The following is a 230,686-nucleotide window of genomic DNA, read 5'->3' on the forward strand; positions in this document are numbered from 1 at the left end:
GAAGGCGGATTAATGTTTACATCTCCCAATCAATTGATTTTTACCGATAATCAGGAAGGAGTTGAATATTTTGGCTATACGCTGCTTTTTCACCCAGACTTTATTAGAAATTATCCTTTAGGAAAAACGATCAAAAAATATGGCTTTTTCTCTTATGATACCAATGAAGCGCTTCATCTTTCTGATAGCGAAAAAACAACTATCATAGGATTATTAACCAGCATTGACAATGAACTTCATACGGCTATTGACGAAATGAGTCAGGATGTAATCGTTTCTTATATTGATGTTTTGCTTAATTACAGTAATCGTTTTTACAAACGTCAATTCATTACCCGAAAAACAATCAACCACGATTTATTACTGAAAGTCGAAGAAACGCTGGACAATTATCTTAATAATGCCGAAACCTTAAAAAAAGGATTACCTACAGTAGATTTTCTTGCTTCGCAAATCAACGTTTCTACGCATTACCTTAGCGATATGCTCCGCAATCTGACCGGACAAAATGCACAACAACACATTCATTCGAAACTCATCGAAAAATCAAAAGATTTCCTAATTTCAACCAATCTTTCGGTAGCAGAAATAGCCTATCAATTGGGTTTTGAATATCCTCAGTCGTTTAGCAAACTCTTCAAAAAGAAAACCAATCTAACGCCATTGGAATTCAAAAACTCATTGAATTAATCTTTAAAACTATCTTCTTCAACAAATTCATTTTTACATTAAAAATCATAAAATTTCATAAAAATACACTTCTTGGATGTCGTAGTATTTTAATGAATTTCAGAATATTTAAAAACTTCAAAAATTAGCTTTTAAAGCCATTAAAATCCATAAAAACAAAAACTTCAAAACAAATCAAACCTAATAATTATTACTATTTTAACTCATTTTGTTACATTTTTTTGAATAAAAACCTATATTTTATATTGATTTTGAGATAAATTTGCCAACTATTAAAATTAAAGCAATCAAATCAAAATTAACCTGAAAAGGAAAAGGAAAACCAATTTATATTCATTCTACAATCAAATCTAAGGAAAAAAAGCCAATCACAATTTGTATTTAAGTTTGGGTATCGTATATAATGAAATATTGAAATTGACGCCCTTATATCTTTTTCTAATTTTGTTTTCCTATTATAATGAGCAGGAAATTGCTGTGGTTAGAAATTACAATTAAAAAAAATAAAAATGAGTAAGACATTATTTGACAAAGTATGGGATTCACATGTAGTGCGTAAAATTGAAGATGGACCAGATGTGTTTTTTATTGACCGTCATTTCATTCATGAGGTTACGAGTCCTGTTGCTTTTTTAGGATTAAAAGCCAGAGGCGTTAAGGTTTTATACCCTGAGCGTACTTTTGCAACTGCAGATCACAATACACCAACCATAAACCAACATTTACCAGTTGAAGATGCACTATCTGCAAATCAGCTTAAAGCTCTTGAAGATAATGCTGCCGAATACGGAATTTCGCACTGGGGGTTAGGTCACATTAAAAATGGAATTGTACACGTAGTTGGTCCTGAAAACGGAATTACTTTGCCAGGTGCTACTATTGTTTGTGGAGATTCTCACACGTCTACTCACGGTGCTTTTGGAGCGATTGCTTTCGGTATCGGAACTTCTGAGGTTGAAATGGTGCTTTCTACTCAATGTATTATGCAGCCAAAACCAAAGAAAATGCGTATCAACGTAAACGGTCAATTAAGTAAAGGTGTTGGCCCTAAAGACGTTGCACTTTATATTATTGCTCAATTGACTACTTCCGGAGGAACAGGTTATTTTGTTGAATACGCCGGAGATGTTTTCGAAAACATGACTATGGAAGGTCGTATGACGGTTTGTAACCTAAGTATCGAAATGGGTGCTCGTGGTGGTATGATTGCTCCTGACCAAACTACTTTTGATTTCCTTGAAGGAAGATTGTTTGCTCCTAAAGGTGAAGCATGGACAAAAGCAGTTGAATACTGGAAGACTCTTAAAACGGATGATGATGCTGTTTTTGATGCTGAATTAAACATCAAAGCTTCAGATATCGAACCAATGATTACTTATGGTACTAACCCAGGAATGGGAATTGGTATCTCTAAACATATTCCGAACGCTAATCAAGTTGAAGGCGGTGAGGAAACTTACAAAAAATCGTTAGCTTATATGGGCTTCCAGGAAGATGATGTGATGATTGGAAAACCAATTGATTATGTTTTCTTAGGAAGTTGTACAAACGGACGTATTGAAGATTTTAGGGCTTTCGCCGAAATTGTAAAAGGAAGAAAAAAAGCAGATAATGTTACCGCTTGGTTAGTTCCGGGTTCTCACGTTGTTGAAGCTCAGATTAAAGAAGAAGGTATTTTAGATATTCTTACAGAAGCTGGTTTTGTATTACGTCAGCCGGGTTGTTCAGCGTGTTTAGCAATGAACGATGATAAAGTTCCTGCTGGCAAATATGCAGTAAGTACTTCAAACAGAAACTTTGAAGGTCGTCAGGGTCCTGGTTCAAGAACATTATTAGCGAGTCCAATTATGGCTGCCGCTGCTGCTGTTACCGGAAAACTAACAGACCCGCGCGAGTTATTTTAGATTGGAGATTTTAGATTTTTCAACCATGAGCAATCTTTATCTAAACTTCTTCAAATAAAATTGATTTACATTATTTAATACAAAACATTTTTAGGTTCTAAGTTTTAAGTTTTCAAAAGAAAATCTAAAATCTAAAATCTAAAATCTAAAATTCCAAAAAATGGCATACGATAAATTTAATATACTTACCAGCAGTGCAGTGCCGCTGCCAATTGAGAACGTAGATACAGATCAAATCATCCCGGCTCGTTTCCTGAAAGCTACAAAACGTGAAGGTTTTGGAGACAATCTTTTCAGAGACTGGAGATACAACGGAGATGATACTCCAAAAGCTGATTTCGTTTTAAACGATTCAACTTACAGCGGAAAAATTCTTGTTGGAGGAAAAAACTTCGGTTCAGGATCTTCTAGAGAACATGCTGCCTGGGCAGTTTACGATTACGGTTTTAGAGCTGTAGTTTCTAGTTTCTTTGCTGATATCTTTAAAGGAAACTGTTTAAATATCGGGGTTTTACCAGTTCAGGTTAGTCCGGAATTTGCTGACACGATTTTTAAAGCAATAGAAGCTGATCCTAATACGCAACTAGAAATCAACTTGCCAAATCAAACAATTACTTTATTAGCAACTGGTCAGCAAGAATCTTTTGCAATTAACGGATACAAAAAGAACAACATGATTAATGGCTTTGATGACATTGATTATTTACAAAATATTAAAGAAGATATTGTGACTTTCGCCGATAAACTTCCTTACTAAAAAAATCTTGTTCAATCTATTAGACCCGACAGGTTTTTGAAACTTGTCGGGTTTTTCTAAATTAAATTAGAAAACATAGAACGCAGATAAAACAGATTTGCTATCGCAAAAGCACGGATCGACACGGATTTTCATTTTATTGAATACTAAAAATCCGTTTTTATCAGCGAATCCGTTATAGCGAATCCGTAAAATCAGCGTCAAAAATTAAAATGCGGATATCAATTATATCCAACCCATTAGAAATTAGAATATCAATATGGAAAAAAGAAAAATTGAAATAATGGATACGACACTTCGTGATGGTGAACAAACCTCAGGAGTATCATTTTCTGCTGCAGAAAAATTAACCATTGCGCAATTATTGTTGGAGGAATTAAATATTGATAGAATCGAAATCGCTTCTGCTCGTGTAAGCGAAGGAGAATTTCAAGCCGTAAAAGGCATTACATCCTGGGCAGAAGAACGAGGATATATTAACAGGATCGAAGTGCTTTCGTTTGTAGACGGTGGCGTTTCGATCGAATGGATGAAAAAAGCAGGTGCTAAAGTGCAGAATTTATTGACCAAAGGTTCAATGAATCACTTGACGCATCAATTAAAAAAAACTCCGGAACAGCACTTTTCTGAAATTGCACAAATTATCGCTTTAGCAAAAGAAAACAATATAGAAACCAACGTTTATCTGGAAGACTGGAGCAACGGAATGAGAAATTCTCCGGAATATGTTTTTCAATTTCTGGATTTTTTATCGACTCAGCCAGTCAAAAGAATTTTATTACCTGATACTTTAGGCGTTTTGATTCCTTCATTGACTTTCGAATTCCTTTCAAAAATCAGAGCAAAATATCCACAAATACATTTTGATTTTCATGCACATAACGATTACGACTTAAGTGTTGCCAATGTTATGGAAGCTATAAAAGCAGGCATAAACGGACTTCACGTTACGGTAAATGGAATGGGAGAACGAGCAGGAAATGCACCTCTCGAAAGTACTGTTGCTGTTATAAATGACTACCTGCCAGAGGTAAGTATCAACATCAAGGAAACTTCTTTATATACAGTAAGTAAACTAGTCGAGACTTTTACCGGTTATAGAATTCCTGCCAATAAACCTATTGTTGGTGATAATGTTTTTACGCAAACTGCCGGAATTCATGCCGATGGTGACAATAAAAACAATTTATATTTTAATGATCTGCTTCCGGAACGCTTCGGGAGAAAACGAAAATATGCTTTAGGAAAAACTTCTGGAAAAGCCAATATCGAAAAAAATCTTCAGGAATTAGGTTTAAAATTAAATCCGGAAGATTTGAAATTGGTCACACAAAGAATCATCGAATTAGGCGACAAAAAAGAAACTGTTACCAAAGAAGATCTTCCGTATATCATTTCAGATGTTTTGGACAGTCATACTTATCAGGACAAAATTACCATCGAATCTTATATATTAATACATTCTAAAGGAACACGCCCATCGACAACATTAAGTTTAAATCTTGATGGAGAAATCATAGAAGAACATGCGCAAGGTGACGGTCAGTTTGATGCTTTTATGAATGCTTTATCTAAAATTTACAAAAGTAAAAAACTAACGCTTCCTAAATTGATTGATTATGCTGTCAGAATTCCTCCTGGAAGCAGCTCTGACGCTTTATGTGAAACAATCATAACCTGGGTAAATAATGGAAAAGAATTTAAAACACGCGGATTAGATTCAGATCAAACTGTTGCCGCAATTATTGCAACTCAAAAAATGCTTAATGTAATTACGCAATAAAAGGCACAAAGGTTCAAAGTTACAGAGGGAAAAAGGTTTTCTCTTTGTTGTTTTTAAACTTTGAGCCTTTGAACCTTTGCCACTTTGAACCTTAATAACAAACAAATATCAAAAAATGAAATTTAACATAGCCCTTTTAGCAGGAGACGGAATTGGTCCTGAGGTAATTAATGAAGCCGTAAAAGTATCTGATGCTATTGCAAAAAAATTCAATCACGAAATAACATGGACACCGGCATTAACAGGCGCTGCTGCAATTGATGCAGTTGGAGTTCCTTATCCGGATGAAACGCACGAAGTTTGCATGAAAGCCGATGCTGTTTTATTTGGAGCAATTGGTCATCCAAAATACGATAACGATCCTAGTGCACCAGTTCGTCCGGAGCAAGGATTATTATTGATGCGTAAAAAATTAGGATTGTTTGCAAACGTACGTCCTACTTTTACTTTCCCTTCTTTAATTGACAACTCTCCATTAAAAAGAGAAAGAATTGAAGGAACAGATTTAGTATTCTTAAGAGAATTAACTGGAGGAATCTACTTTGGAGAAAAAGGAAGAAGAGACGACGGAGAAACTGCTTTCGACAATTGTGTCTATACAAGAGCCGAAGTACAGCGTTTAGCTAAAAAAGGTTTTGAACTTGCAATGACACGTAGCAAAAAATTATGTTGCGTTGATAAAGCGAATGTTCTTGAAACTTCTCGTTTATGGAGAGAAACAGTTCAGGCAATGGAAAAAGACTATCCTGAAGTTACCGTTTCTTACGAATTTGTAGATGCAGTTGCAATGCGTTTGGTTCAATGGCCAAACTCCTATGATGTTTTGATTACTGAAAATTTATTTGGAGATATTTTAACGGATGAAGCTTCTGTAATTTCAGGTTCAATGGGATTAATGCCATCTGCTTCTGTAGGAGAGCACACTTCTTTATATGAACCAATTCACGGATCTTATCCACAGGCAACAGGATTAAATATTGCTAACCCATTAGCGACTATTTTATCTGCAGCAATGATGTTCGAAGATGCTTTTGGACTAAAAGATGAAGCCGAAGCCATCAGAGCAGTTGTAAACAAATCATTAGAACAAGGAGTTGTCACAGAAGATTTAGCCGTAAAAGGATCTAAAGCATACAAAACCAGCGAAGTTGGAGACTGGCTTGTAGCGAACTTATAATTTATTTTGTTTCAAGTTTTATTTTGTTTCAGGTTTCAGGTTGTTGGAACGTGAAACAAATTAAAACTGAAACCTGAAACAAATTTTACTGCATAAAAAAAGGGATCAACTTACGTTGATCCCTTTTATATATTTAGAAAAAAATATTAATATCCTCCTCTGTTACCACCACGGTCATTTCCACCACGGCTGTTTCCTCCACCATAACCACCGCGTGAATCTCCACCACGACTGTTATTGTTGAAGCTTCTTCTTTCGCCTTCTGGTTTCGGTTCAGATTTATTAACCACAATTGCACGACCTTGAACAGTAGCTCCGTTCAATTCATCAATTGCTTTTTGAGCTTCAGCATCGTTTGGCATCTCAACAAAACCAAAACCTTTGCTTCTTCCTGTAAATTTATCAGTAATGATCTTAACTGAATCTACTGCTCCGTAAGCCTCGAAAGACTCTCTTAAATCTGCTTCCTCAATACTGAATGGAAGGCTTCCAACAAAAATGTTCATATGTACTTATTTATAATAATATAGCAAATGTAGTCTTATTTTTCTGTAATCTACTATATATTAGTTTATTTATGTTTTTATTTAGATTTAAAAAAATAAAAACCAAACAATTGTAAATGAAAAACTTAATTCTTAGTAGTTGGAAGTAATATTAACCGGAATTTTATAAAAAACTCCTTCTGTAAAATTAATCTCAGGCTTTGCGACATTTCCTTTGTCAACATTTATTGCTTTAAATTTAAATGTTCCCGAGATAGTTTTCGTTTCAGTATTAAATTCTGTTACTGTAATTTGCCCGCTGCCTGTATTTTCTCCTGTTGTAAATTCTTCTGATTGTGCAGGAAGAGTATTGGAATACGCCGCTGTTGTTATATTGTCAATACCTAATATATATGTCTTTTGAGTAGGATATGGCATCTTAAAAGTTACTTTTTCGAAACCTAAAGCACTTTCGATAATAAATTCTCCATTTGTAGTTGTATAAGCATTGTAACTCTGAGCCCTCCAAAAATTATTATCTTTTAAACCCTGAAATGCCGGATTATTGAATTTTATATCTTCAGTACAAGATATAAATAAAACGATAGTCATTAACAGACAGAAATATTTCTTCATAAAGTATTGAATTTGAGGTAAAAAAACCGCATTTAATCTAAATATGTAAAACCGAAAAGCCTTAAAAAACTGCAAAAAATCATCTCAAACATATTTAATAAAGTTTGGAACGGATAATTCATAAAAAAATTATATCTTTGCGCCCTTAATTAACAGAGGTCGAGTACCTCAAAATTTAATCATAAGATTATGTCAGTAAAAATTAGATTACAAAGACACGGTAAAAAAGGAAAACCTTTTTACTGGGTTGTAGCTGCAGATGCACGCTCAAAAAGAGATGGTAAATACTTAGAGAAAATCGGTACTTACAATCCAAACACTAACCCGGCAACTATCGATTTAAACCTTGATAGTGCAGTTAAATGGTTACACAATGGTGCACAACCAACTGATACTGCAAGAGCAATTCTTTCTTACAAAGGAGCTTTATTGAAACACCACCTTGATGGAGGTATTCGTAAAGGTGCTTTAACTCAAGAGCAAGCTGATGCTAAATTATCTGCTTGGTTAGATGCTAAAGCTGGAAAAGTTGATGCTAAAAAAGACGGTTTAACAAAAGCGCAAGCTGATGCTAAAGCTAAAGCTTTTAAAGCAGAACAAGAAGTTAACGCTAAACGTTTAGCTGCTGCAGCTCAGGCTGAAGCTGATGCTATCGCTGCTGCGACTCCTGCAGCTGAAGAAGTTGCTGAAGTTGAAGAATCAACTGAAGAAGCTCCTGCTGCTGAAGAAAATAACGAAACAACTGAAGCATAATTATATTTAGCGAGAATGCGTAAAGAAGAATGTTTTTATTTAGGTAAAATCGCTAAAAAATTTAGTTTCAAAGGTGAAGTTCTGGCTTATTTAGACACGGACGAACCTGAGTTATACGAAAATCTGGAATCAGTGTTTATTGAATGCAATAAACACTTGGTTCCTTTTTTTATTGAAAAAAGCTCATTGCACAAAAACGATTTTCTTAGAATTCGTTTTGAAGACATGAATACCGAAGAAGATGCAGATGCTATTATGGGTAATTCCATTTATCTCCCTCTAAATATGTTACCAAAACTTAGTGGTAACAAATTTTATTTCCACGAAGTTATCGGTTTTGAAATCGAAGATCAACGCGTGGGTGTTTTTGGCAAAATCGTTGCCGTGAATGATACTACCGCACAACCTTTATTTGAAGTTTTAAATGGTGAAGTAGAAATGTTGATTCCGATGATCGATCATTTCCTTGTAAAAATTGACCGCGAAAATAAAAAAGTGATCATGAATTTACCTGAAGGATTGATAGAGATGTATCTTTAATTAAATCTTAGACTTCTTAGATTATTGGATTTTTAGATTATATTTAATTTGTAAAAAATTCAATTGTTAACCTATTAATCATAAATCAAAATGTTTCAGTTTAAGCAATTTTTAGTTGCACAAGATCGCTGCGCCATGAAAGTAGGAACAGATGGTGTTTTATTAGGCGCATGGGCTCCAGTAAATCACAATCCGTTTAGTATTTTAGACATTGGTGCAGGAACGGGAATCATCGCTTTGATGCTTGCCCAGCGAACTCATGCTGAACAGATTGATGCTCTTGAGATTGACGAAGAAGCTTATGAACAAGCAGTTGATAATTTCGAGAACTCTCCATGGGGCGACCGCTTATTTTGTTTTCATGCTGGTTTAGATGAGTTTATCGAAGAACCGGAAGACGAATATGACTTGATTGTTTCAAACCCTCCTTTTTACGCTGAAGATTATAAAACTGAAAACGAACAGCGTGATTTAGCACGTTTTCAAGATGCAATGCCTTTTGAGGAACTAATCGAAGCTGCTGATTTATTACTTTCTGAAAATGGAATATTTGCCGTGATTCTTCCATTTAAAGAAGAAAAAAACTTTATTGCTTTAGCAAAAGAATCCGAATTATATCCAATAAAAATCACTCGTGTAAAAGGAAATTCAACATCTGCAATAAAACGCACTTTATTGGCTTTTAGCCGAAATGAAAATCCAGAACCTGAAATCGATGAATTGATTATCGAAATCGACAGGCATGTTTACACTCCGGAATATATAGAATTGACCAGGGAATTTTATCTAAAATTTTAAACCTGTTCAAAGATACTTTTGAACTGATATAGGATTCTTTCGATTAATCTCAGGTCTTCGGTTACGATTTCTGCACTTCCTTTCATTTCCTGCTGGAATACGATTTGTTTTTTATAGGAGGTCTGCAGTCCGTTTGGCAGGGCCACATCCAGTAATAAATTCCCATCTTTATCCGGAATCAACGAAATGTTTCTGATTCTGCCTTTTAATACCCCAAATTCTCGATCCGGAAAATTGGCCAGCCTGATGTTGACTACCTGACCTACTTTTATTTTACCTGAATTCAGAGCCGGGGCTTTTACTTTGCCCACAAACCCATTTTTGGTGTCGGGAATAATCGAGAAAACATTATCACCAATATTTATGGTTTGGTTTTCTGTCCAAACCTGCAAGAAAGTAACCACTCCGCTAACAGATGATTTTAAGGCATAAGCCAATTCCCAATCTTTTATTACTTTTTTTAACTGATAGAAAGATTGCGCCATATTTCTTCCCAGCGTAACTTCTTCTTTAGTGCCACTTATTTGCGTATTCTGACTTAATTTTGAATTATCAATCAAAGAAGACCTTAACTGAGAAATAGACGTCAGGAGGCTTTTATAATTCTTTTGCGCCTGAAGATATCCAAGCTTTTTAGCTTCCATTTCCTGTGCCGAAATAATCCCTTTATTGAAAAGGGTTTCAAAACGGGCAATTTCATTTTTCTGAAGCTGCAGTTCGCTTTCGTTGATTACTTTTTGCTGCTGCAGGATTTCGAGTCTTTCCTTAATCTGGATTTTTTCAGAAACCTGTGCCCTGTTCTCAACTTCAAAAGGCTGCAGATTCTTGTTTAGCTGTTCTGCCTGATAATCTTTCTGGAAAACAGCAAAAGCGCTTTCAATTTCTCCTAATTGTGCATTCTTTAGCAAACCAAAAGGAAAATCAGTCTTCGGATTGTTGATATTATAAGCATCAACGATTTTCTTTAATAGAAAAACATCTTTATAATTGGCTGTATTTTCGATAATGGCCAGTGTACTGTTTTTTGAAACTACCGATTTGTCCTTTACCAAAATTGCCTCTATGCGACCAGATGATTTTGAAACAATTTTCTCCGGAGGAATATTGGTGGTAATGACAATCTGGGTATTTACAACATCGGGATATTTGATGAACCAGGATACAAAAAACAGCATGAAGATAATTACGAAGATCAAAACCGTTCCCCAACGTATCATCCAGTGTGGTACTTTGGTGAGAATGTCCTGAACTTCTTCACTTCTTAATTCAAATGCGGTATCTTCAGCCATGATTTAATTTCCTAATTGTAATTGATTTTTTACCAGTTCAAAATAATTCCCTTTTTGCTCTACCAATGCCGAATGGTTTCCTATTTCTATAATTTTCCCCTTGTCCAGAACCACAATCTGATCTGCATTCATAACGGTGCTTAATCGGTGTGCAATCACCACAACCGTTTTCTCCTTAAAGAAAATATCGAGTTTTTGCATAATCTCTTTTTCATTATTGGCATCTAAGGCTGAGGTAGCTTCATCAAAAAATAATATTTCAGGGTTTTTATAAACAGCCCTTGCAATAAGGAGCCGTTGTTTCTGTCCGGTACTCATTCCTACTCCCTCAGCGCCAATTTTGGTATTATAACCAAGAGGCAAACCACTGATATATTCTTTTATATTGGCCACATCCGATGCATAAACCAATCGTTCCTTATCAACTTTATCCACCCCAATGGCAATATTATTTGCAATGGTATCACTAAAGATAAAACCTTCCTGCATCACAGCCCCAATATTGGAGCGCCAGGCTTTTTGTGAAATGTTTTTCAACTGTGTATTGCCTATGGTTACTTCTCCCTTTTCAGGCTCATAAAACTTAAGGAGAAGTTTCATAAGCGTTGTTTTTCCGCTTCCGCTAACCCCTACAATTGCGGTTACTTTATTGGCCGGAATCTTTAAGGTTAAATTATCCAGAACAGGAACATCAGAACCCAGATATCGATACGAAAGCTCCTTTATATCAATATCTGAATCATAGGGTACATCACTGGTTTGATGAATTTCCTGCTGGGTTTCATCTTCTTTCTCATGAATTTCAGACAATCTGGCCAATGAGATTTTAGCATCCTGAAGGTCTCTCACAAAGGTAATAAGCTGAATAATGGGTCCGTTTAAACTCCCGGCAATCGAATTTATCGCCAGCATCATTCCAAGAGTGATAGAACCATCGATTACCAGTTTAGCAGAGAGAAAGGTGATGAAAATATTTTTTAACTCATTGATTACAGAAGAACCAATGGTTTGTGTCTGTTCTAAAACAAGTCCTTTTATCGAAACCCTGAAAAGTCTTGCCTGAACATATTCCCAACCCCAGCGTTTTTGTTTCTCGGCATTGTGAAGCTTAATTTCCTGCATTCCGTTAATAAGTTCCATTACTTTGTTCTGCTCCTGAGAAACCTCTGCAAAGCGCTTGTAATCTAAAACTTCCCTACGTTTTAAAAACAAGGTTATCCATACAAAATAGAGTATGCTGCCGGCAAAAAAAACAAAAAAGATCTGCAAATTAAAATAAGCCAGAACACCTCCCAAAACAAACATATTGATGACAGAGAACAAAACACTTAATGAGGATGTGGTTAAAATGCGTTCAATCCTGCGGTGATCATTGATACGCTGCATAATATCTCCGGTCATTCGCACATCAAAAAAGGAAATGGGCAGGTTCATTAATTTGATGAAGAAATCTGAAATAAGCGAAATATTAATCCGGGTAGAAAGATGCAGCAATATCCAGCTCCTGATGAGTTCGAGTCCTGTTCTTCCGGCAAAAAGAAATAATTGTGCAAAAAGAATCAGGTAAATAAATTGCAGGTTCTGGTTTTGAATACCAACATCGACAATACTTTGGGTTAGGAAAGGGGCAATCAATTGCAATAAACTACCGGCCAGCAAACCAATGCTAAGCTGTATTAGAAATGATTTGTATCGCAATACGTATTGCGACAATAATTTAAAGCCCAGGCCGCTATTTTCTTCCTTGTCAAATTCAGACTGAAAAAACTTTGGTGAGGCTTCCATCAATAAAGCAACCCCTTCCTGAGTAGAATCATCTGCATTGTTTCCAATCCAAAATTTAAGAAAATCCTCTTTGTTATATTCAATTAAACCAAAGGCGGGATCCGAGATATAATAGGTGTCTTTTTTAATTTTATAAAGAACAACATAATGATTTTTATTCCAATGCAGAATACAAGGCAATGGCGCTTCTTTTAAGCGCTCCAGATTTAATTTTACCCCTAAGGTCCTAAAACCAATTTTCTCTGCTGCATCACTCAAAAAAAGCAAGTTACTTCCTTCACGAGTTGTTTCGCTAATGTCCCTCAACTCCTGAATCTGGATTGTTTTGCCGTAATGTTTAGCTATAATCTTTAAACATGTAGGACCGCAATCCTTATAATCTGCTTGCTTATAATTGGTAAATTTTTTCAATTCAATTTAAAGTTAAATCATTATGCAATAGTATTAATATCTTATGTCTTACAAAAATATACTATTTACCAACTAGAAGTTCGAAATTAATCGTTTTCCTTTTCATTTCAATTAAAAAAAAATATCATTCTATTAATTAATAAAAAACGTCTCAATTTTTACTAAATAATACATTATAAACAGTGGTGAATTAAAAGTTTATCCTTTTATACTTTTTTTAAAAGCCAATTTTGTACATCTTTAAAAACACTATCCCAATGATAACTACTCTCGAGTTCTTTACCATTTTTATCAATTTCTTTTTTGTTGTAATTATGATCTAAATCCGGATAAACAAACATTGTCAATTTTTTTTCCCTTAACAAAAAAGGGAGCAAATCATTATTTAACGATCCAATATCCTCAGTTCCATAAGTAATAAGAATAGGGTTTTTAAATTTCAACATACTTTCAAAAGACAACACATTATTATAACTCATTCTATTATATGTTTCGAAATCATTTTTATACAGTTCAATATTTTTTGGAATATTTTTAAAGCTCTCAATATCTTGCTCAATTTCTTTTTGAAGCAAACTATCTGATGGTGTAGATAATGATTCTATTCTGGATTTTAGTACATATTCTGCTATTCTGTTAAATGGATTAGCCGACATACAAACCAACTTAGCTATTTTTCTATTATTTTCTGAAAGCTTAGCTGCCACTCTGTATCCTTCTGAATGACCTATCACAAATATAGAATCTTTTTGTACCCATTTTTGCTTATATAGGTAGTTAAGAACAGCTTTAGCCTGAGCTGTTCTATATTTTAAATTATCATTTTTGACAAATTCAATTGGAACTTTACCATTTATATCTAAATAGCCTTCAGTATCAGTTTCATAAGATCCAACTATCGGAATCCCATGTCTGGCAATGATAATAAAATTAAACTTCTTTAAATATTCGTCAATTTCAAAAGGAAATGCTGTAACACTTGCACCTGTTGAATCATGAAAAATTAATGGCTTTGCTAATGATCCTTGTAGAAATAGAATTGTAGGCTTTATTATTTTTTTATCTGCATTTGTTGTCAAAAAAGAAATAGTATCTTTTTTTGATACTATATTAATCTTACGAAAGCCGTTTTGATCAATATATTTATCCTCTTTGTTTTGCGAGAACAAATTTAAATTGATAAATAAGAAGATTAAAAGAAATAATTTTGTTTTAAAAAGCATATCTATTTTACTTATAATTTTATTATAATCCAAAGCCTCAACGTTTAATTTTTTTATTGTCTCAATTGGCAATTCTTTTAATAATTGATTTTGGATATGACAAATTATGTCTTTACATGAGGAAATCAAAGTAAAAAACAATTAGAGAAGTGATTCATAATTACTTATCTTATAAAGTAATACCGTAAAATATTTTATTTATTGCAAACAAGACATAAAAAAACAGAGAAGATTAATATCTTCTCTGTCAGGTATTTAAAAGCATATTTATTAGAAATACAATTTCTGTAGGATATGGCACTGGTTAACCCTAACCAAATAAAATCAACTCAGTGACCAATTTTCCTAAGAATCCCTACACCAATCATCAATGTGGGGAAATTGCTCAATGTTCCACGATCGAGCGCCTACAAATTAAAAAAAACATGACTAAATTCTAAAAAAGGCTGTACTGTACTTCTATTAAAACGCTAAAAATTAACAACAAAGGCGACTTGTTTCACAAATTCCTGCTAATGTATTCACAGGACAAATTCCGCCTACGGGTATTAAAACACAACCAGCTTCTATCGCATAAACCCAACATTCAGGTATTCCTCCCTTTATGGTTTTTTGCTCATTTTTGCTTATGTGCTGAGCACTCTCTAAATTCAAAATCTTCTTTAACATATATTGTGCTAAAAATTAAATCCTAATAATATCATTCACAAATGAGAAATCTTTCTCTTACACTAGAAAATTGATTTTTCTAAGTAACTTTAAGCTATCTTTTTTTCCAAGATTTCAATTTCTTCAACAAAATCATTTAAGAAATATTTTAATTCACTCAATTCATATTCACTAGGAAACACTCTTTCATTTACAATTTTAACTGGTGTATAATTAAAATTATTCTTAGAGCACCATTCGTATTGTTTTTGTATTTCCTGATTGATCATTATGCTTACAGAATCTACATGCCATTTCTTTAACCATTTTTTAAGGCCTATTTTTTTAATATGCCAGTCAGATATTGCTTCTACCGTTTTGCCCGGAGTGGCTCTGTTAATGGTTAAAAGTCTTTCGACAACAGCTTTATATGGATTCTCTACATTTTCAGGATTAATATTGAACAATACACTCAAAAAAATCTTGTCCGGAAATCTTAAAACCAAATCAAAGGCTTCCTGAAATGTTTTATGGCAATGTTCGCAACTCGGACTAATAATAATCGAAAGTTTTACTGCTGCATTTCTATTTCCAAAATTCAATCCTCTTAAATCTTCAAACCCATTTATATATGGAACTTTCTTTGAAAGAAAATTCAATAAAGAATAATTTCTTTTGAACTTTTTCATCTCTTTAAGAGAACTTTCACTAGTCAATATATTTTTTATCATTGTTTTTAATACTGACCAAATTGGTAACAGAAGAAGAACAGCGAATAAAAAAGGGAACATCTCACCAAAACTAAAACTCAATGTAAATAAATCTGATGCAAACCATATTACACTTTGTATAAAGATTAAACCCGAAACTGCTAAGCACATTACACACCACTTTTGAATTTCAAATTTTTGAATCCAAATTGAGGACACAATCACCGGAATAGCCAATAAGCTTAAAAAACCAACAAATATTGCAGATTGTAATGGCTGTACTAAAATGGCAATTAAACTTGAACCAAAGAAAATAAGCGGCAGATCAGAAAAGTTAATCCAATTATTCCCTATTCTTTCGTTTCCATTAATAACTGAGCTACAAGATGAATTAGAACTTAGATTACAAAATCTTGAAATGATACTATTTTTAAAACCTAATTTTTCCTGAACAATAAATATGCTAACTACAAGTCCTAAAATAGATGTAATTAGAAAAACAAGACTAAATACATTATATGTGTTGTAGTAAAATGATAATCCTACTACCAATAATAATGGTAAAGTATATTTTAACCAACTATATTCAACTTTCAGGTTTTCTCTGCCAACTACATTATTTGGTTCTATTGCAACAATTACTCCGTTCCAGTCTAAAAGGAATTTTTCATAGGACATTTTTAAGCTTCCTTTTTTAATGGTATTGATACGAACGAAATTTTTTGCTTTTTCTACCAATATAAGTTCCTCTTTAAAATAAGCTAAAAAGTTCGATGGCAAATCTACTATCTGTTCTTTCGAAACTCTTACCGCAGCATTCTCTACAGACAATAAATCGAGAGAATCTGTTATTGCAAATAAACTTGGATAATTAGGATGAGAAAGAAACAAATCCTTAAACTCATTTTTAATTTCTGAGTATCTATTTATTTGTAGAAATTTTTGGACAAGTTTTAACATTTTTACGAATCTTTAAAATCATAATTACACTGCAAATATTGCTGTTTTTATTGAGAAAAAAACGCCGTTAGCACACATTTTATCAATTATACTACATACAATTTATAAATTATATCAGTCTGATTAAAACATATAACTACTTAAAAAACAATAAGTTAAATTGATTAATTTTGCACCAAAACTCTCAAAACCCTAATCTCGATTAAGGGTTTTGCTTTTTGTCTAGTTTTGATAAATCATAAACTCTAATACACACAAACATGACAAATCAAGGATTAAATTTCAAAGTTTTTGAAAATGAAAAATTATCAAAAAACCATCAAAAAACTGTTCGCGGTGGTGACGATGATCCAACGAAAGGAAACGGAAACGGAAATACTAAACCAGAAGTAACAAAATAAAAATAAACAGAAATAAATATAAATAGATATGAAAAATTATAAATTAAATCTTCAGGACTTTGAAAATAATACATTATCTAAAAGTCAACAAAAAACAGTTCGAGGCGGTGATGGTGAAGAACCTACCAAAGGAAATGGGAACGGAAATACTCAGGAAACAATAAATAACACTAATACAAATAATAAATAAAAAGATGAAAAATTGTAAATTGAATTTCGAAGATTTTGAAAATGAAAAATTATCTAAAAATCAACAAAAAACTGTTCTTGGCGGGAATGAAGAACCTACAAAAGGAAACGGAAACGGAAATGGTCATCCTTGAGAATTGATATCTTATAAAAAATAAGCCTTTTTAATTATAAATTATTCGCAAATTGAGCTGGAGATACTCCAGTTCTTTTGCGAAATGATTTAGCAAATGATACAGCATTTTTAAATCCTACACTTTCTGCAATTGCCTGTGTAGAATATTTGCGATACATGTGATTGGTAATCATTTCGTTAATCACATAATTAATTTTAAGTTCATTCGAATATTCTCCAAATGATTTACCAAATCGCTTATTAACAACATAAGACAAGTAGGTTGTATTTGTTTTGATCTTTTTAGCCACGTAAGGCAGGGTAAAATCGGCATTTAAATATTCATGTTTGCTTTCGAGTGCTAAAAGTTTCTCTACTATTTTGTTTTCTTTAGCTTCATCAATACTTAAATTGACATTTTCTTTTTTAGAGTGCACTTCCTCTTCGCGTTCAATTAAAACTTCCTCAACTTCGGGTTGATTTTTCTTTTCAAGATTGGCTTTAAACTCTTCAATCAGGGCATTCATCTTTTTATGTGCCTTGTTTTTATCTCTTATATTTTTAATTAATAAAAAAACAATCCCAACAAATAAAACGACATAAAATACTCGTAATGCTTTGGTTAGAAAAACGTCGTATTTGTATTTTTCTTTAATTGTGACCATTTCATCCGTCAAACCTCCTACGCCAAGCTTGTAATTTACTTCTAAAATCTGATCATTTAATTTTGCTTCAGATTTTTCATAATTATCCAAATAAATTTTTGAATGTTTATAAGCCAGATCAGGCTCTTTGAGGATATTGTAAATTTTTGCCTGAAAATAATTTGACTTTAAATAATCCAGTTCGTTATTCTTTGTTATAGCACCAATTGAATCTGATTTTTTAAAAAATACTAATGCTTTATCATATTTTTTTGTAGTATAATAAATGTCTCCCAAATTATAGTTGGCAGAACAAAGCAATTGCTTCATATTGTTTTGATGAGCCAGAAAAACAATGTCATAATATGTCTTTTCGGCATCTTCATATTCCTTGAGCACACTATAAATATTACCCAGGCTTAATTTTGCCACAATCTTGTTGTCTGTAAAATTCTGTGAATAACTAATTGTTTTTTTATAAAAATATTCCGCTGAATCCAGTAAGAATCTTTGTTTAGAATTTTTCATATAATAGTTTTCATATGAACCTGCTAAACTCAGATTGATATTACTTTTATTATTCAAATACTGGTCTCTGGTGTAAACTCCTTGATTTTTATCTACAAAATCATTAAGCTGTCTTAAGTCTTTAATGGCTAAGCGATAATTACCTACAGCATCATTTATTGAGGCTATATTATTTTTAAATTTTACAATTTGAATAACATCACCAATTTGTGTCGAAAGTTTAATTCCTTGTTGGTAATTATCCAAGGCAGCACTAAAATTTCCTCTTTTCCATTCAGACAGGCCGGCGTAATTATATAAGTATGTTTTTAATTGAATTTTATCTTGTGAATCGGGCATTTTTTCCAAATAATTAAATGCCAGTTGATATTTTTGTTTTGATTTTACTGTGTTTCCTTTTAACTGAAATAAGTATGACAAAGCACCATTTGAGAAGGCCAAATGTTTATAATTATTGGATTTTGCCATTTTATTGGCATATACTACAGCACTATCAACATTTACGTTAATATTTAATCGAATTTTGTCTTGTAATACGATATACTCTTGTTCCGTTAATGCACTTTTTTGCTGAGCAAATGCACTATTCAGAACAAAAAAGAGTAAAAAAGAGATGATCAGCCTCATTAAAATTGTTTTTGGAATCTCAAAAATAGCTTATAAATTTTCAATAAACTAAAATTTATTCGTCTTTATATTATTTTTCTTCTTTAACAATAGTAAAAATATAACAATTTAACGTTGTTTTGTTATATTTTTATTACGTAAATTTGTTTTGTAAAACTATCAAAAAATGAAACCAGACTTATTTCAAGCCCCAGATTATTATAACCTAGACGATTTGCTTACAGACGAACATAAATTAGTTCGCGAATCAGCTCGTGCATGGGTAAAAAGAGAAGTTTCTCCTATTATAGAAGAATATGCTCAAAAAGCAGAATTTCCAAAACAAATTATAAAAGGACTTGGAGAAATAGGCGGTTTCGGACCTTATATTCCAGTTGAATACGGCGGTGCAGGATTGGACCAAATTTCATATGGTTTAATTATGCAGGAAATCGAGCGTGGAGATTCCGGGGTAAGATCGACTTCATCTGTTCAGTCTTCCTTAGTTATGTACCCAATCTGGAAATATGGAAACGAAGAGCAACGCATGAAATATTTACCAAAACTGGCAACAGGAGAATTCATGGGTTGTTTTGGTCTGACTGAACCAGATCATGGTTCTGATCCGGGAAGTATGATCACTAACTTTAAAGATATGGGTGATCATTATCTTTTAAATGGTGCCAAAATGTGGATTTCGAATGCTCCTTTTGCTGATATTGCTGTTGTTTGGGCAAAAAATGAAGAAGGGCGAATTCACGGATTGATTGTTGAACGTGGCATGGAGGGCTTTAGCACTCCTGAAACGCACAATAAATGGTCGCTTCGTGCATCATCAACCGGAGAATTGATTTTTGATAATGTAAAAGTTCCCAAAGAAAATCTCTTACCTAATAAATCCGGTTTAGGCGCTCCGCTTGGCTGTTTAGATTCTGCACGATACGGAATTGCTTGGGGAGCAATTGGTGCAGCAATGGATTGTTATGATACTGCTTTGCGATATTCAAAAGAAAGAATTCAGTTTGGCAAACCAATTGGAGGAACTCAATTGCAACAGAAAAAACTGGCAGAAATGATTACTGAAATTACAAAAGCGCAATTATTAACGTGGCGTTTAGGTGTTTTAAGAAACGAAGGAAAAGCGACAACTTCACAAATTTCAATGGCAAAACGTAACAATGTTGATATGGCAATTCATATCGCCAGAGAAGCCAGACAAATGTTGGGAGGAATGGGAATCACTGGCGAATACTCGATTATGCGTCATATGATGAACCTCGAAAGTGTGATTACTTATGAAGGAACCCATGACATTCATTTACTAATTACAGGAATGGATGTAACTGGAATTCCAGCTTTTAAATAGTAAACATCTATTAAAATATATACAAAAACAATATAAAAAGCTTCTTCTAACCGAGAAGCTTTTTATATTTGCACAAAATTTACGAAAATGAATATTGAAACTATAAACAATAGCATTCAACCTCAAAAAGACCAACTTTTAAACCATTCTTTATACAATAAAATCCAAAGCATCGATGATTTGCATAGTTTCTTAGAAAGCCATGTTTTTGCTGTTTGGGATTTTATGTCTTTATTAAAAGCTTTACAAGCGAAACTTACCTGTACAACAACACCTTGGTTTGCTACAAAAAATCCGGAAACAAGATATTTAATCAATGAAATTGTTCTAGCTGAAGAAACAGATTTAACGATTGACGGAAGAAGACAAAGTCATTATGAAATGTATCTGGAAGCAATGGCAGATTGTGGTGCTGATACAAACGGAATCAATACATTTTTATCTCAAGTACATTCCTTGCACAATATTTTTGTTGCCATAAAACAAAGTTCATTACATCCGGACATAAAAGCTTTTTTAGATTTTACTTTTAGAGTTATCGAAGAAGGAAAACCGCATCAAATTGCTGCTGCATTTACTTTTGGAAGAGAAGATTTAATCCCGAGTATGTTTACGGCAATCCTGAAAAACTTTCAAAAAAATCTTCCTGATACTGATTTAAGCAAACTTCTTTATTATTTTGAAAGACATATAGAATTAGATGCAGATGAACATGGACCAATGGCAATGCAGATGATTACTGATTTATGTGAAGATGATGACCAAAAATGGAAAGAAGTGGAAGAAATTTCTATTCTGGCATTAGAGAAGCGAATTGGACTCTGGAATGCCATTGAAGAGCAAATTCTCATGAAAACAGAAATGGTGTAAAACCAAAACAAGTTATATAACGTAACTATTTGTTTAAAATGATCCGAAACTTAATTTATCTAAATTATGAAACCCCATTTCAAACAAATAGTTATTGTTATCCTCTCCATCTTTCTTTTAAGCTGCAGTTCTGATGAAACAAAGTCAGAAACTACCATAATACCTCCCACAACACAAGTACCAAATGATCCTTTGCCTTTACCTGCCACAGTAAATTATTTGGCATTAGGAGACAGCTATACTATAGGTGAAAGTGTTTGTGAAACCTGCCGATATCCGGAACAATTAAAATCGAGTTTAAAAGCCATTTATCCGCAAAGTAACTTTTCGTTAAAAATAATTGCCAAGACAGGCTGGACAACAACTAACTTAATTTCAGCAATAAACAATCAAAATCCGGATTCTAATTATGATTTAGTCACGCTCTTAATTGGTGTCAACAATCAATATCAGGGAAGGGATTTTTCTATTTATGAAAAAGAATTTCCGGCATTGGTCACAAAAGCAATTATGCTTGCTAAGGGAGATAAAAGAAATGTTCTTATTATTTCGATTCCTGATTATGCTTACACCACATTTGGAACGACTCAAATGCAAGGTCAGGGTATGAGAATTTCAAATGAAATAAATCAGTATAACTCTTTTGCAGAGAATTACTGCACAATGAATGGAGTTCCTTTTGTTTCAATTACAGATATTACAAGAAAAGGCCTTGAAAAACCAAGCTTAGTCGCTTCAGATGGGTTACACCCTTCGGCTGCTGCTTATACTTTATTTGTTGAGCGTATTTTACCTAAAGTAAAAATGATTTTACAGGATTAAGATAAAAAACCTGTCTTTCAATGTTTTTTGGTTAACCTTTGTTAGATTTCCAAATGAATCCGTCGAGTAAATAATGAGTAAATTGAGGAACACTTAATAAAGGAACTACCAGAAATTGCCATGAAGAGAAATCGAATATTCTGAATGAAATGTTTTCGTTCCAGACTAAAATTTCCCATAAAAACTCTTCTGCAAAAGCAATTACCATTAAAATCAGAATATATATAAAGATTGGATTATATCTTTTTAGTGCTTTAAGAACTCCCGGAATTTTGTTTGGCTTATTATCTATTTCTCTAAAATAAACCAATGCCATATACGGAATTCCGTGAGATACTACATTTAGCAAAGTAAAAATAAGATCATTATTAAAATATACGATTCCAAAATACCATGAAAGTGCGGTTCCCAGAATAATGGCATTTTTAGGGATATTAAAAAACTTATTTCTGATGCTTTTATAAACCGTATAGATAACATAAATCAGCAGGATAATACAGTAGATCCAAAATAGTAATTTGAGTAAAAAGGAATTGTGAAAGCGAAAAAATTCATTTTCGACAAACCAGTTGAATTTTCTTTGTGAAGAAAAAAACCAATATAACATTGGGTAAACTGTTGCGGCATAAATAGCCAGATTATCTATAACAACTGAAAGTCTTGTTTTTTCTTCGTTTCTGGCATACAATCGCATAAAACCGTATTGTTGCCTGATGAAATGAAAAACAGCAACATAAGCGAGGAAGGACCAGAAAACCAAACTCCCAAAAGAGAAAAGAATAATCCCGATTGCAAAACAAATTGCAGGCAATAATAGTAATCTTTTTTTATTTTTTTTAAATTCATCTCCTGCAAAATAAGTTTTGAATAATGTTGCATAAACATGTGCAACATCAATAAAAACGATTAGAAAAAGCCAGGTATAGAATGAATATTTATTTTCAATTTCAGTAATATAATCCTGAAATAAAAATATAATCGCCAATACAAAAAATGATGGACCTATGATGAACGCAAAATCTGTTTTGGCTTTATGAATCCAGGGCTGTTTCATCTAAAATTTGATTTACTATATTGATTCCGTGATGAAAAGCTTCTTCAAAAATGGATATTCCTGATAAGTCGGTATGTGCAAAATAGATCTTATTCTCAATGCTTTTTGAAGCGTTCCTTTTTGCTTCTCCAAAAATAAATCCGGGCGCAGGACTCACCATTCCATGTCCCAATAAAAAAACCTCCATTTCTTCGGTACAATCTTCAATATCAGGATGTGCAATTTTCAGGTCATCAAAAACAAATTGTTTCCAATAATCCTTGTTCTTTTTATACAGTTCTTTTCGTGACTTTTTCAAATCTGATGAAGAGAAACTATGGTAATAAGTTATTACTTTTTTTGTCTGGACCTGATTTAAAGATTGATGCTGATCATACACATATCCTAAACCTTTTGCATCATAAATAACGTTATCCCAGGAAAGCGGAAAACTAAAATTATCTGCTAAATCAGTTACAGTTAAACTCGCCAAAAGCCAGGGTGTATAATGAAACTCTTTTGTAAATTCTTTGCGTTCTTTAATTAAATACTGATTTACAAATTGAGGTGTTGCCATAATTACTTTGTTGGCAATAATTTCTACCGAAACCTTTTTGATATCATCAAATGCCTGGACAACGACTTTGTTATTTTTGACTTTTACATCATAAACCAAATGATTTTTCAAGGTTTTTTTGTGGGTATATTTTTTTAGATGAGATGCTAATCTGGCGTTTCCTTCCGGCCATGTTAAAACACTGTCTTTTTTATCTGAAGAAGCATCTTGTTTCCGTCCGGCAAAATAATGAATTCCCGCCCAGGCAGAAACATATTCTATTCCGAGTCCGAAATCATCTTTACAGCAATAATCTATATAATTAAATAATGGTTCGGCTTTGAAATTGTTGGTTTCAAACCATTCTTTCATTGTCATTTTATCTAAATTACGGATTTTAGTATCTTCTGAAGAAAGATGAAGCGGAATATCGAATAAGTACTTTCCATCATTTCCCTTTCCTTCGCGAAATGCATCCATTAACTTAAAAAAACGCTGAAAATCGAGATCCTGATTTGCTGAATTTCCGTCTTTTGGCACTACACCTTCCTGCCAGTTATTTTTATAAAATAAGCGTTCATCTGGTGCAAAAGATAATTGCAATTCATCAAATACAGGAAATCCTTTTGTATCATATCCTAGAATGATTTTCTCTTCTTCAAGAAATTGTAATAATTCTTTATCTTTAAAATTAGGCAAAGGCAAATAATGTGCTCCAAGCGGATATTTAGAATACTTGTTTTCTCCATTTGATGAATTTCCGCCTAAATGCCCTTCTAATTCTATTAAAAGAAAATTAGAAATTCCTTTTTTATCAAATTGTCTGGCAGCACTTAAGCCTGAAATTCCGCCACCTACAATCAGGTACGGAATATGAATTTGAGAGGTTGGTTTTGGGAAATCTTTTATCCATAACCGATGTCCCAGGAGATGATTAGTTCCGGACAAACGAAGTAAGAGGTGCATAATTTTATCGGAACAAAATTGCAGAAACGGAATCAGCAATAAAGAAGCTCCAATTCCTTTTACAAAACTGCGTCTTGATTTACTGTAATTTTCCCCATTCTTCATCAAAATAGCGTACTAAAATTTGGTTGTCTAATCGATTGATTTCAATTTCATTTGAGATCATATCATTGGTAAAATAATTAAATCTGTCAAACTGATAATTGTAGAATTTTAATCCTTCGGCTTTTCTGTTTACATCATTAAATGTGGTTCCAAAACCGTTAATAGCAATGGTATATCCCCATTCTCCAAATGAAGGAACGTAAGCGTGATAGGCATCGACCTGAGGAAAAACCTGCATAACCGTTTTATTAATACACCAAAATGATTTTGGGGCAAAATAAGGTGAGGTTGTCTGAATAACAACTGCAGCATCAGGCTGTAGAATCGTTTTTATGGTTTGATAAAAATTTAAGGAATATAACTTTCCTAAACTATAATTTGACGGATCAGGAAAATCGATAATGGCAACATCAAATTTTTCTTTGCAGCTTTTTGCCCAAATATAGGCATCTGTATTTATGACAGTAACTTTTTTATTGTTCAGCGATTCTTTATTAAAATCTGTTAGTACTTTATTGGTTTTAAACAACTTTGTCATTCCCTGATCGAGATCGACCAAGGTAATTTTTTCGACGTCTTTGTATTTTAAAATTTCACGTACGGCCAAACCATCTCCTCCGCCCAAAACCAAAACATGTTTTACATTTTTAGCAATTGACATTACCGGATGCACTAAAGCTTCATGATAACGGTATTCATCTGCAGAACTGAATTGCAGGTTATTGTTTAAATACAATCTGTAATCGCTCTTATTATGCGTTAAAACAATTCGCTGATATGGAGTTGAATTGGTATAAATGATGTTTTCGCCGTAAAGTTTTCCTTCTGAATATGCCAGTATAACATCTGAAAATATAAAGACACTTAATAAGATGATAAATGAAAAAATGGCTTTTACTTTTAGAAAATAGCTGTTTTTTAATTCTCGTTTTAAAAGAAAGCACAACGCAATGGCAATGCTTACGTTTATCATACCAAAGAATAATGATGTGCCCATGATTCCTAATTTTGGAACGAGAATCAAAGGAAAAAGTATCGATGCCAATAAAGCACCAATATAATCGAATGTAAATACATTTGAAACCAAATCCCTGAACTCTACTTTATCTTTGAGGATATTCATTAACAACGGAATTTCTAATCCTACCAGAAATCCTGTTATAAAAACCAGCAAATAGAGTATAAATTGAAAGTATTCGACACTTTCGAATAATAAAAATAAAACTACTGAACTCAAACCGCCAATTAAACCCACTAATATCTCGATTTCTACAAAAGTATTCAGGAGGTTTTTATGGAAAAACTTGGAGAAAAAAGAGCCAATACCCATAGAAAATAGGTAAACCCCAATAATAAATGAAAATTGCTTTACTGAATCTCCTAATAAATAACTGGCTAAAGTACCCGCAACAAGTTCGTACACAAGTCCGCAGGTTGCAATAATAAATACAGCAAACAGTAGCAAAAATTCAAACCTAAGAAACTTTTTACCCATGAATTGCGGCACTAATAATCATTGAGATCCCAATGATAAATGCTGCTAAAACAATTGCAACAGCGATATTATTTTTCTCGACAACCTCTTTCCAGGTATTTTCCGGAGTCATTTTTTCGATAATGAAATAAGCTACTAATAAGATAACAAACCCTAAAAGAGAATAAATAATCGAATTTACGATGGGCTGATAATGTATTAAATCCATACTTTATAAAATTTATTTATGATAAAAATGATTCACTGAACTTCGACTTCCTGAAGTACTATATTTTTCTGTGGTTTCGCAATCGCAAATTCGGTTTCCTGAATAAGCAAAATACAAATAAGCTGCAAAGCAAAATATTCCTATTGCTAATGGGGCTGCATTATTTTTTAAAAAATCTAAACTACTTTTCATAATTGCTATTCGCTGTATGGGGAATAATCACTATTTGCCCATCTCGTTTTTTCAAAATTAATTTTAAAATATCGTATCACGACATACACAACAATCATAAGTATAGCAATAATCCATACATTTCGGTTTGAAGGCTCGTTCCAAACCACTTTAATTTTCATTGCAGTATTTTTTGTGTCTTCGGGTGCTTTTAGTGGTTTTATCAAAAGATGGTATTTTCCTTCTTTGACACCGCAAATATTAAATTTTTCAGACCAGTTTCCTTCCGTCCAACTCTCGCCATCTTCATAGCCGTGATAATATTCAATATCTTTATTAGCATGAATTTCGTCATTACTTGTTTCGTTTACCAGGGCAACATCAACATTCGCCCACGAATTGTCAACATCTGTAGAGACATGAATTGTCATTGGAGCTGAACCTCCTTTTAAAACAAAGGATTCACCCGTAAATTCCCTGTCATTAAAATCAGTAAAAGGAATCGCTTTATTAAACACAACCTGCTCTGACTGATCTTTATAAATATACCAGTTTGTGGAAATAATCATTAAAAGAAAAATGCAAAATATAATGGCCGTATTATTTACATCAAAATAATAAGGCTGAGCAATATTTACTCCGGTTTGATATGGTAAATGAGCGTTTAAGAATGCTTTTTTAATCTTTGATTTACTAATATATTCTCCCAGAAAAGCGGTTTCGACGCCATTCATTTTTTCGATAGAAATCATTAAAGGCGGCTGAATATACTCGGTTAGATGAACTTTTTTTGATGGTAACTCAAAATCAAAATACCCTTGAGCATTGTCTATTTCTGTATCAGAATATTCATAAAGATGAAATGAGCTATTATCATACGCTATAGATTTAGGATGTGTTCTTACATCAAATTTTTCTTCTATTTCGGTTAAAAATATCCAATGTCCATCTGATTCAGATAAGTAGACAAAATCACCTGCATTATTCTTCAGGATATATTCGGCCCAATGATAACCACCGTACACTTTTTTGGTAATAGCGCCCGTAACTATATATTCTATTCCGTTAAAATTGCCCTTATCTCCAATTTTAAGAGTAAAATCATTTATGACTTTCGGCTTAAATTTAGATCTTAGACGAAGTCCTTCACTATCTGCTATATATAAACTATGGCAGTTTGGACAGACAAAGCTCTTGACTTCAAAACCAACTTCCAGTTCGGTAACAGTATTACAATCGTAACAGGGAACTTTCATATATTAACGATTAATTTCAAAATCTTTTATAATTGTTCCTTCAAAATAAGCCATATAATGGGCCATTACAGCTCTTACTTTTTGTGAATTATCCTGTTGGTAATTGCACAAATAAACATCCAGGGTAAGTTGATTATATTCTGGCCAGGTATGTATACAAATATGGGATTCTTTCAGGCAAAACGAAATCGTAAAGCTGTTATTATCAAAATCATGAACAATAACACCCACTTTCTCAAGATTATATGTTTCTAAAATCGAATTTGTAATCGCTACAAAACCCTTACTGTTCGTTAGTTTTTGAGTTTCATCGACATGTAAGGTAACCAGTTTATGTAAGCCTGGAGAATAAGGGGGTAAATCCATTAAGATATTTATATACGGGTCAAATATATAATATTTTTTAGATAATTTTAACAAGAGTGTTTTTCTTTGGTTATAGATTTTCGAAAGAAAAACAGCTGCTGAAAACCTAAAAATATTAATCCGGAAAAATATCCTTAATTTTGTAAAAAGTTGATTCTTCCGGATTCAATTGCTAAATAAACGACTACAGTAATGCAGGTTTCACCTTCAAAAGAATTAGCGCCTTATATTAAACATTATCTTTTTTTAGATAATGCAGCAACTGATATTCAAAAACTTCGGTTGTTTTCTGATGGTAATACGGGTGTTGTTTTTTCTTTGAAAAGTAAACTTATTTCCCGACTTAATAAATATGAAGCAAAGGAGTATTTGCCCGCTTCGTTTTTATACGGACAATTGAATGGTTTTAAAGATATTTATTCTGATAATGAAATTACTTTGATAATTGTTGTTTTTCAGCCCAACGGAATACATCAATTATTAGGAATTCCAGCCAATGAATTTCAGGATTCTATTATTCCGGTTGAAGATGTATTTGGACAAAAAATTGCTGTTCTACAGGAAAAGCTGTCCGAGCAAAATAATCAGGCAAGAGTGGCGCTGTTAAATCAGTTTTTCAGCAATGAAGTTATTACAAAACCGGTTTCAAACCAGTTCATCATCAACAGTTCTTTAGATTTTATTATTACGAATAAAGGATATTTCTCTGTTAAACAATTAGTAGATTATACGGGTTATACAGAAAGACATCTGGAAAGAAAATTTAAAGAATGTATTGGATTAAATCCTAAGAAATTTGGTAACGTAATAAGATTACATCATTTTCTAAAGCTACTAAAAAATAAATCTGATGATATGAACCTAACTACGATTTGCTATGATGCGGGATTTTCTGATCAGTCACATCTAATAAAAGAATTTAGAAAACATACCGGAATCACTCCAAAAGAATATTTATTCAGTACTGGAAAATTAACCAATAACCTCATCAAAACTTCTCCTGCATTTATACTTTAAAATGTCGGTTTTATACAATTTATAGAATTTCACGAACGCTACTTTTGACTTAAATTAATAGCGTTTAATATGAAAAATCTAAAAATAGCCACAGCTCAGTTTGAGAATAAAAGTGGCGATAAAAATTATAACTTATCTGTAATCGAAAAACTATCTGCAAAAGCGGCTAACGAAGGTTGTGATGTGATTTCGTTTCATGAATGTTCGATAACCGGTTATACTTTTGCACGACATTTATCGAAAGAAAAAATGCTGGATTTAGCCGAAATTATCCCCAGTGGAGAAAGCATTCTTAAACTTACTGAAATTGCTAAAAACCATAGTATTATAATATTAGCAGGATTGTTTGAAAAAGACGAAAATGATAATCTTTTCAAAGCTTATGTTTGTGTCGATAAAAATGGTCTGGTTGCCAAATACAGGAAACTGCATCCTTTTATAAATCCTTATTTAACTGCCGGAGATCGTTATTGTATTTTTGAAATCGAAGGCTGGAAATGCGGAATCTTAATTTGCTATGACAATAATATTATCGAAAATGTGCGTGCGACAAAACTTTTGGGAGCTGACATTATTTTCATGCCTCACGTAACAATGTGCACGCCTTCTACCCGACCTGGTGCCGGTTTTGTTGCTCCTGAGCTTTGGGAAAACCGTGAAGCTGATCCTACTTCTTTGCGATTGGAATTTGACGGAATGAAAGGCCGTGACTGGTTAATGAAATGGTTGCCTGCACGAGCTTATGATAATGCCATTTATGCCGTTTTTTCGAACCCAATTGGAATGGATGATGATCAGCTAAAAAATGGCTGTTCTATGATTATTGATCCTTTTGGAGATGTTTTAGCCGAATGCCGCTCTTTTGATGACTCTTTTGCAACCGCAATCCTTACTCCTGAAAAATGCATTCAGGCTGGAGGAAACCGCTACATAAAAGCCAGAAGACCAGAATTATATAGAAATATTATTGGTCAGGATCACGAATCTGAGCAGAATGTGGTTTGGTTAAACGCAGATGAAAAAAGTTAAAACCAAACTTTTTACGGTCTTTACGCCTATGAAAAATTATCTTTGAGGAATTCATTAATCATCAGAATAAACCCTAATAATGGAATTTTTTAAAACTACAAATGACGATATCGATGCTGTTTTCGATATTTATAACGAAGCTACATCGTATCAAAAAACGGTCAATAATAAAAGCTGGAGAGGTTTTGAAAGAGCTCTAATAGAAAATGAAATCGCAGAAAATCGCCATTTTATAATCAAAGAAGGAGACGAAGTTGCCTGTACATTTGTGCTTACTTTTAATGATTTGATTATCTGGAAAGAAGCTGCTCAGGATCCGGCTGTATATTTGCATCGTATTGCAACAAACCCAAAATTCAGAGGACAATCATATGTCAAAAAAATCATTGACTGGACAAAAGAATATGCCAAAGAAAATGGCAAAGAATACATTCGTCTTGACACACATAGCGGAAACGAAAGAATAAACAAATATTACACAAGCTGTGGTTTCGAATACAAAGGAATAAGCACCATCGAATGGACAAGCGAATTACCGGAACATTATAAAGAAGGTTCTTTTAGCTTGTTTGAGATTAAGTTGTAGATTCAAATCTTTCTTTTAATAAAATAACCCCATTTTGAATTTGCTCACAATGAGGTTATTTTATCAAAGAAAAAGCCAATTCTCGTAAATCAATCTAATTTATTGTACTAATTTTACTTTTTAAAAACGCTAAAAAACTATTCTATGAAAAAACTATTACTCTTTTTTGTTTTTTTATTCATTAATACTATTTATGCCCAATGCTGGCAAAATATTGTCCTTGGAGGAGCAACTACTATTTTTATAAAAAGTGATGGTACCTTATGGGCAACTGGTTGGAATGAATATGGGCAGTTAGGTGATGGCACAAATGACAACAAAAGTGTACTAACAAAAATTGGAAATGATAATGATTGGAAATCTGTTACTTTAGGAGCTAACTTACAAACCTTAGCCATAAAAAACGATGGGACTTTATGGGCGTGGGGACGAAATATAAATGGACAAGTTGGAGACGGAACTAATATAGATAGAAATTTACCAACAAAAATTGGAAATGATAATGACTGGAAGTTTGTTGTTGCAGGAAGACAACATAGTCTTGCTATAAAAAATGATGGAACTTTATGGGCTTGGGGATCGAATAGTAAAGGAGAGTTAGGGGATGGTACTACAGTAAGCAAAAATATTCCCACAAAAATAGGTAATGATACTGATTGGAAATCAATAGCTGCTGGTTATCGTTACACAATAGCATTAAAAAATGATGGAAGCTTATGGACTTGTGGTGATAATGATTGGGGCCAATTAGGAAATGGAAAACCATATATTAGCACAAATATTTTAAGTAAAATTGGCGATTCTAATAATTGGTTATTAATTTCTACAAGAATTTCAACCTCATCAGCAATACAAAAAGATGGAACCTTATGGACATGGGGAAGTAATCAACAGGGGCAGCTAGGAAATGGAGATGTTGACCATAACGTTACAGTGCCAACTCAAATTGGCATTGATAAAAACTGGAAACAAATTGCTAGTGGCGATCTTAATAGTAGTGCAATAAAAACAGACGGAACTTTATGGACATGGGGACTAAATGACTACGGCCAGTTAGGAGATGGTACATATATAGATAAATTTATTCCAACTCAAATTGGGAACGCTACCGATTGGGAATCAATTTATGCAGGAGGAGGGCATTCAGGAGCTTTAAAAAGCGATGGGACTTTCTGGACTTGGGGACTTAATAGTTCTGGTCAAATAGGGAATGGTACTAATAGTGATAGTATAAATTATCCAACTCAAGTCAATTGTCCAACTTTAAGAACTGATGACTTTTTAACAACTAAAACATATTCTATTTATCCTAATCCCGCTAAAGAAATAATTAATATTGAAAATTTTGATAACAAATCTATAAGCAATATTAAAATAATTGATTCCTCTGGAAAATTAGTTTTAAAACAATCTAACAATCTTCAACAAATTAACTTAAAAGAAATACCTCAAGGAATCTATATTATTCAAATAGAAAGTAATGGAAAATTTTATACTCAAAAAATTGTAAAAGAGTAGATTTATGAATTAAAAACAAAAACCCTTGCAGATAAATCTCTACAAGGGTTTTTTATTTAAAGAAATTATAAACTTGCCAATTTCTTAGCTTGTTCCAGAGCATTTGTATTTTTTGGATGCAATTCAAAGGCTTTTTTATAATTTTTTATAGCTTCTTTTTTGTATCCTAAACCTGCCAGTGTTTCTGCATAACTATCATATGTATTTGAGCTTTCTGGATAAAGATCTGTATTGAGTTTAAAAATTTTCAAGGCCTCGTTCTGCTTTCCTTCTGACAGTAATTTATATCCAAAATCATTCAAATCATTTTCAGTTAACGTAAAAGCTGAATCATTCTTTTTTAGAGTTTCAGCAATTTTAAATGCATTGTTATAATGAAGGTGATTAAAACACAAGAAAAAACCTATTTTTAAAAAAGTGTGTTTTGTGTAAAACTGCTACTTCGTAAATTATTATTTCACTTATTATTTTTAAAAGAAAGACTTTAAATTCAGTTAGATTATATTTGGAAAAATGCACCCGATAACATGAGTAAAAAAAAATTTACTTTACCTGATACTGATACTCTTCCAGAACATAATAACAAAAATCATAAGGATGAATTATGGCTTGTTAACAAAAGACTTGCACTGCAAATAGAAGATCGAAAAAAACGCGCTGCCGAGCTTGTTATTGCAAATAAAGAACTGGCGTATCAAAATCAGGAAAAAGAAAAACGTGCTGCTGAACTTGTTATTGCCAATACTGAACTGGCGTATCAAAATCAGGAAAAAGAAAAACGCGCTGCTGAACTTGTTATAGCAAATACCGAACTTACTTATCAAAACAAGGAAAAAGAAAAACGTGCTGCTGAACTTGTCATAGCAAATGCCGAACTTACTTATCAGAACAATGAAAAAGAAAAACGTGCTGCTGAACTTGCAATTGCTAATGCTGAACTTGCTTTCCAGAATGAGGAAAAAGAAAAACGTGCTGCTGAACTTTTTATAGCAAATGCTGAACTTACTTTCCAGAACAATGAAAAAGAAAAGCGTGCTGCCGAATTACTTCTTGCCAACAACGAACTTCAGGCATTTACCTATATATCCAGTCATCACCTTCAGGAACCTTTAAGGAAAATTCAGGTTTTCTCGAACCGAATTACTACAGATGAATATCAAAACTTAACCGATAAGGGAAAACATTATTTTGAGCGTATCGAAGTTGCCGCTTTTCATATGCAAGCGCTTATAAACGATTTGTTAACGTATTCACGAACCAATGTAACCGAAAAGAAGTTTGAAAATACCAAACTTAATGATATCATTGATAAAGTGCTGGAAGACTTAAAAGAAGAGATAACAGCCAAAAAAGCTATTATTGAAATATTTGGAAATTGTACTGCTTTTATAATTCCATCACAGTTTCACCAACTAATATGCAATTTGGTCAGCAACTCGCTGAAATTTTCAACAACAGAAAAAACACCTCATATTACGATAGAAAGTATTTATACGAAGCCAAAAACAAAGAAAAACCAATCGTTTACTAATTATTGTCATATTACAATCAATGATAATGGTATAGGATTTGAACCTCAGTTTGAAACGCGGGTATTTGAAATGTTTCAGCAGCTAAATAATAAAAAAGACTATAAAGGCACAGGAATTGGTCTTGCCATCGTAAAAAAAATTGTAGAAAACCATAACGGAATGATTACAGCAACGGGCAAACCAGGTCTTGGAGCTAAATTTGACATTTATATTCCTGTTGTATAATAATGAAAACCGTATCTTACAAAAACAAGCCTGTTTTTTACTAAAATCTGTTTTTCTCTAAAATTTTAAATATCTTTGAGGTATGAGCGCAACAACAAAACCATATCATATAGGGCGAAAAATAAGCCGTATTCGTGAACTTAAAGACATGAAACAAGAAGCACTTGCACAGGCTTTAGGTATATCTCAGCAATCCGTTTCTGCTATAGAAAACAGCGAAAACCTGGAAGAAGAAAAACTTAAAGAGATCGCAAAAGCACTTGGAGTTTCTGTTGAAGCAATTAAAAACTTTTCAGAAGAAAGCATCATTAATTATTTTAATAATATTTATGATAATGGAGTTTTTAATACTGGTAATTATTGCAATTTTAATCCTTTAGACAAAGTTGTTGAACTTTATGAGCGTTTGGTTCAGGCTGAAAAGGATAAAAACGAATATTTAGAGAAATTATTAAAAGTGAAGTAAACCTTTTATAAAATATAATTTATGCAAAAAGAGATCTTAAAAATTTAAGATCTCTTTTTTTTGCAGAGAGGATGGGATTCGAACCCACGATACAGTTACCCATATACTAGCTTTCCAGGCTAGCTCCTTCAACCACTCGGACACCTCTCTAAATTGGTCTGCAAAGAACACAAAAAAAATTGATTTAGAAAAACAAAATCAACATTAGTTTATAAGAAACTTTTTATTTTATTTTTTACCCACAATCTCACTAATTTCCCTTAATTTTTATGTTATTCGAGCTAACAAACCGTTTAAAAATTCGCGTGAATTCGTGCAATTAGTGGCATACTCTCTCTTTAGTGCAGATCACACTTTTTTACATACTTTTTCTAAATTCTTCCATAAATAGCTTTACAGCCTTTTTTTGATATGCTCCTTCGATCGTCAACATGAATGATTCTCTTTGTGTTGGAACTCCCGTAATGGCGATTGCTTTAAGATTATCCCAGCCTTTTAGGGCTTTCTCGGTTACAATTGTAACCCACTCACTTTCTTCTACCAATTGTAAAAGTGCATGAACAGCATTTAATTCAATCGAAACTTTTGGCTTCATATTATTTTTTAAAAACAATTCATCGAGAAATTCTCTTGAACTAAATCCTCTTACAGGTAAAATAAGCGGATAATCTCCTATTTTTCTAAAGGAAATTTTATCTAAAACCGCTAAAGGATGTGTTTTTGCTACCGCCATAACAAGATTAGAAGTAAATAATGGTATTTTCTGGATGGTTTGTTTGATCTCTTTTGACGAAATTACCAAAACCAGATCTAATTCATTATTCAGCAGTTTATTTTCCAGAGGTTCTGTTGATCCATATTCGACAACGATTTTTAAATTAGGATATGTTTTTGCAAACAAATTGACGATTGGCAAAACCAAAAGCCCAAAAATATATGTAACACCAATTCGTAATTCTCCGCCAATCATTTGGTTTAAATCATCAATTGCTTGTTTGCCGCTTTGTACATTTTCTATTACTTGCTTGGCGTGAATCAGGAAAACAGATCCGGCTTCAGTAAGCTGCACTTTTTTACCAATCCTTATAAACAAAGGCATTCCCAGTTCTTCTTCCAGTTTTTTTATTTGTTGTGATAATCCGGATTGGGTTACAAAACACAATTCGGCTGCTTTTGTAAAATGCAATACCTCAGCAGTTTTTATAAAATATTCTAATTGGTAGATTTCCATATTGATAAGTTTTAATACTTATTATCAGTAAAATTATTAATTTTTCTAATGAAATCATAATCCCGAACTTTGTAAAACAAAAATCAGACATCATGTTTAAAGCGCTAAAATCAAAAAACTTCAAGTTGTTCTTTTACGGACAATCTGTTTCAGTAATAGGAACCTGGCTTCAAAAAACAGCGGTAAGTTGGATGGTTTACAGTGTTACGGGTTCAGTTTTCTTACTAGGACTCGCTACATTTTTAAGCATGATTCCGTCCTTATTCCTGGCGCCTTTAGCCGGAAGTATCATTGGGCGTTATGACAGACACCGCGCCATGATTGTATTACAGTCTCTGGCAATGCTTCAGGCAGGAGCTTTGGCTGTATTAATTTATCTCAAAATATACAATATCAACTTTATTCTGGCATTGAGTTTAATTCAGGGAATCATCAATTCGTTTGATATGACTTGCAGACAAACCATGATGATCGAAATTGTAGATACTAAAGAAGATCTGCCAAATGCAGTTGCCTTAAACTCTACTTTAAATAATTTTGCCCGAATTGCCGGTCCGGCTATGGCGGGAATCATTTTGCACAATTATGGTGAAGACATTTGTTTTATTGGTAATTTTTTAAGCTACATTCCGGTTTTAATTTCTTTACTGATGATGAAAATCACACCACATATTAAAGCTACTGATAAAATGAAAATGCTGGATGATTTTATCGAAGGTTTAGACTACGTTAAAAAAGAAACCGAAATGGCAAAAATGCTTTTGATGTTAATGTGCAGCAGTTTATTTGTAATTTCATTTAATACTTTAATGCCTGTTTTTGCCAAAGATATCTTTAGCGGAAACGCACAGACTTTCAGTTGGTTCGAAAGCGCTGCCGGAATTGGTTCTATACTATCGGCTATTTATCTGGCTAATCTTAAACGAGCTGATAATATGGGCAAAATAATGATTGCTGCAAGTTTATTATTAGGTTTCAGCATCATAATACTCGCCTATTCAAATAGTTTGACTGTCGCGCTTATTTGTATGGCTTTGAGCGGGGTTGGTATGATGGCGCAAACATCTTCTATAAACATTTACATTCAGACCCAAAGTACTGCAAACATGCGTTCCAGAAGTATTAGTTATTATTTAATGGCATATCAGGGAATGATTCCTGTGGGAAGTTTGATTATTGGTTATGTATCACACATAATAGGAACCAGGAATACGGTTGCAATTCAGGGAATTATATGTATCGTTTCAGTAATTGTGTATGTATATTATAAAAACCGCAGTTCTGAAGAAGAATTGGAAAGCTGTGCAGTTCATTATAAAGATTAATTTTCTTCACCATATAAGTGATGTAAGTTCATTTTAGTATTAGTCACGCTAAAAACTCTGAACTCAGATTTCAATCATTAGCAAACTTGTCATTTAGAAGAGGAGAAATCACACAAGTAATTCCGTTCCTAAAGTCGCCAATCTTTGTCGAGTTTCTTGTGTGATTTCTCCTTAAGTCGAAATGACAAAACTAGATCGCAAACTTTACTAAAATGAACTTACATCACTTATATGGTAAAATTTCTACAACGAAATTTCACCACGCAAAGCAGTTTCGAAAATCGTTTTAAATTCAGATTGAGGAATATTAGCGCCTAACAAATACATTAATTTTGTAATTGCAGCTTCTGTAGTAATATCTTTTCCTGAGATAACACCAAGTGATTTTAAGGCTGTACTGGTTTCATATTGTCCCATGTTTACACTTCCGCCGGAACATTGTGTTACATTAACGATGTGCAAACCGGATTGAATCGATTTCTGAATCAAATTCAAAAACCAATCTTCGGTTGGGGCATTTCCTGAGCCGTATGTTTCAAGGACAATTCCTTTTAAATCTTTTATGGCAAGAATCGAAGACAAAACGACTTCGCTCATTCCCGGGAACATTTTTATAATCGCTACATGATTGTCTAAGTTTTTGTGTACAATCAAATTAGCGTTTTCTTTTACAGGAAGAAATAAATGTGAGTTTAATTTTAAGTGAACACCAGATTCTACCAATTCAGGATAATTTGGTGCAGTAAATGCTTTAAAATGTTCTGCATTTACTTTTGAAGTTCTATTTCCGCGGTACAATTTATACTCGAAATACAAACAAACTTCGTTGATAACCGGTTTTCCGTTTTCCTGCAAAGAGGCAATCTGAATCGCTGTGATGAGGTTTTCTTTAGCATCTGTACGAAGATCCCCAATTGGCAATTGAGAGCCTGTAAACACAACAGGTTTTGCCAAATTCTCCAGCATAAAACTCAATGCCGAAGCAGAATATGACATGGTATCAGAACCATGAAGTACTACAAAACCATCATAAGCAATGTAATTTTGCTCAATGATTTCGGCAATTTTTGTCCATTCTCCAGGATTCATATTCGATGAATCGATTGGGTTTTCAAATGAAACTGTTTCAATCTCACAATCTAATTGCTTGATTTCAGGGATTTTTTGCAATAATTTTCCAAAGTTGAACGCTTTGAGTGCGCCTGTCTCAAAATCTTTACTCATACCGATAGTTCCTCCGGTATAAATCAGCAATATTTTAGCTTTAGATGACATCTTGGTATTTTAATTTATTGACTACAGGATTTGCATACATGGCTAAAAATCCTTGTCTTGTAACTGGATTATCACTTCCGATACGCATTTCTAAACGACGCTCAAAAAGAGATTTCTCACTTTCTTTATATAAATGAGAGAATTTATCTGTTTCGTTTAAGATGTCGTAAGCAATAAAATTAGTTGGCCATAATTGATAATTCTTTAAAATCGAATCATCTATTACTTGTGCCAAAGCCTGAATTTGTTTGTTTGCGTTATCATTTTCAGCCACAATCTGATCAATTTCAGTATCCAGAACATCTCCAACAGAAATGTGAATTCTTTTTTTAGTTCCCATGATACCACTTAAAATGGTCATGAAATCTTCGTTTTTTTCTTTAATATAAACTTCATTGTTTGCTTCTGCCATTAATTGCGGCATTTTCAAAACATCTGTAGGATCGTATTCGTATGAAATAGAAACCGGAACAATCTTTAATTTCTTAAAATAATCCATTAAGTTGGCTTCATCAGAACCCATCCCGATCATTTTTAAAACTCCCGGATTTGTTTCGTCATTTCCGTCTTTTGTACGTCCTTCTCTTTGAGCAATCCAAACCGAACGATTTTCGCGAAGCAATAATTGCCCCATATATTCGGCTAATAACTTAGAACTCTGCAGCATTTCTCTTGGCGTTAATCCTCTAAGAACTAAAAAGTTTCTATTAAGTTTTGCCAATGTATTTAAAAATGCTTTTTTAACCAAATTATCTCCAATTGCCGATGCTGTCATGACCAAACCATGTTCAAAAAGGCAAACGTTTAATAAGGTTGTATCTAAAAGAATATCTCTGTGATTAGAGATAAATAAATATGATTCATTTTTCTCCAGTTTTTCGAATCCTGAAGTTGTTAATCCTTCAGAGCTTTTCTCTAAAACTTTTTGAATTGTATTATAAATAAAGTTGCATTGAAAATCACGAATAGAATGTGTTTTCTTCAATTGATCTTTCCAAACTTGATCTTCTAATTCTGGAAAAGTAAAATTCATCATGGCTTTCATCATCGGATGATTAACTACACCATGAAGTGCTTCATTTATTTCTGAATCATAAAAAGGTCGAATGGCATCAAATTTCTGCATTAATATCAATTTTAGTGGGCAAAAGAACAAAAAAAAATTTAAAGTATGTTACATAATGGGTTAAATCCCGAAAACGTCTTTAGAATTTTGAGTTGTTCTCTGTGCTATTTCTTCTTCAGAAACGTCATATATATCCGCTAATTTGCTAATAACATTTATCAAATAGCTGCTTTCATTGCGTTTCCCTCTATACGGAATTGGTGCTAAATAGGGAGAATCTGTCTCTAAAACAAAGTGTTTTAAATCGATTTGATTTAAAAACTGATCGATTTTTCCGTTTTTAAATGTTACTACTCCTCCAATTCCCAACTTCATATTGTAAGATATCGCCTGAAGTGCTTGTTCATGTGTTCCGGAAAAACAATGAAAAATACCAAATAAATCATCGGATTTCTCTTCTTCGAGAACTTCAAAAATTTCATCAAACGCTTCACGGCAATGAATTACAATGGGTAATTTATATTGTTTTGCCAACTGAATTTGCCTCTTAAAAGCTATCTGTTGCTCTTTCAGGTGTGTTTTATCCCAATATAAATCGATTCCAATCTCACCAACGGCATAAAACTTTCTTTTTGCCAGTTCGATTTCTACATGCTTTAACTCGTCTTCATAATTATCTTTGACATAAGTGGGATGCAAACCCATCATCAGGAATACATAATCAGGATAATTTTGCTCTAAATCGTACATCGATTGTGTTGCAGCTGCATCAATTGCAGGAATAAAAAAACGTGTTACTCCGGCATTTATAGCTCTTTGCATCATTTCGTCACGATCCTGATCAAATTCTTCAGAATATAGGTGTGTATGTGTATCGGTAATTATGGGTGTTGAATTCAATGTTTTAATTTTTAAAGGATCAAAATTACGACAATATTAAAAACTTTCCCAATTTGAATGTGATGGCACGCGGATGATACGGATTCACTTAGTGAAAACGCGGATTAGCGCGGATTTTTCTATTCTTACTTTATTATATGTAATGCAAACTCATGGTAAAAGTTTATTTACAGCAAACCCGAAAGGTTTTAAAAACCTGTCGGGTGTGAATACATGTGAAAATTTTTTATGAAATTTAATTCAGCTCATCCAGAAGTTTCTCGACATCATCGTAATTTTCATAATCCTGCGAGATGGTTTCGAGAATTTCTTTACACGCTGCGTATTTCTTTTGTTTCAGTTTAGACAAGGCAAGATTCCAGGTTGCTTTTTCTTTATAAGCAGATGTTCCTGATCTTAATTCATTAAAAACACTTTCGGCTTTAGGATATTTACTTTCTTCGAGTAAAGCAACTCCGTAAAAATATTCGATCTCGGGTGTTTTATTTTCTTTTAAAATTTCTTCAAAAAGTGGAATTGCCGCTGCATATTTCCCATCATTAAACGCTGTTTGTGCTTCTTTTAAAGTTGCATTTGTATCGCCTCTTTCAACAAATGAAGCTGGTTCCGGATCATCATAATCGGCAAAAGTTGGATTATTATAATCAAAAAAGAATAACCCGAACAAAATAATGATCGATGCTGCTGCTGCATAAAACCAAGGTCGCATAACAACCACTTTAGGTTTATTGGTATTAAAATGTTTGTCTGAAATCGTAGTCAGGTTTGCTTTAAACGCTTCTCTTTCTTCTTCAAACTCAAATTTGTCTTTCAGGCGTAATTGTACTTCTCTGAAAGTATCAAATTCTAAAGCCAATTCATGATCGTGAGACAAATTTTGTTCAAAACTATCTTTTTCTTCAGCTGTCATTTCTCCCTGAAGATATTGATCGAATAATATATAGCGTTCTTCGTTCATGACTAATTGTTTTTTAGTGATTTAAAATTTCCGGCTTCCTGAATCCACTGCGTTAATTGCCCTACACATAACGATTTCTTTTTGCGTACATAACCGTATGTAACGTTTAGCTTTTCAGCAACCTCTTCCATTGTTTTAGTGGTAAAGTTCAGCTTTAACAATTCCTGACATTTATCTCCTAATTTTAGGAACATCGTATCAAAAAGCTGCTGTTTTTCATCAAATTCTTCTGTGTGTGTAATCAATTCTATTGCAGATTCATTCATAGATACTGCATCTTCATTAATTGTTACCCCTTTATTTGATGTTTTTTTAAGCTCGTTGAGCCATTTTCTTTTGCACAATAAAAAAAAGTAAGCGTCAAAAGGACAAGTCAATTCTAGTGTATTGGCTTTTGCCTGATTAAAAAGTAAAATCATAATTTCCTGAACTATATCCTGAGAATGTTCTTTGTCTCCTGAATTGTTCATAACGAACATCACCACTTTTGGAACGAACTTTTTATAGATCGTCTGAATGATTGCAGAGTCATTTGCAGCAAGTCCTTCAATATACATTTGATCAGGATGAATTTTACTTTTTCCCATAAAAAAACTTTTTGTAGCTAATTTAAAAAACAATTGTAAATAAATTTCACATAATAGGGTAACAATTAACATATCAAGTTGATATAACAATACAAAAATCTTTTAAAACAGTTAAAAAATTAAGAGAAATGGAAACCTATCAATTCATAACCGAAAAAAATATCAAACAGTTTAACCAAATGATTTCTGCCAAAACCCGGAATGGTTTTGTAATTACAGAACACAATGAAAAATTGCCTTATGTGGTTTTATCCAAAGAAAAAACAGCAATCAAACATTCTTTTCATCTGTTTATTACCTGCATTACATTCGGACTTTGGTCAATTGTCTGGGTTTATTTGAGTATTACGCTTTCGCGGAAAAAAAACATTCTCCTTGCCGTAGACGAAGACGGAAATTTATTTGAAGACAAATGCCTTTCGAAAGAAAATTAAAAACCAGGGTAACATTTTATAAAACAACTTGATATAGCATTATAAAACAAGCCATAAAAATAATTTCAAAAATAAGGGTAACAATATCAAACCCAAATTGATATAGAAATACAATTAACAACCAGAATCTGAGAACCACTTGAAAATAATCAGGGCAGATTTATAAAAACTAGAAATCATGAACACAAACTTTAAAAAATTCGGACTTTTATTTTTATCCGTTATCACTTTCATCAGTTGCGACAATAGCGATGGTGATGACAGCAATGTTAACATTCCGCCAACCGGAGCAGCTTTTAAAAGCATAAGCGAAAAAGGAGTATCATCAACAAAACAGCGATTTACGATCATGGCCGGAGATGGTGTTAAAACCATAATATCTGCAAAAGGCGTAAAACTAAACATTAACGGAGACTGCCTTACTAAAAACGGAGTTGCCGTAACGGGCGCCGTAGACATTGAATACATCGAACTTTTTGATAAAGGAACTATGCTTGTGACCAACAAACCAACAATGGGAGTTATGCCTGACGGAAAGAAAAACTTACTGATTTCAGGAGGCGAGTTCTTCATCAAAGCTACGCAAGGCGGAGTAGAACTTAAAACTTCTTGTTCTATGAATTTAATTGTACCAACTTCCTTAACAGATGGATTAGACAATGCAATGACTTTATGGAATGGAGTAATTGATGATAAAGGCGAATTAGCCTGGGAACAGCCTAAACCAAATGCTGACGGAACTGGCGGGAAAGGCGGGGTTCAAGGCGAAGGAACAAATTATTATGTAACTTTTGGAAACTTTGGCTGGACAAACGTAGACCGTTTTTACGGCGATCCAAGACCTAAAACGACTATTCTTGCTGATGCACCTGATGGTTACGACAACAATAATAGTGCAATTTACTTATCATATGATGGCGAAGGAAACAACGCATTGGCAAAACTTGACACCTATACCGCAGCAGGATTATTTAGCGAACATTACGGACAAATACCAATTGGTTTAAAATGTCATGTGATTTTTGTAACAGAATCTAATGGTCAATGGCGTTATGCGATCAAAGCGGTAACCGTTGCTGCAAACGATATTTACACCTTTACTTTAGCCGAAACAACAATTGGTACCGAAGCGCAACTAGTAGCGGCAATCAATGCTATTCAGTAACTTACAAAATACTTTTAAGAAAAAGTGGTGATTTGCTCATCACTTTTTTTTACATTTAATCCAGTTTTCAAATTTAATTCTGATGATTTTAAGAAGCTAATCCTGCTCCCGAAGCTTCGGGACGTTGAAATCTTTTCCTTCCTAAAGAAGTCAGGAAAAGGATTTCCACTACTATCAGGGCTAAAAACAACTAGTTATGAAACCACTATCATCTATCTTCTTTCTTCTTTTATCTCTATTCTCTTTCTCACAAACCAAAGTAAAAGACACCATAACCCGAAGAGCCAATATTGGTTTGATCCAAAACGGAAACGTTATTACTTACAAGCCCGAAACACCGCCATTAATACCAATTGCTGGCGCTCCAAAACCAAGTTATTCGTATTTATGGGAACTGGGCGACGGACATTATAGTAAAGAAGCGGAACCCAAACATGTCTATAAAAACAAAGGAACTTATACCACAAGACTTGCCGTAACCAACAATTACGACAACGGAAAACCTCCTGCAACACGACCAAAAAAAGTAGCCATAAATGATATTACCGACACTAATTATAAAGACATCGCTTCAATCGCAGACCAAAATGGTTTTGCGATTTTAAAAAACTGCGATCCTATTCCTGATCAGGAAATGGTAATCGTAGTAGGTTATCAAAATATGGAGAATTATGTGGCAAGCGGAAAGTTGTATTTATTCTATAATGAGAAACAATTTAAAAGTAATAATTTCGAATTGGTCGATTTTAGAACTTATTCGAACGAACGTGAAGTAAAAGAAAAAACAGTCGCTTCTATAAACGATCTTGAAGATTCTAATCGGTATTTGGCTTCTGCCGAAAATAGTTTCAAGATCAAAAAATACCGAAACACCACGACCGAAGAAGATCTCGACGCATCGTTATCAGACGCCAATAAAACCTATCATAATGTTTCGGTTTTAGAATTTGATGATGCTAATCCAGGCGAAACCCGTAATGTTTTTTATACTTTTAAAACCACTCCTGAAATGATCAAAGACACCAGCGCAACGGTTACTATGCGTGGTATTTTTGTCCCCAACCGAAGTTACAAAAACCACAAAATAAAAAACCTCGAAATGGAAATTGTAACGTCTCACGATCCGAACAAAATGGGATCTAACGGAAGTTTTATGAATTACAGACTGGTACGTTTTAAACGCGTAAATTTTAAAACCCGTTTTCAAAACAATGGCGAAGGTCCGGCAAGAATGATCAGACTAGAAACCGATGTTCCGGATATGTTCGATAAAAAAACATTTCAGGTTGAGGACATGTACCCAAAATGTCCCATTTGTCCAAAAGGCGAAGAACCAACCGTAAGTTGCCTTGATACAATTATCAAAAAAAATCAAATCTTCTTTACCTTCAAAAACATTTATTTACCCGGAAGTGAACAAAAAAATGTACATGAAAAAGACAGCACAAAAGGTTTTGTAAAATACTCGATGAAATTTGCTGAAGATTTTCATAAAGTAAAAACCCGTAGCCGTACCGCTATTATTTTCGACAAGAACGAACCTATAATTACCAATTATGCCACTACCCGATTCCTGCCCGGAATTTCGATTGGTGCAAAAGCGGGTTATAATGTATATCCTGATCTCGAAAAATCAACCAGTTATTTTGTGGGCGCGACCATTTCGCCTTTTAAATCGTATCGTTTTTACTGGCAGGCCGAATGGTTAAACGCCATCAACAAATACGAAGATGCCGCAACAGTCGTCGATCAAAATGTGGTAAACCCAAATGGCGTAAAACAATTTCAACGCACGACAACTACCACCGAAAACAAAAGCGTAAACTGGGAAATTCCGGTTTTAATCAGGTATAATATTAATAACTACATTGGCGTGGGCGCCGGAGTTCAGGCCAATTTTGATGTTTCATCAGAACAAACTATAAACAAAAAAATTGAAAGCTTCGAAGGTGGAACCGATCAGTTTTTAATGGATACCAAAACCGAATCGAGTTCGGTGAAAAATTCATTTGCCAATTTAAAAACTGGAGTTTTATTCGATTTAACATTAGGTTTCGCGAGAATCGGACCCAGTTTGGGCGCACGTTATGTAATGAATTTTGAACAGAATTTTAACTATTTTCAATTTTACGGAATCTGGAAGTTTTAATTTTTTACAATATTTTTTTCACCATATAAGCGATATAAGTTCATATTAAAAGCTGGATTTTATATTTGTTTCTTTATCTAATCCAATTACAACTAAAATCTTACATTACTTTAATACTTTAACTTTAAAATTATGCGTATCAATATAATATGAACTTATATAACTTATATGGTTTAATTTCACATCGTAAAGCACCACAATTTTAATATGAACTTATATCGATTATATGGTTTAATCTTTCTTTTTTTAAGTCTGAATCTGTCAGCGCAGAATCAGGAAGATAAAATATACAATGCGATTGATGCTTTTGTTGCAAGTCCTTCGGCGAAAGCGATAGAAAATTTAAACCAGATTGAAGTTGATTTTTGGAAGAATTCAAGACCAAAAACTAAAGATGAATTATTGGCGATTGTAGTTCTAAATTGCAATAAAGCATATTATGAAAACCAATTCGGGTACACCGAAAAAGCAATTTCGAGTTACGAAAAAGCCTGGCAGATTTATCAGAAAAACAAACTTCGCAATTATGATATTATCGAATATTGTTTAAAACCTTTAGGCAATTTATATACGGTTTTGGGCGATTATGACAGTGCCGAAAACACGATTAAACAATATTTATTTATTGTAAATACATCCGGAAATTATCCTGACGCTTCAAAACAAAAATTCGCGGCGATTCTCAATTTATCAAATGTCTATCAGAGTTCCGGTAAGATTTCATTGGCAATAGAATTATTAGAAGGCACTTTAAAAACAGAGAAATTATCAAACATTCAAAAAGGAATTTTACTGAATAATTCAGGTAATAATTATATATTATGTTCCGTTGGGAATCTGATGCGCCCGGAAATTCATCAAAAAGCTCAAAAATCATTTGAATTGGCTGTGGAATATTTGAAAAATGAAAAACAGCAATCTGAAACTTTATCAAATTCTTATCGAAATCTCTCTGTTTTAAATCGTCAATGGCAAAATTTTCAAATTGCATCTTCTTATTTAGAAAAAGCTGAAAAGTTATTTTTAGAAACAAAAAATCGTCAACCCAGAAAACTTGCTAAACTATATTATGAAAAAGCATTATTGCTTTTTGATGAGCGAAAATATGATGAAAGCGCAAAACAGATTCAGTCAATTTTTAAAATCCTGATTCCGAATTACAATTCAAAAAACATGCTGCCGAATCAAAATCAATTGTATGCCGAAACGGTTTTAATTGATGTTCTGGATTTACAAGCAGAAATATTCTTAAACCAAAATCAACTCAAAAAATCGCTTGAAGCTTTCAGACTTTCTTTTGATATTGAAGATTTGTTGATGAATGTTTTGGTTTACGAAAATTCAAAAATCATTACACAAATCAGGGCAAGAAATCGTACCGAAAAATGTCTCCTAATTTACGATCGATTGTATCAAAAGGAAAACAAAATTCAATATCTCGAAGAAGCTTTTCAATTATCTGAAAGAACAAAATCAGGTATTTTAAAAGGGTATCGTTCAAATATTAAAAATGCATCGACAGAAGAAAAACAGCTTTTGAAACAACTTCAAACTTTAAATAATAACATTCTAAAAGAACAGCAAAAAGGAGATTTAGCTAATATTTCGAACATCAATTCGGCGATAAAAAAGCAAAACGAATTGATGCTTTCCTTGAAAAAAATCCAAACCAAAAGCTCCAATTATATTCCCGAAAATTGTGACATAAAAGCGCTTTTATCAAAACTGGAAAAAGATAAAACTGTTTTGGTTTATTATTTTATAGGAAATGAAAACTTATTTTATTTTACACTACAAAACAATAGAATCAATCTTAGACATATTTATACCGCACACAGAGCGATGCTCGAAATTGTAAAGTTTATTGATTATTTCAGTTCTTCCCAAGCCATTACAAATGATATTTCCGGATATAATTATTATGGTAAAAAGGTTTATGATTTATTACAATTACCACAAAATACAATTTATAAAAACCTCATCATTGTTCCGGATGGCATTTTGAATTTCCTTCCTTTTGAAGCGTTGATCACGCAAGAATCATCTACAACGAATTTTGCCAAAATGCATTATTTATTAAATGATTTCAGGATTGCTTATAATAATTCGGCTAATAATTATCTGAATTCTAAGCCCGTTTCAAAATCTGAAAAAACAGTTTTAGGCGTTTTTCCGGTTTTCGAAAAAACAGCTTTTGAATTGAGTTATTCGAAGAAAGAACTGGAATCTATCCGAAGTAATTTTAAAGGAAAATATTTGGAAAATTCTGAGGCAACTTTTTCTAATTTTAAAAATAATGCAAACCAATATTCAATTTTACATTTAAGTACGCATGCTTCGTCTGGCGATATTGAAACTCCGGCAAGTATTAAATTCTATGATCAGGAAATCTTATATTCAGAGTTGTATAATTTGAATATTAATCCTGATTTAGTGGTTTTAAGTGCCTGCGAAACCGGAATTGGAAAACTCTATAAAGCCGAAGGTGCGATGAGTGTGGCGAGAGGTTTTCAGTTTGCGGGAGCGCAGAATTTATTATTCTCTTTATGGAAAGTGAACGATTATACCACATCGGTTTTTATGGCTGAATTTTATAAAAACATTAAAAACAATGTTGCGTATTTTGAATCTTGTACGAATGCCAAAATTGCTTTTTTACAAGATAAATCAATTTCAAATACTAAAAAATCACCCTATTACTGGAGTTCGTTTGTATATTATGGTTCAATATCTGAGGAAGAAAAATCAACGAATTATATCTTTTATATGATTAGTTTATTGGCTGTAATTGCCTTATTTTTGGTTTTCAATCGCTATCGAAAATGGAAAATCTTCACGAGGTTCTCAAGAAAGAGAAATACAAAAAAATAAAATTCAAGGTTACCAAAACACAACACCTTTTAATAAAAGCCAAGATCAATGGTGTTTCAGGAAATTTTATTTTAGATACCGGTGCATCTAATTCTTGTGTAGGATTTGAAAGCATTGAACGTTTTGTGTTAATGGCAAAAAAATCAAAAACAAAAGCTTCGGGAGCTGGTGGAACTGGTATGAAAACACAAATTTCAGCAAATAATAATTTACAACTCGGAAGTTGGAAAAATCTGGATTTTAGTCTGGTGATTTTCGATCTTTCGCATGTAAATGAAGCGCTGGAAGCTTATAAGGCAAAACCTGTTCACGGCATTATTGGAGCCGATGTTCTACTTGAAGGTAAGGCAATTATAGATTATTATAATCATTATTTGTATTTGAAATAGATTAGGTTTTTTGTATATATTTGTTAAAACATTTTAACAAACCTATACGTATGAAAAAAACTCTACTTTTTTTTCTCTTACTGTTTACAACTATTTTCTATGCGCAAGTCAGCAATATCGAGCATTGTGCCCAAGATAATTCCTTTAATTTAACTACTCAAAAAGCACTTTTAATAGGTAATTTAAATCCTGCTGAAACAACGGTTAGTTATCATTTAAGTCTTGAAGATGCAAACAATAATTTGAATGCAATTGCAAATCCTTCAAATTATATTACTACAAATTCTCAAACTATTTATGCCAGAATAGATAATTTGGGTACGATAACTACGAATTATTTTGGTTTGATTTTGAATTCAATTTTAATTGCTAATACAGAAGTTGTATATGTAAATTGTGTTCCACGAATAGTCATTACAGCAACTGGTGGTAATTCTAATTATGAATATTCACATTTTGGGGTTACTTATACGCAAAATAATATTGTTAATAATCCAAGTCCTGGTCCACAAACCGTATATGTTAGAGATGGTAATGGGTGTGTGGCTTCAAAATCATTAATTGTAGAATCGTTAAGTCCGTTGACTTGGCGTGCAAAAAGAACAAATGTTACGTGTCAGGGCGCAAATGATGGTACTATCGAAATTACAGCATCCGGAGGAAAAGCTCCTTATTCATTCTCTTTGGGAAATGAAAACGGGTTTACGGCTTCAAATATTTTCAGAAATTTAAATGTTGCAACACATACTATATATATAAAAGATGCAACGGGATGTGTGATTTCTCTTCTTATGGACGTTTATCAGGAGAACCCTTCTATAGTTATTGCCGAAACGATTACAAATGACAGTAATGATACTAATGAAGGTAAAATAGTTTTAAATGTTTCTGGTGGAGTTTCTCCGTATAACTATTCTCTTAAAAATAGCAGTGGCATTTTAGTTGCGTCTCAGGTATCTAATTCTTTTGAAGGATTGACAGCAGGATCATATGAGGTAATGGTAACTGATTCTAGGGGATGTACTTTATCTAAGGCAATAAATATTCTTAATGCTCCTACTCCGCTTACTACAACTTCAACAGTAACTCCAATTACTTGTGTTATTACAACAGGGACTATAACAATTACACCACACGGAGGAACTTTGCCGTATCAGTATTCAATTGATAACGGAAATAGTTATAGCAATTCTAATGTTTTCTCTAATTTAGATGCTGGAACTTACAATTTAAAAGTTCTTGATGCTCAAAATTCTGTAGTTTCTGCAATTGCAACTATCGATCCAATAAAAATACCAGAAATAACAGTAACTTATAAAAATATATTGTGTCATGGTGATTCTAATGGTTCGATATTAGTGGGGGCAAGTAACGGAAAATCTCCTAATCTTTTTTCAATAAATGGAGGAACCTATGGCTCTTACAACCTTTTTGAAAATTTAAAAGCAGGAAATTATGTTTTATCTGTGAAGGATTCTAACGGCTGTGTTGTTTCAAAATCAGTTATACTAGAGGATCCTGAGCCAATAACTGCTGAAGTTACATTTTTAGACAGATTTGTAACTATTAAAGCAAGTGGCGGTTATGGAAAATATGAATATGCGCTTGACGGAGGCAATTACCAACAATCGAATATTTATTCGAATGTAAGTTATGGAAATCATACTATTTATGTAAAAGATCCTAACGGTTGTATTTTAAGTAAGGTAATCTCAGTAGTAAAACCTGTCCCGCTTGTTGCATCTTTTGTGGTTGACAAAGGTACAGTTACGATTACTACGTCAGGAGGAATTTTACCTTATCGTTATGCACTTCAGAAAGCTACGGGATTTCCCATAATTACAACTTCGTCAAATATATTTACTGACATGGTAAATGGTTCGTATAAAATCATTGTAAATGATTCACAAGGCAATTCGTTTGCGCTATTTGATGTAATTATTTCTGAGTCGGCTTTATTTACTGCAAACGCTACTTCGACTCCTGTAAATTGTAATGGTTCAAAAGGTACTATAACTACAACTGCAACTGGGGGGAAAAGTCCTTATCAATATTCAATAGATTCAGCTAATTTTTCAAATTCAAATGTATTTTCTAATTTAAATGCCGGGAGTTATCTTATCAATGTCCGTGATTCAAATAATTTTACAACTACTGCTTCGGTTACTATCTCTAGTGCAAAACCAGTATTAGTAACAGCTGAGATTGTTTCTGAAATAAGTTGCAATGGTGCCAATAATGGTATAATAAAAGCAAATGTAATTCAGGGTCAGGCTCCATATTTGTATGCTTTTGATGGCTCTAGTCTTCAATCTGCTGATACTTTTACAAATGTAAATGCGGGAACTCACACAATAAGTGTTAAAGATCAAAATGGTTGTACTGCGACTGTATCAATAACAGTAGCAGAACCTAAGCAGCTTAAATCAACAGTTGTTGTTGACGGAAAAAAGATTACTGCTTCCACAACAGATGGAACTGCTCCTTATAGCTATGTTCTGCAAAATAATAGTGGATTAACTGTGGGTCCTCAAAACTCTGATACATTTGATGATTTACCAAACGGACTTTATAATTTGCAAATTACAGATGCAAAAGGATGCTTATTATTACGAAATGACATTATCATTTCTGACTTATCTCTTCTTTCTGCTAAAGCTAATATAACGCCTATAACTTGTAACAATACTAAAGCTGAAATTACTGTTCTTGCAACAGGAGGTTCTGGTTCTTATGTATATTCGATAGATAACGGTGTAAACTATAGTGCTTCGAATATATTTTCTAATCTGTCTCCGGGATATTATACTGTAAGTGTAAAAGACAGCCAGAATGCTGTAATAACAATTACAACTACTATAATTCCATATATCCCTTTAACATCTACAGCCATTATTACCAAAAGTATAGATTGTACAAGTAATGCTTCTATATATGTTAATACGTCAGGAGGTAAAAGGCCATATCAATATTCATTAGATAATGGAGTGACTTATACTGCTAATAATATTTTTACAAACTTAAATGCAGGAAACTATTTTGTACGTGTAAAAGACTCTCTTGATTGTACTGTAATTACAAATAGTATCATTCTTGAGCAACCTGTTCCTTTAACTGCAACAGTTGCAAATACTAAAATTGTAGATTGTTCAGTAAATTATAATTCAACGATAACCATTACAGCAACTGGCGGTCAGCCTCCATATCTATACGCGGTTAATAGTTTAACTAATTATCAAACCGATAACATGTATTTTGGTGCAGCGCCCGGAACACACACTGTTAGCGTTAAGGATGCTAATGGATGCGTTTTCAACTCAACTTTTGTTGTAGAATCGCCATCATTATTGACATTAACTTCAACTATTACTGAAGCCACAATTTGTGGAGGTAAGAGTTCTGTAACTATTAATGCAATTGGCGGGCAAGCTCCTTATACTTATTCTTTTAATGGAGGAAATAGTTATTCTCCAATAAGTACAAGTGATTTATCACCAGGTGGTTATACTATATTTGCAAAAGACAGCAACGGCTGTATTGCAACAATATATGTTATAATAGCATATCCTGGCGTACCTGTAAGTACAATCTGGACGATTACTAATACTACAACTTACAATAGTAATGACGGAAGTATAACTCTTGCTGCAACCGCAGGAACTGCTCCTTACACCTATTCACTTTTAAATAGTAATAATACTGTTGTAATTACTGACCAATCGTCTAATACTTTTAGCAATCTTGCACCTGGAACTTATGGTATAATTGTTAAAGATGCTAAAGGGTGCTCTTCATTAATTACACAAGCAACTATCACAGCACCATCATTAGAAATACTTTCTGCTACTGCTACTGTTATCCAGCCAAATTGTGTTAATCCAATGGGAATTATTACTATAGACGCAACAGGTGGAACTGCACCTTATGAATATTCGATAGATAATGGGGCTTATAGTTTTTCAAATACTTTTATCGTTACGCAACCCGGTAATTACAATATAACGGTTCGCGATTCGCAAAATGCCACATACACTTCTGTTATAGTGATAAGACCTTTAGATCCATTATTTCTTAATGCAACAGTTGTTTCTAACGCATCTTGTATTTCAAACGGAATAATAACGGCTATTACAACAGGTGGTCAGGCTCCATATGTTTATTCGTTAAACGGAGGTGTTTTTCAAAATACTAACATTTTCACGAACCTTTCTCCTGGTGTTTATACTTTAGAAGCCAGAGATGCTAATGACTGTATTGCAAATACAACTATAATGCTAACTGAGCCAGAACCTATATTTGCTACTGTAACTACAGATAATCAGACTATAATTGTTACTGCTGTGGGCGGTACCGGAAATTATCAGTATTCATTAGATGGAATTATTTTTCAGTCAAGTAACATTTTTACAATTGTAAACTACGGAACTTACAATGTATTTATAAGAGACCAAAATGGATGCATGGTAATTGTTGCTACAACTTTAACTCCTCCAAGTCCTTTAATAGATGATAAAGACGAAATAACAATAGAATTTAAACCAGGTCAAACTTTAGGGGATTTGGTTATTCAAGGTCAAAACATTAAATGGTACAGTAATCAGAATCCTTTATCAGGAAAAACAACTAAACTTACTGAAGTTACTTTACCATTATCAACTGTTTTAACAAATGGAACCACGTATTATGCGTCTCAAACCATAAACGGAATCGAAAGTATAGATCGTTTAGCGGTTACGGCGAAATTAAGCGGATCACTTTCTACTCCTGATGTTGTTATGTCTGATTTTAGATTTTATCCTAATCCTGTACAACATACTTTAAACATTGAGAATAGTGCTGTTATTGATGAAATAGAAATACTGTCAGTTTCAGGAAAATCTATTTTAGACAGGAAAATAAATAATACACATGCTCAAATTGATTTATCGAATGTTTCTTCCGGGTTTTATTTCTTAAAAGTAACATCTGAAGGAAAAGTGAAAACGACTAAGATTGTAAAGAAATAGAACATTCTCAAATTTCAACATTTAAATTCCAAAACTGGAATCAATTAATAAATCCCAAATTCCTTAAGGACTTTGGGATTTATTATTTTCTAAAACCTCTCTATCTGTAATATATCCTACTAAGCATTTCCTGGATAACAGGCACATTTTAAGCTGTCTTTCTCTTTATTTAAGATTAAATGATCTGATTATTCTAAATACATCCAACAATATTCAGCCAAAAAAATCCCAAACTCCAATTAAGGAATTTGGGATTTTAAAATTTTAAATCTTTCTATATTGAGATTTAAAATCTTAATGGGTATGTTTAGGATTAAAACCGTCCTCGCTTAATTCAGTTGGCGTATAGTCTGCAACCATTTCAGCTTCGTAATCGATTTTTTCTCCTTTAGAGAATTTATGAATTATTTTCTCCATGATATTATAGATAACCGGAACTACAATCAAGGTCAGGAATAATGAAGAAATTAATCCTCCAATAATTACCCAAGCCAATCCGTTTTTCCATTCAGCTCCAGCTCCAGATGCTAATGCAATTGGGAACATACCAAATACCATCGCAATTGTTGTCATCAAAATTGGACGTAAACGAGCGTGATTCGCCTGAATTAAAGCATTTCTTATTGATTCTCCTGCTGCTCTTCTTTGGTTGGTATAATCTACAAGCATGATCGCATTCTTACACACCAGACCAATCAACATGATAATACCTAAAATCGTAAAGATATTTAATGAGTTATTTGTTAATGCCAGGGCTAACATCGCTCCAATAAACGAAAGCGGAATAGCAAACAATACCACAAACGGGTGAGCAAAACTATCATACAAACTCACCATTACAAGGTAAACCAAAATAATAGCGGCTAATAAAGCGATTCCTAAAGTACCAAATCCTTCTGATTGGTTTTCCTGATCACCACCCCAGATATAGTTTACACCAGCTGGTTTTTTAAGCTTGTCTAATTTAGCCTGCCATTGTGTTACAATTGTTCCTGAAGGAACCCCAACGTTTTGTCCTTTTACTGTTACAGATGCTGATTTGTCTCTACGCTCTAACTGGCTAGGTCCTGAACCCTCTGTAATATCAGCAAATTGAGATAACTTAATTTGTTGTCCTGCTGCGTTAATAAATATTAGATTACTTACGTCAGTAATACTTTTTCTATCGAATGCATTGTATCTAATGTTGATATCATATTCGTATTCTCCAGCTCTGTATTTACCATCTGTGTTTCCGCTAAAAGCAGTTTGCATCGTTAAACCAACAGTTTGAAGTGTTAATCCTAAAGCAGCCATTTTATCACGGTCTACTTTTACGTTAACCTCAGGGTTTCCGTCTTCAACAGTTAATTTAATCTCTGTTGTTCCGGGAATTGTACGTAATTCTGCTTCTGCTAATTTAGCAAATGCCATAGCACTTTCTGTAGATGGACCTGTTACAATTAATCCCAATGTAGCATCTTCAGCAGTACCCAAGATACCTACAGGAACTGTTTTTACTTTTGCTCCTACCAATACTTTTTCAAGCTTACGTTTAATTTTTGCAGCATAAACGTTTGCATCGTCCGTACGGTCTTTTTGTTCGATCATTTTTACATCAATCTCCGCTTTGTAAGCTGTAGCTTGTGATGCTCCAAAACCTTCTGAAGTTTGTCCAACAGTTGTAATTTGGCTATGAACGTATTCCTGAGCTTTTAAATAAGCTTCGGCTTTTTGGGTCATGAAGTTTGTTTGTTCTAACGAAGCATCTTTTGGCATTTCGATCTGAACTAAGAACTCTCCACTATCAGATGATGCGAAAAACTCTCCTCCAATAAATCCACCTCCCATTAATCCTATGGTAGATCCAAAGAATAATACCAGAACAACAATAAGTGTTTTAATATAGTGATCTAAACACCATGTCAATAATTCAGAAACCCAGTTTGTAAAACGTGTTAAATAACTTTCGAAACCAAGAATAACTCTTCCAAAGAAATTTTTTCCTTCAATGTGCTCTAATTTACCATAACGAGATGATAACCACGGAATGATTGTAAACGAAGCTAAAAGCGATAATAAAGTAGATATAATTACCGTAACACAAAATTGTGTAATGATATTAGAAACCAATCCTGAACTCATCGCGATAGGTAAGAACACGACCACAATTACTAATGTAATCGAAGTTACGGTTCCACCAATTTCTGCAGTTCCATCATATGAAGCACGAATTCGGCTTTTACCCATTTCCATGTGCCTGTAAATATTCTCGAGGACCACAATCGCATCATCGACCAGAATACCAACCACAAGAGATAATCCTAATAAACTCATTAAGTTCAAAGTATATCCCATTAAATAAATACCAATAAAGGTAGCAATCAAAGATGCCGGAATAGACACCATTACAATCAACGAGTTTCTAATACTATGTAAGAAGAACAACATTACAAAAGCTACCAGAACTACTGCAATTAATAAATCGTGAACAACAGAATCTGCTGCTTCAAGAGTAAAAACGGTACTGTCTTTTGCAACTTCTAATTTTAGCTGGTTTACTTTATAATCTTTTTCAAGAATTGCAATTGTTTTTAATAATTGCTCACTTACGGCAACCGCATTCGCATCAGATTGTTTTACGATTTGTAAAACAATAGCACTTTTTTGATCCACACGTGATATTTTCTCGGCAATTTTCTGTGTATCCTGAACATCGGCAATATCACTTAAACGAACCTGAATTCCGTTTTGAGAAGAAACTACCAGGTTTCTTAATTCTGCAACACTTTTATATTTACCCGCTAAACGAATTAATATTTTTTGATTACGCGTCTGGATATTTCCGGTTGGGAAATCTAAGTTCGATGTCAAAATATTTTGTTGTACCTGCGGAACAGATAATCCGTATCCCTGCATTTTTAATGCATCAAGATTTACCTGAATTTCACGCTCAGATCCACCAATAATATTTACCTGCGCAACACCTTGTACACGGGACAAAATAGGAGCAATTTTTTTGTCAATTAAGTCATAAAATGCTGCTTCGTCCATTTTTCCGTTAGCACCAAGCGTCATAATTGGTAAATCACTCAGCGAGAACTTGGTTAGTGCCGGTGTTTTTACATCATCCGGTAAGTCACTAATTATAGCATTTATTTTTCGCTGTGCATCATTCAAAGAAAAATCGACTTTTGCGTTTGATGTCAGTGTAATCGAAACAATAGATAAACTTTCGTACGATTTTGAGTCAATTTTCTTGACATTTTCTAAGGATGCAATCGCATCCTCTATTTTCTTGGTTACTGTATTTTCTACCTCACTTGGAGAAGCTCCCGGATAAACAGTAGAAATGGTAATAACGTTTTGTTCAAATTTCGGGATCAGCTCATAGCCTAACTGGCTGTAGCTAAACAATCCACCAAGTGTCAGAATTGTAAACAGTACAATTACCAACGACGGACGTTTTATGGATATTTCGGCTAATTTCATATTTGTTTTTTTATGCTTTAGGCTTTACGCTATTGGCTTTAGGCTTTTTAGAAATGCTTAAAGCTTGTAGCTTACGGCTTATAGCCTCCAATTATTTAATAATTTCTACTGTATTACCGTCTTGTAAGTTAATTTGACCTGTAACAATTACAGTTTCTCCATCAGATAATCCATTAATAATTTCAACCTGATCTCCTAAAATTCTTCCTGCAGTTACTTTTCTTAATTTTGCAATACCTTTTTCAACTACAAAAATCTCGTTGCTGCTCACACTTCCTACGAAAGCATTTCTAGGTACAACCATAAGGTTTTGTTTTTGTTGTTTTGAACCAAAATTTGCAGTTCCATACATACCTGCTTTCAGGTCGTTATTTACATTGTTTGAAATTTCGATTTCAACAGGAAAATTCAAAGATTCATCTGCTTTTGCAGCAATAAACGTAATTTTTCCAGAGAAAGTTTTATCAGGATAAACACTTGCAGTTACATTGATTGTGTTTCCAACTTTTAAACTCGCTACCTGGTTTTCATTTACAGTAACTACTAATTTTAATTTAGAAACGTTTACAATATCAAACAAAGCTGTTGCAGGCATTCCTGCTAAAATAGATCCTGGCTCAATATATTTTTTATTGATGAATCCGTTTATTGGCGCTTTTACTTTAGTATCCCCAACATTAATATTGGCTTGTTTCAGGTTAGATTCAGCATTTGTTAAAGCTAATTTTGCCTGATCTAATTGTTGTTTGGTAACACCGCCTGTTTTAAAAGCATTTTCATATCTGCTGTAATCAGATTTTGCATTTTGGTAAACTGCCTGTGCTTGTTGTGCGCTTACATTAATAACATCACCTCTTACTGTCAATAAAGTTTGACCTACTTTTACGTAATCACCTTCTTTTGCCAAAACACTAATTACTTTTCCTGATTTTTCAGCTGAAAATGTTAATTGTTGAATAGGCTGAAAATTTCCGTTAGCAACGAAGTCTAATGAAACTTCTTCTGTTTTTACCGGAGCTACTTTTACTGAAACTGCAGCATTTTTCTCTGCTACGATGTCTGTTTTTTCTTTATTCTCCTTCTTATTATTATTTAAGACATATCCAATCACACCCAGCGCTGCGATTATGATTACGATTGTTAAAATAGTTTTCTTCATTTTGTTTAGTTATTTAATAAGAGTTTTAAGTTCGCCTTTTGATTTGATTAGTGCTACTTCGGCAATTTTGTAATTCAAGACTGCTCTGGTAAAATTATTTTGAGCTTCAAGCTGTGCATTTTCAGCATCTAACAAATCTGTTAATGATGCCAGTCCCTGAAGATAATTGTTTTTTGTATTGCTTAGGATTTCAGTTGCCAAACGCATATTTTCTTTTTGATTCTCAATAGTTACAAGGTTATTCTCTATTTGAGCCATTGCATTTCTATAATCTAAATCAAGTGAAAGTTTAGTGTCTTTAATATCTTCCTGAAGCGATCTGATTTCTATATCAGCTTGTTTTACTTTTGCACGGGTTCCAAATCCTGTAAAAATTGGAACATGTAGATTTAATCCAATTGCAGAGTAGTCTGACCAATACACGCCATCTTTAGGTTTTGCAAACCAAGGCATTTGTGGTCCCTGACCTAAATAATTGTATCCAGCAGTTAGAGAAAGTGTTGGATAATATCCGGCCTCAACAGCTTTTTTATTGAATACTAAAAGTTCTTCTTGTTTTTTCAAAAGCAGGTATTCTGTTCTGGTCTCTGTATTAGGAATTTCTGTCAATGCAGCAGGCACAACTTCAAATTCTTCTTTCGGGATCTCTATTACAGTTTCAATAGGCATACCCATATAAAACTTTAAAGCATTCTCTTGTAAAGTAATTTGATTTTTAATTTGTTGACGTTCTGTATCAATGTTTGACATTTTAACCACAATACGGTCTAAATCAATTTTTTTAGCCAAACCATTATCAAATTGTCCTTTTACGATGTCACGAACTTTAGTTGTGTTAACATAATTGCTGTCTAATAAAATTAATCTTTCACGTTGTACATAAACAGAATAATAGTTATTAGCCACTCTTTCAATTACTTGCTCTTCTGTTAATTGTTCGTTTATCTGATAGAATTCACGTGTAGATCTTGCAGCTCTTAATCCGGTAAAAACAGATTGATCAAATATAGTCTGTGTTAAGGAAAGTCCTGCTCCTGAAGTCCATTTTTGACCAAATGCTGCCTGAATAGTAGTTCCCGGCGCACCAAATCCTGCTCCGTCAATAACCGTAGTTTGTATTACAGGATTATAAGTTAAACTTCCGTTTGCAGAAATCTGAGGCAACGCTCTGGAACGCACTTCCTGAATTTTGTACTCACTATTTTCAACCTGCAGCTTTGCTTTTTTTGCATCAGCCTTGTTTTCAAGTGCATATATAACAGCATCTTTCAGGGTTAGTGTTTTGACTTGTGCGTTGGCAGACAAGCCAATTGAACACAAAAATATAAGAATTATTCGTTTCATAGATTGATGATTAAATGATAATTTTTTTAAGTTGTTTTTCTAATTCCAGTATTCCTTTTTCTGTTGCCATTGCTCTGGTATGATACTCCAGTGCTTCTAATTCTATTCTTTGTGCTTCTCTTTCTGAATCTGTAGTTGCATTAATATGAAAAATCAGCGTATAATAAAACTTTACATATAAGTCTATATTCAAATCCGGTCTGTATAATCCTTCGCTGATCCCTTTTAAGATATTATCTCTAAAATAATGGTTACACTGATCTATTTCGTGAGTCATTACATTTTGATAAATTTCTGGGTAATGTTTTTTTAACTGATAAAGAGGAGAAGTATCGGTTGCATTTTTAAACATATCACGAAACATTTCTCTAATTTCAAAATTCTCATGAATGGCATTGTAACCTCTCGCTACGATAGTATCGATAACTTCATGTACCTGCTTATGAACCGTTGATGTACTTTCTTCAATTAAAACTTCTTTATTACAGAAATATTTATAAATTGTTTTTTTAGAAATACACATTTCACCTGCAATATCATCCATGGTAACACTTTTAAAACCTAGTTTTAAAAATAATTCACTTGCTTTTGATATGATTTTCTCTTTCATTTTAATTTTCAAATTGCATCACAAATATACTTAGGAAACTAAAATCAAAAAAATAGTTTCCACGATATTTGTAATAATTTTACATTAATTTATTCTTCATGTAAGATTTATATACTGAATTCTAAATTTGCAATCAGCTTAATATCTTTCCCTAAAGCTAAACCACCGTTATGACTGAAGGAATTATAATCTAATCCAAAATCCTGACGTTTAATATCTCCTTTGATTTCAAAAGCAACTTTTTTCTCACCATTATAATTGTTAACGCCAATAAACTCAGCATCAAGTTCTACTACTCTGGTTACATCTTTTATAGTTAAATCACCTTTAAAAAAATTAATGTTGTTGTTTACTTTTTGAAAAGAGGTCGATTTAAAACTAATAATCGGATGTTCGTTTACATCAAAAAAATCCTGAAGTTGTAAATAGGTATCTATTTGTTGAAAACTATCTTTTTTATTATTGATGTCTAACGAAAACTCTACCGAAGCATCTTCAATTTCATTGTCTTCGATGTTCACATAACCATCAAATTTATTGGTAGTTCCTCCCATGTAAGCAATTATCGAATGTCTCATTTTAATTAAAACATCTGACTGGCTAGAATCTAAGGTCCATGTTGTTTTCATAAATATTTGATTTTATTGAGTTTATAAATTACTCAAACTCTTCACGGAAACTTTTCCAGTGTTCAGAGTTTCCAATTAACGGTGCAAATATAGACAGGAAACTGTAAACACCAAAAAAGTTTCCAAGTTTTTTTTAAATTAATTTCAACTCCTTAAGAATTAACAGATTCAGGCCCTATTTTAAGCGGAAACTATCATTTAAAATTTAAGAAAGGAATAATTGATTATGAATCGTATCTTTGAGGCTCGTAATTCAGATTATATTTTATGCACGATATTAGCCAATACCAGGATTTTTTTATCAATTATTTAGAAAAACAAAGCATCAGTAAAGAGCCTAAAAACCTTTATGAACCTATTGAGTATATTTTAGGTCTTGGCGGAAAACGCATGCGTCCGGTACTAACTTTAATGGCTTCAGAAGTTTTTGATGCCAATTATAAACTAGCTCTTCCGGCAGCAATGGCGGTAGAAGTTTTTCATAATTTTTCACTGGTTCACGATGATATTATGGATGATGCGCCTTTGAGAAGAGGCAAGGAAACGGTACATGAAAAATGGGATCTTAATACCGGGATTTTGTCCGGAGATGCAATGCTTATTCTGGCTTATCAGTATTTTGAACAATACGAACCATCTGTTTTTAGAGATTTGGCAAAACTATTCAGCAAAACGGCTCTTGAAGTTTGCGAAGGACAGCAATGGGATGTTGATTTCGAAAAAAGAAATGACGTTACGATTCCTGAATATTTAAAAATGATCGAATATAAAACTGCCGTTTTAGTTGCAGCAGCCATGAAAATGGGTGCCATTGTAGCAAAAACTTCTGAGAAAGATGGTGATCTAATTTATGATTTCGGATTAAATTTAGGATTGGCTTTCCAGCTTCAGGATGATTATCTGGATGCTTTTGGAGATCCTGAAACGTTTGGAAAACAAGTTGGCGGAGATATTATAGTCAATAAAAAAACCTATTTATACCTCAAAGCGCGCGAGTTTTCATCAGCTGAAAAAGCTCTGGAACTAGAAAAATTATTCAGTTTACAATTAGAAGACAATACCGATAAAATAACTACTGCAAAAGCAATTTTCAATGAATCCGGAGCTTCAAAAGCGACCCAGGATGCCATAGAAATGTATACTTTTAAAGCTTTTGAAACTTTAGAAAAAATGGATATTAACGCCGAAAAGAAAGATATTCTTAGAACTTTTGGTGAAAATTTAATGGGAAGGAAAGTATAGTTTTAGTCTCAGTTTCAGTTTTCAGTAAAATTCAGAATCAAATATAATTATGATGATTCGTGGAGAATTGTCTAATTCGTGGCAAAAAATTTCATTTTATTACACATAGTAAACCCGACAGTCCCGAAGCCTCGGGATTAAAAACCTGTCGGGTTTGTCGTTTTAATTTGTGGCTATTTTATTTTTTAAAACAAATCATCAGGATCAACTAAATCTGATAGTTTTTGTTTTAAATCGTTTTCTAAAATAGTTAATCCGTATTGATAAGAAGCATTCATCCAGCCAAAACCTTCTTCTGTGATATAATCAAATTCAGTTCCTACGTTTCCGTATTCTGCGAAAATTTTGTGAGAACTAATCGACAAATCAAATTTCTCCGGAATGGTTCCGTTATAATCAACCGCATTTCTGGTAATCAGCCAAAGCCATCGATACACCATTTCCTGCGCTTCTTCTATGAAATTATAGTTCAGCAAACCTTCCCACAAAAGCATTTGATGCGGCGCCCATCCAAACGGATAATCCCATTGGCGTATTGGTGCATTTTCATCTACACCGGCAATCGATTCTTTAGTACTTCCGGCAATTCCGCCTTTCATTTTAAATCTTGGCAATGTCTTTTTAATCAAAATTTCAGCTTGTTCCGGCGTGCTTATTTTCGCCCAAAGCGGATAAAAAGTTGGTGCAGCTTCAAAGAAATGCTGTTTTTCATTCACAAAATCATAATCCAGATAAACTCCAAATTCATCATTCCAGCACATTTGATTGATTTTCTCTTTTCTCGAAGCGGCTTTCGAAAGCCAATATTCACTTGAATAAGATTTATCTTCAAAATATTGAAATTCGTTTTTAAAATATTTTTTAATCAAAAAAGCAATGTCGATTTCATATTTATAAAGTAAACTGTTGATTGCAACCGTATTTAAATTAGCACAAATGCCAACCAATCTATTTGTTGTATCATGTCCGCTTTCGCGCATGCTTCTATCATGAATAAAATATTTATCAAGCTCAGCGTCCACCACTTCTCTTTCGAGATATTTCTTTTCAAACTCATGTGTTGAGAGATTATATTTTGGCGCATATTGTTCCAGAATATCATCAAAATGTCCTTCTTCTACCTCAAACGGAAGTCCGATCCCTTCTGCTTTATAGCGATTTAATCCATTTGCAGTAAGACGTTTTCCTTCTTCCATCCAAACAGTTTGATATTCTTTTATCGCGGTTTTCAAATGTCTTTCAATCCAAAAAATATCCGGATTTGATTTTTCTAAAACATCTATAATTAGCGATGTATACAACGGTGGTTGCGTACGCGTTAAATAATAACTTCTGTTTGCATTTAGGATTTTCCCATAATGATCAATTTGATATTTAAAATTCTCGGCAATGCCCAAAGCAAGATCTATTTTATCATCGATCAAAAGTCCTTTGGCAATAAAATAACTGTCCCAACCGTACATTTCGTTGAATCTTCCGCCAGGAACCACAAACGGAACACCTGAAATTTCATTGTTTTTTATTTGAAGTGCCAACGCTAAAATCCCCGGTTTTTTATTAAGCGAAAGCACATATTCCGGCGAAATATTTTTGGGCATTTGCACCACCTTTAACTTTGGCGTTGTAGCTTCTAATTTTTTGAAATAATCAAAAACAATTTCGTCTCCAAAAGGTACATACAAATACGCTATTTCATTTTCGATCTTATTGTCTTCCAGAATTTTCTTTACACCATTGGCATCAATTGTTCTGGTAAGACCTTTCCAATACAGGTTTTTTATTTTCCCTGAAATTCTTTTTACAGGATCTTCAGTGATTTCATTTAAGTTAATTTCTGCAAATTCGATATTGTTTTTTTTGGCCAAAGCAAGTTCCTGCAACAAATTCGAAAGTTGATACGTTCCTTCAATTACTGTTGAATTTCCGTTTTCATCCTGCAGCAAAAACTTTTTAGGGCCATTATCATCGATCGTTATTTTTTTATCGCCATCAGTATCTTCCTGAGCCAATAATTTTTCGATGGTTTGGGTTATATGTAATTTAAATTTCATCTTTTGCAGTTATTTTTTTAAGAATAAAAAAGGATATTAATAATAAAGACATTGGAATTAAAGTAAAATAAAAGGCTTTTTCCGGTCCTTCATTTTTAAACAACCAGCCCGTTATTCTGGAACCCAATGTTCCGCCAAGAGCAGAGAAAATCACAATTAATCCTGTCATTGAACTTTGTAAATTCTTTGGTAAAGCACTTAATACAATCGAATTTAATAAAGGATAAATGGGCGCAATAAACAATCCGATTAACGGAAATGCAAAACCAATTAAAGGTATATCTGAAAGTGTATTGATGTTCTTTACTTCTAATCCAACTGTTTTAGGAAGTACAAAAATAACAATCAACATAGCCGAAAAGATACAGACACTTAAAACCCAAATCCAGTTGACTTTTTTGGTCACAATACCTGCAATCATACGTCCAATTGCCAGTGAAATAGCCAAAATACTCGCCATCATTATGCTGATATTCTCCGGTAAATGAAGCACTTTTGTATTGAATGTGGGCAACCAGGAAAGAATTCCCTGTTCGATCATGACAAACAAAAAGACGCTAATAACAAAAATAACGGTAAGTAATTTTGCCATTAATCTGAACATTTGAAGGAAATCATCTTTGAGATTGACCCCAGCTGCGACTTCAGCTTCTTCGAATTTCACAAAAAGTAGAAACAGAAATGACAGGAACGATAATGCAGCCAAAAACCAATACACATTTAGCCATGAATTTGGATCGTCTTCATTATTAAAAGCGGGAAATAAAAAATAAGCCAACGCAATCCCAACCATAAAAAAACCTTCGATGCTACTCATCAAAGCATTGTGTTCTTTCTTAGTTTCGGTCACAGTTCCAATCAAGGAATAAACCGAAACTTTTATCAAAGCAAATGAAACTCCAACGGTTGCAAAAAGAATTTTGGCATTGTCGAATGAATTCCCGAAATACATAGAAATACAAGCCAAAGTAACTAAAGCCAAACCTATAAGCATCGATTTTCTATAGCCTATTCTGGGTAAAAAAGACGCTATAAAAAAAGATACAATCGCAATGGGCATGTCTTTAAAAGCTTCCAGAATACTGGCCTGAACTTCATCGACTCCGTAATTTCTCTGCGATTTTAAAATCACAATTCCCACACTATTCAATAAAATAGCAAAGACAAAATAATTAAGGTAAAGAGAGATTTTAATTCCTATGTTTTTCATTTTTTTATTGTTTGTCTTTGCTTTGGTTACAGTGTGGAGACGCACTGCTGTGCGGCTCTACAATAACCGTATGTCTGTTGTATTTATAAATTTAGAAATTAATCGCTACCGAAAATCTAAACGCACGTCCTAAAATAGGTCTTGCCATAAAAACATCGCTTGCCGCAGAAGTTGTTTGTCTTGGATCTCCTTCGGTCAAACCAATTTCGTTGAATAAATTCGATGCATCGACTGCAAAACGAAGATTATTATAAGTATAATTTAAACCTGCTCCAACTTCTTTATAAGCTGGTAAAACTTGTTTGTTATCCTGATTTGTGAATTTTTTGTCGTAATAAGAAAACTGAACATAAGCCGTAAGATCTTTTGTAATATCTACTTCCGGTCTTAAGTTGCAGAAGAATTTAGGGATTCTTCTTGCTGTATTTCCATTAAAATCAAACGTAGAACCGTCAGCATTTGTTCCTGTAAAATTGTCGTATTCCGGTTTTTGAACGGTGAATGTAAAGTTCAGTTTTGCAATACTATATCTCACATTTGTTTCTACTTCAAGACCAATATTGTTTACATCAGCAAATTTATTCTCAGAACTTCCGTCAGATAAAATATCAGTAAAAGCAACATTTTTTAAGTTCATATGAAATAAATTGGCATTCACATTAAAGAAAGAGTTAGAATATTTATACCCTAATTCAAACTGATTGACTTCTGTATTTTCAAGTTTGCTTAAATCTGCAGCATTATCATAAAAAGATTCTTCGATTGGCGATCTAAATCCGTGGCTGTAACGAACATACGAAGCCATATTATCATTGAATTTATAATTTCCAGCTGCAGTATAAGACCATTCGCTCACATCATATCTCCAATAGGTGTACGGATTACCTTTTACAGTTGTCACCGCATCATCAGCCGTATTATTATCTAAAATTCCTAAATTCTCAGCAAAAAATCTTGCATTATCCCTGTAACCTGAATATTTGTCTTTGTTGTATCTTAAACCTGCGTTAAAGGTCAAATTATCTGTCGCTTTAATCTCAGCATCAGCATAAATATCATTCAAAAGACCTTTAGTTTGCGCATCTCTTTCTAACCATGTAATTCTTTCTACACCATTCCAGGTATGATCAACTCCGGTTGTATTGTCTTTTACATTTAATAATCTCGGGTTGTCTGAAACACCTACTAAATACGAATTCCAGTTCCAGTATTGATTCGATTTCCAGTTAGAATAATAATAACCGGCAGTTAATTTTACAGGATCTAAATCAAAATTGAAAGAGAAATTATTGGCAAAATTGTTCATCTTTTTTTCGATATGCCAAAGATCAGCTCTCATAATCAAAGCGTTTGGATCAAGCGTTGCTCCGTTATCAACATAAGAATACGTTAGATTACTTGCCGTTGTATTTTGAACATCTGTTGCATAAGCGCTTTGTGTCCAAGGTCCACCATTTGGAAAAATAGCATTATAATTTAAATCGATATTCGTTTGTTTGAAAGCATTTTTGAAAGTTACTTTTTCAGATATTTTCTTTTTAAATTCAGCTCCAATTGAATTGATTATTGGGTGAGAACCATCTTCTAAATCTGCACTAAAAGTTCCTCCGCCATATTGAGGCACATTTAAATGACTGAAATTTACTGATGTCAACGTTCCATAATTTGGATTAAAACCAGGAATACCTTCTACTTTTCCGTTGTTACTTTTTAAAGGAATTGGTAAATAAAATGTATTTCTGTCGTCAAGGTGTTTGAAATTAACTCTTAAATAATCATTGTCATCAAATTTATATGTGATGTTTCCTTTTATTTGTCCGCCTTTATTTGCTGTAAAACCTGTGTTTCTTACACCATTATCGGCTCTATAAAAACCTCCAACATTAAAAAACAATTTATCTTTAATTAAAGCGCCTGATAAATTAAGATCTGTTCTGAACATTCCATAATCTGAAGTTGTGAATTTTGCTCTTCCCTGAAAATCATTTTGTCCTGTTTTAGAAATAAAATTGATAATTCCACCCGGAGCATTATTGGCAAAAATTGATGCCGAACCTCCACGAACAGCTTCCATCTTACTAACCGTTTCGTCTAATCTGTAAAAAGTATCTGCATTGGCAAATTGCAAAGCTCCATCTTCAAAAACCGGCAATCCGTCTTCCTGAATCTGCACATATTCGTAAGCTCCCGCTGAAGGAATTCCTCTTGCAAAAAGGTTATTTCCTATTTCTCCTCCTGATGCTTCAACCACAAATCCAGGAATGGTTTGAAGTAAAGCTGCTGTACTGGACGGCGCTCTGTCTTCGATTGCTTTTGCGCCCATTGTAGTAATAGCAACACTGGATTCAAGTTTAGATCTTGGTGCCGAAGATCCGGTAACTACAACCTCTTTTAAACTTTGTGATTCACCTTCAAGAAGCAAATTTACCTCCAGAGATTCTCCTTCTTTTACTGCTATTCTTTTTTCGAAAGTTTTATACCCTACATTTGTTGCAATAATAGTATATGTTCCTGCTTCGATATTCGAGAATGAATATCCTCCGTTTTCATCTGTAACCGTACTTTTTCCTGTTTCCTTAATAGATACGTTTGCTCCCGGAACGGTTACGCCGCTATCATCAAGTACTTTTCCTGAAATCGTATTTTGATTTTGCGCAAACAGAGCGTTTGGCAAAGAAAATAGGCAAAACATTAAAAGTAATGTGCCTAAATATTGGTCTAGCTTTTTCATTTTTTTTGTTTGGTTAGTTAGTAATTATGGTTATCACTGTCAAACTTAACAACAAATTATATGGAATATAAGAATTTAAAATCGAAAACGTTTTCGAAAACTCCTAAAACGTTTTCGGAAGTTAATTTTTTATCGATGCAGTTTATTTTTAGTACTTTTATTTCATGAATGACACAAAATTAATAGATATAGCCTCGGCATTAGGAATTTCGGTTACTACGGTTTCAAAAGCGTTAAAAGGATATACTGATATTAGTAAGTCTACACGCGCCAGAGTTCTCGAAATGGCAGAAACAATGAATTACATCCCTAATTCTGTTGCAGTTAACCTTAGAACCAATGAAACCAAAACAATTGGTGTTATTATCCCTGCTACCGTGCATCACTTTTTTTCAAGTGTATTAAATGGCATCCTTGAAGAAGCTGAAAAAAGAGGTTATCTGGTCATCATTCTACAATCAAACGAAAAATATGAATTAGAGAAAAAACAGCTAGCCTTATTAATTCAAAAACGTGTTGACGGGGTTTTAATGTCTCTCTCGAATGAAACTGATGACTTCACTCATATTAATGAAGCGATTAGAAAAAATACTCCTGTAGTTTTATTTGATAAAATTGCCAAAAGAGTCGATTGTTCCAAAGTTGTTATTAATGATGCAAAAGCAGCTTTTGATGCGGTTTCCTACCTTATTAATAAAGGATATAAAAAGATCGCCCATTTTAGGGGTTCTTATGTTCCGCAAAATTCGATCGATCGCTTTTTAGGATATAAAAGGGCGCTTGAAGCACACGGAATTGAGTACGATTCGAAATTGGTTTATGTGTGTGATAACAATACTGATTTTGAAGATGGTTATGAAAATGCCCAAAAAATAATGACCGAAAATCCGGATATTGATGCCATTTTTGCGATTACAGATTTGGTCGCCATCGGGATTATCAAATACTTTAATGAAGCCGGAATAAAAACACCTGAACAAGTTGCCGTTTTTGGTTTTAGCAATTGGTTTATGAGTACGGTTATTTCGCCAAAATTAACCACAATAGATCAGCCCGGATTCGAAATGGGACATCAGGCAGTTTCGCTGTTAATAGATGAAATTGTAGATATAAAAGAGCATCGACCGGTAACACATCAAATTATTGAACTTCCTACAAGAATCATTGAAAGAGAATCAACAGTTAAATGATTTTTTAGTTTTAACTTTGCGTCAATCTTAAAAAGCATCAATGTTTCCGATTCCTGAAAATACCGATATTTTATTGGCTGATGCCGAAAGTGGAAATCTATATTTAAGCCTGATTGAGCAAATCAATAAAGACTTTAATTTAGCCAATGAAGGAATTGATTTTCCGTTGAGTATTTCTCCCGAAGAACTAAAAATCCAGCTTCACGAAAAAATCTACCGAATGATTCAGTACAAGTTTGCTGAATATCTCAACCTGCTTTACATTATAGATGTCTCTGAAATAGAAATAAAAAAACTCGACGGATCAGATTTGGTAATTCTTGCTGAACAGGTTGCGTTTTTGGTTTTAAAAAGAGAATGGCAAAAGGTTTGGTTCCGAAATCACTATAAGTAAGGTTCCGGGTTTTCTATTTTAATTTTTTCGTTGGTATCTCATACAGTTTGATAAACAGTTCTAAAGACTTATTTAATTTTGAAATTTTATCTAAAATGGGCTGTAAGGATTCCGGAGCATCTTCAATAAAATAGTCAATATGAAACTTTAATGTCTCGCCAATTTGAAATTGATCCAGTACTTTTGGCGGAAGTGCAAACGTCCTTAATTGAAGCATTTCACCTCCTCTAGACTGATCACGAACAAACCAGGATAGAAACTCTAACGATATTAAACTGTCTGAAGATTTATCTAATGTAAATTCGAATTGCAATATTACTTCATCTTTAAGTCCGCCATCTGTTCTTAATAAAGTTGCAATAGGCAAATGAGAAAATGACAAATCTCCTAATTCAGACCCCTTAATTCCTTCTAAATTATCAATACCACTACTAACGTTTTCTATTCCTTTTAGACTTTCTATTGTTTTATGAAATAAATCTATCTCTTTTGGATATTCTCCCATTTTAAGTTTTACTATTTGGTCTTACAATATTTTTTAATCTGTCCAATTCAGACCAAAGTCCAAATCCGCTAGTATCTAGTTTACTTCCGATAATCTGGAAACGACCGCATTTAAAACAAATCTTTGCTATACCTACGGTTTCTTCTTTCTTCTTAAAAATAAAAATATCTCGATATTCAGCTACACAAGCATATCCTTCGGTCATTAACGAATCTTTGGCGCTAAAAACATTTTGAATATCTTTTTCTTGATTTATGGATAAGTTTGATTTTTTATAATTGTGGCTTAATAGTATTTTCTCAAAATTTTCTTTTGGAACACTATCCGGATAATACCGCATATATAAATTAGAGAATTCTTTTTCTTTTTTAGTAAAGGGATCTTTACTAGTAAATTTCACAAAATCCTCTTCAGAAAAATTCAAATAATAATGATCGATTTTATCTGAATCGAAAAAAGGTGTCAATTCTTTCTCTACAACTTTTTTATCCGCAACATCTACTTTAGTAAAATTGTTACAACTCGAAATAACAACAATAATAAATACAAAAATATATCTCTTCACTATTAGATTTTTTTTTTAAAACCTTTGAACCTTTGCTACTCTGAACCTTTGAACCTTTAAAAGTAAACTCTCACAAAAGGCATAAAACCAGATCCATAAAGACTTTTGTTAGGATCATACAAAACATCATAACGTGCACCAATAGTAACACTTCCGGTTCTGTAACCTGCACCAAGATATAAGGCAGTATTCCAATAATTATCAGAATAACTTGGTCTGTAAGGAGTCGAATTATAATCTGTGTTTACTCGCACCTGCTCTAACTCTGCAGACAACTGAATTTCCGGAATTGGATTTACAAGCCCTACCACGCTTCCTCCATAAACAAAAGAATTGTAGTAACTTTTAGAAGATAAATAACCAAATTGCAAACCAACACCAACAGCCACAATTTCATTTACATTATAAATAGCACTTGGCATTACGGAGATATCTGTATATCCGGAACCTATTCCTAAACCAAGACCTCCACCAAATTGTACTTTATCCCAAAAATGATTGCTGTTATCAATTACATAGTTTTGCTGTGCAATTGCTGAACTGGAAAATAAGACTGTCAAAATCACAAAAAAAAGTTTGCAATCGATTGAAAATTGAATTTTACGCATAGTTGAGTCTATTTTTAACAAATTTTTACGTAAAAGTACGTAAAAAAAAGGTTTAAATAAAGTCGATTGTTGTACTTTTGCCATTCTATTTAACAAAAAGTATATTCACTAATATTATGGATAGGTTTTCATTTTTAAATGCAGCGCATACAGAGTTTTTCGCACAATTATATGATCAGTATTTAGTAAATCCAGATAGCGTTGAGCCAAGCTGGAGAAGTTTTTTTCAAGGTTTCGACTTTGGACAAACGACTTATAATGACGAAAATCCAGTTCAACAGATTGTTGAATATGTGACTAGCGACAACACAGATTACAGTAAAGTTTCAGAAAAACTGCAAAAAGAATTTAACGTTCTAAAATTAATTGATGGATACCGTACTCGCGGACATTTGTTTACAAAAACAAATCCTGTTCGTGACCGTAGAACATCTTCTCCAACTTTAGACATTGAAAATTTTGGATTAACAACTGCTGATCTTTCAACAGTTTTTGATGCTGCTCAGACTATTGGAGTGGGACCATCTACATTACAAGACATTGTAACACGACTACAATCTATTTACTGCCAACATATTGGTATTGAATATATGTATATCAGAAACCCTGGTGTTGTAAAATGGATTCAGGATAAATTAGCTGTAAATGTAAATCAGCCTAATTTCAATTCTGAAGAAAAGAAAACTATCTTAAATAAATTAAATCAGGCGGTTTCTTTCGAGAACTTTTTGCATACAAAATACGTAGGTCAAAAACGTTTTTCATTAGAAGGGGGTGAATCAATTATTCCTGCTTTAGACGCTTTGATCGAACAAGCTGCTGAAAAAGGTGTTGAACAATTCGTAATGGGAATGGCTCACCGTGGTCGTTTGAACGTTTTGGCAAATATCTTTGGTAAATCTACTCAGGATATCTTTGGTGAATTTGACGGTAAAGATTACGATCAGGAATATTTTGATGGTGACGTAAAATACCACTTAGGTCTTACTGCTGATAAAAAAACAAGAACAGGAAAAAATATCAATATCAATTTAGCACCAAACCCTTCTCACTTAGAAACGGTTGGAGCTGTAATTGAAGGAATTACAAGAGCGAAGCAAGATAAATATTACGCTAATGATTTTTCTAAAGTATTACCTATCGCCGTTCACGGAGATGCTGCAATTGCAGGTCAGGGAATCTTATATGAAATCATTCAAATGGCTCAGCTTGACGGTTACAAAACCGGAGGAACAATCCATATTGTGATCAACAACCAGGTTGGTTTTACAACTAACTATTTAGATGCACGTTCGTCTACTTATTGTACAGACGTTGCTAAAGTTACACTTTCGCCAGTATTACACGTAAATGCAGATGATGCTGAAGCTGTTGTACATGCTGTATCTTTTGCATTAGATTACAGAATGCAATTTGGCCGTGACGTATTTATCGATCTTTTAGGATATAGAAAATACGGTCATAACGAAGGTGATGAACCTCGTTTTACACAACCTGTTTTATATAAAATCATCGCAAAACATAAAAATCCAAGAGATATTTATGCAGAGAAATTATTGTCAGACGGCGTAATCGATGCATCTTATGTAAATGCTTTAGAAAAAGAATACAAATCTTTGATGGAGGAGAATTTAGAAGCTTCCCGTAAAAAAGATTTGACGATCATAACTCCATTCATGAAAAACGAATGGGATGGATTTGTTCAGGTAACAGATACTCAAATGCTTGAAAAAGTAAACACTTCTTTTGACAAAAAAGGATTGGATTCTATCATCAATACAATTTCAACATTACCTGAAGACAAAAAGTTCATCAATAAAATAACTAAAATTGTAACAGACAGGAAAGCAGGATACGACAATAACACTATTGATTGGGGAACTGCAGAAGCACTGGCTTACGGTTCACTTTTGACTGAAGGATTTGATATTCGTATTTCAGGTCAGGACGTAGAGCGTGGTACATTCTCTCACCGTCACGCTGTTGTTAAAGTCGAAGATTCTGAAGAAGAAGTAATTTTATTGGATTCTATTGAAAACAAAAAAGGAAAATTCGGCGTATTTAATTCTCTTTTATCTGAGTATGGAGTTCTTGGTTTTGATTATGGATATGCATTAGCGAATCCAAACGCATTAACTATCTGGGAAGCACAATTTGGAGATTTCTCTAATGGAGCACAAATCATGATTGACCAATATATTTCATGCGGTGAAGATAAATGGAACAACCAAAATGGTATTGTTTTATTATTGCCTCACGGTTATGAAGGACAAGGTGCAGAACACTCTTCGGCAAGAATGGAGCGTTATTTACAACTTTGTGCAAGACAAAATATGTATGTTGCAGATTGTACAACGCCAGCCAACTTTTTTCACTTGTTAAGAAGACAAATGAAAACGAATTTCCGTAAACCTTTGGTAGTTTTTTCTCCAAAAAGTTTATTACGTGATCCAAGATGTGTTTCTACAGTAGAAGAATTAGCAAATGGAAGTTTCCAGGAAACGATTGACGACAATACAGTAGATAAAAAAGCAGTAAAAACATTAGTTTTTGTTACAGGTAAATTCTACTATGATATCGTTGCTGAAAGAGAAAACAACGGAAGAAACGATGTAGCAGTTGTTCGTATCGAGCAATTGTTTCCATTACCAGTTGAACAATTAAAAGCAATTATCGCACAATATCCAAATGCCGACGATTATGTTTGGGCACAGGAAGAGCCTAAAAACATGGGAGCTTACAGCTTTATGTTAATGAACTTTGATCTTGTAAAATGGAGATTAGCTTCGTTAAAAGCTTATGCTGCACCTGCTTCAGGAAGTTACACACGTGCAAAACGTCGTCATGCAGATGCGATTAGAATGGTTTTCGATAAAAATTTATTCAGATAAAAAGAATGTTTCAAGTTTAAAGTTTCAAGTTCAAGCCAACATGAAACTTTAAACCATAAAAACCTTAAACAAAAAATAAGATGATTTTAGAAATGAAAGTCCCATCACCAGGGGAATCAATAAAAGAAGTTGAAATTGCAACTTGGTTAGTAAAAGACGGAGATTATGTAGAAAAAGATCAAGCTATTGCTGAAGTTGATTCAGACAAAGCAACTCTTGAATTACCGGCTGAAATGAGCGGAATTATTACGCTAAAAGCAGAAGAAGGTGATGCAGTTGCTGTAGGAGCTGTAGTTTGTTTAATTGATACAGATGGTGTAAAACCAGCAGGTGATGCTCCGGCAGCACCAGTAGCTGAGGCACCTAAAGCGGAAGCTCCAAAGGCTGAAGCAAAAGCTGATCCCGAAGCTTCGGGACCAAAAGCAGCTCCGGTTCAGGCTCCGGCAGCTACAAGTTATGCAGCAGGAACTCCATCTCCGGCAGCAAGAAAAATATTAGACGAAAAAAATATAGCACCAGCAACTGTTTCAGGAACTGGTAAAGGCGGAAGAATTACTAAAGATGATGCTGTAAATGCAGTACCGTCTATGGGAACTCCAACTGGAGGAAACCGTGGATCTGAACGTACAAAATTATCAATGCTACGTCGTAAAGTAGCAGAGAGATTAGTTGCTGCTAAAAATGAAACTGCTATGTTAACGACTTTCAACGAAGTTAACATGACACCAATCAACTTAATTCGTAACGAATACAAAGATGCTTTCAAAGCAAAACATGGTGGTCTTGGTTTAGGATACATGTCTTTCTTTACAAAAGCAGTTACAAGAGCATTAGAATTATATCCTGATGTAAACTCTATGATGGATGGCGATTATAAAGTAGCTTATGATTTCGCTGATATCTCGATCGCAGTTTCAGGACCAAAAGGTTTAATGGTTCCTGTTGTTCGTAATGCTGAAAACTTATCTTTCCGCGGAATTGAAGCTGAAATTAAAAGATTAGCCCTTAGAGCTCGTGACGGTCAAATTACTGTTGATGATATGACAGGCGGAACTTTCACTATTACTAATGGTGGTGTTTTTGGAAGTATGTTGAGTACTCCAATTATCAACCCTCCTCAATCAGGAATTTTAGGAATGCACAACATTATTGAGCGTCCAATTGCCGTAAACGGTAAAGTAGAAATTCACCCAATGATGTACGTGGCGCTTTCTTATGATCATAGAATTATCGACGGACGTGAGTCAGTTGGTTTCTTGGTTGCTGTAAAAGAAGCATTAGAAAATCCATTAGAATTATTATTGAATGGTGATGCTAAACGTGCTTTAGAATTGTAAATTGTAATAATTTTCGATATAAATAAAAGCCTGTTCATTAAGTTGAACAGGCTTTTTTATTCTTAAGATTGGCTTAAATCTTGCTTAAGATGTTAATTTTTTAAACAAACGTAAATTTTACCCTTTAAAAAATATTTTATTTAGAATAAATAAGAATAGCTTGCATAGTTGACAACCAGAAACTAAATTTGCGCTATTAAAATCAATTCTAAATAAAAATGAAATATAAATTTACAATTTCTTTTTTGAGCTTTTGTTTGTTTCTATTAACAGCTAGAAGTATTTCAGCACAGGAAAAAGCAAGTATCAAAGGTCAAATTAGCTTAAACAATAATCAGGCTGCAGATAATGTTTCGGTTATATTAAAAGGAACTAAAATAGGAACTAATACTGATAGTAATGGTTTTTATGAAATTAAAAATCTAAAACCGGGAAGCTATGTTATTAAAGTTTCTGCAGTTGGACATTCATCTAAAGAAAAAAGCGTATCTCTTAATGCTGGTGATGATATAGTAGAAGACTTTACTATTAGTTCAAATTCTGAGCAATTAGACGAAATTGTAATCAACGGTAATGGAAAAAAGAATCCATTAGCTCGCAAAGAGACACAACAAGTATCAAGATTGCCACTTAAAAATCTTGAAAACCCACAAGTTTATACCACTATTACAAGTGAACTTTTAAAAGAACAAGTTGTTACCAATCTTGATGACGCATTAAAAAATGCTCCGGGATTAACACCACTTTGGACTTCTACAGGACGTGGAGGTGACGGAGCAGGATATTTTTCATTAAGAGGATTTGCCGTTCAGCCAACTATGATCAACGGATTGCCAGGATTAACAAATGGAAGTTTAGATCCTGCAAACATTGATAAAATCGAAGTAATCAAAGGACCATCAGGAACTTTATTTGGAAGCAGCTTAATCTCTTACGGAGGTTTAATTAACATTACTACAAAAAAACCATACGACCATTTTGGTGGTGAGGTAAATTATACTGCAGGAAGCAACGGGTTAAACAGAGTTACTGTAGATGTAAACACTCCATTAGACGAAGAACATAAAATCAATTTCCGTGTCAATAGTGCTTACCACACAGAAAACAGTTTTCAAGATGCCGGATTTAAAAAATCATTCTTTTTTGCACCCTCTTTATCTTATCAGGTTAGTGACAAACTTTCGTTTTTCATTAATACAGAATTCATGAGCAACAAACAAACCAATGCAACAATGTTATTTTTAGACAGAGGAACTGCTCTAAGAGTTCACAACATGAATGAATTGGGTTATGACAATAAACGTTCTTACACCAGTAATCAACTTGCTATTGAAACTCCATCTTACAGTCTTCAAGGACAAATGAATTACAAATTTAATGATCAATGGACTTCTCAAACTGTAGTTTCAAGAGGTTCGTCTTCATCACAAGGATATTATTCTTATTTATATGAAGGGACACGATTTGCACCTACTCAGATAAGTGAAGGAATTGTTTTAGGACGTTCTATGAATTACCAGAACTCTACAACACTTACAACTGATATTCAACAAAATTTCATTGGCGATTTTAAAATCGGAGAAATGAGAAACAGAATTGTTGTTGGTTTGGATTACTTCAACAGAGGAGCAATTGACAATGGTTCTAACTATGTATCAAATGGTAATATTTATATTGGTAACCTGGATGTAGCAACTGTAAATCAATATCTTTATCAAATTACTGATCCTGCAAAATACATCACTAATGGTGATAATGGAAACTTAACGAAAGCCGGAACTGATGCTCTTATAGCTGATGCAGGTATTGGTACTAATAAAACAAAACAAGAGGTATATAGTGTTTATGCATCAGACGTAATTAACTTTACCCCTTCTTTATTAGCAATGGCAAGTTTACGTGTTGACCGTTTTATTACAGCGGGTGATTTGAGCACAAACGCAGATGATTTTAATCAAACTGCTTTCTCACCAAAATTTGGATTAGTTTATCAGCCAATTATTGATAAAGTATCTCTTTTTGCTAATTACATGGACGGTTTTGCTAATTCAGCTCCTGTAACAGAAATTTTATCAGACGGAAGTACACGACCAAGAACTTTCAAACCAGAGCATGCTAATCAATTTGAAATTGGAACAAAATTAAACGTATTCAAAGATAAATTATACGCAACATTTAGCTATTATAACATCGAAGTAAAAGATCAGGTTTATGTTGTTTATGGCGCTACAACGCAAACAGCTTTCCAGGATGGAGCACAAAAAAATAAAGGTTTTGAAGCTGAAATCGTTGCAAACCCTATTGACGGATTAAACATTGTTGCTGGTTATAGCTATAATGATGCAGTTTTACTAGCGGGTGATCCAGACTTCGTAGGTCACAGACCAGAAAGCGGAGGACCACAAAACTTAGCCAATCTTTGGGCAAGTTATAAATTCCTGGAAGGAGATTTACAAGGTTTCGGTTTAGGTTTTGGAGGAAATTATGCCAGCAAAAACAAAATCATGAACCGTACAATTGTTGGACAATTTACAATTCCGGAATATACAGTACTTAATTCTTCTGTATTCTACGGAACAGAAAAATACACATTGACATTAAAATTAGACAATATTGGTAATGTTGATACTTATGATGGTTGGTCTACAATTCATCCAAGAAACATGAGAACTGTTGCAGCAAGTTTCTCCTACAGATTCTAATAAAAAATCATAAAACACCTTTCCTTTTAGCCGGAAAGGTGTTTTTTAAATTCTATGAAATTATGATAACAATAGCAAGTCTCATCGTTTTTTTAGCTTTTTATACGCTTTATTACACTTCGAAAAGAGCCACTTTATCTTATGATCTGGGTTTTGAGAAATGGATGAAAAGCAATCCTAAACCAACCAAATTTTTAGGTTTAGGACTTCTTTTATTAGCTTATTCTCTCTGGCTTTTTACACAATCACTATGTTGCGGTACATTAATGTTTTTTATTCAGCTAATGACTATTGGCAGTTTAATTATTATTTTAACTCCACTAAAAAAAATAAGCCCATTCGCTATTGCTGTACTTTTTATTATTGTTGCTTTATTAGAATTTTATTATAACTAACTTATTTCTAACCAAAATATGCCGGCAAATCCTAAATATCTAACACAATCTAAATGGCAACGATTTGCCAAAATTACAGCTGCCATAGTAGGTGGCTATTTTGTTTCAGTCACTTTTCATCTGGCTTTAGCATCTTGGTTTAACCGTGCAAATATCCTTATGACGATGGCATTTAGCGGGTTTATTCTTTGGGTAGCACTTATGATACTTGCCTTTTTAGCAAAAAGCGGATGGAAAATTTGGGGTATTTATATACTTTTAACTTTAGTTTTTTCTCTTTTTATTTATTTGGGTCAAACCTACAATCCAATAGCAAAATAAATCATGAATAATCGCAATTACAATATCTATTTTCATACACATACCGTTAGCGGAATTGTGATCAGTGTCGTTCTTTTTGTGATTTTTTTCGCAGGATCTTTTTCTTTCTTCAGAGATGAAATTATCAATTGGGAAAGAAATGAATCTACTGCTATTACCAGAGAAATACATTTAGACTACAACACAACCTTAAATAAACTTGACAAGGAATACGTTTTGCACGGAAGAAATATCACTATTTCTAAACCTGGCAACGAAAGAAGGGTTGCCATTTATATGGAAGGAACCAAAGATACTTTGGCCCCTGCCAAACAAAAAGAAGGATCTTTCTTTTATTTAGACACTAAAACATTAAAAACATTTACTTATGAAGAATCTTATTCATTAGGTGAATTTTTATACCGTTTACACTTTCTTGCTCAAATACCATATCCGATTGGATATTACCTTTCCGGTTTTATTGCCTTGTTTTTTCTATTTGCGATCATAACCGGCGTTCTGTTACATTGGAAAAAAATCGTTTCTAATTTTTATATTTTTCGCCCAAAAGAAAAATTAAAAACATTATGGACAGATGCACATACTGCATTAGGCATGATTGGTTTGCCATTTCAGTTTGTATATGCCGTAACCGGAGCATTTTTCATGATCAAACTTTTGATTGTAGCTCCTGCTGTAATGGCATTATATAAAGGCGATCAGGATAAATTATACAAAGAATTAGAATATAAAGATCCCGATTATAAATTCGATAATAAAAAATTAGCTGTACCTTATAATATCGACCAGTTAGTTGCGAAAGCAAAAAACAACTGGAAGGATTTTGAAATCACCCGTGTTTTTATTCAGAATTACGGCGATGCCAACATGCATGTCTTAGTCGAAGGTGAAATGTTAAGCCATAAAAAATTCACAGGAATAGGAAAAGTAGTTTACAGAATCTCTGACGGAAAAGAAATTGCAAAGAAAAATCCTGTCACACAAAACAACTATTTAGATGTTGTAAAAAATGTTTTATACAGAATACACTTTGGCGATTACGGAGGTTATCCTTTAAAAATTGTGAGTTTCGTGCTGGGAATTATTACTTGTTTTGTTATTATTTCTGGTGTAATGATCTGGCTGGTCGCGAGACAAAAAAACAATTTACCAGAGAAAAAAAGACGTTTTAATGCTGCTGTAGTTCGCATTTATTTAGCAATCTGCCTGAGCATGTATCCTATTACAGCACTTGCTTTTATAGCTGCTAAAATATTTCATCCGCTAACACAAGAGAATCTTTTCCTTGTATATTTTGGAGGATGGCTTATTCTTACAATCTTTTTTATTCTTAAAAAAAATGATGCCTTTACCAATAAATTCTGCTTGATTTCAGGAAGTATTCTGGGATTTCTAATTCCTGTTACAAACGGAATTGTATCTGGAAATTGGTTCTGGGATTCGTTCCTGCAAAATCATATTCAGGTATTTTTTATTGATGTCTTCTGGATCGTTTTAGCATCTATATCTCTTTATGTGGCTTTTTCCTTAAAACCAAAAAAGGCAGTTTTATAAAAATTACCTTAAATAATTTGTCCTCTATTGATTTAGCGTATACTTTTACGCTTTATTCAAAAAATGGGATTCAGGAAAAAAATACGTTTTATACATAAATGGCTCGGATTAATTTCCGGGCTTATTGTTTTTATTATTAGTATTACTGGTTGTATTTTTTGCTTTCATGATGAAATAAAAGATATAACCAGAAAAGAATGGCGATTGGTTGAGCCTCAAAACAAACCATTTTTAATGCCATCAGTTTTATTGGACAAAGCAAAAGAAATTGCTCCCCGGAATAAATCGAGTATGGTTTCGTATTACGGCAAAAACAGGTCTGCGATTGTTTATACTTATTCTGACACAGAAAATCTCTACCTCTATTTTAATCCGTATACAGGAAAATATTTAAAAACAGAAAACCCTGAAACAGACTTTTTTATTATAGTAGAATATATTCATTTGTATTTGCTTTTACCGGATTATATAGGAAAACATATTATTGGTGGCGCTACTATCATTTTTATTTTATTGCTTATTTCGGGAATTATTCAATGGTGGCCAAAACGCAGAAGCGATATTAAAAGAAGTTTTACCGTAAAATGGTCTGCAAAATGGCGTCGTGTAAACTATGACTGGCACAATACATCCGGGTTTTACATTTCTATCATCGCTGTTGTCATTGCTGTTACAGGTCTGACTTTTACTTATGAATGGGTTGGGAATGGTATTTATAAAAGTTTCAATTTTGGTGGTGATAAAGCTTTAGAAACAAAAACCCCTATAATCGATATTACTAAATTTGACAATAACAAACTCGATGCTATCGATCGTGCTTTTGTTGAAACCATGAAATTTCAGCCAAAAGCCGAAATGATATTTGTAACTTATCCCCAGAAAAAAGGAGACATAATCAATACCGGGGCTTATCCGCATACCTTAAGATACGATCATCAGAGCAATTATTATTTTCATCCAGGTGATGGCAAATTAATTCAAAGCCAGACTTTCGACAAAAAGAGTTTAGGTCTTCAGGTAGTAGAAATGAATTACGGAATTCATACGGGGCAAATCTTAGATCTGCCGGGAAAAATTATTGCTTTTATAGTTAGCCTCATTGCTGCTTGCTTGCCTGTGACAGGTTTTATAATTTGGTATGGAAGAAGAAACAAATCCTGCAAAAAAATAAAGGCATAAAAAAAACCGCCAATTAAAGCGGTTCCTATTTATTATTCGAAATTATTAATTTCTATTTGCCAAAGCATTTTTTTGTAAATTCTTAACTGAAGCGATTTTGCTGTTTTCATAAGCAACTTCAGAAAGATTTTTTTCATTGAAGAAAACCCATTTTCCAGTTTTCAACCCGTCTGTGTATTCACCCACGGCAACTTTATTTCCATTTTCATCATATGATACCCAAACGCCATCTAATTTACCATCTTTAAAAAAGCCTTCTTGTTGTACTTTACCATTTTCATAGTAATAAGTAGCTTTTACTTTGTTTCCAACAACTTCTAATTCAGGTTTTGTTTCTTGTGCAACTAAAATTCCAGAGAACAATATTGCAACTAAAATTACACACTTTTTCATATCTTTAGGTATTTAATGTTATCAAATCGTTATCAAATATAATTAATTGTTTACATTAAACAAACTTTTACTTAACAATTTGATAACATTGAGTAAAAACTTAACATTGGGAAATCATCTAAAACAAAAAAACCAGCGCTTAAGCACTGGTTTCATTGGTATTCTTAGCTAAAAGACTATTTACTATATCGATATAAATTTTATACTAAATTACTTTAATAATGAATCTAATAGAGCTTGAAGCTCTGGAGATGAAGGTCTTGAAGCATCTGCATTAAAAACATTTCCTTTTGGATCAACGATAATAAATCTCGGAATTCCCGTTACACCATAATTAGTAACAAATTCAGATTCCCAATCTTTATCAGCAAACAATTGAATCCCTCCTAAATTTTTATCTGTTACAAATTTTTTCCACTTTTCATTGTCTTTCATCTTATCAATTGAAATACTAACGAACTCAATATTTTTTCCGTGATACTTTTCCTCGATTTTTTGCAAATACGGGATTTCAGCTCTACAAGGCGCACACCATGTTGCCCAAAGATCAATATATACGTATTTACCTTTTAAGTCAGAAAGCTTGGTTTTTCCTCCTTTATGATTTACATAATCAAAATCAGGCGAAGGTTTTCCGTTTAGTTTATTTGCCTTATAAGCCCTGTCATATTCTTGTGCTGCGTATTGATTAAAACTCTCAAAACTATTTTTTAAGGCCGTTTTAAACTCAGGATCAAAATTTCCTTTTTCAACACTTTCTATATCTGCTTTTTTCTTTGCTTCTAATAACGATGCAAATTCTGTTGGTTCTTTTGCGTAAGCTTCTTTTTGAAATTGTTCATCCTTCAATGCTTGCTGTGCCATAAAATTACTTTCATCCACACCTTTACCTTTATATACAATTGTTTCATCAAATTCTTTGGCATTCATCGTTAGATTAATCTCTGAATCTGGTTTTAAATATAAATTAGAAGATTCTGTACCGTCAGAAAACACATAAAACCCTTTTGCAGCTTCAAAATTGGCAGCAAAAACCTCTTTATTATTAATTGGAATAACTTGTTTAAAATTATTTCTTCCCTTGATAACTAAAGTATCACTATTTCTGTTCGCTATTTTAGCGGTAAATTTAATTTGATTTTTGGCTTGACCGATGACATTCAAAGCGCTAAAAATCAACAGACCAGTTACAAAAAATTTGTTCATATAAATTAAAGTTTGTTTTTAGTGATTCAAATCTAAATAAATAACAGCTTTCAAATTTCAGAATTAACAAAATATTTAAAATTCTATACATCAACTTTATCACTTTACTATATTATCTTGAATTTTGTGTTTACTTTTGCAGTCTAAAATTTTGATCATGTATAGAAGTCATAATTGTGGCGAGTTAAATGCCTCAAATATTAATATGGAAGTTACACTAGCGGGTTGGGTTCAAAAATCACGCGATAAAGGATTTATGAATTGGGTTGATTTACGCGACCGTTACGGAATTACACAACTTATTTTCGACGAAAGTCGTACTGATAAAACTGTTTTTGAACTGGCAAAAACTCTGGGTAGAGAATTTGTAATCCAGGTAAAAGGAACTGTAATTGAGCGTGAAGCTAAAAACAAAAATATTCCAACTGGTGAAATCGAAATTTTAGTTACTGAATTAACAATTCTAAACGCAGCACTTACACCTCCGTTTACAATTGAAGATGAAACTGATGGCGGAGAAGATATCAGAATGAAATATCGTTATTTAGATATTAGAAGAAATCCTGTAAAAAATAGTTTATTATTCCGTCACAAAGTAGCGATGGAAGTTCGAAAATATCTATCTGATTTAGATTTCTGCGAAGTTGAAACTCCTTATTTAATCAAATCGACTCCAGAAGGCGCAAGAGATTTCGTTGTACCAAGCCGTATGAACGAAGGACAATTTTATGCATTGCCGCAATCTCCACAAACTTTCAAACAATTATTGATGGTGGGCGGAATGGATAAATATTTCCAGATTGTAAAATGTTTCCGTGATGAAGATTTACGTGCTGACCGTCAGCCAGAGTTTACACAAATCGATTGCGAAATGGCATTTGTGGAGCAAGAAGATATTTTGAATGTTTTTGAAGGTCTTACAAGACATTTACTAAAAGAAATAAAAGGTATTGAAGTAGAAAAATTCCCAAGAATTACCTACGATTATGCCATGAAAACATATGGAAATGACAAACCGGACATCCGTTTTGGAATGGAGTTTGGAGAGTTAAACGAATTTGCACAACACAAAGATTTCCCGGTATTTAATGCTGCTGAATTAGTTGTGGGAATTGCTGTTCCCGGAGCAGGAAATTATACCCGTAAAGAAATTGACGGATTAATTGACTGGGTAAAACGTCCGCAAGTTGGCGCATCAGGAATGGTATACGCAAAATGCAATGACGACGGAACTTATAAATCATCTGTAGATAAATTTTACGATCAGGAAGATTTAGGACAATGGGCAAAAATTACAGGTGCAAAACCTGGAGATATGATCTTTGTGCTTTCAGGACCTGCTAACAAAACACGTACTCAGCTTTCTGCACTTCGTATGGAATTAGCAACTCGTTTAGGATTACGTAATCCTGAAGTCTTTGCCCCGTTATGGGTTGTAGATTTCCCATTATTAGAACTTGATGAGGAAAGTGGCCGTTATCATGCAATGCACCATCCATTTACGTCTCCAAAACCGGAGGATATGGCTTTGCTGGAAACAGAACCAGGAAAAGTCCGTGCAAATGCTTACGATATGGTTTTAAACGGAAATGAAATTGGCGGTGGCTCAATTCGTATTCATGATAAAGCGACTCAGCAATTAATGTTTAAATATTTAGGCTTTACCGAAGAAGAAGCAAAAGCACAGTTTGGCTTCTTAATGGATGCTTTTCAGTTTGGAGCACCGCCACACGGAGGTTTAGCTTTTGGATTAGATAGATTAGTAGCCATTTTAGGAGGCCAGGAAACAATTCGAGATTTTATTGCGTTTCCAAAAAATAATTCAGGACGAGATGTAATGATCGATGCTCCAGCAAAAATTGATGATGCTCAATTAAAAGAATTACACATTAAAATTGATGCTATTTAAATAGCCATAATTCTATAAAAAAAACTGCAGCTAAAATTTAGCTGCAGTTTTTTTACTTTTTACTATTTTTTAATATCAGGATAATACCACTTAAAAAAGGTTAGCCCAGCAAACACAAGTAATATCCCACAGAAAAAGGATTGGCCTCACCACTTTCGCATAAGCTAGTAAAATTTTGTAAAACATAAGCTACTTTTTTAACTTTTCATTCTTACAATTGATGATTCTCAAATAAAGTAGTTGCATATCAAAATTGATGCAATATAAATAGCGAAAACACTGTGAATCAATAATTTTTACAAAAAATTAACACCTTATTGTCTTTTGTATGAATTTATATATTACATTTGCTTCATTATAAATTATTATTACAATTACAATGCGTACAGGTACAGTAAAATTTTTCAATGAATCTAAAGGTTATGGATTCATTACAGACGAAGAAACAGGAAAAGATATCTTCGTTCACGCTTCAGGAATTAACGCGGAAGAATTACGCGAAGGAGACCGTGTAAGCTATGAAGAAGAAGAAGGAAGAAAAGGGAAAGTTGCTGCTAAAGTAGCAGTAATCTAAGAAAAATATAGCAATTTATTTTTTTTGCCTCTGAATGGTTTTAAAAACGTCTCGAAGTATCGGGACGTTTTTTTTTGCCCAAATCTTAAAAAAACCTTAAAATAGGTTGCTATTATTTATAATCAATAAAAATTACAAATAATCACCCTTTTGTAATACACTTAAATCCTTTTTTAGCTTGTGATTTACAGAGTTGAAAGTTATCTTTGTGGCTTATTCTTTAAGTAAAAAACCTAAGTTTATGCAATCAGATCAATACAGTTATCTTCCTATTTTAATGCAGTTTATTCTGGCTGTTGGTTTTGTGGTAGGAACAATCATTATTTCGGGAAAATTAGGACCAAAAAGAACCTCAGAAGTAAAAGACAAAAACTTTGAGTGCGGTATCGAATCAGTTGGTAATGCCCGTATTCCTTTTTCAGTAAAATATTTTCTGGTTGCCATTTTATTTGTATTGTTTGATGTAGAGGTAATTTTCCTTTATCCATGGGCAGTAAACTTCAAAGAACTTGGAATAGAAGGAATGTTAAAGATGATCGTATTCATGTCACTTCTTTTAGTTGGCTTTTTCTATATCATCAAGAAAAAAGCATTAGACTGGGAATAAAAAGATTTTAGATTTTAGAGTAGTGATTTTAGATATAAGAATGGAATTATCCTAATTTATTTAAAATGACAATTTAAAATTTGAAATCTCGAATAAATATTGATTTAAAAAACTTGATTTTACCTATGATTTTTTAAAATCAGAAATAAAATCAGAAATCTAAAATAAAATGAGCGATTCAAATGTAAATATGGTTGCGCCGCCGGAAGGAGTTGTAGGAGAAGGTTTCTTCGCTACAAAACTAAATGATGTTGTAGGTTTAGCAAGAGCCAATTCATTATGGCCATTACCTTTCGCAACTTCATGTTGTGGTATCGAATTCATGGCAACAATGGCCTCACATTACGATTTAGCACGATTTGGTTCTGAACGTGTGAGTTTTTCTCCTCGTCAGGCTGATATGTTAATGGTAATGGGAACTATTTCAAAAAAAATGGCCCCAATTTTAAGACAAGTTTACGAACAAATGTCTGAGCCACGCTGGGTAATAGCTGTTGGAGCTTGTGCTTCATCAGGAGGGATATTCGATACATATTCAGTTTTACAAGGAATTGATAAAGTAATTCCAGTAGATGTTTATGTTCCGGGATGCCCGCCAAGACCTGAACAAATAGTAGATGGAGTAATGAAACTTCAGGAATTGGTACGAAGCGAATCTGTTAGACGCAGAAGCTCTCCGGAATACCAAGAATTACTAGCTTCATATAATATTTCATAAGATGGCTTTAGAAAATACCCTGATTCAAGATAAACTTACAGAAACATTTGACGCAAGTGTTTTTAACTTTCAACAAGAAAGAGATATTTTTTCACTGGAAACTACTGCTGACAAAATCACAGCATTGATTCTTTTTTTGAAAAATGATTCTGACCTACGATTTCACTTTTTAACCGATTTATGCGGCATTCACTATCCGGACAACGAAACAGATCGTCAGTTTGCGATAGTATATCACATGCACAATTGGTACGAAAACAAACGAATTAGAATCAAAGTGTTTCTTAATGGTGAAAAACCGGAAATAAAAACTATTTCAAATATTTTCCAGAGTTCCAATTGGATGGAAAGAGAAACATATGATTTTTTTGGGATCAACTTTATCGGACATCCACAATTGAAACGTATTTTGAACATGGATGAAATGATATCGTTTCCAATGCGTAAAGAATTCCCAATGGAAGACAGCGGAAGAACTGATAAAGATGACAGATTCTTTGGAAGAACAACAACAAATTGCTAAAAAATAAATAATTCAACATTATAAAATGTCAGAACTATTATTACCACCAGAGCATCGTTATGCTAAAATAGTTAAGGATAAACTAAACGAAGACGGAAGCGAGCTTTCAGTATTGAATTTAGGTCCTACACACCCGGCCACTCACGGTATTTTTCAAAATATCCTGTTGATGGATGGAGAAAGAATTCTTGAAGCTGAACCTACTATTGGTTATATTCACAGAGCTTTCGAAAAAATTGCCGAAAATCGTCCTTTTTATCAAATTACGCCTCTTACAGATCGTATGAACTATTGCTCCTCTCCTATTAATAATATGGGATGGTGGATGACTTTAGAGAAATTGCTTAATATTGAAGTTCCTAAACGTGCCCAATATTTAAGAGTTATCGTAATGGAGCTGGCCCGTATTACAGATCACTTGATTTGTAATTCGATCCTGGGAGTTGATACCGGAGCTTATACCGGTTTCTTATATGTATTTCAATTTAGAGAAAAAGTATACGAGATTTACGAAGAAATTTGTGGCGCTCGTTTAACAACAAATATGGGAAGAATTGGCGGTTTCGAAAGAGACTGGTCGCCAGAAGCTTTCCGCAAACTGGAAGTATTTTTAAAAGATTTTCCTGTTGCCTGGCAAGAATTTGTAAACTTATTTGAAAGAAACAGAATTTTTCTTGACAGGACTGTAAACGTAGGTGCAATCTCAGCAGAGCAAGCAATGGCTTACGGATTTACAGGTCCAAATTTACGTGCCGCCGGAGTTGATTATGACGTACGTGTTGCACAACCTTATTCCTCTTATGAAGATTTCGATTTTGTTGTTCCTGTTGGAAAATCAGGTGACACTTATGATCGTTTCTGCGTTCGTAACGCTGAAGTTTGGGAAAGTTTAAGCATTATTCGTCAGGCATTAGATAAAATGCCAGCCGGAAACGAATATCATGCAGAAGTTCCTGATTACTACCTTCCTCCAAAAGAAGATGTTTACACTTCAATGGAATCTTTAATTTATCACTTTAAGATCGTAATGGGAGAAGTTCCTGTACCAGTTGCAGAAATTTACCATCCTGTTGAAGGAGGAAACGGAGAATTAGGTTTTTATTTGGTTACTGACGGAAGCAGAACTCCATATAGATTACATTTTAGAAGACCTTGTTTTATTTATTACCAGGCATATCCTGAAATGATAAAAGGTGCTTTATTATCAGATGCAATTGTTATTTTATCAAGTTTAAATGTCATTGCCGGAGAATTAGACGCCTAAAAAATTATAGATTTAGATTCCAGATTAAAAATCAGAAATCAGAATTAAAAAATCTAAAATATAAAGATTGCAGAATGTAGATTATAGGTGGCAGATTGAAAAATCTAAAATCTAATCCCGAAGATTCGGGACTAAAATCCAAAATAAAAATGGAACGTAAACATTACAAACAAGAAATAAATATGACTGAAGCATTGATGTCCCGCATCAATGAATTGATCAGTCATTATCCTGAAGACAAAAGAAAATCAGCTTTACTGCCTGTTTTGCATGAAGTGCAGGACGCACATGATAACTGGCTGAGTATTGAGTTACAGGATAAAGTTGCTGAAATTTTGCATATAAAACCAATTGAGGTTTATGAAGTGGTTACTTTTTATACCATGTACAACCAAAAACCAATTGGAAAATACATGTTCGAATTTTGCCAGACTTCTTGTTGTTGTTTAAATGGTGCCGAAAATTTAATGGATTACACTTCTGAAAAATTAGGCATTAAAATGGGTGAAACAACTCCAGACGGAATGTTTACTATTGCCGGCGTAGAATGTTTAGGTGCTTGCGGATATGCTCCGATGATGCAGTTAGGAGATTTCTACAAAGAAAAATTGACAGAAGAAAAAATCGATCAGTTAATCGCTGATTGCAGAGATGATAAAATAATATTACACGATAAATAATATGTCACAGAAAATATTATTAGACAAAATCAATGTTCCTGGGATTAAAACTTATGAAGTATATCGCCAAAATGGCGGTTATGCATCTGTAGAAAAAGCTTTAAAAACGCTTACACCGGACGAAGTTGTTGAAGAAGTAAAAAAATCGGGACTTCGTGGTCGTGGTGGAGCCGGATTTCCAGCAGGAATGAAATGGAGTTTCATTGATAAAAAATCAGGAAAGCCAAGACATTTAGTTTGTAATGCCGATGAGTCAGAACCGGGTACTTTCAAAGATCGTTACCTAATGGAATTTATTCCTCACTTATTGATCGAAGGAATGATCACTTCCAGTTTTGCCTTAGGCGCTAACTTATCCTATATCTACATTCGTGGAGAATATATGTGGGTTTTCAAAATATTAGAAAGAGCGATCGCCGAAGCTAAAGCTGCCGGTTGGTTAGGAAAAAATATATTAGGAACAGGTTACGATTTAGAATTACATGTACATTGTGGAGCCGGAGCTTATATTTGTGGAGAAGAAACTGCACTTATAGAATCTTTAGAAGGTAAAAGAGGAAATCCTCGTATAAAACCACCATTCCCTGCGGTATCAGGACTTTGGGCAAATCCAACTGTAGTAAATAACGTAGAAACTATCGCAACTGTGCCTTGGATTATCAACAATTCTGGTGATGATTATGCTAAAATAGGAATTGGACGTTCAACAGGAACTAAATTAATTTCTGCTTCAGGACATATTAAAAATCCTGGTGTTTACGAAATTGAATTAGGATTAAGTGTTGACGAATTCATGAATTCTGATGAATACCTGGGAGGAATGTCTTCCAGCAGACCTTTGAAAGCATTTGTTCCCGGAGGATCTTCTGTACCAATTTTGCCTGCTGAATTAATTTTTAAAACTGCAAATGGCGAGGACAGATTAATGACTTACGAATCTTTAAGTGATGGTGGTTTTGCTACCGGATCTATGTTAGGTTCAGGAGGATTTATTGTTTACAATGACACTGCATGTGTTGTTAGAAACACTTGGAATTTTGCACGTTTTTACCACCATGAATCTTGCGGACAATGTACGCCTTGTCGTGAAGGAACAGGTTGGTTAGAAAAAATATTATGGAGAATCGAAAACGGTCAGGGGCGTGAAGAGGATATCGAATTATTATGGAGCATTCAAAGTAAAATTGAGGGTAACACAATTTGCCCGCTTGGTGACGCAGCTTCGTGGCCAGTAGCAGCAGCAATTCGTCATTTTAGAGATGAGTTTGAATATCACGTTCGTTTTCCTGAAAAAATAAAAAACAGAGAGCACTTTGTTGCCGAGCCTTTCTCACAAGTAAAACATTTAGTAGGCAAACAAACAGTTTAAAATAGTTTCAAGTTTCAAGTTTTTTTAGTTTCAAGTTCAACCTGAAACTTTAAACATGAAACTAAAAAAACAAAATATAGAGATGAAAGTAACCATAGACGGTCAAAGTATAGACGTAGAGCCAGGAACAACAATCCTGCAGGCTGCACGTATGATTGGTGGAGATTTGGTGCCGCCAGCCATGTGCTATTACTCAAAATTAAAAGGCAGTGGCGGTAAATGCCGTTGCTGTTTAGTTGAAGTTTCTAAAGGAAGTGAAGCTGACCCAAGACCAATGCCAAAATTGATGGCATCTTGTGTAACAGGCTGTATGGACGGAATGGAAGTAAACAGTAAATCTTCTGACAGAGTAACGGAAGCCCGTAAGTCTGTAACAGAATTTTTATTAATCAACCATCCACTTGATTGCCCGGTATGTGATCAGGCTGGTGAATGTGATTTACAAAATTTAAGTTTCGAACACGGAAATCCAAAATCACGTTTTATTGAAGAAAAAAGAACATTTGAACCAGAAGATATAGGTCCAAATATTCAACTACATATGAACCGTTGCATCTTATGTCAAAGATGTGTACAAGTTGCAGATCAATTGACAGACAATAGAGTTCACGGAGTATTAGATCGTGGTGATCACGCTAATATTTCGACAGGTATATCAAAAGCTATCGACAATGAATTTTCCGGAAATATGATTGACGTTTGTCCGGTTGGAGCATTGACAGATAAGACTTTCCGTTTTAAATCAAGAGTTTGGTTCAACAAACCTTATAATGCACACAGAGAATGTACAACTCCAGGATGTTGTGGTAAAACAACTGTATGGATGTTTGGAGGAGAAATTCAACGTGTTACAGGTCGTAAAGATGAGTACCATGAAGTAGAAGAATTCATCTGTAACAGTTGTCGTTTTGATCACAAAAATGTAAATGACTGGGTTATTGAAGGACCAAGAGAATTTGAAAAAGATTCTGTTATCAATCAAAACAACTACACTCAAAAATTAGAGAAAGTAGAAATCGATACTGAAAAAACGATCCTTATGGGTAGAGATATCGACCGTAAAAAAATTAGTATGGCTGAAATTCCATTAAACACTAACAACAAAAATTCTTAATGATGGTAGATGGTGCGTTTATTATAGAAAAGAGTGTTGTAATTGTTGTGGTTTTTGCCGTAACAATGATTATGGCAATGTATTCTACTTGGGCTGAACGTAAAGTTGCGGCTTTTCTTCAGGATCGTGTAGGACCAAACCGCGCAGGATGGGGAGGATTATTGCAGCCTCTTGCTGATGGTATGAAATTATTCTCGAAAGAAGAATTCTTTCCAAATACGCCTAATAAATTTTTATTCGTTGTAGGTCCGGCAATAGCCATGAGCACCGCTTTAATGACGAGTGCAGTAATCCCTTGGGGAGACAGACTTCATGTATTTGGAAGAGATGTTATTCTACAGGCAACTGATATTAATATTGCTTTATTATACATTTTTGGAGTTCTTTCTGTAGGTGTTTACGGTATCATGATTGGAGGATGGGCTTCTAACAATAAATTCTCATTAATGGGAGCTGTTCGTGCTGCTTCGCAAATGGTTTCTTATGAAGTTGCGATGGGATTATCAATGATTGCATTATTGATGATGACCGGAACAATGAGTTTAAAAGAAATTTCATTACAGCAACAAGGAATGAACTGGAATGTTTTCTATCAGCCTTTATCCTTTTTAATCTTCTTAATTTGCTCATTTGCAGAAACTAACAGAACTCCTTTTGATTTAGCTGAATGTGAGAGTGAATTAATAGGAGGTTATCATACAGAATATTCATCAATGAAAATGGGATTTTATTTATTTGCTGAATATGCCAGTATGTTTACGTCTGCAACTATTATATCTGTATTGTTTTTTGGTGGGTATAACTATCCCGGAATGGAATGGATGGTTGAAAATGTAGGTGTAAATATTGGTAACGTAATAGGAATTGCAGTATTGTTTGCAAAAATATGTTTCTTCATATTTTTCTATATGTGGGTACGTTGGACAATTCCAAGATTTAGATACGATCAATTAATGAACTTAGGATGGAGAATTTTGATCCCGCTTTCGATTATTAATATTATGATTACGGGTGTTGTTATATTAAGACACGATATCGCAGCTGCTTTAGGATTTTAAGAACATCATATCTTGGCTAGCCCTGATAGAAGCGATATCCTTTAATTTTTTTCTTTAGAAAAATTAAAGATATAGCGGATAGCAGGAAAAGCTTCAAATAAAAATAAAATAGATTTTGATTTGATTTAACTTCAAATTTTAAATCATAAATATAATAGTAAAAATGTCAATAGAAACTATATCATTATCGGGTAGAAAAAAGATGGTCTCTAATAAAGAGATGACTTTTTTAGAGCGATTGTATCTTGTGGCGATTGTGAAAGGATTAATTATCACATTTAAACACTTATTCAGAAAAAAAGTGACGATTCATTATCCTGAGCAAGTGCGTGAAATGAGTCCGGTTTATCGTGGTCAACATCAGTTAAAACGCGATGAACAAGGTCGTGAAAACTGTACAGCTTGTGGATTATGTGCTTTATCATGCCCTGCTGAAGCCATTACAATGAAAGCTGCTGAACGTAAAGCTGACGAAAAACATTTGTATAGAGAAGAAAAATATGCTTCGATTTACGAGATCAACATGCTGCGTTGCATTTTCTGTGGTTTATGCGAAGAAGCATGTCCAAAAGATGCCATTTATTTGACAACTTCAAAAGTATTGGTTCCTTCAAGCTACGAAAGAGAAGATTTCATTTTTGGAAAAGACAGATTAGTGATGCCTCTTGACGTGGCGATCAAAAATGCTCAACTTAATAATGCTAATTAAATGATACATATTCCTGATTTTGCACACGCAACAACTGTACAAATTATATTTTGTTTCTTAGCGTTTATTACAGTGATTACTGCTTTCCTTACTATTTTTAGCAGAAATCCAATTCACAGTGCTATTTATTTAGTGATTTGTTTTTTCTCTATCGCGGGTCACTACTTACTTTTAAATGCTCAATTTTTGGCAATCGTACACATTATTGTCTACTCCGGAGCAATTATGATTTTATTCCTGTTTACGATCATGTTGATGAATCTAAACGAACAACGAGATGTACACAGACCTAGAATTACACGTTTAGGAGCAATCGTTTCTTTTTGTTTGATTTGCATTGTATTGATTGCAATCTTCATCAACTCTAAACCAATTGTTGGAGAATACGATTCAACAGGAGAAGATTTCCAATCGATTAAAGTACTTGGTAAAATATTACTAAACGAATATATGGTTCCGTTTGAATTTGCTTCAATCTTGCTTTTAGTAGCCATGATTGGAACTGTATTATTGTCTAAAAAAGAAAAATTAAATAAATAATGGGTAATATATTAAATCAAATAGGTATTGAAAACTACATCTTTTTAAGTGTTGTACTTTTCTGTATTGGTATTTTTGGTGTATTGTACAGACGAAATGCTATTATCGTTTTCATGTCTATCGAAATCATGTTGAATGCTGTTAACCTTTTATTTGTTGCTTTTTCAACTTATCATCAAGATGCGCAAGGACAAGTCTTTGTATTCTTCTCGATGGCAGTTGCTGCGGCAGAAGTTGCAGTTGGATTGGCTATTTTAGTTTCGATCTTTAGAAATTTAGGTTCGATTAGTATCGATAATTTAAAAAATTTAAAAGGATAAATAAAAATGGATACCAATTTAGCTTTACTTTTAGTTTTATCTCCTTTTTTAGGATTTTTAATCAATGTTTTCTTTGGCAAAAGCTTAGGGAAAACAGTTTCAGGAATCATCGGAACTGCTGCTGTAGTAGTTTCATTTGCTGTAACACTTTTCTTTTTCAATCAACTAAGCTCAACTAAACAAGCCATTCAGGTTACTTTATTTGACTGGATTCAAATTAGTAATATACATATCAATCTTGGATTTTTATTAGATCAGTTATCATTACTTTGGTTGCTTTTTGTAACCGGTATTGGATCATTGATCCATATATACTCTATAAGTTATATGCACGATGACGAAAATATGCACAAGTTTTTTGCATATTTAAATCTGTTCGTATTCTTCATGATTACACTTGTAATAGGAAATAACTTATTAGTTTTATTTATTGGTTGGGAAGGTGTTGGACTTTGTTCCTACTTATTAATTGGATTCTGGCATAAAAACCAGGATTACAATGATGCAGCTAAAAAAGCATTTATCATGAACAGAATTGGAGATTTAGGTCTTTTAATTGGAATGTTCATTTTAGGCTCAATGTTCTCTACTTTAGATTATGCAACATTAAAAACTGCAATCGCAGGAGCAACAAACTTAAACATACCATTGCTTTCATTAGCTGCTTTATGCTTGTTTATTGGAGCTTGTGGTAAATCAGCACAAATTCCTTTGTATACATGGTTACCTGATGCGATGGCTGGACCAACTCCGGTTTCTGCATTAATTCACGCTGCAACTATGGTTACAGCTGGTATCTTTATGGTAACAAGATTAAATTTTGTATTTGATTTAGCACCGGATGTTCAAACTGTTATTGCTGTTATTGGAGCAATTACTTCATTAGTTGCTGCAACAATTGGATTGGTTCAGACAGATATTAAAAAAGTATTGGCCTACTCTACCGTTTCTCAATTAGGTTTAATGTTTTTAGCCTTAGGATTTGGTGCTTATGAAGTAGCTGTTTTTCACGTAATAACTCACGCTTTCTTTAAAGCTTGTCTATTCTTAGGATCAGGTTCTGTAATTCACGGTTTGCACGGTGAACAAGATATGCGTAAAATGGGTGGTTTGCGTAAAGCAATGCCAATCACTTTCTGGACGATGTTGATTTCATCATTGGCCATTTCAGGTGTTCCGTTTTTCTCCGGTTTCTTCTCTAAAGACGAAATTCTATTAACGGCTTTCCACCATAACATTCCACTTTATGTTATAGGATCTATAGCTTCAATTATGACAGCATTTTATATGTTTAGATTAATGTTCTTAACTTTCTTCAAAGATTTCAGAGGTACAGAGGAACAAAAACATCATTTACATGAAAGTGACGGATTAATTACTTTCCCTTTGATGATTTTAGCTGTTCTTGCTACTTTTGGAGGTGTAATAAGTTTACCTGGAAATAGCTGGTTAAATGAGTATTTAGCGCCACTTTTTACAAAGGTAGCCGGTGAAGAACATCATTTAGGCACAACCGAATATACTTTGATGGGAGTCGCTGTTTTAGGTGGATTATTAGGTATCTTAATCGCTTATATTAAATACTTCAAACAAGATAATGTTCCGGAAGCAGATGAAAACATTACAGGTTTAACCAAAGTTTTATACAACAAATATTATGTAGACGAAGCTTACGACGCTATATTTGTTCGCTCTATTAACGGATTATCAAGATTTTTCAGAGACTACATTGAGACTGGCTTATCTACTCTTGTTTTTGGATTAGGAAAAATAACGAATGAAATAGCTTTTCAAGGTAAAAAATTACAAAACGGAAGTATCGGATTATATCTTTTTGCATTTGTTTTGGGGCTTTGTGCCATTGTTTCCTATATATTTCTAGCTAAATAATTTTACAACTATGAACGTTTCTCTTATATTAATTATTCTTTTAATTGGTGCATTTGCCACTTATTTTGCCGGTGATAAACTAGCATCAAAAGTAGCTTTGTTGTTTAGTTTGGCGGCTTTAGGTTGTTCAATTGTATTACTAAATCATTTTTATGCAGGCGAAAACATTAGTTTTGTAAATGCCTGGATTAATCAGCCTAAAATTTCATTTGCTTTAAATGCTGATGGATTGGGGATTGCAATGCTTTTACTAACTGTAGCTTTAACGCCAATTATTATATTCTCTTCTTTTGGCAATGAATATAAAAATGCAAAAGGTTTTTACGCTTTAATTTTATTTATGGCTTTTGCTATGACAGGAACTTTCCTTGCTGCAGATGGTCTTTTATATTATATCTTTTGGGAATTAGCACTTATTCCTATTTACTTTATCGCTCTTATTTGGGGTAATGGAGATGCTGAAGAACGCAGAAAAGCAGTGGTTAAATTCTTTATTTATACACTTGCCGGTTCATTGTTTATGTTAGTAGCTTTTATCTACTTGTATACGAAAGCAGGAAGTTTCTTAATCGAAGATTTATACAAATTAAATCTATCGGCTAGTGAACAACTTTGGATATTCTTAGCTTTCTTCCTTGCTTATGCTATTAAAATTCCAATTATTCCTTTCCATACATGGCAGGCAAATGTGTACCAAAAAGCCCCAACTGTTGGAACAATGCTTTTATCTGGTATCATGTTAAAAATGGGATTATACAGTGTTATTCGCTGGCAATTGCCAATTGCACCACTGGCTGCAAAAGAATACATGAATATTTTTATCGCTTTAGGAATTGCCGGAGTTATCTACGGATCAATCGTCGCTTTAAGACAAAGAGATTTAAAGAAATTGTTGGCTTATTCTTCATTAGCACACGTTGGGTTAATTGCTGCAGGAACTTACACTTTAACCATTGATGGTTTACGTGGAGCTGTATTGCAAATGATTGCCCACGGTTTTGTTGTGATAGGATTGTTCTTCGCTGCAGAGGTTATCTATAGAAGATTTGAAACCAGAGAAATTGATGAAATGGGTGGTATTCGTACACAATCTCCAAAATTTACTTCTATGTTTTTAATTTTAGTATTGGCTTCAGTAGCTTTGCCAAGCACTTTTAATTTCGTTGGAGAATTTACTGTTTTGTATAGCCTTTCTCAAATCAATGTTTGGTTTGCCGTTTTAGGCGGAACAACTATTATTTTAGGAGCTTATTATATGCTTAAAATGTTTCAAAATGTAATGCTGGGAGAAACTAATTCTAAAACTTTTGCAGACGTTACTATTAATGAAGGTATTTCATTCGTAGCAATTATTGCAGTTTTAATTTTCTTTGGATTTTATCCAAAACCAATTACAGATTTGATTACACCAAGTTTAGAGACAATTCTAAACGTTATCAATAAAAATTAATATTTTAAATAAAAATAAATTAGGGCATCATTAGTTTTAGATTTCCTAAATCAAAAAAACAAAAATGAATACATTAATAGCTATAACAGGATTGGGTATTTTTTGCCTATTGTTTGAAATTCTTAATTTAAGAAAGGCCATTGTTCCAATTACCATTATTGGTTTATTGGGTGTTTTGGCACTTAATTATTACGAATTTGGATCAACAGCAAGTTACTATAATAATATGATTACAGTGAGTAAGTTCTCTACCACGTTTTCATCACTATTTATTATTCTAACTATTTTCTTAGTAGCATTAAGTCATAATTTTTACGAAAATCATCCAACCAAAATCTCTGATTTTGTTGCTATAAAAATCTTTTTGTTAGCTGGAGGAGTTGCGATGGTTTCTTTTGGAAATTTAGCGATGTTTTTCCTGGGAATTGAAATTCTGTCAATTGCTCTTTATGTATTAGCTGCAAGTGAAAGATTAAATTTAAAAAGCAACGAAGCTGGTATGAAATACTTTTTGATGGGATCTTTTGCATCAGGAATTATCTTATTCGGAATCTGTTTGATTTACGGAGCAATGGGAAGCTTTGACGTTGCAGAAATTCACGAAAGCTCTTTATCTGCTGAATTGCCAATCTGGTTTCCTATCGGAATGATTTTAATGATAATTGGTATGTTATTTAAAGTAGCTGCAGTTCCTTTTCATTTCTGGGCTCCGGATGTTTACGAAGGATCTCCGGCATTAACTACTGCACTAATGAGTACTTTGGCAAAAGTAGTTGCGATTGCAACACTTTACAAACTAGTATCGGCATTAAACCTGGTTCCGTCTTTAGACAATCAGGATCTTTTAGGAACTTTTGAAACTATTGTAGTAATTATTTCAATAGCATCTATGACCGTTGGAAATATAATGGCATTACGTCAGGTAAACGTAAAACGTATGTTGGCATTCTCTGGAATTTCTCATGCAGGTTTTATGTTAATGACTTTATTAACTGTAGCAACTTCAGCAGGAGTTTTATTATATTATACTGCAGCTTATGCATTGGCCGGAATCGCTGCTTTTAGTGTAATACTTTATGTTTGTAAAAATCAGGATAATGAAGACATTACTAATTTTCATGGTTTAGGAAAAACAAATCCTTTATTAGCTGCAATCCTAACAGGATCATTGTTATCAATGGCTGGTATTCCTATTTTCTCCGGATTCTTTGCTAAACTTTTCTTATTCAATCAAACTATCCAGGCAGGATATATTGCTTTAGTAATTGTTGCTGTTATAAATTCAATTATTAGTGTTGGATATTATTTCAAATTAATTTTAGCGATGTATTCTAAAGAACCAAATCAGGAACGTACTGGAAAACCTTTTCTTATTTATGCAGTTGCTGTTATTTCAATAACTTTAAATATTGTTTTAGGTTTGTTTCCATCTTTGGTTTTAGATCTGTTGAACTAATAAAATATCACTCAAAATAAATAGAAATCCATTCGTTATCGCGAGTGGATTTTTTATTTTACAGGCAGCTTGTTTCAGAAGAGAAATTCATGTTAAAAATTTGACTCAAACAATACGACCTTCGAAAAAACTCCATATATTTGGGTTCAATTAAATGTATTAGAAATATGAACTTCAATTCAAAAAATCCATTTTTAAGCAACAAGCGTTTTTCATCAAATGCTGTTTCAAAAGCTGAAGAAGTACACCAGGCTCAAATTATTGATTACAATCAGGAAATGACTTTGTCAGGTACTATCAATAAAACAGCTATTTTGTTTTTAATATTATGCGGATCTGCAATGGTAACATGGTGGATGGCATTTAACGGAATGAATGCATTATTACCTGCAATTGGCGGAGCGATAATAGGTTTCATATTGGTTTTAATTTCAGTATTCAAACCTCACCTTTCTCCATATTTGGCTCCAGGATATGCCCTGTTTGAAGGATTATTCATAGGAGGGATTTCTGCAATTTTTGAAGCTAAATATCCGGGAATTGTAATAAATGCAGTTAGCGCAACATTAGTAACTTTTTTAGTTTGCTTAGGTTTATATAAATTTAAAATTGTAAAAGTTACAGAACAATTTAAATCAGTGGTAATCGCTGCTACTTTAGCAATTGCAACTTATTACTTGATTTCATGGATAGCTTCTCTAATTTTTAATTTTACTCCTGTTCATTACGGAAACGGAATGATGAGTATTGGAATTAGTGTTTTTGTTATTATTATCGCGGCTCTAAACCTGTTTTTAGATTTTGATCAAATCGAAAAAGGAGTTCATGAAAGAATGCCAAAATTCATGGAATGGTATGGTGCAATGGGATTAATGATTACATTAGTTTGGCTGTACATCGAATTCTTACGATTACTATCAAAATTATCAAGTAAAGATTAATTTCTTACTCCCTATAAATGTAAAGCCTTTTTGATTTTCAAAAAGGCTTTTTTTATACCCCATTCTCAAATACCAGAAGAAGTTGAATTTTATTCATCATCTTTTTGTGAGATTAATGTCAAAATTTGATTTTCTCTACACAATCAATCAAATCAATCTTTTGAAAATAAAACGATTTATAATCTTTTTCCTGCTATATATTACATCTTCAATATTTAAATTAGAAAATCGCAATAAAAATAATTCTATAATAAGAAATAAATAAAATCTTTCAAAAAGCTTATTACCCCTTATATCTCGGAATGTGTAATAAATTACATTTAATGCAATTTATTACAAAATAAACAAAAAATTATATATTTTTTTACATCATATATTTTTTATATTAAAATTAATGATAATATCAAAATTATGATTATGTTTGTGTAATCGATTACAATTTATTCATACTTGACAATCGAAAAGTTAAACCACAAAAAACCACGCTTTATCTAACTTTAAAACCACAATCATGAAAAAAAAACTACTTTATCTAATTATTTTATTGACCTCTTGCCAAATATGGTCACAAGTTGTTATTAATGAATCATCAGGTTGGCTTGAATCGGCTTTTGTAAAATGGGCACCCCTTAGCAGTGCAGATACCTATAATGTATATTATACCGGAGGCGGACAGACTAACAAGAAAATAGACAACGAACTAATTCGTAGTTACGGAAGTTACTTTCGCGCCGACATTCCAGGGCTTGCTGCAGGAAGCTATACCATTACCATAAAACCAGTTACAGCAACAATAGAAGGATCAGGAGCGACAACGCCAGCATTAACAGTAATCGCTCAAGACCGAACAGGTTTTGCTTTTGAAGGCGGACGTCTTCCCGGAGGATACAAAGTAAATGGAACACCTAAAGATAATGCCGTAATACTTTATATAACACAAAACACTAAAAACACTATTTCGATGAATATCACTGGAGCTAGTACAAATCCTTGTGTTGGTTTACAAAATATTCTATACGGAATTAAAAAAGGAAAAGACACACGTCCGTTCATCATACGCTTGATTGGGAATATTACCGATATGGCCATAATGGAGGGCGGAGATATTACAATCGAAAATGCAAATAATGCAAATAGCTATCTTACAATAGAAGGTATTGGAAACGATGCAGTAGTAAATGGCATGGGAATTCGTCTAAAAAAAGCATCAAATATCGAAGTAAGTAATCTTGGATTCATGAATTGCAACAGTACAGCTGGTGATAATATTGGAATGCAGCAAGACAATGATCATATTTGGGTTCATAATTGCGATTTATTTTATGGAGACGCAGGAAGTGACGCTGATCAAATAAAAGGAGACGGAGCTTTAGACAATAAAAGTTCAACCTATATCACATTAGCTTATAATCACTTTTGGGATAGTGGAAAAGCAAGCTTATTAGGTTTGAGCGAAGGAACAACAACTGGCTTGTATATAACTTATCATCATAACTGGTTTGATCATTCAGATTCTCGCCATCCACGTGTTCGTTACTATTCTGCTCATATTTATAACAATTATTATGACGGAAATTCAAAATACGGAGCTGGATCAACAATGGGTTCTTCTTTATTTGTAGAAGGAAATTACTTTCGCAATACTAAAAACCCGATGATGATTTCGATGCAGGGAACAGATGCATGGGATGAAGCTGCACAAAAAAATAACGCAGGAACAGTAGGAACTTTTTCCGGTGAAGCCGGAGGGAATATCAAAGCTTTTAATAATACTTTTGATACTGATATTGCCACTAATAGCATGCGATTTGTTGCCTATGGAGATACAAATCCTTTATACAATATTTCAGGAAAAATAAATTCCACAATTGACTTTGACGCTTTTGTTCCAGCCAATCGTGGAGATCTGGTTCCTGCCACCGTAAAATCTGTTCTTGGAGCAAATACATACAATAACTTTGACACTGATACCTCACTTTATATAAAAAATTTAGTAATAGACCAACCTTCGGTTGCAAGAACTAAAGTAATGCAATACGCAGGTCGAGTTTCCGGAGGAGATTTAAAATGGACATTTAACAATGCTACTGACGATAAATCATCTACAGTAATCGCCGCTCTTAAATCAGCACTTTCTAGCTACACAAGCACATTAGTTGCCGTACAAAACGAAATACCAACTGTTGAGAGCAGCCAAACCTTAACTACAGATAGTGATATAAACCAGACTGTAGCGACAGAAACGGCAATTGAACCTATAGTTTTTACATGGGGCGGAGATGCAACAGATGCTACTGTAACAGGATTACCGGCAGCAGGAATAAGCTTTGTAAAGAATATGACAACTAAAACTATAACAATAACTGGTATTCCAACATCAACTCTCTCTTTCTCTATTACGACAAGTGGCACAGGAGGAACGCCTGCAAAATTATCAGGAACAATAACAGTTGAAGGAACAACTACGCCTGCAGCAGGAGATCAAATTCATGATTTTACTTTGTCGGGAAAAGTAAGCACATTTTACACCATTACAGGCAACCTTGCTACAAACAAAGGAACTGTAACTTATAACGGCTCAACTTTAACGCAGTGCCTGAAAATGGAAACTGCAACTACTATTACTTATACAACGACACAACCAAGCACATTAACGCTAGTTTTTGTTGAACCTGCAGGAACTGCAAAAATTGATGGTACAAATTATACTGCAACAGCAGGAATTATAACAATTCCTATTGCGGCAGGAAGTCATACAATAGCAAAAAAAGATACTGCCAATTTATTTTACATAAAAACAGCTTACAGCACATTAGGATTAGATCAAAATATCGAATCTGCTAAAGTAATCTTATACCCTAACCCAGTAACAAATCAACTTTATATTTCTTCTGATGACGTTCAGAAAGTAGAAATTTACAATGTATTAGGCATGCTATTAAAAACTATCGAAAAAGATATCGAATCTATAGATTTAAGCCATTTAAATGCAGGAAACTACATTATTATGGTGACAACAGACAAAGGAACTTTTAGTAAAAAGATTATAAAAAAATAGTTCAACGTCAAAACATTCTCAAAAAAAGGCTTCCAATTGGAAGTCTTTTTTTTTGAACTAAAGCATTATTCTAAACCAATATTTATACATACTCAATTATAGATTTCAAGTTGAAAAAACACAAACTGACTTCTTTTTAACAGTTAAATTGAACTCAAATAGATTTAAAGGTAAAAAAATCATCAATATTCAGCTTAAAATATAGTCTTTTTCCTATTTTATTGAATTTCAATTAAAATAATTAAAAATAACAAAATTAGAGATTATTTACCCATAATAAATCTTTTACAAATCTTATAAATAGCAACAAAATTGGCACTTGACAAAGTTTTCTTACATTATGTAATAAATTGCATTTAGTGTAATTAATTACATAATAAATATAATTACATACAATATTTTAAATTATATGTTTTTTTATTTATAAAAAAATGAGAATTTAAAATATTAAATATATTTTTGTGCAATCGATTACAATTCATGGAATAGTTTCGATAATCAAAAAACCACAAAAACTTTATTAACTAAAAAACCACAATTATGAAAAAAAACCTACTTATTTTGACCTTTTTACTTATGTGCTCACAAATTTGGGCACAACAAGTTCAGATTAATGAAGCAGCAGGCTGGCTCGAATCTGCTTTTGTTAAATGGCAACCCGTAAGCAATGCCCAAACTTACAATGTTTATTATACAGGAAACGGTCTCGTAGACAAAAAAATAGACGATCAGCTTATAAGAAGTTATGGTTCATATTACAGAGCTGATATTCCGGGACTTAAAGCCGGGGCTTATACTATAAAAGTAAAACCCGTAATTTCAGGAACAGAAGGCAGCGGTTCTGTCACAAACAATTTGACCGTTCTGGCTCATGACCGTAATGGTTTTGCTTTTGACGGAGGACGTGTACCAGGCGGATACAATGCAGATGGAACCCCAAAAACAGGAGCAGTAATTCTTTATATAACTCAAAATACCAAAAACACAATATCTATGGATATTACCGGCGCAAGTTCTAATCCTTGTGTAGGTTTACAAAATATTCTATATGCCATTAAAAAAGGAAAAGATACACGCCCGTTTATTATTCGCCTGATTGGAAATATCACTGATCTGAGCGTAATGGAAGGTGGAGATATTGTAATTGAAAATGGCAACAATGCCTCTAGCTATGTTACCTTAGAAGGAGTTGGTACAGATGCAGTTGCAAATGGCTGGGGAGTACGCCTTAAGTCAGCATCGAATATTGAAGTTAGCAATATTGGCGTTATGAATTGCAACAGTACAGCGGGCGACAATATTGGCATGCAACAAGATAATGATCACGTTTGGGTTCATAACTGTGATTTATTTTACGGAAATGCCGGCAGCGACGCAGATCAAATAAAAGGAGACGGAGCTTTAGACAATAAAACATCAACTTATATTACATTAGCTTACAATCACTTTTGGGATAGCGGTAAAGCAAGTTTATTAGGATTAAGCGAAGGTTCTACAAGTGGCTTGTACATTACGTATCACCATAACTGGTTCGATCATTCTGATTCTCGTCATCCGCGTGTTCGTTATTATTCTGCACACATCTACAATAATTATTTTGATGGTGTTTCAAAATATGGATCTGGTTCTACATTAGGCTCTTCTTTATTTCTTGAAGGAAACTATTTCCGAAACAGCAAACACCCAATGCTGACATCATTACAGGGAAGTGATATTTGGGACGAAGCAAATCAGGTAAATAATGCCGGAACAATGGGAACATTTTCAGGTGAAGCAGGAGGCTCAATTAAGGCATTCAATAATACTTTTGATGCAGATATCGCGACAAACAACATGCGTTTTGTGGCTTACGGAGATACAAATCCTTTATATAACATTTCAGGAAAAATTAGCTCCACAACAGATTTTGATGCATATGTTGCCACAACAAGAGGTGAAATTGTAAGCAGTAATGTAAAATCTAAATCCGGAGCAAACACTTATAATAACTTCGATACCAATACTGCATTGTATGTAAAAAATCTGGTAATAGATCAACCTGCAACTGCCAAAACAAAAACAACACAATATGCCGGCCGTGTTTCCGGAGGGGATCTAAAATGGGTATTTAACAATTCAACAGATGATACATCATCTACTGTGATTACGGCATTAAAATCTGCGCTTACCAATTATTCAGGAACTTTAGTTTCGGTACAAGGTGAAGGTACTCCACCTTCAAACCCGCAAACACTTACTTCTACTTCCAATAATAACCAAACCATAGTAAGCGGTACAGCAATTAGTTCGATAATTTTTACATGGGGCGGCAGCGCAACTGATGCAACAGTAACCGGATTACCGGCATCAGGAATTAGCTTTGTAAAAAACACTACAGCTAAAACTATTACTATTACAGGAACTCCAACAGCTACTGTATCATACTCGATTGCTACAACTGGAACAGGAACAGCAGCTACGGGATCAGGAACAATTACTGTTTCAGCATCAGGTGCTCAAACGCTTACTTATACTTCTAACAATAACCAAACCGTAGCAAGCGGAACAGCAATTGGCTCCATAATTTTTACCTGGGGAGGAAGTGCAACTGACGCAACAGTAACCGGATTACCAGCATCAGGAATTAGTTTTGTAAAAAATACTTCAGCTAAAACTATTACTATTACAGGAACTCCAACGGCAACATTATCGTATTCTATTGTTACAACAGGAACGGGAACAGCTGCTACAGGATCCGGAACAATTACTGTAACAACCAGTAATCCTGGTACAGACCAAATTCATAATTTTACAACATCAGGAAAAACAAGTTCTTTTTATAGTATAACAGGTAACATGAATTCGTCTGCCGGATCTGTAACATATGCCGGATTAACATTAACAGCACGTTTAAAAATAGAATCAAGCACATCAATTAAATATACCACGACAAGCGCTTCGACATTGACTTTAGTATTTGACTCCAACTTTACAGGAACAATAATAGTAGACAATATCTCGTATACAGCTTCTTCCGGGATTGTTACAGCTTCAGTTGCTGCCGGAGCTCACACCATAACAAAAGGATCTGTTGCTAACTTATTTTATATAAGTACAAAATACAATGGAAGTACTGCAAGAATAACGCAAGCTTCAGAATTTACTGAAAGCGAAGCAACAACTGAATCTTTAAAAGTAATTTTGTATCCAAACCCTGTAACAAACACTTTATACTTGTCGAACTCCAATCAAAAAGTTGAACAAGTTTTAATTTATAATTTATCTGGCTTATTGGTTAAAAGCGCTGGAAAAGACACAGAAAGCATCGATCTGAATCAATTAATTCCGGGAACTTATTTAGTAAAAGTAAGTACTACAGGTGGTTCGTTTACTCAAACCATTTTAAAGAAATAGATTAATCCTAAAAGTAAAAGGCTTCCAAAATTGGAAGCCTTTTTTATCTATTATCTTTAAATCAAATTCTATAAATCAAATTTGATTCCTTGTGCCAAAGGCAAACTTGTTGTGTAATTAATTGTATTGGTTTGACGTCGCATGTAGATTTTCCAGGCATCAGATCCTGATTCACGTCCGCCACCGGTTTCTTTTTCTCCACCAAAAGCACCACCAATTTCAGCACCTGAAGTTCCAATGTTCACATTTGCAATTCCACAATCTGAACCTACTACTGATAAAAATCTTTCGGCTTCACGTAAATTATTCGTCATAATTGCAGATGATAATCCTTGCCCTACTCCATTTTGAATTTCGATAGCATTATCAACATCACCAGAATATTTAATTAAGTATAAAACCGGAGCAAATGTTTCGTGTTGTACAATTGCGTAAGAATTTTGCGCCTCGGCAATTGCTGGTTTTACATAACAGCCACTTTCATAACCTTCGCCGGAAAGTACTCCTCCTTCAACTAAAATTTTTCCGCCTTCAGCAACCACTTTATTCAAAGCGATGGCATACATTTCAACAGCATGAGTATCAATTAGTGGTCCAACATGATTGTTTTCGTCAAGCGGATTTCCTATTCTCAATTGTTTATAAGCAGCAACTAAAGCGTCTTTAACTTTATCATAAATACTTTCGTGAATAATCAAGCGGCGAGTTGATGTACAGCGTTGTCCCGCAGTTCCTACTGCACCAAAAACAGCGCCAATAACCGTCATTTTAATATCAGCATCCGGAGTAACTATAATAGCATTGTTTCCTCCTAATTCTAATAATGATTTCCCTAAACGTCCAGCAACTTTTTGTGCAACAATTTTCCCCATTCGGGTTGAACCTGTAGCAGAAATTAACGGAATTCTGGTATCAGCCGTCATTAATTCTCCTATTTGATAATCTCCATTTATTAAACATGAGATTCCTTCCGGTAAATTATTTTCTTTAATAACCTGTGCAATTATATTTTGACAGGCAATTCCGCACAAAGGTGTTTTTTCAGAAGGTTTCCAAACACACACATCTCCGGAAATCCAGGCTAAAGCAGTGTTCCACGACCAAACTGCAACCGGAAAGTTGAATGCCGAAATTATTCCAACAACTCCCAGAGAATGATATTGTTCATACATACGATGTCCCGGTCTTTCTGAATGCATTGTTAATCCGTGAAGCTGACGAGATAAACCTACTGCAAAATCACAGATATCGATCATTTCCTGAACTTCTCCATATCCTTCCTGCAATGATTTTCCCATTTCATATGAAACCAATTTACCAAGAGCTTCTTTATTTTCACGTAACTTTTGACCAAACTGACGTACAATTTCCCCACGTTGCGGTGCAGGAATTAAACGAAATGTTTTAAAAGCTTCTGTCGCTGAACGCATCACTTTTTCATAATCTTCAAGTGTAGATGTTTTTACCGAAGCAATCAATTTTCCGTCAACCGGTGAAAAACTATCTAAAATTTCTCCTGATGAAAAATTTTCCACACCTGTTGATGTTCCTTCATTTATCAATTTGATGCCCAATTTTTCCAGAGCCTCATTCATTCCAAATTGCGATGCTATTGTTGTCATTGTAACTTTTTTAGTTAAAATTGTTATATTTTTATGTAAAGATATTGTTTCGAGTTGAATTTCAACCGAAGCATGTTGTTAAAATCAAGTAAATTTAGGATTAATAAAAATCAATTAAAGAAATATTCCTCAATTTATTCGTCTTAATTCAGGAACTTTGCGGCAACAAAATTATTTAAATATGTCTCTTTTGAATCGTCTCCTGATTTGTTTGGTTTTAATTTCATTTAATGCATTTTCTCAAAAAGAACAAAAAGCGTCTTTTCAGGTTGTTCCATTAGGAATAAAAGGCGGAATTGACGAAAAAAATCTTTCAGCTTATTTAGTCGCTCCAATAAATACAAACGATTTCATTTCTCTGGATGCAGGAACTATACATGCAGGGATCGAAAAAGCAATTGAAAATAAAGTATTTAAAGTTTCGACTGATGAAGTTTTACGCAAATACATCAAAGGTTATTTTATTTCGCACGCTCATTTAGATCACGTTTCGGGATTAATTATTAACTCTCCGGCAGATTCTTCAAAAACAGTATATGCTACTGAAAAATGTATGGAAATGATGGAAAACCATTATTTTAATGATGAAACCTGGGCAAATTTTGGTGATAAAGGTCCCGGAAAACCATTAAAAAAATATCACTTCCAAACTTTGAATATAGGAGAAGAAACTTTAATTACAAATACTACAATGACAGTTAAAGCTTTTCCATTAAGTCATGTTAATCCGTTTGAAAGCACAGCTTTTCTAATTAAAAATGGAGATTCATATGTACTTTATTTGGGAGATACCGGACCTGATGCTGTAGAAAAAAGCGATAAATTAAAATCACTCTGGACCGCTATTGCTCCTCTAATAAAAAACAAACAATTAAAAGGAATTTTTATCGAAGTTTCATTCCCGAATGAGCAACCAGACCAATTTCTTTTTGGTCATTTGACTCCCAATCACTTAATGAAGGAACTTCATACTTTAGCTGATTTGTCAGGAAAAGATACTTTGAAAGGTTTCAATATTATTGTGACACATTTGAAACCGCCAACTAAAAACATCATCAAACTTAAAGAACAATTACAAAAGCAAAATGATTTAGGATTTAAGATTATTTATCCTGAACAAGGGAAGATATTTGAATTGTAATTTTTTAAAGCCACAGATTTCACAGATTAAAGAGATTTTTTTCCTTTTTTGTCATTTCGACGCAGGAGAAATCACACGAGAAATTCTGCAATCAAAATCGCCAATCTTTGTCGAATCCCAAGTGTGATTTCTCCTGCGTCGAAATGACAAGATTGTGTTGATCCCTGTACTTAAATGATGCCCTAGCCCCGATGAAGTGGAAATCCTTTTGTGCCGGCGTTCGGCACAAAAGATTGAAAAGGATAGCGGGAAATAGCTCTTAACAAAAATTAAAATTCCAAATTTCAAATTTGAAATTCTAAAAAGTTCTAATTCGAATATTTTTTATTCTTACTTTATATACAGAATATCTAACAGGTTTTAAAAACTTATTTGATATTTGACTCAATATATTATTTCTTGGCTACAAATCTGGGATCAGATTCCATTACGGTTCCGCAATTGTCACAGGTTCTCAATTCTTCTGAATTATAGAAGTGTTCGAAATGTGGCAGGAAATCTTTCTCGATATTATGGAGTTCAAAAAAGACTTCGTAAAGCTTATGATTACAATTGTCGCAATGCCAAAGCAATCCGTCTGTATATCCTTTTCCAGCGCGTTTTCGCTCGATTACTAAACCTATCGAACCTTCTGAACGAACTGGCGAATGCGGGATTTTTGCCGGATGCAAATACATGTCGCCAGCATTTAATTGCATTTCTTTACGTTCGCCATCTTCCTGAATTACCACTTTTATATTGCCTTCGAGTTGATAAAAAAGCTCTTCGGTTTCATTGTAATGATAGTCTTTTCGAGCATTTGGACCTGCAACAATCATGACGATATAATCGCCTGAATCGACATAAAGGTTTTTATTTCCAACAGGTGGCTTAAGTAAATGACGGTTTTCGTCGATCCATTTTGTTAGGTTGAAAGGCTTTGCTATTGACATTTTTAGTAGTAATAAATTTCTATGAAGCTAAGTTAGTAAAAAGTTTCCAGTCGCAGTCGCAGTTTTCAGTAACTGTGACTGAAAACTATTGCATCTCTTTTATCAGGTAAACATAAACGGGAAAATGATCGCTAAATCCAACTTCGGTTAAACTATGCCTTAGCGGATATCCTTTATATTGCCCCGAGGTTTGGATGAGATAGGGCTTAGTAAAGATCCCGGCTTTCCAGAATTTAAAGGTGGAAAAATCAGGTTTTATAAGCGATTCAGTGATTATAATCTGATCAAAAACATCCCAGGAATCTCTAAAAGCAATGGTTCCCATACCTTTATTTGCCATTTCTTCAAACGGATTAAAAACTCCAAATTCCGCAACTTCACTCTTTTTAGCTTTTGCACCTAAAGCTACTTTTACACTTCGATTAAAGGGACCGTCATTTAAATCTCCCATGGTAAGCAGTTTTGCATTAGGATTTATTTTTTGCAGTGAATCGATAATTTTTCGATTCAAATTTCCGGCAGCTTCACGAAACGGACTGCTCTTTTTTTCTCCTCCTGATCTCGATGGCCAGTGATTGACAATAATATGTATTTCCTCGCCTTCAAGAAAACCTGTAATCAAAAGCTGATCTCTTGTAAAAATTCTATTTTTATTCTCGATTTTCACTTCGACTTCATCATCTATTTCTTCATTTTTCTGTTCATTTGCTATCGTATTATTTTTATAGATATATAAAGGTATATTAGAAAAAGATGTTGGTCTGAAATATTTCTTTTGATATAATAGCGCAACATCTATTCCGCGTTTATCAGGAGAATCAAAATGAATGATTCCGTAATCAATATTAAGTAACGCAGGCTGTTTGATTAAATCTTCCAGAACGCCTCGGTTTTCAATTTCAGAACCACCAATTATTGTGGGAGCATTTGTATTTTCCGAGGTTCCTATTTCTGATAAAACTTTGGCAAGATTCTTCAATTTTTGTTCGTATTTCTCTTTGGTCCAATGTTGCGCACCATTTGGTGTCCATTCATCATCATGAGTTGTAGGATCGTTTATAGTATCAAAAAGATTTTCGAAATTATAAAATGCGACCGTGTGAATTGCGTATTTTTTAGATTGACTGTGGGAGATTGAAAAAGAAAGAAATGCAATAAAATAAAAATGTAATCTAATAATGCTCATGAATTTTTGATATTTTAAAAAGTTCAATTTAAGCAAATTAATTTATTTGTAGGATTTTTCTAATTATTTTAATTTTTAAAATTTCTATATTTGTTTATCTTTATAAGAATTAGCAATAGAAACTATGAACATGAGCCCAAACCAGCACTTCAAAAATTACTTTTCTCATTGTAAATTCATATTCCTTATTTTTGCTTTGCATTCATTCACTTGTCAATCCCAACAAAACATGATAACACCACCCTATTTACAAAAAGGAGATACTATAGCTATTTTAGCAACTGCCAGAAAAAATATCGACGATAACTTAAAACCTACGATTGATTTATTAAAAAGCTGGGGATTAGAAGCTGTTGTTGGAACTTCGATTGGACTTGATTTTAATCAGCTTGCAGGAACAGATGAACAGCGTGCTGCTGATTTTCAGCATCAATTAGACAATCCAAATATTAAAGCAATCTGGTGTGTTCGTGGCGGATATGGAACTGTGAGAATGATTGATTTACTTGATTTTACCAAATTTAAGCAACATCCCAAATGGATTATCGGATTTAGTGATGTAACCGTTTTACATAATCATTTAAACACGATGGGTTATAAATCGATTCATGGCGTTATGCCGGTAACAATACCGCGCGCAACTCCTGCAGCTATTAGCTCGATGAAATCAAGTTTGTTTGGCGAACCACTATCCTACACAATTGCTCCGGACAAAATGAATCGTTTTGGTAAGGCAACGGGCGAATTAGTGGGAGGAAATTTATCCATTTTATACAGCTTATTAGGATCTCCGTCAGCTATAGATTGCAAGGATAAAATTTTATTTATCGAAGATTTAGATGAATACTTATATCATATCGATCGTATGATGATGAATTTAAGACGCAACGGCTGCATAGAAAATCTAAGAGGAATTATTGTTGGCGGAATGACCAAAATGAAAGACAACGAAGTGCCGTGGGGCAAAAATGCAGTTGAAATTGTAGATGATGTAACTAAAAAATACAATATTCCGGTAATCTTCAATTTTCCGGCAGGACATATTCAGGATAATAGAGCTTTGATTATGGGAAATACCATTTCGATTGAAGTAAATGAAACAGGAAGTACTGTTTCTTTTCAAAAATAATTACTTGATTCCGTTTTCTTTTAAATAAGAAAAAATACCACAACATATTTTATAAAGACACAAGTCGCAAAGCTCTATAATGATGCTTTACGACTTGTGTCTTTATATGCATTTACATTTTAATATAATATCTAACTCACAATGAAAAACTGAGAATGAGACTGAAAACTAAAAAAAATGGCTGAACATAATGATCTGGGTAAAAAAGGAGAAGATTTAGCTGTAGAATATCTTCAGCAAAATGGGTATAAAATTTTAGAACGAAACTGGACATTTCAAAAGGCTGAAATTGACATTATTGCCCAAAAAGAGGGTATTTTGGCTATTGTTGAAGTAAAAACGAGATCCAGTTTAGATTTTGGTTCTCCACAAGATTTTGTCAAATCAAAGAAAATTCAGCTACTCATAAAAGCAGTAAATGCCTACATAAACTATAGGGATATAGATTTTGATGTAAGATTTGACATCATCGGAATCCATAAAAATAGCGAAACATTTGCAATTGAACATCTTACAGATGCTTTTTACCATTTTTAACATAATTTTTTATTGTTATATTTGTAACAAATTGTTTTTTTATTTATATTTGCGAAGATTTATAACACCTCTATAACTAAACCAGCACAATTAAGTTACAAAAAAAAGAAAAAAAACTATGAAAACCGTTTCTTCAATCGTCGAAAATTACATCAAAACAAAACCCTTTTTATTAAATGCGTTATCGCTTGGAATTATCAATCTGACGTCGCTTTCCCGGAACATTATGACCGAACTAGAAAGTGAATTTGGTAAAGAAGTGAAACAAGGCGCTGTTGTAATGTCGCTTAAACGACTTACAGAAGAATTGGATTTTAAATTGAACCATAAAATCAATAAGGTAATCAAGAATATTGGCGAAATTACAGTTCGCTCAGAATTAACGGATTATACCTTTGCAGCTTCTGAAACTGTTTTAAACAAACAAGCTGATTTAATTTCTGATATTAATGCTTTATCAGATATATTCTATACCTCGTCACGTGGTGTAAACGAAACTAACATCGTGGTTAGCAGCAGTGTAAATCATTTGGTTGAAAAACATTTTATGCGCGAAAAGCTAATTCAGAAATTAGATAATCTGGCATCAATTACAGTAAAATTACCTAAAGAAAATATTGTTGTTCCCGGTATTTATTATTTCATTTTTCAACGTTTAGCCTGGGAAGGAATTATTATCAATGAGGTGATTTCTACTTCAAACGAATTCACTATTTTAGTTGGAGAAGATCAGGTTGATGTAGCATTTAAAGTAATTAAAGACTTAAAAAATTAATCAAATTTTTTTATAATAGAAGAAAATAACTCAAATATTCTACTCATATAATCCCTCTATTTTTTCTTACCGGAAATATAGAGGGATTTTTTTTGATCATTTACTAAATCTTCATTTATCGATACCGCTAATAAGAATATTCTCAATAAACGCACTTAAGAATAATTAATTTATAAAATATCATATAAAAATATATAGACTTGATAAAAAGCTATTTACCATTACCATTACTGGCATTCAGCAGTAATTTTATTAAAAAAAACAGAATTAAGTTTTTTTTAATAAAATTTGTTGCGAATAATATTTTTATATATTTGCTAACCAGTCACTAAATCAGAGTACCCATTTTGATAGTATCATAATATAATTAGAATTAAATAAAGACTAATTAAATTAATGTTAGAAACAACAGACCATAGCGAAAAAATATTGGTGAGTGAACTCAAAAACGGCAACGAAAAAGCATTTCGTAAACTTTTTGATTTGTACTATCAGGATATCTATGGTTATAGCATTAGTTTGTTAAAATCGAAAGAAGCTGCGGAAGAAAATGTTCAGGATGTTTTTATGAAAGTCTGGCAACACCGCGAAAACTTAAATATCGAGCAATCGTTTAAAGCTTATATTTTTACAATTGCCAGAAATCAAGCTTTTAATATTTTGAATAAAGCGGCAAATGATGTCTTACTTAAAGAAGAAATCTTTTATGAAAGCCAGAAGTCACACGACTATGGAGATTACTCTATTCGTGAAGCCGATTGTAAAAAACTTCGAAAAGAAGCCATGAATAAATTACCGCCAAAGCGGAAGCAAATTTTTAAGATGTCCCGAAAAAAAGGCATGAGTTACGAAGAAATAAGTCAGGAACTCGGCATTTCAATCAATACAGTCAGGAACCAAATGAGCAAAGCATTAGAATCGATGCGAGTCTTTTTTCACGTTCATGATGAAATTATCTAAACCAAAAAACCAATTAAACCATTAAAATCACTCTTTTCGGGTGATTTTTTTTTTGCTTAAACGAAAGAGCTTAATATAAATGGGGGAATTCTTCTGAATCCAAATTACCACAATCTTGTCATTTCGACGAAGGAGAAATCACACTCGTAATTCCGCTCCTAAAAGCGCCAATCTTTGTCGATTTTCTAATGTGATTTCTCCTCTGTCGAAATGACAAAACAACTTCTTGAGCCTAAAAAACCCTAGAATTTAAAATATATATTTTTAAAGTTTCAATCAAAAAATCTCAACAAAATCAACACATGACGAGTTTTACCCATACAATAATGGCACTCACAAATGTTAAAATTACAAAATTTACAACGTTTGAGTAGTACTCAACTTGTTTTCAACTGTATTATATAAAATCAAGCCCTAAATCAATTCGTAATGAATTCAAATTCTGAAATAAAAAGTCTTTTACAAAAGTTTGTTTTGAACCAATGTACTCCCGAAGAAACAAACGAGGTAATTGCCTATTACAAAAAAAATAAACTTACGGATGATTTCCCTTCCGTCACAGACATTCAAAATCTTCTGAACGAAATGCCAAAAATGAGTCAGCAAACTGCAGATTCTATTTTTGCTTCTATTCTTGCAAATGCAAAAGAAGAAGAAAATGTATTGGATATGACTTCTAAAAAATCAAATTTTAGAAAGTACATTTCAATTGCTGCTTCAATTGTTGTTTTATTAGGAATTGGATTTGCGTATCAAAAAGGAACTTTTACAGCTAAACCTCAGCCTGAATTTAATTTTAAAAGTTCTGATATCGTATTGCAATTAGAAAACGGAAATACACAAATCATATCTGAAAATAATAAAGTTGCAGTAAAAGATGCTGACGGAAATATCGTTGGAAATCAGGATGGAGACAAAATTGTTTACGACACTAATTCTGATGTAGAGAACATCGCTTATAACACGATCAAAATTCCATACGGTAAAAAATTCAAATTACAATTGTCTGACGGAACGCTTGTTCACCTGAATTCAGGAACAACGCTAAAATATCCTGTAAAATTTATTGCCGGCGAAAACAGACAGGTATTTCTGGATGGTGAAGCTTTTTTTGATGTTGCCAAAGATAAAAAACATCCGTTCATAGTAAATGCCGATGCTTTGAATATACGTGTTCTGGGAACTCACTTTAATGTTTCAAATTATCCTGAAGATATTGCAACAGATGTAGTTTTGGTCGAAGGTTCTGTGGGAATGTATCGTACTAATGAAGAATTCGATGCTGCTAAAAACACCATTTTAAAACCGGGTTATAAAGGAAGTTTTAACAGAGAAAATGCATTAATCTCTACCAAACCTGTAATCACTGATATTTATACTTCATGGATTAATGGCGGATTGACTTTTAGAAATATGGCTTTTAAAAACATCATTACAAAACTTGAAAGACGCTATAATGTTACAATTGTAAACAAAAATGAAAAATTGGCCAACGAAAAATTCAATGCAAGTTTTAGCGATGAATCTATTGAAAAAGTTATGAGCTATTTTAATGACATTCATGGTATAAATTACACTATAAAAAACAATCAAATACTAATTAAATAACCACTAAAAACATGAAGAAAAATGAAAGAATAAAATTCAAGGAATAAAAAAATCGGAAAGAGCTGCGAACAATTTCCGATTTACTAAGTGATTGAATATAATGAATTAACTACAATCAATTAACAAAATTATGAAAAAAAAATCTAAGAATAATGGGTTCCTATACTCATTGTTCCAAAATGACCTAAAATTGAAACTAACTACACTACTTATTTTGGTCGCCATGTTTAATATCAGAGGAAATACTTATGCCCAAAAAACAAAAGTTACCCTTGAATTAAACAATTCAACCATCGAAAAGGTTATTGAGACCATAGAACAAAAAACAGACTTCAGGTTTATTTACAAATTGAATGACATTGACTTAGATCGAACAATTTCAATTTCTGTAAAAGACCAGCCTATCAATATTGTTTTGGATAAACTTTTTAGAGGAACTTTGACCGAATTTAAAATTCGGGATACTCAAATCATCCTGAAAAAACCAGAATTAAAAACACAAAACATTCCTTATCAAAAACAAACTGTAAGCGGAATCATTACGGATGAAAATGGTCTGCCTTTGCCGGGAGCTTCGGTTCTTGAGGAGGGAACTAAAAACGGAATGGTAACTGATTTTGATGGGAAGTATAAACTTACCGTAGAAAGCAGTTCTGCTGTGATTATTGTATCTTTTGTTGGATATAAAGAGAAAAAAGTAGTTGCCAGCCAGAGCGTTATCAACATTCAACTTCTTCCTGATGCTACAGATTTACAGGAAATAGTTGTTGTAGGTTATGGTTCTACAGCCCGAAAAGATGTTACAGGAGCAGTTTCTTCAATCGCTGCAAAAGACATGAATCAGGGTGCAATTGTAAATCCGTTACAGTTGATTTCTGGTAAAGCCGCCGGTGTAAACATTACTCAAATTGGGAGCGAACCTGGTTCAGGCCCAAGTGTTCGTATTCGTGGGATTTCTTCTTTAATTGGCGGGAATGATCCGCTTGTAGTTGTAGACGGAATTCAGGGAAATATGGATTTGTTAAATCAGGTTCCGCCTAGCGAAATCGAAAGCATTGATGTGCTTAAAGATGCTTCGGCAACGGCTGTTTATGGTTCCAGAGGTGCTCCCGGAGTTATCATTGTAACTACTAAAAAAAATAAAGCAGGCAAAACAACTATGGAATACATAGGATCTACTTCTATCGATTTTATTCCAAAAAAATTAGACATGTTAGATGCTAACCAATGGTGGGAAACTGCTCAGAGTGTTGGTGTTCCAGCATCTGCAAATCACGGTTCAAATACAGACTGGTACAATCTTTTAACTCAAACCGGAATCACACAAACGCATACATTATCATTTGGCGGCGGAACAGATAAATTTAATTACAGAGCTTCTCTAACAGCAATTTTGCAAGATGGGGTTGTAATTAATTCCAGTAATCAAAAATATATTGGTCGTATTCAGGCTACACAATTGGCTCTTGATGATAAATTAAAATTAACTTTTAATTTAAATACGGGAGTAAATAATGTAACAAGCAGTATTGGCGAAGTAGGAACGGTTTCTTATAAATCAAACTTAATCACAAATTCATTATTGGCAAGACCAACTGATCCTGTTTTTAATACTGACGGAAAATATTATACTGACCCAACTGTTTTTCAATATTTAAATCCTTACGCAGTAGCTCAAACCGCTACAAATGAAACTCAAAATGATAATTTATTTGGAAGTTTAAAAGCCGAATTGGATCTAGGCAAAGGTTTCTCTGCCGGCTGGTTTGGAAGCTGGAGAAAAACTAATAAAACTATTGGGTACTTTATGCCGGCAGAATCAACAGATGCTTTGGCAATTGATCAAAAAGGGTATGCTAATATTAAAAATGAAAGACAAAACGAAAAATTAACCAATGTAAGCCTTACTTACAAAAAAACTTTCGGCATACATAGCTTCAACGCATTAGCATTATATGAGTGGCAAAGTCAGACTTATCAGGGCAATTATGCTCAGGCAAGAGGTTTTATAAACGATAATACTACTTATAATGCGCTTCAGTTTGGTGATTTTTCTAAAGTACAGGCCAACGATATTTCTTCTTATAAAAATGACAGAACTTTAGTTTCTTATTTAGGAAGATTAAATTACTCCTTATTAGATCGTTATTTAGTAACGGCAAGTATCAGACGTGATGGGTCGTCTGTATTTGGAGCAAACAATAAATGGGGAAATTTCCCATCAGCTTCTGTGGCATGGCAAATTAACAAAGAATCTTTCATGGCCAATCAAACGTTGATTAATGAATTAAAATTACGTGTTGGATATGGAGAAACAGGTAATCAGCAAGGACTTTATCCGCAAACTTCATTGTCATTAGTAGGAAGTGCAGGAACAACTTATTTTGGAGGAATGCCTATTACCAATTTCAACATTACTCAAAATGCAAATGCTGATTTGAAATGGGAAACCAAAAAGCAAACCAATATTGGTCTTGACTTTGCTCTTTTGAACAATAGATTAAGAGGTAGCGTAGATGTTTACGATTCTAAAACTGATAATCTATTATTTGATTATACAGTTCCACAGCCTCCTTATCCTTATAACCAAATAAAAGCAAACGTAGGAAGTATTTCAAACAAAGGTCTGGAGATCGCTCTTGCTTATGATGTTATTAAAACGAATAACAGTACACTTACATTAGCAGGAAACGTATCATTCATGAAAAATGAAGTACTTAATCTAAGCGGCAGTATTAATGGTATTCCATTAAATACAGATTATGTAGGCTGGGGAGCAGCAAACTCTTATTTGGTACAAGGAAAACCGGTTGGTGCATTTTACATTTTAGAACATACAGGTAAAAACGAAAACAATGTCGAAACTGTAAAAGATCGTGACGGAAACGGCATTATTGATCAGGGCGTTAAAAGTCCGGATCGTTACTATGCAGGGTCAGCTTTGCCAACTTACACTTTTGCCTTTAACCCATCTTATCGATACAAAAACTTTGATACATCAGTATTAGTAAGAGGTTCAGGAGGAAATAAAATCTACAACGGATTACGTTCTAATTTAAGCCGATTAGAAAATGTAGGTAAATCAAACGTACTGGAAAGCGCTCTTGATGAAGGAATTTATACTTCTCCTTATGCTTCTGACTTGTGGCTGGAAGATGGCTCATTTGTTCGTTTAGAAAATGTTACCGCAGGATATACTTTCCGTTTTACGGATAAATATGTAGACTCTATCCGACTTTCACTTACAGGAAACAACTTATTATTAATTACAGATTACACAGGTCTTGATCCGGAATTGAACATAAGCGGAAGTGGTGATCCTAATGATAATTTTGGTGGTGATAAAGGAATTTATCCCCGTACCAGAAGTGTTGCATTTGGTCTGACTGTAAAATTTAAATAGTAAAAGAAATGAAAATTAAAAATATATTATTAGCAGGAAGCGTTTGTTTCCTAACACTTTTTAGCTGTACGGATATCAGCGAAAATGTGTACGATAAATATCCGGCTGACGATTTTTACGGAACTCCTCAGGGAGCAGATATCGCTCTTGCGAGTGTTTATGCAGAAATTCCGGGTGATTTTCAACGTAAAAATGTTCCTGGTGTTGGTTATGCAGGAGCAGATAACGGTTGGTATGATATGAACTGTATGGCATCAGACGAGCAGGTTATTCCGCATAGAAATACCGGAGACTGGCAGCAAGATTTTGCACGTTTGCACAAACACGAATGGTTACCAACAGATTTTATCATTAATAATACCTGGAACTGGTTATATAAATCTGTCTTTAATGCAAATTTAGCGGTCGATTTATTAGAAAAATCAAATGCCGAAGCTTCAAAAATTGCTGAAGCAAAAGTATTACGCGCTTTCTTTTATTATTTATTGATTGATGATTTTGGTGATGTTCCTTTTTTTACGGATAATAATATTACCGTTGATAAAATCCCGCAATCAAGCCGTAAAGAAATTTACACTTTTGTTGTAAAAGAATTAACTGAAAATGTAGAGCAGCTTTCAGGCACAAAAGGAGGAAATTATTACGGAAGATTTAATAAATGGGCAGGTTATACCTTATTAGCAAAAGTATATCTAAATGCGCAGGTTTATACCGGAGAAGCAAAATGGAGCGAATGTTTAGCAGCTTGTAATAAAGTTAGTGAAGGTGGTTTTACACTACATTCAGGAGCGGCAAATGCTGCTAGTCCGTTAGGAAATAAGTATTATGAACTATTTGGGGATGTACTTCCTGAAGACGAAACCATCTTACCTATTTATGCAACCCTTGATGTAGTTTCCCGTAATATTTATGCTGTTCGTAGTGTATATGGTCCGCATGGTACAGCTTTATTTGGAATGGCTGGCTGGAACGGAACTATTGTTCCAAAAGACTTTTTCCTGAAATATGCCTTAACAGATATTCGAAGACAACAATTTTTGGTTGGAGAACAGGCAGGTGGATTTAATTATAGTCTTGATGTTGCCTCTCTTGACAATCCCGGAGCTGATCCTCAGGCAGGAGTTCGTAATGTAAAATTTTATCCTGCTGGAGCAAAAAGTGGCGGAGGAGCTTCTAATGACTTCCCTATTTTTAGATATGCTGATGTAATTTTAATGATGGCTGAGTGTAATGCCCGTTTAGGAAACCCAGGTGCTGCAAAACCTTTTATTGATCAAATCAGAGTGCGTGCAGGATTAAATGCACTGGATGCAAACCCTACTCTTGATGACATTTATAACGAAAGAGGATTCGAATTGAACTGGGAAGGTCACAGAAGACAAGACATGATTCGTTTTGATAAATTTTTATTGGCAAACGAATTCAGACCGGCATCTCCTGCTTACCGAAAATTGTTCCCTATCCCAACATCTGCTTTAGATGCTAATCGTGGACTTAAACAAAACCCGGGTTACTAAAAACAAAACTATCATGAAAAAATATATCAATAAATTATTCCTACTGGGGACCGTGCTTTTTTTAGGCGCCTCCTGTGAAAGTGAAGGTCAGTTAACGACATTGAAAACAGTAACTTTTCCTGCTGCGATCGAAGTTTCATCCAGCACAATAGTTCTTACAGAAGATACTGCAGACAATAATGCGCTGCTTATTTCCTGGCCCAAAGTAACATTTCCTATTGATGCGCCTGTTACTTATGCCATACAATTTGATTTAATCAATGACACAAGCGGTGCAAATGCCTGGCAAAAAGCCAAGCGAATTGAAGTTGGTCAGGATGTTTTAAGCAAAGCATTTATTGGCAGCGAATTAAATAAAATTGCTACAGATTTAGGATTACCTATTGATGCTGCAGGAAAATTAGTAGTTCGTGTAGAAGCAGCTATGGATCGAAAAATTTATTCTGACCCAATCACCTTAACAGTTACGCCTTACGAAAAAAGTGTTGTTTTTGGCGAAATTTATATGCCGGGATTCTATCAGGGAGAATTTAATGTAGGAACTGCTGCAGCTTTGACCGCTATTGCAAAAGGTGTTTATCAGGGATATGTTACCCTTTCTCCTGGCAATGGCACTGATTTTAAATTGAACACAGCCAGAAATTGGGATCAATACTACGGTGCAGGTGATACAAATGCTGATTTAAAAAATATGAGCGAACCTAATTTTCATTTGCCGGGAGTAGGTTCTTATCAGATAAAAGTAAATCTTAATACTTTAAAATGGAGTTCTGCTCCTTATGCCTGGGGAATTGTAGGATCATCAACTCATGCACCAACACCTGAAGACAAAGATTATGGATGGAACCACTCTATCCCGATGTCATACAACCACGAAACAAAAACCTGGAAAGTTACTGCTAACTTAATAGTTGGAGCTTTAAAATTCAGATTAAATGATAAGTGGGATGTAAACTACGGACCTGCAGACGCTACAACAAATACGATTAATAAAGATAATGGAGGCGCTTATGATATTGCTGAAGCAGGAACTTACGAAATTACCTTTACTATAAACGACGTAGATCCGGCATCAGCAGGTTATCCAGCAACGGCAACTTGTACGATCGTTAAAAAATAATCTAACATTGTAATAAAGCTAGATTAGTTTGAGTGATACCTGCCTTTTTTGAGCGAAAGGCAGGCTATCTTTCCGACTAAAAAAATACCGCTTTATTAAAATTAAATTCAAAAAAACATGAAATCAAATATAAAAATCGTCTATACTTTACTACTTGCATTAGCATTTGTTTCGTGTAGTTCATCAGATAGCGATTCAACTCCGGCTTCTCCCTATCAACAATACGGAGCCTCATTCGAAAAAATGCCTAAAAAAGAAGATGCTGTAATTTATCAGGTAAACATTCGTGCTTTTAGTGCCGCAGGAAACTTAAAAGGAGTTCAGGACAGACTTACTCAAATTCAGGAATTAGGTGCAAATGTGATTTATCTTATGCCTATTTACCCTGTTGGAAAAGTAAAAGCTTCGGGAGAATTAGGTTCGCCTTATGCCGTGCAGGATTACAAAGCTGTAAATCCTGATTTTGGAACCCTGCAGGATCTTCAGGTTTTGGTCGAAGAGGCACACAAAAAAAATATGGCTGTAGTTCTGGACTGGGTTGCCAATCACACCGCTTGGGACAATGCCTGGATTACACAACATAAAAATTGGTATCAGCAAGATGACAAAGGAAATATCATTATTCCTCCGGGAACAAATTATAATGATGTAGCACAATTAGATTTTAATAATGCTGAAATGAAAGACGCCATGATCGACGCCATGTCGTATTGGGTTTATAATGCCAATATTGATGGTTTCAGATGTGATTATGCTGATTTTGTGCCACAAAACTTCTGGTCAGATGCAATTACTAAATTAAGAAGCATCAAAAAAAATCAAACGATATTAATGTTGGCCGAAGGATCAAAAGTAAATCATTTTGCTTCTGGTTTTGATTACACTTTTGGATTCAATTTCTTCAGTACTTTAGAAAAAGTTTTTAAAGAAAGTAAACCTGCAACTACCATTCAGGATTCTAATGCTACAGAATATGCAAACAATTATAATGAAGAAAACAGAGTGGTAAGATATACAAGTAATCACGATGTAAACCTTTCTGAAGGAACTCCGCTGGAACTTTTTGGAGGTAAAAAAGGATCTGTAGCCACTTTTGTCGTAGCAGCATACATGAAATCTGTTCCTATGATTTACAACGGACAAGAAGTTGGTTATGAAAAAAGGCTTAATTATTTTGCCAAAACACCAATTGACTGGTCTACTGCTGATGCTTCTATGTTAGCGGAATACAAAAAAATAATCGCTTTTAGAAATACAAGTACTGCTGTAAAAAAAGGCGTTTATACCGGATATAGCAGTGATGCGGTTAGTGCATTTACAATGGTAAAAGATGCCGAAAAAGTTCTTGTTCTTTCTAATCTAACCAATAGTACCGTAAAATATCTTGCTTCACCAGCCTTAAAAGCAATCTGGAAAGATGCTATTACAGGAACATCCGTAACTGTAGGCAGCGAAATCACATTAATGCCTTTTCAATATTTAATATTGAAGAATTAATACCCACGCAACTTTAAAATTAAATTAGATTTGCAAAAAACTAAATAACATGAATTTTCAATCCCAAAAATCATTGCTTCGTATTCGCAGCAAAAAAATAGCTTTGTTTCTTTTTATTTGTGCTAATGCTGCATGGATTCAGGCACAGGAAATAACTTCGCCCAACAAAAATCTCTCTTTAAAATTTGAATTAAAAGAAGGCGGAATTCCGTCTTACCAATTATCATATAAACAAAAAGCAGTTATAAAACCAAGTTCTTTGGGTTTAGAACTGCAAAATTTGCCTTCGTTTTTGGATGGTTTTACCGTTACAAATACAGCACAATCTTCTGTTGATGAAAATTGGAATCCGGTTTTAGGAGAAGAAAAAACAATTCGAAACAATTACAATGAATTGGTTGTTACTTTGGCTCAAGCCAAAAACAACAACAGATATATCCGCATTCGTTTCCGCCTATTCAACGATGGATTAGGTTTTAGATATGAATTTCCAAAGCAAAATGACTTAAGTTATTTTGTAATAAAAGAAGAACGTTCTGAATTTAATCTGGCTGGAAATCATAAAATTTTCTGGATTCCGGGAGATTATGATACTAATGAATATGCCTACACGACTTCAAAGATTTCTGAAGTTCCTTCGTTGATGAAAAAAGCTACGATCGAAATCAATTCACAATGGCCAATAAAAGAATTATCGGTTCAAACACCTTCAATGATGAAATCTGATGATGGTTTGTACATCAACATTCACGAAGCTGGTCTGATCAATTATCCGGCAATGTATCTTGAATTAGATGCTGTAAATTATAAAATGCGCAGCCATTTAGCTCCTGATGCCGTTGGTGCAAAAGGCTATATGCAAACCGATGCACAATCGCCCTGGAGAACCATTGTTGTAAGTGATAAAGCAACAGAAATTTTGGCTTCAAAATTAATCCTGAACCTCAACGAACCAACAAGTTATAAAGATGTTTCCTGGATCAAACCGGTAAAATATATTGGGATCTGGTGGGAATATTTTGTTGCAGGAAAAAGTACGTGGGCTTTTGGAAAAGAGAATAATGTGAAATTAACAGATGATTTTACCAAACTAACGCCAAACGGAAAACACGGAGCTACAACAGAACGCGCAAAAGAATATATCGATTTTGCGTCTAAAAATGGTTTCGATGCAATCCTGATCGAAGGATGGAACATTGGTTGGGAAGACTGGATAGGAAACTGGAAAGAAGAAGTTTTTAATTATGTAACCGCATATCCGGATTTTGATGTAAAAGCGGTACATACCTACGCCGCTTCAAAAGGGGTGAAAATTATCATGCATCACGAAACTTCCGGATCAGCAACAAATTATGAGCGTCGTTTAGATCGTGCTTTTCAGTTTATGAATGACAACGGTTATGATGCTGTAAAAACAGGTTATGTAGGTAAAATTATTCCGCGTGGCGAACATCATGACGGACAATGGATGGTGAATCATTACATTAATGTGGCCAAACGTGCTGCTGATTATAAAATTATGATTGATAGTCACGAAGCGGTTCGACCAACAGGTTTAAACCGAACTTTTCCAAACTGGGTTGCACAAGAATCTGCCCGAGGAACTGAGTTCGAATCTATGGGAGGATTAGCTCCGGATCATACTACGATTTTGCCATTTACCCGTTTAATGGGTGGACCAATGGATTATACTCCGGGAATTTTCCAGACTGATCTTTCGTATTACGGAACAGGAAGTACTCAACGTGTCAATACAACTTTGGTAAAACAATTGGCGTATTACGTTACAATGTACAGTCCGTTGCAAATGGCAGCAGATATTCCCGGGAATTATGAACGTTTTCCAGATGCATTTCAGTTCATTAAAGATGTTGCGGTAGATTGGGATAACAGTTATATTCTTGAAGCTGAACCGGGAGATTACATCACAATTGCCCGTAAAGCAAAAGGAAAAAACGAATGGTATATTGGAGGAATTACTGATGAAAATTCCAGAACGGCAAACATTACTTTTGATTATTTGCCTGCCGGAAAAAAATTCATAGCCACAATTTATGCTGATGCCAAAGGCGCCAATTGGAACGAAAATCCACAAAAATATACCGTGACTAAAGTTGTTGTAACCTCAAAAACAATTTTAAAACAGTATTTAGCTCCGGGCGGAGGTGTTGCAATTAGCATTAAGCAAGGAAATGCTACAGAATTAAAGGGATTGAAAAAGATTTAATTTAAGGTTCTGAGACATTAAGTTTCTAAGCTTTTTGCCACGAATTACACGAATTTTCACGAATTAGAATTATTATATTAGTCTTAAACAGATTAAAAATTAGTGCTAATTCATGTAATTCGTGGCAAACAACTATTGCCCATTTTTATGGGCAAAAATTAAAATTTACTACTTGAAAACTATTAACCACAAAATGTTTGTCGAATTTAAAAACAATGCGAGTGAGAATGAATTTTAGTTAGAGATGCTGACAAGCATGCAAAAAACAAAAATTATGAAAAACAAAATTACCACTAGAGTATTTCATTTCACGAAAACAATAGTCTGTTTTCTGTTATTATTTGCAAGTTCAGTGTATGCACAGGATCCGGCTCAATATGGCACGCCATATACAGGAGTTCCCGACTCGAGAGATGCCAATATTTATCAGGTTCATATTCGTCCGCATAGTGCTTCGGGAACTTTAGCTGCAGTTACCTCTGATTTGGACCGAATTAAATCACTTGGTATCAATGTGCTTTATTTAATGCCTATTTACCCTTACGGAACTGACTCAAGAAGTTCCAACTCTCCTTATTGTATCAAAGATTACAAATCTGTAGGTTCTGAATACGGAACACTTACAGATATGCGTAATCTGGTAGATGCTGCCCATGCCAAAGGTATGGCGGTAATGCTTGACATTGCAGTAAACGGTACTTCATGGGATCATCCCTGGACTGTATCTCATCCGGAATATTACCAAAGAACCGGAACAACAATCAATCAGTTGGCAAACTTCTCTGATATCGCAGCATTGGATCTAAACAATACTGCACTTCGTGCCGCAATGAAAGATGCAATGCGTTATTGGATCTTTGCAGCAAATATCGATGGATATCGTTGTGATTTTGCTAATAATCCTCCTCTTGATTTCTGGACAGAAATTATCAGTAATTTAAGAGGTATCACTTCTCATAACTTATTAATGCTTGCCGAAGGAGATCGTTTACAAAATTTTCAGGCTGGATTTGATATGAATTTTGGTGATAAATGGTTTTACGATGCCTTAAAAAATGTGGCAGGCGGAGGTCCGGCTTCTACAAGATTCCAAACCACAAATGACATGGAATATACGTATGCAACAGGAAGTCAGCAAGAAGTGAGATGGACTGCAAATCATGACTCAGAAAACAACAGCGATACGGCTCCTTTTACTGTATTTAAAAGTAATGCCGGAGTAGTTGCAAATTTCTTAGTTTCGGGTTATATGAAAGGAGTTCCTTTTTTAACCAGCGGACAAGAAGTAGCCTTCAATCAGGTAATTCCGTGGCCTTATACGAGTGTAAAAATCAATTGGAGCAATACCGCTGCCACACCAGAATTTGCAAAGATTCTTAACTTTAGAAACAGCAGTGCCGCTATTCGTCGTGGTACAATGACACCTTATGCAAGTGATGATATCTGCGCCTTTACAAAAACATTAGGTACAGAGAAAGTTATTGTAATGACCAATCTTAGAAATGCCAGTAAAACATTTGTAATTCCGGCAGCATTAGCAGGAACTTATAAAGATGCTTATACTGGTGCTAATGTAACATTAGTTTCAGGAGCTACACAATCTTTTAATGCTTTTCAATATATTGTTTTAACCAATGCAAATGTTGCAACTGTAGCTGTTACAGGAGTTTCGGTTAGTCCAACAACAGCGACTGTTGGTTTAGGGTCTACGCAACAATTAAATCCAACAATTGCTCCGGCAAATGCAACTAATCAAAATGTTACCTGGACATCAAGCAATACAGCTGTAGCAACTGTAAATGCATCTGGATTAGTTTCAGCGGTTTCAGCAGGTACAACTACTATTACGGTTAAAACAGTTGACGGAAACAAAACAGCAACTTCGGCCATAACAGTGGCGGCAATTCCAGTTGCATCAGTTAGTGTTTCGCCAACAACGGCAAGTTTGTATACAGGTAATACGCAACAACTTTCGGCAACAATTGCGCCTGCGAATGCAGCAAACAAAACGGTAACGTGGAGTTCGAGCAATACAGGAGTTGCAACTGTAAACTCGTCTGGATTAGTTTCAGCAGTTTCAGCAGGAACCGCAAATATTACCGTAACAACACAAGACGGAAACAAAACGGCAATTGCAGCAATTACTGTAAACGCGAATACCAATTTCACCGTTTATTTCTACAAACCATCAAATTGGGGAACCGGAATTAAAATCTATTATTGGAGCGCTTTACCAACAGGAGTTTTAGCTGATGCATCTTGGCCAGGCGTAAACATGACTGATGCCGGAAATGGCTGGTATAGTTATACGTTCACCAATGTAACTTCGACTAATTTAATTTTTAATGACGGAACTAGCCAATCTGCAGATTTAAATCGAAATAAAACCGGTTGGTATATGAATGCGACTTGGTACGATTCAAACCCGGGAACAAACGTAGCGGTAACAAGCGTAAGTTTGAGTCCAAGTTCAGCATCATTATCTGTTGGTGGAACACAACAATTGACTCCAACGATTCTTCCTGCAAATGCAACAAACAAATCTGTAAACTACAGTTCAAGCAATACGGCTGTAGCAACTGTAAATTCATCTGGTTTAGTAACTGCTGTAGCAAACGGATCAGCAACTATTACAGTAACTACTGTTGACGGAAGCAAAACAAGTACTTGTCTTGTAACAGTTTCAACTGCAACAGGAACTTATTATACAATAAAAAACAGATGGACCGGTGCTTATTTATCTGATGCCGGAGCCAATGTGGGTTATGGTGCAACGGTTGCAAACAACAATTACAAATGGCAAAAAATCGCTATTGATGCAACTTATTTTGTGCTTAAAAATGTAGCAACTGGCGAACTAATGAATATCGAAAGTCAAACCGGAAATGTTCAGTCTAATATAACAGATACTACTTTCTGGAGTGCACAATGGTCTAGCGATTATATCGACGGAACCTGGGTTAGATTAAGAAACAGATGGCAAACCGGAAACATTATTCATGTTGAAAATCAAACAGGATCTGCACAATACGGAAACTCTCAGGATGGTTGGTTTAGCGCACAATGGCAATTAGAAACTACAACGGTTTCTGGTTTAACTGCTAAATCTTCTCTTCAAACAGAACAAATCATTGCAACAGAAAAAGCAGTAAGCATTTATCCAAATCCTGCTACAGAGAATCTGTTTAATGTTTCATTACCTGAATTAGAATCGGGAGATTTAGCTTTAATTACAGTTTCTGACATGAACGGAAAAACTGTTTTAACTCAAAAACTTTCGACTTCAGGACAAATTAATCATCATTTGTCATCAGGGATTTATATTGTAAGTATAAATTCAAGAGATTTGAATGTTATAAAAAAACTGATCGTGAAATAATTCCGATTTACTTATAAAAAGAAATGGTGTATGAGATTTTCATACGCCATTTTTTATTTGAGTAATTTTTTAAAAGGAATAATTAAGGGCAAACCCAAAATCATTTTGTAGTGTTATCCTATTTCTATTTATTGCAGGTTTAAAGGCTAATCTTTCGCTCACATTAAATTGTGAAAGAGCCGCATCTATATTGGCATCGATGATATTTAAAACATAAAACCCAACAATAAATAAGGCTGATAAATCCCTGTTTCTTTGAAATTGCTTTTGGGCAGAAACTAACTGACTTTCGCTTAAATTCGACATATATTCAGAACTACTTGTGTTTCCTGCCAATCTGTTTTTGTATTCGTTTCTATAAAGAGTATAGCTTTTCTGACTATCGATATAAAAATAAGTACTGGCTCCTATTGCACCATAAACTAATGGAAGTTTCCAGTATTTTTTATTATAAATCTGCCCTAAACCAGGAAATATTGCAGAATAAAATGCTGCTTTTGCAGGACGAAGCGGATCAATAGTTTCGTATTTCAGCGTATCTTTTGAAATAATTTGTTTGCTTTCCTGAGCTGAGATCGACGTTAATCCTAAAAATAAAAACAGAATAAGGAAATAGTATTGCATGTAAAGTTTGGCTTTGAAATTTTGATTCAAAGAAAACTTTTTAGTTCTAAGGTTTTTCTTAAATAAAAGATAAATAAAACTTAATAATTTTAAGCCTCGAATTTGCTTCGCCTGTACGCTATCGCTCGGATCACGAATGAACACGAATTATACTTAACTAATTTCTGTATTTAAATAATAGTTGTTTGAAAAGCCTATTTTTGTTTAAATAAAATTTTTAGAGAAATTAAAACATTATATATTGTAAAATGTATCTTACAAAAATGAAACTGTTTTTTACTGAAATCAATTTTTATTTTGAGAATTTTAATACCTTTGAGCTATGAGCACAATAACAAAACCACATCATATAGGAAGAAACATCAGTCGTATTCGTGAACTTAAAGACATGAAGCAGGAAGCTCTTGCTCAAGCTTTAGGAACGAGCCAACAGACCATTTCTGCAATTGAAAATAGCGAAACTATCGACGACGAAAAACTCAAAGAGGTTGCAATAGCACTTGGTATAAGTGTTGAAGCAATTAAACATTTTTCAGAAGAAAGTATTTTTACTTATTTTAATACTTTTAATGACAATAGCCAGGGAACTATAGGTAATCAGAACATTTGTAACTTTAATCCTCTTGACAAAGTAGTAGAACTTTACGAGCGTTTAGTTCAGGCAGAAAAAGATAAAAACGAGTATTTAGAGAAATTCTATAAAGACAAATAGTCTTTTAAATTTGATATTGTCGCCACGAATTTGCTTCGCCTGTTCGCTAGCACTCGGGTCACGAATGAACAGAATTAAAATTAATTTTCCTTTTTAAAATTAGTGAAATTCGTGGCAACTTTTCTTTTACTCTCCCAATAATTCCATTAATTCCAAAGCTCGTTTGGTCGATTTTACATTCTCGAAAGTCAATAAAAGTCGCAAACCATTTGGCGTTTGTTTCTCTTTCATTTGGCAAAGATTGCTATATTTTTGTACAAATTGTAAAACCTTTCTAAACTTAGACGACTGGTAATAATCAGACTGCTGATCTGAAACGAAATACCCAATCATTTTACCTTTTTTCATCACCAGTTTCTCAATACCTATATTAGTCGCAATCCATTTAATGCGAATACTGTTCATCAAAGCATTGGCACGCGGCGGCATTGGGCCAAAACGGTCGATTAATTTATTTTGGAAAATAACTAATTCGGCTTCATTTTTTACAGAACCCAATTCGTTATATAAACTCAAACGCTCGGTGACATTATTGATATATTCATCAGAAAACAAGAGCTCAAAATCGGTATCGATTTGCAGGTCTTTTACGTATTCTTTCGTTTCAATATCATTCTCCTCAGGATATAAATCTTTGAATTCGTTTTCTTTTAATTCCTCTATGGCTTCGTTCATGATTTTTTGATACGTATCAAAACCAATTTCATTGATGAAACCACTTTGTTCGCCACCTAATAAATCTCCCGCACCACGAATTTCAAGATCTTTCATGGCGATGTTGAAGCCGCTTCCTAATTCGCTGAATTGTTCCAACGCCTGAATACGTTTTCTGGCATCTTCGGTCATGGATGAATACGGCGGACAGATGAAATAACAGAATGCTTTTTTGTTGCTTCGGCCTACTCGCCCACGCATTTGATGCAAATCTGATAATCCGAAATTGTTGGCATTATTGATGAAAATCGTATTGGCATTTGGAACGTCAAGACCACTTTCTATAATGGTGGTTGCCACCAAAACATCAAAATCTCCGTTCATGAAACCTAACATCAATTCCTCAAGTTTGGCACCTTCCATTTGTCCGTGACCAATTCCGACTCTGGCATTTGGAACCAAACGCTGAATCATTCCGGCCACTTCTTTTATATTTTCGATTCGATTATTAATGAAGAAAACCTGTCCGTTTCGCTGAATTTCATACGAAATCGCATCACGAATTACTTCTTCATTAAAACCAACTACATTTGTTTCTATAGGATAACGATTTGGCGGAGGCGTTGTAATCACCGATAAATCGCGCGCTGCCATTAACGAAAACTGAAGCGTTCTCGGGATTGGTGTTGCAGTTAAGGTCAACGTATCGACATTTGCAGCGATTGTTTTGAGTTTGTCTTTTACATTTACACCAAACTTTTGTTCCTCATCGACAATCAATAAACCTAAGTCTTTAAAAACTACATTTTTGTTTACTAATTGATGTGTTCCAATTACGATATCAAGTTTTCCTTCGGCTAAATCTTTAAGCGTTTGTGCTTTCTGTTTTGCGGTTCTAAATCGGTTTAAATAACCAATTGAAACCGGCATATCTTTTAATCGTTCTGTAAAAGTTCTGTAATGTTGGTACGCCAAAATAGTCGTCGGAACCAAAACGGCAACTTGTTTGCTATTATCTACAGCTTTAAAAGCGGCACGAATTGCAACTTCCGTTTTCCCGAAACCTACGTCACCACAAACCAAACGATCCATTGGGCGATCGCTTTCCATGTCAGCTTTTACTTCTTGAGTTGATTTCGTCTGATCCGGCGTATCTTCATAAATAAACGAACTCTCTAATTCGTTTTGTAAATAACTGTCCGGCGCAAACTGAAACCCTTTTTCCAATCGTCGTTTTGCATACAACTGAATAAGGTTGAAAGCAATATGTTTGACACGCGCTTTGGTTTTTTGTTTTAAAATTTTCCAGGCGTTCGATCCTAACTTATAAATTTTCGGCGGTGTTCCGTCTTTCCCGTTGTATTTAGAAATTTTATGAAGCGAATGAATGCTTACATAAACAATATCATTATCAGCATAAACCAGTTTTATGGCTTCCTGCGTTTTTCCTTCGACCTGAATTTTCTGCAATCCGCCAAACTTCCCAATTCCGTGATCGATGTGTGTTACATAATCACCAACCGAAAGTGCGGTCAATTCCTTAAGCGTAATATTTTGCTTTTTAGAATATCCGTTTTTGATGTTGAATTTATGATAACGCTCAAAAATCTGATGATCTGTATACGCAGTAATCTGATTTTCTTCGTCGATAAAACCCTGATATAAAGGCAATACAACAGTATGATATTGTTTGCGGATATTCTCAGAATTGGCTTCATCCAAAGTTTCGAAAATATCATGAAAACGCTTCGCCTGCGCTTCATTCGAACAGAATAAATAATTCTTGTATCCGTTAAAATGATTGTCACTCAGGTTATTCAATAACAAATCAAATTGTTTATTAAAAGACGGTTGAGGCTGAATATGAAAATCGAATGTTTTAGTGGTTTTAAAAATCGGTTTTGAAGCCAATTCTACAATCGAAAAATCTAAAGCACGTTTGATAAACGAAGCCTGATTTAAAAATAATTGTTCCGGTGTGGCATGTTTTATTTCACCCGAAAGTTTTTCAAAAGCTTCTTCTGCTCTTGCAAATTGTTTGTCCAGCTGACTAAAAAGTCCGTCTGTATTTTGAATAAAAACAACTGTTTTTTCCGCTATATAATCTAAGAAACTCTCTCGGTTTTCCTGAAATATCTTATTTTCGACATTTGGGATTATGGTGATTTTTTTATGTGTTTCTACAGATAACTGTGTCTCGACATCAAAACTTCTGATGCTGTCTACTTCATTCCCAAAGAATTCAATTCTATACGGATGATCGTTAGAAAAAGAGAAGACATCGACAATACCTCCACGAACCGAAAATTCTCCGGGTTCTGTAATAAAATCTACTCTTTTGAATTCATATTCGAATAAAACTTCGTTGATAAAGTCAATCGAAATTTTATCGTTCAAGGCGACTTTTAAGGTGTTTTTGTCTAATTGCTGACGTGTAACTACTTTCTCAAAAAGTGCTTCAGGATAGGTAACAATTATAGCTGGTTTTTTGCGGGAATTGATTCTGTTTAAAACCTCAGCACGCAACAAAACATTGGCATTATCTGTTTCATCAACCTGATAAGGGCGGCGAAATGAAGCGGGATAAAACAAAACATCCTGTTCGCCAATCATTTGTTCGAGATCATTCAGGTAATAAGCGGCTTCTTCTTTATTGTCTAAAACAAGTAAAAAAGGCAACTCGGTTTTTTTAAAAACAGCACGAATTACAAATGAAACTGCAGATCCCAACAAACCGTTAAGATGCATTTTTATCTGATTTTGTTCTAGTAATTGTGCGGCAATCTGCTGATTTTTTGGCAGATTATCATACATGGTATATAAGGCGTTTTTACTCAACTTGTGGTGTATTTTAATCTATTTGTCTTCCAGGAGCGGATCTGTTTTTATATTAGGAATCGCACGTGTTGTATCTAACATTTTCAGAAAATCTTCTTCTCCTTGTTCTTTCGGAATCTTACTTTTTACAATAATATTATCCATTTGTCTTTCCAGAGAAACTAATTCTTTATTGATTTCTCCAATCAAAAAGGTTACTTTCTCAGATGGAATTTGATTTAAATGAATAAATAAATCCATCATTTTGACTTTGGTAACCAAAATAGAAATTCGGCTTTTTATGGCAGGAACATTAAACTCTGAAGGAATATTTTCGTTTAAAGCCATTGCTTTTTTAGAAATCGCAGTAGACTTTTTCTGGAATGCTCCAATTGTTTTTCTGGGTTTATCTCCAATTTCTTTTAAAAAATCGCGCCATTCGTTCCAGGAACTTATTTTTTGTTCTGAAATTTCATTGATCGGCTCGTCAATAAATACCCAGCCTTTATTGATATTGTCAAAAATAACTTCTTTTTTTTTAGCTTCTTTTTCATTTTCTGCACGACGCTTTTCATCTTCATTTTGACATGAATTCAACACAAAAACAAAAAGCAGAAAAAGAGATATTTTATATTTCATTTGGTAAAACATTAAGCTACAAAGTTACAAAGTAAATTTACAATTACGAATGCTGTTTTTTGCTAAAGATTTCAAAAAATAAGCTAGCGATGTCAGGGATAAAGTAAAAAAAGATTTCACGCAGATTCAGCAGATTTATTTTATTTTCTGATCTGCTGAATCTGCAAAATCTGCGTGAAAAAATATTTCCATCTTTAAAAAATAAAAATCATCCCAATCTTTTTAATCTGTCGAAAATCTTTTTCCAGGCAACACACAAAGCATATTTGACAGAGAATAATCTAAAAAACCAACTTCATTGTTGTTAAATTTATAATTTGTTGTTCTGAAAAGCAAAAATATTTGCGAAAACGTTATATTTGCGTATCTAAAAAACAACACAAATGAATCCAAAAATATTGATCATTGGCGCTTGCGGTCAAATTGGGACAGAACTGACTCAAAAACTGCGTAAATTATACGGAACAGACAATGTAATTGCTTCTGATATTCGAAAATTAAATACTGACGTTGTTAATTCAGGTCCGTTTGAAGTGGTCAATGCTTTAGATTTCAACCAAATCGAACATCTTGTTGAAGTACATCAAATTACTGATATTTATTTGATGGCGGCACTTTTATCGGCTACAGCCGAAAAAAATCCTGCATTTGCGTGGGACTTAAATATGAATTCTTTATTTCATGTTTTGAATTTGGCTAAAGCAAAAAAGATAAAAAAGATTTTCTGGCCTTCAAGTATTGCTGTTTTTGGACCTACAACGCCAAAAGAAAATACGCCTCAATATACAATAATGGAACCTTCTACGGTTTATGGAATTAGTAAGCAAGCAGGAGAAAGATGGTGCGAATATTATCATAATATTTATGGTGTAGATGTTCGCAGTATTCGTTATCCAGGTTTAATTAGCTGGTCTACGCCTCCTGGTGGCGGAACTACAGATTACGCTGTTGACATTTTCTATAAGGCAATTGCTGATAAAAAATACGAATGCTTTTTATCATCTGAAACAAAAATGCCAATGATGTATATGGATGATGCAATTGATGCAACCATTAGTATCATGCAGGCACCGGCTGAAAAAATTAAAATACATTCTTCATACAATTTAGCGGCAATGAGTTTTACGCCAACTGAAATTGCCAATGAAATTAAAAAACATATTCCTGAATTTACAATTACTTATGTGCCTGATTTCCGTCAGAAAATTGCAGATAGCTGGCCGGCAAGCATCGACGATTCTCAGGCAAGAGAAGATTGGGACTGGAAACATACTTTTGATCTTGAATCGATGACAAAAGATATGATTGAGCATTTGAGTTAAATCAATAACCTAACCCCAATTATTCTTTAAGTTTCTAAAAAGATTGAATAGCCTCCAACTTTAGTTGGATGAAAAAATAAATTACAATAAAAGGGCTTTAGCCAAAACTGTAACAGTTAGGCTAAAGCCTTTTTTCATTCAAACCTCATTCCTCCAGCTAAAGCTGGGAGGCTATTCAAAAAAATTAATTCCTTAAAACGAAAAATCCCGTTTAGAATTCTAAACGGGATTTTTTATTTCTATTAATGAAGATTACTTCACTTCATAAACATTATTTGCAGCTTTCACATCTGCCATTAATCCGCTTGGATCTATGGTGATTTTTTTAATCGCTGTTTTGTTTTTGTCGATTGTAAAACTGTAGTTGGATTGCGCCCATGCCCAATCAGCCAGAACTGTTCTTTTTACGTTCGGGTTTGGATTTGGTTTAATGAAATTCATCATTCTTAACGGAATGTAGAAAGTTTCAGAAGTTCCATCTGTATATTGAACTGTTAAATCTATTGGCATTGGCATTCTGCCTATTCTTTCTAAACTTACAGTAGTTTTTCCTGCATTATCTGCTACGTCTTTGATTCCGTAATCAATTGTATTTGTAGTTTCTGTCCAGTCGATTAAATACCAGTCTAACTCAGCCCCTGAAACTCTTTCAGCAGTTCTTTTAATATCGTTTGGTGTTGGATGCTTGAATTTAAAATCGTTAAAATATCTTTTTAAAGTGGCATCAACATTCTCTTTTCCAATTACATATTCTAATTGCGATAAAAAGATACTTCCTTTTACATAAGCTGAAATACTGTAAGGTCTGTTTTCGTCGTAACGATCGCCGTGAGTTCCCTGTGGCTGTTCTTTACCAGAATTTACTAATTGATAATATGCTGTATAATTTCCTTTAAACGGATTTACTTCTTTTTTATCTCCTTTTAATTCATTCAAAGCACTGTCTTCAATGTAAGTTGTAAAACCTTCATCCATCCATGGGTGTTTTGACTCATTTGAAGCTAAAATATGCTGAAACCATGAATGTCCTAATTCGTGTGTTGCAGTTCCTAAAATTCCCTGAAGTGTTCCGTTGCCTAACATTAATGTACACATTGCATACTCCATTCCGCCATCTCCTCCCTGGATAAACGAATATTGTTTGTATGGATATGCTCCAACTCTATTGTTGTAATAATCCATTACTTTTACCATTAAAGGCTCTAATTGTTTCCAATTTTCAGTTGTTTTTGGATTGTTTTTATAGAAGAAATGCAAATCAACATCATTTGGTCCTTTTACAATATCATGCGTATATTCTTTGTCCGCGGCCCAGGTAAAATCATGAACATTTGGTGCAATAAAATGCCATGTCAATGTTTTTGCTTTTTTAGGATAAGTAACTGTGACACCGGCATCTTCATAACCGTGACCAATTTCGTTTTTGTCTTGTAAATATCCTGAACCTCCAATGGTATATTCTTTATCGATTGTAATTTTTACATCAAAATTACCCCAAACACCGTGAAATTCTCTTGCGATGTAAGGATCTGCATGCCATCCTTCAAAATCAAATTCGGCCAATTTAGGATACCATTGTGACATTGATAATTCTACTCCTTCAGAATTATTGCGTCCTGAACGTCGAACCTGTATCGGAACTTGTCCGTCAAAATCTAGGGTAAAAGTTGTTTTAGAATTTGGTAAGATTGGCTTTGCCAAAGTCACTTCAAGAATAGTTCCTGAAGTTCTGGTTTGAGCCGTTACTCCATCTTGTTTGAAATTAGTGATTTTTAAAAATCCAATTTCGTTTGGTTTTAACGTTTCAATTCTGCTTTGTTTTGTTTCCTTTCCTTCAGCATCTTTTACTTTGGTCACCATTCTTCCGTCCGGATCTTTTATCGTATGCAGACGGGCATCCATTTCGCTTCCCGGCTGAAAAGCATTTGGGAATAAATGATAAAATACCTTTTTTAAAGTATCAGATGAATTATTGGTATACACCAATTCTTGTTTTCCTTTGTATTGATAGTTTTTTACATCCATCGAAACCTCCATTTTATAATCAGCATGTTGCTGCCAATATGGGGCACTTTGTGCAAATGCAGAGTTTAGGCCTAAACTCAAAAAAGAAAATAGTATAATTTTACGCATCATTTTTTCAATAAAAATGGAAGAGCAATTGCTCTTCCATTAGGTTAATATGTGTGGTGTTTTATTTTTTAGACATTTTTTCTGCCATCAATAAAGCATTATAAGCATTTACCATTTTTCCTGTTCTTGATGTTTCAGAAACTGGTTTTGATTCATGATTTTCTCCTAAAACTACTGTTGCAGGAAGTGCAATTCCGGAATCCATTAAAATTTGTTTTACCTGAGCTGCTTTTAGTTTTGGATAATAAGAACGTATCAATGCCGCAACTCCTGCTGCGTTTGGAGACGCCATTGAAGTTCCTTGCAGGTATTTGTATTTATTGTTTGGTACTGTTGCATAAATTTCTTCTCCGGGAGCAAATACATCTACATTTATTTTTCCGAAATTTGAAAATGCAGCTACTACATTTTCTCCATATGCTTTGTTGATTGCACCAATTGTAATAACGTTGTTTGTAAATTCTTTAACGTTATCTTCAGAATCATTTGGGTAATTGATATTTTCTGTTTTATCGATATCATATCCGTCGTTTCCTGCTGCATGTACAATTAAAACATCTTTTTTGGCAGCATATTTTATAGCTTCATAAACCCATTTTTTATGAGGTGAAAAACTTTTTCCAAAACTTCCGTTGATTACTTTTGCTCCATTATCAACTGCGTAACGAATTGCCAAAGCGATATCTTTATCATATTCGTCTCCGTCCGGAACAGCTCTCACGGTTAAGATTTCTACATTGGTTGCAACGCCGTCTCCGCCTAAATTATTACCACGAATTTGTGCTATGATTCCGGCAACGTGAGTTCCGTGAAGTGCTTTTTCTTTATCAGGACCAAAAACAATATTGTTTCCGTAGTGTGCATCTTTAATATCATCCGGATTATCACCAACGATTTTTCTTCCGTCATAATCTTTATTCAAATTATAATTGAACTGATCATAAACTGATTCTCTATAATCTTCTAACTCTGCTTCCGGATCAAAAGTTGGCCCGGCATTTGTCAGGATTTGAGTCATGATCATTTTACTTCTTGAAACTTTTGGATCTGTTGAAGTAATGGCGCTTAAATCTTCTAATTTATAAGATGTTTTATTTAACTCTTTTTTTATAGTATTATGCACATCTATTAAAAAATCTACTTGTTGTTTGTCTTCTACAACTTTTTTAGATTTCTCTTCATATTGTGCTAAAGCATTTTTATACTCAGCAGAACCGTCATCCCCTTTTTTAATAATACGGGTTAATTCAAGATTTTCATGAACGGCATCTCCAAGAAAATTCCATCCGTGTACATCATCAATAAAACCATTTTTGTCATCATCGATTCCGTTACCCGGAATTTCTTTAGGGTTTGTCCAGATCATTCCCTGTAAATCCGGATGTTCAATATCAACACCTGAGTCTACTATACCTACAATTACTTTTGTACCTTTTTTTCCTTGTAATAATTCGGCGTAAGCCTTATCAACACTCATTCCCGGAATTGAATCTTTGACTAAATCAAGATGACTCCATCTTTTTAATTCATTTTCGCTAAGAGGTGCTTTTTTTACAATTGCCATTGGAGCAATAAGAGGCTCTCTTGGCGCTGAAACTTGCGCTTGTACAGTAGCGCTACAACCTGCTAAAACAAGTAATGCAAAAGCAGATAAGGTATTTATTTTTATAGGACTCATCTATCTATTTTTAATAAAAGTTAAAATATGCGCCTAAATTATGATTTTTTGTTACATAAAACTAACGATTAACACTGTGTTATGATTTTTGTTTTACTATTTAAGAAACTTCAAAAACTTTGTAAAACTTACCAATTTGTTTTTCCATCTAATACACGACAGCCAAATAGCTTTTGATTCAATTAGTATTAAACCAAGAATTAATTTAGTACGTCTTTCCGTAATAAAATCCCAAATGTAAATTGTATACTTGTAGTTCCAAATTCTAAATTCAATTTATGAGAACAAAACTACTTTTGCTGCTGTTATTAGCAAATTTTTCTATTTATGCACAATACACGGTAATTCCGGATATTAATTTTGAAAACAAATTAATATTATTAGGTCTTGATTCCGGTGTTCCTGATGGACAAGTTTTAACAGCTAATATTAATACTGTAACATCGCTTAATGTTGGGTATAACAATATTGCTGACTTAACAGGAATTCAGGATTTTACGGCTCTGACCCAACTGGTTTGTTCTTCTAATAGTTTGACGACGTTAGATATTAGTCACAATTTAGCCTTAAGCAATTTGTATTGCGATTCTAACCAGATAACAAATATTGATGTTTCTAAGAATTTAAATCTGACTACATTTTATGTTGGTTCTAATCCATTAACGACTCTGGATGTTACAAAAAATGTGAACTTGATTTATTTATCATGCGATTCGAGTATTTATAGTCCTAATAGATTAAGCAGCTTAGATGTTTCAAAAAATCTTGCCTTGACTTATTTAGATTGCAGGTATAATCAAATAACAAATCTTGACGTTTCAAATAATCTGGCTTTGACTCAACTGGATGTTAATGGTAATTTGTTGACAAATATTGATGTTTCTAAAAATATTAAACTAACCAGTTTATGGTGTCAGAACAATCAGCTTACAACGCTTGATTTTTCTAAAAATTTAGATTTAACTTCATTGCGTGTTAGTTCAAATCCTTTAAAAACGATTGACGTTTCTAAACATGTTAAATTGACAGAATTATATGCTATTTCCAATCAATTGATAACTTTAGATGTTTCTAAAAATACTTTATTATTAGATTTATTTTGTGGATCGAATGAATTAACGGTTCTTGATATTTCAAAAAATACTCTTCTTAGAGATTTACGATGCGAATCTAATAAGTTGACGGCACTAGATGTTTCTAAAAACCTGGCGCTGTATAATATTGATTGTACTTATAATAAAATAACAAGTCTGGATGTTTCTAAAAATACGAAGCTTACCGGGTTTGCATGCAAATCGAATCTGTTAATAAATCTTAATTTAAAAAATGGTAAAAACACTTCATTATCATCTTATATAGATTTTACAAATAATCCTAATTTAAGCTGTATATCAGTTGATAATGTAACGTATTCGAACACCAACTGGGCAAACAGAAAGGATGCAACGGCTAGTTATTCTACCGGTTGTGCAGCATATACTTTGATTCCGGACTCTAATTTTGAAACAAGATTAATTGCTCTGGGAATTGACACTGATGGTAAAAACGGAAAAGTTTTAACCTCAAGAGTACAAACTGTTACTACTTTAGACGTAAGTCGCGCAAATATTGCCAATCTTACCGGAATAGAGAGCTTTACGGCTTTAAAATTATTAAAATGTACCGGTAATAGTTTAACTAATCTTGATGTGACTAAAAATACGGCTTTGACAACTCTTGATTGCAGTTTAAACCTTATGACAAGTTTAGATGTTTCTAAGAACGTGTTATTAACGGATCTAAATTGCAGTTCGCAATATTTGTTAAGTTTAGATGTTACAAAAAACACTTTACTAACATCATTGCGATGCAATGGTTTAAACGGAAGCTCATATGCCCGAGGTGATGGAAAATTAACAGCTTTAGATATTTCTAAAAATACATCATTAACTCATTTATACTGTAACAGCAATCAGATAACAAGTCTGGATGTTTCTAATAACACTGCTTTAGTAGTTTTAATGTGCGGTTTTAATAGATTGTCTGTGTTAAATGTTAACAATAATACTTCGCTGGCGACAATATCGTGTGATGTAAACGATATTACTACATTAGATGTTACAAATAATGTTTTATTAAAAAATTTCAATTGTGGTTCTAATAAATTAACCACTTTAGATGTTTCTAAAAATACTGCCTTAGTTCAATTAAATTGCAGCGGAAACCGTTTTACAGCTTTAAATGTTTCTAAAAATATTGATTTAAACTATTTATCTTGTAGTTCAAATCAGTTAACAAGTTTAGATCTTTCTAAGAATCCTGCATTGGTTACTTTTTCTTGTGACTGGAATAATTTGTCTACTCTGAATTTGAAAAACGGAAAAAATACGCTGTTAAACAGTTCTGTTTTAAATCTTACCAAGAATACAAACCTAACCTGTATCACAGTAGATGATGTAACCTATTCGAATACAAACTGGACTGCTGCCAAAGACGCAGCTGCAAATTATTCAGCAGATTGTAACAATTTATACACGCTAATACCAGACATTAATTTTGAAAATAAATTAATCGCATTGGGAATTGATTCCGGTGTTGCTGATGGAAGGGTTCTAACGTCTAATATCAATACTGTAAATCATTTAGATGTTTATAACAGTTCTATATCAGATTTAACAGGAATTGAAGGTTTTACTGCTTTAAAAACTTTAGACTGCAGCCAAAATTTAATGACATCTTTAGATCTGTCTAAGAATACTTTATTAGCGGATCTAAATTGCAATTCGAAGCATTTACTAAGTTTAGATGTTACTAAAAATACTTTGTTAACTGGATTGAGATGTGATGGCCTTAGCGGAAACTCATACGATCGCGGCGAAGGAAAACTAACCAGCTTAGATGTTTCTAAAAACACATTATTAACCTACTTATATTGTGGTAATAACCAAATAACAAGTTTAGATATTTCTCAGAATAAAGCTTTAGAAACCTTAATATGTAGTGCTAACAGATTATCAAGATTAAATATTACTAACAATACCCAATTGACAACAATGTTTTGTGGTTTAAATGACATTAGTACATTAGATGTTTCTAAAAATGTTTTATTAAGATACTTTGATTGTACTTTTAACAAATTATCCACTTTAGATGTTTCTAAAAACACAAGTTTAATCCAATTTAATTTTAATTCAAATTTTTTAACAACGATTGACCTTTCAAAAAATACGGTTTTAAGCCATTTATCCTGTAGCACAAATCAGTTAACAAGTTTAGATGTTTCTCAAAATCCGGCATTGACTAATTTATGGTGTGACTGGAATAATTTGTCTACTCTGAATTTGAAAAACGGAAAAAATACGTTGTTGAACAGTTCTGGTGTAAATCTTACTGAAAATCCAAATTTAAGTTGTATTCAGGTTGATGATGTAACCTATTCTAATGCAAACTGGGCTACTGCCAAAGATGCAACGGCAAGTTATTCTGCAAATTGTGCGAACTTATACACTTTGATTCCGGATGTAAATTTTGAAAATAAATTGATCTCTTTAGGAATTGATTCTGGTATTGCTGATGGAAAGGTTTTAAATTCAAGTATTAACTCTGTAACTTCTTTAAATGTTTCTTACAGCTCTATAATTGATTTAACAGGAATTCAAGGTTTTACTGCTTTGACTAAATTAGAATGTAACGGAAATTATCAGCTAAAAACATTAGATGTTTCTAAAAATACAGCATTAACCTATTTAGACAGTAACAATAATTATTTGGTAGCGACATTAGATGTATCAAAAAATACGGCATTAACGTATTTAAATTGTTATTCTAACGGACTAAAAGCGCTGGATGTTTATAACAATAAAGCATTAACGACTTTACAATGTGCGTCGAACCAGATTACTTATTTAGATGTTACATCAAATACGGCATTAACAAAACTGGATGTAGGATATAATAAAATAGGATATATAGATGTTTCTAAAAACACGGCTTTAAAATCGTTGACGTGTACTTCAAATCAAATATATTATCTTGATATTACTAAAAACACAGCATTGACTGAATTGTGGTCCGGAAATAATTTTTTTACCACTATTGATGTCTCTAAAAACACGGCCTTAACTACATTGATTTGTAATACAAATAATTTAACTTATCTGGATGTTTCTCAAAATTTAGCTTTGACAAGACTTCTTGTATATAGAAATCAGTTAACAGGTATAAATGTTTCTTTGAATACTAATTTAGAAACATTTGACTGTTCTTATAATGCCATAACAGCTTTAGACGTTTCGAAAAACTTGAAATTAGATTATTTATATTGTGATAGTAATAAACTAACGAATCTTGACGTATCTAAAAACACAAAATTAGGTTTATTAGACTGCAGCAATAACCTGTTAACGGCTTTAGATGTTTCATTAAACACAAATCTAAATTCATTTGAATGTGCTTCTAACAAATTGGTAAGTTTAAATTTAAAGAACGGAAACAATACGCTTTTAGACCGATATAATCCTGATCCAAATTTTATTTTATACAGTGTAGACTTTAGAAATAATCCAAATTTAACTTGTATTCAGGTAGATGATGCGGCTTATTCTAATGCGAAATGGTCTACTCAAAAAGATGCTGTGGCAACTTATAATACAAATTGTGCAGGAGATTTTGCTTTGATTCCAAATCAGAATTTTGAACAGCGATTAATTGATTTAGGTATAGACACTGATGGCTTAAACGGAAAAATAACAATTGCAGATATTAGTTCAGTTACTTCTTTAGATCTTTCTAATAGCAATATTACAGACTTATCTGGTATCGAAAATTTTACTTCTTTAGTATATTTAGATTGCAGCAATAATCAATTGACCACTTTAAATGTTACTAAAAATCTGGCTTTGGAAACATTAAATGCTGCTTCAAACCAAATTACGACATTGGATCTTTCTAAAAACAGGAATCTTAAAATTATCTATATTGCAAATAACCCAATCGTTTCATTAAATCTACAGAATGGTAATAACCGAAATCTGGTTGTAGCATCTCCTACAGATAAAAAAGCAGGAAATATCACGACAACTTTTCTGGGTTTAAATACTTTAAGTTGTATAAAAGTAGATGATGTAGCTTATTCTAATGCAAATTGGTCCCGAATCAAGGAACCAACTACTACTTATTCTGCGACTTGTTCTACGTTAGGTATTGAAGATGCTGTTTTTGAGAAAGTAGTTTTATATCCAAATCCAACAAAAGGAGATTTAAACATTAGTAATATTGCTTTAGAAAAAGCAACAGTTTACAATTCAACAGGACAATTAGTAAAATCTTTTACTTTGAATGTTAATAATACCAATAACACAATTAATTTATCCGGTTTACCAAAAGGCGTTTATTATGTCTATTTGATTAATCAGGATACAGCTTCGGCAAAGAAAATTATTGTCGAGTAATTGTAATTTAATTAAACAAAAAGTTCCATTTTCTATAATATGAAAATGGAACTTTTTTATGTTTATCACTTTCTTAAAAAATTAAATAATAATCAATTACGTCTTCCCGTAAGGAAATATGAAATGCAATCTGTATACTTGCGCGACCTAATTATAACCTGATTATATGAAAACAAAACTACTCTTATTTTTATTATTGCTTTCTTTAACCATTACTGCTCAAACTAATTTGGTGCCAAATGGTGATTTCGAAACCTGGAGTTCATCTTCGCAGCCTGACAATTGGTATCGCTACTTTAGCGGTTATGTTTCTCAAAGTGCGAGTGCTCAAAGTGGTAAATCAAGCATAAACATGAGGATTGCCTCAGGAACGTATAACTATATTAATAGCGAATATTTTCCGGTACAGGCAAACAAAACCTATCGTATAACGATATACCACAGACTTTTAAACGGAGTTTTTTCTTCTATTGATTTGAGTTTATATCATAAACCAGGCACTTTTAAAGAGGAAATAATCAAAAAATCTAATGTTACTTTTTCTAATCTGGAATGGAGAAAAATTGAATTTGAATATACTTCACAAGTTTCAGAAAATATCGAAGTTGATATCTGGACAACCGGATCTCTTAATTCTGAGATTTTAATTGATAATGTATCGGTTGTAGATATTGCCGATGTTCCTTTGCAATATACTTCGATTCCGGATATTGAATTCGAAAAACGATTAATCACTTTGGGTCTTGACTCAGGCACAACTGATGGTAAAGTATTAACGTCTACTATTAAAACGGTTAAATCACTAACTATTGATCCTTCTATAGTTTCTGATTTAACAGGAATAGAGGATTTTGAATCTTTAGAGTCATTAACTTGTAATGCAAGTTCATATACTGGTGCAGGAGGAAATGGTAAACTTAAAACGATAAACATTTCTAAAAATGTTAATTTGACAACTTTGGGTATTGGCGGAAATCAAATTAGTAGTTTAGATATTTCTAACAATCCTAAATTGACTACTTTGAGTATGAGTTATAATAAAATTTCTAGTCTTAACACATCTGCAAACCCTGCTCTCACATACTTACTTGTAAGCAATAACCCAATTACTACACTTGATATTTCTAATAATTTAGCATTAACTTATTTATATTGTGGATCTACTTCTTTAACAAGTTTAAACATTTCTAAACTTACAAATTTGAGGGAGCTGGACATTCAGGGACTTAAATGGACAACGCTTGACATTTCTAATAATTTAAATTTAGTAGTGCTATCCTGCGGCTTTAACCGACTCACATCGCTAAATGTCTCTAAACACACCCAATTGCTTTACCTTCATTGCGATTCTAATCAATTAACTTCATTAGATCTTTCTACAAATAAAAACTTAATTCGCTTAACTGCTGACTCAAATCGTTTGACAACACTTGACCTAAGCAAAAACACTGCTTTGTCTTCAATATCATGTATTGGAAATAGCGAAATGACAACTTTGAACCTGCAAAACGGTAAAAACAGTCAGATAACTTCTATCGATTTACAAAACAATCCAAGTTTAAGCTGTGTACTTGTGGATGATGTGGTCTATTCTAATACAAATTGGGCAAAATTTAAAGACGCTTCTGCCAGTTATTCAAACTCATGTCCGCTTGTATACACTGCAATTCCTGATATTGAATTCGAAAAAAAATTAATCTCTTTAGGTCTTGACTCTGGTGCAACAGATGGTAAAGTATTAACCTCTAATATTAAAACGGTTAAATCACTAACAGTCGATACAAGAGTTATTTCTGACTTAACAGGAATTCAGGATTTTGAAGCCTTAGAAACTCTTTCTGCTACTGGAGGTGGCCATACCATTAATGGAGATTCAGATGGAAAACTGACAAAACTAGATGTTTCTAAAAATATAAATTTAACCTCTTTAAACTGTACAGCAAATAAGTTGACAAGTCTGGATGTTTCTAATAATAAAAATTTGAACATTTTAATGTTTAACGGAAATAAAATAACAACTATCAACATAACAAATAATCCGTATTTACAGAGACTAACATTTAGCAACACATTAATCAGTTCTATTGATATTTCTAAACATCAGGCTTTAACTTTGTTTGATTGTTCTTACTCGAAAATAACAGCCATTGATGTTAGTAAAAATCCAGGCTTACAAGTTTTAGACGTAAGTGGTAACGGATTAACGACTTTAGATGTGTCTAAAAATATATATGTATATAACTTCTATTGCGACGCAAATTCGCTAACATCAATTGATATTTCGAAAAATTTAAGTTTACTTAATTTTTCTTGCTACAACAATCCACTGACAAATATTGACTTATCTAATAATATTTTATTGAATAGTGTAAATTTTGGCGCTACTGCAATCACGTCAATAGATCTTTCTAAAAATATCAATTTAACATCCGTTAATTGTGGATCAGATCAATTAACCACTATTGATGTTTCTAAAAATTTAAAATTAAACTATTTTAATGCTAACAGCAGTCAGTTTAAAAGTCTGGATTTTTCTAAAAACATCAATTTGACTACGCTATATTGTCAATACAATCCAGTATTAAACGAGATAAATCTAAAAAACGGCAATAATACAAAGCTTACAAATGGAAATGTATCTTTAAACGGTAATCCAAGTTTATATTGTATTCAGGTTGATGATGTAAATTTTTCAACTCAAAACTGGACAAAAAAAGACGCATCTGTAGATTATACCTCATCCGCATGTACCGTACCATCATATACCCTTATTCCAGATGCTGAATTTGAAAAACTATTAATAGAAAAAGGAATTGACGGAGTTCAGGATGGTAAAGTCCTAACCAATAGAATTACAAAAATAAAAGTATTGAATTTAAGCAATACCAATACTAAATATAAAATTGAAAATCTAACCGGAATTGAGGATTTTGAAGCATTAGAAGAATTAAAATTCCCTAATAATAATGAAGCTAATATAGCAACAGTAAACCTGTCTAAAAATCAATTCTTAAAAAAATTAGATTGTAGACAATCCGGCGTAATTACACTAGACGTTTCTAAAAACACAGCGTTGACAGATCTAAACTGCTATGGCAACAAATTAACGAGTTTAGATGTTTCTAAAAATAGTGCCTTAACAACTCTTGATTGTTCTTACAATAGATTAACAGCTTTAGATGTTACTAATAATGTAAATCTTAAAAGCTTGTCTTGTTCTTCGTCTAATAAAGAAGGCGTGTTTAGCTTACAACAAGGTTTACTAACAAGTTTGGATCTTTCTAAAAATAGTGCATTAGAATTTTTAGATTGCAGTATGAATGAAAAACTGGCTGGATTGGATGTGTCTAAAAACACCAACCTAACAGCTATTAATGTTAGTAATAACAAATTAACTTCTATCGATTTTTCGGCCAATAAACTTTTAAAAAGCATCGCTTGTGAAAACAATCAGATAACAAGTTTAGATCTTTCTAAATATCCTGCTTTAGAATCTTTAAGATGCTCTTATAATCAACTAACAATATTAGATGTATCACAAAAACCAGGATTAAAAGTTTTAATGTGCAGCTATAATCAATTGACAAACTTAAATGTTTCAAAAAACCCTGTATTAGAAACTTTTTATTGCGACAATAATAAATTAACTGTTTTAGATTTATCTGCAAATCCTAACTTGAAGCAAATTATATGTAGTAATAATAATTTGACGAAATTAAACTTAAAAAATGGCGGCAATAAAAAAGTTAGCACCACTATATTCAACAGCTTTGCAAATAATCCAAATTTATCATGCATCACTGTTGATGACGTTAATTACGCTAATAATACCTGGGCGAATTTTAAAGATGCAATTGCAAGTTATAATACAGAATGTGGCTTTAGCTTACCATCAAAAAACTTTACTGTAGAATCAAAAGGTGAATCTTGTCTTGGTGAAAACAATGGAGAAATTAATATAACAGCAAGTGCACAATTACCGTACGTTGCAAACATAAACGGAAAAACTACCGCTTTTGCAAATAACAGTTTAAAAGTAAGCAACCTTACACCGGGAACATATACTATTATTGTAACAATTCCGGGAGAAATATATGAACAAACCTTTACTCTTGCTATTGCAAAAGGAGCCAATATTACAGGAAAATCTACGGTAAGTTCTCAAAAATTAGCAGTAGAAATTACTGAAGGAACTGCCCCTTTTACCGTTTTTGTTGATGGCGCAGAACAGTTTCAGACTAATGATGCCAGTTTCTCCGTAGATGTTAATAAAGATGCATTAGTAGAAGTAGCAACGGCAAAAGCTTGTGAAGGTGTTTATGCCAAAAAAGTTTCAATTTCAGATTTTGAATCGGGAACAGTTTCTGCTTATCCTAACCCAACATCAGGACATTTGGAAATTGAAATACCAACAACTAAAAAAGAAGTTATTATAGAATTATACAATTTTGGAGGTCAGTTAGTTTCTCATAAAAACTACATTATCGAAAACGGAAAAGCATATCTAAACCTTGAAGGTCAGCCTTCAGGAATTTATGCCGCCAAAATCTATTTAGACACTCCGGAATATCTTAAAATTATAAAAAAATAAAAATGAAGAATTATATATACCTCGCAATCATTGGTTTTTTATTTATTTCATGCGGTGGAGACGATTCAGAACCTGAAAACACTGCGCCAACTGTACCGGCATTAGTTACTCCTGCTGACAGTAAATTATGCGTCGACAACACCGTTTCGTTTCAATGGAATTTGTCTACAGATACTGAAAAAGATGTAATAACTTATCAAATTCAGGTAGCGAAAGACAATACATTTTCTCAAATTGTAAAAGCAACTGAAGCTACAGCTAACAATACTTCTATTGCATTAGAGAAAAACACGGCATATTACTGGAGAGTAAAAGCAACAGACAGTAAAGGATTAGCAAGTGCATATTCTGCTACTTTCAAGCTTTACACAACTGGAGAAGCTGTGGTAAATCATTTGCCTTTTTCTCCTGAATTGGTACAGCCAGCTATTGACTCTCTATTGAATAAAACAACGGCTTCTTTAAAATGGAATGCTACAGATGCAGACGCAACAGATGTTTTGAGTTATGATGTTTATTTTGGAAAAACAAATCCGCCTACAGCGAAAGTAAGCGCAAATACAAGTGCAATTTCTTTTGATACTACAGTTGAACCTACAACAGAATATTTCTGGAGAGTTGTCGTAAAAGATAATAAAGGAGGAGAAACTGTTGGTCAGATTTGGAAATTTAAGACCAATTAAGAATTTTAAAAATTACAATTAGTTAACTAAAGAATCCCATTGTTCATTCATTTGAAAATGGGATTTTTTATGCGTATAACTTTCTTAAAAAATTAAATAATAACCGATTACGTCTTGCCGTAAGGAAATATGAATTGCAATTTGTATACTTGTACTTCCAAATTCTAAATTTAATTTATGAAAACAAAACTACTCTTATTGCTTTTATTAGCTATCTTTTCTGTCTCTGCCCAAACCCCAAATGTTCCTAACTACGTTCCTGTAAACGGATTATTAGTATATTATCCTTTTAATGGAAATGCAACTGACCAAAGCGGAAACGGTGTAAATGGAAATCCACAAAATCTAACCCTGACAACTGACAGATCCGGAAATAGCAATGCTGCTTATTCTTTTAACGGAATAAATAGTGGTATGTCTATTTATTTGGCAAATCAGCCACAAGTTAATAACACCAGAACTATAACTGGTTGGTTTAAGGCAAGTGATCCTGTTAGCTCAAGCGCTTTTGATTTTTGTCTTGCAAGTTACGGAGCTGTCGCAGATTCTTTTAAAATAAGCTTTTATCGTAAAGGATATTTAGATGTAAATTTTGATTCTCAGGTTTTTTCTTCTCAAAAAAACTTCTTCAATAATGAATGGACCTTTTTTGCGATGACATTTGATGACAATACTAATGTTTTTTCATTTTACATAAACAATGTTCTCGAACTAACCGGAACTGTTAGCTCGTTTACAAATGGATTTGGAGGTATTTGCAGCATTGGAAAAAACAATTCAAACAATTATTTTGAAGGTTCTATAGATGATATCGGAATTTGGAACCGTACATTAACTCAAAAGGAAATTACGGATTTATACGAATCAGGAAATCCTCCTAATCCTTACACTTCAATTCCTGATGCAAATTTTGAGAAAAAATTAATCGATTTAGGAATTGATTCTGGCATTGCTGATGGAAAAGTTCTTACTTCTAATATTAGCACTGTAAAGTTCTTAGACCTTACCAAAAGTAATATTTCTGATTTAACAGGAATACAAGACTTTGTATCATTAACTGATTTAAATTGTAGTCAAAATTCATTAACAACAGTAGATGTAAGTAAAAATATCAATCTGACTACTCTAGACTGTAACAACAATAGAATAACCTCTTTAGACGTAAGTAATAATATTGCTTTACTTAATTTGAGCTGCTATTCTAATCAATTAACAGCTTTAGATGTCAGAGTAAATACAGCGTTAACAAAATTAGATTCGGGTTCAAACAAATATACTGCTTTGGATCTAAGTTCAAATACTGCGTTAACTTTTTTGGGCTGTAATACTAGTCAATTAACCAGTTTAGATGTAAGTAAGAATACAGCTTTAAATCTGCTAGATTGCCGCGAAAATAAATTAACCTACTTGGATGTTTCTAAAATCACTACTCTAAAAGAGCTATATTGTCAATCTAATCAATTAACAAATTTGGATATAAGCAAAAACAAAGCTTTAGAATTTTTAAATTGTTCAAAAAATCAGCTAACCACTTTGGATGTTAGCGTAAATACTGCTTTAGTCGGTTTATATTCTAATTCTAATCCATTAATGAGTCTAAATTTGAAGAATGCAAACAATCTTAAATTTGCATATCTAAATCTTAAAGACAATCCAAATTTAACTTGTATTCAAGTTGATGATACAGTTTATTCTAATGCAAATTGGGCTAATAAAAAAGATGCTGCTGCAAGTTTCAGCACAGATTGCGAGCAAGAATATACGTTAATACCTGACAGTAATTTTGAACAAAGATTAATTCAATTACAAATTGATACTGATGGAAAAAATGGAAAAGTACTAAATAGCAGTATCGCTAAAATAGATCACTTATACCTTGAATCCAATTCTATCAAAGACTTAACAGGAATTAGTGGGTTTGTGTCTCTTAGAGGCTTAAGAGTTTCGAACAATTTATTGACTCATTTGGATTTATCTAAAAATACTCTTTTAGATACGTTAGATTGCTCCAAAAACAAACTTATAAGTCTCAATATCAAAAACGGAAATAATATTAAACTTCATAAATCAAGTTTAAAATTCTCAAACAATCCGGATTTAACTTGTATTCAGGTTGATGATGCTGCTTATTCAGATGCAAACTGGGCCAATATTAAAGATGCCACAGCTACTTTTAATACAGATTGTACCGTAGACTTTGTAGTACTGCCTGATACTAATTTTGAACAAAAACTAATCGATTTAGGAATTGATACTGATGGTTTAAACGGAAAAATAACTACCGCAAATATAGCTGGAATTACTTCTTTAGATCTTTCTAATAGTAATATTAAAGATCTTTCGGGAATTGAAAATTTTACTGCATTGACATTTTTAGATTGCAGTAATAATCAATTGACAACATTAGATGTGAGCAAGAATCTTGCTTTAGAAACATTAAATGCTTCTACAAACCAAATCACTACATTGGATTTATCCAAAAACAGTAAACTTAAAATTGTATACGTAACAAATAATCCATTAATATCATTAAATCTACAGAATGGTAATAATAGAAATTTTGTTTTACCAGCTCCAACAGATAAAAAAGCCGCCTCTTTATACACTAGCTTTTTAGGACTTACAACTCTAAGCTGTATTAAGGTAGACGATCCTAATTATTCTAATGCAAATTGGTCTAAAATTAAAGAAACAACAACTACTTACTCTGCAACTTGTTCTACTCTAGGCATCGAAGATTCTGTTTTTGACAAAGCAGTTTTATATCCAAACCCAACAAAAGGTGAAGTAAACATTAATAATATTGCCTTAGAAAAAGCAACGGTTTACAATTCATTAGGACAATTGGTAAAAACATTTACTTTAAATTCAAGTAATACAAATAATACAATCAATTTATCAGGTTTACCAAAAGGAGTTTATTATGTATACTTAATTAATAAGGATGCAGCTTCTGCTAAAAAAGTTATTGTTGAATAATTATAAATTGTTAAAACTAAAAATCCCATTCGTTGTGGCGAATGGGATTTTTTTTATGGTAAAATTAAAAAAATTGAATGATAAATATTACGTTTTCCCGTAAAAGAAAACCAATTACAAATTGTATACTTGCACTTTTTTAAACATAAATTATGAAAACAAAATTACTTTTACTTTTATTACTTTCTTTATCTACATTCGCTCAGACTAATTTAGTCACAAATGGAGATTTCGAAGACTGGTCTTCATCTTCTCAACCAGATAACTGGTTTCGCTTTTTTAGTGGTTTTGTTTCTCAAAGTACAACTGCTCAAAATGGATCTTCAAGTACTAAACTCAAAATTACCGGATCAACAAACTTCATAAATAGTAAGACTTTTGCTGTTCAGGCAAACAAAACCTATCGCGTTACTATGTATCATCGAGTTGCTTCAGGAACACTTTCTTCTGTTGAATTAAGCTTGTATCATCAACCGAATACTTTTAAAGAAAAATTTACTCAAATTAGCGATATAACTTTTTCGAGCTCTCAATGGCGAAAATTAGAGTTGGTATATACATCAACAGTTGCTGAAAACATTGAGGTGGATATATGGGCAACAGGAGTTACAGGTTCTGACATTTTGCTGGATAATGTTTCTGTTGTTGATATTGACGAACCTGTTGCGCAATACACGTCTATCCCCGATATTAATTTCGAAAATAAACTGATTGCTTTGGGTCTTGATTTCGGGGTTCCAGATGGTAAAGTATCTACTGCAAATATTGCTTCACTGACAGGTTTAAACATCTCACAATCATCAATTAATGACTTAACCGGGATTGAAGATTTTGTGTCTTTAAAAAATTTAGATTTTTCTTACAACAATGTTACTTCTGTAAATCTTTCTAAAAATATAAATTTAGTGAGTCTAAACTGTGTAGCACTTTATCCTGAAGGATTAGAATCTTTAGATCTTTCAAATAATGTTTTATTAGAAGAATTAAACTGTACAGGAAATAAGTTAGTCACTTTAGATCTTTCCAAAAACATTTCATTAATCAGATTAGCTTATAGCAGAGGCGAAGATTTAATAAGTATTAACCTTCAAAATGGCAATAATAAAAAAATACAGTTCCTTGCATTCCCAAGCCCACAATTAAAATGTGTGCAAGTAGACGATGTCGATTACTCCAATGCTAACTGGTCCTACAGCAAAACGGCAAATACAATCTTTTCTTTAAATTGCAATACTCTAGGCATCGAAGATTCTGTTTTTGACAAAGCAGTTTTATATCCAAACCCAACAAAAGGTGAAGTAAACATTAATAATATTGCCTTAGAAAAAGCAACTGTTTACAATTCATTAGGGCAATTGGTAAAAACGTTTATACTAAATTCAAGTAATACCAATAATACAATCAATTTATCCGGTTTACCAAAAGGAGTTTATTATGTATACTTGATTAATCAGGACGCTGCCTTAGCAAAGAAAGTTATTGTTGAATAATTATATATTATTAAACCTAAAAAATCCCATTCACTGCGGCGAATGGGATTTTTTTATGTTTAAGATTTTTGTTTTAAAGAATATCTTCACAAGTAAAAACGTCTTTAAGCCTTACTCCTTTTTCTGTATGTTCCACCGTTATAATCTGGTTGTGCGCATCATGTTCTAAAAACAAATAATGATTATTGTCTGCTGCTGCAGTAAGGAATTTTGATTTCTCCGGCATAGTCAGTAAAGGTCGCGTATCGTAACCCATTACATAAGGTAACGGAATATGTCCGGCTGTTGCTAATAAATCAGCACAAAAAACGATTGTTTTATCGTTATAATGAATATGTGGAATCATTTGCTTTTCGGTATGACCATCAACGTAATAAATTCCGAAATTCATTTCATCAGAAAATCCAAAATCACTTTCAGGACGGTTTATAAAATTCAATTGTCCGCTTTCCTGCATCGGTAAAATATTCTCTGATAAAAAAGACGCTTTTTCTCGTGCGTTGGGTTTTGTTGCCCATTCCCAATGATTTTCATTCGTCCAGAATTTAGCATTTTTAAACGCCGGTTCATAAAAAGTTTTATCCGAATTCCATTGTACACTTCCTCCACAATGATCGAAATGCAAATGTGTCATAAAAACATCTGTAATATCATCTCGGTGAAAACCATACTTTGCCAGTGATGTATCTATTGAATGTGATCCCCAAAGAGAGTAATACCCAAAGAACTTTTCAGATTGTTTATTACCCATTCCGGTATCAATCAAAATTAGTCGGTTTCCGTCTTCAATAAGCAGGCAACGTGCAGCAATATCAATTAAATTATTATCATCTGCGGGATTTGTTTTGTTCCAGATTGTTTTAGGTACAACACCAAACATAGCACCGCCATCTAATTTAAAATTTCCGGATTCTATTGGATAAAGTTTCATGAGAATAAATTTCTAATATCAAACAAAGCTAGGAAATACAATTTCGTTATGCTAAAAAATTCTATTTTAATCTTGAAACCTTTTAATCCAAATATAATCCTGATCGTTTTAATTATTTCTTTTTTGTGCTGGAAAACCAAAAAACCAAAAACATTAAAAAAGCATCATCAACAACGTATTCATTTAGTAATATAACTAATATCTATTTTAACATTTGTTATAATAATGTGAACCGTTATGGAAAAAGGTTTTTAAGTCGTATCTTTGCAGATAATTTAATTTCAACATTGAAAGACAGTACTTTAAAATGTAATAATTTAATTACTATTTTGAATATTAATTCAATTGAAAGCAAAAATAAATACCATAAACAATGATAAAAGTTTCTGATACAGCCAAAAAGAAAATCATCGACTTGATGAAAGATGATGGTTTTGATGCTGCTAGCGATTACGTAAGAGTAGGCGTGAAAAGTGGCGGATGCTCTGGTTTGTCATATGATTTAAAATTTGACAAAACCAAAGGCGACGACGATAAAATATTTGTAGACAACGACATAACAATTGCAGTTGAAAAAAAATCATTTCTATATTTAGCCGGAACAATACTTGAGTTCTCAGGCGGATTAAACGGAAAAGGTTTTGTGTTTAATAATCCAAATGCAAGCAGAACTTGTGGTTGCGGAGAATCTTTTTCGCTATAAATTTAAAGTCCAAAAAGCAAAATTTAAACGCTTAAAAATTAAATTTTAAGTGTTTTAAAAAACTAAAAAATGTCAAAATATACTGAAGACGATTTAAAAATCGAACTCGAAACCAAAGAATACGAATACGGATTTTATACCGATATTGAATCGGAAACGTTTCCTATTGGTTTAAATGAAGATATCGTAAGAGCTATTTCTCTAAAAAAAGAAGAACCTCAATGGATGACCGATTGGCGTATTGAGGCTTTTCGTGCATGGAAAGAAATGATCGAACCGGAATGGGCAAATGTTCATTATCAAAAACCGGATTTTCAAGCTATTTCATACTATTCTGCTCCAAAACAAGTAGATCCTACAAAAACTTTGGATGATGTAGATCCGGAACTTCTTGAAATGTACAAAAAGTTAGGTATCTCTGTCGATGAACAAAAAATGATGAACAATGTCGCTATGGATATTGTTGTCGATTCTGTTTCTGTAGCGACTACTTTCAAGAAAACATTAGGAGAAAAAGGAATTATTTTCTGTCCAATTTCTGAAGCTATCAAAGAACATCCGGAATTAGTTCGTAAATATTTAGGAACTGTTGTACCTCAAAAAGACAACTTCTACGCAGCATTAAACTCAGCAGTTTTCTCTGACGGAAGTTTCTGTTATATTCCAAAAGGTGTTCGCTGCCCAATGGAACTTTCAACTTATTTTAGAATCAACCAAGCAGGAACAGGACAATTCGAAAGAACTCTTGTTATTGCTGATGAAGGAAGTTATGTTTCATACCTTGAAGGTTGTACAGCTCCAAGTCGTGATGAAAACCAATTGCACGCTGCTGTAGTTGAATTAATCGCTTTGGATGATGCGGAAATTAAATATTCTACCGTTCAAAACTGGTTCCCAGGAAACAAAGAAGGAAAAGGTGGAGTTTATAACTTCGTAACTAAAAGAGGTTTATGCGAAACAAACGCTAAAATTTCATGGACACAAGTAGAAACTGGTTCTGCTGTAACCTGGAAATATCCTTCTTGTGTACTTAAAGGAGATAATTCGGTAGGAGAATTTTATTCAATTGCCGTTACCAATAATTACCAACAAGCAGATACAGGAACTAAAATGATCCATTTAGGTAAAAACACTAAATCGACTATTATTTCTAAAGGTATCTCGGCTGGTAAATCACAAAATAGTTACCGCGGATTAGTGCAAATTAGCCCAAGAGCGGAGAATGCGCGTAACTTTTCGCAATGTGATTCTCTTTTAATGGGAAACAATTGCGGAGCGCATACTTTCCCTTATATCGAAAGTAAAAATCCATCGGCCAAAATAGAGCACGAAGCAACTACAAGTAAAATTGGAGAAGATCAGGTTTTTTATTGCAATCAAAGAGGTATACCAACTGAAAAAGCGATTGCCTTAATTGTAAACGGTTTCAGTAAAGATGTATTGAACAAATTGCCAATGGAATTTGCTGTTGAAGCTCAAAAATTATTAGAGATTTCTTTAGAAGGATCTGTAGGTTAATTGCAAAATGGAAGGTAAAAAAGTAATCATTTTAGGTTCATCCAGAAAAAACGGAAATACAACCCGAATTGTGGATGAAATTTCTAAAGATATCGGAATAGACGTAATTGATTTAAGTGATTATAATATTTCTTATTATGATTACGAAAACAAAAACAGAGAGGATGATTTTTTGCCATTAATAAAAGGAATCATCGAAAAGTACGACACTTTAATTTTTGCAACGCCCATATATTGGTATAATATGAGCGGAATAATGAAGGTTTTCTTTGATCGTATTTCGGATTTAATCCGAATTGAAAAAGAAACCGGAAGAAAACTTAGAGGAAAGAAAATTGGCGTGATATCAAATTCACACGACAATGAAATTGAAGAAAGTTTTTACATTCCTTTCAAAAAATCAGCCGATTATTTAGGCATGGAATATTTAGGACACGCGCATTTTAATGCCAACATCTTAAACCAAACAACAAAAATAGAATTGACATTTATATAAAATAAAAAAAACAATGTTATCAATAAAAAACCTTCACGCCTCAATTGGTGATAAAGAAATCCTTAAAGGAATTAATATAGAAGTTAAAGCTGGCGAAGTACACGCTATCATGGGACCAAACGGTTCTGGAAAAAGTACACTTTCGGCTGTAATTGCCGGAAACGAAAACTACGAAGTTACTGACGGACAAGTTTTCCTTGATGGAGAAGATCTTGCTGATCTTGCTCCTGAAGAAAGAGCACACAAAGGAGTTTTCCTTTCGTTTCAATATCCTGTAGAAATTCCTGGAGTAAGTGTAACAAACTTCATGAAAACTGCCATCAATGAAACTCGTAAAGCAAACGGTCAGGAAGAAATGCCAGCGAATGAAATGCTAAAAGTAATTCGTGAGAAATCTGAATTATTAGAAATCGATCGTAAATTTTTATCTCGTTCTTTAAACGAAGGTTTTTCCGGAGGAGAGAAAAAAAGAAACGAAATCTTTCAGATGGCAATGTTAGAACCAAAATTAGCTATTCTTGACGAAACCGATTCTGGTCTTGATATCGATGCACTAAGAATTGTGGCTAATGGAGTTAACAAATTAAAAAGCGAGAAAAACGCAATTATCGTTATCACACACTACCAACGTTTGTTAGATTATATCGTTCCGGATTTCGTTCACGTTCTCTACAACGGTAGAATCGTAAAATCAGGCGGAAAAGAATTGGCTTACGAACTGGAAGAAAAAGGATACGACTGGATTAAAGCAGAAAACTAAACAGTCTAAAGTCGCAAGTCTTAAAGTCAAAAGAAAAATATGAGTAAATTCAATTCTTTCGAAGAAATCAATTCTTGGAAAAAATCAAGAATCTTCAATAAAAGAATTTATCTGATCACTGAAAACTCAAATTTTAAAAAAGACTTTGATTTTGTTAGACAAATTAGACGAGCATCAATCTCTATATCATCAAATATAGCTGAAGGTTTTGAGAGAAATACAGACAAAGAGTTTATTTACTTTTTATATGTAGCAAAAGCATCAGCAGGAGAAGTTCGATCTCAATTATATTTAGCATTTGATCTGGAATACATTATTAAAGAAGAATTTGAAATACTCTTAGAATCGGTAACAGAAATATCGAAATTATTAAGTGGTTTCATAAAATATTTGAGCCCAAAGTCATAAAGTCGAAAGTCATAAAGCCGCAAACTTTATGCTTAAAATTTTTAACCTTTTGGCAAAACAGTCGACAATCCTGAGTCTTTTGACTTTCGACTTTCGACTTTAAGACTAAACAAGAAAATGGATTTAAAAGAAAAATTAGTATCGTCTTTTATGGCTTTTGAAGAGCGTGTCGATGTACATTCAGATTTACATGATATACGCACAAATGCCTTAAAAAACTTTGAAAATAAAGGTTTCCCAACCAAAAAAGAAGAAGCTTGGAAATATACATCGCTAAATGCCATCTTAAAAAATGACTTTACGGTTTTTCCAAAACAGGAAAATGCAATTGAATTTAATCAGGTAAAAAAATACTTTTTACACGAAATCGACACTTATAAATTGGTATTTATCGATGGCGTTTTTAGTTCGCATTTATCTTCTACAACACATGACGGAATCGATGTTTGCTTAATGTCATCGGCATTGACTAAACCAAAATATAAAATGATTATTGATACCTATTTCAATCAAATCGCAAGTAAAGATGATAGTTTGACTTCATTGAATACTGCTTTTGCAAGTGAGGGAGCTTTTATCAATATTCCGAAAAAGAAAGTTGCCGATAAACCTATTGAGATTATGTATTTCTCAACAGGAAACGAAGCTGCATTAATGGTACAACCAAGAAATTTGGTTATTGTGGGTGAAAATTCGCATGTTCAAATTATCGAGCGCCACCAAAGTTTGAATGAAAATCCAGTTTTAACCAATTCGGTTACAGAGATTTTTGCTCAAAAACGTGCGATTGTTGATTACTACAAAATTCAAAATGACAACAGCGAAGCCAATTTAATTGACAATACTTATGTTTCTCAACAACAGGAAAGTCACGCTTATGTGCACACTTTCTCGTTTGGAGGAAATTTGACTCGTAACAATTTGAATTTTTATCACTTTGGTGAAAGATTGACAAGTACGCTTAACGGAATTTCAATCTTAAATGATAAACAACACGTTGATCATTATACTTTGGTAAACCACGCAACGCCAAATTGCGAAAGTTTCCAGGATTATAAGGGAATTTTCTCTGATCGCTCAACAGGAGTTTTCAACGGAAAAGTTTTGGTAGAAAAAGAAGCTCAAAAAACAAATGCTTTTCAAAAAAGTAACAACATTTTATTGAGTGACAAAGCAACTATCAATGCAAAACCACAATTAGAGATTTTCGCTGATGACGTAAAATGTTCTCACGGTTGTACCGTAGGACAACTTGATGAAACAGCTATGTTCTACATGCAATCTCGTGGAATCCCGAAAAAAGAAGCTAAAGCTTTATTGATGTATGCATTCTCGAATGCAGTAATCGAAAGCATCAAAATACCGGAATTAAAACAAAGAATTACTAAAATCATTGCCATGAAATTAGGCGTGAATTTAGGATTTGATTTGTAGTTTAGTTTTACCGCAAAGACACAAAGGTTTCGCAAAGGTTTATTACAAAACTTTGCGAACTTTGCGCTTTTTACTTGGTGTCTTTGCGGTAAAATTTTATTTCTTCACACTATCAATTATCCCCTTCAAAAAACCATTAAAATCAAATCCCTGATCTTCTTCTTTCAATCCCATTCTCACAATTACCATATCCAGAGACGGAATAATCGCCACCATTTGACCTTGATATCCACTGCAATAAAACATATCGCGAGGAACATCCGGAAATTTTCCTCCGGCGTTTAACCAAAATTGAGCACCATATTTTCCTTCTGAAGTATTTGTTGGAGTTGCAGTATATTTTACCCAGCTTTCATCTAAGATTTGTTCTCCGTTCCATTTTCCTTTGTTCAAATATAATAACCCAAATTTTGACCAATCACGAGCTGTTGCCCAGGCATATGATGAACCTACAAAAGTTCCCGCCATATCCTGCTCTACAATCATCGAATTCATTCCGATTTTATCGATTACGGCACTGTACCAAAAATCAAGGTATTCTTGTTGGGTTTTAAACTGGCTTTTTAAAATTCCGGACAATAAATTGGTTGTTCCTGATGAATAATTCCAATGTGTGTTGGGTTTAAACTGAGCCGGTTTTTCGCGCTGTACTTTTGCCATATCTCCAGACTGAAAAAGCATAATTGTGGCATCGCAAATTTTACTGTAATTCTCTTCCCATTCTAATCCTGAATTCATATGCAGTAAATCATTTATGGTGATAATTTTACGATCATCATTCTTCCACTCGGCAATTGGTGCAGGTTTATATATATCAATTTTACCCTGTTTTGTCAAAACTCCAAAAGCAGAACTTGTGATACTTTTTGTCATCGACCATCCTAAAATTTTACTGTCTTTGTTAAAACCTTTATCATATTTTTCGGCTATCAATTTATCTTTATATAAAACTACAACGGCACGTGTTCGTTTTAGTTTTCCTCCATTTTTATCAAAAGAATCATCAACTGCTTTTTTTAATTTCAAATAATCTACATTTGAAAACAAAGTGTCTTTTGGCTGATTATTCCCGTAAGGAAAAGGAAGGTTATTGACTAATTTAGTTCGTTTAGGAAGTAAATAAGGTTTCGAAATATCATAATCATCATCAATTAATGTTGCTCCTAAACCTTCACGGTAAATCGCTTTTCTTTCTTTTAAACCATAAACTGAAGATGTTGTAAATTTTCCGGCTTCATTAATTGTATTGGACGCCAAATCCATTAATGGAATATCATTATCTGTTTTTTCGATTAAATTTTTCGATCGCTGATCTAAAAAATGTCCTGAAGCAATACTTTTGGCTGAAAATCCTGAGATTAATTCAAGTTTTGGATAAGTGGTGAATCCAAAATAAAAAATGACAATAAACAAAACAAGCAGAAGTAACTTTATGATTTTTTTCATATTTTCAAAAGATATTTTTACTGCAATATAAATAATTTATCTTCACCATTTTAGGATCAAATTTATATTTTGAATTCACATAAATTATAAATGTGCTCAAATTTTTTCAGAATTAATCTTCAAATCTTCTATTGATAGCACCATAAAAGGAAATTATAGTTTTGATGGATAAACCAATTTAGTTTTAGTACTTTTGTAAATAGAATTTTTCTAAATAAGACATGCTAGATATCCAAAAAATAAGAGCTGATTTTCCGATACTTTCGGAAAAAGTAAACGGAAAACCTTTGGTTTATTTCGACAACGGAGCAACTTCACAAAAACCACAGATTGTGATCGATGCGATTGCAACATATTATCAGGAAATAAATGCTAATATTCACCGCGGTGTTCACACACTAAGTCAATTAGCAACTGATGCTTACGAGATTTCAAGAGTAAAAATACAACATCATATTAATGCAAAGTTCTCTCACGAAGTGCTTTTTACTTCGGGAACAACACATGGAATCAATTTGGTAACAAATGGTTTTGCTTCTATTTTAAAACCTGGTGACGAAGTAATTGTTTCCTCTTTAGAACACCATAGTAATATTGTGCCTTGGCAAATGTTATGCGAAAAAACCGGAGCAACTCTGAAAGTTATTCCAATGGATGAAAATGGTGAACTGATCATGAATGCTTTTGACGCTTTGCTTTCAGAAAAAACTAAAGTGGTAACTGTAAATCATATTTCGAATGCATTAGGAATCATCAATCCTATAAAATACATGATTGAAAAAGCACACGCTGTTGGTGCTGCAGTTTTAATTGATGGCGCACAAGCTGTTCCTCATTTAAAACCGGACGTTCAGGATTTAGATTGTGATTTTTATGCTTTTTCTGGTCATAAAATGTGCGGACCAACCGGAACCGGAATTTTATATGGAAAAGAAGAATGGTTAAACAAACTTCCTCCTTATCAAGGTGGTGGAGAAATGATTAAGGAAGTGACTTTCGAGAAAACAACTTATGCTGATCTTCCTCATAAATTTGAAGCTGGAACGCCAAACATTGCTGGCGGAATTGTTTTAGGAACTGCCGTCGATTACCTAAATCATATAGGTTTTCATAACATTCAGAAACAAGAAGAAAAATTATTAGAACACGCTACAAAACGTCTTTTAGAAATCGAAGGATTAAAAATTTACGGAACCGGAAAAAATAAAGCTTCGGTAGTTTCGTTTAATATTGACGGAATTCATCCTTACGATATTGGTTCGATTATCGATAAATTAGGAATTGCAGTTAGAACAGGACATCATTGCGCACAACCTATTATGAACTTTTTCTGTATTCCGGGAACCATTCGTGCTTCATTTTCTTTTTATAATACTATAGAAGAAATTGACATAATGGTGGAAGCGGTTAAAAAAGCAAAAACCATGTTAAGCTAAAAAACTATGAGAACACTATCTTTATTACTTTTAACGATCTTCATTGCAACAAGTTGCTCAAGCCAAAAAACGACTGATATGACATCAACACAAATGGAATATTCTGCAGTTTCACGTGGCTTTTACAAAAAGATAATTGTTCAGAATAAAACAGTTTCAGTTATAAATGGTAAAAATACTGAACCAATAGAAAGCAAAATTGACGATGCAAAATGGAAACAGATTGTAGCTGAATTTTCAAAAATCGATCTGGAAGGTATTAAAACTTTAAAAGCTCCCACAGAAAAGCGTTTTTATGACGGAGCAGCAATTGGAAATTTAAAAATAGTTCAAAATCAACAAACATATGAAACCCTGGGTTTCGACAATGGAACTCCTCCAAAGGAAATAGAAAAATTGGTAAATTTGCTGGTTAGTTTTACGAAAGAATAATTATGACAATAAAAGAAATACAAAACGAAATAATAGACGAATTTTCGATGTTTGATGATTGGATGCAACGTTATGAATACATCATCGAACTGGGAAAAAGTCTTCCGTTGATTAAAGAGGAATATAAAACAGAAGAGAATTTAATCAAAGGGTGTCAATCGAAAGTTTGGTTACAAGGCGAGCAAAATGACGATAAAATTGTATTTACTGCAGATAGTGATGCAATTTTAACCAAAGGAATAATCGCTATTTTAATCCGCGCTTTCTCTAATCAAAAAGCAGAAGATATTATAAAAGCCGATACTGAATTTATTGACGAAATAGGTCTAAAAGAACATTTGTCTGTAACACGCGCAAACGGTTTGGTTTCGATGATAAAAAATATTAAAATGTACGCTTTGGCTTTTGATGCAAAAAATAAAAATTAAATTTCTTTTGCCACGAATTTCACCAATTAGCTCGAATTTTTTAATCACAATACTTAATTCGGGAAATTTGTGAAATTCGTGGCGAAAAAAAAATACAAAACAAGAAAATGGAACAAGAAATAGACACAAACGAATTAGGAGAATCAATTGTAAAAGTTTTAAAGAGCATTTACGATCCGGAGATTCCTGTTGATATTTATGAATTAGGATTGATTTATGACGTAATGGTAAATACAGATTATGAAGTAAAAATCCTGATGACATTAACATCTCCTAACTGTCCGGTTGCGGAAAGTTTACCAAGAGAAGTTGAAGAAAAAGTAAAAACAATTGAAAACATAAAAGATGTTGATGTTGAAATTACTTTTGACCCACCCTGGAGTAAAGATTTAATGAGCGAAGAAGCAAAATTAGAATTAGGAATGCTTTAAAAAAGTATACAGTTTACAGTTTCAGTTTTCAGTATTTAACTGAGACTGAAAACTGCGACTGAGATTTTTTTTAGAAGACTGCAAACTAAAAAAGATGGAAGAAATAATCAATAAAGTTGCCAACAGTGTCCTGGAAGTATTTGATCTGGAGGATTATTATCCAAAAGGAATACGTACTCAAATTGACATTTCGCAATGGCTTTTAGAAGGTTTTTTATTAAAAGAAAAAGATTTTAGAGAACACTTAAAAAATCATGATTGGTCACAATATCAAGACCAATATGTTGCTATAAACTGTAGCACAGATGCTATCGTTCCTGCGTGGTCTTCAATTTTAGTTGCAATTCAATTGGCTCCTTTTGCAAAAAAAGTAGTAAACGGAACAATAGAAGATCTAGATGCAAGTTTATACGAAGAGATTTTAAGTAAACTCGATTATTCTGAATACAAAAACAAACCGGTAATTGTCAAAGGCTGTTCTAAAAAACCGGTTCCAACCCGTGCTTATATTTTAGCCGCAACTTACCTGCAACCTTTTGCAAGAAGTATAATGTACGGAGAAGCTTGTTCTGCAGTACCACTATACAAAGAATCTAAGAAATAACTTTCTTTTTAGGCCCAATAATCCCAAACCTTTTAAGGGTTTTTAGTATATTTGTTCTTACACATTTAAACTATATACCATGAGAAAGCTAACATTATTACTTTTTATTTTAGCGAACTTAACTTTTGTTCAAGCCCAAAATTCGGAAAAGGAATTAATTCAGAATACTGAAAAAGCAGTAAAGAAAATAAATGATACTATCGAAGAAGAGGGCTGGAAAGCAAAAGGGACGGTTTCTCTTTTATTAAATCAGTCAAGCTTTAATAATTGGATTGCCGGAGGTGAAGATAGTTTCTCAGGAACTTTAGGAATCAACTATGATTTTAATTACAAAAAAGATGATATTACCTGGGATAATAAGGTTTTAGCTTCTTACGGACTTTTACAAACTAAAAATGCCGACTATGAAAAAAAGACTGATGACCGTTTGGAATTCAATTCAATTTTTGGAAAAAAAGCTTTCGGACAATGGTATTACTCTTATTTCCTGAATTTCAGAACTCAATTTTCAACGGGTTATTTGTATGGAAAAGATGAAAACGGCAAAGAGATCAGAACTGAAAATACTCAATTCATGTCTCCTGGATATCTTACTACAGGTCCTGGTATTTACTGGACAAAAGATGATAATCTAAAAATAAACTTTGCGCCTTTAACTTCTAAATTTACTTTTGTAGATGGTGCTTATACTTCAGGAATCGATCAGGCAACTGGTTTACCGTATGTCGATGGGGATTATTTTGGTGTAGACGCCAATAAAACGATGCGTTACGAGTTAGGTTTCTATGCTTCGGTTTATTACAAATTAGCGATCATGACTAATGTAACTGCCGAAAATACTTTGAACTTATATTCTAATTACTTAGAAGATCCTCAAAACGTAGATATTAATTACTCATTGAATATTATCATGAAAGTAAACAAGTTTTTATCTGCCAATTTATCCTTCCAGGCCATTTATGATGATAATGCTTTTAAAGGTTTTCAAACAAGAGAAGTATTTGGTTTAGGGATTAATTTCGGATTTTAATTTACCAGGAACACATGGATTTTTTTACTGAGCTGAAATAATCTCGCAAAGCCGCAAGGACGCATAGTTTATATTATGAATACTTTTGCATCTTAGTGAAATTAATCCCAGCATAAAAACATAAAGCTTAAAAAAAAAGTTCGCAAAGCTATATAGATTTAGCTTTGCGAACTTTGTGTTTTGCTGAGGTACTTATTATAAAATCTTTGCGCTCTTTGAGGTAAAAAATTTTATTTATTCCTCATCTTGTTCTTCTTCTTCTTTCTCGATTGCATCTTTATAATCCGGATACAAAAATTTATTATACGGAAATCTTGTGATATGAATCTGGCGAACTGCTTCGTATACTATTTCCCTAAATTCCTCAAAGTTTTCTTTTTGTGTAGCCGAAATAAACAATGCTTTATTCTGACCAACATTACTCATCCAGGTTTGTTTCCATTCCTCAAGCGTGTAATGTCTTCTTGTTTTTTCGGTAATTAAATCATCTTCGTCAATTGTCAAATGTTTATAGGCATCAATTTTATTAAAAACCATAATTGTAGGTTTGTCATTACTTTTGATTTCTAATAAAGTTTGATTTACAGATTCTATATGATCTTCAAAATCAGGATGTGAAATATCTACAACATGCAACAGCAAATCAGCTTCACGAACCTCATCTAATGTACTTTTAAAAGAATCTACCAATTGCGTTGGCAATTTTCTAATAAAACCTACAGTATCTGAAAGTAAAAATGGTAAGTTTTTAATCACAACTTTTCGAACTGTTGTATCTAATGTTGCGAATAATTTATTTTCAACAAAAACGTCACTTTTACCTACCGCGTTCATCAATGTCGATTTACCAACATTCGTATAACCTACTAAAGCCACACGAACCATAGCACCACGATTACTACGTTGAACGCCCATTTGTTTGTCAATGGTCTTTATTTTGTCTTTTAAGAGTGCAATACGATCACGGACAATACGTCTGTCAGTTTCAATTTCAGTTTCTCCAGGTCCACGCATACCAATACCACCTTTTTGGCGCTCAAGGTGAGTCCACATACCAGAAAGTCTAGGCAATAAATACTGACATTGAGCCAGCTCTACTTGCGTTCTTGCATACGATGTTTCAGCTCTTTGTGCAAAAATATCCAGAATAAGGTGTGTTCTGTCTAAGATTTTACAATCTATAATTTTAGAGATATTTTTTTGCTGTGATGGTGATAATTCATCATCAAAGATTAAAGTCGATATGTCGTTTTCTTTTACAAAAAGATTGATTTCTTCTATTTTCCCTGTTCCAACAAAAGTCTTAGGATTTGGGCGTTCCATTTTTTGAGAAAAGCGTTTAATAACTTCTCCACCGGCAGTAAAAGTCAAAAACTCTAATTCATCAAGATATTCATTAAGTTTTTCTTCACTTTGATTTTGAGTTACAATACCAACAATAGCAGTTCTCTCAAAATTTATAATTTCTTTTTCTAACATAGCTTTGAATAAGGTGCAAATTTAATGATTTGTAAGGTACTAACGCTTATAGAATTTTGTTTTTAAGTTCTATTTAAGAAATTAGTATTTCTATTAAATAAAAAACCATTTAAAAATTAAGAATATAAGAATTTAATCTCATTATATATCTTAATTTTTAAATGGTCTGATAACTTTAAAGAGCGATTTATTCGTAAATAAAAGTCTTTTCTGTTTTTACTATCCCGTTTTCTTCAACTTGTGAACAAGAAATTGGATAGTTTAATTTGTTGTATTTGAATTTTCTGCTCACAGCTACTAAAACAGCTGATGACGGACTAAAATTCATTTCGTTATTATATGAGATTGCTTCAAAACTAAATTCATCTTCATGATAAGAAATCATTGGTACAATTACTTTATAATTATCTCCAAATAAGCTTTGAACAATTAAAGCATCTACAGATTTTTTATCATCAAAAGTATACGTTTTAGATATTTTATCACCAACTAAACCTTTGTGTTTGGCAACATTATCATTGATATACACGTATTCAATTTTACCAATTATTGCTTTGTTTCGATCTCTCGTCGTACGTCTTACAATTATACCGTTCTCGACAATATATTCAACATCATCAACAATATTCTGGTGATTTGTACTTTTTTTAGTGATTACTTTTACTCTTGCTCCTTCATATCCAAAAGTTACAGTTTTTGTAATATAGTCGTTACCTTCCTGATACTTTTTAACGAATTTTGTAATGTTATTATCAGCATCATAGGTATAGTTTACAACTTCTTTCCAGTCACTTCCAACTTTGTCTTTTACGGTCATATCCAACAATCCTTTTGTATTATAAAAAAAATGCTGAACGACATCTGAGGTTGTAATAGTTTGTATTTTTCCGTCTTTAAAAACAACGGTTTTATTTACAATCTCTCCGTCTTTAGAATTTTGGTAATTTGTTTTTACAATGTTGATTTGCTTTAATCTTACAGGTGCGTTTTGATCCTGACTGTGCAACAAGCATGGAAAAACCATCATCATGATGGCAATAAAGTAGGTTTTCATAGTTTTTGTATCAATTTGGGATGACCAAAATACAAAATTCAATTAAATTTTAACACTTTAAATCCTAAAAACAATATACTATTAAATTATCATCTAAAAATCAGCACTTTAATTTAATTTTTAAAAATTCAGTGGCTTATTTTTCTCCAAAAATTTTAACATCGTCAACCATAAAAGCACCATTAAGTGTTTTGTCTTTACCTGAACCAATATATTTAAAAGCAATATGAATATTTCCGGAATAAGAAGATAAGTCAATTCCACCTGAACTTATAAATTGTCGTGTAGGCGTTGATAAGGAAGGTAAATTTGCTTGTAATTTTATCCATTTTGCCTTCGCGATATGTGATCCGTCAAAATTGTCTGATATATAAACCTCAAGAGAATTTAAAGGAGAATCAACTTTTAAATCATGTTGAGCACTTCTAAAAGACAGCACTGCATTTTTATAACCATTCATATTAATTTTAGGAGTAACTAACCAGGCAATATTTTCGGCGGCTGTTGTACTTGTAGTATTGAACTCTGCATAGCCATTTCCGGCATACAACATACTTTTCCATATTTTTGAAGCTTTTTCTACAATATTACTCCAACCTGGCAGCGTGAAATTTATATTATTTTTCACCGATTGAAAATCTTCTGCAAAAAACGGAACAGTTCTTTTTCCGTTCATTACCAAATCTTTTTCTGATCTGATCATCATTTGATAATCTGATCCAAATTTTGTCACTATCCCTCTCACTTTTCCGCTTTCTTGTGGCACAATATTATCTGCAAAGCTGGCATAACTGCTAGTTCTGAAAATAATTTGATTTCCTGTTTTATCACGCAAATTCCAATTGGTTGAACCACCAACATTATTTGACTCTTCAAAATAATGACGACCAATTGCTTCTTCAGAAAACTGAACATCATTTAATTCTATCAAAGTATTTAGGCGATCATCGTTTAATGCTTCTTCAATAGAAACAGACTTAACCAATTGGCTTTCATCAATGAATACACAGGAGGCATTCAGAACATTTTTATAATCATTTTGTGATACTCTTCCAATTGTTGGATCACCGGCATTACTAACATATAAGCTTCCAACTCTTAAACTTCCAAAATATATGTCAGTAAATTGACTTTTAAGTTTTATATAGACTTTGTTTCCAATACGAAAATCAATATACGTATTCGAAACATCAACAGGAACACTAAATCCAATTGCCGGTTTTTGATCAGTTGCTAACGTTTGAAAAGAAATCGCCTTAAAAAAATTACCTCCTTCATCACTGGATACAACATAAGCCTCGATTACATCATTATAACTATATTGCTTAGGAACTGAGCCAGAAAGATCTTTAACTTTTTGAACTTCTTGGTTTACTGCTAAATTAGGCTGCGTACATTCTAACTTTGGAATTTCTACTTCATTATTACAACTATAAAAAAGAAACGACAGGAAAGCAAAAAAGATCATTAGGGATTTATTTTTCATTATAGTGAATGTTTTAAAGATTATAAGCTGATAGTAAGATTCATGAAATACGTTCTTCCGTAACCATAAAAATATTTAGGGCCAAATGATGGTGTTTGACTGGACACGTCTTGATTAAGTGCCCTGAAATTGGCATTTCGGGCTTGTTCAAATCCTCCTGTTTTATATGTAAGGTCGAGGACATTGTTTATACTCGCAAAAAGTCCAATGTATTTTCCTGAAATACGCCAGGATTTACCTCCTGTAATATTTAGTAATGAAATTGGATCAAATTTTTCCTGTTTTAATAAAGCTGCAGCCCGGTTTTCCGTAGCTTCAGGAAACACTAGACCACTAATAGGATTTTTATAAAAACGAGCCGTTCTGGCAATAGGTGAAATATCAATATAACTTTCTGTCATATAATTAATATTTGCCCCGAACCACCAATATTTTGGATCTCTATATTCTAATCCAATCGAATAAGCTTGCTGTGGCATACCTGGCTGTTTATACCCTTTAAGATAGGATTCTCCAAAATCAAAAGTGGTTTGTACATCTCCTTTCGCAGCATTTGCATCATTTGTAATCGAAACATTTGGATTACTATTATAGGTATAATTACCGTAAGCAATAGACAAGGTTGTTTTTATAGTTGATGAAATCTGATATTCAAAACTTAATTCTGCTCCAATATTCTTCTTATCTAAATTTGTTAAAGTCTGACTTACAAATGCATCTGTATTGTTATAGCTTGCTCCTCTGTCAAAAATTCCTTCAGCATAAAAGAAAGAAGTTTTAGTACTGTTTTTTATTAATGTATAATAAACCGTTGTACGGATTTTAAGTTTGGGGGAGCGATAGACATAATTACCTTCGGTACTACTGATATTTTCATTTTCAATTCCGTCAACAACTGAGTTATTTAAACGTGAGTTTGCAAAAGTATTTCGAAGAGATGGTGCTCTGGTAAGATGCATTCCGTTAAAAAAAAGCCATTGCTTCCCTGAAATCTTATAGGTGAATCCGCCTTTGAAACCAAAATTTTCGAAATTTACTTTCTGACTTTTGCCCAGAGAACTTGTTGAATAGATTCCGTTTTGATACAAACCTTGTCTTTGATAATTTGAAACCGAATACGATTGTCCTACATAAAAATCGACTTTATTATAATTAAATTTAAACTGCGTAAAAGCATCAATTGTCGTAGCCAGCAAATTATAATTGTATCCGTAAATATCTCCTTTTTTTACCTGCCGATTTGGATTTTGCAAATCCGATTGTGCTTGATCTCCACTATAAAATGCATCGATATCTGTAAAATATTCACCTCCTAATAAATCTAAAAGATATTGAAATTGATGAGATTTCAAATTTCTAAATGTTATTCCACCATCAAAACTACTATTTTCTGTAATTTGAATATTTAAGTTTGTATTGGCTGAAAAAGTTTTATCATCCGTTCTGTCTTCGTACAAAACATAATGACTTTGTGAAGGCCGATAACTTATAATTTTCCCATCAGAATTTAATATTGGCCTCTGATTTGCCTGATAGATTTCATCCCATCTAATTTGAGGATTTTCCAGAAATAGTCTTTTGTTTTGTTCTGCACTTAAATAATCCGGAGTGAAATCTCCAGAAAACTCACCTTTATCTTTTCCATATAGCGAAGTATAATAACTGGGTAATTTTCGATAATAAACAGGATCCGGACTATTTGCATTTTGGTAATCAATCGTGCTATTCCCTATTTTGCCAAACTGATACATTACAGTCGAATTCAGATTTGCTTTTTCATTTATCTTAAAATAATGATTTAGCATTGCTAATGGCTCTTCGACGTTTTTTACTCTGGCATTTCGTTTTTCTCCATTTTGGTATCCCCAGTATGAATTGTATTTTTCGTTGGTTAATTGTATTACTTCATTTGTATTTGCTGAATTTTTTCCTCTGGAACTGGGAGTATAAAATCCTGTAAAGTTTAAAGAATGTTTGTTGTTTAATTTCTTTTCCAAGCTTATAAAAAATGATTCAGCATCAAAATTAGTTCCTTCAAAGTAACCTTCATTTCCTAAACGTTTTCCTGCTGAAATCACATACGCCCAACCTTTAGAATTCATGCCCGAAACGTATGTAGCATTAGCACGCCAATTATAAGAGGTATTGCTTGCTGAAAAAGTAAGTCTTGCTCCTTTCCTATACGCCGAGGCGCGGGTTGAAATTTGCTGTGTTCCCAATATCCCTCCAAAAGTGTAATTTGAAGCTGCTGCCCCAACAGAGAATTCCTGATTTCTAAGCACATCATTCAAACCTCCCCAATTACTCCATTGTGGTCTTCCGTCATAAATTTTATTCATACTCATGCCATTGAGCATCATGGTACCATTTTCACTGTCTAAACCCCGAACCCTAAACCTGGCCTGTCCCCAATTAAAAGCTGAAGATTGCATAAAAGCATCTTTTGAAGATTGCAAAAGTCCTGAAGTCATCTCTGACGAACTATTATCATCAGACAAATCACTGTCTAACAATGTGATTAAAGCTGCAGGAATCTCAATAGAAAAATTATCTTCTAATTGCAATATCCCGAGATTAACTTTTTGCTCTGAATTTGAATTTATTTTTAGCAGTAAATCTTTATATCCCTGACTATGTAGTAGTAATAACTGTTCTCCTTGTATGGAAGATTGTAATTCAAATTTTCCTTTTGTATTGGTAAGTTGTGTAATAGAAGAATTCTGAATACTTACCACAATATTCTCCAGAGGATTTTGTGTCTTTGCATCAATTACTATCCCTGAAAAAGTAGTTTCTTGTTGTGCATAAGCAGTTCCGAAAGACAATAAAATAAAAACAAGTGCGTATTTTTTTCCCATGAAAAACCAATTTACTTTAATCAATAATTTTCAGATTAAATTGCTTTGGTTTTTCAAAACACTTTAGATCCTTACATCAAAAGATAAAATTGGTCTTTGGAAAAGACTTATGGTATATTCAAATCTATCAAGAATAGATTTCAAAAATCAAATATAAACAAAAAACAATAATAAAGTAATTTCTTGTTAATTTTTTTTATTATAAAAACTTTTTAAGAGTTTATTTAATGATTAAAAACATTAATTGGTTTTAATCATTAAAATGTTCTCAACTATAAAAGCATTTAATTTATTCTGTTGTTCTAATTTTAGAGACCATAAAGGCAATCAGAACACCAAAAATTCCAATAAAAGCAAAAGAAAATTGAAGTCCAAAGCTTTCAGCAATATGCCCAATAACGGGAGGTCCCATTAAAAAACCTAAGAAACTTACGCTTGAAACAATTGTTAGAGCTTCTCCAGGAGGAACAGTTGGATTTTTTCCTGCCATACTATAAACTGTAGGAACAATTGTAGCAACTCCTAAACCAACAAGCATAAAAGCAATTGTACACGGTATAATATAAGGTAGAAAGACTGCGGTAAAAAGTCCGGTAGAAATCATGACACCACTAATTTGCATAACGCGTTCGCGGCCAAATTTATTAATCATTCCGTCGCCTAAAAATCTTCCGCTGGCCATCATAATCATAAATGAAGTATATCCTAAGATTACTAAAGCTCCGGGCGCTTTTACAATGTCCTTGAAGTAAACACCACTCCAGTCAAACATTACACCTTCGCTTGCCATACTGCAAAAACCAATTACACCAAGCCATATTAATGCGCTGTCCGGTTTTACAAAAAGCTTTTTCTTTTCAGCAGTTTTATGTTTTATTTTTTCTTTGGCTTTTACCAAAAATTGAAAATTGAAAGCAACCATTAATAACACAATTCCTCCAACAATTAAGAAATGATGAAAAGGTGTGAGTTTTAAAGTTAACATTCCTAACCCAACCAAAGCACCGGTAAATCCGGCAAAACTCCACATGCCATGAAAAGAAGACATAATTGTTCTCTTAAAAAGTACTTCAGTATAAACCCCTTGTGTATTAACGGCGATGTTGGCTAGATTTCCGAAAATTCCGAATAGAAATAATCCTAACGATAATTGTAATGCTGATGTGGCCAAACCTAAATTTGCCAAACATAAAACATACATTATCAAGGAGAAAATCAGAATTCTGTGACTTCCAAACTTAGTAACCATCTTTCCTGAAAAAGGCATAATAATTAATTGTCCCATTGGCAGGGCAAAAAGAATTGATCCCAAATCACCTTCGGATAAATTCAAGGCACTTTTAATGTCCGGAATTCTACTGGCCCAGGTTGCAAAACTTAATCCCATTCCAAAATAAAATATTCCCACAGCAATTCGAATTCGGTTTAAATAAGAAGCTTTTGCTTCTCTGTAAACTTTCTTGATTTTACCTTTAGTTTGAAATAGCGATAATGGATTGAAACTTATCAAAGTGATGCTTTTTAGATTTGATACTATAAAAGTACTAAAAAGCAACTTTATAGACTATAAAACCCTACTAGTTACTAAATTTATAACGTTGTATGTTTATAAATTCTTTTTTAAAAGGGCAAAGTTTTTTAAAGGTGCTAAGGTTCTGAGATGCTAAGTTACTAAGGTTTTTATGTGTCCGCATAAAAAAAGACGCACTGCTGTGCGTCTCTACAGAAAATCTTTACCTTAAAACAAATCCGTGATGATCCGTTTTATCCGCAAAATCCGTGGGCTACTTTTTACAAATTAATGACTTTTTGCTGTGCATGGCTTGCAATTGCAGCTTCTATAATCTGCATTACTTTTAGACCGTCTTGTGCTGTTACAGGTTCGGTTTTATTATTTGAAATCGAATCATAAACACCATCAAAAAATGAAAAATAATTTCCTTGAAGTGTTGGTATCTTTTCTCTTATTTCTTTTCCGTCAATTTCGGCATGCAAAAGTCCATTTAAGGTTTCAGATTCTGTTCCCCAAGACTCTAAGTTTGGTTTTTTTCCCAGTTTCAAATCATCTTCCTGAACATCTCCGCGAGGTTTTAGGAAAGATCCCTTTTTACCATGAATCGTATATGCAGGATTTGCCTCTCTAACAAAAAAACTGGCCTTTAGACGAACCCTGAAATCTTCGTAAATTAATAATAAATCGATCCAGTCATCTACTAAGGAATTTTCTCTTGTATAGCGAATATCGCCAAAAACCGATTTTGGAGAACCAAATAAACAAACGGCCTGATCGATTAAATGCGGACCTAAATCTTTCAGGATTCCTGCACCATCATTTACAGTTTCCTTATGTGCTTTTGGGCTCAATAATGGATTATATCTGTCAAAATGAAATTCGGCTTCTACCAAATCGCCTAAAGTTCCTTCGTTAATTATTTTTTGAACAGTTTTAAAATCACTATCCCATCTTCTGTTTTGGAAAACAGCTAATTTTAATCCTTTTTCTTTAGCAATTGCGCCTAATTCTTCGGCTTCAGCAACGGTTGTTGTAAATGCTTTTTCAACAACAGCATGTTTTCCTGCCAATAAAACTTTCTTTGCATATTCGAAATGTGTTCCAACAGGTGTATTTACAATTACCAAATCGACATCATCTGCCAATAAATCCTCAATAGAAGGATAACTTTTTACGGTTGGATAATCTGCCTGAATTAATTTTTTACTTCTTTCCCAAGAACCTAAAAGTTCAAATCCAGGGTGAATATCTAAAAACGGAGCATGAAAAACTTTTCCCGACATTCCGTATGATAATAGTGCTGTTTTTATTTTTTGCATTTTGTATGTTGTTTAGTTTTTTCTGTCACAGATTAGAATGATTTTTTTAAATAAAAGTTCGCCACGAATTTCACTAATTCTCACTAATTGTATTGGGCAAAAAAAATTCAAAATTGAATTGAAATCTGTGTAATCTGTGGCAAGAAAAATTAAATTTTAGCGCGTTCGTATTGTTTTGGCCATTGAATATCGTCGTTTAATTCTTTGGCAAAATCTAACGGCAAGTTCGGATTTCTAAGGGATTCTCTTGCAAATAAAACCAAATCGGCCTGACCATTTTCTAAAATTGCTTCGGCTTGCTTTGCCTCAGTAATTAAACCAACTGCACCGGTTAAAACATTTACTTCTTTCTTGATTTGTTCCGCGAAAGAAACCTGATAACCAGGACCAACAGAAATCTTTTGGTGCGAAACCAAACCGCCTGAAGAAACGTCAATCAAATCAACTCCTTTTTCTTTTAAGATCGCTGAAAGTTTTACAGATTCTTCCGGATTCCAACCTCCTTCTGCCCAGTCTGTAGCTGAAATTCTAACAAATAAAGGTAAATCTGATGGCCATTCTGATTTTACAGCATCTACAATTTCTAAGGTGAAACGAATTCTGTTTTCGAAACTTCCGCCATATTTATCCGTTCTGATATTAGTTAAAGGTGATAAAAACTGATGTAATAAATAACCATGTGCTCCGTGGATTTCCACTACCTGATAACCTGCTTCAACAGCTCTTTTTGTTGCTGCCTTAAAATCTGAAATAACTTTTTGAATTCCGTTTTCGTCCAATGTTTCCGGAAGAAATGGCTCATCATCGTGGTATGGAATTGAACTCGCCGAAACAGTCTGCCATCCTCCTTTTGTTGAATCTAATTTTTTATTACCCTCCCAAGGAACCGAAACACTTGCTTTACGTCCTGCATGTGCTAATTGAATTCCGGGAACTGAATTTTGGGAAATAATAAATTCGTTGATGCTTTTTAATTTTTCAATATGTTCATCTTTCCAGATTCCTAAATCAGAAGGAGAAATTCTCGCTTCTGGAGAAACTGCTGTAGCTTCCTGAATAATTAAACCTGCTCCTCCGCTGGCACGACTGCCTAAGTGAACCAAATGCCAATTGTTTGCAAATCCATCAATTGCTGAATATTGACACATAGGCGATATAACGATTCTATTTTTTAAAGTAATTTTTTTTATAGTAAGAGGAGAAAATAATAATGAAGCCATAATTGTAACTTTTAATGGTTTTATACTACCTATTGAGTGAGATAGTGTTTAAAAAAGTAAAGTTAAAGCTTCTTGTTAAAACTAGAAATCTAAATGTTTATTAATTAACAAACATTTAAAACCTTAAGTATTATCTTGCGGTCTCAAATTAATCAGAAAACGTTACTTTTGTGCGTTAAATTACGAACTAAAAATACAAAATGGATATAGTTATCAAACTCTCTCAATTTCTATTGAGTTTATCTTTACTTATTATTCTTCACGAATTAGGACATTTTATTCCTGCAAAATTATTTAAAACAAGGGTCGAAAAATTTTACTTATTTTTTGATGTTAAATATTCTCTATTAAAAAAGAAAATTGGCGAAACCGAATACGGAATCGGATGGTTACCACTTGGAGGTTATGTAAAAATCTCCGGAATGATCGACGAAAGCATGGATAAAGAACAAATGGCTTTGCCTCCGCAACCGTGGGAATTTCGTTCTAAGCCAGCATGGCAGCGTTTGATTATTATGTTGGGTGGAGTTACGGTAAACTTCATTCTGGCGTTTATTATATATATAGGTATGGCGTTTGCTTATGGCGATACATATGTAGCAAATGCTGATTTAAAAGACGGAGTTTTAGTTGAAAGTCCTGTAATGATAAAAGCTGGTTTTAAAACCGGTGATAAATTCCTGGCTGTTGACGGGCAAAAAATAGAAAACTTCGATAACGACATCAACATGAAAATTATAATGGCTAAAGAAGTTTTAATCGAAAGAAACGGACAACAACAAACCATAAAAATGCCTACTGATTTTGTAGATCAGTTGTCAAAACAGAAAAATGCCCCGCTTGTAGACATGAGGATTCCTTTTGCTGTGGCAAGTGTAACTCCTGAATCAGGAAATAATACGGCTTTAAAACCAAAAGATTTAATTGTTAGTCTTAACGGACAAGAGGCAAGATATTTTGATCAGGCGAAAGCTATTTTAGAAAGTAACAAAGGAAAAACAATTCCTGCTGTAGTTTTACGAGATTTAAAACAAATCCCTGTTACAGTTAAAGTTTCTACTGCTGGAAAATTAGGAGTTGGTGTTGGTGGTTTAAATATTGAATCATTAGAAAAACTGGGGTATTATAAAGTAAGCACTAAAAACTATAGTTTCCTTGAATCAATTCCTGTGGGACTAACAAAAGGTAAAGATCAATTAGTAGGTTACGGAAAACAGCTTAAAATGATTTTTAACCCTGAAACAAAAGCATACAAACAAGTAGGTGGTTTTGCAGCGATTTTTAACATTTTTCCAAGTTCTTGGAGCTGGGAAGTATTCTGGTCGATCACTGCTTTATTATCGATTATGCTTGGAGTTATGAATTTATTGCCAATTCCGGCACTTGATGGTGGTCATGTGATGTTTTTATTATATGAAATAATTAGTGGCAGAAAACCGAGCGATAAATTCCTTGAAAACGCCCAAATGGTTGGTTTCGTTTTACTTATAGGACTGCTTTTATTCGCTAACGGAAACGACATTTACAAAGCAATTGTAGGCAAGTAAAAATATTTTATAAAAAGTGCTAAAATATTTTTGAGAAACTAAAAAATCCTCTATATTTGCACTCGCTAAAAAGAACAACAACTTCCTCCTTAGCTCAGTTGGTTAGAGCATCTGACTGTTAATCAGAGGGTCCTTGGTTCGAGCCCAAGAGGGGGAGCAACTTTTTTTAGCAAACATATTTACCTTTAAGGTGATTCCTTCTTAGCTCAGTTGGTTAGAGCATCTGACTGTTAATCAGAGGGTCCTTGGTTCGAGCCCAAGAGAGGGAGCTTATTAAATACCATTTACAAATGTAAGTGGTATTTTTTTTTGCTAAAAACTCAAGCCTAATACAAGTTGACCACATTCTTCGCTACAACAAACCCGATAAATTTACCAGTCCAGACACATCACCTAAAATCTTTAATTTAAAAAAAAAAAAAAAAAAAAACGAATCAAGCACAAAAAACTAGAAATTACACAAAAGAAGAATTAAAATAAAACCACGAAGTAGATATAACCAATCCAAAAAGCAAAACAATTATCCTGACACAATTGATTGTCAAATTGTATAAAACCAAAAAAACCTCTTCAGTTACGAAGAGGTTTTTGTACCCGGAGCCGGAGTCGAACCGGCACGGTTTCCCACAGGTGTTTGAGACCAGCGCGTCTACCAATTCCGCCATCCGGGCTTAGCAGACGAAAAAATAACTAATGAATTAATTATTTTAACGCAATAGAATAAGTTAATTATGATGTCATAACTGTGCTTATTCCTTTAACACGGTGCAAATGTAAAAAATAAAATTAAATGTTCTACTAAAAATACTTAAATTTTTCCTTTCAGTGTCCAATAAATTTTCTAAATTTGCACCTCGTTAAAACGAAGCACACACAACTAACTACAAAACAACAAATTATAATGTCGCACCTAGAACCAGAAGCTAAAATATTTGCTTGTTCAAAAAGTGTTTATCTTGCGGAAAAAATTGCCGAGCAATACGGAATCCCGCTGGGTAAAGTAACGATGTCAACGTATAGTGATGGAGAATTTCAGCCATCTTACGAAGAGTCAATCAGAGGATTACGCGTTTTTATCGTGTGTTCAACTTTTCCAACTGCTGATAATTTGATGGAATTGTTACTGATGATTGATGCTGCAAAACGCGCATCTGCAAGACACATTACAGCTGTTATGCCTTATTTTGGTTGGGCAAGACAAGACAGAAAAGATAAACCAAGAGTTCCGATTGGAGCAAAATTAGTAGCTAATTTATTAGATGCTGCCGGAGCGACAAGAGTTATGACAATGGATTTGCACGCAGATCAAATTCAGGGGTTTTTCGAAAAACCAGTAGATCATTTATTTGCATCTACAATCTTTTTACCATACGTAGAAAGTTTAAAGTTAGACAATCTAACCATTGCATCTCCGGATATGGGAGGTTCAAAAAGAGCATATGCTTACTCTAAGTTTCTGGAATCAGATGTAGTAATCTGTTACAAACAAAGAAAAGCAGCCAACGTTATCGACACTATGGAACTAATTGGTGAAGTAAAAGGACGTAACGTAATATTAGTAGACGACATGATCGATACTGGTGGTACATTAGCAAAAGCAGCAGATTTAATGATCGAAAAAGGAGCATTAAGCGTAAGGGCCATTTGTACACACGCCATTTTATCTGGTGACGCTTACGAAAAAATTGAAAACTCAAAATTAAGCGAGTTAATAGTTACCGATTCTATTCCGTTAAAGAAAGAATCAAAAAAAATAAGAGTAGTGAGTTGTGCACCTCTTTTTGCTGAAGTTATGCACATGGTACACCACAACAATTCCATTAGTGGAAAATTTATAATGTAAAAGCAATATGATGCTTTACAAAAGCCTAAAGCTTATAACAAATTAGAATATTTATTAATAACTATATTTTTTTACAATGAAATCGATTACAATTAAAGGATCAGAAAGAGAAAGCGTGGGCAAAGTGTCAACTAAAGCCTTACGTAATGCTGGAGCGGTTCCTTGCGTGTTATACGGAGGAAATCAAGCAGTACACTTCTCAGCAGACGCTGCAGCGTTCAAAAACTTGGTTTACACTCCAAACGCACACACAGTTGTGATTGAGCTTGGAAAAGGAAAATCATTTAATGCAATTTTACAAGATATTCAGGTTCACCCAGTATCTGACAAAATCTTACACATTGACTTCTTTCAATTATTTGATGACAAAGAAATCACTATGGAAGTTCCTGTAAAAGTTGTAGGTACATCAAAAGGTGTTCTTGCAGGTGGTGTTTTACGTTTAAACACTCGTAAATTAAAAGTTAAAGCTTTACCTAAAGATCTTCCTGACTTTGTTGAAGCTGACATTACTCCACTTGAAATGGGTAACAAATTATACGTTACTAAAGTTGGAAAACCAGAATACAAAGTTATGCACCCAGAGAACACTGTTGTTGCTCAGGTAAGAATCTCTCGTGCTGCTATGAAAGCTGCTCAAGAGGCTGCAAAAGCTGCAAAAGCTCCTGCAAAAGGAAAGAAAAAATAATTTTTTTCAAATTTTCAATACAAAAGCATCAATCGAAAGATTGGTGCTTTTTTTTGCTTTTAATTTTGCCTTATATAAGATTGGAATTTGGAATTTAATTTTCGGAAGCAGAAATCTTCGGTTTTTTCAAGACCTGACGTTCCTGCCATCCGCTGTATCTTTTCCTTGCTAAAGAAGCAAGAAAAAGGATGCCGCTTCTGTCAGGGCTAGCCAGAAATTTAGTTTTTTATTAGAAAAGAGTTGTAAAGGTTCAGAGGTACAAAGTTGCAAAGGTTTTTACGCAATCTTATAAGTGTGATAAAATGATAAAAAAATAATCCGCTTAAATCCATTCAAATCTGCGTCATCCGCGTGCCATTATTTGCAGTTAAAGCCACACACAAACCAAATTATCTAATTATCTAATTGCCACATTATCTAATTAACCTTATTTTTGTATTATGATAAAATGGATAACAAAACTGTTTTCATCAACACAAAAAGAAGAGAACATAGATAATATGAAGAAATATTTAATCGTAGGTTTAGGAAATATTGGTGCCGAATACGTAAATACAAGACACAATATTGGATTTAAAGTATTAGATTTTTTAGCCCGAAAAGAAAGCCTTTCATTCGAAACCGTGAAACTGGGCGCTTTGGCCGAATATAAATTCAAAGGCAGAACCTTTTTTCTGCTTAAACCAAACACCTACATGAATTTAAGCGGCAAGGCTGTAAAATACTGGATCGACAAAGAAAACATACCTCTAGAGAATATTTTAGTAATTACAGATGATTTAAACCTGTCTTTTGGAACCATCCGCATCAAACCAAAAGGAAGCGACGGAGGTCATAACGGCTTGAAGAATATCAACCTCATCTTAAATACACAACAATACACCCGCTTTAGATTTGGCATCAGCGATCAGTTCAAAAAAGGACAGCAAATCGATTACGTTTTAGGAGAATGGGACGAAGACGAAAAAGCAAAATTACCGGAACGTTTAGAAGTAGCTTCAGAAATTATAAAATCTTTTGGAACCGCCGGATTAGAAAATACGATGACAACTTTTAACGGAAAATAAAGATTTACAAGTATTTAACTCATAAAAAATCAAATTATCAGTTAATTAAATTCAATTATAACGAAATAGTATTTTCTATTCCAAAGTTAAATGTCTAAATTTGGGATAAATTATTATAAATCATAAAATCATAAATATCATGGCTTTTGAATTACCACAATTACCTTATGCATATGATGCACTAGAACCACATATTGATGCTCGTACAATGGAAATCCATCATACAAAGCACCATAATGCTTATACTACAAATCTTAACGCTGCAATTGCAGGAACAGATTTAGAAGGTAAGACAATCGAAAATATTTTAATCAACTTAGATAAAACAAACGCTGCAGTTCGTAACAACGGTGGAGGTTTCTACAATCATAACTTATTTTGGACTGTAATGGCTCCAAATGGTGGTGGATTACCAACAGGTGATTTATTAGCTGCAATCGAAGATTCTTTTGGAACTTTCGAAGAGTTTAAAGCAAAATTTGCAAAAGCCGGAGCAACTCAATTTGGTTCAGGATGGGCTTGGTTAACAGTAAAAAAAGGCGGTAAGCTAGAAGTTGTAGGTACTCCAAATCAAGATAATCCATTAATGCCGGAAGTTGCCGGTAACGGTGGAACTCCAATCTTAGGAATGGATGTTTGGGAGCACGCTTACTACTTAAACTATCAAAACAGAAGACCAGATTATATTGAAGCTTTCTTTAGTGTAATTAACTGGACAGAAGTTGCAAGAAGATTTGCTTTAGACAAGTAGTCGAAAATAGAATAAAGAGAAAAGACGAATAGCCTAATGGTTATTCGTCTTTTTTTTGTCGTTATATTTTTCGTCTTTGTTCTTTCTTAAAAAAAAGAAATAAAAAAGGCGGAATCTCTTCCACCCTTTTTGCCCCAAATCTACCATAAACTTAACCTACTAATGTTATGGTTTTGTAAATGTATGATAGCTATATTTATGAAAAAAATTTTATAGACGAATGGCAAATAAATCCGATTAAGTAACTGTAGTCTATTACTTTATAAAATATTTGACTTTATTCCAATAAAAAAGGTGGAATTGCTTCCACCCTTTTTGCCCCAAATCTACCATAAACTTAACCTACTAATGTTATGGTATCTCAAAAGTATTGTAGCTTTTCATTTTTACCAAACATATAGGATGAACGGTAAAAAAAACCGATGAAATGCACAAATTAACCTTTTGTTAGTATTTTATTAATACGCTCGCGCATCTTTTCCCTCATAAAAATTCATAAAAGCCCTGTTTACAACACGATTTCCTCCTGGTGTAGGATAATCTCCCGTAAAGTACCAATCTCCTAGATTTTTTGGACATGCAATATGCAAATCTTCTACCTTTTGGAAAATAATTTTTACCTCAGCATTGATTTCCGGAGAACTCAACATTTCGGCAATTTTATCTGAGATTTCTTCAGGAGTAAACTGATCGTAAATTGCAGTTACATAATTCACAACATCACTATCAATATAGTTTTCCTGTGCTTTACATTTTGCATAAACTTCATCTACGATATGATATAAGTTTCTTTCTTTCAATAAAGCTAATGCTGCTCTAAAAGCGACAAGACCTTCAAGCTTAGCCATGTCAATTCCGTAACAATCAGGGTAACGAATTTGCGGAGCCGATGAAACAATTACAATACGTTTAGGCTTTAAACGATCCATCATTTTAATGATACTCATTTTAAGTGTTGTACCACGAACAATACTGTCATCAATAATAACCAAATTATCAGTTGGTTTGATTACTCCGTAAGTCACATCATAAACGTGAGCCACTAAATCATCACGACTACTATCCTCAGTAATAAATGTTCTAAGTTTAGCATCTTTAATCGCAACTTTTTCTGTACGTATTTTTACAGCTAACAATTCCTGCAATGTTTCAGCAGTCAGCGTATTTCTGTTGGCTAAAATATAATTATTTTTTCTTTGATTTAAGAAATCCTGCGCTGCTTCAACTAAACCATAAAATGAAGTTTCTGCAGTATTTGGTATATAAGAGAAAACAGTATTATCTGTATCGCTGTCAATTGATTCTAAAACAGCCGGTAAAATTAATTTTCCTAAATTTTTACGTTCCTGATAGATTTCAGCGTCACTTCCTCTTGAAAAATAAATTCTTTCAAAAGAACATGCTTTTTTAACTGTTGGTTCTAAAATTTGTTCCATAGAAACTTTTCCGCTTTTCTTAATAATCAGAGCGTTTCCTGGTTCAATTTCCTGAACACTTTCAAAAGGAACATTAAATACGGTTTGTATAACTGGTCTTTCAGAAGCTACAACTACCACTTCATCATCCTGATAGAAATATGCCGGGCGAATTCCTGCCGGATCTCTAAATACAAAAGCGTCGCCATGACCAAGTAAACCGGCCATTGCATAACCTCCGTCTAAATTTTTAGCAGAACGTCCTAATATTTTAGCAATATCCAATCGGTCTGCAATTACTGGAGAAGCTTCTCTTTTAGAATAACCTTCGGCTTTGCAATCCTGGTACAATTGCATTACTTCTTTATCTAAGAAGTGACCAATTTTTTCCATCACCGTTACAGTGTCGGCCATTTCTTTTGGATGTTGTCCAAGTTCTACTAAATTTTCAAAAAGTTCTTTAACATTGGTCATATTAAAGTTACCAGCCAAAATTAGATTACGATGCATCCAGTTACTCTGACGTAAAAATGGATGTACGCTTTCGATGCTGTTTTTTCCAAAAGTTCCGTAACGAACGTGCCCTAAAAATAACTCACCAACGTATGGAATTTCTGCTTTGATTTTGTTTATGTCATCAGCAATTTCAGGTTTCGCAGTCAATTCTTCATTGATACGGTCATTGATTTGCTTAAAAACATCTTGTATAGGCTGTGCATGATTCGAGCGAACCCTGCTAATGTAGCGTTGTCCTGGCTCAACATCAAGTTTGATGCTTGCAAAACCAGCGCCGTCTTGTCCACGGTTATGCTGCTTCTCCATCATTAGATACATTTTTTGTATCCCGTAAAAAGCAGTTCCGTATTTTTCTTTGTAATATTCAAGCGGTTTAAGAAGTCTAACTAAGGCTATACCACATTCGTGTTTTAAAGCGTCGCTCATTGTTTTTTGTATTTTGTGTTGTTGTTGTAAGTTGTGCGTAATAACGTAATAAAAAAGCCCCGTTTTATCGAGGCTTCAAGGCATTATATTTCTATGTCAAACTGAGTTAACGACTTAAATTGTTGTAATCGAATCGCTACTTCTGCTTTGCTTAATGTTTCCATCCTTTCGGTTCCAAATTTCTCTACACAAAATGAAGCTAAATTAGATCCGTAAATAATTGCATTTTTCATATTGCCAAACGAAATGTTTTCGCTTTGCGCGATGAATCCTGAAAAACCACCTGCAAAAGTGTCTCCGGCTCCTGTTGGATCAAAAACATCTTCTAATGGTAATGCCGGTGCAAAGAATACTTCTCTGTTATGGAATAAAAGTGCTCCGTGTTCTCCTTTTTTGATCACCACGTATTTTGGTCCCAATTCCTGGATTTTGTTTGCAGCTTTTACTAATGAATATTCTCCTGAAAGTTGTCTTGCTTCTTCATCATTGATTGTGATAACGTCTACACGTTTAATTACATCTAATAATTCAGGAAGAGCGCAATCCATCCAAAAGTTCATAGTATCTAAAACTACTAATTTTGGTTTTTTCTCCATTTGGTCCAAAACACTGCTTTGTACTAAAGGATGTAAGTTTCCTAACATCACAACATCAGCATCTTTATAGTTCTGAGGAACTTTTGGTTGAAAATCAGCCAAAACGTTTAACTCAGTTACAAGAGTGTCTCTGGAGTTTAGATCGTTGTGGTATAAACCGCTCCAGAAAAAGGTTTTTCCGCCTTTTACAATTTCGATACCAGAGATATCAATATTTCTTGAAGTTAAAAGATCTAAATGTTCTTGAGGGAAATCGTCGCCAACTACAGAAACAATGGCCGATTGTAAGTTAAAAAATGATGCTGATAAACCAATGTACGTTGCAGCACCACCTAATATTTTATCTGTTTTTCCGAAAGGAGTTTCGATAGCATCGAAAGCAACCGTTCCAACAATCAATAATTTATTCATTTTATGAATTTCGAATTAGGGTGCAAAGATACTTCATAAGTTACAATATTGCAACGGTTTAGGTTCTCAAAATTTTCATAAAAAAACAATATCGTTTGCGGGGCTAAAACTGTTGTAAATGAATGAATTGTATTTGATTGTTGTGAGTGCTTAAAATATGTTTTTTGGATTTAAAATACAATAATTATTTTTGAAAAAAGTGTTGAAGATTTTAGTTAGATTTGTTTTAACATCAAATCTTATTTATGAAGAAAATTCTAACCTTATTAATATTGCTTTGTTTTTTGATTTCCTGTGAAAGAAAAGAACCCAATTTTTCTAAGGAAATGATTGAGAAGTTGGCAGATCGAGGAGAAGTTAAAAATGGAATTGTTAGATTGCCACCTCCACCAGCATCATTTACGGATTTATATTTTGGTGTAAATCGTGATGAAATTGTTTTGACAAATGGTGATGCGCTATTTTTATTTTATAAAGAAGATTATTCTGAAAAATTCAAGTCCTTCAAAGAGTTTTTAAGTGCCGTTTTAAATGATGGTTTTGTTTTGGATAAAAAACTATTTAAAAACCCAAGATATCCAAAAAGGTTTACATTAAATCAAAAAATAGAAAAAGAATATTCAGATTTAGGATTTGATCAATTTTTTAAAAAGTATTCTAAGCCGTCAGGTAAAAAAGGAGTTTTACAACTTAACAAATCAATTATGAAATCTGAAGAAGGAGAATATCTTACGGTTACTTATCTTATGTATAAAAACAAATATGACATAAGCAGAGATTGTTATCAGGGAATAGATTACTTAAGAAAGAGAGAAGATTCATTCAGATAACAACCTACAACAACTATTAGGTTTTTAAAATTTTCCGTTTTTTTCCTCCCATTTTTCATTAAACTTTTCTAAATACATCGTTGGAGATTTTTCAGCCGTTTTTATCCATTTCAGGAAATCTTTTTTAGATAATTTGCTGTTATTCGGATTGTTTTTCTTTTCAATCATAATTATTCAAAATAAATTCTACAACTCATACTTCTTATCAAAATAATTCTTCAAAACCCCAATCTGAACTAATATCATAAAAGGAACTATTAAAAGGGAATACAGTATACTTTTAGAAAAATGAATTCCTGAAAATAATTCAGAAGCTTTATCAGAATATGTTTTGGCAATTTCAAAATTAGAAGCATCATTATTTGAATAAACAGCATACGCAGTCAAAGCAATTAATACCATGGCAATGAATATCCAGGTTGCTGTAGAAATTAAAGGTTTATATACTTTGATTTTGCTTTTCTCAGCAACTAAAACCTGTGACATTATTTTTGAAGTAAAGTCAATAGATGGTGATTCTAAGGTGTTTTGACGCATCATTTTCTCAATCAGATTTTCTATTTCTTTATCATTTTCTTTCATAACATTCTATTATTTCTGGTTCTAATTGCTTTTTCAAAATTACAGCTAATTTCTGTCGGCTTCTAAATAATTTTACCTTGACATTATTAGCGTTAATGTTCATGATCTTTCCTATTTCTTCTAAACTCTGATCTTCAAAATAAAATAAAGTTAACAAGAAATTTTCTTCACTCGGCAATAAATTCAAGCAATTCTGAATGGTTTGCTTTCGTTCTTTATCTTCAAGAGTACTTAGAGCGTTATCCATTGTTTTTATTAAATGAGCTGAAAATTCATCTATCGATATATTATTGTCTTCTTTTTTATTTTTTTTCAAACGGTCTAAACACGTATTATAAGCAATCTTATAAATCCAGGTCGAGAATTTAGAATCTCCTTTAAACTTTGCGAGAGAACTATATACTTTAATAAAGGTGTCTTGTGCAACTTCTTCAGCTTCTTCTCTGTTTTTGATCATTTTAAGAGCCAATGTAAAAATCATATCTTTATAACGATCTACCAACACGGCAAAAGCATTGGTCTCGCCTTGTATAATTTTATCGATATAATGTTGATCGCTTATTGTGCTCATATTATATAGGACGACACGTTTTGTGTTTAGGTTACAAGATTTTTAAAATAAATTTCAATATTTTTAAAATTCCAAATTCCAACTTCGATTTGATTTTTAGAATCTAGTCTTCCTGATTTCTATAATAAAACCAAATCTTTTTTTAAGAGCTAATCCCGCTATCCGTTCCAATCTTTTGTGGCGAACCCCGCCACAAAAGGATTTCCACTTCTATCGGGGCTAGGGCACTCGTTTTTGCAAGAACAATCTCTTATTTTTGTCATCCCGAGGAACGAGGGATCTCCACAAGTTGCTCGACAGAGATTGGCGATTTTGATTGCGGAGTTTCTTGCGGAGATCCCTCGTTCCTCGGGATGACAAGATTGTCGTTACTATGCTCTTGCTATAAAGATTTATTGCTTATTAAAAAAGAAATTTAAACTCAAAATTAACTCATAATCAGTGAGTTTTGGAATTTGGGATTTAAAATATTGAATTTTTTCACTTTTATTGTAACCTCAATTCAAAAGCTGTCGTCATATGGGTATCAATCAATTATAAAAACATAAAAATTATGGGACCAGAAATTTTAATACCAATTAGTCTTTTTTTAATGATCTTCGGGATTGTTTATCTTATTTACTCAACAAGAAACAGAGAACGTTTAGCACTTATAGAAAAAGGTGTTGATGCCAGTATCTTTTTAAAAGGACACGGAAAAGGTGTTCCATTATGGAAAGTGTTTATTGTCAACCTGGCTTTTTTATTAATAGGAAGCGGAATAGGGATTTTTGTCGCATTGCTAATCACGACTTACACTTCACTTGCTGATTCTGCGGTTTATCCGTCTGTCATTTTTATTATGGCAGGAGTTGGTTTGCTTGCAGGGTTTAACAAAGCTAAAGACTTAGATAAAGAGTAAATTATTTTAAGAATATTAAAAATGCGTCAGGAGCGATTGTTCCTGACGCATTTTTTTATGATTTAGATCCTATGGTTTCATAGTAAACATCTACAGAAAGATTCTTTTGCATCGATGCCATAACAGCCAGTTCATCGCAGCGTTCGTTTTGAGGATGATTGTTATGACCTTTTATCCACTTAAAATCGACTTGATGTTTGCGGTAAATAATTAAGAAGCGTTTCCAAAGGTCCGGATTTTTTTTGCCGGTATAATTCTTCTTCTCCCAGCCAAAAACCCATTTTTTTACAACAGAATCAATTACGTATTTAGAATCTGACACCACCAAAACCTTCATATTTGGTTTTTTGAGTTTTTCCAGACCTACAATTACAGCCAAGAGTTCCATTCTGTTATTAGTAGTAAGCCGGAAACCTTCATAGAATTCTTTTTTATGTGGCGTGCCAACCAATTCCATCACTACTCCATACCCCCCGTTTCCTGGATTTCCTTTTGCAGCGCCATCAGTATATATATGTACTTCGTGATTCATTTTAGACTTCTTAGATTTTAGATTGTTAGACTTCTTAGATTTTTGTTTTTGGATCTCCTAGATTTTATATTCCAGACTTCTTAGATTTTTATTATTTGAAATTAAAATCTAAGAAGCCTTATGTCTAAGAAATCTAAAGTCTAATCCTCTAATAGTCTCGAAATAATTTCCGGAAAATACTTTTGTTCCAGTTCATGAATCTTTTCTGCTACTGTTTCCGGAGTATCTTCATTTGTTAAGGCTACATCTTTCTGAAAAATAATACCTCCTTCATCATAATGCTCATTTACATAATGAATAGAAATTCCGGTTTCTTTCTCTTTATTATTAACTATAGCCCTGTGTATGTGCATTCCGTACATTCCCTTTCCTCCATATTTAGGTAAAAGAGCGGGATGAATGTTAATTATTTTGTTGGGATATTTCTCGATTATATGGTCTGGAAATTTCAATAAAAAACCTGCAAGAACTATCATATCCGGGTCGATTTCCTGTATCTTTTGTAAGAGGTTACTTTCTAATAATTCGTTTTTTGAGAAGATTTCGGTCGGAATTTGATGATTTTTTGCTCTTTCGATAACTTTCGCCGAAGCATTATTCGTAAAAACAGAAACAACTTTTGCAATTTTAGTTTTTGCAAAATATTTAATGATGTTTTCAGCATTAGTACCTGATCCTGAGGCAAAAACAATAATTTTTTTCATAATAGAATGTAATTTGAGAATGCAAAAAACGGAATAATAATCGAAAATAAATAGTATTAAAAAGTCTTTCTTGAAATTAATTTTATAAATTAGTGTTACATTTATAAACTAAATCGTGGTTTTAAAATAAAGTTTTTTATTTTTGCCAACAAATTAAATTCTAAAATTAAAGATTATGTCAGACATTGCATCAAGAGTAAAAGCGATTATCGTAGACAAATTAGGTGTTGACGAAAACGAAGTTGTAACAGAAGCAAGCTTCACTAATGATTTAGGAGCTGACTCATTAGACACTGTTGAGCTTATTATGGAATTCGAAAAAGAATTTGATATTCAAATTCCAGACGATCAAGCAGAAAACATTGCTACTGTTGGTCAAGCTATTTCTTATATCGAGGAAGCTAAAAAATAATAATACTGCACCCGATTTTTATATTCTATAAGTCGGGTGTTATTATTTTTTTAAAATTTAAATTTCGATTGGTTTTCAATCAAAAAGATATATTTATATTGTAATGCCCATGGCTCTTAAGTAACAATACAATTAAGAAAGCGTGGGTTTTATTTGTTTAAAGTACAAAACACATATTTATGACGTTAAAGCGAGTTGTTGTAACAGGATTAGGTGCTCTTACTCCGATCGGGAATAATATCCAGGATTACTGGGAGGCACTTGTGAATGGGGTTAGCGGAGCCGCTCCTATCACGTATTATGATACAGAGAAGCATAAAACGAAATTTGCCTGTGAAGTAAAAAACTTCAATATTGAAGATTACATGGATCGCAAGGAATCTCGAAGATTAGATAAATTCGCTCAATATGCTGTTGCTGCAAGTGATGAGGCTATTAAAGATGCCGGACTTACAAATGACAATATCGACAAAACAAGAGTTGGTGTTATCTGGGGAGCAGGAATTGGAGGATTAGAAACTTTTCAGGAAGAAGTTATTTATTATGCCAAAGGAGACGGAACACCAAAATTCAATCCGTTTTTTATTCCTAAAATGATTGCCGATATTGCTCCTGCGCACATTTCTATGCGTAATGGTTATATGGGACCAAATTATACTACTGTTTCTGCATGTGCATCTTCTGCAAATGCATTAATTGATGCTTTTAACTACATCCGTTTAGGAATGTGTGATGTTATTGTATCAGGTGGATCTGAGGCTGCGATTACAATTGCAGGTATGGGAGGTTTTAATTCTATGCACGCCTTATCAACAAGAAATGAAAGTCCTGAAACAGCTTCAAGACCTTTTGATGCAACCAGAGATGGTTTTGTATTAGGTGAAGGAGCAGGAGCTTTAGTTCTTGAAGAATATGAACATGCTAAAGCCAGAGGTGCAAAAATTTATTGCGAAGTTGGAGGTGGAGGAATGTCATCTGATGCTTACCACTTAACTGCACCACATCCGGAAGGAATAGGCGTTATTGCAGTAATGAAAAATACATTAAGAGATGCCGGAATGAACCCTGAAGATGTAGATCATATCAACACTCACGGAACTTCTACTCCATTAGGAGATGTTGCCGAATTAAAAGCAATTAGTGCTGTTTTTGGCGATCATGCAAAAACAATCAATATAAACTCTACTAAATCAATGACAGGACACTTACTTGGTGCTGCCGGAGCTATCGAAGCAATTGCTTCTATTTTAGCGATGCAACATAGTATTGTTCCTCCGACTATTAATCATACTGTAGTGGATGAAAACATTGATCCGTCATTGAATCTTACCTTAAACAAACCTCAAAAAAGAGAAGTAAATGTTGCAATGAGTAACACTTTTGGTTTTGGTGGACACAATGCATGCGTATTGTTTAAAAAATTAGTTGACTAATTTCTGTATATGAATATTATCAAAAAAATATTTTCTAAATCCCGTTCTCTAGAAGACGGGATTTTTTTTGACACTATTCAGAAAATACTTGGCTTTCAACCTGCCACAATCGATTTTTATAAGAAAGCTTTTACGCACAGATCTTCGAATAAATTAGATGAATCAGGACATCCAATAAATTATGAAAGGCTTGAATTTTTAGGAGATGCTATGTTAAGTGCTGTAATTGCAGCTCATTTATTTAACAAAGCGCCAAACGGCGACGAAGGTTATTTGACAAAAATGCGCTCAAAAATTGTGAGTCGCGAGCATTTAAATGAATTAGGAAAAGATTTAAACCTGGTTCGTTTTGTAGAAAGCAAAGTGCCTATCCAGCATTTTGGAGAAAATATTCATGGTAATATTTTCGAATCACTTATAGGTGCAATTTATCTGGATAAGGGATATTCATTTTGTGAAAAATTTATTCAAAAAAGAGTTGTAGCCCCTTATGTCGATATTGCACGACTTGAGGGTAAAGTAATTAGCTATAAAAGTTTGGTTATCGAATGGTGTCAGAAAGAAAAGAGAGTCTTTCATTATGACATTTTTGAAGATAATGGTATTGACGGTCAGCGCTTATTTGGCGTAAAATTAAGTATAGACGATAAAGTAATCGCAAGAGCGCGAGCAACTTCAAAGAAGAAGGCAGAAGAGAAAGCTTCACAAAGAGCCTATTTTGCATTTCAGGAAAAAATAGACAAGAAATAGCTACAAGTTTGCTGTAACTATCTTAAAGCTATAACGTTTTCGTTTATAAATTAATAAAAACAACCACATCTTCGCTATTTAAGCTCCGTTAGAAATAGTATATTTACACCTTGATTTTTCATGACATGGCTATTCATAGATTGGATTTAGACGAATTTGACGAAATTGATTATTATTTAATGGCAATCCATACTTCATTAGAAGATTACAGATTGGCTTATTTTATCAATAAAACCCTTCCGATTAACTTAAGTAAGAGCAAAAACGAGATCCATGCTCAAACTAAAGAAGGCGAGGCAAATTTTTCAAGATTTTATTATTATGATGCCGAAAAAACAGTTTCATGGAATTTAATTCAGAATAAAAATGAGATCATTTCAGTGAGTAAAAATGATTCTCAAGATTTGTTTTCCAATGAGACAAGTGAGGTTTCAACAACAATTCATTTACTTCCTGAATTCAAAAAAGTAGATTTTTTCCTGAAAATAGAAAATAGCGAAGAGACGCTTGACTTTTCAGAAATTCAACAAGAATTAAATACCATAGAGAGTATTGCAGCTATTTATGCTGTAGATACAGATAAAATAAAATCAAAAAACAATCTAATTTTTTAAAAAAAATGTTAACAAACAAAAAAACCAAAATTGTAGCTACACTTGGTCCTGCATGTGGTACAAGAGAGATCATTAAGGATATGATCGATGCAGGGGTAAATGTTTTTAGAGTTAATTTTTCGCACGCTGATTACGAAGGAGTAAAAGAGAAGATTAATATTATTAGAGGTCTAAACGAAGAGTTTGGTTATACTACTGCAATCCTTGGAGATTTGCAAGGGCCAAAACTTAGAGTTGGAGTAATGGAAGAAGGAACTGTTGTTCATGATGGTGATTTAATCACGTTTACAACGGCAGAAGATATTTTAGGAACGGCTCAAAAAGTGTTCATGAAATATCAAAATTTTCCAAATGATGTTAATCCGGGAGAGCGTATTTTGCTTGATGATGGTAAATTGATTTTTGAAATTATTTCTACTGATAAAAAAACAGAAGTTGTTGCTAAAGTAATTCAGGGTGGAGAATTAAAATCTAAAAAAGGAGTTAATCTTCCAAACACTAAAATTTCTTTACCGGCATTGACTGAAAAAGATATTGCAGATGCTATTTTTGCTATTGAGCAAAAAGTAGACTGGATTGCACTTTCGTTTGTAAAAACACCTCGCGATTTACAAGATTTACAAGAATTAATCGCAAAACATTCTGAATATAAAATTCCAATTGTTGCTAAAATTGAAATGCCGGAAGCTCTTGAGAACATGGATAAAATTGTAGCATATTGTGATGCTTTAATGGTTGCACGTGGAGATTTAGGAGTTGAACTTCCTGCACACGAAGTACCATTAGTTCAAAAAGATTTGATTCGCAGAGCTAAAATCGCCAGAATTCCTGTTATCGTTGCAACACAAATGATGGAGACAATGATCACAAGTTTAACACCAACAAGAGCTGAAGTAAATGACGTTGCAAATTCTGTAATGGATGGAGCTGATGCTGTAATGTTGTCTGGAGAAACTGCTACAGGAAATTATCCGGTACAGGTTATTCAAAAAATGACACAAATTTGTGAGGCCGTTGAGGATTCTCCGCTAATTCAGGTTCCACAAAATACTCCACAAATTAAAACAAAACGTTTCGTTACTAAAACTGTTTGTCATCAGGCCGCTTTACTAGCTAATGAAATCAAAGCTAAAGCAATTTGTACTTTAACAAATAGTGGGTATACAGCTTTTCAAATATCTGCATGGAGACCATCAGCACATATTTTGGTATTTACTTCAAACAGAAGAATATTGACACAATTGAATTTATTATGGGGAGTAAAATCATACTTCTACGATAAAGACGAAAGTACAGATGATACTGTAACTGATGTTAACGAAATTGCAGTTCAAAAAGGTTATGCCGCAAAAGGAGATTATTTAATCAACCTTGCAGCTATGCCTATTAAAGATAAAGGAATGGTAAATACCATGAGAGTTTCTGAAATAGAGTAATTTTTTTCTAAATCATATAAAAAGCCATTCGACGCATCGAATGGCTTTTTTTGTTTTAAGCTAAATTCCTGAAATTTTACCTTGAAATTATTATTTATCAAATTGGAAACCTTACAATTTGTAAAAAATAGCTGTTCGTTTTTTTGAAATTGAGTAAAAAAATGAAAATAGCTTAAAGAGTTTTTCTTACGCTTCTTATTCCTTAAAAGTAAAAAAGAAATCTAACTTCCTTATTAAATGATTTTTGCGTGGTGCATTTTATAAAATGCAACATCATGTGGCAAAATAAAACATTTTTATTGTTTCATTTTATAAAATGAAACAATGTCAGACCTTATAAATACTATTGTTCGTTTTTTTATTAGCTAATTTTGAGAAACTTAAAAAAAAGTTAAGAAAATTCTTGTTTCAAATCCTTCCAATTAATTGATGTTAAAATTTGAAACATCACATAAAAAATAAGCAGGAATTTATTCTTTAAAATTTAAGGCTCTTCTTTCTGGATTTACACACGCTTTTATATAAAAGAATTATTAACAAATTTTTAATCACCATGAAACAAGTCAAATTTAAATTTGGATTTAGAAATGCGATAATGTGTTTTACAATATTGTGTTTTACGAATTTACATGTAAATGCTCAGAAGAAACCAAATGTTCTGATACTTTGGGGAGATGATATTGGAACTACCAATATAAGTGCTTATAGCGATGGATTAATGGGATATACAACTCCTAATATTGATCGTCTTGCAAACGAAGGAATACGTTTTTTACATTATTATGGAGAACAAAGCTGTACGGCCGGTCGTGCTGCTTTATTAACCGGACAACATGGGCTTAGAACGGGACTTACAAAAGTAGGTTTTCCGGGAGCACCAATGGGAATGAGTCAATTAGATCCTTCTATTGGCGGTATCATGAAAAATCTGGGTTATGCAACAGGCCAATTTGGTAAAAACCACGTTGGGGACCGCAACGAAAGTTTACCGACAGTAAATGGTTTTGATGAATTTTTTGGAAACCTTTATCACTTAAATGCTGAGGAAGAACCGGAATTGCCTGATTATCCTAAAGATCCTGAATATTTGAAAAAATTTGGACCGAGAGGAGTATTAAAATGTGCTGCAACAAATGTTGATGATGCAACAACTGATCCTCGATTTGGAAGAGTTGGAAAACAAAGAATTGAAGATACAGGTCCTCTTACTAAAAAGAGAATGGAAACCGTAGACGATGAAACTTCTGCAGCAGCTATTGATTTTATCAAAAGACAAAACGCAGCAGGAAAACCATTTTTATGTTGGTTCAATGCTACACGTATGCATCTTCGTACACACGTAAGACCAGAACATCGTGGCAGATATACTCATGGAGACAGTGAATATATAGATGGTATGATTGAACATGACGAAACGATAGGAAGTATTTTAAAAGCATTAGATGAATTAGGAATCGCTGACAATACTATTGTAGTGTATTCTACAGATAATGGCCCTCACATGAATACATGGCCAGATGGCGCAATGACACCTTTCCGTTCTGAGAAAAATACCAACTGGGAAGGAGCTTATCGTGTACCATGTATCGTACGCTGGCCAGGTGTTATTAAACCAGGAACCGTTACAACTGAATTAATGAGCCATAACGATTGGATGCCAACTTTAGCGTCAATTGCGGGAGAGCCGGATCTAGTTAATAAACTTTTAAAAGGGTACAATGCAAACGGAAAAACATACAAAGTGCATTTGGATGGTTTTGATCAGAGTAACTTTTTACGTGGCAAAACACAAAAAAGTGCCAGGGATAAATTCTTCTATACAGATGATGACGGGCTTTTAGTTGGTTTAAGAGAAGGAGATTATAAATACGTTTTTGCAGAACAGCGTTTAGGCGGTACAATGGGAGTTTGGGCAGAACCTTTTACAAAATTGCGTCTGCAAAAAATATTCAATTTGTATCAGGATCCTTTTGAAAAAGCCGATATCACTTCGAATACTTTTTGGGACTGGCAGTTGGATCACGTTCAGCTGATGTACGGAGCAATACAAGATGTAGTTGTATTTGCTGAAACATTCAAAGATTACCCACCAAGATCAATTCCGCCAAGCTTCTCAGCTTATACAATTATGGAAGAAGCAATGAAGGATATTAAAGCACAGAAATATATCGAGAAAAATGTTCTTCCTAAGTTAAAAGAGGATGAAGCGACACCAAAAAAGAAATAATAATTAATTATAAAGAGATTTAGACATAAAAAATCTGAATCTCTTTAATAACAAATATATCATGTATAAAAAACTATATATATTGCCTCTATTTTTATTATTACTGGGATCGTGCAAAAAATCGGATAATGTTACTACAAATACTGATCCCAAAGACAGTACGCAAACAATTGCAACAAGCAGTGATCCGCTACCGAGCTGGAATGACACAGCACTAAAAAAGGATATCATTGCTTATGTCAGCAAAGTCACAAAAGAAGGAAGTCCGGATTTTATTCCGGTTGAAAACAGAATAGCTACTTTTGATAACGATGGAACACTTTGGGCTGAAAAACCATATGTTCAGGAGCTATTTGCTTTTTACAGGGTTAAGAAAATGGTAGAAGCTAATCCTGAATTAGCAAAAAAACAACCTTTTAAAGCGGTAGTCGAAAAAGACAAGACTTTTTTTGAAAAAGGAGGCGATAAAGCCCTCATCGAATTAGTTGCTGCTACTCATACCGGTATGACCGAAGACGAATTTGAGGCATCAGCAAAAGACTTCTTTGCCAGTGCTCAGTATCCGGGCAAAAATGTTCCTGTAAAACAAATCAGATATCAACCACAATTAGAATTATTGAATTATTTACGTGCAAACGGATTCAAAACTTTTATTGTAACCGGCGGAACAATTGAATTGGTTCGCGCAATATCTGCTGACTTCTACGGAATCCCGAAAGAACAGGTTGTGGGAACTTCCTTCAAATATAAATTTGATGATGCTAAAAATGCTGTTCTGAGAGAACCGGCTTTAGATCAATTTAATGACAAAGAAGGCAAACCTGTTGGGATACAATTGCATATTGGTCAAAGACCTGTTTTTGCCTGCGGAAACGAAGGCGGAGCCGGAGATCTTGCAATGCTTAGATATTCTCAGGGTAGTAAATATCCCTCTTTTCAATTAATTGTAAACCACAATGACTCTATCAGAGAATACAATTATCAGGAAAAAGATAATTTATCATTAAACACCGCTGCTAAATATAAATATCATGTAGTGAGTATAAAAGATGATTGGAAAAAGATCTTTCCGGAAAAATAATTCAATTTAGTCAGATGAAAACGAAACAACTTTTAAGAGTTGAAAGTTGTTTCGTTTTGATTTTAAACGTGATTAGCAATCTTTTTAAATGAAATAATTATGAAACGTAAATTTTATACAACCATTCAATTATTGTTTAGTGCAGCTTATTTTCTTATAGGTTTTTCAGCATTTGCACAAGAAGCTTCAAAAGCAGGAGCAAGTGCTCAGGAACTTGCAGACAAATTAGCGAATCCGGTGGCAAGCTTAATTAGTGTACCACTGCAGAACAACTTGGTGTATGGAGTTGGCCCTTTTAACGGATCAAAATATACTATTAACATTCAGCCTGTTATTCCGTTTAAATTAAGTGATAATCTAAATCTAATTACACGTTACATTCTTCCTGTTGTTGACCAAAGAGATATTACAGGGGAAAACACGCATCAATTTGGTTTAAGTGATGCAACTGTAACCGCTTTTTTTGCCCCTAAAACGAAAGGACTTATTTTAGGATTTGGACCTGCTTTTTTAATTCCAACCGCAACAGAGAAGTTTTTAGGAACAGAGAAGTTTGGTGTTGGTCCCAGTGCTTTAGTTATGCATCAGGGTAAAGGACTTTCAATAGGATTTATAGCCAACCAGATCTGGTCTGTTGCCGGAAATGAAGATCGAGCCGATTTTAATCAGTTTTACACACAAATATTCCTGACACATAGTTATAAAAGCGGTGCTAGTTTAGGCATAACTTCAGAAATTACTCAAAATTGGGAAGGTAAAACAACTTTAGTCACCATTAGTCCAAATATAGGTGCCGTTACAAAATTAGGAGATCAGGTAGTTCAATTTGCCATAATGCCACTGATTCCTATTGTTGGACCACATGAAAGCAAACCTGATTGGGGATTGAGAGCCGTTCTGGCGTTTGTATTTCCGGGATCATAAAAATTTCTTCTGAGTTTCTTCCACCATAAAAAATAAAAAATATGAAATCAAAAGTTTTATCAATTATAATAGTAATTTGTTTATTGTCATGCACTAATTCAACGACAAAAAACGAGACAACAGCAGTTACAGATACCACACAAACAACAGTATTTAAACCTGTTGATTTTGAGGAACAATTAATTTACAACCGTGCAATAGAAGCTGTAATCTGGGGAATGCCGGCTGTAAATTCTGAATTGCTGCACGAAAGTTTAATAAAAGCAAAAGGCGAATATAATCAGATTATTTATTGGTCAGGATTGATTAGTTCAAAAAATCAAACTTTGACACCAAATCCGGATGTTATTTATATAAATCCCTTATATGATACAAGACAAGGTCCGGTTGTTTTAGAAATTCCGGCAGTCGAAGGTGTTTCCTCATTAACAGGCAGTTTAGATGACGGTTGGCAAACCGCTATTGAAGATATCGGTCCTGCAGGAGTTGATAAAGGTAAAGGAGGAAAATACCTTATTTTACCTCCAAATTATAAAGATGCAATTCCATTAGGTTACATTCCAATGCCTTCTTCTACCTATACAGGTTATGCGATACTTCGTTCTAATCTTACAGATGCAAGTGCAAGCGACATTAAAAGAGCTATTGAGTATGGAAAGAAAGTAAAAATTTATCCTCTTTCTGAAGCTGATAATCCACCGGCCACAACCTTTGTTGATTTAATTGATACACCATTTGGTAATACGATTCCCTATAATGTACATTTCTTTGAAGTCCTGAGTCAGTTTGTACAAAGAGAGCCTTGGCTGTCAAGAGATTTGGCAATGATTGATCAGCTGAAAACTATCGGGATCGAAAAAGGAAAAACGTTTCAGGCCGATGCCAGAAGACAGGAAATACTGAATGCGGCTATCAAAGATGCGCACAGCTGGATTGACAAAAAATTTGAAAAAATATTTACGCCTCCTTATTATGAAGGAACAAATTGGGCTTTGCCGGCATCTCCAGATGTAGTAAAAGCTATAATGTCAAATTATATGGCTCCTAATATCTACCCAATTGACGAAAGGGCCATTAGCTATTCTATGGCTTATTTTAGTGCTAAAAAACTAGGAACAGGTCAATATTATTTAATGACCGTTAAAGACAATAAAGATCAGTCATTTGATGGTTCAAAATTATACAAACTGCATTTACCGGCTAAGGTTCCTGTAAAATTATATTGGTCAGTAACAGCTTATGACCGCGAAACACATGCACTTATTTTAGGCATGAAATATTCTAGTCGTGCTTCTACATCGCCGGGACTTCAAAAAAACACAGATGGTTCTGTAGATATTTATTTTGGTGCTAAAGCTCCAGAGGGTAAAGAATCAAATTGGGTGCCAACAGATCCTAAAAGAAAATTCGAATTACTGGCTCGTTTTTATGGACCTGAAAAAGATTTCTTTGAAAAAGCATGGAAGATGGCAGATGTTGAAGAAGTAAAATAAAAAGCTTTTAGTAAAAATGGATTAAATTCTTTTAAGTTAAAAATCCGTAAATAATTATCTAATCATGAAAAATAAATGTCTTGTTATTCTAGCAGTTTCTACTTTAATGCTCAATATTGGATGTGAAAAAAAGACCGTAGAAAATACCGCATCAACATCCGTTTCTCCATCTGGAACCGAAGTAAAAATGGAGGGAGAATTGCCTTCAAAAGAATCTATTCCGGCATTGTTTGATGAAATGGATTTTCAACAGGCAACACAATGTTACCTGTGGGGATTGCCAATTGTGGCTTTCGCCGAATGGCAGCAGCAACATTATAAAGTGTTTAATGCCTCAAGTAATGATCTTGTTCTTTATAATTCGTATCACGACCGGTTAGGTATTCTTACCGCAAATGCTACAACACCTTATATTATGACTTTTATAGATCTTGCGGCAAATGGACCAACTGTTATCGAAATGCCAGCCGGACATACCGCCGGAGGACTTGCTGATTTCTGGCAGAGAGAACAGGCAGTAATAGGAGAAATGGGACCTGATAAAGGCAAAGGTGGTAAATATATATTGGTGCCACCCACTATGAAAGATTTTAAGCCAGCCGGATATTTTATAGTTCCTTGTACTACAGTTAATATGTTTTTTGGATTCAGAGCTTTAGATCCAGACCCAAAAGTGACAGAAACATTACTCAAACAAGTAAAAATATATCCATATGATAAACGGGCAAATCCTACACCAACAAAAGTAATTAGTCCTCCGGCAGGAAAAAATTGGTACGGAATTCAGCCAACCGGAATTAAATACTGGGAACGCCTTCATGCTATTTTACAAAATGAACCAGTAGAAGATCGTGATCGTTTTTTTATGGCGTGGTTAAGAAATTTAGGCATTGAAAAAGGAAAAGCTTTTGCTCCGGACGAACGCCAGAAGAAAATTTTAATTGCTGCAGCTGATAAAGGACAGCAAATGGCAATGGCAAATTCGTTTAACAAACGATTTGCAGATGTAAAACACTGGCCGGATAAAAAATGGGATTATGTAATGATTATCAAAGATCCATCACAGCATGCTGATAATTATGATGAATTTTTCGAAAGAACTTCTTACTTCTATGAAGCCGTTACCTACTCAAAAGCAATGATTACCAAAATACCAAATGTGGGTCAGGCTTACTTAGGTTCTTATTATGATAATGCAGGAAATTGGTTAGACGGGTCTAAGAATTACACTTTAAATATTCCGGCAAATCCACCAGCTGTAAATTTCTGGTCGATTACTGTTTATGATTCGGCAACACGCTGCTTGATTGATAACCCACAACAAAATGCAGATTTATCTTCCCGTAAGGATTTAGTAAAAAATGCTGACGGATCTATTGATTTGTATTTTGGACCAAAAGCTCCAGCCGGAAAAGAGAAAAACTGGGTACAAACTTTACCAGGAAAACACTGGTTTACCTATATGCGTTTTTATGGACCAACAGCAGCTTATTTTGACAAAAGCTGGAAAATGGATGATATTAAAGAGGTGAAATAAAGCTCTGTTTTTTAGCTATCAGAAAAGAGGTTAATAATAAATAAAACTAATCTAACTGTAGTATGATGAGAACCAATATTTGTAAACCCCTCTTTGTCATTTTATTTGTACTCTCTGCAAGCATAAAAACAAACGCCCAGAAAATGGTGCAGAATGTTGCAGCCTGGGTAGGTTACGAAATGTATTTGCCTTTTAAAGAAGATGGAAGATGGGGATTATTATTAGAAGGATATTCAAAAGGAAACGATCTTGTATCAGAACTTCAGGGATCTTTTTACAGAGTTGGCGCCAATTATTATCTTAAAAACGGAAACCGATTGGGAGCCGGTGTTGCCTACCAATGGGATTTGCCCTATGATGAACTTTCATTGCCATACAACAATCCGGATTACAGGATTTATGAGCAATTTATTTGGCGCATCGTCAAAAAAGAAGGAAACGAAGTTTGGTCACAACGTTTTAGGATGGAGCAGCGCTGGTTAGGACGAAAAGATGACCCAAACAGTACCAACGATCATTTTGATTATTACAAATTCGAAAATACACTGCGATATCAGGTTCGTTATCAATTATGGTTTAAACAGCGATGGGCAACGGTTGTTTATGATGAAATTCATATAAGAACCAATGCGGCAAGCGGTAATGAAAATTATCTGGACCAAAATAGATTGTATGTAGGAACTGCTTATAGTCTGGATAAACGCAGAGAAATTCGAATGGAACTGGGCTATATGAATCAAATTTTTTGGAAAGCTCCTGATACAGAAAGTGGACTAAGCAGAATGAATCATACGATTAGAATTACGCTGACAACTGATTTGCCTTTTAAAAGAAAATAAAATGCAGGAATTATGACCGACGAATTCAAAGAAAGCGACAATATTTTTGACCCCGCGGCATCAAAAGCAGAACGTCTTAGTAAAGGTGTTGCGATTAGAAAAGTTACGCCCCGTTCCAGCCATCAGCAATGGAATCCGTTAGAGAATCGTGAAGATCCTGTAGAAATATTAATTAAAACCAGTGTTGGAAGAATAGAGAGTTTATTGCCTATTCGATATAGTCGAATGATGGAATCTCCTTTTGCCTTTTTTAGGGGAGCTGCTGCAATTATGGCTGCAGATCTGGCACAAACACCAAATACAGGAATTGATCTTCAGCTTTGCGGAGATTGTCATTTAATGAACTTTGGAGGATTTGCAACCCCGGAACGTCAGTTGGTTTTTGACATTAATGATTTTGATGAAACTTTTCCCGGACCATGGGAATGGGATTTAAAAAGACTCGCGGCAAGTTTTGTAATTGCCGGAAGATGGAAAAAATTTTCGAATAAAATCTGTAAAGAATTTGCCTGGAATGTAGCTGACAGTTACAAAAGGCATATGTTGGAATACAGTAAATTATCGGCACTTCAAATTTGGTATGCACAAATAGATCTCGCTGAACTTATTGAAAGAGGAGAAGATGAAGAAATAAAATCTTTTCAGCAAAAACGAATTAAAAAAGCAGCAGAATATACGGCACACGAAAAAGAATTTGCCAAAATGACCTATCACGAAGGACCAAGAGCAAAAATAAAAGATGATCCTCCATTAATATATCATCCGTCAGGAGATGAAGGAAAGCAAATTTTGAAAGAAGCTGAAATCATACACAATCGATATATCGAAACATTATCTGATGAAAAGAAAGTGTTGTTAGAGCGATATACTTTGCATGATCTGGCTATAAAAGTTGTAGGCGTAGGAAGTGTGGGAACACTTTGCGGGATTAGTTTATTGATGTCGGCTACGGGAGAACCCATTTTTTTACAATTTAAAGAAGCCAGAAAAAGTGTTCTTGAAAATAATGTAAAGGCAAAAAGCAAATACAAACATCAGGGTGAAAGAATTGTAAGGGGACAAAAATTAATGCAATCTGCTTCGGATATGTTTTTAGGATGGACAAATGACGATAAAAACAAGTTTTTTTATATCCGTCAGCTTCGGGATGCGAAGGTAAAACCGGTTCTAGAAATTATGAAAGCTAAAAATATAAATGATTATGCAAAGGCTTGTGGCTGGGCACTTGCAAGAGCACATGCCCGTACAGGAGATCCATCAGTATTGTCTGGATATATGGGGAAAAGTAATGAGTTTGCCAATGCAATTTCAAAATTTTCTGTTTTGTATGCAGATCAAAATGACTTGGATTATAACAAAATGTTAGACGCAATAAAAGAAGGAAGATTACCAATCTCAACAGAAGTCTAAACCTTTATTAAATTAATAAAAATAGAATATATGGGTAAAAAAATTTTGTTTTTGATGGGCTTTGTGATTTTAACAATCACAGCAAACGGCCAGACACAGCGTATAGATTCTACGGCTGTTTTTCTCTTACATCGAACTGGCGAAACTTTACAGGATATAAAGTCCTGCAGTTTTACAGCGATAACAACCTATGATGTTCCAAACGAAATTTTAGGACTTATTAAACATACCATAAACGACAAAGTCTCGATAAAATTTCCGGATAAAATGAAAGTCACCTCATCAGGAGACAAAGGAAATCGTGGTTTATGGTACAATGGCAAAAAACTCAATTATTATTCGTTTGATAATAATACGTATGGTTTTACAACTGCTCCGGGATCTGTTATTGAGACAATCGATGAAGTCAGTAAAAAATACGGGATTGAATTTCCGGGTGCTGATTTTTTCTATCCCTCTTTTTTGCAGGACCTGCTTTCAGAGCAGGGCAATTTAATTTTTTTAGGAAAAACCATAGTCGACGGGCGTGAATGTTTTCATATTGCAGGAAGTGATAAAACAAAAAGTTTTCAGTTCTGGATAGGCAATGACGAATTGTTCCTGCCTGTAAAATTAGTGATCATTTACACTTCTGACAAAGACAAACCTCAATATGAGGCACTTTATAAAGACTGGACTACAAATAGTGATTATCCGGATTCTATGTTTGAATTTACAACGCCTCCAAAGGCAACAAAAGTAAAATTAGCGCCCAGAGAAAACACTAAATAATCATTTAAATTCCATCATTATGAAATCATATCAACCTAAAAATAAAATGGCGCTCCTAATTATTGCATTCTTTGCATTATTAATTATGATTCCGGAGCAGGTATCTGCACAGCGATTTGGTCATTTTTCTCCACCTCGGCCTATGCCCCGCCCTATGCCTATGCCTCGCCCAATGCCGGCGCCAAGACCAATTCCGCCCGGACCGCGACCAATTCCGCCAAGGCCATTACCGCCGCCGCCGCATCCATATCCACATCCATATCCGTATCCAAGACCTTTACCACCGCCATTTCATCCTTATCCGGTGCCATACCCATATATCTATCATCCGTTTGTACCGTATTATTGGGGACCAACATGGTATCCTATCGGTTTTTTTGCCGCAACATTAACAACTGCAGCGATTGTAATTAGTGTAGAAAACAATCAATACAATTATGATGACGGAGTTTACTATGTAAAAGAATCTAGTGGTTATAAGGTTGTACCCGCACCACTTGGAGCAACAATTAGTGAATTGCCAAAAGGATATGTTACCATCAATGTTTCCGGAACAGATTATTACTATTACGGCGGAACTTACTATGCTAAGGACTCCAGCAAGTACAAAGTAGTAAATGCGCCTGTTGGAGCTATTGTTTCGCATCTTCCGGAAGGGGCAGAAGAAAAAACGATAGACGGCCAGAAATACATGATTTATAATAATGTGTATTATCAGCCAATCTCAAAAGATGGTCAGGACAGTTATGTTGTTGTGCAGGGAAAATAGTACCTGTAAGACTCAGAACAGCGTATTTTAACAATAATAAACTGTTCTGAGTAAATAAGTAAGAATTTTTGTATTTGGTGTTCGTCAATTAAAGAAAATAATTTACCTTTGAGTATAAACTAAGATATTGTATAATAGTTGTTTATAAATTTACTAAACAAATATTTAACAGGACTTCCCGTATATTCAGGATTTAAGCCAGATTTAAAAATTCCCCGTTAGACTAATTAATCATTAATTTAAATACCACAAAATGAATATTAAAAGAAAGAATCTTCGTATAATCCCAATATTATTCTTGGGTTTAATTTACAGCTGCTCTCCAACTGTAAAAGTTACAACTGATTATGATCATTCTGCTAATTTTAGCGAATATAAAACTTTTGCATTTTATGATTTAAAAGCACAGGACGGTCAAATAAATCAATTGAATGTTGATCGTATAACAAAAGCTATTCGTTCTGAGCTAATCAGTAAAGGTTTTACAGAAACTACAAATAGTCCGGATTTAAAAGTAAATGCGGTAACAATCTTAAAAAATAAAACATCTGTATCTGCAAATACTGATTTTTATGGTTACGGGGGCATGTATCGCCCTTACGGATATTGGGGCGGTGGTGCAATGATGGGCGGTGCCAATACTACATTTAATACGTATGATTATGTTGATGGTTCACTTATAATTGACATTGTATCAGCAAAAACTCAAAAACTGATCTGGCAAGGAATCGGGAATGCTCAAATTGACAGCAAACCGGACAATCCTGAAGAATTTATATCAAACTCTATCAAAAAAATCCTGGCTGGTTTTCCTCCCGGATTAGCAAAAAAATAGCTTATGAATATTGTTATAAGGCCGCTATACTGATCTCTTTACAGATGAGTATAGCCTTATAACTAATAATAGAATTTTTCTTTTTTAAAATTTGAAAAGAATTTTGAAAAGAATTAAGGTATACGTAAAAATAAATTAAGCTTAAACCTCATGGTCGATATCGTACTTTCGCTTTTCTTTTTTATAGCTACAATAGTTGGTTTTGCGACATCCTTTATGGTTCTTTTTTCAAAAAAAAATTACTCAAAAAGTTTTTTTCTGGGACTGTTTTTGTTCAGTCTTGCCGTTGTCAGCATTTATAATTTTTATTTATCAGCAAATGGTTTAAAAGATTTTCCTGATTTATTTATGATTACAAAATCATTTATTTTTTTGGTATCTCCTTCTGCTTTTTTATATGTAAGAAGTATTTTATTTTCAGACAGGGTATTTAGAAAATATGATTGGCTGCATTTTTTACCTTTTCTGGTTTATTTTAGTCTTACCATTTTTGTATGGATAGGAAATTATATGGATCTTCATGTAATTGAATATATTTCTGTCAAAATAGACAGTCCTTTTTCGATGCTAAGTTTAACGGTTTGGCTCTCTTATGCTTTTTGTCAAACAATGATGATCCTGAATTATGATCTGAAAAAATTCAAGGAAAATCATTTTAACAGGCTAAAGATTTTAGGATGGATCAGAGTATATAATTTGATGATATTGTTTTTGTTTTCGACACTTTTTGTACATTATTTTTTAATTACAAGAGTTGACAGTATTGATTTCTCCTGTTACATTTTAATATCATCTGTATTAGTTTTTACAGTAGGATGGCTTTACTTCAGACCACAAATTTTTTATGATACAAATGAAACTTCTGAGTTCGTAAATGAGCGATTAACCATAATAAAAATGAGCGAAAGTAAAACTGCTTTACCGCTTGTAAAAGAATTAACACCGGAAAAAAAACTACTCTATCTCAATAAATTAGAGAACATATTTACATCAAAAGAACTCTTTTTGAAAAAAGATTTAGTGATACGCGATATCGCTGATGAAACCGGAATATCAGTACATCATATTTCAAATTTAATTAATTCAGAATTTAATCTTCATTTTCAGGATTATGTAAACCTAAAAAGGATCGAATATTTCAGAGATAAAATCAATGATCCTGAATGGAAAGATTTATCGTTGGAAGGAATGGCCTGGGGATCCGGTTTTAAATCCAGAACGACATGTTTCAGGGCTTTTATAAAACATACCGGAAAATCACCTTCTGAATATTTTAAAGTGATTAGAATTAATCCTGAGAAAACCAGTGAATATTATTTTAAGCAAGCTTCGAGCTAAATAGTTTGTAAAAAGAAGTTATGGTGTCTCATTAATTTTTAAAAAATCAATTATGAAAACAAAATTTAATAAACAAAGACAAACCATAATACCATCCGTTTATACCTTTTTATTTCTGATGGTTTGTTTTTATAGCCATGCACAACTTAAAGGCGGCCACATTCTTGGCGCCATGGGATTGCAATCCGGAACCCAGACTCCAGAAAATACATTGAGTGTTTATGTTCCCGGATATTTTTATACGGCATCATCTTTACGAAACGCAGATGGAGATAATTCTGTTGCAAATCCTGATATTGATATGACCATTACAGGAGCAGGAGCATCATATATAAGCAAGTTTAAAATTTTAGGCGCAAATTACGGCGCAAGTATTCTGGTCGCATTTGCTGCAAACACCATTCAGGGTAATAATCTAAATGCAAAAAACGATCTGGCATTTACAGATATGTATGTGCAGCCTGTGCAATTGGGCTGGCACAATAAAAGAGCCGACTTTATTTTTAGTTACCAGCTTTATTTACCTACCGGAAAATTTACGGCCGGAGCATCAGATAATAGTGGCTTAGGAATGTTTATGAATGAGTTTGCCGCAGGAACAACTTTGTATTTTAATGATAAAAAGACCTTTCATTTTTCGGCATTGGCCTCTTATGAAATAAACGGCGAAAAGAAAGATACCAATATTAAAACCGGAGATATCCTAAGTATCGAAGGAGGTTTAGGCAAAACGTTCTATTTTTTAAATGCTGAAAAAACAGTTCCAAAATCAATCTTAAATGCGGGTTTGATTTATTATCTGCAATATAAAATGACAAACGACAAAATACCGTTACCCGTAATTGGTGTTGTCGAAGGAAAAAAAGATCACGTTGGCGGATTAGGCGCTGAGGTCAATTATTTTCATATTGGCTGCAGTACTTCTGCCGGATTTCGCTGGATTGCTGAGGTTAATGCTGTAAACAGATTTCAGGGAAACACCTTTTTCCTGACGCTCGCACATGTATTTAGTTTCAAAAAAGAATAATGCAAAAATAGCGATAAGGTTATTTTAGTGAGAATAGATGTTTTTAAGAAGACGTAATTTTAAATGAGTTTAAATGAGAAATAAATATTCAGGTTCTACTACCATAAATACAAAACTCTTCAGAAAATTGTTTCTTATAAATGTATTTTTTGTTTTGTCTATTACTACAATTACAGCTCAAAAACAACATATAAGTATTAGGGATTCTATAGATGGTGCAATCGATTTAAGCGATTATATTATTTATGCGCACGGTTTTATTGTTGTTCCTACACTAATTACGGAGCCAGCTTTAGGAGGTATTGGAGGTGCGCTTGTACCCATTTTTCTTAAAAAACACGATCCTGTTATTGACGAAAACGGGAAAAAAAGATTTATAGATCCTGATATTACAGGAGCAATGGGAATGTATACCGGCAATAAAAGCTGGGTCGCAGGCGCATTTAGAGCAGGAAGTTTTATAAAATCAAAAATAATGTACCGCGTGGGAGCGGGTTATGGAAACGTAAACATGTCGTTTTACGAAAAATTACCCAGCGGAAATGACAAAGAAATTGACCTTAATTTTCAATCCTTTGTTTTTTACACACGGGTGATGAAGCAGTTTCGAAATGCAAAATGGAGTGCGGGCCCTCAGTATTTTTTGTTAGATTCTAAAATTAATTTTCCGGATTTAAACGATCTTCCATCTTTTGCTAAACTAAAAGATATCAAGAGTCTTGTGAGTCAGTTAGGCGGAGCGATACAGTTTGACGGACGTGATAATATTTTTACTCCCGATAAAGGAATGCGCCTTCAGGCAGATTTTTTCTGGTCTGATAATGCAATTGGCAGTGATTATGATGCCTGGCGCGTAAATTTATCAGCCATTGGATATTATCCTATTACTAAAAAATTAATTGGAGGATTAAGGCTCGAAGGAGAACAAACATTTGGAAGTCCGCCTTTTTACCTCAGACCCGGAATTAACCTAAGAGGAATTCCTGCTGCCCGATATCAGGGTAAAGCCAGTATTGTGACCGAAGGTGAGCTTAGATGGGATTTGTACAAAAGATGGAGTCTTATGGGTTATGGCGGTTTGGCAAGCGCTTTTAACGACTGGGACAAAGCTTTTGCAAAACCTGTAGTTTATAGCTACGGAACAGGTTTTAGATATTTACTGGCTCGAAAATTCAAACTCCGTATGGGAGTCGATGTGGCAAAAGGTCCTGAAGACTGGGCTTATTATGTCGTGTTTGGAAGCAACTGGCTCAGATAAATTTTAAGTTATAAATATTAGCCACAAATTTCACAAATTCAATTCGTGTAAATTCGTGAAATTCGTGGCAAAAAAATTTCTGCACTCTACTATATTCCTTAATTATTTCTTCCAATACGGTTTTATGATTTTATGGTCTCTTTGGCTTAAAGCCAATAATAAAATGGTTCCTAATGCGCAAAAAACAATTGCCTGTATCGATCCTTCGGGACCAAATGCGCCACCGGTAATAAACTCCACACCTTGTATTTTAGTCTCTAATAAGCTGCTTGTTTTTTCGTTTCCAGAAGTGATCGCGCCATAAATGCCGGATTGTGTAAAATTCCATGCAAAATGCAAAGCAATAGGCATCCATAAATTACGGCTGTAAATAAAAGCAGCACCCATTAAAAAACCTGCTGTAGTAATGCATATTCCTGAAATCAAAGTTCCATTAGGATTTGCCAAATGCAAAGCGCCAAATAATATCGACGAAAAGGTCAACGAAATATAGGTTCCTAATTTTTCTTCCATAATCCTGAATATAATCCCGCGCACCAAAACCTCTTCGATAATGGCAACTGTAAACATAAGAGCAAACGGAATCAGGATAAACGAAATTGGGTTTATGTTTACAACGCTGTAACTTCCGTTAAGGTAAATTACCAGAATAGTCAGCGATTGCAGTACAAAACCAATTGAGGTACCAATAATAAGATTTTTTGCAAGTCCTTTTGAGGCAAACTCTGTAACGGTTCTCTTGTCATATTTTTTAAAGAAAAGGATATAACTAAAAACACATGATGCCGAAACAAAAAGTCCTTTTAAAAGATTTCGATAGTCTTTATCAAGAGATGTTAACGATAATAATTTTACTGCTATTTGCTGACCAATAATAACAACTGCCATAAAAGTAAGTAAGGCAAGAATAATTTTGGTTATTGGGGAATTAAAAGTTCTTTGTTTTAATGTAAGCGTTTCCATTTTGATTGATTTAATGATTTATGATGGGACAAATGTATGCGGCATCAAAAACAAAAAATAGAATGAAATTTGCCTTTCTTATAATTTTTGAAATTGTTTGGGTAAAAATCCGGTTTGGTTTTTAAACGTTCTTATAAAATGGCTCTGATCTGCAAAACCGCACTGAAAACTTATTTCGGTCAGATTACTTTCGTTGGATCCTATCAGCGAAAGCGAACGGTTTATTTTGATCCTGCGCATATATTCTCCTAATGTGCAGCCAAAATATTTAGGAAAATGTTTTGATATCGTAATAGGATTTAGGTTTAAAACCTGAGCCAGATCCTGCAAATTAGGGTTTTCGTTCCAGCAATCGTTCAGCAATTCGTTTAGGCTTTTGACCCAAAACGGACTTTTTTCGAATCGCTCTAAATGGGTATTCGCATTTGATAATTGGGCAAATAACATATTAATTGTATCGCCGGAAAAAGGATCTGCAACAATAGATTCCTTAAAAATCTTAAGAATCAAAAATTTGGTAAGCGTTGTATTCTGAACCGATTTTTCGATAATAGCTTCAGAAATTTGAAGTTCTTTAAGCAGGTTTTCCTCTATTTCGATATTAATATTTTTAGACGGAAAAAGTGTATCCTGATTCAGGTGCAATTCGTCGCTGTGGTAAAACAATAACGAACCCGGACCTACAACTGTACTGGAGTTTTTTCGTTTTTCGGCTGTTCCGCCTTTCAGGAAAAGGGTAATATGTGCGTTATTGTGCGAATGCCATCCTTCGTAAACCTTTTGCTGATACTCTGTCTCGACAACCGCAATGCCTTGCTTGTTGTTGAAGCTATTTTTGGTATTACCCAAATATTTTTCTTTTTCGAGTTCAAACATTTCTCAGGATTATTGAGTGCATTTACAACGACCAAATTACTACATATTTGGTAAAAATAATTCGTTTAAAATAATTGAATTAGAATTGACGGGTTTGTTTGACTTTTTAATGGTTTAACATTTTACATATTTTGTAAGATATATTAGCTTAATAAAAAGATTTTGTAAATATTAACGCTTAAAGGTTAGCTTTTTTATATAAAATTTAATTGTTTTGTAACAAAAAATAAATTACAACTACTAATTTATCAAATCATTAAACATACATTATGAATACATTTTCATTCAAATCAGTGCTTGCGGCTTCGGTATTTTTCGTTGGGGCAACAAGCTGTTTTGCACAAGACATTTTAGTGAATTCACTAAAACTGAATGCAAGCGAAAAAAGTAAGGAGAACTTTAAATTTACCGAGGTAATCAATTTAGGAACAACCTCTGTAAAACTACAAGGATCTTCAGGAACATGCTGGAGTTATTCTACCAACTCTTTCTTAGAATCAGAAATGATTCGTTTAGGAAAACAACCTGTAGAATTGTCTCAAATTTTCTCTGCAAGAAATGTATATGTAGAAAAAGGAATTAATTATGTTCGTATGCACGGCGCAGTTACACTTGGCGACGGTGGTGCATTGCATGATGTAATAAATATGTACAAAAAATACGGAACCGTACCAAGAGAAGTGTATACGGGATTGAACTACGGAACTGACAAAAATAAATTTGGCGAAATGGCTGCCCTTATAGAAGGTGTTCTTGCAGCTGTGGTTAAAAACCCTAACGGAGAATTAACACCAAACTGGCAAAAAGCATACGCTGCAGTTATCGATTCGTATTTAGGAACGGTGCCGGAAAACTTTACTTACAAAGGAAAAAACTACACACCACAAACTTTTGCTAAAGAGGTTGTAGGGATTAATCCTGATGAATATGTCGAAATTTCATCGTTTACAACTTCTCCGTATTACCAAAAAACTACTATGATGGTTCCGGACAACTGGTCATTTGATCAGGTTTATAACGTGAAAGTAAATGACATGACAGATGTTATCGATAATGCGTTGAAAAAAGGTTACACAGTAGCATGGGCAACAGATGTAAGCGAGAAAAGCTTTAGCTGGAAAAACGGAGTTGCTTATGTACCAACAAAAAAATTCGATGATATGAGTGCCGAAGAAAAAGCAGACATGTTCAACGGTCCAAAAGCTGAACCGGAAATCACGCCAGAAATGCGCCAAACTGCTTTTGACAATTACACAACAACAGACGATCACGGAATGCATATTATAGGTCTTGCAAAAGACCAAACCGGAAAAGAATATTACATCGTAAAAAATTCTTGGGGAGCAACAAACGATTACAAAGGTTATTTGTTTGTAACTAAAAACTTCGTGAAATATAAAACAACTGCTTTACTAGTAAACAAAGGCGGAATACCTACTGAAATTGCTAAGAAATTAGGGGTTTAATTATCTTAGGTTTTTATAAAATTGAAAAAGCGCTGCAATTTAGATTGTGGCGTTTTTTTGTTTTGTCGCAATAGTTTTTCCTTAAAGTAATCAAACACCTGAATATTCTGGTTCGTAAGTAAGAATTCTGTAAAATATAAAATTACTGTAATGTTTGAATTGCGGCACTTTTTATTTATAATCAAGTCATAAAATTTATTTAATTTTAAATTTTATTTATTATCTTACACAAAAGACCATGTCTTATTTATTTTTTGTAAGTAAAGTATGTATTATTTCAATGTTTAGAGCACTTAATTATTAATATTTTTATTATACCTTTGCAACAATGAACAGAAACGGTAAATTAAGAGCATTTGAATATACTTTATTGAGACTAACTCAATGGTATTCAGAGATATATCCTTCTGAGGATAACGATATTAGTGTTTTAAAATCCTTAAAACTTTTATTTTTTGTATCTGCAGTCGACACAACTGTTGATTCTACTGGAACTCTTCTTGATGAGGTCTTTGACAATTTTGCTGCCTTACCTTTAGGGCATGTTGAAAGCGATGTCTATTCTGGTATAAAAGAGGGAGAGTTATTGAATGTTACAATTGATAATAGAACATCAAAAATTACAAATTTAGAGGAGATAGAAAAATTAGATACTCGATATAAGAAAAAAATTGATGAAGCCGTGTTTAAGCTTAAAGCAATAAATTACAATTTGGTCAAGCTCTCATCCTTTGAATTGGTCGAATTAAGCCATAAATGGTATTCTTGGAAAAAAAATATACTTATAGCTAAAAGTAGAGGAGTTTCAAGTCAATCAATAAGAGTAGAAGAAATTAAAAGTGAGGATAAAATTTATCAATTATAAGAACAACTTATGATTAATAAAATTACCCAATTAATTAGAGAAGATTTTGTAGATAACGTAAATTGGTATTCAATTTATTTTAACGAACAAGCTGTTTTAGTAGATAACACTGGCTTAGAGAAAAAACTAAACGATGCTCTTTTAGAAGTTTCTAAATTTTATATAGAATCTATATTATCGGGGGAATATATAAAAGAAAATAATTTTGAAACAAAACTTTTGGCTAATGAAGAGAGTATAAATCTATTATTAAATTCAAATTCTCCCTTTGACGATCTACAATTTTACGAAATAGTATTTAAGAATTTTGTTACGTGCCTTCAGTTATTTTTAACTGATTATAGTAATTTTTTTAAGGTTATCGATATACACAATACTCATCCTTCTGTTGATGTTGTGTTTTCTTCTTCAAAAAACATCTCTACATTTCCTCTTGATTTAGATGAAAAAGTTCGGAACTCATATGATAATTTTTCCAGAATTTTAAAACTTAATCAATTAGATCATTTTTTTGATGAGGGTATTGGTTATTTTAAAGATCTTATAGAATTAGAAAAACTGATAAATAACAGTAAGTATCCTTCTCCTTTTGATTCTGCTGTAATACTTAAATTATCTTTTTTAAAATATAAATGGAGCATTCGACAAATAACGACATTAAAAGCTTTAAAGCGTACAGCTTCTGCTAAAAGCTATTTAGTTGATAATGTATTGATTTCTCTTCAAGAAATGCCTACTTTAAGTGTTGGTAATAGTAAAATTATAGATTGGAAAGTATATTTAGAAAATCATTATGATTCAAATAATTTACCAAGTTATTTTTACAGAAAATATGATGAGCTTAAACTTTTAGATGTTAAAAGTTTGACATTTTATCAATTGCATTTTTTTATAAAATATCATACGGATATAAAGCCAAATTATGAGAATCTTACAAATATTGTAAAAGAAATTGAGCGTAGAGAATCGGGATTTACGAATGAAAAAGAAAGATTTTTGTTTTATAAAAATCTAAATTATGCATTTAATAATCAGTTTTCATTGTTAGTGCAAATTTCTGATTCTAAAAAGGAGGAAGTTGAGAAACTGAGAAATAAAATTGTAGCATTTCAGTCAAGGACTAGTAATGAAAATTTCTTTGTAGAAGTTAAATATTTAAAGTTTAAGATAAAAAGTCTTGAAAAATTATTAAAAGGACGAAAGGCTTTAGATACAGAACTCGATTTAGATATTAAGGTTTATCTTGAAGAAATTAGATTGTTATTCGCAGAGTGCGAAAGTAAAATTAATTGGTCAAAAAATCATCATAATTTATTGTATCAATTGAAATATGAAGAAAGCTTGGTTCCTTTAGATTCAGGGATTAACGATGTCTATTTTGCCTCATCCTTTTTGTTGCCTCTTTCGGCAGAACAAATAGATTCAGAATTTCAAGAACTAAGAATTAAATTCAATAATGATTTTAATCATTTAGAGGTTTTAGGTTCTTTGACAAAAGAATTTACTCTAATCAAAGATTTGAAAAGTAATGTTGAAAGCACTGATAAAAAATCTATTGAGACGATTACAATATATACTGCAGTTATTTCATTTATTGTAGGTACTGTTTCTGGGTTTTCTTTTGTGAATACTTTTTTTAAGGCGCTCATTTTTTTATTGGTCTTCTCGTCAGCACTTTCATTTTTTGTCCTTATGGTTTTTGTATCAACTCGAGGTGTTGATTTTATAAAAAGAAACAAAAAACATTTTTTTAAAGCATGTGGTTTTTTAGTTCTACTATTGGCTATTCTATGTTTCTTTAATCATTGTGAAAATGAAGCTTCTCAAAAAGAGATGAATGTAAAATATAATAGAAAAATTGATTCATTAAATACTATATACGACTCTAAGATTAATCTTTTAAAAGAACAATTAAAACAAGAGATTTATAAAAAACCAGATACATTAACTATTAAGGTTTCTCCAAATATTTCTAATCCTAAATCATCTGTTGGTTCTAACAAAGGAGTTTAGAATTAATGTAAATCTTTTTGAATAAATCTTACTTCCCTCCCAACAACTTTTCTAAATATTCGACTTTCTCTTTCTCAGCCAAAACCAAACGCTCATAAAGTTCTATAACTTTATCAAGAGGATTAAAATTACAATTATATGCATTTCCATTAATGACACTACCTTCATTTAATGTATTTCCGATAATATTCAAAACCGCTTCTTCAGAGAAATTTTTAATTCCTTCAACCGAAACACCAAGAATTTCGGCAATTGCCTGAAGTTTTTCTTCATCTATAGTTTCACTATTTTCAATAGCCGAAACCGTTTGTTGACTTAGTCCTAAAGCTTGTGCCAAAGCTTCTTGCTTCATATCACGAAGTTCACGAATACGGCTGATTTTTCGGCCTATATGATTTTTTGTTAGTGTGCTCATAGTTCAAAGATAATAATTAAGTGTATAACAGCAATAGGTAAAAAACAAGCTCAGTCGTTTATGATACTGATAAAAACGATTGAAAAATGTTGGTCTATTCGTTATTTTAAGCAATTACACAAAAATACCATTTTTCGTACACGAAACAATCAAAATCTGTATTAAAACAATTGACAAAGTCTTGATTTTCAATTTAAAAAAAACACAAACTATAACTTATTCTACACTTGCATGATGCATAACAGGAAAATTGCAGGAATTAGCGATAAAACACAACTCATTTGCTTTTTGATGTAAATCTAAAGCCAATTGAATCTGGTCTGGATTTAAAATTTTTACTTTAGGATATAATGTTGCGGCAACAAAACGTCCGCTTCCGTTTGGGGAAACCTCCAGCGTTGCTTCGGCATTATCTGAATATTCCAGCACTTCTATTCCGTTTTGAGAACAAACGTATAAATATGACATCATATGGCAAGAAACCAAACTGCTTAAAAGCAAATCTTCGGGATTGTATAATTCCGGATCGCCCTTGAAAGCCTTAGCTGCCGAAACATTTAAAACAGGTTTTCCTTCGATTTTAACCTGATGACTTTTACTGTAAAATCGCTTCGTAGAATCTACTGGGTTTTGATTTGAAGTCCAGTTTATTGCTGCTTTGAATAGATGTTTCATTTTGTTTTCGTTTGCTCTTGCTAAATTAAGAATTTTATAAGCTGTAAATGAATTAATCGCGCAAAGGCGCAGAGACGCAAAGTTATATACGCAATATTGTCATTTCGAAGAATGAGAAATCTTCGAAAGAAACTCGACAAAGATTCGATTCTCGTTGCGGAGCTACTTGCGAAGATTTCTCATTCTTCGAAATGACAAAAAATCGTGGTAATTCGTCCAATTCACGCAATTCATGCAATTTGTGGTACTTCATCTAATTCGTGTAAATTCGTGCAATTCGTGGCAAACTTCACTTCATAAAAAAACCTCGCAAGCATAACTTACGAGGTTTTCTTAGAGAATTGAACTAGTAAACAAAACTAAACTATTTTTTTACTGAGAATTTAAAAGTAGTTTTAGTTTTATAATTTTCTCCCGGGTTTAAAACCGTTGTCGGGAAATTTTTTTGGTTTGGAGAATCCGGATAATGTTCTGTTTCCAGACAAAGTCCTGTTCTGTGCGCATATGTTCCGCCGTTGCGTGTTGGTAAAGTTCCGTCAAGGAAATTACCGGAGTAAAACTGAATTCCAGGTTCATCTGTTGTCATTTCAAGAACTCTTCCGCTTGCTGCGTGATATACTTTTGCAATGATTGTTTTTCCTTTTTCAGGATTGTTCAATACCCAGCAATGATCGTAACCTTTTCCTCTTTCTAATTGTTCGTTTTTTGCTTCGATGTCTTTTCCAATTAATTTAGGCGTTCTAAAATCGAAAGGTGTATTCGCAACATCTTCTAGTTTTCCTGTTGGTATTAAAGTCGCGTCAACCGGAACTAATTTATCAGCATTCAAAGTCAATTCGTGATCTAAAATTGTTTTTGTAAAATCTCCGGATAAATTAAAATAAGAATGCTGTGTAAGGTTTACAACAGTTTTTTTATCTGTTGTTGCTTCATACAAAACTTCTAACTGGTTATCATTTGTCAATGTATAGGTTACAAAAACCTGAAGATTTCCAGGATAACCTTCTTCTAAATCTTTACTTAAATACGATAATTTTAAAGATGCCGTATTTCCTGATTTTACCTCATCAGCTTTCCAAACAACATTAAAATATCCTTGTGGTCCACCGTGCAAAGCATTTGGTGCGTTATTTATCGCTAATGTATATTCTTTTTCGTCGAGAGTAAATTTTCCTTTAGCAATTCGGTTTCCGTATCTTCCAATCAAAGCTCCAAAAAACGGATTTTCTTTTTCATATTGTGCCAAAGAATTAAAGCCGATAACCACATTTTCAGAAACCCCTTCTTTATTAGGTACTTTTAGATCTGTAATTCTTCCGCCAAAAGTGATGATGTCTACTTCCATCCCATTTTGGTTTTTCAGTTTATAGCTGTCTACTTTTTCTCCTTTAGCGGTTGTTCCATAAGAAGATTTTTCGATTGTAACCGTCGCTTTTTCATCTGAAGAAACTGTTGTAGCATCCATTTTTTTATCGTTTTTGCATTGAACCGAAATTGCAGCCAGACTTAAAAGGCCAATTCCAAAAACACAACGTTTTAATACATTCATAAATGATAGTTTTTAGTTTTTTGTAAAAAGTGAAATGTAAGATATGAAAAGTAGTAATTAAAAAACATAAAATCTCATTCTATTAAGTTTTCCCATTTTACATTTCACAAATTACATTTTACTGCCTTACAGGCCGTGTTGAAACAAATGATAATAAGCTTCGTTTGCATTTATTTTATCTTTAAAATCTCTTACGGTAGTTTTTTCGTCGATAACCAATAGTTCGATTCCTGCGATATCTGCAAAATCTTCCATATATTCTGTCGTGATTGCCTGACTGTAAACGGTATGATGCGCTCCTCCGGCAAGAATCCAGGCAGTTGCTGCAATATCAAGATTTGGTTTACAATCCCATAAAACTCTGGCAACCGGTAATTTTGGTAAATCTGCCAATGGTTTAATGGCTTCGACTTCGTTCACGATTAACCTAAAACGATTGCCCATATCTACCAACGAAACATTGATTGCAGCTCCGGCAGGCGAATTAAACACCAAACGTGCAGGATCTTCTTTACCTCCAATTCCTAACGGATGCACCTCGCAAGAAGGTTTTGCATCTGCAATCGACGGACAAATCTCTAACATATGCGATCCTAAAACATATGATTTTTGTGGCGTAAAATGATACGTATAATCTTCCATGAAAGATGTTCCGCCTTCAAGACCTGTATTCATTACTTTTAATACGCGTACCATTGCAGCAGTTTTCCAGTCGCCTTCGCCACCAAAACCATAACCGTCTGCCATTAATCTTTGTGTTGCAATTCCAGGAAGCTGTTTCCAAACTCCAAGGTTTTCAAATGTATCTGTAAAAGCGCCAAAACCACCTTCGGTAAGAAAAGCTCTTAAACCTAATTCTATTTTTGCTGCTTCGGCTAATGAACTTCTTTGTGCTCCGCCTTCTTTCAAGGAATCTGTCAGAGAATAAGAAGATTCGTAAACCGCTAATAAATCGTTCAATTCCTTATCTGTAACTTTCTCGATATGTTTAGTCACATCTGAAGAATCGTAACCGTTTACCGATACTCCAAAACGAATTTGAGCTTCTACCTTATCGCCTTCGGTAACGGCAACTTCACGCATATTGTCGCCAATACGGGCTACTTTTAAGTTTTGGAGTTCATCCCAGCCAAGAGCAACTCTTGTCCATACTCCAAGTTTGTTCTGTACTCTTTGATCCTCCCAATGTCCTACGACAACTTTACGTTTTTTACGCATTCTTGACATGATAAAACCAAACTCACGATCTCCATGTGCCGATTGGTTCAGGTTCATGAAATCCATGTCGATTGATCCCCACGGAATTTCAGCATTGTATTGTGTATGCAAATGGCATAATGGTTTTTTAAGAATACTTAATCCGCCAATCCACATTTTTGCCGGAGAAAAAGTGTGCATCCAGGCAATAATTCCAATACAGTTTTTAGCAGAGTTTGCGGCTAAACATACATCCAGAATTTGAGCAGGAGATTTTACCACATCTTTATAAACCACTTTTACCGGTATACTTGATGATCCGTCTAATCCTTTTGCTATGATTTGCGAGTGTTCTGCCACTTTTCTAAGCGTTTCTTCACCGTATAATTCCTGGCTTCCTACTACAAACCAAACTTCTTTTTGAGATATATCTATCATGTTTTTATTTTGTTTCAGGTTTTCTTTGTTTCAAGTTTCAAGTTTTGAAACAGTTGAAAATCTTTGTTATTTATCTTTTTGTTTTTCAAGTTTCAGGTTTCAAAAATGCCGAAAATCTTGCCTCTTTGTTCTATTTTCTTTTATCTGAATTATTGTCCGTAATAAGAATCTTTTCCGTGTTTGCGGTTGTAATGTTTCTTTATCAGGGAATCTTTTAATCTTGGTACGTTTGGGTTTATTTGCAAAGTCAGGTAGGCCATTTCGGCTACAACTTCAAGAACTTTACTATTATAAACCGCTTTTGCTGCGTTTTTTCCCCATGCAAATGGACCGTGATTTCCAATTAAAACCATTTCTACTTCTTCGTACGAAAGGTTTTTTTCTTTAAAACAATCCAGAATCTGAATTCCGGTATTGTGTTCATAGTTTCCTTCTATAAGTGCATCTGCCATTGGCGGCGCGCACGGAATATCAGCTGTTAAATGATCTGCGTGCGTTGTTCCAAAAATTGGAATATCGCGTTGTGACTGCGCCCAGGCTACAGAATAGGTAGCGTGTGTATGTGCAACACCGCCAATATTTGGCCAGTTTTTATATAAATACGCATGCGTTTTAGTGTCTGATGACGGACGCATTGTTCCTTCGATAATGTTATTATCAAAATCGACAATCACAATATCTTCGGGTTTTAAATCTTCGTAAGGAACGCCACTTGGTTTAATGGCAAAAACACCATTTTCTCTGTCTACCGCACTTACATTCCCAAAAGTATATACGACCAGGTTCAATGCATTCAACTGCATATTGGCTTCGTAACATTCTTGCTTTAAATCTTTATAAAGAGAACTCATGTTGTGATGTTTTAATCGTTGGATCTTCGTAAGCGCTTAATTGATCATAAGCAATCAACAATTTGTTATACGCTGCTACTTTATTTAATTGAGGAAAATATTCTCCGTCAAAATCACTTCCTATTTTTTGGCTGGCTTCAATTACATTTGGATAAATCCCGGCTGCAACGGCTGCATAAATCGCTGCTCCCAAAGCCGGAGTCTGATCTGAAGCTGCAATTTTAATAGGCTTGTTCAAGACGTTTGCCAATGTCTGCATGATAAAAGGAGATTTACGCGCAACGCCGCCAATACCAATAACGCTGTCGATTTTTACGCCTTCTTCTTCAAAACGATCGACGATTTTCTTGGCTCCAAAACAAATGGCATTTACCAAAGCTTTAAAAATATGGGGCGCTTTTGTACCTAATGATAAATTCGAAATAGCGCTTTTTAATTCCTGATTAGCATCTGGAGTTCTGCGCCCGTTGATCCAGTCCAAAGCAATTGGAAGACTGTCTGAAACCGGAATTTTCTCTGCTTCCTTCGTTAATTCAACAATTAATTTATCGCTGAATTCCTCTCTTAATTGTTCTTTTTGTTCTTCATTTAAAACAGTCGAAGCTGTTAATAAATGATCGGTTGGCCAAAGTAATAATTCTTTGTACCAAGCCAGTAAATCGCCAAAAGCAGATTGTCCTGCTTCTAAACCAATATAACCCGGAATTACAGATCCGTCGACTTGTCCGCAGATTCCGCGTACGGTTTTGGTTCCAACTTCTTCTTTAGAACCTACAAGAATATCACAGGTCGAAGTTCCCATAACACGAACTAAAGTGTTTTCTCCAATTTTTGCTCCAACAGCTCCGGAGTGTGCATCAAAAGTTCCTACGGCCACAACTGTATCTGTAGAAAGTCCTAAACGAGATGCCCATTCCTGGCTTAATTTTCCGGCAACTAAATCTGATGTATAGGTTTCATCATATAAATTACCGCGAAGTGTTGCTAAATACGGATGCAATTTTTCTAAAAATTCAACTGGTGGCAAACCATTCCAGTCTTCGTGCCACATGGCTTTATGACCTGCAGCGCAACGGCTTCTTTTAAATGTTTTTAAATCTTTATCTTCTATTAATAAATACGTCATTAAATCGCAGTGTTCCATCCAGGTATGTGCTGCATTTCTAACTGCTTCATCTTCTCTGGCAATGTGCAGGATTTTTGCCCAAAACCATTCTGATGAATAAATTCCGCCTACATATTTTGTTACGTTTTCTCCGCCCCAGCTTACTGCCAGTTCATTGATTTCGTTTGCTTCATTTATAGCCGTATGATCTTTCCATAAAACCATCATTGCATTTGGGTTTTCCTCAAAACCTTTTGTCAAAGCCAGCGGAATTCCTTCTTTGGTTACAGGCACAGGAGAAGATCCGGTGGTATCAATACAAATTCCGCGTACTTGCAAAGGATCAACGCCACTTTCTTTTACAACAGTTTGTATCGTAATTTCTAAACCTTCGATATGATCTAAAGGATGCTGGCGAAATTGATTTGCAGCTGCGTCACAATATTGTTTGTTTTTCCATCTTTTATAATGAGAAACATTTGATGCCAGTTCTTGTCCATTTTCAGTGTCTATTAGCATCGCCCGAACAGAATCTGTTCCGTAGTCTAACCCTATAACGTAATTTTTCATTCGAAATTAATTTTAATGACGACAAATATAATTATTATTATTTTATAAGTGTACAAAAAACACTTAACAAAAATTGCATACTTATTTTTTACAGATAATGCATCAAAACAGTAGTTTAGCATAAAAACAAAAAACAAACGTTTAATTTACATTTATTCTGTTACGATTATTTCATCTTTATGTTCAAAACTGGATATAATACACTGTAAGTTCATATTCAATTTGACTTTCTTTATTTACTCAAACATGCGCTTTTATCAATTTTAATTGCAGAGATAACATAAACCATATTTTATTTTCCCTCTAAAACCACTATTGAAAAAGGCGGAATTGTAATTTCTAATTTTCCTTTTTTATTTTCGAAACCTTTAAAAACTGTTGGTACAATTTTATCAGGCGTATCAAATGAATTATAATCCTGCAATTTTGAAGCGGTAAGAATAGTGGCGGTAAAGTTTTTAACACCGAGGTCTTTTACATCAATCTCTAGTTTGTTTTTATTTTTAGCATCAATATTTACCAGTGATATATGAACCAATCCGGTTTTATCTTTAGAAGCCGAAACAGAAACTGCCGGAAGATTTTCTCCCTTAAAAGTATATAACGGAGACTGAAAACTTACCGGCAATAATGTAGCATCCTGATGCACATTGTACATTTTCATGACATGATAAGTGGGCGTAGTAATCATTTTTGCTTTATCTGTTAGAATAACGGCTTGCAAAACATTCACGCATTGTGCCAGGTTTGCCATACGAACCCTGTCTGCATGATTGTTGAATATATTTAAAGTTGCGCCGGCCAGAACTGCATCTCTCATTGTATTTTGCTGGTATAAAAACCCGGGATTTGTTCCTTTCTCCACATCATACCAAGCGCCCCATTCATCGACCATAATTGCCACTTTTTTCTCAGGATCATACTTATCCATTACCGCACTGTGTTTGGTAACAAGTTCTTCCATCTTCAGGGCTTCTTTCATGGTTTTAAAATATTGGTCTTCGGTATAATCAACGGCATCACCTTTTTTTGCCCAGTCTATTACAGAATAATGGTGCACACCAACTCCGCCTAACATATTTAACGGAATGTTTTTCATCAAAACTTCGGTCCAATTATAATCAGCACTATTCGATCCGGAAGCAATTCTGGTAAAACCACCTGTATTTTCCCAATCAGACATGAATGTGGCAAACTTGCGGTATTCTCCGGCATAATATTCTGCTGTCATATTACCACCGCATCCCCAGGCTTCATTTCCTATTCCCCAAAACTTAACTTTCCACGGCTCTGTTCTGCCATTTTTTTTGCGTAAATCACTCATTGGACTTCTACCGCTAAAATTGGTATACTGAACCCAGTCTGCCAATTCCTGTACAGTTCCGCTGCCTACATTTCCGGACAAATAAGGTTCTGCACCAAGCAATTCGCACATATTGAGGAAATCATGTGTACCAAAACTATTATCTTCTGTTACGCCGCCCCACCATTTGTTTACAATCGTTGGTCTTTGTTCCTGAGGTCCAATTCCGTCTTTCCAGTGATAAGTATCTGCAAAGCAACCGCCGGGCCATCTTAAATTAGGAATTTTCAAGTCTTTCAGTGCTTTTATAATATCATTTCTAACGCCTTTTGTATTGGGTATTTTTGATGTATCGCCTACAAAAAAACCGCCATAAACAGATCGTCCTAAATGCTCTGCAAAATGTCCGTAGATGTTTTTGTTGATTATTGGTGCATTTGACTCCTTTTTTAAAGTAATAATAGTGGTTTGGTTTTGAGCATAACTCAGCTGATGGCAAACCGTAAATAGAAAGGTGATGAAAAGTACTTTTTTCATAATGTGGTTTTGTTTTAATATCAAACAGAAACTCAGAAATCTGGTTGTGATATTGTATGGTTTATTAATTCTAAAAAAAATATAACTATAATTCTAAATAGATGCCGGACTAACCTCTATTTCTAATTCAAGATCGAAAGAAGATAAAAACTCCTTAACAATTGCCTGCTATTCTGGATTTGAATACACTTTATTTCTCCCAATTTAAAAGCATTTTCATCGAAGAAGGACAAAAACATAAGTGTCGATTATACATTTGTAAATTTAACTAAAATTAATCCGTAAAAACAAACAAATGATATAAAATAGGCAATAAAAAAATACATATCGCAAATTATCCGTCTAAATACACATAAAAAATTAATGCATTTTCTTAAATAAGATTTTTCTTGTAAGATAAATGCGTAAAAATGACACTTTGATAGAAAAAGTCATTTTATTTACAATAATTTGCGAAAAAAGTTAAAAATGAGATCTTTAATAGTGATTTTAGCGTTAAAAAACTATTACTTTTGTAGAGAGAATCCAGATCGCAATAACAAAATGTAACCGTTTTATAAAAGTTACATATTTTAAGTGTAAATATTACATTAATAAATAGTAAAACGAATTTGGAAGTTTATATATTTACCAATAAAAAATTGAATATGCTAAACAGTTATAGCTCTGCAGATAAAGTTTTGTTAGCAGTAGATTGTATCATTTTTGGATTTGATAATGAAGGCTTAAAAATACTTTTAATCAAAAGGGACTTTGAACCTGAAAAAGGAAAATGGTCTTTGATTGGGGGTTTTTTAAAACGTGATGAAGTATTGGATGACGCCGCGATTAGAATTCTAAACACCTATACCGGTTTACACGATATTTATATGGAGCAATTATATGCTTACAGTGATATTGATCGTGACCCTGTAGAAAGAACAATATCAGTTTCTTATTATGCTTTGATCAATATTGAAAATCATAATGCTGAACTAATCAAAAATTATCATGCACAATGGTTTAGTATTGCAGATGCCCCTAATTTGATTTTTGACCACGACGAAATGGTACAAAATGCGATTAAAAGGCTTCGCTACAGAACGTCTATTAAACCGATTGGTTTTGAGTTATTGCCGGAAAAATTTACAATGCGTCAATTATTAGAATTGTATGAAGCAATTTTGAGCAAAGAACTAGACAAACGAAATTTTATAAGTAAAATAAATTCTCTTGAGATTTTAAATAAATTAGAAGAAAAAGATATGCAGTCTTCCAGAAAAGGATCTTATCTCTACACTTTTAATAAAGAGAAATACGAAGAAAAATTACTGAACGATTTTGTTTTGAATTTATAAAAAAACAAAACCCTGAAAGCCACAAACTTTTAGGGTTTTTTCTTCAATAAAACTACTATTAAAAAAACTAAACAATAAATCTAACTTAAAGATTTTTTGTCACTTACACTTAAACCAAAAATAAGTGTAAAATTTACATTTACAAATATAAGTAAAATAATTTCACAAAAACAAAAATAATTTTGATTCCATTTTAAACTATTTTAAATGTGCTGATTATAGCGAATTACGCATCGTGAGAGATGATTTGTTTTCTATTTGTTCTTTACGTCCTTTAAGTACCATATCAGCCAGGATTTTTCCCATGGTTTCAAAATGGGTCGAAATTGTTGTGATTCCGCTTGCTACGATCTTTTTTAATGGCGTTTCATTATAGGATATAATTCCAAAATTAAGTCCCAATTTAAGGTTTTGATCTCTTGCTTTTTCGATTACGCGAACTAAGTCACGATCATTTGGTATAATATACAGATCTCCCAAAGTAATTTCCCGATCTGTAAATTCAGTGATGATTTCGTACGCAAAATCATATTCTCTGCAAAAGGCCTCAAAACCAGTTTTCATCCCGAGCGGTTCCCTGAATCCGGGGAAAATCAAAATTAGTTTTTCATATTTATTCAATCTTGTTTTTCCTTTAAGCAAACCTTCAAAAATATCTTTTTCATGATTTTGATAAATCGCGGGATACATTTTCAAACCCGGATTTGTCTGATCCAGTATGATTACTTCACCTACTGGTAGGGTTTTTACAGATTTTACTACATCGTTTAAGTTGGTTGGCATAATGATGTATTTTGTATAATTTCCGTTAGCGTCATTTATAAGCTTCTCAAAAACGGGAGCGTTAAAATGATGAAAGAAAATATCGACCTGAACATTTTTTCCAATGTGCTGCAAAAACGAATTATAGATATCTTCCTTAAAACTATTTAACTCATCAAACAATAAGAAAATCTTTTGTTTTATAGTGATTTCAACGCTTTTAACATAATAACCTTTGCCTGGAATGGCATAAATAATACCTCTTTTTTTAAGTTCATCATACCCTAATAAAACCGTATCACGCGATAACGAAAAAGCCAGACAAACTTTATTGACAGACGGGAGCCGATCGCCTTTTACCAGTTTTTCTTCCTCGATTGCTTTTTCTATTGAAAGAATTATCTGCTTATATTTTGGAAGGCCAATATTGTTTTGAATAGAAATAATATTCATAAAAAAAAGATTTTTGCGCAATATACAAAAAACTGGTAGGTACTGGTATGCAAAAATAAAGAATGTTTCTATTTTTGGATTTCACTATTGGTAAAAATAATATGAAAATAAAACATATATCGCATTTTCAAGATACATCTATATCTAAATTATTTGGTTTGACACCTGAAAACGAAGAAATTCTTTCTTTTGAATTATCAAATAAAAACGGAATGAAAGTTCAGTTCATCAATTATGGCGCGACTGTAACTTCATTAAAAATTCCGGTTTTAAATGGCAATCTTGTTGATGTGGTTTTAGGTTTTGATTCATTAGAGTCTTATTTGGCTTCTTATAATTTACCAAGCGCACCTTATATGGGTACAACCGTGGGGCGTTATGCAGGAAGAATAAACAAAGGTATTTTTACATTAAATGATAAAACATTTCATTTAAATACTAATAATAATGGCAATACTTTGCATGGCGGAAATGTTGGTTTTGGAAAAAAAGCATGGAATGTTACCAATATTACTTCTAATGAAAATCCCTCGATAACATTCAGTATTTCGAGTGAAAATTTAGATGAAAATTTCCCGGGAGAATTACACGTGGATTTAACGTATACACTAACAGAGGAAAACGAATTAAAACTGGATTACAAAGTAACAACTACAGAAGATACAGTTATAAACCTAACGCATCACAGTTATTTTAATCTTGATGGGCACGATTCCAGCGTTCTGGATCAGACTATGTCTATTGACGCTGACAAGATTCTGGAAACCAATGA

At 33.5% G+C, this 230,686-nt stretch carries 184 protein-coding genes and 4 tRNA genes (2 of these 188 cut by a window edge); 119 read left to right on the forward strand and 69 right to left on the reverse strand.

Annotated features, from left to right (window positions below; all coding sequences use genetic code 11):
- From RC62_RS17275 to leuB, 5 genes are all read left to right on the forward strand, one after another.
- Positions 1–690, forward strand: partial view of a helix-turn-helix domain-containing protein gene (locus tag RC62_RS17275; protein ID WP_055097415.1) — the 3' portion only. It extends 231 nt beyond the left edge of the window; the window shows 690 of its 921 coding nt (coding positions 232–921); its start codon lies off the left edge, out of view; the stop codon is at positions 688–690.
- Between the two features lie 509 nt (positions 691–1,199).
- On the forward strand, positions 1,200–2,594 hold the full coding sequence (leuC, locus tag RC62_RS17280; protein ID WP_055097417.1) for a 3-isopropylmalate dehydratase large subunit: 1,395 nt from the start codon (positions 1,200–1,202) through the stop codon (positions 2,592–2,594).
- A gap of 160 nt (positions 2,595–2,754) precedes the next feature.
- Entirely contained in the window at positions 2,755–3,351 is a 597-nt protein-coding gene (gene leuD / locus RC62_RS17285) for a 3-isopropylmalate dehydratase small subunit (RefSeq protein ID WP_055097418.1), read from the forward strand.
- Positions 3,352–3,610: 259 nt separating this feature from the next.
- On the forward strand, positions 3,611–5,134 hold the full coding sequence (locus RC62_RS17290; RefSeq protein ID WP_055097419.1) for an alpha-isopropylmalate synthase regulatory domain-containing protein: 1,524 nt from the start codon (positions 3,611–3,613) through the stop codon (positions 5,132–5,134).
- Between the two features lie 115 nt (positions 5,135–5,249).
- Entirely contained in the window at positions 5,250–6,311 is a 1,062-nt protein-coding gene (leuB, locus tag RC62_RS17295; RefSeq protein ID WP_055097420.1) for a 3-isopropylmalate dehydrogenase, read from the forward strand.
- Between the two features lie 146 nt (positions 6,312–6,457).
- Here the strand turns inward: leuB and RC62_RS17300 are convergent, their stop codons facing one another.
- Both RC62_RS17300 and RC62_RS17305 read right to left on the reverse strand, forming a co-directional pair.
- On the reverse strand, positions 6,458–6,817 hold the full coding sequence (locus tag RC62_RS17300; protein WP_026982652.1) for an RNA recognition motif domain-containing protein: 360 nt from the start codon (positions 6,815–6,817) through the stop codon (positions 6,458–6,460).
- Positions 6,818–6,949: 132 nt separating this feature from the next.
- Positions 6,950–7,432 carry a DUF6252 family protein gene (locus RC62_RS17305; protein WP_055097421.1) on the reverse strand — a complete coding sequence of 161 codons (483 nt, stop codon included), beginning with the start codon at positions 7,430–7,432 and terminating at the stop codon, positions 6,950–6,952.
- A gap of 189 nt (positions 7,433–7,621) precedes the next feature.
- On the opposite strand from RC62_RS17305, the gene RC62_RS17310 reads away from it, so the two are divergent.
- The 3 genes from RC62_RS17310 to RC62_RS17320 all read left to right on the forward strand — a co-directional run bounded on the left by RC62_RS17310 (position 7,622) and on the right by RC62_RS17320 (position 9,523).
- On the forward strand, positions 7,622–8,185 hold the full coding sequence (locus RC62_RS17310) for a 30S ribosomal protein S16 (protein ID WP_055097423.1): 564 nt from the start codon (positions 7,622–7,624) through the stop codon (positions 8,183–8,185).
- 15 nt (positions 8,186–8,200) lie between these two features.
- Complete coding sequence (rimM, locus tag RC62_RS17315) at positions 8,201–8,725, forward strand: ribosome maturation factor RimM (RefSeq protein ID WP_055097425.1); 525 nt, start codon at positions 8,201–8,203, stop codon at positions 8,723–8,725.
- 90 nt (positions 8,726–8,815) lie between these two features.
- Positions 8,816–9,523, forward strand: coding sequence for a tRNA1(Val) (adenine(37)-N6)-methyltransferase (locus RC62_RS17320; protein ID WP_055097426.1), 708 nt, complete (start codon positions 8,816–8,818; stop codon positions 9,521–9,523).
- Here the strand turns inward: RC62_RS17320 and RC62_RS17325 are convergent.
- The 4 genes from RC62_RS17325 to RC62_RS17345 all read right to left on the reverse strand — a co-directional run bounded on the left by RC62_RS17325 (position 9,520) and on the right by RC62_RS17345 (position 16,549).
- Positions 9,520–10,812 carry an HlyD family secretion protein gene (locus RC62_RS17325; protein ID WP_055097427.1) on the reverse strand — a complete coding sequence of 431 codons (1,293 nt, stop codon included), beginning with the start codon at positions 10,810–10,812 and terminating at the stop codon, positions 9,520–9,522. The two genes, RC62_RS17320 and RC62_RS17325, sit on opposite strands and share 4 nt — an antisense overlap.
- Before the next feature lie 3 nt (positions 10,813–10,815).
- On the reverse strand, positions 10,816–13,008 hold the full coding sequence (locus RC62_RS17330; RefSeq protein WP_055097429.1) for a peptidase domain-containing ABC transporter: 2,193 nt from the start codon (positions 13,006–13,008) through the stop codon (positions 10,816–10,818).
- A 206-nt stretch (positions 13,009–13,214) separates the two neighbouring features.
- Complete coding sequence (locus RC62_RS17335; RefSeq protein WP_055097430.1) at positions 13,215–14,303, reverse strand: acyl-CoA thioester hydrolase/BAAT C-terminal domain-containing protein; 1,089 nt, start codon at positions 14,301–14,303, stop codon at positions 13,215–13,217.
- A gap of 686 nt (positions 14,304–14,989) precedes the next feature.
- Positions 14,990–16,549 carry a vitamin K epoxide reductase family protein gene (locus RC62_RS17345; RefSeq protein ID WP_055097433.1) on the reverse strand — a complete coding sequence of 520 codons (1,560 nt, stop codon included), beginning with the start codon at positions 16,547–16,549 and terminating at the stop codon, positions 14,990–14,992.
- 260 nt (positions 16,550–16,809) lie between these two features.
- Here RC62_RS17345 and RC62_RS22910 point away from each other — a divergent pair, with 260 nt between their 5' ends.
- The 3 genes from RC62_RS22910 to RC62_RS22920 are packed head-to-tail and all read left to right on the forward strand — an operon-like array spanning position 16,810 to position 17,273.
- Positions 16,810–16,950: an rSAM-modified peptide gene (locus RC62_RS22910; protein ID WP_157472559.1), complete on the forward strand. Its 141-nt coding sequence runs from the start codon at positions 16,810–16,812 to the stop codon at positions 16,948–16,950.
- A gap of 28 nt (positions 16,951–16,978) precedes the next feature.
- Positions 16,979–17,140, forward strand: a complete 162-nt coding sequence (locus RC62_RS22915) for an rSAM-modified peptide (protein WP_157472561.1) — start codon at positions 16,979–16,981, stop codon at positions 17,138–17,140.
- Positions 17,141–17,144: 4 nt separating this feature from the next.
- Entirely contained in the window at positions 17,145–17,273 is a 129-nt protein-coding gene (locus RC62_RS22920; RefSeq protein WP_123774135.1) for an rSAM-modified peptide, read from the forward strand.
- Positions 17,274–17,307: 34 nt separating this feature from the next.
- Here RC62_RS22920 and RC62_RS17350 read toward each other — a convergent pair whose 3' ends face one another.
- Positions 17,308–19,053, reverse strand: coding sequence for an AraC family transcriptional regulator (locus RC62_RS17350; protein ID WP_055097434.1), 1,746 nt, complete (start codon positions 19,051–19,053; stop codon positions 17,308–17,310).
- A 166-nt stretch (positions 19,054–19,219) separates the two neighbouring features.
- Between RC62_RS17350 and RC62_RS17355 the strand changes: the two genes are divergently transcribed.
- The 3 genes from RC62_RS17355 (at position 19,220) to RC62_RS17365 (ending at position 22,090) form a co-directional block, all read left to right on the forward strand.
- On the forward strand, positions 19,220–20,398 hold the full coding sequence (locus RC62_RS17355) for an acyl-CoA dehydrogenase family protein (protein WP_055097436.1): 1,179 nt from the start codon (positions 19,220–19,222) through the stop codon (positions 20,396–20,398).
- 87 nt (positions 20,399–20,485) lie between these two features.
- Positions 20,486–21,268, forward strand: a complete 783-nt coding sequence (locus RC62_RS17360; RefSeq protein WP_055097437.1) for a DUF3050 domain-containing protein — start codon at positions 20,486–20,488, stop codon at positions 21,266–21,268.
- Positions 21,269–21,334: 66 nt separating this feature from the next.
- Positions 21,335–22,090: an SGNH/GDSL hydrolase family protein gene (locus RC62_RS17365; protein WP_055097438.1), complete on the forward strand. Its 756-nt coding sequence runs from the start codon at positions 21,335–21,337 to the stop codon at positions 22,088–22,090.
- A gap of 31 nt (positions 22,091–22,121) precedes the next feature.
- Here RC62_RS17365 and RC62_RS17370 read toward each other — a convergent pair whose 3' ends face one another.
- The 6 genes from RC62_RS17370 to RC62_RS17400 all read right to left on the reverse strand — a co-directional run bounded on the left by RC62_RS17370 (position 22,122) and on the right by RC62_RS17400 (position 28,246).
- Positions 22,122–23,144, reverse strand: coding sequence for a hypothetical protein (locus RC62_RS17370; RefSeq protein ID WP_055097440.1), 1,023 nt, complete (start codon positions 23,142–23,144; stop codon positions 22,122–22,124).
- Entirely contained in the window at positions 23,122–24,750 is a 1,629-nt protein-coding gene (locus tag RC62_RS17375; RefSeq protein WP_082421312.1) for an NAD(P)-binding protein, read from the reverse strand. Before RC62_RS17375 ends, RC62_RS17370 begins: the two co-directional genes overlap by 23 nt.
- Complete coding sequence (locus RC62_RS17380; protein ID WP_245176842.1) at positions 24,725–26,215, reverse strand: polyamine aminopropyltransferase; 1,491 nt, start codon at positions 26,213–26,215, stop codon at positions 24,725–24,727. The genes RC62_RS17375 and RC62_RS17380 overlap by 26 nt, the downstream gene beginning before the upstream one ends.
- Before the next feature lie 22 nt (positions 26,216–26,237).
- A complete protein-coding gene (locus RC62_RS17385; protein ID WP_055097443.1) occupies positions 26,238–26,453 on the reverse strand; it encodes a DUF350 domain-containing protein in 216 nt (71 codons plus the stop codon).
- Positions 26,454–26,650: 197 nt separating this feature from the next.
- Positions 26,651–27,880 (reverse strand): DUF4178 domain-containing protein, encoded by a 1,230-nt coding sequence (locus RC62_RS17395; protein WP_055097446.1) that lies wholly within the window; start codon positions 27,878–27,880, stop codon positions 26,651–26,653.
- A 3-nt stretch (positions 27,881–27,883) separates the two neighbouring features.
- On the reverse strand, positions 27,884–28,246 hold the full coding sequence (locus RC62_RS17400; protein WP_055097447.1) for an S-adenosylmethionine decarboxylase family protein: 363 nt from the start codon (positions 28,244–28,246) through the stop codon (positions 27,884–27,886).
- Positions 28,247–28,438: 192 nt separating this feature from the next.
- Between RC62_RS17400 and RC62_RS17405 the strand changes: the two genes are divergently transcribed.
- From RC62_RS17405 to RC62_RS17420, 4 genes are all read left to right on the forward strand, one after another.
- Positions 28,439–29,263: a helix-turn-helix domain-containing protein gene (locus RC62_RS17405; RefSeq protein WP_055097448.1), complete on the forward strand. Its 825-nt coding sequence runs from the start codon at positions 28,439–28,441 to the stop codon at positions 29,261–29,263.
- A gap of 69 nt (positions 29,264–29,332) precedes the next feature.
- Positions 29,333–30,292 carry a nitrilase family protein gene (locus RC62_RS17410; RefSeq protein ID WP_055097449.1) on the forward strand — a complete coding sequence of 320 codons (960 nt, stop codon included), beginning with the start codon at positions 29,333–29,335 and terminating at the stop codon, positions 30,290–30,292.
- A gap of 79 nt (positions 30,293–30,371) precedes the next feature.
- Positions 30,372–30,878, forward strand: a complete 507-nt coding sequence (locus RC62_RS17415) for a GNAT family N-acetyltransferase (protein ID WP_055097451.1) — start codon at positions 30,372–30,374, stop codon at positions 30,876–30,878.
- Positions 30,879–31,022: 144 nt separating this feature from the next.
- Positions 31,023–32,396 carry an RCC1 domain-containing protein gene (locus RC62_RS17420; protein WP_055097452.1) on the forward strand — a complete coding sequence of 458 codons (1,374 nt, stop codon included), beginning with the start codon at positions 31,023–31,025 and terminating at the stop codon, positions 32,394–32,396.
- A 65-nt stretch (positions 32,397–32,461) separates the two neighbouring features.
- On the opposite strand, the gene RC62_RS17425 is transcribed toward RC62_RS17420, so the two are convergent.
- The gene (locus tag RC62_RS17425; protein ID WP_055097453.1) at positions 32,462–32,791 is read right to left on the reverse strand and encodes a hypothetical protein; all 330 of its coding nucleotides are present in this window, start codon (positions 32,789–32,791) and stop codon (positions 32,462–32,464) included.
- A gap of 132 nt (positions 32,792–32,923) precedes the next feature.
- Here RC62_RS17425 and RC62_RS17430 point away from each other — a divergent pair, with 132 nt between their 5' ends.
- Together RC62_RS17430 and RC62_RS17435 are read left to right on the forward strand one after the other, a co-directional pair.
- Positions 32,924–34,153: a sensor histidine kinase gene (locus tag RC62_RS17430; RefSeq protein WP_082421313.1), complete on the forward strand. Its 1,230-nt coding sequence runs from the start codon at positions 32,924–32,926 to the stop codon at positions 34,151–34,153.
- 82 nt (positions 34,154–34,235) lie between these two features.
- Positions 34,236–34,619, forward strand: coding sequence for a helix-turn-helix transcriptional regulator (locus RC62_RS17435; RefSeq protein WP_055097455.1), 384 nt, complete (start codon positions 34,236–34,238; stop codon positions 34,617–34,619).
- 63 nt (positions 34,620–34,682) lie between these two features.
- Here RC62_RS17435 and RC62_RS17440 read toward each other — a convergent pair.
- Positions 34,683–34,769 (reverse strand) — tRNA-Ser (locus tag RC62_RS17440).
- Between the two features lie 208 nt (positions 34,770–34,977).
- Positions 34,978–35,850 (reverse strand): LysR substrate-binding domain-containing protein, encoded by an 873-nt coding sequence (locus RC62_RS17445; RefSeq protein ID WP_055097456.1) that lies wholly within the window; start codon positions 35,848–35,850, stop codon positions 34,978–34,980.
- A gap of 92 nt (positions 35,851–35,942) precedes the next feature.
- On the opposite strand from RC62_RS17445, the gene RC62_RS17450 reads away from it, so the two are divergent.
- Positions 35,943–37,175, forward strand: coding sequence for an MFS transporter (locus tag RC62_RS17450; RefSeq protein ID WP_055097457.1), 1,233 nt, complete (start codon positions 35,943–35,945; stop codon positions 37,173–37,175).
- A gap of 243 nt (positions 37,176–37,418) precedes the next feature.
- Here RC62_RS17450 and RC62_RS17455 read toward each other — a convergent pair whose 3' ends face one another.
- The 5 genes from RC62_RS17455 to RC62_RS17475 form a co-directional block, all read right to left on the reverse strand.
- Positions 37,419–38,450: an asparaginase gene (locus tag RC62_RS17455; protein ID WP_055097458.1), complete on the reverse strand. Its 1,032-nt coding sequence runs from the start codon at positions 38,448–38,450 to the stop codon at positions 37,419–37,421.
- Positions 38,440–39,576 (reverse strand): 1-acyl-sn-glycerol-3-phosphate acyltransferase, encoded by a 1,137-nt coding sequence (locus RC62_RS17460; protein ID WP_055097460.1) that lies wholly within the window; start codon positions 39,574–39,576, stop codon positions 38,440–38,442. Before RC62_RS17460 ends, RC62_RS17455 begins: the two co-directional genes overlap by 11 nt.
- 60 nt (positions 39,577–39,636) lie before the next feature.
- The gene (locus RC62_RS17465) at positions 39,637–40,416 is read right to left on the reverse strand and encodes a TatD family hydrolase (RefSeq protein WP_055097461.1); all 780 of its coding nucleotides are present in this window, start codon (positions 40,414–40,416) and stop codon (positions 39,637–39,639) included.
- A 235-nt stretch (positions 40,417–40,651) separates the two neighbouring features.
- Entirely contained in the window at positions 40,652–41,374 is a 723-nt protein-coding gene (locus RC62_RS17470) for a tetratricopeptide repeat protein (RefSeq protein ID WP_055097463.1), read from the reverse strand.
- Positions 41,375–41,376: 2 nt separating this feature from the next.
- A complete protein-coding gene (locus RC62_RS17475) occupies positions 41,377–41,961 on the reverse strand; it encodes an RNA polymerase sigma factor (protein ID WP_055097771.1) in 585 nt (194 codons plus the stop codon).
- A 128-nt stretch (positions 41,962–42,089) separates the two neighbouring features.
- On the opposite strand from RC62_RS17475, the gene RC62_RS17480 reads away from it, so the two are divergent.
- The 6 genes from RC62_RS17480 (at position 42,090) to RC62_RS17505 (ending at position 53,975) form a co-directional block, all read left to right on the forward strand.
- Positions 42,090–42,395: a hypothetical protein gene (locus RC62_RS17480; RefSeq protein ID WP_055097464.1), complete on the forward strand. Its 306-nt coding sequence runs from the start codon at positions 42,090–42,092 to the stop codon at positions 42,393–42,395.
- Between the two features lie 178 nt (positions 42,396–42,573).
- Positions 42,574–43,560, forward strand: a complete 987-nt coding sequence (locus RC62_RS17485; protein WP_055097465.1) for a hypothetical protein — start codon at positions 42,574–42,576, stop codon at positions 43,558–43,560.
- 196 nt (positions 43,561–43,756) lie between these two features.
- A complete protein-coding gene (locus RC62_RS17490; RefSeq protein WP_055097466.1) occupies positions 43,757–45,709 on the forward strand; it encodes a PKD domain-containing protein in 1,953 nt (650 codons plus the stop codon).
- 207 nt (positions 45,710–45,916) lie between these two features.
- Positions 45,917–48,580: a CHAT domain-containing protein gene (locus RC62_RS17495; RefSeq protein ID WP_055097468.1), complete on the forward strand. Its 2,664-nt coding sequence runs from the start codon at positions 45,917–45,919 to the stop codon at positions 48,578–48,580.
- Positions 48,532–48,969, forward strand: a complete 438-nt coding sequence (locus tag RC62_RS17500) for a retropepsin-like aspartic protease (RefSeq protein ID WP_055097469.1) — start codon at positions 48,532–48,534, stop codon at positions 48,967–48,969. The genes RC62_RS17495 and RC62_RS17500 overlap by 49 nt, the downstream gene beginning before the upstream one ends.
- A 50-nt stretch (positions 48,970–49,019) precedes the next feature.
- Positions 49,020–53,975, forward strand: coding sequence for a T9SS type A sorting domain-containing protein (locus tag RC62_RS17505; protein ID WP_055097471.1), 4,956 nt, complete (start codon positions 49,020–49,022; stop codon positions 53,973–53,975).
- A gap of 294 nt (positions 53,976–54,269) precedes the next feature.
- Here the strand turns inward: RC62_RS17505 and RC62_RS17510 are convergent, their stop codons facing one another.
- The 5 genes from RC62_RS17510 to RC62_RS17530 all read right to left on the reverse strand — a co-directional run bounded on the left by RC62_RS17510 (position 54,270) and on the right by RC62_RS17530 (position 61,188).
- Entirely contained in the window at positions 54,270–57,446 is a 3,177-nt protein-coding gene (locus RC62_RS17510) for an efflux RND transporter permease subunit (protein ID WP_055097472.1), read from the reverse strand.
- A gap of 91 nt (positions 57,447–57,537) precedes the next feature.
- Complete coding sequence (locus RC62_RS17515; protein WP_055097473.1) at positions 57,538–58,605, reverse strand: efflux RND transporter periplasmic adaptor subunit; 1,068 nt, start codon at positions 58,603–58,605, stop codon at positions 57,538–57,540.
- 9 nt (positions 58,606–58,614) lie between these two features.
- On the reverse strand, positions 58,615–59,949 hold the full coding sequence (locus RC62_RS17520) for a TolC family protein (RefSeq protein WP_055097474.1): 1,335 nt from the start codon (positions 59,947–59,949) through the stop codon (positions 58,615–58,617).
- Positions 59,950–59,959: 10 nt separating this feature from the next.
- Positions 59,960–60,559: a TetR/AcrR family transcriptional regulator gene (locus RC62_RS17525; protein WP_055097475.1), complete on the reverse strand. Its 600-nt coding sequence runs from the start codon at positions 60,557–60,559 to the stop codon at positions 59,960–59,962.
- A gap of 107 nt (positions 60,560–60,666) precedes the next feature.
- The gene (locus tag RC62_RS17530; RefSeq protein ID WP_055097476.1) at positions 60,667–61,188 is read right to left on the reverse strand and encodes a YceI family protein; all 522 of its coding nucleotides are present in this window, start codon (positions 61,186–61,188) and stop codon (positions 60,667–60,669) included.
- A 267-nt stretch (positions 61,189–61,455) separates the two neighbouring features.
- On the opposite strand from RC62_RS17530, the gene RC62_RS17535 reads away from it, so the two are divergent.
- Complete coding sequence (locus RC62_RS17535) at positions 61,456–62,430, forward strand: polyprenyl synthetase family protein (protein WP_055097478.1); 975 nt, start codon at positions 61,456–61,458, stop codon at positions 62,428–62,430.
- A gap of 185 nt (positions 62,431–62,615) precedes the next feature.
- Here the strand turns inward: RC62_RS17535 and RC62_RS17540 are convergent, their stop codons facing one another.
- From RC62_RS17540 to RC62_RS17550, 3 genes are all read right to left on the reverse strand, one after another.
- Positions 62,616–64,481 carry an alpha,alpha-trehalase gene (locus tag RC62_RS17540; protein WP_055097479.1) on the reverse strand — a complete coding sequence of 622 codons (1,866 nt, stop codon included), beginning with the start codon at positions 64,479–64,481 and terminating at the stop codon, positions 62,616–62,618.
- Positions 64,471–65,691 (reverse strand): MFS transporter, encoded by a 1,221-nt coding sequence (locus tag RC62_RS17545; protein ID WP_055097480.1) that lies wholly within the window; start codon positions 65,689–65,691, stop codon positions 64,471–64,473. Before RC62_RS17545 ends, RC62_RS17540 begins: the two co-directional genes overlap by 11 nt.
- 91 nt (positions 65,692–65,782) lie before the next feature.
- A complete protein-coding gene (locus RC62_RS17550; protein ID WP_055097482.1) occupies positions 65,783–68,422 on the reverse strand; it encodes a TonB-dependent receptor in 2,640 nt (879 codons plus the stop codon).
- 164 nt (positions 68,423–68,586) lie between these two features.
- Between RC62_RS17550 and RC62_RS17555 the strand changes: the two genes are divergently transcribed.
- Positions 68,587–69,612 carry a LacI family DNA-binding transcriptional regulator gene (locus RC62_RS17555; protein WP_055097483.1) on the forward strand — a complete coding sequence of 342 codons (1,026 nt, stop codon included), beginning with the start codon at positions 68,587–68,589 and terminating at the stop codon, positions 69,610–69,612.
- 40 nt (positions 69,613–69,652) lie between these two features.
- Positions 69,653–70,006, forward strand: a complete 354-nt coding sequence (locus tag RC62_RS17560) for a hypothetical protein (RefSeq protein ID WP_055097484.1) — start codon at positions 69,653–69,655, stop codon at positions 70,004–70,006.
- 13 nt (positions 70,007–70,019) lie between these two features.
- On the opposite strand, the gene RC62_RS17565 is transcribed toward RC62_RS17560, so the two are convergent.
- Genes RC62_RS17565 through RC62_RS17575 form a run of 3 tightly spaced genes read right to left on the reverse strand, consistent with a single transcriptional unit; the run spans position 70,020 to position 71,684 of the window.
- Positions 70,020–70,511 (reverse strand): hypothetical protein, encoded by a 492-nt coding sequence (locus tag RC62_RS17565; protein ID WP_055097485.1) that lies wholly within the window; start codon positions 70,509–70,511, stop codon positions 70,020–70,022.
- Between the two features lies 1 nt (position 70,512).
- Positions 70,513–71,076, reverse strand: coding sequence for a hypothetical protein (locus RC62_RS17570; RefSeq protein ID WP_055097486.1), 564 nt, complete (start codon positions 71,074–71,076; stop codon positions 70,513–70,515).
- 56 nt (positions 71,077–71,132) lie between these two features.
- The gene (locus RC62_RS17575) at positions 71,133–71,684 is read right to left on the reverse strand and encodes a hypothetical protein (RefSeq protein WP_055097773.1); all 552 of its coding nucleotides are present in this window, start codon (positions 71,682–71,684) and stop codon (positions 71,133–71,135) included.
- A gap of 116 nt (positions 71,685–71,800) precedes the next feature.
- Between RC62_RS17575 and RC62_RS17580 the strand changes: the two genes are divergently transcribed.
- From RC62_RS17580 to RC62_RS17610, 7 genes are all read left to right on the forward strand, one after another.
- Complete coding sequence (locus tag RC62_RS17580; protein WP_055097488.1) at positions 71,801–74,575, forward strand: 2-oxoglutarate dehydrogenase E1 component; 2,775 nt, start codon at positions 71,801–71,803, stop codon at positions 74,573–74,575.
- Between the two features lie 80 nt (positions 74,576–74,655).
- Positions 74,656–75,912, forward strand: a complete 1,257-nt coding sequence (gene odhB / locus RC62_RS17585; protein ID WP_055097489.1) for a 2-oxoglutarate dehydrogenase complex dihydrolipoyllysine-residue succinyltransferase — start codon at positions 74,656–74,658, stop codon at positions 75,910–75,912.
- Between the two features lie 218 nt (positions 75,913–76,130).
- Positions 76,131–78,614 carry a TonB-dependent receptor gene (locus tag RC62_RS17590; protein ID WP_055097490.1) on the forward strand — a complete coding sequence of 828 codons (2,484 nt, stop codon included), beginning with the start codon at positions 76,131–76,133 and terminating at the stop codon, positions 78,612–78,614.
- A 62-nt stretch (positions 78,615–78,676) separates the two neighbouring features.
- The gene (locus RC62_RS17595; RefSeq protein WP_055097492.1) at positions 78,677–79,009 is read left to right on the forward strand and encodes a hypothetical protein; all 333 of its coding nucleotides are present in this window, start codon (positions 78,677–78,679) and stop codon (positions 79,007–79,009) included.
- 18 nt (positions 79,010–79,027) lie between these two features.
- Positions 79,028–79,330, forward strand: coding sequence for a hypothetical protein (locus RC62_RS17600; RefSeq protein WP_055097493.1), 303 nt, complete (start codon positions 79,028–79,030; stop codon positions 79,328–79,330).
- A gap of 3 nt (positions 79,331–79,333) precedes the next feature.
- Entirely contained in the window at positions 79,334–80,884 is a 1,551-nt protein-coding gene (locus RC62_RS17605) for a PepSY-associated TM helix domain-containing protein (protein WP_055097495.1), read from the forward strand.
- Between the two features lie 63 nt (positions 80,885–80,947).
- Positions 80,948–82,063 carry a PepSY-associated TM helix domain-containing protein gene (locus tag RC62_RS17610; protein WP_055097496.1) on the forward strand — a complete coding sequence of 372 codons (1,116 nt, stop codon included), beginning with the start codon at positions 80,948–80,950 and terminating at the stop codon, positions 82,061–82,063.
- 45 nt (positions 82,064–82,108) lie between these two features.
- Here the strand turns inward: RC62_RS17610 and RC62_RS17615 are convergent, their stop codons facing one another.
- Together RC62_RS17615 and RC62_RS17620 are read right to left on the reverse strand one after the other, a co-directional pair.
- On the reverse strand, positions 82,109–82,456 hold the full coding sequence (locus RC62_RS17615; protein WP_055097497.1) for a toxin-antitoxin system YwqK family antitoxin: 348 nt from the start codon (positions 82,454–82,456) through the stop codon (positions 82,109–82,111).
- A gap of 210 nt (positions 82,457–82,666) precedes the next feature.
- Positions 82,667–83,662 (reverse strand): TlpA family protein disulfide reductase, encoded by a 996-nt coding sequence (locus RC62_RS17620; protein ID WP_055097498.1) that lies wholly within the window; start codon positions 83,660–83,662, stop codon positions 82,667–82,669.
- A gap of 157 nt (positions 83,663–83,819) precedes the next feature.
- Between RC62_RS17620 and aspS the strand changes: the two genes are divergently transcribed.
- The 19 genes from aspS (at position 83,820) to RC62_RS17715 (ending at position 107,235) form a co-directional block, all read left to right on the forward strand.
- Complete coding sequence (gene aspS / locus RC62_RS17625; protein ID WP_055097500.1) at positions 83,820–85,571, forward strand: aspartate--tRNA ligase; 1,752 nt, start codon at positions 83,820–83,822, stop codon at positions 85,569–85,571.
- A 379-nt stretch (positions 85,572–85,950) separates the two neighbouring features.
- Positions 85,951–86,145: a cold-shock protein gene (locus RC62_RS17630; RefSeq protein ID WP_007137066.1), complete on the forward strand. Its 195-nt coding sequence runs from the start codon at positions 85,951–85,953 to the stop codon at positions 86,143–86,145.
- A gap of 241 nt (positions 86,146–86,386) precedes the next feature.
- Positions 86,387–86,752 carry an NADH-quinone oxidoreductase subunit A gene (locus RC62_RS17635; protein ID WP_055097501.1) on the forward strand — a complete coding sequence of 122 codons (366 nt, stop codon included), beginning with the start codon at positions 86,387–86,389 and terminating at the stop codon, positions 86,750–86,752.
- 169 nt (positions 86,753–86,921) lie between these two features.
- A complete protein-coding gene (locus RC62_RS17640; protein ID WP_029271568.1) occupies positions 86,922–87,470 on the forward strand; it encodes an NADH-quinone oxidoreductase subunit B in 549 nt (182 codons plus the stop codon).
- 1 nt (position 87,471) lies between these two features.
- On the forward strand, positions 87,472–87,993 hold the full coding sequence (locus RC62_RS17645) for an NADH-quinone oxidoreductase subunit C (RefSeq protein WP_055097502.1): 522 nt from the start codon (positions 87,472–87,474) through the stop codon (positions 87,991–87,993).
- 25 nt (positions 87,994–88,018) lie between these two features.
- Positions 88,019–89,257: an NADH-quinone oxidoreductase subunit D gene (locus RC62_RS17650; protein ID WP_055097504.1), complete on the forward strand. Its 1,239-nt coding sequence runs from the start codon at positions 88,019–88,021 to the stop codon at positions 89,255–89,257.
- A gap of 149 nt (positions 89,258–89,406) precedes the next feature.
- Positions 89,407–89,937 (forward strand): complex I 24 kDa subunit family protein, encoded by a 531-nt coding sequence (locus RC62_RS17655; RefSeq protein ID WP_055097774.1) that lies wholly within the window; start codon positions 89,407–89,409, stop codon positions 89,935–89,937.
- A gap of 1 nt (position 89,938) precedes the next feature.
- Positions 89,939–91,306, forward strand: coding sequence for an NADH-quinone oxidoreductase subunit NuoF (gene nuoF / locus RC62_RS17660; protein WP_055097506.1), 1,368 nt, complete (start codon positions 89,939–89,941; stop codon positions 91,304–91,306).
- An 82-nt stretch (positions 91,307–91,388) separates the two neighbouring features.
- Positions 91,389–92,420, forward strand: coding sequence for a 2Fe-2S iron-sulfur cluster-binding protein (locus tag RC62_RS17665; RefSeq protein WP_055097775.1), 1,032 nt, complete (start codon positions 91,389–91,391; stop codon positions 92,418–92,420).
- Positions 92,420–93,478, forward strand: a complete 1,059-nt coding sequence (gene nuoH, locus RC62_RS17670) for an NADH-quinone oxidoreductase subunit NuoH (protein WP_206196602.1) — start codon at positions 92,420–92,422, stop codon at positions 93,476–93,478. The genes RC62_RS17665 and nuoH overlap by 1 nt, the downstream gene beginning before the upstream one ends.
- A gap of 163 nt (positions 93,479–93,641) precedes the next feature.
- Complete coding sequence (locus RC62_RS17675; RefSeq protein WP_055097507.1) at positions 93,642–94,187, forward strand: NuoI/complex I 23 kDa subunit family protein; 546 nt, start codon at positions 93,642–93,644, stop codon at positions 94,185–94,187.
- On the forward strand, positions 94,188–94,727 hold the full coding sequence (locus RC62_RS17680; protein WP_055097509.1) for an NADH-quinone oxidoreductase subunit J: 540 nt from the start codon (positions 94,188–94,190) through the stop codon (positions 94,725–94,727).
- Positions 94,727–95,047, forward strand: a complete 321-nt coding sequence (gene nuoK / locus RC62_RS17685) for an NADH-quinone oxidoreductase subunit NuoK (protein ID WP_017494599.1) — start codon at positions 94,727–94,729, stop codon at positions 95,045–95,047. The genes RC62_RS17680 and nuoK overlap by 1 nt, the downstream gene beginning before the upstream one ends.
- A gap of 6 nt (positions 95,048–95,053) precedes the next feature.
- On the forward strand, positions 95,054–96,937 hold the full coding sequence (nuoL, locus tag RC62_RS17690; protein WP_055097510.1) for an NADH-quinone oxidoreductase subunit L: 1,884 nt from the start codon (positions 95,054–95,056) through the stop codon (positions 96,935–96,937).
- Positions 96,938–96,947: 10 nt separating this feature from the next.
- The gene (locus RC62_RS17695; RefSeq protein ID WP_055097511.1) at positions 96,948–98,387 is read left to right on the forward strand and encodes a NuoM family protein; all 1,440 of its coding nucleotides are present in this window, start codon (positions 96,948–96,950) and stop codon (positions 98,385–98,387) included.
- A gap of 64 nt (positions 98,388–98,451) precedes the next feature.
- On the forward strand, positions 98,452–99,843 hold the full coding sequence (locus tag RC62_RS17700; protein ID WP_055097512.1) for an NADH-quinone oxidoreductase subunit N: 1,392 nt from the start codon (positions 98,452–98,454) through the stop codon (positions 99,841–99,843).
- 167 nt (positions 99,844–100,010) lie between these two features.
- Positions 100,011–100,784, forward strand: coding sequence for a Bax inhibitor-1/YccA family protein (locus tag RC62_RS17705; protein ID WP_055097514.1), 774 nt, complete (start codon positions 100,011–100,013; stop codon positions 100,782–100,784).
- 511 nt (positions 100,785–101,295) lie between these two features.
- Positions 101,296–103,842, forward strand: coding sequence for a T9SS type A sorting domain-containing protein (locus tag RC62_RS17710; RefSeq protein WP_055097517.1), 2,547 nt, complete (start codon positions 101,296–101,298; stop codon positions 103,840–103,842).
- 540 nt (positions 103,843–104,382) lie between these two features.
- Positions 104,383–107,235: a T9SS type A sorting domain-containing protein gene (locus tag RC62_RS17715; RefSeq protein WP_055097518.1), complete on the forward strand. Its 2,853-nt coding sequence runs from the start codon at positions 104,383–104,385 to the stop codon at positions 107,233–107,235.
- Positions 107,236–107,303: 68 nt separating this feature from the next.
- Here RC62_RS17715 and RC62_RS17720 read toward each other — a convergent pair whose 3' ends face one another.
- The gene (locus tag RC62_RS17720; protein ID WP_055097520.1) at positions 107,304–108,857 is read right to left on the reverse strand and encodes an aldehyde dehydrogenase family protein; all 1,554 of its coding nucleotides are present in this window, start codon (positions 108,855–108,857) and stop codon (positions 107,304–107,306) included.
- Between the two features lie 181 nt (positions 108,858–109,038).
- Between RC62_RS17720 and RC62_RS17725 the strand changes: the two genes are divergently transcribed.
- Positions 109,039–109,998: an MBL fold metallo-hydrolase gene (locus tag RC62_RS17725; RefSeq protein ID WP_055097522.1), complete on the forward strand. Its 960-nt coding sequence runs from the start codon at positions 109,039–109,041 to the stop codon at positions 109,996–109,998.
- Between the two features lie 392 nt (positions 109,999–110,390).
- Here RC62_RS17725 and RC62_RS17730 read toward each other — a convergent pair whose 3' ends face one another.
- Positions 110,391–110,930, reverse strand: a complete 540-nt coding sequence (locus RC62_RS17730; protein ID WP_055097524.1) for a 3-hydroxyanthranilate 3,4-dioxygenase — start codon at positions 110,928–110,930, stop codon at positions 110,391–110,393.
- Positions 110,931–111,015: 85 nt separating this feature from the next.
- Positions 111,016–112,116 carry a hypothetical protein gene (locus RC62_RS17735; RefSeq protein WP_055097525.1) on the reverse strand — a complete coding sequence of 367 codons (1,101 nt, stop codon included), beginning with the start codon at positions 112,114–112,116 and terminating at the stop codon, positions 111,016–111,018.
- 229 nt (positions 112,117–112,345) lie between these two features.
- Between RC62_RS17735 and RC62_RS17740 the strand changes: the two genes are divergently transcribed.
- The 11 genes from RC62_RS17740 to RC62_RS17790 all read left to right on the forward strand — a co-directional run bounded on the left by RC62_RS17740 (position 112,346) and on the right by RC62_RS17790 (position 130,268).
- Positions 112,346–113,245, forward strand: a complete 900-nt coding sequence (locus tag RC62_RS17740; RefSeq protein WP_055097527.1) for an LD-carboxypeptidase — start codon at positions 112,346–112,348, stop codon at positions 113,243–113,245.
- Positions 113,246–113,422: 177 nt separating this feature from the next.
- A complete protein-coding gene (locus RC62_RS17745) occupies positions 113,423–113,782 on the forward strand; it encodes a YraN family protein (RefSeq protein ID WP_055097528.1) in 360 nt (119 codons plus the stop codon).
- 118 nt (positions 113,783–113,900) lie between these two features.
- Complete coding sequence (locus RC62_RS17750; protein ID WP_008466087.1) at positions 113,901–114,557, forward strand: hypothetical protein; 657 nt, start codon at positions 113,901–113,903, stop codon at positions 114,555–114,557.
- Between the two features lie 396 nt (positions 114,558–114,953).
- Positions 114,954–115,517: an RNA polymerase sigma factor gene (locus tag RC62_RS17755; RefSeq protein ID WP_055097530.1), complete on the forward strand. Its 564-nt coding sequence runs from the start codon at positions 114,954–114,956 to the stop codon at positions 115,515–115,517.
- A 429-nt stretch (positions 115,518–115,946) separates the two neighbouring features.
- Positions 115,947–117,125, forward strand: a complete 1,179-nt coding sequence (locus tag RC62_RS17760; protein WP_055097532.1) for a FecR family protein — start codon at positions 115,947–115,949, stop codon at positions 117,123–117,125.
- Positions 117,126–117,315: 190 nt separating this feature from the next.
- Positions 117,316–120,528: a TonB-dependent receptor gene (locus RC62_RS17765; RefSeq protein ID WP_245176843.1), complete on the forward strand. Its 3,213-nt coding sequence runs from the start codon at positions 117,316–117,318 to the stop codon at positions 120,526–120,528.
- A gap of 8 nt (positions 120,529–120,536) precedes the next feature.
- Positions 120,537–122,045 carry a RagB/SusD family nutrient uptake outer membrane protein gene (locus RC62_RS17770; protein ID WP_055097535.1) on the forward strand — a complete coding sequence of 503 codons (1,509 nt, stop codon included), beginning with the start codon at positions 120,537–120,539 and terminating at the stop codon, positions 122,043–122,045.
- Between the two features lie 13 nt (positions 122,046–122,058).
- On the forward strand, positions 122,059–123,165 hold the full coding sequence (locus RC62_RS17775; protein WP_055097536.1) for a SusE domain-containing protein: 1,107 nt from the start codon (positions 122,059–122,061) through the stop codon (positions 123,163–123,165).
- 117 nt (positions 123,166–123,282) lie between these two features.
- The gene (locus RC62_RS17780) at positions 123,283–124,662 is read left to right on the forward strand and encodes an alpha-amylase family glycosyl hydrolase (protein ID WP_055097537.1); all 1,380 of its coding nucleotides are present in this window, start codon (positions 123,283–123,285) and stop codon (positions 124,660–124,662) included.
- 49 nt (positions 124,663–124,711) lie between these two features.
- Positions 124,712–126,889 carry a glycoside hydrolase family 97 protein gene (locus tag RC62_RS17785; protein WP_055097539.1) on the forward strand — a complete coding sequence of 726 codons (2,178 nt, stop codon included), beginning with the start codon at positions 124,712–124,714 and terminating at the stop codon, positions 126,887–126,889.
- A 274-nt stretch (positions 126,890–127,163) separates the two neighbouring features.
- Complete coding sequence (locus RC62_RS17790; RefSeq protein WP_245176844.1) at positions 127,164–130,268, forward strand: Ig-like domain-containing protein; 3,105 nt, start codon at positions 127,164–127,166, stop codon at positions 130,266–130,268.
- Between the two features lie 69 nt (positions 130,269–130,337).
- Here the strand turns inward: RC62_RS17790 and RC62_RS17795 are convergent, their stop codons facing one another.
- The gene (locus RC62_RS17795; RefSeq protein WP_055097777.1) at positions 130,338–130,892 is read right to left on the reverse strand and encodes a DUF5683 domain-containing protein; all 555 of its coding nucleotides are present in this window, start codon (positions 130,890–130,892) and stop codon (positions 130,338–130,340) included.
- Positions 130,893–131,214: 322 nt separating this feature from the next.
- Between RC62_RS17795 and RC62_RS17800 the strand changes: the two genes are divergently transcribed.
- Positions 131,215–131,604, forward strand: coding sequence for a helix-turn-helix domain-containing protein (locus RC62_RS17800; protein ID WP_055097542.1), 390 nt, complete (start codon positions 131,215–131,217; stop codon positions 131,602–131,604).
- Positions 131,605–131,730: 126 nt separating this feature from the next.
- Here the strand turns inward: RC62_RS17800 and mfd are convergent, their stop codons facing one another.
- Together mfd and RC62_RS17810 are read right to left on the reverse strand one after the other, a co-directional pair.
- On the reverse strand, positions 131,731–135,096 hold the full coding sequence (gene mfd, locus RC62_RS17805) for a transcription-repair coupling factor (RefSeq protein WP_055097544.1): 3,366 nt from the start codon (positions 135,094–135,096) through the stop codon (positions 131,731–131,733).
- 18 nt (positions 135,097–135,114) lie between these two features.
- Positions 135,115–135,714 carry a hypothetical protein gene (locus tag RC62_RS17810; RefSeq protein WP_167343865.1) on the reverse strand — a complete coding sequence of 200 codons (600 nt, stop codon included), beginning with the start codon at positions 135,712–135,714 and terminating at the stop codon, positions 135,115–135,117.
- 383 nt (positions 135,715–136,097) lie between these two features.
- Between RC62_RS17810 and RC62_RS17815 the strand changes: the two genes are divergently transcribed.
- Positions 136,098–137,036: an L-threonine 3-dehydrogenase gene (locus RC62_RS17815; protein ID WP_055097545.1), complete on the forward strand. Its 939-nt coding sequence runs from the start codon at positions 136,098–136,100 to the stop codon at positions 137,034–137,036.
- Positions 137,037–137,288: 252 nt separating this feature from the next.
- Here the strand turns inward: RC62_RS17815 and RC62_RS17820 are convergent, their stop codons facing one another.
- Positions 137,289–139,169: a M1 family metallopeptidase gene (locus tag RC62_RS17820; RefSeq protein WP_055097547.1), complete on the reverse strand. Its 1,881-nt coding sequence runs from the start codon at positions 139,167–139,169 to the stop codon at positions 137,289–137,291.
- 61 nt (positions 139,170–139,230) lie between these two features.
- A complete protein-coding gene (locus RC62_RS17825) occupies positions 139,231–140,847 on the reverse strand; it encodes a S8 family peptidase (protein ID WP_055097548.1) in 1,617 nt (538 codons plus the stop codon).
- A 278-nt stretch (positions 140,848–141,125) separates the two neighbouring features.
- On the opposite strand from RC62_RS17825, the gene RC62_RS17830 reads away from it, so the two are divergent.
- From RC62_RS17830 to RC62_RS17850, 5 genes are all read left to right on the forward strand, one after another.
- Entirely contained in the window at positions 141,126–146,276 is a 5,151-nt protein-coding gene (locus tag RC62_RS17830) for a leucine-rich repeat domain-containing protein (protein ID WP_055097549.1), read from the forward strand.
- A gap of 166 nt (positions 146,277–146,442) precedes the next feature.
- A complete protein-coding gene (locus RC62_RS17835) occupies positions 146,443–150,867 on the forward strand; it encodes a T9SS type A sorting domain-containing protein (RefSeq protein WP_055097552.1) in 4,425 nt (1,474 codons plus the stop codon).
- A gap of 2 nt (positions 150,868–150,869) precedes the next feature.
- Positions 150,870–151,550, forward strand: a complete 681-nt coding sequence (locus RC62_RS17840; protein WP_055097553.1) for a hypothetical protein — start codon at positions 150,870–150,872, stop codon at positions 151,548–151,550.
- Between the two features lie 177 nt (positions 151,551–151,727).
- Positions 151,728–154,529 (forward strand): leucine-rich repeat domain-containing protein, encoded by a 2,802-nt coding sequence (locus RC62_RS17845; RefSeq protein ID WP_055097555.1) that lies wholly within the window; start codon positions 151,728–151,730, stop codon positions 154,527–154,529.
- A gap of 152 nt (positions 154,530–154,681) precedes the next feature.
- On the forward strand, positions 154,682–156,019 hold the full coding sequence (locus RC62_RS17850; RefSeq protein WP_055097556.1) for a T9SS type A sorting domain-containing protein: 1,338 nt from the start codon (positions 154,682–154,684) through the stop codon (positions 156,017–156,019).
- A 73-nt stretch (positions 156,020–156,092) separates the two neighbouring features.
- On the opposite strand, the gene RC62_RS17855 is transcribed toward RC62_RS17850, so the two are convergent.
- A complete protein-coding gene (locus RC62_RS17855; protein ID WP_055097557.1) occupies positions 156,093–156,950 on the reverse strand; it encodes an MBL fold metallo-hydrolase in 858 nt (285 codons plus the stop codon).
- A 373-nt stretch (positions 156,951–157,323) separates the two neighbouring features.
- Here RC62_RS17855 and RC62_RS17865 point away from each other — a divergent pair, with 373 nt between their 5' ends.
- The 6 genes from RC62_RS17865 (at position 157,324) to sufD (ending at position 162,269) form a co-directional block, all read left to right on the forward strand.
- Positions 157,324–157,653 (forward strand): HesB/IscA family protein, encoded by a 330-nt coding sequence (locus tag RC62_RS17865; RefSeq protein ID WP_055097560.1) that lies wholly within the window; start codon positions 157,324–157,326, stop codon positions 157,651–157,653.
- Between the two features lie 69 nt (positions 157,654–157,722).
- Positions 157,723–159,171, forward strand: coding sequence for a Fe-S cluster assembly protein SufB (sufB, locus tag RC62_RS17870; RefSeq protein ID WP_055097561.1), 1,449 nt, complete (start codon positions 157,723–157,725; stop codon positions 159,169–159,171).
- Between the two features lie 7 nt (positions 159,172–159,178).
- Complete coding sequence (locus tag RC62_RS17875; protein ID WP_055097563.1) at positions 159,179–159,667, forward strand: flavodoxin family protein; 489 nt, start codon at positions 159,179–159,181, stop codon at positions 159,665–159,667.
- A 13-nt stretch (positions 159,668–159,680) separates the two neighbouring features.
- Positions 159,681–160,427 carry a Fe-S cluster assembly ATPase SufC gene (gene sufC / locus RC62_RS17880; protein ID WP_055097564.1) on the forward strand — a complete coding sequence of 249 codons (747 nt, stop codon included), beginning with the start codon at positions 159,681–159,683 and terminating at the stop codon, positions 160,425–160,427.
- A 39-nt stretch (positions 160,428–160,466) separates the two neighbouring features.
- Positions 160,467–160,835, forward strand: a complete 369-nt coding sequence (locus RC62_RS17885; RefSeq protein WP_055097566.1) for a four helix bundle protein — start codon at positions 160,467–160,469, stop codon at positions 160,833–160,835.
- Positions 160,836–160,952: 117 nt separating this feature from the next.
- Complete coding sequence (sufD, locus tag RC62_RS17890) at positions 160,953–162,269, forward strand: Fe-S cluster assembly protein SufD (RefSeq protein ID WP_055097568.1); 1,317 nt, start codon at positions 160,953–160,955, stop codon at positions 162,267–162,269.
- Positions 162,270–162,365: 96 nt separating this feature from the next.
- Here the strand turns inward: sufD and RC62_RS17895 are convergent, their stop codons facing one another.
- On the reverse strand, positions 162,366–163,715 hold the full coding sequence (locus tag RC62_RS17895; protein WP_055097570.1) for a serine hydrolase domain-containing protein: 1,350 nt from the start codon (positions 163,713–163,715) through the stop codon (positions 162,366–162,368).
- A gap of 221 nt (positions 163,716–163,936) precedes the next feature.
- Between RC62_RS17895 and RC62_RS17900 the strand changes: the two genes are divergently transcribed.
- From RC62_RS17900 to RC62_RS17925, 6 genes are all read left to right on the forward strand, one after another.
- The gene (locus tag RC62_RS17900) at positions 163,937–165,151 is read left to right on the forward strand and encodes an aminotransferase class V-fold PLP-dependent enzyme (protein WP_055097572.1); all 1,215 of its coding nucleotides are present in this window, start codon (positions 163,937–163,939) and stop codon (positions 165,149–165,151) included.
- Positions 165,152–165,157: 6 nt separating this feature from the next.
- On the forward strand, positions 165,158–165,583 hold the full coding sequence (locus tag RC62_RS17905; protein WP_055097574.1) for a hypothetical protein: 426 nt from the start codon (positions 165,158–165,160) through the stop codon (positions 165,581–165,583).
- Positions 165,584–165,585: 2 nt separating this feature from the next.
- Positions 165,586–166,011, forward strand: coding sequence for a SufE family protein (locus RC62_RS17910; RefSeq protein ID WP_055097576.1), 426 nt, complete (start codon positions 165,586–165,588; stop codon positions 166,009–166,011).
- A gap of 107 nt (positions 166,012–166,118) precedes the next feature.
- A complete protein-coding gene (locus RC62_RS17915; RefSeq protein WP_055097577.1) occupies positions 166,119–166,442 on the forward strand; it encodes an SUF system Fe-S cluster assembly protein in 324 nt (107 codons plus the stop codon).
- A gap of 94 nt (positions 166,443–166,536) precedes the next feature.
- On the forward strand, positions 166,537–167,046 hold the full coding sequence (locus tag RC62_RS17920; protein WP_055097579.1) for a DUF2480 family protein: 510 nt from the start codon (positions 166,537–166,539) through the stop codon (positions 167,044–167,046).
- 79 nt (positions 167,047–167,125) lie between these two features.
- A complete protein-coding gene (locus RC62_RS17925) occupies positions 167,126–168,076 on the forward strand; it encodes a DUF3078 domain-containing protein (protein ID WP_055097581.1) in 951 nt (316 codons plus the stop codon).
- A 234-nt stretch (positions 168,077–168,310) separates the two neighbouring features.
- On the opposite strand, the gene hflX is transcribed toward RC62_RS17925, so the two are convergent.
- The 7 genes from hflX to RC62_RS17960 form a co-directional block, all read right to left on the reverse strand.
- Positions 168,311–169,555 carry a GTPase HflX gene (hflX, locus tag RC62_RS17930; protein WP_055097582.1) on the reverse strand — a complete coding sequence of 415 codons (1,245 nt, stop codon included), beginning with the start codon at positions 169,553–169,555 and terminating at the stop codon, positions 168,311–168,313.
- 187 nt (positions 169,556–169,742) lie between these two features.
- Positions 169,743–170,609, reverse strand: a complete 867-nt coding sequence (locus tag RC62_RS17935) for a hypothetical protein (RefSeq protein ID WP_055097583.1) — start codon at positions 170,607–170,609, stop codon at positions 169,743–169,745.
- Positions 170,610–170,745: 136 nt separating this feature from the next.
- Positions 170,746–172,095 (reverse strand): DUF5689 domain-containing protein, encoded by a 1,350-nt coding sequence (locus tag RC62_RS17940; protein WP_055097585.1) that lies wholly within the window; start codon positions 172,093–172,095, stop codon positions 170,746–170,748.
- Positions 172,096–172,115: 20 nt separating this feature from the next.
- Complete coding sequence (locus tag RC62_RS17945; RefSeq protein ID WP_055097586.1) at positions 172,116–174,953, reverse strand: carboxypeptidase-like regulatory domain-containing protein; 2,838 nt, start codon at positions 174,951–174,953, stop codon at positions 172,116–172,118.
- 289 nt (positions 174,954–175,242) lie between these two features.
- Complete coding sequence (locus tag RC62_RS17950) at positions 175,243–176,463, reverse strand: MFS transporter (protein WP_055097588.1); 1,221 nt, start codon at positions 176,461–176,463, stop codon at positions 175,243–175,245.
- 281 nt (positions 176,464–176,744) lie between these two features.
- Complete coding sequence (locus RC62_RS17955) at positions 176,745–177,785, reverse strand: Gfo/Idh/MocA family oxidoreductase (protein WP_055097589.1); 1,041 nt, start codon at positions 177,783–177,785, stop codon at positions 176,745–176,747.
- A gap of 149 nt (positions 177,786–177,934) precedes the next feature.
- Complete coding sequence (locus tag RC62_RS17960; protein ID WP_055097591.1) at positions 177,935–179,005, reverse strand: NADH:flavin oxidoreductase/NADH oxidase; 1,071 nt, start codon at positions 179,003–179,005, stop codon at positions 177,935–177,937.
- 200 nt (positions 179,006–179,205) lie between these two features.
- Between RC62_RS17960 and rseP the strand changes: the two genes are divergently transcribed.
- The 3 genes from rseP (at position 179,206) to RC62_RS17975 (ending at position 180,821) form a co-directional block, all read left to right on the forward strand.
- A complete protein-coding gene (rseP, locus tag RC62_RS17965) occupies positions 179,206–180,552 on the forward strand; it encodes an RIP metalloprotease RseP (protein ID WP_055097592.1) in 1,347 nt (448 codons plus the stop codon).
- Between the two features lie 83 nt (positions 180,553–180,635).
- A tRNA-Asn gene (locus RC62_RS17970) sits at positions 180,636–180,709 on the forward strand.
- A 38-nt stretch (positions 180,710–180,747) separates the two neighbouring features.
- Positions 180,748–180,821 (forward strand) — tRNA-Asn (locus RC62_RS17975).
- A 322-nt stretch (positions 180,822–181,143) separates the two neighbouring features.
- Here RC62_RS17975 and RC62_RS17980 read toward each other — a convergent pair.
- Positions 181,144–181,223: transfer RNA gene (locus tag RC62_RS17980), tRNA-Leu, on the reverse strand.
- Positions 181,224–181,453: 230 nt separating this feature from the next.
- On the opposite strand from RC62_RS17980, the gene RC62_RS17985 reads away from it, so the two are divergent.
- The 4 genes from RC62_RS17985 (at position 181,454) to RC62_RS18000 (ending at position 184,901) form a co-directional block, all read left to right on the forward strand.
- Entirely contained in the window at positions 181,454–182,395 is a 942-nt protein-coding gene (locus tag RC62_RS17985) for a ribose-phosphate pyrophosphokinase (protein ID WP_055097593.1), read from the forward strand.
- Between the two features lie 76 nt (positions 182,396–182,471).
- Positions 182,472–183,083, forward strand: a complete 612-nt coding sequence (locus RC62_RS17990; protein ID WP_055097594.1) for a 50S ribosomal protein L25/general stress protein Ctc — start codon at positions 182,472–182,474, stop codon at positions 183,081–183,083.
- A gap of 440 nt (positions 183,084–183,523) precedes the next feature.
- Positions 183,524–184,150, forward strand: a complete 627-nt coding sequence (gene pth, locus RC62_RS17995) for an aminoacyl-tRNA hydrolase (RefSeq protein ID WP_055097596.1) — start codon at positions 183,524–183,526, stop codon at positions 184,148–184,150.
- 139 nt (positions 184,151–184,289) lie between these two features.
- Positions 184,290–184,901 (forward strand): superoxide dismutase, encoded by a 612-nt coding sequence (locus RC62_RS18000; protein WP_055097598.1) that lies wholly within the window; start codon positions 184,290–184,292, stop codon positions 184,899–184,901.
- Between the two features lie 458 nt (positions 184,902–185,359).
- Here the strand turns inward: RC62_RS18000 and RC62_RS18005 are convergent, their stop codons facing one another.
- Positions 185,360–187,258 carry a hypothetical protein gene (locus RC62_RS18005; protein ID WP_055097599.1) on the reverse strand — a complete coding sequence of 633 codons (1,899 nt, stop codon included), beginning with the start codon at positions 187,256–187,258 and terminating at the stop codon, positions 185,360–185,362.
- An 83-nt stretch (positions 187,259–187,341) separates the two neighbouring features.
- The gene (locus RC62_RS18010; protein ID WP_055097600.1) at positions 187,342–188,265 is read right to left on the reverse strand and encodes a PfkB family carbohydrate kinase; all 924 of its coding nucleotides are present in this window, start codon (positions 188,263–188,265) and stop codon (positions 187,342–187,344) included.
- A gap of 245 nt (positions 188,266–188,510) precedes the next feature.
- Here RC62_RS18010 and RC62_RS18015 point away from each other — a divergent pair, with 245 nt between their 5' ends.
- On the forward strand, positions 188,511–189,095 hold the full coding sequence (locus RC62_RS18015) for a hypothetical protein (RefSeq protein ID WP_055097602.1): 585 nt from the start codon (positions 188,511–188,513) through the stop codon (positions 189,093–189,095).
- Positions 189,096–189,119: 24 nt separating this feature from the next.
- On the opposite strand, the gene RC62_RS22925 is transcribed toward RC62_RS18015, so the two are convergent.
- The 3 genes from RC62_RS22925 to RC62_RS18025 are packed head-to-tail and all read right to left on the reverse strand — an operon-like array spanning position 189,120 to position 190,248.
- Complete coding sequence (locus tag RC62_RS22925) at positions 189,120–189,263, reverse strand: hypothetical protein (protein WP_157472562.1); 144 nt, start codon at positions 189,261–189,263, stop codon at positions 189,120–189,122.
- Positions 189,264–189,281: 18 nt separating this feature from the next.
- On the reverse strand, positions 189,282–189,677 hold the full coding sequence (locus RC62_RS18020; protein WP_055097603.1) for a hypothetical protein: 396 nt from the start codon (positions 189,675–189,677) through the stop codon (positions 189,282–189,284).
- Positions 189,664–190,248 carry an RNA polymerase sigma factor gene (locus RC62_RS18025; RefSeq protein ID WP_055097605.1) on the reverse strand — a complete coding sequence of 195 codons (585 nt, stop codon included), beginning with the start codon at positions 190,246–190,248 and terminating at the stop codon, positions 189,664–189,666. The genes RC62_RS18020 and RC62_RS18025 overlap by 14 nt, the downstream gene beginning before the upstream one ends.
- A 553-nt stretch (positions 190,249–190,801) precedes the next feature.
- Between RC62_RS18025 and RC62_RS18030 the strand changes: the two genes are divergently transcribed.
- Positions 190,802–191,149, forward strand: coding sequence for a DUF6249 domain-containing protein (locus RC62_RS18030; RefSeq protein ID WP_055097606.1), 348 nt, complete (start codon positions 190,802–190,804; stop codon positions 191,147–191,149).
- A gap of 55 nt (positions 191,150–191,204) precedes the next feature.
- Here RC62_RS18030 and rnhA read toward each other — a convergent pair whose 3' ends face one another.
- Together rnhA and purN are read right to left on the reverse strand one after the other, a co-directional pair.
- Positions 191,205–191,681, reverse strand: a complete 477-nt coding sequence (gene rnhA / locus RC62_RS18035) for a ribonuclease HI (RefSeq protein ID WP_055097607.1) — start codon at positions 191,679–191,681, stop codon at positions 191,205–191,207.
- 140 nt (positions 191,682–191,821) lie between these two features.
- Entirely contained in the window at positions 191,822–192,385 is a 564-nt protein-coding gene (purN, locus tag RC62_RS18040; RefSeq protein WP_055097609.1) for a phosphoribosylglycinamide formyltransferase, read from the reverse strand.
- A gap of 175 nt (positions 192,386–192,560) precedes the next feature.
- Between purN and RC62_RS18045 the strand changes: the two genes are divergently transcribed.
- The 18 genes from RC62_RS18045 to RC62_RS18130 all read left to right on the forward strand — a co-directional run bounded on the left by RC62_RS18045 (position 192,561) and on the right by RC62_RS18130 (position 212,539).
- A complete protein-coding gene (locus RC62_RS18045; protein ID WP_007137004.1) occupies positions 192,561–192,797 on the forward strand; it encodes an acyl carrier protein in 237 nt (78 codons plus the stop codon).
- Between the two features lie 179 nt (positions 192,798–192,976).
- Positions 192,977–194,230, forward strand: coding sequence for a beta-ketoacyl-ACP synthase II (fabF, locus tag RC62_RS18050; RefSeq protein ID WP_055097610.1), 1,254 nt, complete (start codon positions 192,977–192,979; stop codon positions 194,228–194,230).
- A gap of 9 nt (positions 194,231–194,239) precedes the next feature.
- Positions 194,240–194,980: a ribonuclease III gene (gene rnc, locus RC62_RS18055; protein WP_055097611.1), complete on the forward strand. Its 741-nt coding sequence runs from the start codon at positions 194,240–194,242 to the stop codon at positions 194,978–194,980.
- A gap of 125 nt (positions 194,981–195,105) precedes the next feature.
- The gene (locus RC62_RS18060) at positions 195,106–195,594 is read left to right on the forward strand and encodes an IPExxxVDY family protein (protein WP_055097613.1); all 489 of its coding nucleotides are present in this window, start codon (positions 195,106–195,108) and stop codon (positions 195,592–195,594) included.
- 5 nt (positions 195,595–195,599) lie between these two features.
- Complete coding sequence (pyk, locus tag RC62_RS18065; RefSeq protein ID WP_055097614.1) at positions 195,600–197,030, forward strand: pyruvate kinase; 1,431 nt, start codon at positions 195,600–195,602, stop codon at positions 197,028–197,030.
- Between the two features lie 553 nt (positions 197,031–197,583).
- A complete protein-coding gene (locus RC62_RS18070) occupies positions 197,584–199,257 on the forward strand; it encodes an arylsulfatase (protein ID WP_055097616.1) in 1,674 nt (557 codons plus the stop codon).
- Positions 199,258–199,318: 61 nt separating this feature from the next.
- The gene (locus RC62_RS18075; protein WP_082421315.1) at positions 199,319–200,338 is read left to right on the forward strand and encodes an HAD family hydrolase; all 1,020 of its coding nucleotides are present in this window, start codon (positions 199,319–199,321) and stop codon (positions 200,336–200,338) included.
- 99 nt (positions 200,339–200,437) lie between these two features.
- Positions 200,438–201,262 carry a hypothetical protein gene (locus tag RC62_RS18080; RefSeq protein WP_055097617.1) on the forward strand — a complete coding sequence of 275 codons (825 nt, stop codon included), beginning with the start codon at positions 200,438–200,440 and terminating at the stop codon, positions 201,260–201,262.
- Between the two features lie 41 nt (positions 201,263–201,303).
- Positions 201,304–202,755, forward strand: a complete 1,452-nt coding sequence (locus tag RC62_RS18085; RefSeq protein WP_082421316.1) for a DUF1254 domain-containing protein — start codon at positions 201,304–201,306, stop codon at positions 202,753–202,755.
- Between the two features lie 64 nt (positions 202,756–202,819).
- A complete protein-coding gene (locus RC62_RS18090) occupies positions 202,820–204,292 on the forward strand; it encodes a DUF1254 domain-containing protein (protein WP_055097618.1) in 1,473 nt (490 codons plus the stop codon).
- 143 nt (positions 204,293–204,435) lie between these two features.
- Complete coding sequence (locus RC62_RS18095; protein WP_055097620.1) at positions 204,436–205,131, forward strand: DUF2490 domain-containing protein; 696 nt, start codon at positions 204,436–204,438, stop codon at positions 205,129–205,131.
- Positions 205,132–205,143: 12 nt separating this feature from the next.
- On the forward strand, positions 205,144–206,541 hold the full coding sequence (locus tag RC62_RS18100; RefSeq protein ID WP_055097621.1) for a DUF2252 domain-containing protein: 1,398 nt from the start codon (positions 205,144–205,146) through the stop codon (positions 206,539–206,541).
- 30 nt (positions 206,542–206,571) lie between these two features.
- Positions 206,572–207,312 carry a DUF2092 domain-containing protein gene (locus RC62_RS18105; RefSeq protein WP_055097622.1) on the forward strand — a complete coding sequence of 247 codons (741 nt, stop codon included), beginning with the start codon at positions 206,572–206,574 and terminating at the stop codon, positions 207,310–207,312.
- 19 nt (positions 207,313–207,331) lie between these two features.
- The gene (locus RC62_RS18110) at positions 207,332–208,081 is read left to right on the forward strand and encodes a DUF6515 family protein (RefSeq protein ID WP_055097623.1); all 750 of its coding nucleotides are present in this window, start codon (positions 207,332–207,334) and stop codon (positions 208,079–208,081) included.
- Positions 208,082–208,334: 253 nt separating this feature from the next.
- Complete coding sequence (locus RC62_RS18115) at positions 208,335–208,916, forward strand: DUF4136 domain-containing protein (RefSeq protein ID WP_055097625.1); 582 nt, start codon at positions 208,335–208,337, stop codon at positions 208,914–208,916.
- Positions 208,917–209,066: 150 nt separating this feature from the next.
- Entirely contained in the window at positions 209,067–210,254 is a 1,188-nt protein-coding gene (locus RC62_RS18120; RefSeq protein WP_055097626.1) for a helix-turn-helix domain-containing protein, read from the forward strand.
- Positions 210,255–210,306: 52 nt separating this feature from the next.
- Complete coding sequence (locus tag RC62_RS18125) at positions 210,307–211,281, forward strand: transporter (protein WP_055097628.1); 975 nt, start codon at positions 210,307–210,309, stop codon at positions 211,279–211,281.
- A 73-nt stretch (positions 211,282–211,354) separates the two neighbouring features.
- A complete protein-coding gene (locus tag RC62_RS18130; RefSeq protein ID WP_055097629.1) occupies positions 211,355–212,539 on the forward strand; it encodes a BamA/TamA family outer membrane protein in 1,185 nt (394 codons plus the stop codon).
- A gap of 102 nt (positions 212,540–212,641) precedes the next feature.
- Here the strand turns inward: RC62_RS18130 and RC62_RS18135 are convergent, their stop codons facing one another.
- Entirely contained in the window at positions 212,642–213,502 is an 861-nt protein-coding gene (locus RC62_RS18135) for a CPBP family intramembrane glutamic endopeptidase (RefSeq protein WP_055097630.1), read from the reverse strand.
- A gap of 78 nt (positions 213,503–213,580) precedes the next feature.
- Complete coding sequence (locus RC62_RS18140; RefSeq protein ID WP_055097632.1) at positions 213,581–214,378, reverse strand: AraC family transcriptional regulator; 798 nt, start codon at positions 214,376–214,378, stop codon at positions 213,581–213,583.
- A gap of 269 nt (positions 214,379–214,647) precedes the next feature.
- On the opposite strand from RC62_RS18140, the gene RC62_RS18145 reads away from it, so the two are divergent.
- From RC62_RS18145 to RC62_RS18155, 3 genes are all read left to right on the forward strand, one after another.
- Positions 214,648–215,844: an aminopeptidase C gene (locus RC62_RS18145; RefSeq protein WP_055097633.1), complete on the forward strand. Its 1,197-nt coding sequence runs from the start codon at positions 214,648–214,650 to the stop codon at positions 215,842–215,844.
- Between the two features lie 328 nt (positions 215,845–216,172).
- The gene (locus RC62_RS18150) at positions 216,173–216,709 is read left to right on the forward strand and encodes a DUF4065 domain-containing protein (RefSeq protein WP_055097634.1); all 537 of its coding nucleotides are present in this window, start codon (positions 216,173–216,175) and stop codon (positions 216,707–216,709) included.
- Positions 216,710–216,718: 9 nt separating this feature from the next.
- Complete coding sequence (locus RC62_RS18155) at positions 216,719–218,722, forward strand: hypothetical protein (protein WP_055097636.1); 2,004 nt, start codon at positions 216,719–216,721, stop codon at positions 218,720–218,722.
- 28 nt (positions 218,723–218,750) lie between these two features.
- Here the strand turns inward: RC62_RS18155 and RC62_RS18160 are convergent, their stop codons facing one another.
- The 7 genes from RC62_RS18160 to RC62_RS18190 form a co-directional block, all read right to left on the reverse strand.
- Positions 218,751–219,137, reverse strand: a complete 387-nt coding sequence (locus tag RC62_RS18160; protein WP_055097637.1) for a helix-turn-helix domain-containing protein — start codon at positions 219,135–219,137, stop codon at positions 218,751–218,753.
- 216 nt (positions 219,138–219,353) lie between these two features.
- Positions 219,354–219,812, reverse strand: a complete 459-nt coding sequence (locus RC62_RS18165) for an OsmC family protein (RefSeq protein ID WP_055097639.1) — start codon at positions 219,810–219,812, stop codon at positions 219,354–219,356.
- A gap of 364 nt (positions 219,813–220,176) precedes the next feature.
- The gene (locus RC62_RS18170) at positions 220,177–221,361 is read right to left on the reverse strand and encodes an aldose epimerase family protein (RefSeq protein WP_055097640.1); all 1,185 of its coding nucleotides are present in this window, start codon (positions 221,359–221,361) and stop codon (positions 220,177–220,179) included.
- Between the two features lie 126 nt (positions 221,362–221,487).
- Positions 221,488–222,996, reverse strand: a complete 1,509-nt coding sequence (gene araA, locus RC62_RS18175; RefSeq protein WP_055097642.1) for an L-arabinose isomerase — start codon at positions 222,994–222,996, stop codon at positions 221,488–221,490.
- A 149-nt stretch (positions 222,997–223,145) separates the two neighbouring features.
- A complete protein-coding gene (locus RC62_RS18180) occupies positions 223,146–223,847 on the reverse strand; it encodes an L-ribulose-5-phosphate 4-epimerase (protein WP_055097643.1) in 702 nt (233 codons plus the stop codon).
- Complete coding sequence (locus RC62_RS18185) at positions 223,831–225,522, reverse strand: ribulokinase (RefSeq protein ID WP_055097645.1); 1,692 nt, start codon at positions 225,520–225,522, stop codon at positions 223,831–223,833. The genes RC62_RS18180 and RC62_RS18185 overlap by 17 nt, the downstream gene beginning before the upstream one ends.
- Positions 225,523–225,814: 292 nt before the next feature.
- Positions 225,815–227,362, reverse strand: coding sequence for an alpha-N-arabinofuranosidase (locus tag RC62_RS18190; RefSeq protein ID WP_055097646.1), 1,548 nt, complete (start codon positions 227,360–227,362; stop codon positions 225,815–225,817).
- Positions 227,363–228,009: 647 nt separating this feature from the next.
- Here RC62_RS18190 and RC62_RS18195 point away from each other — a divergent pair.
- Positions 228,010–228,699 (forward strand): NUDIX hydrolase, encoded by a 690-nt coding sequence (locus RC62_RS18195; protein ID WP_055097648.1) that lies wholly within the window; start codon positions 228,010–228,012, stop codon positions 228,697–228,699.
- A gap of 216 nt (positions 228,700–228,915) precedes the next feature.
- Here RC62_RS18195 and RC62_RS18200 read toward each other — a convergent pair whose 3' ends face one another.
- On the reverse strand, positions 228,916–229,914 hold the full coding sequence (locus tag RC62_RS18200) for a GntR family transcriptional regulator (RefSeq protein ID WP_055097649.1): 999 nt from the start codon (positions 229,912–229,914) through the stop codon (positions 228,916–228,918).
- Positions 229,915–230,015: 101 nt separating this feature from the next.
- Here RC62_RS18200 and RC62_RS18205 point away from each other — a divergent pair, with 101 nt between their 5' ends.
- Positions 230,016–230,686: the 5' portion of an aldose epimerase family protein gene (locus tag RC62_RS18205; RefSeq protein ID WP_055097651.1), read on the forward strand. The gene runs 385 nt beyond the window's last position; 671 of the gene's 1,056 nt are visible here — the first part of the coding sequence; its start codon is at positions 230,016–230,018; its stop codon lies off the right edge, out of view.

Origin of the sequence: Flavobacterium aquidurense (assembly GCF_001404985.1) — a bacterium.
GTDB classification, from domain to species: domain Bacteria; phylum Bacteroidota; class Bacteroidia; order Flavobacteriales; family Flavobacteriaceae; genus Flavobacterium; species Flavobacterium aquidurense_B.

Bases quoted from the DNA above. Each gene is read 5' to 3' on its own strand.
- odhB (WP_055097489.1), top strand. From the start codon at position 74,656: ATGATTTTAGAAATGAAAGTCCCATCACCAGGGGAATCAATAAAAGAA.
- RC62_RS17750 (WP_008466087.1), top strand. From the start codon at position 113,901: ATGAAAACCGTTTCTTCAATCGTCGAAAATTACATCAAAACAAAACCC.
- RC62_RS18125 (WP_055097628.1), top strand. From the start codon at position 210,307: ATGAAAACAAAATTTAATAAACAAAGACAAACCATAATACCATCCGTT.
- RC62_RS22925 (WP_157472562.1), bottom strand. From the start codon at position 189,263: ATGATTGAAAAGAAAAACAATCCGAATAACAGCAAATTATCTAAAAAA.
- rimM (WP_055097425.1), top strand. From the start codon at position 8,201: ATGCGTAAAGAAGAATGTTTTTATTTAGGTAAAATCGCTAAAAAATTT.
- RC62_RS17395 (WP_055097446.1), bottom strand. From the start codon at position 27,880: ATGAAAGTTCCCTGTTACGATTGTAATACTGTTACCGAACTGGAAGTT.
- RC62_RS18090 (WP_055097618.1), top strand. From the start codon at position 202,820: ATGAAAAATAAATGTCTTGTTATTCTAGCAGTTTCTACTTTAATGCTC.
- RC62_RS17460 (WP_055097460.1), bottom strand. From the start codon at position 39,576: ATGCAGAAATTTGATGCCATTCGACCTTTTTATGATTCAGAAATAAAT.
- RC62_RS17855 (WP_055097557.1), bottom strand. From the start codon at position 156,950: ATGAAACTTTATCCAATAGAATCCGGAAATTTTAAATTAGATGGCGGT.
- RC62_RS18195 (WP_055097648.1), top strand. From the start codon at position 228,010: ATGCTAAACAGTTATAGCTCTGCAGATAAAGTTTTGTTAGCAGTAGAT.
- aspS (WP_055097500.1), top strand. From the start codon at position 83,820: ATGTATAGAAGTCATAATTGTGGCGAGTTAAATGCCTCAAATATTAAT.
- RC62_RS17550 (WP_055097482.1), bottom strand. From the start codon at position 68,422: ATGAAAAAGCTAGACCAATATTTAGGCACATTACTTTTAATGTTTTGC.
- RC62_RS17865 (WP_055097560.1), top strand. From the start codon at position 157,324: ATGATAAAAGTTTCTGATACAGCCAAAAAGAAAATCATCGACTTGATG.
- RC62_RS17640 (WP_029271568.1), top strand. From the start codon at position 86,922: ATGAGCGATTCAAATGTAAATATGGTTGCGCCGCCGGAAGGAGTTGTA.
- RC62_RS17580 (WP_055097488.1), top strand. From the start codon at position 71,801: ATGGATAGGTTTTCATTTTTAAATGCAGCGCATACAGAGTTTTTCGCA.
- RC62_RS17680 (WP_055097509.1), top strand. From the start codon at position 94,188: ATGATACATATTCCTGATTTTGCACACGCAACAACTGTACAAATTATA.
- RC62_RS17835 (WP_055097552.1), top strand. From the start codon at position 146,443: ATGAAAACAAAACTACTCTTATTTTTATTATTGCTTTCTTTAACCATT.
- RC62_RS17620 (WP_055097498.1), bottom strand. From the start codon at position 83,662: ATGAACAAATTTTTTGTAACTGGTCTGTTGATTTTTAGCGCTTTGAAT.
- RC62_RS17325 (WP_055097427.1), bottom strand. From the start codon at position 10,812: ATGGCTGAAGATACCGCATTTGAATTAAGAAGTGAAGAAGTTCAGGAC.
- RC62_RS17785 (WP_055097539.1), top strand. From the start codon at position 124,712: ATGAATTTTCAATCCCAAAAATCATTGCTTCGTATTCGCAGCAAAAAA.
- RC62_RS18120 (WP_055097626.1), top strand. From the start codon at position 209,067: ATGGTCGATATCGTACTTTCGCTTTTCTTTTTTATAGCTACAATAGTT.
- RC62_RS17290 (WP_055097419.1), top strand. From the start codon at position 3,611: ATGGAAAAAAGAAAAATTGAAATAATGGATACGACACTTCGTGATGGT.
- RC62_RS17955 (WP_055097589.1), bottom strand. From the start codon at position 177,785: ATGCAAAAAATAAAAACAGCACTATTATCATACGGAATGTCGGGAAAA.
- RC62_RS17985 (WP_055097593.1), top strand. From the start codon at position 181,454: ATGTCGCACCTAGAACCAGAAGCTAAAATATTTGCTTGTTCAAAAAGT.
- rseP (WP_055097592.1), top strand. From the start codon at position 179,206: ATGGATATAGTTATCAAACTCTCTCAATTTCTATTGAGTTTATCTTTA.
- sufD (WP_055097568.1), top strand. From the start codon at position 160,953: ATGGATTTAAAAGAAAAATTAGTATCGTCTTTTATGGCTTTTGAAGAG.
- RC62_RS18145 (WP_055097633.1), top strand. From the start codon at position 214,648: ATGAATACATTTTCATTCAAATCAGTGCTTGCGGCTTCGGTATTTTTC.
- RC62_RS17775 (WP_055097536.1), top strand. From the start codon at position 122,059: ATGAAAAAATATATCAATAAATTATTCCTACTGGGGACCGTGCTTTTT.
- RC62_RS17800 (WP_055097542.1), top strand. From the start codon at position 131,215: ATGAGCACAATAACAAAACCACATCATATAGGAAGAAACATCAGTCGT.
- RC62_RS17455 (WP_055097458.1), bottom strand. From the start codon at position 38,450: ATGTCATCTAAAGCTAAAATATTGCTGATTTATACCGGAGGAACTATC.
- RC62_RS18085 (WP_082421316.1), top strand. From the start codon at position 201,304: ATGAAATCAAAAGTTTTATCAATTATAATAGTAATTTGTTTATTGTCA.
- RC62_RS17725 (WP_055097522.1), top strand. From the start codon at position 109,039: ATGTCTCTTTTGAATCGTCTCCTGATTTGTTTGGTTTTAATTTCATTT.
- RC62_RS17365 (WP_055097438.1), top strand. From the start codon at position 21,335: ATGAAACCCCATTTCAAACAAATAGTTATTGTTATCCTCTCCATCTTT.
- RC62_RS17635 (WP_055097501.1), top strand. From the start codon at position 86,387: ATGCAATCAGATCAATACAGTTATCTTCCTATTTTAATGCAGTTTATT.
- RC62_RS17610 (WP_055097496.1), top strand. From the start codon at position 80,948: ATGGGATTCAGGAAAAAAATACGTTTTATACATAAATGGCTCGGATTA.
- purN (WP_055097609.1), bottom strand. From the start codon at position 192,385: ATGAAAAAAATTATTGTTTTTGCCTCAGGATCAGGTACTAATGCTGAA.
- RC62_RS18025 (WP_055097605.1), bottom strand. From the start codon at position 190,248: ATGAGCACAATAAGCGATCAACATTATATCGATAAAATTATACAAGGC.
- RC62_RS17700 (WP_055097512.1), top strand. From the start codon at position 98,452: ATGAATACATTAATAGCTATAACAGGATTGGGTATTTTTTGCCTATTG.
- nuoH (WP_206196602.1), top strand. From the start codon at position 92,420: ATGATGGTAGATGGTGCGTTTATTATAGAAAAGAGTGTTGTAATTGTT.
- RC62_RS17505 (WP_055097471.1), top strand. From the start codon at position 49,020: ATGAAAAAAACTCTACTTTTTTTTCTCTTACTGTTTACAACTATTTTC.
- RC62_RS18005 (WP_055097599.1), bottom strand. From the start codon at position 187,258: ATGAGCGACGCTTTAAAACACGAATGTGGTATAGCCTTAGTTAGACTT.
- RC62_RS17760 (WP_055097532.1), top strand. From the start codon at position 115,947: ATGAATTCAAATTCTGAAATAAAAAGTCTTTTACAAAAGTTTGTTTTG.
- araA (WP_055097642.1), bottom strand. From the start codon at position 222,996: ATGATAGATATATCTCAAAAAGAAGTTTGGTTTGTAGTAGGAAGCCAG.
- RC62_RS17935 (WP_055097583.1), bottom strand. From the start codon at position 170,609: ATGAAAACCTACTTTATTGCCATCATGATGATGGTTTTTCCATGCTTG.
- RC62_RS17705 (WP_055097514.1), top strand. From the start codon at position 100,011: ATGAACTTCAATTCAAAAAATCCATTTTTAAGCAACAAGCGTTTTTCA.
- RC62_RS18070 (WP_055097616.1), top strand. From the start codon at position 197,584: ATGAAACAAGTCAAATTTAAATTTGGATTTAGAAATGCGATAATGTGT.
- RC62_RS17895 (WP_055097570.1), bottom strand. From the start codon at position 163,715: ATGAAAAAAATCATAAAGTTACTTCTGCTTGTTTTGTTTATTGTCATT.
- RC62_RS17535 (WP_055097478.1), top strand. From the start codon at position 61,456: ATGCACGATATTAGCCAATACCAGGATTTTTTTATCAATTATTTAGAA.
- RC62_RS17645 (WP_055097502.1), top strand. From the start codon at position 87,472: ATGGCTTTAGAAAATACCCTGATTCAAGATAAACTTACAGAAACATTT.
- RC62_RS18150 (WP_055097634.1), top strand. From the start codon at position 216,173: ATGAACAGAAACGGTAAATTAAGAGCATTTGAATATACTTTATTGAGA.
- RC62_RS18200 (WP_055097649.1), bottom strand. From the start codon at position 229,914: ATGAATATTATTTCTATTCAAAACAATATTGGCCTTCCAAAATATAAG.
- sufC (WP_055097564.1), top strand. From the start codon at position 159,681: ATGTTATCAATAAAAAACCTTCACGCCTCAATTGGTGATAAAGAAATC.
- RC62_RS17675 (WP_055097507.1), top strand. From the start codon at position 93,642: ATGTCAATAGAAACTATATCATTATCGGGTAGAAAAAAGATGGTCTCT.
- RC62_RS22915 (WP_157472561.1), top strand. From the start codon at position 16,979: ATGAAAAATTATAAATTAAATCTTCAGGACTTTGAAAATAATACATTA.
- RC62_RS18140 (WP_055097632.1), bottom strand. From the start codon at position 214,378: ATGTTTGAACTCGAAAAAGAAAAATATTTGGGTAATACCAAAAATAGC.
- RC62_RS17405 (WP_055097448.1), top strand. From the start codon at position 28,439: ATGCAGGTTTCACCTTCAAAAGAATTAGCGCCTTATATTAAACATTAT.
- RC62_RS17900 (WP_055097572.1), top strand. From the start codon at position 163,937: ATGCTAGATATCCAAAAAATAAGAGCTGATTTTCCGATACTTTCGGAA.
- pth (WP_055097596.1), top strand. From the start codon at position 183,524: ATGATAAAATGGATAACAAAACTGTTTTCATCAACACAAAAAGAAGAG.
- RC62_RS17300 (WP_026982652.1), bottom strand. From the start codon at position 6,817: ATGAACATTTTTGTTGGAAGCCTTCCATTCAGTATTGAGGAAGCAGAT.
- RC62_RS17540 (WP_055097479.1), bottom strand. From the start codon at position 64,481: ATGAAATTTAAATTACATATAACCCAAACCATCGAAAAATTATTGGCT.
- RC62_RS17350 (WP_055097434.1), bottom strand. From the start codon at position 19,053: ATGAGGCTGATCATCTCTTTTTTACTCTTTTTTGTTCTGAATAGTGCA.
- RC62_RS17990 (WP_055097594.1), top strand. From the start codon at position 182,472: ATGAAATCGATTACAATTAAAGGATCAGAAAGAGAAAGCGTGGGCAAA.
- RC62_RS17920 (WP_055097579.1), top strand. From the start codon at position 166,537: ATGGAAGAAATAATCAATAAAGTTGCCAACAGTGTCCTGGAAGTATTT.
- RC62_RS17565 (WP_055097485.1), bottom strand. From the start codon at position 70,511: ATGGGAGAATATCCAAAAGAGATAGATTTATTTCATAAAACAATAGAA.
- fabF (WP_055097610.1), top strand. From the start codon at position 192,977: ATGACGTTAAAGCGAGTTGTTGTAACAGGATTAGGTGCTCTTACTCCG.
- RC62_RS17360 (WP_055097437.1), top strand. From the start codon at position 20,486: ATGAATATTGAAACTATAAACAATAGCATTCAACCTCAAAAAGACCAA.
- RC62_RS18135 (WP_055097630.1), bottom strand. From the start codon at position 213,502: ATGGAAACGCTTACATTAAAACAAAGAACTTTTAATTCCCCAATAACC.
- rnc (WP_055097611.1), top strand. From the start codon at position 194,240: ATGAATATTATCAAAAAAATATTTTCTAAATCCCGTTCTCTAGAAGAC.
- leuC (WP_055097417.1), top strand. From the start codon at position 1,200: ATGAGTAAGACATTATTTGACAAAGTATGGGATTCACATGTAGTGCGT.
- RC62_RS17925 (WP_055097581.1), top strand. From the start codon at position 167,126: ATGAGAAAGCTAACATTATTACTTTTTATTTTAGCGAACTTAACTTTT.
- RC62_RS17830 (WP_055097549.1), top strand. From the start codon at position 141,126: ATGAGAACAAAACTACTTTTGCTGCTGTTATTAGCAAATTTTTCTATT.
- RC62_RS17545 (WP_055097480.1), bottom strand. From the start codon at position 65,691: ATGAAAAACATAGGAATTAAAATCTCTCTTTACCTTAATTATTTTGTC.
- leuD (WP_055097418.1), top strand. From the start codon at position 2,755: ATGGCATACGATAAATTTAATATACTTACCAGCAGTGCAGTGCCGCTG.
- RC62_RS17375 (WP_082421312.1), bottom strand. From the start codon at position 24,750: ATGAAGAATGGGGAAAATTACAGTAAATCAAGACGCAGTTTTGTAAAA.
- RC62_RS17470 (WP_055097463.1), bottom strand. From the start codon at position 41,374: ATGAACGAAGAACGCTATATATTATTCGATCAATATCTTCAGGGAGAA.
- RC62_RS17735 (WP_055097525.1), bottom strand. From the start codon at position 112,116: ATGAGCATTATTAGATTACATTTTTATTTTATTGCATTTCTTTCTTTT.
- RC62_RS18095 (WP_055097620.1), top strand. From the start codon at position 204,436: ATGGTGCAGAATGTTGCAGCCTGGGTAGGTTACGAAATGTATTTGCCT.
- RC62_RS22910 (WP_157472559.1), top strand. From the start codon at position 16,810: ATGACAAATCAAGGATTAAATTTCAAAGTTTTTGAAAATGAAAAATTA.
- nuoL (WP_055097510.1), top strand. From the start codon at position 95,054: ATGGATACCAATTTAGCTTTACTTTTAGTTTTATCTCCTTTTTTAGGA.
- RC62_RS22920 (WP_123774135.1), top strand. From the start codon at position 17,145: ATGAAAAATTGTAAATTGAATTTCGAAGATTTTGAAAATGAAAAATTA.
- RC62_RS17945 (WP_055097586.1), bottom strand. From the start codon at position 174,953: ATGGGAAAAAAATACGCACTTGTTTTTATTTTATTGTCTTTCGGAACT.
- RC62_RS18165 (WP_055097639.1), bottom strand. From the start codon at position 219,812: ATGAAACATCTATTCAAAGCAGCAATAAACTGGACTTCAAATCAAAAC.
- RC62_RS17715 (WP_055097518.1), top strand. From the start codon at position 104,383: ATGAAAAAAAACCTACTTATTTTGACCTTTTTACTTATGTGCTCACAA.
- RC62_RS18075 (WP_082421315.1), top strand. From the start codon at position 199,319: ATGTATAAAAAACTATATATATTGCCTCTATTTTTATTATTACTGGGA.
- RC62_RS17450 (WP_055097457.1), top strand. From the start codon at position 35,943: ATGTTTAAAGCGCTAAAATCAAAAAACTTCAAGTTGTTCTTTTACGGA.
- RC62_RS18115 (WP_055097625.1), top strand. From the start codon at position 208,335: ATGAATATTAAAAGAAAGAATCTTCGTATAATCCCAATATTATTCTTG.
- RC62_RS18100 (WP_055097621.1), top strand. From the start codon at position 205,144: ATGACCGACGAATTCAAAGAAAGCGACAATATTTTTGACCCCGCGGCA.
- RC62_RS17575 (WP_055097773.1), bottom strand. From the start codon at position 71,684: ATGCGTAAAATTCAATTTTCAATCGATTGCAAACTTTTTTTTGTGATT.
- RC62_RS17795 (WP_055097777.1), bottom strand. From the start codon at position 130,892: ATGCAATACTATTTCCTTATTCTGTTTTTATTTTTAGGATTAACGTCG.
- RC62_RS18185 (WP_055097645.1), bottom strand. From the start codon at position 225,522: ATGAAAAATTACGTTATAGGGTTAGACTACGGAACAGATTCTGTTCGG.
- RC62_RS17475 (WP_055097771.1), bottom strand. From the start codon at position 41,961: ATGGGAAAAAGTAAAATTCATCCTGATCAAATGTATATTGAAGGACTT.
- RC62_RS17630 (WP_007137066.1), top strand. From the start codon at position 85,951: ATGCGTACAGGTACAGTAAAATTTTTCAATGAATCTAAAGGTTATGGA.
- RC62_RS18045 (WP_007137004.1), top strand. From the start codon at position 192,561: ATGTCAGACATTGCATCAAGAGTAAAAGCGATTATCGTAGACAAATTA.
- RC62_RS17740 (WP_055097527.1), top strand. From the start codon at position 112,346: ATGATAACACCACCCTATTTACAAAAAGGAGATACTATAGCTATTTTA.
- RC62_RS17850 (WP_055097556.1), top strand. From the start codon at position 154,682: ATGAAAACAAAATTACTTTTACTTTTATTACTTTCTTTATCTACATTC.
- RC62_RS17695 (WP_055097511.1), top strand. From the start codon at position 96,948: ATGAACGTTTCTCTTATATTAATTATTCTTTTAATTGGTGCATTTGCC.
- RC62_RS17435 (WP_055097455.1), top strand. From the start codon at position 34,236: ATGAGCGCAACAACAAAACCATATCATATAGGGCGAAAAATAAGCCGT.
- RC62_RS18000 (WP_055097598.1), top strand. From the start codon at position 184,290: ATGGCTTTTGAATTACCACAATTACCTTATGCATATGATGCACTAGAA.
- RC62_RS18105 (WP_055097622.1), top strand. From the start codon at position 206,572: ATGGGTAAAAAAATTTTGTTTTTGATGGGCTTTGTGATTTTAACAATC.
- RC62_RS17520 (WP_055097474.1), bottom strand. From the start codon at position 59,949: ATGAAACGAATAATTCTTATATTTTTGTGTTCAATTGGCTTGTCTGCC.
- RC62_RS18160 (WP_055097637.1), bottom strand. From the start codon at position 219,137: ATGAGCACACTAACAAAAAATCATATAGGCCGAAAAATCAGCCGTATT.
- RC62_RS17650 (WP_055097504.1), top strand. From the start codon at position 88,019: ATGTCAGAACTATTATTACCACCAGAGCATCGTTATGCTAAAATAGTT.
- RC62_RS18180 (WP_055097643.1), bottom strand. From the start codon at position 223,847: ATGAGTTCTCTTTATAAAGATTTAAAGCAAGAATGTTACGAAGCCAAT.
- RC62_RS17485 (WP_055097465.1), top strand. From the start codon at position 42,574: ATGAACACAAACTTTAAAAAATTCGGACTTTTATTTTTATCCGTTATC.
- RC62_RS17655 (WP_055097774.1), top strand. From the start codon at position 89,407: ATGGAACGTAAACATTACAAACAAGAAATAAATATGACTGAAGCATTG.
- RC62_RS17515 (WP_055097473.1), bottom strand. From the start codon at position 58,605: ATGAAGAAAACTATTTTAACAATCGTAATCATAATCGCAGCGCTGGGT.
- RC62_RS17665 (WP_055097775.1), top strand. From the start codon at position 91,389: ATGAAAGTAACCATAGACGGTCAAAGTATAGACGTAGAGCCAGGAACA.
- hflX (WP_055097582.1), bottom strand. From the start codon at position 169,555: ATGTTAGAAAAAGAAATTATAAATTTTGAGAGAACTGCTATTGTTGGT.
- RC62_RS17815 (WP_055097545.1), top strand. From the start codon at position 136,098: ATGAATCCAAAAATATTGATCATTGGCGCTTGCGGTCAAATTGGGACA.
- RC62_RS17480 (WP_055097464.1), top strand. From the start codon at position 42,090: ATGGAAACCTATCAATTCATAACCGAAAAAAATATCAAACAGTTTAAC.
- leuB (WP_055097420.1), top strand. From the start codon at position 5,250: ATGAAATTTAACATAGCCCTTTTAGCAGGAGACGGAATTGGTCCTGAG.
- RC62_RS17940 (WP_055097585.1), bottom strand. From the start codon at position 172,095: ATGAAAAATAAATCCCTAATGATCTTTTTTGCTTTCCTGTCGTTTCTT.
- RC62_RS17385 (WP_055097443.1), bottom strand. From the start codon at position 26,453: ATGGATTTAATACATTATCAGCCCATCGTAAATTCGATTATTTATTCT.
- RC62_RS18080 (WP_055097617.1), top strand. From the start codon at position 200,438: ATGAAACGTAAATTTTATACAACCATTCAATTATTGTTTAGTGCAGCT.
- RC62_RS18015 (WP_055097602.1), top strand. From the start codon at position 188,511: ATGAAGAAAATTCTAACCTTATTAATATTGCTTTGTTTTTTGATTTCC.
- nuoK (WP_017494599.1), top strand. From the start codon at position 94,727: ATGGGTAATATATTAAATCAAATAGGTATTGAAAACTACATCTTTTTA.
- RC62_RS18110 (WP_055097623.1), top strand. From the start codon at position 207,332: ATGAAATCATATCAACCTAAAAATAAAATGGCGCTCCTAATTATTGCA.
- RC62_RS17600 (WP_055097493.1), top strand. From the start codon at position 79,028: ATGCCGGCAAATCCTAAATATCTAACACAATCTAAATGGCAACGATTT.
- RC62_RS18170 (WP_055097640.1), bottom strand. From the start codon at position 221,361: ATGAATGTATTAAAACGTTGTGTTTTTGGAATTGGCCTTTTAAGTCTG.
- sufB (WP_055097561.1), top strand. From the start codon at position 157,723: ATGTCAAAATATACTGAAGACGATTTAAAAATCGAACTCGAAACCAAA.
- RC62_RS18060 (WP_055097613.1), top strand. From the start codon at position 195,106: ATGGCTATTCATAGATTGGATTTAGACGAATTTGACGAAATTGATTAT.
- RC62_RS18130 (WP_055097629.1), top strand. From the start codon at position 211,355: ATGAGAAATAAATATTCAGGTTCTACTACCATAAATACAAAACTCTTC.
- RC62_RS17560 (WP_055097484.1), top strand. From the start codon at position 69,653: ATGTTTCCGATTCCTGAAAATACCGATATTTTATTGGCTGATGCCGAA.
- RC62_RS17345 (WP_055097433.1), bottom strand. From the start codon at position 16,549: ATGTTAAAACTTGTCCAAAAATTTCTACAAATAAATAGATACTCAGAA.
- RC62_RS17845 (WP_055097555.1), top strand. From the start codon at position 151,728: ATGAAAACAAAACTACTCTTATTGCTTTTATTAGCTATCTTTTCTGTC.
- RC62_RS17905 (WP_055097574.1), top strand. From the start codon at position 165,158: ATGAGAACACTATCTTTATTACTTTTAACGATCTTCATTGCAACAAGT.
- RC62_RS17320 (WP_055097426.1), top strand. From the start codon at position 8,816: ATGTTTCAGTTTAAGCAATTTTTAGTTGCACAAGATCGCTGCGCCATG.
- RC62_RS17310 (WP_055097423.1), top strand. From the start codon at position 7,622: ATGTCAGTAAAAATTAGATTACAAAGACACGGTAAAAAAGGAAAACCT.
- RC62_RS17730 (WP_055097524.1), bottom strand. From the start codon at position 110,930: ATGTCAATAGCAAAGCCTTTCAACCTAACAAAATGGATCGACGAAAAC.
- RC62_RS17410 (WP_055097449.1), top strand. From the start codon at position 29,333: ATGAAAAATCTAAAAATAGCCACAGCTCAGTTTGAGAATAAAAGTGGC.
- RC62_RS18155 (WP_055097636.1), top strand. From the start codon at position 216,719: ATGATTAATAAAATTACCCAATTAATTAGAGAAGATTTTGTAGATAAC.
- RC62_RS17745 (WP_055097528.1), top strand. From the start codon at position 113,423: ATGGCTGAACATAATGATCTGGGTAAAAAAGGAGAAGATTTAGCTGTA.
- RC62_RS17530 (WP_055097476.1), bottom strand. From the start codon at position 61,188: ATGAAAACAACATGGACCTTAGATTCTAGCCAGTCAGATGTTTTAATT.
- RC62_RS17415 (WP_055097451.1), top strand. From the start codon at position 30,372: ATGGAATTTTTTAAAACTACAAATGACGATATCGATGCTGTTTTCGAT.
- RC62_RS17445 (WP_055097456.1), bottom strand. From the start codon at position 35,850: ATGGAAATCTACCAATTAGAATATTTTATAAAAACTGCTGAGGTATTG.
- RC62_RS17915 (WP_055097577.1), top strand. From the start codon at position 166,119: ATGGAACAAGAAATAGACACAAACGAATTAGGAGAATCAATTGTAAAA.
- RC62_RS17510 (WP_055097472.1), bottom strand. From the start codon at position 57,446: ATGAAATTAGCCGAAATATCCATAAAACGTCCGTCGTTGGTAATTGTA.
- RC62_RS17825 (WP_055097548.1), bottom strand. From the start codon at position 140,847: ATGAGTCCTATAAAAATAAATACCTTATCTGCTTTTGCATTACTTGTT.
- RC62_RS17525 (WP_055097475.1), bottom strand. From the start codon at position 60,559: ATGAAAGAGAAAATCATATCAAAAGCAAGTGAATTATTTTTAAAACTA.
- RC62_RS17370 (WP_055097440.1), bottom strand. From the start codon at position 23,144: ATGAAACAGCCCTGGATTCATAAAGCCAAAACAGATTTTGCGTTCATC.
- RC62_RS17490 (WP_055097466.1), top strand. From the start codon at position 43,757: ATGAAACCACTATCATCTATCTTCTTTCTTCTTTTATCTCTATTCTCT.
- RC62_RS17430 (WP_082421313.1), top strand. From the start codon at position 32,924: ATGAGTAAAAAAAAATTTACTTTACCTGATACTGATACTCTTCCAGAA.
- RC62_RS17755 (WP_055097530.1), top strand. From the start codon at position 114,954: ATGTTAGAAACAACAGACCATAGCGAAAAAATATTGGTGAGTGAACTC.
- RC62_RS17910 (WP_055097576.1), top strand. From the start codon at position 165,586: ATGACAATAAAAGAAATACAAAACGAAATAATAGACGAATTTTCGATG.
- pyk (WP_055097614.1), top strand. From the start codon at position 195,600: ATGTTAACAAACAAAAAAACCAAAATTGTAGCTACACTTGGTCCTGCA.
- nuoF (WP_055097506.1), top strand. From the start codon at position 89,939: ATGTCACAGAAAATATTATTAGACAAAATCAATGTTCCTGGGATTAAA.
- RC62_RS18020 (WP_055097603.1), bottom strand. From the start codon at position 189,677: ATGAAAGAAAATGATAAAGAAATAGAAAATCTGATTGAGAAAATGATG.
- RC62_RS17305 (WP_055097421.1), bottom strand. From the start codon at position 7,432: ATGAAGAAATATTTCTGTCTGTTAATGACTATCGTTTTATTTATATCT.
- RC62_RS17400 (WP_055097447.1), bottom strand. From the start codon at position 28,246: ATGGATTTACCCCCTTATTCTCCAGGCTTACATAAACTGGTTACCTTA.
- RC62_RS17810 (WP_167343865.1), bottom strand. From the start codon at position 135,714: ATGAAATATAAAATATCTCTTTTTCTGCTTTTTGTTTTTGTGTTGAAT.
- RC62_RS17500 (WP_055097469.1), top strand. From the start codon at position 48,532: ATGGAAAATCTTCACGAGGTTCTCAAGAAAGAGAAATACAAAAAAATA.
- RC62_RS17420 (WP_055097452.1), top strand. From the start codon at position 31,023: ATGAAAAAACTATTACTCTTTTTTGTTTTTTTATTCATTAATACTATT.
- RC62_RS17605 (WP_055097495.1), top strand. From the start codon at position 79,334: ATGAATAATCGCAATTACAATATCTATTTTCATACACATACCGTTAGC.
- RC62_RS17355 (WP_055097436.1), top strand. From the start codon at position 19,220: ATGAAACCAGACTTATTTCAAGCCCCAGATTATTATAACCTAGACGAT.
- RC62_RS17820 (WP_055097547.1), bottom strand. From the start codon at position 139,169: ATGCGTAAAATTATACTATTTTCTTTTTTGAGTTTAGGCCTAAACTCT.
- RC62_RS17875 (WP_055097563.1), top strand. From the start codon at position 159,179: ATGGAAGGTAAAAAAGTAATCATTTTAGGTTCATCCAGAAAAAACGGA.
- RC62_RS17840 (WP_055097553.1), top strand. From the start codon at position 150,870: ATGAAGAATTATATATACCTCGCAATCATTGGTTTTTTATTTATTTCA.
- RC62_RS17790 (WP_245176844.1), top strand. From the start codon at position 127,164: ATGAAAAACAAAATTACCACTAGAGTATTTCATTTCACGAAAACAATA.
- RC62_RS17555 (WP_055097483.1), top strand. From the start codon at position 68,587: ATGAATGACACAAAATTAATAGATATAGCCTCGGCATTAGGAATTTCG.
- rnhA (WP_055097607.1), bottom strand. From the start codon at position 191,681: ATGAATCACGAAGTACATATATATACTGATGGCGCTGCAAAAGGAAAT.
- RC62_RS17780 (WP_055097537.1), top strand. From the start codon at position 123,283: ATGAAATCAAATATAAAAATCGTCTATACTTTACTACTTGCATTAGCA.
- RC62_RS18030 (WP_055097606.1), top strand. From the start codon at position 190,802: ATGGGACCAGAAATTTTAATACCAATTAGTCTTTTTTTAATGATCTTC.
- RC62_RS17770 (WP_055097535.1), top strand. From the start codon at position 120,537: ATGAAAATTAAAAATATATTATTAGCAGGAAGCGTTTGTTTCCTAACA.
- RC62_RS18010 (WP_055097600.1), bottom strand. From the start codon at position 188,265: ATGAATAAATTATTGATTGTTGGAACGGTTGCTTTCGATGCTATCGAA.
- RC62_RS17595 (WP_055097492.1), top strand. From the start codon at position 78,677: ATGATAACAATAGCAAGTCTCATCGTTTTTTTAGCTTTTTATACGCTT.
- RC62_RS17590 (WP_055097490.1), top strand. From the start codon at position 76,131: ATGAAATATAAATTTACAATTTCTTTTTTGAGCTTTTGTTTGTTTCTA.
- RC62_RS17885 (WP_055097566.1), top strand. From the start codon at position 160,467: ATGAGTAAATTCAATTCTTTCGAAGAAATCAATTCTTGGAAAAAATCA.
- RC62_RS17615 (WP_055097497.1), bottom strand. From the start codon at position 82,456: ATGAAAAAGTGTGTAATTTTAGTTGCAATATTGTTCTCTGGAATTTTA.
- RC62_RS17960 (WP_055097591.1), bottom strand. From the start codon at position 179,005: ATGGCTTCATTATTATTTTCTCCTCTTACTATAAAAAAAATTACTTTA.
- RC62_RS17720 (WP_055097520.1), bottom strand. From the start codon at position 108,857: ATGACAACAATAGCATCGCAATTTGGAATGAATGAGGCTCTGGAAAAA.
- RC62_RS17495 (WP_055097468.1), top strand. From the start codon at position 45,917: ATGAACTTATATCGATTATATGGTTTAATCTTTCTTTTTTTAAGTCTG.
- RC62_RS17710 (WP_055097517.1), top strand. From the start codon at position 101,296: ATGAAAAAAAAACTACTTTATCTAATTATTTTATTGACCTCTTGCCAA.
- RC62_RS18190 (WP_055097646.1), bottom strand. From the start codon at position 227,362: ATGAAAAAAGTACTTTTCATCACCTTTCTATTTACGGTTTGCCATCAG.